The organism is Bacillus sp. ME78, assembly GCF_903970865.1.
Classification (GTDB): domain Bacteria; phylum Bacillota; class Bacilli; order Bacillales; family Bacillaceae_G; genus Bacillus_A; species Bacillus_A cereus.
The window spans coordinates 1-197,913 of record NZ_CAJCKK010000008.1 but is presented as its reverse complement, the minus strand read 5'-3'; the positions used below and the strand labels follow the sequence as shown (position 1 = coordinate 197,913).

Below are 197,913 nucleotides of genomic sequence, written 5' to 3'. Positions count from 1 at the left end.
ACCTTGCCAACCACCGTGTCCACCTTGCCAACCACCGTGTCCACCCGGCCAACCACCGTGTCCACCTTGCCAACCACCGTGTCCACCTTGCCAACCACCGTGTCCACCTTGCCAACCACCGTGTCCGCCTTGCCAACCACCGTGTCCACCCGGCCAACCACCGTGTCCGCCTTGCCACCAGCCTGCATAGCCTTGTCTCTGTGAGTTCATTCCTTCGCATCCCTTCTTATTAAAAATTCAAATACTGTAACTGGGTATTCTCTAAATATAATTATGTATCCCAAAAATAAATGTATCCGCAAACATCCCGATTATTGGTAAAGTAATTATCTAATGAAAAAAACATTTATTATTGCAAATCTAAGCTCTATTATTTTTTGCTTTCCCAAAATTTTTTCGCTATTTTATTAGCATAATACTTTTTAGATTCAATTTCATCATAGTTACTTAGTATTAGAACAGACCAATCATTACTTGTGATCCTTTTTCAACATTACATCAGAATCCATAGTTGGGCTTTAGTTATACAAAGAAAACGATACTTCACTATTGAAGTATCGCAAAAAAACTATTTACTTACATTATTATGACTATAACCCTATCCGGTATTAGTTACTCACCTAAAATTGCAAATGGGCTAAATGATTCATAATGAATCAATTCCTTTTCTATACTGTGTTCTTTTAATACTGGAGCCGTTGACTGCACAATTTGTATTGTTTTCTCGTCAATCATAAATGGTACATCCCTCCGTATACAATGTCTTTATAAAACATTAGCATTATTTGAAATTTACCTTTCATAATTTCATTTTTTACTTTTAACTTCAGAATATCGAATCTTTTTTTATTATGGATCTAAACTGATCCAATAGTGATTCTGGCGCAATTACTCTGAAGTTTTTACACTAGAACCTTCTTATTTACGTATTGAAAAATGTTACCTATAACGGAAAAGCCCAGATAGCGATGTGGCTGCACTATTATTAAAGGCATTTCTCCTTCTAAAACAGACAGTACTTGCAATCTTAGTACGAATCACAGTTGAATTCATGTTACTTAATCGTACCCATTCCACCAATTTTAATCTTAACCTTGACGTTTACATCGCCTTTTGCTAATTCGTTACCCCAATTATTTTGTATTTTTTTCCATTTCGGATATGTGTATGTTCTTGCATATCCTCCAAGCCCAATAGGATCAATTTTGGCGGTTTGTATTTTTTGTATTAATTGCTTGAAATCAGCTTCTAGCTTAGTTTCAATCGCCTTTTGTAATTTTGCTGCGTCCTTTCTAGTGTTAAACGAAAAAAGTCGTTCTGTAATACCGATTCTCATCTTTACATCTACATTAAATATAAAATGATCATCATATCTTGCCTTTGTCTTTACTTTAATACCATAGGCAGTAAAACTTATCAAATCTTTATCTTGACTATCTGAATTTAGCTTAATTGGAACTGTAAATGGTAACTCCCCTGCAGTTCCTTGTTGCAAAATGCGTAAGAGTTTGTTTTCATCAGGTTTCAGTGTTAATTTATACTTTCCTTTTTCATCCAATAAGGCTGTACCTGTCACCCATATTTTATTCTTTTTTTTCAGTTCAGTAATATTTGCTGTTAGCCCTTTGTCTGCTCTTTGTTCATATAATTCTTGAAGTGTTGTTTTCACCGTGATATTTCTTAAAAAAGCGGTATCAACTAGTTTTGTTAAATATATAGGAAGCCTTGGTTTATCTTTTGGACTATAGAAGATGACGTCTGAAACAGGTCCATCTACAGCGACAACCCTTGCGGTAACTGTATTTTTGGGATCACGGTAAAATGGATCAAGGTAAATTTCCCAGTTTTTTTGTTTCAGTAGCCTTTTTCCAACTAAAATAACCTGTGTTTTACTTCCGGCGGTAAGTGCCATAACCGTAGCATCAAATTTGTCTCTTGCTTTTCGAACCGTAGCAGATTTCACACCAGTAGTTTCTTCTTTTATTTTTGCTTCTTTATTGAAAACAGGGCTTGATATATACACTAATAAATTATCATTAGGATCTAAATCGATACCAAGAATAAGAGTAAGAGAAACATCTTCAACATTTCTTTGATCGAAGCATCCAGTCATCAAGAACACCAATAACAAAATACAACATAGTACTTTTCTTTTCAATGTATTCTCCTCCGGCGAAACTTCTCATATAGACAGCAATACAGCCATAAAATAATAGGTAATATATATGTTACTCCTAATCCAGTATTCGATAATACCTGTTGCCAAATTTCAGATTCATTCCAACTAGGATGAGTCCAAAATGTGAATCCGATAATAAGCAATAAGAGAACAACTACATGAGAGCTGTGATCTTGTTTTCCAAGTAATTGGCTTGAACAAAATACAGAACAGTATAGGGCAGGGATCCATGATGTGGAAACAATGGTTAAGTAAACAGCCAATAAAATCATGTCAAAACGTTCTAAAAAACGAAATTCAATTACTTTCAGTAAATTTATTACCGGTTGATTATATTGCGTAATGCTATCAGGGCTAAAATAGGCAAAGCAAACAATAGTAGCAAATAAATAAAATAACATCGTTAAGGTGTTTGCTATAACCATTCCATGGACTGCATACTGTTTTTTTTGTAAAAATGGATATAAAAAGAAAGCAATATCAAACCCTAAATAAGCATAAACAGTGCTTGGTACAGCGGTTAATATCGGTTTCCACCCTTCTTTTAAAAGCGGAAAGAAAGGCATCCAGCTTCCATTCCCTATAAGAGGGATTAAAAAAAATATCGGAATCCAAAGCGCCATATAAAAAAAAAGTTCGGCGTATCGTCCTAAAATACTAGGACCGTTACGTGCAACAAAATAGGTAGGAATCGAAAACAAAAAGATAACGATATAGTCAGGCGTTTTCGGGAGAAGCCATCCCTTAAGGTAAAGCATAGCGTTTATAAGAACGATACAAGAATAAAAAGCGAAGTACATCATGTAAATAACAACGAATGCTTTCCCTACTATTTTTCCAAACAATCGTATAAGAATATCATAAATCGTATCCTCAGGATATCTTGCAGCTGTTTTCACTATAAACACACCTGATATTGTGGAGAAAATCCAACCAATCAATATAGCTATCCATCCATCTGTTCCAGCCTTTTCTGCAAGCACACGTGGAAGCGATAAAACGCCAGTGCCCACCTGCACTCCATTAATTAAAATAATATACTGCATAAGAGTGATTTCATTATAGGCATACTTTTTCATAATTTCACCTTTTATTACGATTCTTTCCTTGTCGAATAGTTTGATCGGTTCCATTCCCCTTAGGACGCCTTCTTATTGTCCATAAAGGAAAGCGTACAAAAACATCTTTCATATCTGCAAAACGAAAGGGTGCTAATGGTGTTCCGTAAGAAGTACCTAGCGATTTAAGACTACTTAGATGCCCAATTAAAGTCATCCACCCGATAACAAGTCCTACAATTCCAAATAAGGCAGCTGCTAGCATCATTGGAAAGCGTAAAAGTCTTACTGCCGCTCCCATATCATAGTTAGGGATAACAAAAGAAGAGATGGCGGTAACAGCAACAACAATAATCATAATATTGCTTACAATTCCCGCCTGAACAGCCGCCTGGCCGATGACAATACCACCTACAATTCCAACTGTCTGACCAATCGGAGTAGGTATCCGTAAAGCCCCTTCTCTCATCGTTTCCAATGTTATTTCCATAAGTAACGCTTCCATAACTGGAGAAAAGGGTACGCGCGTTCTTGATTCAGCAATAGATAAATATAGCTCTACAGGAATAACTTCAAAATTAAAGGAAATAAACGCAACATAACTCGCAGGCAGAAATAAAGCAACCATAAAGGCGACAAAACGAAGCAACCGAATAGACGAAGCAACTAACCACCTTGTACCGTAGTCATCGACTCCTTGAAAAAAGGAAATAAAATTTGTTGGAGTAATTAACACATTAGGTGAATGATCCATTACAGTTACAAATCTACCCTGTAGAATGTGAGATACAGCCAAATCAGGTCTTTCAGTTAATATAAATTGTGGAAACGGTGAGTAAGGGTGATCTTCAATGAATTCTATAAGTTCGCCATTACTAGCAACAGCGTCGATTGTAATATTTTGAATTCGTGTTTCTAATTCCTTCAGCACATCTTCAGAAGCTACATCTTTCAAATATAAAATAGAAATTTTGGTTTTGCTCCGTACACCAATTATTATTTCTTTTATCGCTAATTCACGATGAGGAATATATCTTCGAATCATTGCGATATTTTGACTTCCAGTTTCTATGAAAGCTTGATGTGCTCCTTTTAGAGCTATTTCGTTATGTGCGTCCTCAACACTTCTTTGTGGCCACCCTTTTGTATCCAATTGATGTGCTGTTGTTCGACTGTGAATTAATAAAACACTATCTCCCCCAAAAATAGCATTTTCAATCTGACTTAATGTATTAATAATCTTAATTTGTCCTAACGGAATTGGAAGTTCTCTATTAGTATCAAAATCAATATTCATCAAAGGACTGAGAACATGATTTTGAATCAATTCTTTATCTGTTAATCCAGATAAGTATACTAAGGCTGCTTCTAATCCACCTACTGTTATTTGAAACTGCCGAATTACTAAATCAGGCGCTTGACGAAATATATTCTGAATATGAGCTATGTTTTTGGATAAATCAGCGTCTAAGAGGGAGTCTTCAATATTTTTTTCCTGAAAATGAGTATTGTCTCGTATTGAACATGACTTAGGGTTGTCTCTATATTTTAAACGCCTCAAAAATTTAGCCATGATTCCCTCACTTTCTATGTACCTTTTATAGTATGTTTAGTATGCATATATTAAGGAAAAATATCCTAATAGTCCCTACAATTACACTTTTAAGACATTAGATACATTTCTTGCTGTCTTTTTTACTCATGTATTCCTTTTTGTTGTTAATGTAACTTTTCAATTGTAACTGACACACATCTGAAACTCTAAACCCTCTCTCTTCCCTAACAACTACTAATTGTAAAATTTCAGAATCTAAATTGTGTAAATTCCCCAATACTCGCTACCCTATAAAGATACATGTTTAACATGTTGGTGATAGTTTTTCTTTTCTCTTCTATATGTTCTAGTGACATAATGTTTGGTTAAAATAACCTTTAAACTCTTTTTAAGAAAAACTTAAGAAAATCTCCCTTTATTCATAAGAATTTTTTTCTATACTGAAGCATGTAAATGAACAAGAGGAGAAACGATAATGAAAAAATTTGTAATTTGCATATTAGGAATAGGCCTTCCTATATACTTACTACCTTTCATATTACGCGGGGATTTAGACAGATTTAATCCGATTGCTGAAGAAAAAAATGTATATGCCGTTGCGAAAGGATATGGTGTTCCGGATTATCATCAAAAAGGAAAAGCTATGTACTCACTAAAAGCTGTTGATGAATTAAGCAATGAAAAAGAATATAATGTTGGAACGAACACGCCTAATGATTTTATAAGAAAAACTTACTTAAAAATTCATGTAAAGGGAAAGTATGTGTATTCTTACGATATTATTTCTAAAGAGGATATTCCGGAGAAAATAAGGGGACAATTGGAGATAGCAAATAAATAAAAGAGCCAATTCATACGAGTTGGCTCTTTATTCTCTCTTCCATCTACCGCTGAGAGAATTCTTTCGGTAGATTTATTAAATTCGTTATCATTGTTTCAATAACCATTCTTCAATTACTTTCACTGTTTCATCTCGTTGTGCTTTTGGCGTAATTAAACTCGCATTATCACCTTTTTGCTCACCATACATGCCAAAATTAGCATGATTCCCCCCTTTTATCATGTGCATAGTATTATTCTTTGACATTAACTTTTTATTGTTCTCTATTTTTTCTACAGTTGCTAAAGCATCTACTTCCCCGTAAATTGATAACATTGGAATCGATTTGGCAGAGAAATCATCTGCAGGATAAGAACCTAAGAAAATAATTCCGTCTACCTTTTCTTCATGTTGAAAGGCATACCTAGAAATCATAGCTCCGCCCATTGAATGCCCAGCAACATACCATTTTTGAACTTCAGGATACTGTTCAATTACACTATCTACCTCATTTATTCCAAATATCGCTAAGTTTAATGGTAACTTAGGCATTACTACAAAATGCCCATCTTTTGCAAGTGCTTCTCCTAAGTAAGTATAAGCCTCCGCTTCTACTTTAGCTCCTTGATAAAAAATAACTCCTATTTTTGCATCTTTCTCTCCAAAAACTATATAATTTTCATCTTTTTTATCATCTACTAAAGACAAAGCCTCTTTCGTTGGTTTGTAAGTAAACTGAGACCACGTTAAAAAAGTAACACTTCCCATAATTAAAATACCTAGTAAAGAGTACAGAGTAATTTTTATCCATTTCTTCACATATATGCCCTCCCTAAGATGTGTATATTCTATACTTTAGATTACCATTACTAAACGTAAAAACTCGAGCATTTTCATTGTGCTCAAGTTTTCATTTACGTCTTTAATTTATACTATAAATTGTCCAAGATAAATATGTAGCAAATGTAGCCCATAAAAAATATGGGATTAGCAACCATGCCGATACTTTAGATAAATTGGAAGAAAACATAATGAGAAGTAACGTAGTAATAGCGACTAGTAAACAATCTACTGTTGCTAAAAACAAATTCTTTTGGCTAAATTGAAAGTAGCTGAACGCTTGATTGAATATATAATTTAAAAGGAATAAAAACCAAAATGTTTTTGGCTTGAATCCATAGTTGTTGTAAATAATTGCAACTGATAATGCAATAAGTCCAAATAATACAGCCCATATCATTCCGATTGTCATACCAGGAGGTGTCCAAGACGGCTTTTCTAACGCATTATACCAAGTACGATCAATAGGGAATAAAACACTAGAAACATAAAACAAACCATATGTTAGTAAGAACACTATAATACTAGATTTTTTCATAAACATTCTCCTTTTACTAGAAGATTATAGAAACTTTATATGATTAGTATGTCCTTGTAATGGATAAAATTCTAATATTTAAATTCCAAATACATATTGTTTAACCTATTTCATACAAATTCTTTCATACTTTTATATGCACAAAGGGCTCTCTCTCGTGCTGCCTTATGATCAACAATCGGATAAGGATATGTATCCCCAAGTTTTATATTGGATTTTTGTAAAATATGCTCAGGTGCTTCCCAAGGTTTATGTATATATTTGTTTGGGATATCTTTTAATTCTGGTACCCATCTTCTTATATACTCTCCATTTTTATCAAACTTTTCTCCTTGTGTGATGGGGTTAAAAATACGAAAGTACGGTGATGCATCTGCTCCGCTTCCAGCAACCCATTGCCATCCCATTGTATTATTTGCAATATCAGCATCTAGTAGTGTATCCATAAACCATTTTGCTCCTTCTTGCCACGGAATTAACAAATGCTTTACAAGAAAAGAGGCCACAGCCATTCTTGCCCGGTTATGCATAAAACCTGTTTGCCATAGTTCTCGCATTCCCGCATCAATAAACGGATAACCCGTTTTCCCCTTTTGCCATACTCTTAATAACTCCTCTTCCTTATCCCACGGGAAATTTTCAAAGCTCTTATTAAGAGGTCTATATACTGTAAATGGATAATGATATAGTAAATAATAAGAAAACTCTCGCCAAATTAATTGACGTATAAAGCTATTAACTTGTTTTTCAAAAAGACTACATTGTCTTTCGGTACTTTTATTTATTAAGTAATGAAACATTAGCTTTACTGATATTTGACCAAATGAAAGGTACGGTGCCAACATCGAATGGACATTTTGATCTGGAAAATCTCTTCCTTCACTATAAGAGACTAATTTGCTAGAGAAAAATTTCTTGAATGTTTTATATGCCCCTTCTTCTGTCGGATCCCATATTACTTCCATATGAGATGTCCACGGTATAGTCGGCAACAAGTGTAATTCTGAAACAGATAAGCTTGCTGGTAAAGAGTTTCCCCACTTTATACTCTGCACTCTGCTAATAGGTTTAGGTATTACCTGCTTTTGAAATGCATTGTAAAAAGGCGTAAACACCTTATATTCAGTGTTATCTTTCTTTTTAATAACCCATGGTTCTAATAATAAATGCGAATTAAATTCTTTACAGATAATACCTTTATCCTCTAACATCATTTTCATTTTTTGATTAGATTGTAATCTGTCCGGATCATAACAAATATTCCAATATACAGCCGTTATATCTAATTGCTCTATGAGAGAAAGTATTTCTTCCTCCGTACGTCCTTTACGAATTATTAAAGTAGAGCCCAATGCCTCAAGTTGCTTCTTTACATCTATTACAGCATGGTGCAACCACCACTTTGACGCACTTCCTATTGAAAAAGTTTCATCTTGTATATATACAGGAAGAACCTCACCAGACTGAACAGCCTCAAATAGAGCTGGGTTATCATATAAACGAAAATCTTTTTGAAACATAACAATAATTTTATTTTGCATGGCTATCCTTTCTAATTCTTAAAGCACAATTCATTCTTTATTAGAACAAATACTTCTGTTATTTTTAAATGATTATAAGAATCATTTTTTGTAATTGCAAACAAACTCTTCTATCTTTAATGGATTTTTCCAACTCTTAATAAAGATAAAAATATAATGCACTTTGTACTTATCTTAAACTCTTATAAAATAAAAAAGAAAATGGAGAGAAAGATGAAAAAACAATTTTATAAACAATCAAACTTAAATACATCTATAGATTCAACAATCCTATGGACTTTTCAAAACCAAAATGCCATAAATACACTTTTGAATGAAGGTAAGCTTATAGCCGATCCTATTTTTGTTAGTAAAGAAGATTGCACAGCATATAAATACATTGTAAGACACATGAAACAGAAAGGTATTGACTTTATTATAGATTTACCCATTTGGGCATGGCATTCATGCAATGGTTACCAAAAGAAGCCTACTTATGAGACTGCAAGAGAATTACTATCAGATATTCAATTAGAGAAAGAAATATACCTCATCAAATTCACATGTCCTAATTTTTTATTCATGTTAACAAACTATAGCGGATGGTGCGACATTTATTTTAAACTTACTGGAAATCCTAAAGCAAGTGTAACAAATGATGAAGAAAAATACTTATTTAATCTTTACCCTACCATTGAGGAAGAATGGGAATATCATCATATCCAAGCAACTCTACCCTACCTAAAAAAAGAATGGATTATACAAATAACTGAACTTAGTAAAATGAATGGATTTAACAAATAGTCACATGAAACTAATACATTTAAAATAGCGTTTTTTTATAATGGAACCCTAAATAAGCTCCTTACTACTATGATTTTGTATACATGCAGTTTACTCATTTAGTTTTGGTCTAGTTTGTAAATATAAATTCAAATCTGGACTTGAACCGTTAATAATTATATCTCGAACAATTTTAGAAAGTACCATACTATAAACTAATCCATTATCTCCATACGCATAGATAAAGTGACAATTTGGAAACTCTTCATACATTCCAATTATAGGTAAACCATCATGAGTACCACCATAAAAAGCACTTAAATAAAATTCAGGTTCAACTGTTATATTGGGAAAGAGCTTATTAAATTCATTCACTAATTTCTCTTTTTTATGGATTAATTTTGAATCTCTTTCTTGAGCAATGTTTGTATCTTCATCTAATCCACCTATAATAATCCTATTATCTGCAGTAGTTCTCATATAAATATATGGTCTCGCAGTTTCCCAAATGAGAGTGCGTTTATACCAAGAAGATAAATCTTCCACAGGATTAGTAACAATTGCATATGAGCTAATCAGTGTAGCGTTCTTTTCCTTTTTAAATTCCAATCCTTCATATCCTGCAGCCACAATTACTTTATTGGCAGTAATAGAATTGCCCTCCTTTGTATAAAAGATAGCACATTCTTTCTCTAACTTTTTGCCAACAATCTCTGTATCTTCATAAATGTGAACTCCTTTATTAGAGGCTTTTTCTAATAAACTATGTGTAAATTTATAAGGATTTATTTCACCATCATTATACGTATAAATAGCTGCACGTTTTTTAAATGGATATCTCTGTCCAATTTGTTTTTCTGATAACCAAGCCGCTTTAAAATCATGCTTATGTAAATAATACAGTTCCTTTTCTAATTTCTTTATATCCTCTTCATAACTTGCATAATATAAGCTGTCACGTCGTTTAAAGTCAGAGCAATAAGGCAAGTTTTGATCAGCATATTCAATATCATTAATAGCTTGTTCACATAATTTCATATGCTTAACTGCATACTCTTCCCCAAATGTATTTACAAGTTCAAAAAACATCTTATCACCTAAATATTGAATAAGTGCTGTATTTGTAAGGTTACTTCCATGTCCTACCTTTCTTTTATCAACGATAACAATATTTAAATCTGATTCACTCAAATAGTATGCTGATTGAGCACCCGAACTTCCTGCTCCTATTATTAGTACGTCACATTTTATATCTTCGTCCAAACGAGGATAAGAAGGTGTATTAGAAAAAGTCGTGTTCCAATATAATTTCCCTTTCTGTAAATCCATTTTAATTGCACCGTCCTAAATAAAATAGTTATATCCCCATCGGTATCTCCAAATCATTCTTACTATATACTTCTTATCAAAATTATCTTGCTATTATTAGATTATTAGTACAATATTTTTGTCCACTCATATTTGGTATTAAATTAAGCTTATAAAAAGTTAATCGTAGATATATTATTTATTTTCATTTAGAAATTTAAGAACTTGGTTAAAAGCTTCTTGACCTGCTGGAGTGTTCATTTTGAATTGAAATTCATGTGCTAACTCGCCAGAGATATTTTTATCAAAGAAAAGTGTATCTACAGGTACTCCTTTATTTTGTAAAGTAGAAGCTAATGCTTTAGCTTGATCTTCAAATGATGCAGTATTTCCATCTGTGATGAACGTTGGTGGGTAATCTTTTGTAACGTGTTTATAAATAGAAGCGATTTCTATTTCAGGTAATGTTTCAAACTTCTTTTTCCCAAAGTAAGCCCAACCAGTAGTACGCATAAAGTCTTGCACTTCTTTGGATGTTTCCATTTTAGCTAATGCAGGCATATTATACGGGCCGCAAAATAGCAGTATACCTTTAATTGTAGAAGGAGCAACAATAGCGTCAATTCCGGTTAATTTCGCATAATCTGGAGATGTTTGAATATTAACAAATTGTCCAGATATTTGCGCTCCAGCAGAATCTCCTGCAAAATACAGGTCATCTAGTTTTAAATTATATTTCTTTGCATTTTCTTTTATATATTCGTAAGCCTCACCAAGTTGTAGTACGGGTGTAGGATACTTTCTTTTCGGAGCAAGAGCATAATTTATATTTATCACTGTATAACCACGAGCAGCTAATTCTACTGCATAACCAGTAATGTCTGATTTATCTCCTCCTACAAATCCACCCCCGTGTACCCAAAAAATAACAGATGTTTTTCCCGTAAGATTTTTGGGATAAATAATGTCTAATGTACCATCAGGAAATTTAGAATTATAATTTATATCTTTAACAACTCGTGTCTCTTTTAGAGCGTTTTTATAATTATTAGATTGAACAAACATTCCACCTTCAAATGCTTTTTTTTATGAGAAACGCTTTTGGAATAGATGAAACATTCCAAAAAATAACCCCCGCAATAATCAATCCGAAAACAATAAAAAGAGTTAGCAGCATTCTTTTTTTCCAAATCATTTTAGGTTTTAACTGTTTTATTCTCATAATTAAAGAATCTCCATTCTTTTTAGTAATAACCTTAAAATAAATCACAACATACATTTCTATTTTACGCTTAACTTTATTTTCGCCTGCTAATCCGTATTTAAGATTTCATACAAAAAGTTATATATTTTTATTATGTGCATATTAGGTATCTCCTATAAAACACATTAAAAATTCAAACAAAAAAAGCAAAAGATCCCCATGTATAGAAGATTTCTTTTGCTCTTTGTAAAAGACACAAGTCCAAATAATTTAATATATTAAATTATTTACTAAATAAAAGTTGCTTATCTATCGATAACTTACACATAAGAATGCATTTGTTTCACTACTTTATTAGTAGAAACTGTAACAACCGTTTCTTTTTCCCCTGTTCTATCAATCTTGAAACCATAAACTTTAACATCAGACGGTACTAGTGGATGATGACAAATCATATCTATACTCTTCTCAATATTTTCACTAACATTTTCTTTTCCACTTAGCCATTCATCAAGGCTACCACTTGAAAATTCAGGGATGCAATTTTCAAAGAGATAGTCTAGTTCTATATTATCTTTTATGAAATCATGTTGAGTTCGTAGATTAACTGGAGAAGTTTCTTTATCCTCTATTCCTACAACAAAAATTTCTTCAACATTTTCTTGATAAATAGCAATAATAATAGATCTCATTATATCTCCATAAGGATGTACAATTACAGAATCGTAGCTGTGTATAGTCAATATGTTTTCTTGTTGAATGTTAGTTACTTGTTGGATAATAGGCTCTATTCCATGTTCAATGTCTGTTAACAATAAAACTTTTTTATTATTTGAATTCATATGGAGCACTCCTTCTTCATTATTGTATTTATGAAATTTTTAAGCTAGTAACAATAGTTGATTATGCATTGCATGATTGTTACCAGTTTTTCCAGCGTCCCTCTGGATCAACACTTGCAAGTCTAACCCATCCATTTTGAACTTTTTCTCGAAATGTGAAATCATTATTTAGCAAACGTTCTATATATTGACTAGGCGCTTGAATTACAATTAGTAAACGAAGTGGTGAATGATACGTCTCACTATCTGACTGCATAACGGATTGCCAAGGTAAGCCCGGCAACAAATCACTTGCATTTCCCTGCATAACACCGAGACCCGCCGTTACGGTTTGGGTTGTTTTGTTTCCACTACCATAATAATGAGGAGCTACAGTTGAAGCGTAATATTGTAGATTTATCCACTGAGCTACTGTTCCTGGTCCTGCAATAATGTTAGCTAATATATCGCCACTTTCATCCTGTTTCCAATCATAATTATGGAGGAAAGCCCTACCGTCTAAGTCACAATCCTGAGTTAATTCTCGTTGCCCGATAATAAAAGATGCATTACGAGCTAATCCCCATTCTGGACGTATTTCACTCCAATCTTCTGCAAATCGATGTGCCTCTTTACTCGCATTTTTTATTTTCGTTTTAAAATTTGGTAATTGCGTTAAACGCTCTCTATTTGCATGTTGGCTCACATTTGGCATAATCGACTCGATACAATCAAATGCTTCTTGCGCAGTTTCCGAAAGTTCTGGGACGTAAATCCATTCCAATTCATCCACTGTTGTTTTATGTTCAGCTGCTGCAAAAATGGTGTCCTCAGGAATTTTAATACCTTCAGCAGACAACGCCTCTCTCACTTCTGGAAGATTACATAAAGTAGCGAAAACTCTTGCATTAAACCCTCCCGCTGCTCCGCCACACGCACCACACTCAAGTGCTGCAGCATAAGGATTGTTCGTACTTTGACTACTATGTCCGCACATTACAACTAAAGGAGCAAATTTTTCTGTCAGTCCCACCATTTTTAAAGCTTGACGCACATAGTTCACTTTTTCTTCTTTCGTAAAACCGATAGGTATCTCACCCTTTGTGTCATGAACATGATTAAGCGAGAATGTTGTATCAGGTTTTTGTAACATAGTTTTACGAAGGTTACGAATGAAACCACCAACTCCCCTTGGGACAAAACTTCTTGTCACCATCTGTAGACCAAGTAAAGGACCACTTAACTCAGGTAGCGCCATACTTGTCAGTACGTTCTGTTTCATCGTTTTAAATGTATAACGTACCGAACTGCCTACCCTCTTACGTTGCTCATAAGATTTAAGTTCATTTTCATTTGTGAGCTCTTTTATTTGATGTTTCGGTTTGAGTATAACTGGCAAAGAAGGATGGTTATTATTGCTACCTAGTTCACTAGTTGCAATTGGTAATCCAAAGAAACCAGCTATCCCAAATGTTTCAAACGGACCTAATTTTTCAAGATGGCGACGAAACGGTTCTGAACGTACATCAATACAGAATGCTAATTGAGCTAATACACGCTTTTTATCATTGGTTGCACGTTGTGTAGAAGCAATCTTCTCCCTTAATTGCTCTGCATGCGTTTGTTCCCAAGCTTCCAGCCAAAGTTTCCTGCGAATATTTTCATCAAAACGATAAGCGAATACTAATAATTCACTTTGTTCAGCAGCAGGCATTTGTAACCATTCCCGTGTTGAAATATTCCCCCAATAGATCCAAGAAGCTATAAGTGGGACGATCGAAACTTTTTTCTCAACCTTTTGATGTTTTAAAAGTAAATAAGGTTTTGCAATAGCCAGCTCCATAGAAATTCGAACTGCTAAATATTCTATGAGAAGTTCCTGTTCCTGAATTGATTGTTGTGAGCGCCATCGTATCATTCCTGCCCACCCAGGCAAAGAAAGCAAGTGCCCTTCAAGGTAAGATTGTATGTTAGATTCAGAAATTCCTAGTTCAGATAATGCTCTCGCTAAAGCTACTTCGGCATCTTGTGGCCAATCTTTTAAAACTTTACGCTCATTTTTACTGAGCGCTGGATCAAATTTAATAAGGTGTTGCCATGCACGATAAAAACCTTTCTCTCGATTTGGCATCGTCCAACTTGATCCGGAGTCATCAAGATATAATTTACACCATTTAATGATATGATAATTAAGAACATCAGATAGGTTTTCACTATTTTGATTCTCTATAAGCGAACTTATTGGCTGCATAACAGACGCTTTCATACTTGCTGTATTTATATAACTCATTTCTTCTGCCAATTTATTTACTTCTGGCGATGATAATAGACTAGAAGGTAATTTTTCTAACTTTAAAGCTGCTTGGCAAAATCGCTCTGCTTTCTCTCGCGGAATATGAAAAGATTGTGAATCCAGCCAACGAGACAAACTCATTTGTAAAAATGATTCCTCAATCTCACCTTTTGCTTTTGCCGAATGAATCATGGAAGCACTAGGATAAATATCCACATTACGAGCTTCTTTTAACCAATTTGCGACTTGTTCAAATGATTGCTTTTCAAGTCCCATCCAAGGGTGGTGAGCTGCAAACGTCGAGATAGGCCAAAGTGGTGCAATAACTCGGCTAGCAGATGCAACGAAATCATTTATATTATTTTCTTGCATATCAATGTTTGTATCTTTCTTTAATATTGACGGTATGCTCATCACGAATTACCTCCCTTTGATACATAATGTTTCAGATAGCTTGGGTGACTTTCTACTGACTTTCTTCTCGCCTCACCTACTCGAACTAACCAAAGATAAAGTACAGCGAATAAAGCAGAAGATTGATGACGAGTAACGAAAGTACTAATAACACTACTAAATAGTAAAATACATATAACAAAGATAACGGCTGGAGCTGAAGGTTGAACACTTTGATAAATATCAGTATGCAACCATTTATAAAGAGAATTATGAACAGTAAAGTAAATGAGAGAAAATCCAATCAAAACAATTAAGCCAGCAATTCGTCCCATTCTTCCCTCTCCAAAAACAACAAGCTGTTTCCATGAAAAGTATAGTGACCATCCTAAGATTAACGCACTAACTAGTTGATACCCCTCTCCAGAAGTCATAAACCAGAAAGTAATTGCTATAAATAATCCTAAAACACGTCCAACTATACTCCACAAATTGGACATCTTTTCATTAGACTGATTCACTACCCCAAAACGTTGCACTGAAGAACCAGCTTGTAAAAATAGTGTAGCTTTAAACAAACCATGTAAAATTAAATGAATAACAGCTGCTAAATAGGCGCCTAATGCACATTGAATAAGCATAAATCCCATTTGTGCAATAGTTGAACCTACTAGCTGACGTTTATAATCAACTTGGACTAAACTAATTCCTGTACCTATTAAGACAGAAATACTAGAGAAAATTAGTAAAATTATTTGTGCAATATCATCATGAAAAAGAGGTGAAAATCTAGTTAACATGATACCGCCAGCATTTACTAAACCCGCATGCATAATAGCAGAAACAGGAGTTGGAGCAACAGCAGACTCAATTAACCATCTTTGAAAAGGCCATTGTGCTGCTGGAATCATCACAGCTAATATAATTAATAAGTTAATTCCTGTTCTCTCCAATGTTCCATGTAGCGCTACATTTTCATTCGTTAAAACTGATGTTAACTGCCACTGTCCTGTTACTTGAAAAAGCCAAATGATAGCTGATAGTAAGGCAATCCAACTTATTGTAAATAAATAGCCAGAGATTTTAGTTGCTTCACTAACTACTTTCCAACCTTTATTTAGCCCTATGAGTAGAACCAATCCTATAAGCGTTGCTCCCCAACAAATGAGCATTAAACGAAGATCATCACTTAACCATGCAACCGAAGATACACCTGTAGTAAATGTAAAAAGTGCAAAGTATTTTCGATATGAGTGATCCCCCATTAAGTAACGTACAGAGAAACGCTGAATGATTAAACCAATTGTAAGAACAAAGAAAGCCATTAACCAAGCTAAAGTATCTAGATGCCAAGGCCCCACAACTCTATCTCCATTGTTATTAACAAGTGCGAGTAAAGAAACCAATGAAGGTAAAGCAGCGATACCAATATGGATATGAACAAAACGTAAAGGTACCCTTGCATGTAAAAACAATAATCCACTTAGCCAAGAAGCACTAAGCGCCATAAAAAATAAAGTTAACAGTGTTGATGAACTCAGCGAAATTAACATGTTAAATACTCCCTTCTAAGCGAAAATAGCCTATAAAAATTCCTTTTAATTACGATAGTTTTTTAAATTTCAATTTTCATTCACTCTTTTTAGTGCATCGTTTTTTCCCATAAAAAAAACCGACAACTTCCATAATTCAATGATTTTATATCATCATTGAATTATGGAGATTGTCGGTTTCACTTCAACTAACTTCAATAAAGTTTTTTGAAGAGCTCCCATTTTATAGAGGATAGTAATGTATGTATTACTCCTATTAAAAATAACAGTATATCTCTGATCTCCTAGATTATGCAATCAATATATCAATTTATGTTATGCGCTATCTTTCAATTAAGAAACTTTTTCATTTAATCAATATTACATATTAAAAAAATGCTAAAGCCTTAATTATAGCAAACAGTTAAAATAAGCATCTATTAATTTTTTAAAACAATTATAAGATAAACTATATTAAGCAGTTTGTCAATTTATTTATCAGTTTTTTTGAACGTTATTCCAATTAAAATTCAGTATACGTAAATAATTTCAAGTTTTTAATTATTATTATGTTAATAAATTTAAATAAAGTGCAAAAATTTAAGGTTTCTTAACTCTCTCACTACATTTTTAGTTTATCTTCCACTAACCTTAAGATGTTTTTTATTTTTTAAATTTTTCCTCAAGATTATGAAACAATTTAAAAATCATTACTCGTTCACCAGTGCGGGAGCTTATATCCGTATGAAAGCTTTTCACTTTTTCTTCAGTTAATTCTAGTATAATCTCTTTCAAATCTTCAATTCCAGATTCAACTAGCTCCGAACGATTTTTCTTTATCGTTAGCATACCGTCTTTTGTTTCGCAAACCGTATATTCAGCCGGCGTTAAAATACCTTGTAGATTTACGATAATCATATCCCTTAATATATCTGTCTTAACGGATATAGACCCGCGTCCTAGGTAGTCCTTTTCCCAGTGAGTAATTGCTTTGCTTATCTCTGATTCAATAGAGCCTTTTGAATTTTTCATCTTTGTATCCTCCTTCAATAAAATGTAATTACATTTATAATTACAATAACAATATAATAATCTGGATTGATTTTATTTTCAATTATTGAGAAGAATTTATAGGAATCGTTGTCATGTATCCTTTAATATTAAAGTGAATTTTCATATTGTAATATACGTTTTTTACTATCCCAAACAAAATACTCTTACTATAAAGACTCTGTTGCATACATTTCTAAAAAGGACATTCCGGAGAAAATAAGGAAACTCTTGTAACGTAATATACAAACGAAAAATCCTACACTTATGAATAGGATTTTTCTCTTGTTATATTAGTCAAAAAACTAAAAGTATACCTGCCCTCCAAACATATTACCGATTGGGTTTATGCATATTTCCTTCGAATTTTGCCAACCACCAATAACAGTAAAGGAATCCCTAGCTCATAAACGGGAAATGCAATTGGAATTACGAAAAATATGTAGTAATAATGGGTAAATGTTTGGATATTTTTAACTGACACAGCTATGATGAACGAAATAGGAGCAAGAACGAACGCTACTTTTCGCCAATCCTTCAAATGAAATATTTGCGCTGTTCCATAACAAGCGATAAACATGTATAACGCCAATTTCACAAAAATACTAAAAAACCAAATAATAACTATCAAAATATCCACATTTTGAATGAACTCCATGACAGATATGTATCGGCTCAAATCGTAAACGGGATACAAAAAACTTGAAGATAAATTCGGACCGAATGTTAAAATGACCGCTAATGTTCCGATCGTTACCATGAAAACGGCTAATCCTACCCCCAACATCGCCCTTGATGACGCTTGCTCTGGTTTATCCATAAAGAAAACGAACATCATCATCATGACAGCCTCTCCAAAAAATGCGGCTACAGGCGTATAGGAACCTTTCAGGATGGGAAGCCAGCCAGAATCGTGATAAATAGGCCGCATATAATCCCAATTCATATTACCAACATTCAAAATGATTACAAACGTTATCATTAAAAGTACAATTGGCCCTATGATTTCACTTAAACGTCCAATACCTTCCACCCCTCCTTGGTAAATGATAAAAATGAGCAATAACATCGCAGTAAAGACAATGACCCACAAAGGTGTATTATGAAACAAAGCGATAATAATGAACTCACCAAATTCACGGACGGTTATCCAAATTATCATGTACCACCCAAAGAAGTAAGGAATCATCATTAGCTTTCCTAGCCATTTACCAAGAATAGTTTGACTAAATTCAATGAGAGTTTGTTTCGGATAAAGCGAACCAAGTGTAGTTGCCAAAAAAGTAAGAGCAACCCCTATCACTCCTGCAATCAAAATCGAGATCCACGCATCTTGTTTGACAGTACGAATCGTCGCTGGAATAACTAGAAGGAGTGATTGTCCCACTTCAAATGTGAACATCATCCAAAAGATTTGCCTGCCAGAGATTTTCATCGAATTTCTCACACTCTATATTCCTCCTTATTTTTTCATTTCATTTTTCTTCAACTGCAACGGTGGTCCAGTCAGTCCTACTCGCCGAATAGTGAGCTGTGTATGAACAGAAACCTCCACTTTTCGAAATTGTTTACTCCAATTCTTTTTTAACCCTTTCCATTCGGATGGATATTTTTGATGAATGGCTTCTCCAAATCCAAAGATATCGGTTCCGTATTGTTTTTGAACCTTTTTAATAGTTTGGAGAGCTTCCTTTTCGGACTGTTTTTCCAATACATGTTCTAAAAGAGTAAGATTTTTTGGCTGCGAAAGATCTAAATTCGTATTGTTCTCCTGAATTGTTCCTTCACCAGAAAAAACAATGTCACACTTAATTGTGTCCCCTTGTATAGTAGGTATGATTTTTCTATTGATCTTTGTCATATATAAACTTGCACTACCATTTCCTTTAGAGGCTGTTGCTGTAACTGTCTGTTTACTTAAACGATTCACTATCCAAAGAGTAGTTAACCATTCCTGCATGTTCAAGTATCCTACCAATTTGAAATCGTTGTTAAATATAGCACCGCCTACAATTTGAAACCCTTTGACCACGGTTTTACCTTTTTTATGAGACACATTTAGTTTAATAACGGGCAAAATCGGGGTGATTCCATCACTCGTACCAGCAATAAGAAAATTCAATAAAGACATATCTCCCGCTGCCTCTATTTGCATATGCTCTTTAAGTGCCCCAAGTGCCGGGATAGACTCTAAAGGGATGGATGCTTTCAGAAAATCTTTTGCAGTATTCCCTTTTATGACAAACACACCTGCTCGTAATCGAATATCAGGATCGCGGCTATATGAATCTAAAACTGGAGCAAGACCACTTTTAGCCATTTTTTCTCCAATCAATATTACACGCTGGTGCCCTCGAAAAATTTCTCTCGACATTTTTGTTTGCATCATTTGTATAGCTTCATGTGTATCCCTTCCCGTTCCCGATTCTGTAAAAAACGCTTTTCCTGCATTACTTCTTCCGCTCTGTCCCATTCCCATTTTTGATGGAATAATAAACTGAGCACTAATTTCAATCTTATTATTCTTCGCTTGATCAAGTCCCCATCCTAATTCTATTGCCAAATCATTTAATTCTGTCCGATCCCAACATCCCGTCAAGAAGCATAAAGAAATGACCAGTATCATACAGAGTGCCTTGTGCAGGCTCATTCTGTTTCCCCTCCCCGTTTCTCATCTGGCTTTTGTCCACCTGAAAAACGGACTTTCTCTTCACCAGATACCATTATTGGGCGGTGGGTCATATTCCAACGAGGTGTTCGGAGAAAAACATCCTTTAAATCACGAGGAGTCTGTGGTGCAACTGGACTTAAATACGGAATGCCAAAAGAACGAATGTTAGTTAAATGAATCAAAATTGCAAGGGTACTTATTGCAACACCGTATAGCCCGAGCATCCCTGCCAATAACAGCATCGGAAAGCGTAACATCCGGTAAGCTGTTCCTAAGTTGTAGCGCGGGAACGCAAATGACGCAATACCGGTCGTCGCCACAACAATGACCAAAGGTGCGGAAATAATACCTGCTTGCACAGCAGCTTGCCCGATAACAAGTGCTCCGACAATACTAACTGCTGATCCAACAGGTTTTGGTAACCGAACCCCCGCTTCCCTCAAGCCTTCAAATAAAAACTCCATCATTAGCGCTTCTATGACAGCCGGGAACGGAATGCCTTCTCGCGCAGCTGCAATACTAATAAGCAAATTTGTCGGAATTAATTTAGGATGAAAGGTTGTAATAGCAACATAGAGAGAAGGAAGAAATAATGAAATATTAATTAATATTAAACGTATCCATCGAACAAAAGTTGTGTAGATGGAGCGTTCATAATAATCCTCCGCTGCTTGTAGACCAGTCCAAAATGTCATAGGAACAATCAAAACGAAAGGTGTGTTATCTACTAAAATGGCGACTTTTCCCTCTAATAAACTTGCACAAACCGCATCTGGCCGCTCAGTATTTTGAATTTGTGGAAAGGGCGAAAAGGGTTGGTCCTCAATAAACTCTTCAATGAAAGCTGACTCCAATACTCCATCAATTTGAATTCGCTTTACCCTTTGGCGAACTTCATCCAAAACCGAATCAGGTGCAATTCCCTCAATATAGGCAATTACCACATCTGTCTGTGACAATTCCCCAATCGAATAAGATTCCATTTTTAGTTTTTGGCTTCGAATTCTTCGGCGAATCAGGCTCGTATTGACCCTTATCGTTTCCGTAAACCCGTCCCGAGGGCCACGAACAGAGATCTCGGCAGCCGGCTCTTCAATACCTCGTTTTTCAAAACCTTTTAAATCAGCGACTAGAGCTTGACTCTCTCCTTCTGTTAAAATGACGATATTCGCTTTCAATACTGCTTCTATAACCTCACGAACTTTAGAGATTGTCTTTACTTGAGAAACCGCAATTAGCTGATTTTGTATAATTTCTCCTACCGAATCCACACTCTTTACTCCACTAGGCAGACCTTCAAACATCATTGGTTTCAAAACAACTTGTTCCACAACTTTAGTGTCAACTAATCCATCTATATAAATAAAGAGAATTTTATTTTGACTATCTATGATTATTGGACGAAAAACAATATCGGAACAATTTTCAAAAACTTGTCTCAAAACTTCTTCATTCGCAGATACACTCTGCTTGAGTCCGCACTCTTGATCATTTTGGAGCAGCATACTTGCACTCTCAAGTTCCTGAATATCTTTTCTCAAACGCTTTCTACTAAGTTTTTTCATCATACTACCCCATTTATCGAGTGGTTATGTTTTGAACCCAATTGTTAATAATATCTTGACAGAATAGCTTTAAAAAACAGTTCCACTAAATGTTTTTTGTAAGTAATCATTTATCTAGAAAACAACAGGAAAATATCCCCTCTATTATCCTTCTTAAAATCTCCTTACACATGAAAATTATTCAATTTTTTCTATAAGTTAGTTATTCTAAAGTGAGTTATCCATAAAGTAACTTGTAAATGATGCTTTGTTAAATTGGTAGTAATAAGCTTATAGAAACGAGCAAAAAAAGCATGTCCTGAAGAAAGATAAATCAGAACATGCTCTTAATTTATTTATTTGATACTATAGACGTTGATCTTTCTGGAAGTTTAGTTGAAAATGATCCGCTTCATTGTATACCCCGAATTCATATCCTTTTTCCTTATAAAATTTAATAATTTCCGGAAGCGCTTGTAATGTCTGTGGTTTTTCATGCATTAGAACTACTTCCACATCTTCTGTTGTTGTACGCTTTACATTTTCTATAATTTGCTGTGGGTTACCTTTTAATTTCCAATCATTTGAATCTATCGTCCAATCCCAAACTTTTATTCCTGCTTCTACAATTTTGTTACGAATGTCCTGCCCCTTTAATCCTGGTGCAGATCCATATGGAGGACGGACTAGTTTAGGAGTTGTACCTGTAATATTATGAATAAGAGCTAACGTTTCTTTCATCTCCGTTACAAATTGTCCTTTTTTGTATAGCTTATCACTATTATGTGTCATACTATGTGCACCAATATAATGTCCTTCTTTTACTGCTCGTTTTACATTTTCCTGAAAACCGGTATTCTGTAAATTGCTACCTTGCATAAAAAATGTCGAAGCAACATGTTGCTCTTTTAGTACATCTAAAAATTTCCCAGTTAATTCGCTAGGACCGTCATCAAATGTTAAATAAACAACCTGTCCTACTGGTTTTCCATCAGGTCTTTTCTGTTTTGTCAGTGATGTGTCCTCTTTCTTTTTTTGTTGTTGCGTATTAGCTAGCCTAATATTTTCATTAGCTACCCCTTTCGCTGGGATAGAGTTCCATTTCCCTATTAAAAAGAACGTGAAAAAGGTCGTTGCTAAAACAACTCCTAGAGATAGTATTGCCTTAGTTACTACACTTGTTTTTTTCTTATTTTGTGATTCTTTCATTATGTTTCGATCCTTTCCCTACTCATTTTCATATTCATTATTTATGCAGCTAAACATTAACTTCAGCTGATATTTACAATAAATAGATTAATAGAGGAAGGTGAAGATAAAATGCAGATAATGTCGAAATTAGTTAAAGAATAGCCTATTACATCCACTCTTTAAAAAAATATTTGTTTCTCTACTACAGTTAAATTTGAAAACTGGATATACATCCAAAATAAAAAATACTACTCTTTCTAAATAACATTTTTACATCAAGATAATAGCATACCGGTATAAAGATAAAATACAGAGATGGCCGTACTATTGAAATTCTATTATAATTTTGTAATTGGAATTCATTTGAACCAAATGAAGAACTAGAAGAAATATTATTATGTGGAGGTACTCCGATGAACCTTGTAATTAGAGAGTTAGAAACAAATGATTTAGATAATCTCCCGGAGATTGATGACAGTTTTATAGTGAATGCTCGGTTAATTCTTTCTCTTTCCAAAGGAAATAGACGCATAGAATATACAGTAGAAGACGTTCCAAGTTATGAAAAAAGTTATTTACAAAATCAAGATGATAATGAAGAACTGGCTTACAATGAATATATAAATAAACCTAATCAAGTCATTTACATAGCTCTGTTACATAACCATATCATTGGATTAATGGTATTGAAAAAGAATTGGAACCACTATGCTTACATAGAAGATATAACGGTAGATAAAAAATATCGTACAATCGGAGTTGGCAAAAAATTAGTTGATCAAGCAAAGCAGTGGGCAAAAAAAGGAAATATGCCAGGTATCATGCTTGAAACGCAAAATAATAATGTCGCAGCATGTAAATTTTATGAAAAATGTGGATTTGTAATTGGTGGGTTTGATTTTCTTGTTTATAAAGGTTTGGATAAGACAAGTGATGAAGTTGCAATTTATTGGTATATACATTTCAAATGATAATAGTTTATAACGTAAAAAAACTCAAAATAAAACCCCAATTTCTCTATATTAAAATCGAGAAATTGGGGTTAAGTTATTTAAAACAAATAACTAATTAATAATCCTGCTGATAACAAGAAGCCGAAAATCGTATTTGTCATCGCTGTTGATTTCATTGCGATGCGCATATATCCAGGATCCTTTGCCCCTTTTTGGAAACTTTGAATCGCAGAAATTGGCTTTCTCAAACCTAGGAACATAACTAATGCCCAAGGGCTTATATAACCCATTAATACAATTACGGCAATCCATAAATACGCAATGAAAAAGGCTACTGCTAGTGTTACCACAGCTTTCTCTCTCCCAAGGAGGATTACTAATGTCTTTCTTCCACCTTTAATATCTTCTTCGATATCTCGGATGTTATTTGACATATTGATTGCACCGACTAAAATTCCAATTGGAATGGAAATCAATACACTTTCAATCGTTAAAGTATTCGTTTGAATAAAGAAAGCAATGAGTACAAAACATGTTCCCATTAACAATCCAGAAACTAATTCTCCAAACGGAGTGTACGCAATTGGTAATGGACCGCCTGTATATAAATAGCCAACTGCCATCCCAATTAAACCAATAACGACTAACCACCAACTACTATTCATACAAATATAAATGCCAATAAAAGCTGCTACGACATATAATAAAAGCGCAACTGTTAACACATTTTTTGGCTTCAATCCATGACGGACAATTCCGCCACCGATGCCAACGGATTCAGCGGTATCTAATCCACGTTTGAAATCATAGTACTCATTAAATAAGTTCGTTGCTATTTGCAGCGCTAAACATGCAAGCATCATCGCAATAAATAAAAGCCAATCAATTTTGGCAACATAAAGTGATGCCACTGTCCCTAAAATTACAGGAGAAAACGTCGCCGTTAATGTATGCGGGCGCGTCATCTTCCATATTAATTTAGCGGAACTAATTTCCTTTTCATTCCCCATAACTCTGTTCAATCTCCCTACATTTTAAGTATAAATTACTAGCAGTATCTTTCTATCTATTTCCTGCCACGCATCCATTCATTATATCAATAAATGATTATCCTTTCTAACAAATCAACTTTTAATAAAGTAAAATTTATAAAATGAAACTTTACCATCTTCACATAATATTCTGTATTACTCCTAAGAGTGGTTTTAAAGCGATGCGATAAGTAAATGAAATACATAATAAAAAAGAGCCAATCTCTAACACAATAGAAGATTGGCTCTTGCCTTTATTTATTCCCCAATTTCAGAAAATCGCTTTATACGTTCACCAATTTCATCGCGAACACGTTGAAATTCAGACCATTCTTTTCCTGCTGGATCATCAAATCCCCAGTGAGCACGATTCACATCCGACGGAGTAGATGGGCATACAGCATCTGCATGACTACAAAGTGTAACGACTAAATCAGCATTATTTAAAATGTTTGTATCAATCATATCTGATGTTTGATTTGTTATATCGATATTCACTTCATTCATTGCTTTAATAGCATTGGGATTCACTCCATGTGCTTCGATTCCTGCAGAATATACATTCCACTTATCTCCTAAATATTGTTTACCCCACGCTTCTGCCATTTGGCTTCGGCATGAATTTCCTGTACATAAGAAATAGATTGTTTTTTTGTTTTCCATGTTGTTTTCCACCTCTGTTTTTAAATTTAAACTGGTTGATTATTAAAATATTTACGTTTAAACCAAAAAGCAACATTTACAAGTGCAATCATTACAGGTACTTCAACTAATGGTCCGATAACTGCTGCAAATGCTGCGCCTGAATGAATACCAAACACCCCAACTGCTACAGCAATTGCTAACTCAAAGTTATTACTACCTGCTGTAAATGCTAATGTTGTCGTCACCGGATAGTTTGCACCAATTTTTCTTCCCATAAAGAAAGAAACAAAAAACATTACAATAAAATAAATGAGTAATGGAATTGCTATTCTTACTACATCTAGTGGTACGCTAACAATCATCTCCCCTTTTAAAGAGAACATAACGATGATCGTAAATAGCAATGCAAGTAATGTAAGTGGACTAATTTTAGGTATAAACACCTTTTCATACCACTGTCTTCCTTTTAACTTAACTAGTAAAAAACGTGTCAACATACCTGCTATAAAAGGAATTCCCAAATAGATAAATACTGATTTTGCTACTTCTATCATTGTAATATCGACAATAGCACCTTCAATCCCTAACCATTCTGGAATTACAGTTACAAATACGTATGCATAAACTGAGAAAAAGAGCATTTGGAATACCGAATTAAAAGCAACTAAACCTGCCGCATACTCTTTATCCCCATCAGCAAGATCGTTCCAAACAATGACCATTGCAATACAACGTGCTAATCCAATCATAATGAGACCAACCATGTATTCTGGTTTATCAGGAAGAAAAATAATTGCTAACACAAACATAAGTACCGGACCAATAATCCAGTTTTGTACTAAAGATAGAACTAACACTTTTACATCTTTAAATACTCGGCCCATTTCCTCATAGCGAACTTTCGCTAATGGTGGATACATCATTACAATTAAACCAACAGCAAGTGGAATAGACGTCGTTCCAACCTGTAATGTATTTAGTCCATCTACTACACTAGGGAACACAAACCCTAAACCAATCCCAACAGCCATTGCTAGAAAAATCCATAGTGTTAAATATCGATCTAGAAAGGATAAACGTTTCATTTTATTTTCCATCTCCTATTAACAACAAGAATTTTTAGCTACCTCATTTGAAGTCGTGCAACAAGATGGATCTTCTATTTTATGAACATCACTATCTGCTTTTGTATAAAAGAACTCCCACTCATTACCATCGGGATCCGTTACCCAAAACTTATCTTGTACTGCATAGCAACAAGTCGTATCCATCTCATCACGCGCAAAGAAACCTTCTTTTTCTAATCGTTCTTTATGTAATGTAATTTCTTCAGCTGTATCAACTTGGAAACCAAAGTGATTTACTTGATTTCCCTTCACTTCATCTCGCACGTTCAGCGTGAAATTAAGTTCTGGCGTCTCTAATAAAAATTTTGCATAATCTGTTTTCACTTTAACTGGTAATACACCAAATACTTTTTCATAAAATTCAATAGACTTCTCTAAATTCTTAACGTTTATACCGACGTGAACATATCTCATACCTTATTCCTCCTCTTTACATGTCATTAATCAAGTTTTTTTGATTAATATTACAAAATTTTAACAACAACTACCTTTTCCTGTTTTTCTAAAGATACAGCACAATTCTTCTGATAATAAATTATTCACTTCCGCATCATTTAAATCATAATAACTCCACGTACCTTTTGTTTCTTTTACAATTAAACCTGCATCTAATAAAATCTTTAAATGATATGACAACTTAGATTGCGTCATTTCAAAAACTTCAGTTAAATCACATACACACGTCTGACCTCGCTGGCAAAGTTCATACATGATTTCTAAGCGTTTCTGATCCGCCAACGCTTTAAACTTTTTCTCATAGAGCTGAAAATTTTGTGCCACTGTAGTTCACTTCCCTTCATCAACTTTTTTTGATGTTTATAGTATATACGTAGATGAGTTCTATATGCAACTTATTAATCAAGTTTTTTTGATTTATCTAAAAAACTTCCTCGCATCATATCTTTGTTACAATTAAAAAAGACCATAACCTTTTCAAAAATGAAAAACTATGGTTCTTTTTACAACTTAATAGTTACAATATTTCTGAGGAATGGAGTCTCTATAACTGTTTTTAATTTTAATTTGATCATTATAGAGTAGTGCCCCATCACCCTCAATCTAAGAAAAACAAATACCCCAAAATGAGAAAAATCGATATAACTCTTCGGCAAATAAAGATAACTCTTGTTTTTGGTGCATATTCATAAAAAGCACGCCATCCTTTCTCATTAACATAAGAGAATAGTAACGTGCTTTTAATTTCAAAAATAGTCTAAATCCTTAAGTTGATGGTTGTGGGGCGGGACCCCATCGCCATCAAGCTAACAAGGACGATTTACCCCAAAATGAAAATTTTATTTCTGTACAGTTGTTTCTTACAATTCAGCTCATTTTTTTCGTTTTGAGGAATACTAGACTTCTTAAATTGATGAATGTGAGGAATTCGATTTCTTAACTTTAGTTTGATAGCGATATGTGTACTACCACGTATAGAACGGTACCTTTTATATATTTTCTGTCGTAATATTAACTCCGTATTCTCTATAAAAATCTAAAATTGTAGATGCATTCACACCCAAATCTAATAGATTTTCTGGAAAGTAAATTTCAGAATCCGGAACCACAATATCAGATGTTTGTAAAATATTCTCTGCTTGGACAGATGCTCCTAAAGCAGTAAGATGTGTCTGTCCTAACGGATCCGATATGTTCACACATCGTCTATGCAATACACCAGTATCATCATAACCTTTAAGGTGAATAACTATGTTATGTGCACTTCCCTTTCCGGGTTTATAGAGAATATTTTTCCGTAAACCGGTAAATTTTTCTCCGCTAATTATTTTCCAAATTCCTGTATTCACCAGAGAAACCAATCCATATGTAGATATTTTACTATCAAAAGCAATACGAAAGTTAGCCGAAACAGCATGCATAGATTCTGGCAGAGTTATGTGATCAGGAGTATCCAAACGATAACATTTTGTTATATAACCGTTGGGAAAGCGGACTTTGATTGGATCAGTCATTGGATAGGCCTGTCGCATTCCCTCTTGAGATTTGACTTCAAATGGAATAGTTAACCGATCCATATATGCTGTTGAATTTGGTCCTGCTTTGTCTTGAAGAGAATATAATGCGTTGATATCAACTGTAACCTCTTGAAGATCTTTTGAATAAATTTTAGAAAAAAGGGCTGCTGTCCCCCCCATCCACCCAGAAGCTAATACAACAGGGGATTGAACTTCAACATTTTCCAATCGAGCAATAGAACTCTGAAAGCGTTCAGTCCAACGAGTAATGTCAACCAATGGAATTCTTCTTTTGACCGCGGATAGAAGTAGTCTATCTTGAGAATCATTAACCGCATTAACAACTAATGTGAGATTATCATTCAAACTTCTTAAAGGATCATCTGTTGTGTTGTCCACCTTGACTATTTTTACTCTCTCTGATTCAAAAGGTAGTGCTTTCCCTAAGGTTCTTCCTCCTAATCTAATTTCCAAATCAGGATGTCGATCATGTAAAATTTGAGCAATTTGGCTACCAACAACTCCATATCCACCAACAATTAATACGGTTTTCTTATTCATCTGAAACCTCCATTTTAATTAGTATTCACTCATAAGTTTAAATGATTAAAAACTTAAACCTTTTAACATAAAAACCATTAAAAAAGGGGCAAAATGTGTCCCTAAATTATAAATTTGTATCTAATTCTTACATTCATCTTCGACTAAAGAAACAAGTTCTTTTAAAAGATTTATTGTTTCATTAAATTCAAGGCAATAATACATTTCAGTGCCTTTTTTCTGAACTTGAAGCAACCCTGATTGTTTCAATATTTTCAGATGATGAGATACAGTAGGCCTTGACATTGGAATATGCTCCGCAATTTGCGTCACATTTAAGCTATCTTTATCAATTAAAAGTGATACAATTTGCCGACGTGTTGGATCTCCCAGCCCTTGAAAACACGGTCCTAAACTTTCTAAAAGATGCATTACTTTATCATTACAGTTCATTTCACTCACATTTCCTTTTGTTTAAGAATTTAATCATTTAAACGTATTATAAATTACATTACTATCTAATGCAATAAAGAAGTAGCACCAACTTTGAGTATAAATATAGAAAGTTTCATACACGGCCGTTTTCGGTTTTCCATATTTGTCAGAATGTCGGTTCTTTTTCCCGTAACAATTGCCGAATCCATACCAGCTACAACCAGGACAAACCCACGAAATTAAGCCTATATCAGATTGTATCCAAAGCTTCCAGGGGTACCGCCACATCGATATAAAGCTAAGGTTCTGCACTATCCATAAAGCAAAAAAGACGTTATCCTTTCTGTAGAATTATAGGAAAGGATGGCGTCTCTTTATGAATCTTTCGATCCTTGACGAACTTCAACCGATTGCTGAAGAATTACAACGACATATGTCTCCTCATGTTCTAGAACACCTAGCCAAAGAAAAAGGATTCGTTCAGCGAAAGAGTAAATATCAAGCACAGGAGTTAGTTGCTTTATGTGTATGGCTTAGTCAACAGGTTGCAAGTACATCACTCACACAATTATGTAGCTGCCTTGAAGTATCTACAGGTATTCTTATCAGCCCTGAAGGACTTAACCAACGATTTAATGCTTCCGCAGTACAGTTTCTTGAACAAGTTCTAGCTAACCTTCTAACTCAAAGAATTCATTCAACAAAAGAAATAATTCATCAATATACCACGACATTTAAGCACATTCGGATTCTAGACTCTACAACATTTCAGCTTCCAGATAAGTTTTCTTCACATTATCAAGGTTCAGGTGGAAGTAGCCATACGGCAGGAGTTAAAATTCAATTGGAGTATGACCTATTGAGTGGAAAGTTCCTGCACGTTTATGTAGGAGAAGGAAGAGAAAATGATAAAACCTTTGGTTCAACAAGCCTACAAACCATTCAACCAAAAGACTTGTACATAAGAGATTTAGGCTATTTCGACTTACATGACTTACAGAAGATCCATGATAAAGGAGCTTACTATGTCTCACGTTTGAAATTAAATTCTCGAATCTATTGTAAGAATGATCAGCCAGAGTATTTTCGAAATGGGACCGTGAAGAAAGGAACACTCTATATTCAGTTAGATATGGAAGAACTCATGAATCAATTGTCCCCTGGTCAAACAATGGAGATTCCAGAGGTATACATTGGACAGTATCAAAAATTACCAGCTCGTGTTATTATTCATCGATTAACAAAGGAACAAACAGAAAAAAGGTTGAAAGAACAAACCAAAAGAGAAAAAAAGAAAGGTATTATCTACAAAGAACGGAGTAAACGGTTGAGTGGAATCAATGTGTATATTACGAATCTTTCTGCAGAAAATGTTCCAACGGAACATATCCATGACTTCTATTCATTACGTTGGCAAATTGAAATTTTATTTAAAACATGGAAATCTTTCTTTCAAATTAACCAGTGTAAAGAAATCAAGAAAGAACGCTTAGAATGCCATTTATATGGGCAACTCATTAGTATTTTACTCTGTTCATCGACGATGTTTAAAATGCGTCAGTTACTCTTGGATAAGAAAAAGAAAGAGCTAAGTGAATACAAATCCATCTATATGATAAAGAATTATTATCTATTGTTTTATGAAGGATTACAAAAGGACATTCATGAATTATTAAAAGTTTTACTGCGTTTGTTTTATCTTTTAGAGAAAAATGGGCGAAAATCTCACCGGTACGAAAAGAAAACCGTCTTTGATATCTTAGGTGTTGTGTATGATTATACGTTGTCACAAAGTTTCAAAGTTGTATAATATTTTTTGAAATACCTATTTAATAGGCTTATTTGTTATGCCCATCTTTAATACAGTCGTAGAAATTTAAAGAAATAACTCTCACATATACCCTCTTAGCACCCTTAACTTGATGGTGATGGGGCGGGACCCCAATAAGAACAACGGTATCTAAGGTTGTATGAGCTGTGTTTGTTCCATTCCAAAGGCCTCAGCCGACGATTAACTCAAGTACCGGTTTCGGATGACCCCCATGTGATGAAGTTCGTGTCCTGCGATGCCATACGCGAGGGCGCGCACCGTAATGCTTAGGTTGTTGGCTGTGCCCTTGCGGGTCCACGCCTCCGCCGGTAGCCCGCGCAGCAATGTAATCGTTGATTGCCGTATGGCCCGGTAGTCTTCGGCCAATTGCGCGGTTGTCCAGCTTCCGAAAGGAGGTATGAACAATTCCTGATCGAAACCAGTCAGAGGTGTCTGGTCCCCTCTTGCGAACCGGAGCAGGCGGTAGGTCATGACGCGTTCCGCGTCTGCAATGTGGCCTACGACTTCTTTCAGCGTCCATTTCCCTTCCGCATACCGATATGCGGCCTGGCTTTCGGTCAACGATGCCAGGAGCTCGGTCATTTGCTTTTCCTGGGCGAGCAGAATATCGATGATGTTACCGTCCGGCACCAAACGGATATATTCGCCGGAGCTCCCGGCATATTCTACTTCTGACGGTCTTTGATTCATGCGTAGTCACCTCTTTATGTAGATATAGAAAATTATAGCACTCGTCTATGTCTAATAAATTCGCGAAATAATAGAACTTCCCTTCTAATAATTGAGGATAAGCAACTATTTAGTCAGTCGCCACACTATCCTGATTCGTTAGCACAATAAGCAACGCTAATCAATAATGCATAAAAATTAGAAGTTATACAATATTTCAAAGTTATTAATATATATTAGATTATTCCGAAACATATATAAATACATTTTGTCGAAACTATCAAAAAGGGAGAATTTCTCTAGCTGGAGAATTAATAATTGTGTTACCAATATGTAAAAATCCCAATTTAAAATTAAAGGAGAACAAAATGGGACAAATAATTGTATCGATGTACCTCTCACTAGATGGTGTCATGGAGGAACCAGCTTGGACTGCTCCATACTTCAATGAAGAAGTAGCAAAGTTTCAATCCGATTTACTGTTTGAAAGTGAAGCGCTTCTACTAGGGCGAGTAACCTATCAAGGTTTTGCAGCTGCCTGGCCTTCTATGACTGATGAAGAGGGTTTTGCTGATAAGATGAACAGCATACCTAAATTTGTTGCTTCAACAACTTTGGAAAAAACCGAATGGAATGCAAATCTTATCAAGGGTAATATTGTAGAAGAAATATCGAAACTGAAGGAACAGCCCGGTCAGAACCTTTTAATTTATGGTAGTGGTGAGCTTATACAGACATTGATGCAACACGACCTCATTGATGAATATCATTTTATGGTCAATCCTGTTATCGTGGGAAGCGGAAAGCATCTCTTTAAAACCGGAAACGATACAAAGGCTTTAAAACTGATCGAAACAAGAACGACCAGTTCAGGTGTCGTTATTCTTTCCTATCAGCCGGAGAAAAAAGAATAATTATTGATAAATTATATAAACAAAAAAAGATTGACTCTTTCAGATCAGGAAAAGTTAAAAATAACTTCCAATAACAAGAATAATGTAAATAAGCTGTCCATGTGGACAGCTTATTGTTTTTTTGCTTAGCGTGCAAAATTCGCGTCTTGTTCGCGTGACCCCAAACAGTACGATTTTATTTCAAAGACACAACGATCTTACTACACACTTTTTATTTATCCCACACTCTCATCTGCTAATATTACTATTTTTTATTACTAATGTTGCCGTTTCACTCGGATGGCTAAGAGGAAAATGATGGCCATATGGAACAAAATCAACCTTACCAAGATGCGATGGAGCAGAATAGCCTCTGTCATACTCCCCCCAAATAATGTGAAGATTATACTTTGTTACTTCATTGAAATCACCTTGATCATTTTTTAGTAGTAAACTGTTAAGCTGAACCGTAGTATTTAAAATTCTAGGAGAAGTAAAACTGTTTCTTATTTTTTCAATATAATATTCAGGGATGCTCTCCATACTTTCAAACAAACCATTACTTAATAAATATCGCCCTATCAAATTAGTAGTTGCCAGTTTTAATTTCCATTTGTTCATAAATTGAGGAACTTTTAGCGATTTAGCATTTTTTTTAACAACAGGCGGCTGAAGTAAAGTGATTGAATACTTCTTATCTATGTACTCTTGTACCAATGCTTCCAGAAGAATAAACGCACCGAATGAATGGCCAATTAGATGTGCACCATTAGTAGCTTTCTCCAATAATTTTTTCACTACATTCAAATAGATATCTAGAAGATTTTTCTCTCGTTTAAAAGGAGAACGTCCCAAACCTGGAAGATCCAAAATCCATACAGGTTGACCAGTTTTTTCATGAAGCTCTTGTGCTAAAGGAAATAAATCCTCTCCATCACTCAATAAACCATGTAATAAAATAAACGGTTTACCCTTTCCTTGTAATTGGTAAAGGGTAGTGTTATCGCATAATGTTCGTTTAAATAAATGATTATGCCGGCCATTTTGATACATCATTCGATAATCCAGATCAGCTACTACGGCAGGGAAAAATTTCATTACACTCGTCTTCTTAAACCAATCTCCTCCCATAATTTTTTTCGCTGAAACATTTAAAAATTTTTGTTTTGTAATAAAATTCAGTCCATCAGAAGGAATTTTTGTTATTTTACTTCCTCCACTATTCATAATTGCTTTCATAAATGGCATTGGAACAGAGATTTTTGGTGCCCTCATATTCATACTTTCCGACATAATACTTAATAATTCAGCAATGTTCTGATCGTACTGTTTGTCTTCAACAAGTGTATATGTTTGAATAGTCGGTTGCTCCAATCTGAAAACCTGCACAATAAACTTCGCAAGCTCATCGTTTGAAATAAGTGGTAACCTATATCCCTTACCTCCAGGAATCACTGGCATGAGCCCTCTTCGCATACTCATCACAAGCAAACCTAATCCTGCTATCTGCTCTGTACTCCCTGTTTTACTACTACCGACTACAGTTGGCGGATTAATTACAGAAAGCGGATAACCTACTGCTGATGCCTGCTGACGGATATAAAGATCTGCTAAAAATTTTGTTCTCTCATATGGATTTTTTATTTTCAAATAATTGTTTCCTTCTTTAAACACATCAATTGCAATCTTGCTATTTTTATCATCAAAAGGACTCATATAGCCTACAACATGAATAAATTGTTGCAAACCCTTCAATTGATGAATACTTTTAGCTAATTCACTAATATGTTTGGCGCCATTTAAAAATACGGAAGCTGCCTCTTTACTTGTCGCTTGAATATCCATGGGGCCTCCTGCGTGAATAATCACATCCGTTTTCAATACCCTCTCCTTATCTTCAGCACTTAGACCTAAATCTATTTTCGTCAAATCACCTTCAATAAAGTGCATAACTTCCTTTTTTAAGATGCCTCTTTCTTGAAAAAGGCGTGTTGCTTTATTTTTCGACCTCACTAAAAGAAGAATTTTAACATCCTCTTTGGCTAATTCTTTTACCAATTGCTTTCCAATAAAGCCTGTTCCGCCAGTTAAAAATACTGTTCTCATATAAAATCCCCCTTTTAGTACTACTTAGTACTAATTTGATGTAAAAAAAATGCTTCTTTTATCGAAGCAATTTTAAAAAATGATCTGCTGTTTTCGTAATTACAGTTGCATCCTTCAATGTTTCTGAAATAAATAACGCTCCTTCAAGATTTGTAATAAAAAGTGATGCAACCTCATCAATATTAATCGTATTTCTGAATTCTCCATTCTCTACCCCTTGTTTAAGTAATAGAGAAACTTTCTTTTGTAATCCTGTAAAAAAAAGACCTATTTTTTCTTTTATTTGCTTGGCCTGTGTAGGACTTTGAATATAAAGAGTAATAAATGGACAGCTTCCCTTATACTCTCTCGATTGAACTCCTTGTGATAATTGCTTTAAAAACAGTTGGATACGATCTTCAACTAAAAATTGGTTCTGAGAAAGTACGTCATCAATTGCAGATTGATACATTTCAATCCAATAATCAACAACCCCTTCTAATAATACTTCCTTATTAGAAAAGTGATAATACACATTAGACTTTGAAACTTTGCTTACACGTACTAATTCATCCATACTTGTATAAGCAAACCCTTTTTCTAAAAATAATGTTGCAGCTACTTCAATCACACGTTTTTGATTCATTAATTTTACCTTTGTCATAACTAGAACTATATAGTACTAATTTAAATATTGCAAGTATTTATGTTAATTTAGAAAAAAGTTGAACTGAACCCCGAAATTGTTCATTCACTATCGTCTAATAGAAGTCACCATACATGCCCATCAACTTAAGAAAAAGAAATGCCCCCAAAACGAAAAAATGAGCGGCTTCTCAGAATAATTATCTGTAGAGAAAGAAAATTTTAATTTAGGAGTATATGAAAATATTAGCTTGATGGTGATGTGGTGCTCCCCCCATATGTAAATAAAAAGTAGGAGGAGCCTATATTAACAGACTCCTCTTTAAAATAGCCATTCTATACATGTTAGAAATAAATTCATTTTACTAATAATGAATATTCACCGTTTTTATCATCGAATTTATATACATTTAAATAATATTTACCTGGTTTCGCTGCGAATTTCCCCTTTATAACATTTCCTTCATCTTCACCACAAGCTACATAATTTTGCATGTCTGATTCATGATAAAGCACCCATGTCATCCCAATATTTTGTTCATTTACCACAGAAATATCTACTTCTTTTGGATCTGTAACATTAAACGTATAAACATCTGTTTGATCAGGAGTAATCAGATTTCCTTTTACAAGCGTATTAAACGGGAGTACCTTCTCCTCTTCATAAGATTCACTTGTTTGCGGATCTTGTTTTACAGTAACTTTTGTTTGTTCTTTGCTTTCTTTTCCTCTACTATCTTTTACTGTTAGTTCCACAGTGTATGTTCCTTTTTCTCCATATACATGGGTAGGATTTGCTTCTGTACTTGTAGTACCATCTCCAAAGTTCCATAGATAAGAAATAACTTTTCCATTTTCACTTTTTGTACCATCGCTATGAAATTGAATCTCTTCATTTACTATCCCGCTGTATGGTCCATTCATATTTACTATAGTAGTTGTTTTTTCCTTTTCCTCTGTTGCAACACCATGAAAAACAATATCATATTCAAACTGGTTAGCTGCATTCACACGATAGTTTACGAAATAGGCTGTAACTGTTTTATAACCACTCCAACCTTTTTGGGATAACTGCTCTAAAGTTTGGTTTACTTGTTTACTCATCGCTTTCCAATCTTCAGACTCACCTTTTGATGTACCACCTGTGTACTTGCCTTCCACGGTAAATGTATTAAAGAATTGCGACTCATATTTTGTAATTTTGGCATCTTTTATATTTGCTACATCCACAATTTCGTTTTTCACTTCAGCTAGCGGCTTTGGTGCGTGTTGAATTAAATAATCATTTGTTACTTGCGGTACATTATATTTATCTTGATTATCAATCAACTGCTGCATATACGCTTGATATTCTGCATTCAATTGTGTATTGTTGCTCAATGATTCACGATATGAGTCATAATTTTTCACATCGTTTGCACGGATTAAATCTTGAAGCTTATCAAATGTTTCAAATTGATGATTATACAAATATGACTGTAGTGCAAAGGAATACTTATAAAAGTCCCATGATCCATATTTTGAGAACAAAGTTTGCTTTGCTGTATAACGGCTTGCTGGATTAGATGATAAGCCACTTATCATACTTTTACGCGGAACAACATTATTTGTACGTGTAGATCCTGCAAAAAATTCTGCATTTCCTTCTTGGAACCAAGTTAATCGTTCATTTTGATACATTTCTCCGCTTCCAAATAAACCAGGAACCACATACCTTCCTTGTAAATAATGAGTGAATTCATGACGGAATAACTCTTCTAAACTATAAATACTCTGCTTTGGCGTACGCTCATATGTAAAGAAGGTCCCCTTCTCTTCAATATAAATTCCACCGTTGTTTGTTTCATATCCATATAATTGTCTATTTAATTGATATTCATCTGGATTATTATAAATTACTATTGTTAGTACATCATCAGCGTTACCTGGTTCTAGCGCTTTATCATTACCAATTACACGGTGATATTGTGCTTTTACTTCTTTGGCTGCCCAATATAATTTCTTAATTTTTTCTTCTGTTACTTTATCTCCCGTCTTGAAGACAATTGATCCGTCATCAAATGTATATGTTTTAGGTAAGTATTGTCGTTTCCCTTCTTCACGTATTTTCTGTAGATCTACTGCATTTCCACTATAATCTTTTCCACCATAGTTTGTTTTAATTTGTTCTACTGCTACAAAATAAGGTCCACTTAGACGAGGATACAAGCTCATCGCTTGTGTAATAATTTCCAATCCTTTGTATGGATTACTATGAAATTTCCCTAAACGACCTGCATAATAAATGCCATTATTAATTAGCCAACTATTTTCATTTGTTATATTCCCCACGAGAGCAATTCTATTAACCTCATTTATAAAGTTATCAATCTTTCCATACCACATTGTTTCATTAGGTTGCTTATTCGTATCCTGCAAATAAGACTGTATATCATAATCAATTCCTTTTACAATTTCATATACGGCTTGTCCTTTCGCATAATCGCTTACATACGTAGAAAGATTATCATTATATTGTTTTAAAACATTTACCGCATACTGTACTGTTTCAGTATCACTAGAGGCATTACCAATTAATTTTCCATACGCAGTTACTACTCTATCTTGCTCAGCTGTACCTAATGTGAAGTTTCGATTTTTCGCGATTGCTTTCAATGCTGGTAAACACTTGTCATGGAAGCTTCTCTCTTTTAAGTAACTTAATTCATTATTATAATATCCCACATAAAAAGCAGAACGTAATACTTCAACAAATGTTTCAATGCCCTTTGAATTTTCTTTCGTAAACGTCCTTCCTCGTTGTCCTAATTCATTAATGATAACGTTCATGCGTTCTTTATTCTGATAAAATGCTTTCGTATCTTGATTGAATTGAAATAAATCCGTAATTTGATTCCAAGAAATTTTTGATAATGTATCAATGAGTTCGCTATTAGGCATTTTATTCAGTTCTGCCAAAGTATAGCTTTGCTTTAATTGAATTTCATCACGTTTCATAACCAGAGTAGGACGTTGTGAAAAATCTCCTATTTTTAAACGCTCTTCAAAATTCAAAGTTTCGTCCGCTTTTGTAGCATGTACAATTTCATCTTTTGAAGTTTCTGTTCCCATTGGTTTCATCTGTAAGATATTATAGGGTACTTTTTCTTCTGCTGATACCTGTGTTTGAATACTTCCAAATGATAATGCCATTGTACTAATCCCAATCATCATTTGGGTAAATTTTAAATTCTTCTTCATTACATTTCCTCCATTTATATATTCCACCCAAAAATATAACATTTTATCTTAATAAATTATTATAATATGTATTATTTCATATTTAATTACATGAATTTCCCTATAAAATGATATTAAATAAAACATTATAGAATTTTTTCTTTTTTCATTCTTACTCATGAATTGGGTATATCTTTTGTTTGAAATTTACGGGTTCATCGCAAGAAACCAAACTCTCTGGCAAAATTTCGTAAGATATTTGGCGATAAAAATCTTTGAATTTCTTAAGTAAATAGTTGTAATTCATCGGATACAGAAATAGATATACAAAAACGCCATCCTTTCTTATAATTTTACAAAAAGAATAACGTATTTTTTTATAAAAAATACTCGTCAAAGTGTAAAACAAAAAGGGCTATCTCAGCCCTTTTTGTTTTATAAATCCTCTATATTATATTCGGTATATTCCTCATAATAGTAACTAATATTAATACTTTTCATGAATATTTCATGACTATTTATTTCATCTACTAATGCATTTTGGAGTAAATGCTTAATTTCAATATCTTTAATTGGGCTGCGTTCTATTGCAGTAAATAATCTTCTTTATCAATTTTATTGCAGTCGATCACCTGATGAAGTTCATTTTTAAAGATTAAATCTAGCCATATTCTATTCGCTCTACCGTTTCCTTCTCTAAAGTGGTGGCTATATTCATTTCAACTTAAAGAGAGTCTGTGTTTTGGCACAAGCTCTTTTTTATTACATTTCAAATATATTCAACAAGGTGAGTCTTTTACAATTACAGCAATATAGAAAAAAAGTCTGGTTCTGATATAAAAACTTCAAAATAAACGCAATTAAACTATAAAGCTCGGACATACCAATGAAGAAGCATTCAAACGAATCCGGGCTGTTTAAATTTGATTATAAAACTATTCTTCTCTAGCAAAATAAAGCAAGGCTATGGTCGGAAAAGCGATTCCTATCCATAATGTTAGATTCCATCCTCCTAAGGCATATGCCCATCCTCCAATAAAGGATCCAACAGCACCTCCTAAAAAGAAAATAGCCATAAATAGCCCATTTAATCGACTACGAATTTCTGGACTCAACGAGAAAATTAAACGTTGGCTAAGCACAAGGTTTGCAGATACTCCCATGTCCAACAGAATTGCAGCAATTACTAAAACAGCTATTCCAAAGGACGAGCTACTTTGAATAAAAAGTGGGAGTATTAAAGAAATAATAACAACAGTGAGAGCTATCCCAGTGGCGGGTCGTGTCCAGCCAAGATCAGCTAGACGACCACCTATTGGAGCGGCTATTGCACCTGTAATTCCGACAAGTGCATATAATGCTATGGCAGTCTGAGAAAAATGAAAAGCAGGACTAGATAATAATAATGGAACAGTGGTCCAGAATAAACTAAAAGCCCCAAATACACAAGCATGATAAATGGCGCGACGGCGTAAAATTGGAGTAGTACGTAGCAGTTGCCACATTGAATTAAGTAAGGCTATATAATTTGTTTTTGCCTTTGGTTTCCTAGTAGGGAGTACTTTCGATAATACAAACGCTAAAACAATAATTACAGTAGCAGATAAAGCAAATATTGCATTCCATCCCCATATATCGGCTACTAGACTAGAGATCGGTCGCGCAAGCATAATACCTAATAACAGACCACTCATGACATTGCCAACTACGCGACCGCGTGCATTCTCAGATGAAAGATATGATACAAGAGGTACGAGCACTTGCGCTGCGACCGAACCCAGTCCGATAAAGAATGAAGCAATTAACAACAAGGTTGCGCTTTTTACAAAAACCATAGAAATGAGTGCAAATGCACTTAAAAATAACAATATAAGTATCAATTTTTTATTCTCAACAATATCCCCCAAAGGCACAAGAAATAATAAGCCAACAACATATCCAATTTGAGTCAGCGTTACAATTAATCCAGCGCTACTATTAGAAAGCCCAATTTCATTACTAATTAGCCCAATTAAAGGCTGTGCATAATAAAGATTAGCCACAATAATACCACATGCAGTTGCTAAAAGAATGATTAAACCTGATGAAATGTCCTTATCAATTGCTTTATTTTTAAAATTAGACATAAGTATTTCCTCCCATACTTTTATTTCAAAATTACTAAATCACTTTGGCAAGTACTACTGCGATGCCATTTTTTATTGTAATAAATTAAGTCTGAGCTAATTTCCATTCTGCTTTTAAAAGGTCCAATTTCCTCTCTTTTCCCCCCCCCCTTTTCTAAATGTTTTTTAGCAATGTAATTTGTGATTTTTGGAACCTAAATATATCCATACCATTACAAGATGTTAGTTAATTAATAAACTGAACGTACAGTTCATTAATTAACTAAAATATATACTATACGTTCAGTTTTGTAAATAGGCTATTTCGTTTTTTGTTCGTATTAAGTATACTAAACGTATAGTTTATGTTTTGAAAGGAATGATTAATGTGCAAAGTAAAAGAGGTCGACCACGTAATATTGAAACCCAAAAGGCCATCCTGTCTGCGTCCTATGAGTTATTATTGGAAAGTGGCTTTAAAGCAGTCACAGTCGATAAAATTGCAGAACGTGCTAAAGTCAGCAAAGCTACGATTTATAAATGGTGGCCAAATAAGGCTGCTGTGGTAATGGATGGTTTTCTTTCTGCTGCTGCCGCCAGATTGCCTGTACCTGACACAGGTTCAGCGTTGAATGATATTTTAATTCACGCCACAAGTTTAGCCAATTTTTTAATCAGTCGAGAAGGAACCATTATCAATGAGTTAGTTGGCGAAGGACAATTTGATTCGAAACTAGCAGAGGAATATCGTGTTCGATACTTCCAGCCACGTCGACTGCAAGCAAAGCAACTTCTGGAGAAGGGAATTAAAAGAGGAGAATTAAAAGAAAACCTCGATATTGAATTAAGCATCGATCTCATTTATGGACCAATTTTTTATCGTTTGCTAGTAACTGGTGAAAAGTTGGATGATTCCTATGTACATGATTTGGTTATAAACGCCTTCGAAGGGATACGTTTGAGGTAATTAACATATAAACAAAGATTTAGATTTCCACTGTTTCCTATACTGATGTAACTAGTATTAACTTGGTAAATAAAGTATCTAATGTTTTAAAACTGATGCATATGGGGTTTTCCCCCATATGCATCAGTTTTAAAACAGGCTTAATCTACAAGCTATTTTGATAACGTAGTATTAACACATCCAAGCTTTATTTAATACCGTTTTTATCATTATCAAAAACCCTGATTTTTGCTAACACAATTAAGTCTTATTGCCGTTCTTGTTCCATTACTACAAAGACCCCAAGTTCCGCTATGATATATTGGAATGAAGTGAAAGATAACATGTTTGTAATAAAATTGTGTACAATGCTAGGATTACCAAAATTAACATTCTATCTTTTGAAAACACTTTGTGATTTTTGAATGATAATTAAATTGTATAGACTCGAAATTAAACATATAAATATCCTTTACAATAGCGAATTCTTAATTACATTATAATCCTCTATTGTATTCACATCATAAAATAATTTAGCATCGCTATATACAGTAATCTTACCTTGGAAAGACTTGTCAAAGAAAATGGAGCGCGCACCTTGATCCCCTTTTAGTTTTTTTAAACTCGGAAAAATCCCCTTTGAAAATAAAATTGGTGGCTGTGGGATACCTTGAAAGCTAGCAGCTACATAATCAAGCTGTGGGAGGTGCTCATAACTATCTATTAATGAATTTAAAAGCTTAACTGTAATAAAGGGTTGATCTGCAAGCATTACTACTACTCCATCAGCATTCATACTTTCTGCCTTTTCTAAACCACAATGGAGAGAGTAAGATTGACCCAGACATGATTTTTCACAAGAAAGAATATGAACCCTTTCAACTTGTGTATAATGTAACAACCAAGACGGTTGATTTGAAACTACTATAACATCACTCAAATTGGAAGAAAGTGATGTATGTAATGCTTTATTCCCAAGTAATGTATTTCCAGTTGGAAGGTACAGCTTATGTAACCCCGGACCTGTTCTTCTACTCTTTCCAGCTGCTAGATATATTCCTACTATTTTCATCGTTCTTCATCCTCATTATTTGTATCATTTCTGCCAGAATGCTTATAGCAATTTCCATTGGTCCCTCGGATCCAATGGATAAACCAGCAGGAGAGAAAATCCATTTAGGTTTATCCAGTCCTCCTAGCAAACGTACGGTACGATATCGGGACCCTAAAATACCTAGGTAACGACAAGGATGGTTCTGCAATAGACTAAGTAGTTCTTGATCCCGTTTGAAATGATGTGTCATTATCATTATAAAATCCTGTTTCTTTATAGATATCCTGGATAGAATCTTTTTTGGAAAACCGACAACATGCCTATCCGCTTCTGGAAACCGTAGCGGTGTGCATAATCCCTCTCTCCAATCACAAATAGTAACAAAAAAACCTGTTTTTTTTGCTAAGGAGACAAGTGGCTTGGCATCTTCTCCTGCACCAATTACAAACAATTTTGGTCGTGGTTCGAAGCAATATACATATAGATGTTCATACCAACCATTTTTCAATCCAGAAAGTGCTGGAATTTCTCCTTCCCAATCTCCAAATTCATCTCCTTCTTCGCTAAAAAAAAGAGTCTTCGATTTTAATAAATCTTTTATCATCCAGACACGTAGCCCTTTTTCTGTATATTCTCTTACTTTTCGTAAATACTCTTGATATATATAATTCACTTTTTCTAATAATATATAAATAATTCCATTACACCCTACTCCCCATGATAAATCATTTTCTTCCCTCATATCGAATTCATGTATGCTCCATTTTTCATTAATTAAATCTTTAGTATAAAGATAAAGTTCTTCCTCAATACACCCCGCGCTAAGCATTCCAACCTTTGTCCCATCTTCTCCAAATACCATCATTGAACCTTCTTTCCGGTATGATGAACCGGCTACCCGAAGGATGGTTGCAATAGTGCAACCTTGTGGGCTTGCTATTACTGTCTCTAATATCTCACGTATATCAACCATCACAATTCTCCTTTCCTTTAACTTTGAAGAAGGGATTTTACTGCTTCTCTAATTTCTTGATAGCTTGTACATCGGCAAATGTTTGATTCTAACCACTCCTCAATTATTTTGTCTGTTACTTTTGGATAATTTACTATAAGAGCATGACAGTTTACAATAAACCCCGGCGTACAGTACCCACACTGAAATGCCCAATGTTCTATAAATGCTCGTTGTACAGGAGATTCATGTAAACCTTCAATTGTTGTTATCCTTTTTTCTGTTGCTTCTACTGCAAGCATGATACAAGATTTTATCGGCCATCCATCCACTAAAACCGTACAAGTTCCACAGTCCCCATTTTCACATCCACGTTTTGCACCTGTTAGATTAAATTGATCTCTCAATGTATCTAAAAGGGTATCAGCTGTTCTCACTATTCCCTGCCGATTTTCTCCATTTATATAAAGGGTAAGCTTTTTAATCAAAATATCCCTCCTTCAAAATGCTCTAACATGTCCCGTAATATATTTCTTAATACAAACAACCGATATTCTCTTGATCCACGAATATCATCTAGTACAGGTGCTGGAATACGTAACACAGTATTTTCTATCCTCTCTTCAACTGACATCTGATTATTATTAATAGCAAATTCCATAGCAGTAGAACGAAAAGGAAAAGCACATAATCCACTAAATGCCATACGAATTTTATTTCCTTTTTTCAAAGCAGCTAGTGTAATTAATGGATAATCAATTTTTTCAAGTTTTCTCTTTTTCACACTATAAAAAGGTAGTCCAACATACTCTATATCAGTTAAGACTTGTAAAAGAAATTCTCCCTTACTTAATTGTAGTCTTTCTATAAATAGAGAATGGATAGAGACGTAACGTATACCTTTCATTCCTACAATTCCCAAAGTGCTGTCTGCTAATAAAAACGGAAGCACTGCCTCTCTATAACAGATTTCCCCTGCAATGTTTCCACCTAAAGTAATTTTGTTCCGTGCTGTACGGTCTGCTACTCTTGACGCTGTTTTACTCAAAAGTGGAAACACATTCGAATCTGAAACATGAGTTAAAGTAAGTGCTGAACCAAGAACTACATAACGCTGATACCTTCCAAGCACATTACATTCCGGAATTTCCTTTATATCAATTACAGACTTGAGAGAAAGATTCCCCAATCTACCAAGGGTAATAATTTCAGTTCCACCGTTGTAATATATCGGCGTTTTCCCTTCTTGATAAAGCTTAGAATATAGTTGTAATGCTTCTGTTATAGAGTTGGGGTGGTAATATTCAAAGTCAAATGGAATCATAATAAAGGATTCTCCTTTTTCAGTTTCGTTCGCCAAATTAGTTCTGGAGTAATCGGTAACTGATGCAAAGAAACCTGCGCTGCAACTGATAAGCAATTTGCAAGAGCCGCTGGCATTCCAAGGATGCCATGTTCGCCAAGAGCACGGGAACCAAACGGAGAATCGTCATGAGGAGTTTCTATAAATTCTACTTTATATTCAGGTTGTTGACCGTAGTGGGTTACTTTATATGAACGAAATTGATTGTTTAATACTTTCCCTTTTTTGTCATAAGTAAATGCTTCTCGTGTTGCAAAGCTAAGTCCCATACTCATTGCGCCCATTATCTGGGTCTCAGCTCCTTTCAAATTTAATACCTTTCCAGCATCTATTACACTAAAAGCACGAATTAATTTATATGTATAATCTTGCGTGTCAAATTCAACCTCTACTGCCTGTGCTGCAATTCCCCACTCCGGGCCTGGTTTTCCTTTTCCAGTTTCCTTGTCAGGTTCTGTGATTCCTTCAAACGTATATGCTCCTCTTCCTATAATCTGTTTGTTAATTACTTGTCCGTTTGAAGAGACATATCCTAACGCAATATGAGCTATTTCTATAGAAAGACCAGGAGATTCTTTAACATATACTTGTTTATTAGCAATTTCTAAACTCTCTATCGGATACCCTAATAAAATAGAAGCAGATTTTTTCAACTGTGAAATGATATCTTCTGTTGCTGCTAGCACTGCATTTCCTACTAAATATGTAGTTCTGCTTGCAGCTGTTTTCCAATGCTTTGGCGCAACTTGTGTATCCACTTCCATTTTGATATGTATATCTTCCATCTTCAATTGCATTTTTTCTGCTACCATTTGCGCAAGCACAGTTTTTGTACCCGTTCCAATCTCCACTGCACCACAATGGATATTTACACTACCATTTTCATTAAACGTTATTACCGCCCCTGCCCCTGCATCTGGTGGTGTTGTAGAGTTTTTCCATGCAAAAGCAATACCCTTTGCGCGCACTTTTCTATCTGAAATTTGTATATACTGTCCTTTATTCCAATTAATAAGTTTTTTTAATCTTTCTAAACATTGTTTCGGATTTCCCATATTACTTCTTGTTACTGGAACTTGTGTAGGTGTCATATCTCCTGGTTTGATTGCATTTTTTAATCGAAATTCAAGTGGACACATACCTAATTTGTTAGCCATAATATCTATAGTTCGTTCTACAACAAAAGTATATTCAGAATGTCCAAATCCACGGAATGCTGTTGCATAAGGATGATTTGTATACATACAAAGCGAGTCACACTCTACATGCTCAATTGAATAAGGTCCTGTACAATCTAGACCCGCCGCTTTACTGACAACTACAGCTCGATCCGCATAAGCTCCACCATCAAATAAAAAAAGGAATTCTGCAGACTTTAAAATCCCTTCTTTCGTACAACCTAGTTTAACTTTTGCTTGCAAACCAATATGAACGGGCGAAGTAATAAAATCCTCTTCTCTGCTATTACGAAGTTTTACCTTTCTTCCTCCTACAGCTTTGGAAGCAATGTAGGATAATATTTCCAATTGAACCATGGTTTTCCCGCCATATGCTCCGCCTACTAAAGGTACGCTAACATGTATATTGCCTTCATCTATACCAAATGCTTCACTCAACTGTTTTCTAATCTCAAATGGTGCCTGAGATGTTGAAGTAACAAGAACAACTCCGTTCGACTTAATCTCGACTTTTGTACATCTCGTTTCCATTGCAGCATGATCAGATTGCGAAAATGAAAAAGATTCTTCTACAATTACATCGCTCTGGTTAAATCCATTTTTAATATCACCCTTCCGAACTTTTGTCCGTGTAGCAATATTTGTATTGGGCTCTGGTTTTGCTTCTTCTATGATTCTATATTCTCCTAAACGCTCATGAACAAGAGGAGCATTATTTTGATATGCCTGTATTGGGGAATTAACAACAGGAATTTCTTTGTACGTTACATGTATTGAAAAAACCGCTCTTTGAGCTGCCGATTCACTGTCTGCAATCACCATAGCAACCGGCTCACCAAAGTATCGTACCTTCTCAAAAGCTAACGGTGGCCGATCCACTATACTACTACCGACCAGATAAGGATAGTCTCTACCCGTAACAATATTTCGAACACCCGATATTTTCCAAGCCTCACTTGTATCAATGCTCTCTATATACGCATGTGCATATTCACTAGTTAAAAGCTTTACATGCAATATTCCTGTTTCATTTTCATCGTCAATATACTTTGCTCGTCCCGTTACTTTTTCCATTGCTTCTTTCCTGGTGATACTTTTTCCAATGATATGATATTGACTCATAAGTCTCCTCCTTTTTTCCTACTCTATACTATTAGTCTTCTCCTATTTTTAGTACATGGAAGAACTTTCTCTACAAATACCTTTTATATTTCTATGCGAGAATAAGTTTTGGTTTATTTTATGCATTCCTAAAATTTAATGCTTATTTTTAAAATTGTGGGGGCTTCCTATATTTATCAAGCTAATCTTAAAGTCCTTTGACCTTGAGTATTTAACAATACCACTTGTATGGTTCAATATCTGCCGGATAGTAATCTGGTTACCATCATATCCGTTTCCTTGAATGACACCAGGCGACCCCTTTTTAATAGAATCATCTAGATTCAAGCGGTTCTCTCCAGCTAATTGAAGTAGAACTTTTGCGGTGAACGTCTTCGTCACGCCGCCAACGCGAAAGCAAAAATACTTTAATTACATTTTTCTAACATCCATTTTTTTAATAAAAAAAGAGAGCCCATATATTAGGTACCCTTTCATAAAAGAATTTTTTATTATTTTTTCTAATTTATATTTTGCTTTTAGGCATATCTTCAGGTTTCACTTCTTCGTATCTATCGATTCCATAATAAGAGTCACCGCTATATTTCCCACCTATTTCAACACGGAGATACACATTCACTTTTAATTTTTTCTTTCCATAAAACTTATCAAAAGTATTCAATGTTAAAAGAAAAATAAACGTTTTTGAAATCTTCCAGAATTGCGCGCTATTGTTGAATAAATCTTAGATTTCCAAATGACTTTATCGTTATATTTTTAAGTACAGTGAAGTATTTTATATCGAAAATTAAATAACTATATTTTAACCCCGTCCTAAATTTAGAACGGGGTTATGCTTGTTTTAGGTTTTAAAATTAAATAGTTTTTTTGTCTATTTACAGATACAAATGGTAGCTAAATCTGAACCAGAAAACTTTCGTTTTCGTTTTACAAACTCAAGTTCTCTTGCAAGTTCTTCTAAAAATACAGGTGTAATATATCGTTGTAATTCTTCCGCAAATGGTTGTAGTTCTTCTTGAAGCGAGAGATTCATAAGAAAATGTCATCCTTTCTAGTCTAGCTTTTTTAGAAAGAATAACGTTTTTTTACTCTTAGGGGTAGTGAAAATTCTTAAGTTGATGGGCATGGGGTAGCACCACATCACTATCAAGCTAATACATTATATTACCCCAAAACGGAAACAACGAGTTGCATTTATATAAATAGCTTTTGGAAAATTGATAATTTTGTTTAAGGATACTTTAAGATTTTAGCTTGAATGACATATAGTGCTACCTCATAATGAATGATTAGGATATTGAACTTAAACGTGTTATTTTTAGCATTCTAAATAATCGGGTTCAATGTATTTTTCTGTTTCAGGTGAGCTTTTAATTTCTATAGGATATTTCTTAAAAGCTACAACAGTAATTCTATCTTCTTGAACTAAACTTCTGGATTCATTTATAGAAGAGAAACCTGTTCGCTTTAAAAAATTGTATAAAGAAGATTTTGTCATCCAAAAACTATTAACGTTATCTAATGATGCCCATTTTGATTGTAAACGTTCTTCTAATGATGAATTAGCAGAGTGCTCCAGCATTGTGTGCCCCTTATATTCATAATTTTTATAAAGTACTGATACATTGGGAGTACAAGTGATATGAGTATCAATTATTACAAACCTTTTGCATACTTCATACACTTTTTCTAAAAAAGGGAATACATCTGAACTGTCTAAATGATATAAAATACCAGAACATAAAACAATATCAAATTGACCGTATTTTTCAGCACTTAAATTTCTTACATCATCTTGATAAAAGGTTAAGTTTTCTAAATTTAATATGTCTTTAGCAAATATAGCTTTTTGTACGTTTGATTCTCTTCCTTCTATCCCTACAACGGTTGCTCCTTGCATAGCAAACTCAATAGCGTAATGCCCCTCTAAACAAGCTAAATCTAAGATTCGAAGATTTTTAAAATCACATTGTGTGATATCTTGAATCATTGTCACAATTTTTTTTAATGCAGGATTTGGTTGTCGAATATCTCTTGTATATAGAGTATCCGTTAATTTAATATCATAAGCGGTCCATTCACCATATTTACGAATAATGTTTTCTTTCTCGAGAACAAAATCTTTCATGATACAATTCGCCACCTTTAACAAAATATTAGTGTAATATATACCTTTATAAGATCAATATATGTGTGTATAACTTGTATTTAGACGAAGGTAAACGTTTTACGTATTCTCCGAAAGAATTCTCCTTCCTCAAGCGGGTGAAGGGCGTAGCCCAACGATAGGTGGGCGATGAATTTCGGTTTGGCATAGCCAAAAACTTTTGATAAACTAGCTATATGAAGTTCTTTGATAACTTGATATAGAAGGTTGCAGGAAGAAAATAGAGTGCGAAAACCAAGCCATTCGGTTCCTGCGTAAAATATCAACCGTACCAAAAGAGCATCCATGCGTTGGACCTAGGGGCGGAACACCCCGAAGTAACGCTCAGGGAGACGAAAGGTTACTTTCGTCGTGGAACTGAGAAGCTCCCACTTCAAGCTTTGCTAAGTGGCGAGTAGTTCACAGCTTGTCACTTTATCATGTGATATGTCAAAGATTCCTTCTTTTTGGGAGCCACTCGCAAATTTATAACAATAGGCAGCTCAAAATGAAATAACTAAATTAGACACGTTAAAGCTCTTTCAACTTATTAAAGCTATTGAAATTGTTAAAAGCATATCATTTGAACAAGATAAACAAGAGGTTTCATGAATAAGATTGTAGTTTTGCGGTACTGATGCTATAAGTGTGAGTAATGAAAAACTCATTTTTTTATTTTGGGGTAATTCTAAATTCTTAAGTTGATGGGTATAGGGTATCGCCAGTATTTTGGAAAAATCCACGCTAAGCAAAATATTAGTAACATTAAGTTATGACACCGTTTGTTATAAAAAAATCCCCAAAAACCGATTTCTAAATTAGGAAACCGACTTTAAGACATCTTATTCAATATTTAATAATCGTTTATATCTTTCTATTCTTTCCTTTGCTACCCTTAATCTTTCGTTTTTTAATAAACTCTCATGCCTCTGTTGTGATGAAAAACCAGTCACTTCGAGAATATTTATTTCAACATTAAAATTCCAATCATTTATTTTATAATCAATGGGATACTCAATTTGACCAATATCCTGTTCAGCGTCTACTGCTATATATTTACCATCTTTTAAAAAGAACTTATAGCTTAACCCAATTGTATATATCCCTAACAATTCTCCTAATTCAGAATGCGTTATCTTTAATACCTCTCCACGCACTTCAATGTCCTCATTGTTAATTAAATTATTTGCAAATGATTTTTTATCTTTAACAAGATAAAAATAATCAGTGTTACCTACAACTACAGTTTGATCTAATTCATACCAACTTGGTTTCCAGTTAAAAATCATAATACAACACCTCTAAAAGTGATTATTCAACTACTTAGGGGACTGGTGGCAAAACGCGGATTTTATCCGCTAAGATAGTTACTAAAAGTAAAATGTAATCTTTACTACTGTAAAAAAATAAATAGTTCCACGCAAAAGATGTTAGTTGACGTAAAATTCGTTATAGGAAACTAATTTTTAATATTAAAGCAAACTCTTCCCCGAACAGAGAGGAGTTTGCTTTTTTAGCATGCTTACCTTTCTATAAATTACTAGTTATGAAACAAGGATCGTTTCATAACTAGTAATTTACTTGATTATCTTGATGGGTATGGAGTAGTGCCCCTATAAACAAAACCCTCCAGAGACATCTATAATCTGCCCTGTTACCCAGCGGCTATCAGAAGAAGCAAGGAATGCTACTGCATCTGCAATATCTTCAACTTGCCCTATTCGTCCGAACACAGATGAGTTTTTAGCAAAATTTCGTATTTCCGGATCATCTAGCAATTTTGCATTGATATCTGTCTTCGTATATCCAGGCATAATTGTATTCACTGTTATACCTCTTTCTCCAAGATGTTTAGCTAGAGGCAGTGTCATCGTATTTAATGCACCTTTACTTAAGCCGTATGCAATGGACCCTGTAAAACCAAGTCGTACTTCAGCTGATGAAATGTTAATCACACGGCCCTCTGCTCGTATTAATGGTAATGTTTGCTGAATTAAAAAGAATGGTGCTTTCATATTTACAGACATAATTTCATCAAAAACTTCTTCTGTCGTATTTTCAATCGTTCCTTGTGTACCTATCCCTGCATTGTTTACTAAAATATCAATCTCTGATGTACCAACTTTTATTTGTAATTCATTCTTTAACTGTTTTACTAGCTTTTTGACACCATCAATTGAATTAAGTTCAGCTTCAATTAAGAACGCTTTTCCTCCATTAGATTCAATCTCACTAATCGTTTCATCTGCAGCTGTTTTATTTCGGCCGTAGTGAATCGCAACTAATGCTCCATCTTTCGCCAATCTCATCGCAATCGCACGGCCAATTCCACGACTCGCTCCTGTTACTAACGCTACTTTTCCATCAAGATTCTTCATTTTTTCCATCCTTCCTAAATTTCCGTTTGATAAAAACCTATACTTATATTTTCATGTAAACACCAATCATTTTAAATATAGATTTATAGGTAATTTAGTCCATTCGCTTATGATATTATAGTTATAATTCGTAATTTACTTTAGAAAACAAAAATAAGGAGGCTACACAATGCAAAACGCCGTAAAACTGGATGAAATCGATCATAAAATTATGAACTTGTTGTATGAAAATGCGAGAATTTCTGTTTCAGAAATAGGACGAATTATATCCATGACGCAACCTGCTGTAAAAGAACGTATTAACAAGCTTGAAGATCAAGGAGTTATAGCGGCTTATCGAACGAAATTTGAGCCTGCAAAAATTAATAAAAACATTCAAGCATTCATCATGTTTAAAACGAGCCAATGCTCTGATTTTATCCAGTATTGTAATGCAGCTCCTGAAGTAACAGATTTATTTCGAATTAGTGGGGAATTTAATTATATGATGAAGGTCATGAGCGATTCGATGGATTCCCTCGCTGCATTTTTAGACTCCTTAATGCAATTTGGCTTGTCATCTCCTTTAATTGTTTTAAAGAGTGAGTTTGAGGAGAAATTGTCGTTCTAATAAAGGGATACGTATTATCCTCCGCTAACAGTACAAGCTTTTCCTTTATGAGAAAATCCAACAGAATCAATGATTAGTAACCAAAAAAAGAACATTGATTTTCAATGTTCTTTTTTATATCTCTACTTATTAATTAGATTGCTATTCGAAAAAAGCACCTTAATCCCCTTACCCTTGATTCCTCTGCGCCTCTCTAAACTCCTCCTTGACCTTCTCTAACAACCCTTCTTCCGTAATTAATCGATAAGCCGTATTTGCTAATGCTTTTGCCGATGTAATTAATGCTTTATCTCCAAGTTCTGAACGTGCTGCTTCTCTAAATTCATTCGTATGTGCAATTAAATCATCTGGTCCGATTTTAATGTACGGGTGAATGGTCGGTACAACTTGACTTACGTTTCCTGCGTCGGTTGAACCGATCCCTACTCTTTCTTTACGATTTACATCTTCACCTAATAGTTCTAGTTCTTCCGCTACAATATCGTTATATGTTTTTGTTACGAGTAATTCATCGATTTCATTTTGGAATTGATGGATTTTTACTTTTGCACCTGTTGCTAACGCTGCTCCCTCAGCAATGTTTCTTACTTTTTCTGTTACTTCCGCGCATCTTTTTCTCGTTGCTGCACGGATGAAGAACCTAGCCGCGGCATAGTCAGGAATAATGTTAGGTGCTTTTCCGCCTTCTGTAATGACGCCATGAATTCTCACGTCTGACGGAAGTTGTTGGCGAAGTGCGTTTATACTGTTGTACAGCTGGATAACCGCATCTAATGCGTTAATCCCTTCTTCAGGTGAAGCTGCGGCATGAGCTGTTTTTCCGTAAAAATGAAAATCGAGTGGATCGACTGCTAGTGAAGGACTCGTTGTCGCTGTTTTTCCGCTCGGATGAATCATAAGCGCCGCATCAATGTCTTTAAATAAACCTGCCTTTACATAACTTGATTTCGCGCTACCATTTGGCCCGCCTTCTTCTGCTGGCGTACCAAACACAACAACTTCCCCGCCAATTTCTTCAAGCGTTTCTGATAATGCAATTGCTGCTGCAACACTAATTGTGCCGATTAAATTGTGACCACACGCATGGCCTAGTCCTGGTAAAGCGTCGTACTCCGCTAAAAATGCGATTGCTGGTCCTTGTTTTCCAGAGCTTTTTCGCGCGATAAATCCCGTTTCATGTCCAGCTATATTGTGCTGCAACTGAAATCCTGCACTGCCTAGCAATAAACTTAACGTTCTAGATGCATAAAACTCTTGGTTACCAATCTCTGGATTCGCATGAATATCATGACTTGTTTCTATGTACTTTTCCTTATTTCTTTCGATACTCTCTTCAATTGTTTTTCTTTGTGACGTTACTCCTGTCGCTCCCATTGTTCTTCCTCCTTTTATTTTCACGTAAAAAAGCCTCTTTCTAAAAGATAGAAAGAGGCTTCTGTATATACAGTCAAAATGAGCTTCTTTCTTATCTTTCAAGTTACCTTGCTGGAATTGGCACAGTATTCATAACGAATCCGCTGCCGAGGTATCATAGGGCCAGTCCCTCCACCTCTCGTGATAAGAATTTTCATAAAATTATATTAAATTATTTTTTATTCTAAGTTCATTCCAAGTAAAAGTCAAGGAATTCCTATCCGAATTTACCGAATATCTAAAAATCCTTTTAATACACCAATTGTTTCTGGTGCTTGCAGTCTTGCACATACGTACGGAAATTCCGTGCTACCTTCAAATATCATTTGAGATGTGAGCGGTGCGCCTGCCCAGAAGATTTCATCATCAATTACGATAAACGGGAATGCTTTATTTTGTCTTTGTAACTTTACATTTTTCAGTGGAACTGGTCCATCACTATAAACTATTATTTGTGCATTTGTACGCATGAACGCTTGCCATACTCGTTTATCTACTTGTTTTGTACTTGGAAGTGAAATAATAATTTTTCGTTTTGCGGCTAAAATATCTTTTAATAGCCCTTTCGGCTCTTCAAGATTCATTTCCATAAACCAGCGTAAACGTTTCGAAATTTTCCGTTCCCACAATTGTCTTGATGTCGTGCGATCACACACATCTCCATGACGTTCTATATGAGCTGTTAATTGCGATAACGCTTGTTTTCTAGAAAGATTTTTACGCATATAATGGCAATCTGATAATTGAATGAACTTCCCTCTCGCTCTTGTCACTGCTACATTGACGAGGCGATGGTTTTTATGGTCAAAGAATAGTACGCCAGGTCGTTCTTGTGGATAACTGTCAACCGTATCAAAGATCATCATATCTCTTTCAGAACCTTGGAACTTATGAACTGTAGCCGCTAAAACTGGTATGTGTTGATATTTCGTTCTCTGCAACATTTCTCTAATACACGTCGATAAAAAGCGTGACTGCGCCCTGTAAGGTGTCACAACACCAATTGATTGAATACCGTCTAACAATCCGATTAACATCATTTGCATCGCTACTAAACCAGACATAATGTTAAAACGTGAACCAGAAGCAGCATCTTTTAACGAAAAAGCTCCCATTTGGCTCGTATCAAATAAAACACTCGCTTCATTTGCGAACGGTTGCAATTGCGCAAGTTCTTTACGCTCTGAAACAGACGGATGATCGTATACTCTATTTTTATAAATAAACGAATTCGTAAACTTCGATATATCCGCATGCATACGTCTTTGTTCCTGCAACATAAATAGGTTTGGGTGTGCTTCTGATTTATTAACAGACTCAACAATCCCAGCGTGGTAAAACATATCTTCCCCAAGCCATTTGCGAACAAGTTCATGATTTGCCATCGCAATTGGAGGTAACTGTAAAAAGTCACCGCAAACGACGATACGTTTCCCAAGTGAAGCAGCTAATGCAATTTGCGGAACGAACGCCATACTCACCTCATCTACGACAACTAAATCAAATGTACGCTCATAAATTAGCGCATCAATGGCACATTTCGATAAAGTTGCGCCGATTACTTTCGCATTTTCAATATATTCTTTTTCTACTTCTTTAATTTTAGCCTTTTGCTTTCGAAGATCACTTTCAATCTCTTGTATACGCTTCTTATCAGCAGATGTTGCTTTATACGATAAGATTTTTTCACGAAGATCTTGGCGTGTCTCTTCTAAGTAGAGTCTTTCCTCACCCCATGATCCGTTCGTCGTTTCAACTAACTTAGATGCAAGTAACGTTTCATGATTTCGTATATGTTCATGCTGACTATAACCGTAACGAACAATTTCGCCAGGCGTCCATTTCTTTTTCTTTTCAATTTGCTTCGTTACTTCACTCATTAATACGTCTACTGCCGCGTTACTATGAGCTAACACAAGTACCGATTTTCCTTTTTGATAATGAGCCGAAATAATACGTGATAAATTGTAAGACTTCCCTGTTCCAGGTGGTCCCCATACGTACGTTGTCGGATTGTAAAACGCGCGATATGCCAGTTCATTTTTCGGATTTTTCATCTTCTCAATATGTTTCGGACTGCTCGTCCCATCAACAAGACGCTTTATACGATTACGTTTTAGCTTGTCTTTACGTGCTTCTTTCAATCGCTCTTGCAGTTGCTCTAAAAGTTGCCACGGTTCACTGTATAAAACCGCTTCTCTTATTTCACCTTGTATATAATCATTTAATTTCAATTCTATTTCTAATCCATGTACAGATAATACTTCTCCTGTCGCTTCCTCACCATCGAACTCAATTCGAATTGGTGATCCTTCAGGTAAGCTTACTTCCGAAATAAGCTGAAATACATACACTGTATTCTCATAATCTGTATATAAAAAACGACCGTTCATGATAGAAATTTTACTACCACCTATCGTTTTCCAATGTTTAATTTCATATGCTAATGCATAATGCCACTCTTTCATCGTTTCTGATAATGAAGGAGTTTGAGTATTTGTATTCATCGTATAATCTCCTTCCTTCTCCCCAAACATACTTTCTCACTATACCATACAACACGCTAAAATTTGTAAGGTTTTTATCTTGCTTATTTTCTTAATTTTCAATAATATGTTGTATATAATTTTCAGAAAGAAGGAATCTACATGCCAGTTAGAAGAATTGAACACGTAGGACTTATGGTTGCAAACTTAGAAGCATCTATCTCATTTTATGAAGAAGTAGTCGGCTTACAGCTCCTTAAACGCATGGGGCACCCAAACCCAGACTTAAAACTCGCTTTTTTAGGTGTGGAAGAATCGAAAGAAACGATACTCGAATTAATTGAAGGCTACAACTCTTCCCTTCCGGCAGAAGGAAAAGTACATCACATTTGCTTTAAAGTGGATTCATTAGAGGATGAAATCGAAAGACTAAAGAAACACGCAGTAACCTTTTTACTAGGAGATGAAATCGAAACATTACCAGATGGAACACGTTACATATTCTTCGCTGGCCCTGATGGGGAGTGGATTGAGTTTTTTGAGACGGAGAGATAGAGTGAAACTTTAGTCAGCCCACAATAAACGGGATAATAACTTTATGATCCACATAAGGAGTAGAAACTGATGAATATAGTTTTTTGGGTACTTATACTATTTCCACTTCTTAATATAATCCTGTTAAAGAGGTGGAATATAAGTCCCATTAATCTCATGGGGGTATTTGGTAATTTAAAAATGCTGTTTATTTATAGCACTTTTACGAATGCAAAAACAGCCAAAATACTCAAGCAGTTTCGCATAAAAACTTGCATATTTTAGGCTGTTTAATTGTACTCCTTATTTTGTTAAAGTTACCCGTCAGTTCAATTCCAAAGACCTCAGCTGACGATTAACTCAAGTACCGATTTCGGATGACCCTCATGTGATGAAGTTCGTGTTCTGTATCCGCTACACTATCTGTAGCAAAAGTTGTTATCTCATTTTCTTCAACACTTGACATTGCTCGATTTATAGCCTGTTCTAGCTTTACGTTCTTCTTGTTCATAGCTGTTACTAAGCGTTCTATAGTTGCTACATCTTTATGATAAAAAATTCTAGAATTATTATTGCTACATTCTTTCATTTTATTAATTAGTATGATATACCATCACAGCACCAGAAAGACTAATATAAGCTAGTATCATCCATACGTTATCATTTCTAATCTATCCTGTTTAGAAATGATAACGTTTTTTTGTACTTAAAGGTATTAAAATTTCTTAAGTTGATGGGAATATAGGGTGCCCCCTATATGGTGGAGATAGAATCGTAGCGGATAACATAGGAGAAAAACTAAACGGCCTAAAAGTATTGTATTTTAATATTGAAATTTTAAGGGTAGCCAACTATATAAAATGTAACACTGACGTTCCAGGGGATTATGTTGAATACAATAATGAGGAGAAATGGTTTATGTCTATATTATTTTCTCTTCCAATTACTATATATTTTTAGCATACTATTAACTATAAGGAGGGAGTGCAGAAATGGAAGAAAAGAAAGTGACGTGGTTAGAACTCTTTTATGATTTGTTATTTGTGGCGGCAGTGACGGCTGCGACTCATGTTTTACTTCATGTTGAAGATGGTCAAATCCATGCAGAGTATTTAGTAAAATTTGTCTTAATTTTTATTCCGATTTGGTGGGCTTGGGTAGGGCAAACCATCTTTGTTAACCGGTTTGGAAAAGATTTATTTCATCAAAGAATTTTTTTGATCCTGCAAATGTTTTTTGTCCTAATAATGACATCAAGCTTATCAGCTGATTTTGATCCTTATTATCTTTCTTTTTTAATTGGCTATATTGGCTTAAGGGTCGTGACTGCAATTCAATATCTTGTTGTCCAGCGTATAGAAGAGGGAGCTCGAAAAAAAGCAGCACTCTTTTTAGGAAGATATTTTTGGATTGGAATCGTTATTTCATTATTATCCGTCTTTTTTGATTCTTGGATTCGATATGCTGTGTTATATTTTGGGATTCTTATCGATATTATTGTCCCACTGCTTGGAAGGAAGTGTTTAGAAAAGGTTCCTACAAATACAGCCCACTTGTTAGAGAGATTTGGTCTATTTTCCATTATTCTCTTTGGGGAAGCTCTTGTAAGCACTCTTGTGGTCATTCAACCTAAACAAGGAAATTGGGATTCAATAAGCTTTGCGATCATTTCATTTATCCTCATTATTTCGATGTGGTGGCAATATTTCGATAACATGGAGAAGAAACTCGACAAGTCTAGACAAACTTCTGGTCAAATTATTATTTACGGTCATCTATTTATTTTAATGTCTTTGAGTATGGTTGCAGCATCCATTAGATTATTATTTTTACATGAGGTCTATTATTCTTTTATCTTATATTTTGTTTTTGGTTCTGTATTGCTCTATTTCCTGTCAACTACAATTGTTTTTCATCAATACAGGTTTGAACAACACCGCTTGAACATTTATCATTTGTGCTTGTTTTTAGGAATTTTAGCAGTCTTTTTTGTTATTAATTTAATTATAGTAGTGCCGAATATTGTGATAATAGGACAATTAACCTTATTTTTTATCATCTATGCTAAATTAACAAGCACATAAATAAAAGAATCAAATAAATTAGTATCAAACTATAATACTGGTTTATATATATATATTGGTAAATTTTATATTTATATTAAATCTTATAATTCACGGTGACTGTGATGCAACTGTACCTTTTGAGTTAAGTGGAAACGCACATATGATTCCATTCCTGATAGTAAACTTGCTCTAATACAGGTTGTCCTCATGGATTAAACGCAACTCCTGCAAAAGAATTTAATGAAGTATTATTAACATTTTTAAAAGAATAATCTTTGAGGAACTACCAGAGGCGGTTCAACAGCAATATCAAGAATAATAACACGAATTTATCGATTAGGGTTTTCCAAAAAGAGTAGCGCTATGCTTAATCTTTTGGAAAACCTTCTTTACATAGTTTTTTTAGGTCTCTTAGGGGAATCGTCACAGTGCTATCAAGTTAAAAAATACATTCTTCCCATAAACGAAAAAAACGAACTGAACTTCTATGGACAACTATGAAAGAATGAAATTTTCGTTTTGGGGATAATTCAAAATCTTAGGTTGATGGCGATGTGGCGGTACCCCAAATCCAACATCTCTAGCTAGATTCTGTAAGGTATTTGGTGATAAAAGACTCTTAATCTCCTGTGCAAATAATTGTAAGTCGTCAGATACAGAATTAGACATAAAAAAACGTCATCCTTTCCTATAATTCTACCGTAAGAATAACGTCTTTATGGCGATATGGTGGTATACCTACTTAATTTAGCTTATTCTCCCTTTTCGGGGATTTGGGCAAAATTACCCCACAAAAAAACAGCGAACCCTTCGAATATGTGGGTTCGCCATTATAAATCATTTATTTCACGTCTAATTTTTCTTTCACCTTCCCAGGAAGCTCGTCTTTCTTCACCTCTTCCCAAGCAGTTACACCTTTTTTATCGGAGTGGAACACGCGTAAGAATGCTTCTTTACGAAGCTCTTTAAATCCATTAAATTTCACTGTTTTTTCATTACCAGTTTTGTCAAATCCTTGTAATTCATAATTATACTCTGTGTATTTATTTCCTTCTTTAGATACCCCTGACTTTATTTTCGCATCAGTTGTAATTTGAACATAGTATTCATCTTTTCCCATACGATTCACATCGCAACCAACTAACATTGTAGCAAATACAACTAGAATACTAAAAAGTGTAATATATCTTTTCACGTCATTCACCTCATGTGTTTTTTATTATGCTGTTATCATAACCCCTTTTTATTTGAGAAGAAATTCAAGAACATGACATGAAGATTACACTTTTGTAAGATAATAAAAAGACGACTACAACAGCTGCCTTTTTAATCAACATCATAACAATCACTTGCATTGTAGTCTAACATTTAAATAAACCAACCCATATAAACACAAAAAAGAGGAGTCACCCTAAGGTGACTCCTTTCCTAAGATAACTCCCAAAATATAAGTTATACAACATCCTTAAAAAAATAAATAATTTACTCCGGTTGCTATGATAGAGAATCCCATAATAATTGCTATTACAATACTGTGACGTACACGATTCATAACGAAGATTGCAATATACTCTCGAATCATCGCATTTGGCCAATAATAGAAGGCTGTTTTTGAGCCAATTCCTTGGCTATTTAATCCTACTATTTTAGCGTATAATCCTGCGCGAAACACATGGAAGTTGTTTGTAGAAAAAATGCAGTTATACTGTGTTCCTTTTAATGATTCCATAATTCTCTTTGAAAAAAGCATATTTTGGTATGTTGTAGTAGAACGGTCCTCTTTTATTGTATTCTCTAGAGGAATCCCATTATTCACAGCATACTCCTGCATAGCTTTCGCTTCAGAAATATTTTCATCTGATCCTTGTCCACCAGAGAAAATAATCTTAGGTGGTGAGGAAACTGCTTCTTGTTTCTTATAAAATTCAATAGCTCTATTAATTCTGCTAGCTAAAAGTGGCGGAACCTTATCATTAATTAAACCACTACCAAGAACAATGATAAAATCCTGGTTGTATTTTGGTCTATTGAACTGGTATAGGAAATAGGCCGTTAGGAAATTAGATAAATCTATAAATAAATATAAAGAAATGAGAACTGCTCCCCAGTAAAGTGTTCGAATCGCTTCGGGGAAGAAGTTAATTGGTTCAACTAAAGAAATTACTAAAAAGAACGAAAGAAATATACCTAAAACGAAAGTTAAACTATTTGCAAAACGTCGACTTTCTTTGCTCATAAGAATCTTAGCATTTAGAAACAGCCCCAATATTAAGGCAACTAAGCCGAAACTTAACATAAAGAGAACAATCACAGCAGGTATTAAAGCGATGAACAGTAAAAACTGATTTCCTGTAATCATAGAGAAATACGCACTTGCAATAATTATTGAAATTATAAACAGGTTAAATAAAAAACCGTTTATTATCCTTCTAGGATCAGTTAAATAAAAACCTAGAAAAAGAACGAGTAACATGATTGGAATAAACGCGTAAAACATAAATTTTTAACACCTCAATAAATTGATATTATACAGATACTTAAAAACAACTTTTATAATATCCCATATTTATTAAATTAAATCAATTTTATATTTCATAAATATAAAATTGATTTAAAACAAAAAAGAAATAAATTTTTAGATTTATTATCTTTTTATAACTTAGAAGACTCTTAGTGCACTAAAATTATTGTCAGAAAATCCAACTAAATCATCCCTCCCTAATTCTGTCGAAACAATCCAGACAAAAACAATCTGAAATATGGAATAAATAACCATACTACATAAAGAAATAGGATTGATTTAAAAAATAACTTTAAAGATATTCTGCCCAAAAAACATACCCTCCCTTTTCACCTCAGAATAGCACGAACAAAACGTAAATTTTGTACGCTAAGAAACCGAATTTTTTAGATTGTTGAACTCAATCCCCGTCAGTGCCATAAGAAAAAGGGTTACCGTAGTAACCCTTTTTCTTATAATACACGTCATTTTGGGAAGCTACGGATGAATAAAGTCAATCTATGAGATTTCCCACAATCTTTTAACTTCCACCAATTCCTACCCATTGAATTCCATTCTATATATATCTGGTTTTGATGTCTGTAGTAAAAAATTCAAATCATACTTACTGTCATAATACCCCATCATCAAAGTCATTACAGCTCCATGAGTGCCTAATACTATTTTCTGTCCTCGATAGGTGTTTAATAATTCTTTTAAGGCTTTTGTCGCACGTTTCTGACAGTCGACATTAGACTCTCCTCACGTTAAAGCAAATTCGGGGTCTAAGTTTGGGTTTTTACTTCCAAAAATATCTTAGCGTATAAGAGGATAGGAGACGATTCCCGGTATTAGGTTAGGGGCCACTCTGGGATTTGATTACAAATAAAAAAGAACTTTATTCAAGTCCCTTTAATCTACGATAAAGATCGACCTAACTTACACATGTAATTTGTCATATTTGTTTAAAAATCAAATATATATTCTCTACACTCCCCAGTTATCAGTAGGTCATGTATTTAAAAATCTAAAAAGGTCCTTTTAGATTTTCTGAAGAGACTTTTTACTTCAATAAAGTATAATAAAAGCCGTAGGAGTTTAATGCCTACAACTTTGTAAAAGGATCTTGATTCACTATAAAATATCCTCTATAGATTTATTCTTAAAATTTACTTTTAACTTGATGTTAATGTGACGTAACCTTAAATATTTAGAAATTTAAAAAGCCCCCTAATATTGTTAAAGGGGCTTTACTCATACGAATGATAATTTTTATAAATAATTGCTAAATAGTGAATTTACATAAATGCTTTTAGAAGCTCTTGAACTAATGGGATTGCTCCACCTATAAATTTTAAAACTGCCATTGCGATTTCCATATTATTTCCTCCTCTTTTGTTAGTACTGGGATGTGATTAAACTTTATACCCTTATTATAGTAAACGCTTACATTTGTAACAATACATTTCTGTATGCAATATTGCATATTTATACATTTTGACAATATTTAACCTCTATTAGTCATTCTTTAATGGTACCATAACGAAGTGAGAGTCTTTAAGGGTTCTCCTTAATAGGAGGAAATATGGAAAAAGTTCAAGGTATTTACAGTAATATAAAATTTAAAAGTTGGTTTAAACAAGTATTAGCTGTAGGAGGAATATTAGGATTCTGCTACTTGGTGTTATATGGTTTTTGTTTTTTAGTTGATATGTAAATATTATACAACGATACTAGTGGAGTCTTGCCTACAGAGGTAAGACTCTTTTATTGTACTTGAGATGAACAAACTACATACAATAGCTTTCAGGTTCTTCAGATTTCTCTGTATGGTTCTTTGTTCCTCTATGTTCTAGACCCACTATTTCCTATCATTGAATATAAATGAACTTCCATTTATATTGAAAATACAATTTTATTGATGAAAGATGTCTTTTTACTAGATACATATTAAAAAGAAAAGTATAAGTTGTATTCCATTTCGGTACAATCTTTTTATCTTTGAAAAGGACTTAAATCTTATTAATAGATTTGAGTCTTTTTTGTATACATCCATTTCTATATAACCATATAAGTATAATATATTAAAAATAATTTAAATGCAAGAATACTTGTAGAGGAACCGCCAGCACTTCGGAAAAAACAAGCTAAGCAAAAAAATAAAATAAGCTGCCCATATGGACAGCTTATTTACATAATTTTCTTTATTGGAAATACCTTAAGGCCATTTTTAACTTAATAGGAGTCTAATATCTCAAGTTTCTTAGCTAATACCCAGCTATTTAGGCCTAAAGATGCATAAATATTGTAATAAAAATAATTCCCGTTTATCAATGTTTCCTATAATTCTTTAGTATCTTCATAGAACATAGGCCAACCTTGCATTAAGATATTATATATATTTCTTACTACAAATATGGACGGTATTATCCTTGTTGCAGTTTTAATTTTAATCAAGTCTATTGTAATTACACAGATTGAAATATCTATTCAATTTTAAAAATAGTAAAGGAAATGTATATAAAAAGATCACTTGTCTTAGAAACAAGTGATCTTTTTATTAGATAAACTGCAACTTGCTAACAGCAGGTAATTGTTATCCTATTCATCTGTTCAATAGATATTATAATACATTTTTTAGTTATATAGACGAAATTGTTTCTAATGAAATGAGACCAAAAATATTTCAAAAGGTACCATAAATTATTTAGTGCTTTAAAAATGCAATTTTGAACCTTTCGAAGCACTAAATCAGGTAGATTTTAATAAACTTCAAACTTTGTCTGCATCAGGATCTCACAATTGAGCCTGAGTAATTAATGCTGTCAACATAACAAAAAGAGTCCTGATTGAAACAAACTCTTTTATGAGTTTTTACAAGTATAAACTTTTAAACACATAATTACATTTCTATTCTTTATTTTACCACTTGTACAGATACTGGTTTCCACCCCTGATTCTCTACCCAATCAATATTAACCTTATATTTTTTATTACTTTGTTTATCTCGTACATTACCGTAGGCTTTATTATTACCATTATTTCCAATAAAATCGAAAATCAATTGGCTCTCTGGAACATCAACAGCATAAGAGATTGCTTTTTTCATCTCACTCCAATCTACTGTTCCTTCTTTAAATTTCATATCAGGTTTTGCTCCTTGCTCTGTACCAATTGGCTTCCATGAAGGATTAGTTTGAGGATCCTTTTCTTGAGATACCGTTTTTTCTTCCTCTTTATTTTCAGTTCCGTTCGTTTTTACCGATTTTTCTACTTTTTGTTTCCCTTCTAACTGTGCTGCTTCTTTATCTTCAGTTTTCTTCTCTTCTATCTTTGCTATTTCTTTATCTTCAGTTTTCTTCTCTTCTATCTTTGCTGTTTCTTTATCTTCAGTTTTCTTCTCTTTTATCTTTGCTGTTTCTTTATTTTCAGTTTTCTTCTCTTCTATCTTTGCTGTTTCTTTATCTTTAGTTTTCTTCTCTTCTATCTTTGTTACTTTCTTTTCTTGAGCAATTGCTTTCTTTGATGTATTAGAAGGGGTAAACAACTGGTATGTCACTATACCAACTGTCACTAATACCAAAGTAAATGCAATATTAAAAATTGCCTTTTGACGACGATTCTGTTGTTTTTCTTGAAATCTGCTTACTTGTCCCATTCTTCAAACCTCCGTTTTTACTTTCTCCTCTACTCTTTATGTATTATCCCTAAAATTCTTAATATTTTTATTAAACAATAGAAATAAACTACACTTTCCATACAGGATTTCATATCATAATATAATTTGTGTTTTTTCAAGTATCTGACATATGTTATTCAAAATAGTTTAATACATTAAAAATTGATAAGCTTCTGCACTTAAGAAACCTTCAATTTTATTCAAAGGTGATTCCAATTACGTCCACATTAGATCTCCTGTAGAAAGCTTTTTAACAATTAAGCCTCTTCTTCCCTTATTTATAATTTTTAAATTAAATTTCCCTCTATAGTATAATAAAGATGTTTCGTTTTCTAATGGGGTATGTCGTAAAATCAAAAGAGATTTTATCTCTTTTACCTTCTTTTCAGAGTAAATTTCACCACTAGGAAATTCTATTATTCCTAATGTAATCTTTAATTCGCTCTCATCAAAAGTCCACTCTTTATTAAGTTCTCTTATCTTTTGTATAAAGCTTCTTTTGGTTTGTCCTATATAGAGCAATGTTACATTCTTAGCATATACTCTAGAGATTGCAAATATCCCCTTCTTAGAAGCTTCTTCCCTATTATAAAAGTCATTTATACTATACATGCCATACCACTTAATATGTACTGTTTCTATGAATCTCACCTCGTTTTTAGACAATATTATAATTTCTGAATGTTCAAATTATTATGGGTACATATGCTTGATTACTTGAATTATAAATTGTGCTTTTCAATAATACATTTTATTATTACTAATTTCAATAATGAAAAAAAATACAATACTATAGTTTAATTACAAAGCTGTATAAAAAACAAAGTGATGTCGTGCCACATATTTTCTTTTTTTACAATATCAAACTATCGCGAACAAAATTTTAAAAGTTATGGAATAAAAATACAATGTGTATGTACATACATTTCTATTAATTGAAGAAAAAGAGTAGAAATTTAATCTCTCTACGCTGTTAAAATTATTCAACTCCCAAAAAACTGTACATCTTCTAGAGATACTAATTTTCTAGTTTTGATGTTTTTATAGTGCTTGAGAGTGATATTATTCAAGTTTTTTCATTGAGAATGCATAAATACAAACAAAACCAGTAATACATCTTTTCTGTACCGTACTGGTTTTGTTTAAGATCATCTTAAATTATAGCTAGTTCACCGAGATTGCAAATTCCGATTTCGGTGCCCCAGCGAATACGATTGTTCCGTTCTTCGGAAGTTCCACCTTGTTATTGCCACTCACAATGGTGAAGTTGACGCAAACTCCCTTCTCATCATACACCGCAAATGAACCATTTGATGGCAGCGTCACGGTCATCCTTTTGTCTGTTGCCGCTTGTGGAATTGTAAACCATTTCGCATGTCCATTTGCATCCAACGTAACTTTGGATGATTGGCCTACATCAATTGGTTTTACATTAGATTCACTTACGTATAACAATCCAGCCATCTCCATATATTCATTGCCGCCTTCTGTATAGAAATGCGTTTCCGTCGTATCACGACCATTCATCACGGGTACTTGGATCTGATGCACTGCGGTGTTCGGACCTGTAATTTTTTTGCCATCCCAATAGCCTGCTGGGCCTTCCTTGCGAGTAATTTGAGTACTAAGATGTTTCGACTGAACAAGATATTGAATAGAACTAAATTTCTCGTTTACACGATAAAACTTGACACCTTCCCTCTTTGCCCATGCAGCAGCGGTTTTCTTCGAAAGCACGTTATCTTCTAGTTTCTCAGCTAAATAGTGGGTCATCACACTTTGCCCTAAACCTGGATGAGATTTATATGCGCTCTCCTTCAAATAAGTTCTTCCATTTTTCTCGGTTACGAAGTTGAGCTTGGAAGTACCCCCCTCATTAATAAAGCTTCCATCAGCAGTATATACATATTTTTCTTCTGGATTAGATGGTAAGAATAGTTCACCGTTCTTCGTAATTTCAATCTTGAAATGAGTTTCGCTATTACCATAAAATCCAGCTTTCTTTGCTACGCCTTGAGGCATTTTGACTTTGACCGGCTTACCAAAGGATTTGTTCGGCTTGATTTCCTTAATAGTACCTTTTTCTTTAAGCGTAGCGAGCAGCAATTCAGTTGCCATTAGCTGATTTGTAGAGCTCCGTCCACCAGATGTCAATACAGCCGCTGCTATTTTCTGTTCCGGAAGCACGACTAATATAGCATGTTGCAATGCCGTATCGCCGCCCTTAGCCAAAGCTTTGATCCCATATTCACTAAATGGGTATAGTTTTACACTATCCCAGCCAAGACCATAGTTAAAAATATTCTCGCCAGCCCCCGGCCACATTCCTTTTTTATATTCCTCTTGCTCCATTGCCTTAACTACCTTATCAGAGAGGATTCCTTTTCCCTGTCCCATAAATAGTTGTGAGAATCGCACCATATCTTCTGCCGTGGAAGATATACCTCCCGTACCAATAACATTCACCGATTCAATTGGAAGTTGTCCTTGGTACGCCGGGTAATATAGTCCAGCCCGATTTTCATCCCTCCATTTGTCCTGCGGCGTTTTCGTATGATTCATCTTTAAAGGCTCTGTAAAGTTTTGATGTAGAAATTCAGTAAAGCTCATACCACTAACTCTTTCCACCAAAATTTCGGCCAGCGTAAAACCATCGTTACAGTATACCGAGAAAGCACCAGGGTCCGCCTTCAAGTTTTGATTTGACAATTGCTGTAACAAAGTATCATGGGCATAGGTATCATTATCGTTAAATAAAAATGCATTACCTAACGTAGAACCTTGCAATCCAGAGGAGTGATTCAATAACATACGCAGTGTAATACGTTTGTATCGACCGTCTTTCATCTTAAAATCAGGAACATAGCGGACAACAGGAGCATCCAAATCGACTTTTCCTTCATCGACCAATTTCATTACAGCCGCTGTTGCATACATTTTACTAACTGAACCAATCCCGTATAAAGTATCTTGGGTTAGCGGCTTTTCCCCTTCCATATCGTTCTTGCCAGCCTGACCCGACAAAATAAGTTTTCCATTATCAATTAGTGCATACTGCACGCTAGCTGCCCCATGGGACTTCGTAAGTAGCTCCGCCTTCTCTGCTGCAATCTTCTTCAGTTCCTGACTAGCTACTTCTTCACCAGTTACAACAGTAGTCTTACTTTCAGAAAATGCTTTCGCTCCTGTTGGTAGAATCATACTTACCGCTAATGCAGTGGCTAACACACCAGTTAGCTTATTTTTCATCACGGATACCTCCTTAAATAATTGATCGTTTTCATCATTAATTTGTTTAACTATGAAACTATGATAAATTTTACTCGTTTTTACTTTTAGACTACTTGCTAAATTCAGCAAGTAAAATATTTTTAAAAGGATCAGGAGTATCAGCTTTAAGGCTGTTCAAATTGACTGCCAATGTATGCTTGCCTCCAAGTGTGCCTCCAACAAAAGTTAAAAAGCCAGGAATGGTTCCTCCATGCCCCCATATCGATTCACCGTTTGAAAGCTTCATTTTGAAAATTCCAAGCCCGGAATCACCAAGCTCATCTACTCCTGTAGGGACTGTTGTAAGCATTTGATTTAGTTGCTGTTCTTTCAATAACTTGCCCCCAAGTAAATAAGAAAAGAATTTGTTTAAATCATCAGCTGTAGAAATCATATCTCCGGCCGAGCTCCCCATACTTGGGTTATAATAAGTAACATCTTTTGGCTCACTTGCTCCGTCTAATTGGATATATCCACGGGCATGCTTGGTTCCTGGAATGACGCTTGAATTTCCAGGTAAGAATGTATTCGCTAATTCAAGTGGTTCAATAATTCGATTTTCAATCTCTTCCGCATAGCTGTTCCCAGTTACTTTTTCAATAAGAATTCCTAGTAATACATATCCTGTATTTGAATACGACCAGCTCTTTCCTGGAGCAAAATCTGGAGGCATGGATATTCCCATCTTTACTAATCCTTCAGCAGTATAAGATTTTTTTGTATCCATCATATTAAAATCCTTTGACCTTGTGTAATTAGCGATACCACTTGTGTGATTCAATAATTGCCGGATAGTAATCTGTTTATCATCATATCCATTTCCTTGAATGACACCAGGCAACCATTTTTCAATAGAATCGTCTAAATTCAAGCGGTTTTCTCCTGCTAATTGAAGTACAACTGTTGCAGTGAACGTCTTTGTCACGCTGCCAATCCGAAAACGAAAATCTGTTTTCATTGCTTTCTTGTTACTCAGATCAGCTACACCAGCCGCATAACTCCATGTTTTTCCACCCTCAGAAGTTTTAGCAAGTATCCCTGGATATCCTAGTTTCAATGTATCCCGCATTGCCTCTTTGACGGAATTACGGTCTCTTTGAGTGCTTGTTTGTAACGAGTTAGATACATTTTGAATGGACTCCGCTTTTACACTTGAGGTTAGAGGTGTATAAAACAGGGAACCTCCAGTTATTAATAGAGCTAAACCTGAACATGTAATTTGACGATGCTTTTTCATCAAAATAATCCTCTCCCCTATTCATATTGTATAAATGGTTATTTGCTGTTTGGAACTAATTACACAGCTTTCTTCTTAACCCACTGCAAAAGGACGACATTGAATCTGTAATGTCTCTTTTCCTCCAAACAAGTCTTATTAATTGATTTGTTTTTTATAGAAATATATAGTATTTTTCTCCTCTCACTCTTCTTTACATTTTCATCTTACACAATGAAAATCTCTTTTTTCTTACCTCTTCCTTACAAATTCCTTACGTTCAAAATCACTTTTATAATTGATTATTTTTTATTTTAATAACATTTAGTTGTATTAATTTGATAGGAATTTGACTTCGCATAAAAGTTTATTTATTCCGAAAAATGAATTTAAATGCAAATTAACTATTTAATATTCAACATCTCACCTATACATGTCCTAACATAAGTTCTTATCATCTATATGTATTATTTATTACAACAGCTTTCACGCTAAAAATAAGATATTTCAAAAAAGATAAATATAGGTATCTTAACAAGAGATTACCAATATAAACAATGTGAAAATGTAAGAACTCCTGTATTACTGCTGATTTCCCTCTAACTAATACAGTTTCAAACATTAGACACAAATACTACATGTAATGTTGAATTTATTACCTATTCAAAATTCTGTTTGTTCATTTTTTCTTAAAATACAAAAATATTCAACTTATAAATATACAAGCTATAATAGGGACGTCTAGGGATAACCTATTAGCACCTTAGAAAATATCAACTTTCTAAAATTGGACAAGATGAAAAAATCACTCAAAGAAAGGTGTGTAATCAAAAAGAAAATTCATTAAAAATTCTTTAGTAGCAAAAGACATCGCATTAGCTATGCCTTAGCAATGTCTACAATGTTGACGAGGTTATTGAAGCGATGTAAAGGGATGGAAGACAGATGTCTTACGAATTAAAAGCAATAGTTTTAGAGGAATTCTGGACATACTTACAATTTTTTAATCCTTATTCACTTAAATACACCCATCTACAATCAACAGATTTTGAAAGCGTTAACAAACATTGGATTTTAGATTCAATTAGAGAAGAACACACGATTTGAGGAACTTGTAGGAGATTCATTTTCCAGAACGACTTATATTCCTAAGACTTAAGAATAGGATACAAGGAGGATTTATTATATGAATGGGAATACTGCTAAAAAAATAGAATTGCAATCTGAAAATACTGTGATTACAAACGAGAAATATTTGGATCCTAAAAAGTGGCATAAGCAAGATACTACGTGGGCATTGAGCCTTTTTGGGACAGCAATTGGAGCAGGAGTACTCTTTTTACCAATTAATGCAGGTTCAGGTGGTTTATTATCATTATTACTCATTACATTACTTGCCTATCCAGTTATGTATTACTCACATAGGGCGCTTGCTAAAATGATATATGCTTCCAATTCTGCCGATGAGGGAATTACGGGTACAATAAGAGAGTATTTCGGAAATAAGGCGAGTATTATTTTTAACATCGTATACTTCGTCTCAATTTATACAATTGTCTTGATGTATTCAGTTGCACTTACAAATACTGCAAGTAGTTTTATTGTGAATCAATTACATATGAAAGAGCCCTCAAGAGCCATTTTATCGCTTGTTTTAGTACTGGGTCTTATCGCTATACTAAATTTCGGTCAAGATATCACTGTAAAAATTATGAGCTTGCTAGTATACCCTTTCATAGCTTCTCTACTATTTATCGCAATATCTCTAATTCCTCAGTGGAACACATCAATGCTTAGTTTTTCAGATGTCTCTACTGCTTCAACCGGAACAGGTTATTTGGGAACGATATGGATGATACTACCTATCATAGTGTTTTCATTCAACCATTCTCCAATGATTTCGTCTTTTGTGATAAAACAAAGATCTACGTATGGAATAGAAGCAACTGATGCTAAATGTGCGCAAATACAAAAAGTTTGTTATATCATGACGTTCGTTGTTGTTATGTTCTTCGTTTGGAGCAGCGCACTGAGTTTGACTCCAGATGATTTAAAAGTGGCAAAAGAGCAGAACTTATCAATCCTATCCTATCTCGCTAATGAACTTAATTCGCCAGTAATTACGATTGCAGCTCCTATTATTGCTTTTATGGCTATAACAAAGTCTTTCCTTGGCCATTATATAGGATCATATGAAGTAATGCGTGACATGATTATCAAATTTGGTAAAACACGTGGAAAAGATATAGAAGAAAAAACAGTTAAGACAGTAATTCTTACTTTTGTCGTATTAACATGCTGGTATGTTGCTTATGCAAATCCAAGTATTCTTGGGCTCATTGACGCTCTAAGCGGTCCATTAGTTGCTGCTATCTTATGTCTATTACCAATGTATGCGATCCGTAAAGTACCGGTATTAGCTAAATATAGAGGTAAAATGAGCAATGTATTTGTTATTATTGTAGGAGTACTTACAATCTTAGCAAGTATTAAATCTTTATTCTAACTTACTAGTTGATTATCGTTATTACAAATCAGAATAACAAATTATCAAAACGAAAAGAAGTTGACGAACGATGTGTACAAACATAAAAAATCTATATATATTCAAAATTTAATTTACGTTTGTCTATATTAATATACTAGGATTAACCAAGAAGCATCCAACAAATTATTATTAATCACTACATTTTCTTTCATAGTATGTCAACGTATAAAAAGACACTTTCTATAGTGTCTTTTTATACGTTATAAGATGAATACACTAACTACATACTTATAATTGGAGAGCTTTTGTGAATATCTTCTGTGAGTTGGTCCTTTTCTTTCCCCGTTCATTTCTTCTTTTGAAAAGGTACCCCTATATGGACTAAATATCATAAAATGTTAATTTTCTTTTGCTTGCCTATATATTCAATCGCCATCCAGCCATTTTTGGGTATGTTCGATAAAACGTTTTGTCGCTGGTAATGCGTGTTTAATTGAAGTAAGTGACAACCCAAGCGATCGTTTAGGTTTGTCTTCCAATTCCACAACCGTAACATTTTCGCATTGTCCTTGTAATGCGAGTTCAGACATGACACTGATTCCAAGCCCGTTCTCCACCATCGCGACAATCGCATGATCATCACCGGTTTCAAATTGGATATCGAGATGAACCCTAGCAGCTTGTAATACTTTCCTAACATCGTAACCACATGAAGAAGCAGGCATAATAAAAGGCTCTTTCTTGAGCTGATCGTACTGAATTATAGATTGTTTACTTAATGAGTGATTTTTAGGAAGGACACATAGCATTCGATCTTTTCTTAGTGGAATAGATTCTAGATGGCCCGACGACGGTAGTGACATAAAACCTAAGTCAATCACCCCTTGTTGAATCCACGTTTCAATCATTCCATAATCACCTTCCATTAATTTGATTTCAATTCGAGGATATTCCAAGTGAAATCGATGAATGATTGCAGGCAACCAGTGAATAGAAACGCTTGTAAAGGTTCCGATGCGCAAGGTTCCTGCCACTATCCCATTAATCTCTGCAACAGTTTGCTTCAATCGCTCATTATGATTTACTACTTCACGAACATGCGTTAAAACACGCTCACCATTTTCTGTTAATCGAACACCTGTTTTGTTCCGGGATAACAGTTGAAAACCATACTCCAATTCAAGACTTCTAATCGCATGGCTGACACCTGACTGAGTCACATTCAGTGCTTCGGCCGCTCTTGATAAGTTCCCCATTTCAACCGTCTTCAGAAAGATTTCTAACTTAGTCAGACTCATCGATTCTCCTACTTTCTCATGTATGAATTTTGTTCAAGTATAACATTACATATATTCGTTTTACTAATACTTGAATCACAATTAAACTAAGTACATAAAAATTTTAAAGGAGAACTAAAAATGAAACCAATAAAGGCTAATCTTATGATCTTACTTGTTACAATGACCTGGGGTACTTCCTACCTTTTTATGAAAATCGGATTGGAAACTGTCCCTTCATTTTCTCTTGTTGCATTACGCTTTGGTATTGCTTTTTTGGTTTGTGCTGCTGTTTTTTTTAAACAATTTCGTTCAATTCATTTTGTCACCTTAAAATACGGCTTTATTCTAGGATTTTTACTTTTCGTTGTATCTGCTTCAGTCATCTTAGGTTTAAAAACGACATCAGCTTCAAATGCCGGTTTTCTAGCCAGTTTGACCGTAATCTTTATCCCTTTATTATCTATCGTTCTGTTTAAGGATCGACTGAGCTACAGACTAATCATTAGTTCCCTTGTTGCAATGACTGGAATTGGTTTACTGACTTTGAATAATCAATTAACACTTAATTCTGGAGATTTACTCTGTATACTCGCTGCTCTCTTTTATGCTTTTCATATTATTGTCACCGGAAGGGCGGCTAAAGTTGCCAATACATTGCAGCTTGGAATTCTTCAGTTGGGATTTGCAGGAGGGTTTGGCGTACTCTCTGCCCTGATTTTCGAAGAGCCGCAACTTCCATCCACTAAAGAAAGTTGGATCGCTGTACTGGTATTAAGTATATTCTGCAGTGCTTTTGCCTACATCATTCAGGCGATGGCACAGAAATACACAACACCGACACATACAGGACTCATTTTTTCATTAGAACCTGTATTTTCTGCACTATTTGCATACCTGTTCATGAACGAAGTATTGTCACTCAAAGGGTATATCGGAGCATTACTTATTCTAAGCGGTGTTATACTTGCTGAGATAAAAGTAAAACGAAAATCTACATTATTGCTCTAAACCTAATCGTTCTTAACATAACAGAATCGGCAATTGCTGTCTCTGGTTTATATATTATTAGGGCTTTATCAACATTGTTTACTAATATTTGGTCAGGAAGTCTTGTAGATCGTTCAAATAAAAAATATCTCATGATAGTACTAGGTTTATTTTTTATGCGAGCCCCCTCACCATCAATTTAAGAATTAAAAAAGAGGGGATTATCCCCCTCCTTTTTACGCTTGCTCCGACTGTCGGAATTATTTAATATAACCACGATTCAACTTAGTTAACTTTTCATTGATGTTAAAAATTCTTACTCTAATATCTTTAACACCAGCTGCTTCAAGTCTGCTCTTGTGCATTTCCGCATATTTTTCAGCATCTTGTTTTTCTTCAAATACATAAATGCCTCCAGCTTCTTTTGTTTCTTCATTCTCAGTCCATATTTTCCAGTGGAATCCTTCTTCTTCGTTAATACTATTTGCTAAATCCCAAAATCCTTTTTCCATTTCTTCACCAAAAGGACCTTCAAACGGAAAATCAACTTGTAATAAATATGCCATCTTCACTCACTCCTATTTTAATATAAAATTCATCGAGAATTCCTTTGTATAAAAATTCTTCCCATTCTTTTACTGATCATGATTCGAATGAAAGTAATGTCTAAATTCGTATTGCTATTATTATTCAAGCACTAATTGGAGAATCCCCCTATTTGTAACATAATCACAAAACGATAGTAACTTGAACGCATAAAGTGAAAGTTTAATAGTTTTCGGTTATGTTTAAAAAATATGATACAAACTTACCCCTAAACTAAGGACAAACAAAACAAGCGCAGGTATTGCTTTCTTAAAAGGATCTCTCGCTAATACAATTAGAGTTAATGCAGCTGCAAGCATCGTACCACCTAATAACAATCCTGCCCATAAAGCTACTACTGGAATCCAGATTCCTATCAACATTCCAATCGCTCCTACAATCTCAAAAGCTCCAGTTAAGAAATTAAAGAACGAAGGTAAACCAAATCGTTTGAATTCATCTGCCATTTTCCCGGATATAATTTTCGTTCCTGTCATTAAAAAGAACAGAAACAACACTACTTTTACAATATTGATGAAAATTAAAATAGTAATCACACCTTTCTTATTATTTGATAAAAACTCAGTATTGTTCAGGTAGTAGTCACTACCTTTACCCTATTTCCTGAGATTACCCGTATGGAAGTCGCTTCCATTTACATTACCCTTTTCCATATTAAAGGGCCGAAAATTACATGCTATAGCATATATAATGCGGAAATTTGACTGGTACTAGGCAAAAAAATGAACCTGAATCAGATATCATACAAAATAAAGTTATCTTCCCATTCGTCCAAACGAAATTACATGCTATAGCATATATAATACCTAAAACAAAGTTTGTTCCTTATGAATAGCATAGCATCAATAAGGAACAAATATTAATAGTGTGTATCATACAATTTGTTTAATAACGATTGTAATACTTTAATTTCTTCCTCGCTCAAATTACTTGTAACGAAATGGTGAGCGTCTTTCACTACAGGCAAGATTGTTTTCTTTAACTCGTCACCTTTTTCAGTTAAAAAAAGGTTATGTGAACGCCTATCTTGGTCATTCAAAGCCTTCTTTACAATCCCTTTTCTCTCCATTGACTGTATCATTCTAACAACAGTAGTTTGATCTTTATCAATAGCTTCCGCCAACTCTTTTTGAGTAGTGCTCCTTTGGCTACAAAGAACACTAATAATCCCCCACTGCTCTGGCGTAACTCCATACGGCTTTAATTTCTTCGTAAAATAATTGGTCATTTTCACGTCAGTACGGTGAACAAGATAGCCTATTAAATCATGTAAGTTCATATATCACCTCTATAAATTAAGATATAAAAGGATATAGCATACCAGTCAATCATTCACAATGAATGTATTTGTTTCACCATATATATGCTATGGCACATATATTAAAGTAGATTATTTTAATTGTCAAATGATTTACCTATTATTTTTCGAAAACAAAATCGTCCCCTTAGATTATAAAAGGAATGACTAATTTGACGTATTTCTCTGGCGATTTCTCCCCTGTCGTTTTATGATATGCTAATAACATTTGATAAAATATGGTATATACAGACAGTCAGAAACTTTTAAAGATACCTCGTCCAGTTCTTGCTGTTGCAAGATAAACAGCATATAATCCGTTAACCATCCACATTAGTAACGAAAACATAAAGAAAAGGCATTCCAAATATGAAACACCTTCTTTCGTTTTATAAAACCATCCAACGCGCTGAACTTTTCAATTTAATATAATCACTCGTTTAACTAAAGAAATTGATTACATGCATAACGCTCTTCTCACTTTTCTTGCAAAATTTAGTGGATCATCAACGTCTTCGATATTAACGTAAATCAAATTTGGATCATCACATAACCACTCATTGTGTATAGACGAAACGATTATTCCTTGTTTAATAATTGTCGCCACAAATTCAGTGACTTCTTTTTGTAAGAGTGCTACTCGGCCTAGGCATAATGCCCGTCCAGTTTTATTGTCTCGTGATTCGAATGAAAAGGAAGTTGTTACTCTAAAACGTTTTCCTAAGATTGTTGCTCGTATTTCATCCCTGTTTATTGTTGCCACGCATTTCCCACCGGCGAATCCTTCTTGCCCGCCAATAATTCTTGCAAACTGTTGACAAATTAATTCATCATTAAACGCCATACCTTTAATCATCCCCCTTTTACTGTTAGGTTATGAATGAATACATAGGTCTGAAACGGTAATGAATCTAATCTATTAAAAAAATGATGGCAATCTACCGAGAGCTATTAGCTCAATTATTCTTGATTATTTAAATTAACTCAGCTATATATATTAAGACATTTTTAAAAAGCATAAAAAAGACACCCTAAGGTGCTATCCTCCGACTTGAGAATCGTATCTATGTATGGAGAAATTTAGAAAAGACAAAAGAGAAGATTCTAACTATAATTTATAGAGCTCTTATGCCATGAATTACTTACATATTTCCTTATTTACTAGAAGAAGAATCTCAGTTACATTATTTTCTAAACAGTCTCGTTAAAGCCATCCCAAGAAATCCAATGCCCATTCCTATTAGCCATCCAGTTTTGGCATTACCTAACATAGATCCCACTCCTCCACCAAGAAACATACAGCCAACGAATACTAATCCTCCAATTCCCCAATTCGGCCGTTCCATAATTCAATCACATCCTTTCAATAAAACATATGCGATTAGCTCCCTCAACTTTCTTCTATAGGATAGTTCATTATTTTGCTTAAGTTTAGCGCTTCAAGGAATTCATAAGATGTGAAGCTTGAGCCATTTATATAGATTGTAGAAGTATGAAGATTTTCCACATTTTAAAATAGTAAAGTATAAACATGAAAAAACTCCTAACAAATTTTGTTCGGAGTTTTTTCAAATACGCGATATTTATTTAATCTTCATTATTGAGTTCTATTGTACCTGTTCTAGCACTAACTTTTAAAATATTTAACAGATTATCAGGTGTCTTGATTTCCACTTCATATTCAAATTTTGATTGTGCTAAGTTGTCATCTTCTAATTCGAATTCTTTTTTCACATTAATAATTTCTCCATTTGTATGAGCTAAAGAAACTTCACGAACTTGTTTCTCTGTGTAGTTTTCATTCTTTTTTGCATAATTGTAACCCATACCATAATATCCACCAACAATAGCAATACCACTTACTAAAATAGCAATTACACTTATAATTATTTTCTTTTTATGTTTTAACATTTTCATCCACTCCTTAATGATTAATCATCTATTCCAAATCTTGCTTCAAGTGCATTTTCTGCTTGCTCTAATTGATCTTCCAGTATATCGTGTTCTTTTTCTTGCGTTTGATATTGTTCAACAGTTATCGTTCCAGCGTGATAATCTGCTTCTAGCTGATTATCAGATAGATCTATCTTGTCATCCAATTGGTCAATTTCTTTTTTTGCTGCTAAGTACGTATTTAAGTTTTCTTCTTTTGCTCCAACTGGTTTCGTTTTATTTGCCTTTTCTACAATAGATGTGACTTCGTTTTTGAAATCTTGTGTTTGCTTCGTATCATTTGTAGCAGCTTGTGTTTTGTTTGGTTCTTGTTGTAGTTGAGCGACTTCTTTTTGTAATTTATCATTTTCCACTTTCAGTTGTTGTACTTCTGTATTGTTATCAACTTGAGTAGAACAAGCTGTTAAGAATAAACAGGACATTGCTCCAATCAGCATCCATTTTCCCATTCTGTTTTCCTCCCTTTACATGTGCACCTTATCCTTGCCTTTATATTACTGAACAAACATTAAAGGAAGATTAATGTACAAAAAAATAAAGTGAAGGCTTTTACAGGCAGTTAATCCCTACCTACCTCGCATTCACCGAATTTTGAGGGAGGAGTCTTACTGCCCGTTAATGCGGGATAAAATGATATAATTAACTAGTTTCTAATCTTTCTTTAATGTTTTGGAATTATAGTGATACATATTAATAAGAAGAAAAGGAGAATGTTAATGCGAGTTCTTATCGTCGAAGATGAACAAGACTTACAAAATATATTGGTGAAACGATTAAATGCAGAACATTATAGTGTGGATGCATGTGGGAATGGAGAAGATGCCCTGGATTATATAAACATGGCTACCTACGATTTGATTGTCCTTGACATTATGATTCCCGGAATAGATGGTTTACGCGTATTACAAAGATTACGCGCGGACAATAATGCAACTCCTGTCTTGCTTCTTACAGCTAAAGATACAATTGATGATCGTGTAACAGGACTCGACTTAGGTGCAGATGATTATTTAGTAAAGCCGTTTGCTTTTGATGAACTGTTAGCAAGAATTCGAGTGTTAATGCGAAGAAAAACAGGAAATACATCTAATGTGTTTGAAATCGCTGACCTAGTGGTAGATTGCAATATGCATAAAGTAACAAGAGGAGACCAAGTTATCACTCTTTCCAGTAAAGAATTTGCTATTTTAGAATATATGATTCGTAATAAAGAAGTTGTGCTGACACGAGATAAAATTGAGCAACATGTGTGGAATTACGACTATGAAGGCGGATCGAATATTATTGATGTTTACGTCCGCTATCTTCGTAAAAAAATTGATAGCCAGTTTGAAACAAAGTTAATTCATACAGTGCGCGGAACTGGTTACGTATTGCGAGTAGAATCATGAAAAGACTATCAATAAAAATGAGAGTGACCCTGTGGTATACGGGGCTAATTGTAATTATTATGGCACTCGTGTTAGCTTTTATTTTAACTTCTTCAGATAAAGTTTTGCTTTTTAATATGAAAGATCAATTAAAGAGCACAGTAAAAGAAAGCATGGAAGATATCGAATATAAGCATGGGCAGTTAAAGATTGACGATGATTTTGAAACCTTAGAAGATGGAGTAAATATTAGTATTTATAGTAAACAAGGTGAGCTGTTGGTAGGACATAGTCCAACAAGCTTTAATAAAAAGATATCGCTTAAATCCGATGAAATACAAACCATTAAAGACGGCAATAAAGAATGGATAGTATATGATTTTCTCCATAATGCAGGCGGCGATGAGCAAGTCTGGGTTCGTGGAATAATGACTATGAACCAATTATCCTCAACGATGAATACGCTTATCGTGGTAACAATCATCTCATTCCCATTACTTATTCTTATTGCGGCATTCGGAGGATATTTTATTACGCAAAGGGCGTTTCGACCTGTGCAACAAATGAGTGATTCAGCCAGTAAAATTGGTGATGGTAAAGACCTTTCAAAGAGAATTAATTTACAAGGTTCACCGAAAGACGAAATGTATCATTTAGCACAAACCTTTGACAAAATGTTTGAGCGATTGGAGACATCATTCGAAAGTGAAAAACAATTTACATCTGACGCATCTCATGAATTAAGAACACCAACATCTGTTATTATTTCGCAATGCGAATACGCTTTATCGCAGAGAAATAATCCGAAAGAAATGGAAGAATCGTTAGAAGTAATTTTAAAACAATCACGTAAAATGTCCGCTCTAATCTCACAACTCTTATTATTAGCACGAGCTGACCAAGGAAACCATAATACTTTCCAATTTGAATGTATCAATATGAGTGAATTAACGGAAATCGTTGTAGAAGAGCTTTCATTAATGGTTCAAGAAGCTTCGATTGATATAACAACTAATATAGAGGAAGACCTATTTATTAAAGCAGATCAAACATTGATGATGCGTTTATTAATGAATTTACTAACGAATGCGATTGCTTATAGTAAAGCGAGCGGAACTGTGAATATGCAACTATTCCGTGATGAAACCAACATAATAGGTAAAGTCTCCGATAATGGCATAGGCATCAGCGAGCAACATATTAATAAAATATGGGACAGATTTTATCGAGTTGACGCAGCACGAACATCTTCAAACATCGGAAACACAGGTTTAGGATTGTCGATGGTAAAATGGATTGTCGAACTACACGGTGGAGAAATTACAGTTGAAAGTGAATTAGGAGAAGGCAGTACTTTTACATTTAAACTACCAATTGAAAAACAAGCATAATTTATGCACGTCTGTCGCTTCAGAATAAAGATTGATTCAAAAGCTCTCTTCAACCCTTATATAAAAGTAATTGACGCATTTTAAACATCATCGATTTTATCGTTTTGGACAACCTGTTCCGTTAAATTGATGTACATGTGGAAAAAACGATCGAAATAAAACCCCAGAAATCCAACGGTCTCTGGGGCTTCATTATATATTTAGCTCTTTTTGCTTTTTGTTTTGTTTATGTCTATAGAGCAATTTACGACTTATTAGAGAAATCACTAATAAGGTCAGAATTAATAAGATAAGTTGCATAAATGATAAATCAAAATATTTAGCACCTGTAACGATTAAAAGTGTAGAAATCGTGCCTTTTACAACGAAAAAAATAATAACCCATAACCCGCCTTTTTTCCAGTTCATTTTATATTACCCTTTCCTACGTTTAAATTCTTAAAATATTTAATGATAGTTCGTAAATATGACAACTTAATAGAAATCTATTATATTAACAAAAAATTCATGTCTAATTAAATGCGACGATTCTATATTAAGTGAAAATGATATTCATTGTCAATTTTATTGATTATTTGAATACTTATTCTTAATCTCTTTCTACTTTGTTTCTTATAAGCAATACACTTTTATATTCAAACAAAAACACCTCCATTACATTTGCACACTTAGTATGCGAATGCAAGAGGTGTTTTTTTCATATACCATCAGATAAGATTTCCTGCTTTGTTTATTTCTTGATACGTAGCTATTTTCTAGTACACGATAACTGGATCATACGTGTTCAAACTATCATATACAGTTTTTGCAACATTAGGAAGAAGGTTCACACACCCACCTGATCCACCTGTTAAATAAGCATTATTTGCCCAGTCTTTTCGCCAGCCGGCATCGTGGAATCCTTGACCGCTATTTGTGAATGGAACCCAGTAATCTACTTTAACCGCATAATCAGCTTTCCCTACTGCGCTACCTCTTAGCGTGTATGGTGTTCGTTTGTATAGAACGTACCAAACACCTGGTGATGTATCTTCACCCGTGCTATGTTTACCCGTTACTACATTTGTTGTAACGACTAATTTCCCATCTTTATAAATCCAAATTTGTTGCTCTGCAATTGAAACTTCCGCATACGTGTCTCCGATGCCATTATTCGCTGTTGTTTTATAACCGATACCTTCCTTCTCCCAACCATTTCCGTGAATGTTAGAAGCAGAAAGCGACTTTTCACCTTTCTCAAAGGCTTGTTGAACTTGTTTAGTTTCTTTTTCAACATCTAGTGCCCAGCCGTAGCCTTGCCCTTTTACTGATATGACTGAACCAGAATGCGTTTTAAATGAGAAATCTTTATTTAATGTTGATTTGGCATTATTAATTTCAGTAATTTTCTTCTTAATGTCACTCGCGTCAATTGTAACTTTCATATCCTTTGACATAGAAGCATTTTGAATTAAATCTTTTGCTTTTAAAGGATAAACTTCATTCTGCACTTTATACTCAACAGACTGCCCAAGAAGATTCTGTAGTGCTTTCTCCTCTTTTTTGACAATCGGATCGTCTTCTTTAATAGGTTTTATGTATGCAGACTTCAGATGAATTTCGCTTTTATATTTTTGCTTATCGTAATCTTTCAGTAGACTAGTAACGTCATACTGTTTTCCTTCAACACTTTTCGAAATAACAATTTTTCCTTGTTCTAGCTTCGCCATAGCATCTTGAGGCGCTTTTAACTTTTCATTCATTGAGATGAGCGTTTCTTCTACAAGTTTTTTCATCGTTTCACTACGATACTGATCTGCCTTCTCTGGTAGCAATGAATAATTTTCTCCCTTTGAGGAAGGGAAAAATGTCCACTGACTTTTTAATAGTTTCTTAACTTGAGGCAAATCTTTTTCCGTAAGTTCCGTTTTTGTATCTTTTTCATCTAAAATTTGTTGTTGATCAACATAGACTTTGTTTGCTAGTCCAGATGTCTTTAATTTCTGTATTGCCTGATCAGCGCTCAGACCACCAACTTTTGTGTCATTAATTGTAACATTCGAATTGAAGTGAGTTGCCTGATAATAACTCATTCCCCCAATAAGAAGTGCAATTACACCAATACCCGCTGCGATAAACTTCCAATTTGTATAACGTTTTTTTGATCTTACTCGTTTTTGATCAATTTCTTCAACTGATTCATTTGTTGTATTGTTGTTCATCAATCTTTCCCCCGTATGCATTAACGTCAAACGATTTTCAACTAAAATCATAGACTAGTGTACCTTATTTTTCCTAAAATTTCATTATTTCCGACCACATTTTATCGCAATTTAATGATTTAATTTAGATTTTTTAATAGTACGATGCATTGAACAGCCCTTTACAAGTCATAAAGTGAAACTTAAATTAACCGTCACACCAAGAGATTTAGCTTAATATTCTAGGGGAAAATTTTTCTCTTTACGTAAAATACGAATTATATTATCCATTTTTATGAACATCAACCCCTAATTTTGTCAAAAAAATAAACGATAGTCCTTCTACATTTTTGATAAAAGGACTATCGTTTTTTCAGTTAGAGTATTTGTATAATCGTTTAACTTTTTATTTCCTGAAGGTCTAATGTGATGAAGATGACGAAATTTCATCTCATAGCCTTTAAATGAAAAACATTATTTTTTTATGACAATCAAGTTTATTTTTATAAATTAAACCCTTAGCTTGATGCCTTCCATATATCCAGCAGCCTAAGATTAAGTAAGAGTCCGTTCAACTAGATTTTTTCTAATATTTTTAGGAGCATCTTATTTCAGCCTCGTCATATTACACTAATTGAATTTAAAACAAATCCGTATGCTATTTAGTAAAATTTACGATTCGAGACATAATTATTGCAGTAGCCAAGATAATAATAGCGGTTATCAAACCAGATTCTCCAATCCAAATCTCAGTTTGATCTCCTGTACTTGCACGTGCGAAAGGTCCTTGAATAATGGCATTCCAAGTAGTATGAATGATAACCGAAGGCCAAACGCTACCTGTGATAAGTCGTAAATAAGCTGTAATATAACTGAATGGCACAATACAAAAATAGATGCCAAGTACTGAAAGTAGGGCAGATGTTCCCTCTACATATAGACCAGCAATAACAATTGGAACATGCCACGTTGCCCAAATCAATCCGCTAATAAGGATTGGGCGTGAAAACTCTGCATCGATTAGTCTTGTAAGCATATAACCTCGCCAACCCATTTCTTCTCCCATAACTGGAATTAAGTTAAGCAAGCTACCTAAAACTCCGCTCAATACTACTATAAAAATGAAACTTAATGGTATCGGTAGATACTGAAATCCAAGTATATTGTAAATAGGTTCTAGCATACCACCTTGCGGGGGCTGAAACCTCGCAATTCCGCTCAACCAGGCGATAGAATAAGTAATTCCACAAATAATCATAGGTATTAGCAGAGCAAAACCAATCCCCTTCCATATCTTTAAGTTACCGAGACTAAAAGATACATCTTTAAACCCTTCTTTCAATATTATGCGAGTCAAAATAGAAGAAAATGCTGGGGTAAACATATATACCACAATAAGCGGCATACTTTTAGTAATCATTACTACTACATTTAGAATAATAGAAGTAATGGTTAAGATACTTAGAAAGAGTTGAAGTCCTATTTTAGCACGTTGGATTTTATCTTTATTGTGGAATGCTTCTCCGTGTAATAACATTGTAATCCGCCCTTCCCCTTTTATTCATTTGTTTATCAAATTTACTTCCTGTCATTTCAACAGCTACAACTTAGAATAAAAATATTTTGACATACAGATCATTCATCTTTAAAATCCCTCCCAAATTCATAATCTAGTCTTACTTGCGATTCAACAATTTAATTATTATTTATAAACTGTCATAGCCGATAGTACAAAAGTGTAATGATTAACCTATGACTTGTGTCAATTAATCTTATGACAATATGTAACTAGAAAATATGATATGGAATAAATAACAATTGAATTAAGGCAATTGATTCGTGCAAGTACATGAATCAATCTTGTTTATAAAAATAATTCAATTGAGGTGGGCAAAAATGAATAAGAAAAGAATGATTGCAATGGTTAGTACAGCTTTATTAGTCACAGGATGCGCGGAAGTAGGAAACGCTCAAACTGTAGCAGTCGAAAATTCAGGTCAATCAGTCCAAAAAAATATAGTTAAATCAATACAATCACAGGCTAACCCATTAAAAACGATAGAGCCGTCAAAACCATTTGAAGATTTAAAACCACTTAAGAAAATGATTGGGAACGCGCAATATGTAGGATTAGGAGAGAATACTCATGGAAGCTCTGAAATTTTTACTATGAAGTTTCGCCTTGTGAAATATTTGGTTACTGAAATGGGTTTTACGAATTTTGCAATGGAAGAAGATTGGGGAAACGGCTTAAAACTAAATGAATATATCCAAACAGGAAAAGGAAACCCTAGGGAATTTTTAAAATTGTTATATCCTACTGATGAAATTATAGCCATGATTGAGTGGATGAAAGATTATAATGCTGATCCATCCAATAAAAAAAAGATCCAATTTATTGGGCTCGACTTAAAGGCGTTGGACCAAGGTAGCTTTAATAAAGTAATTGATTATGTAAGGCTGCATCGACCAGATTTGCTGGCAGAAGTAGAAGAAAATTATAAAGAATTGTCTTCTTTTACTGGAAGTATACAGGAATATATGAAACTTGCTCCTGAAAGAAAAGAGAAGTTTAAAGCAAACGCTGAGAGAGTAGCCCGATTACTAAAAGATGAGAATGAGCAAGCCAACACAGAAATAATTCCATCCGAGTACATCTGGGCGAAAGCAACGGCAAGTGCAATAGAGAAATTTACCACAATGCTACTCCCTAACGACTATCCAAGTATAATAAAACTACATGAACAATACTTGGCCGATCATGCAATGTGGGCGCAAGAGACATTTGGTGGTAAAACGATGGTATGGGCACACAATATTCATATAGCTAAAGGAATTATCGATGAGAAATTATACCCTTATGTTGCGGGGCAGTTTTTGAAGGAACGTTTAGACAATAATTATGTCACAATTGGTAGTACAACTACGGAGGGGAATTTTACCTTATACAGCGAATATGATCCTTCCACTGGAGGTAAGATTACAACCGACACTATTCCACAAGATGTAAAAAGTTTCAATTATACTCTCGGAAAAGTGCCATATAAAATGTTTTTATTGGATAACCGTCACCTTAAAGGACAAGCAGAAAAATGGGTTAAAGCAAAAAGACCATTACTAAGTATAGGGGGACAAATTCTCCCGAACAGTTCGGTGTATTTTGATACTTCATTGCTTGAGCAATTTGATATTATTTTTCATATTCGAAAAACAAGTCCATCTCATATTAAATAAAAGTACAAAGCAATCCCGTTCTTGCAGATGTAAGAACGGGATTGTTTTGTGGGAATTAATAAAGTGAAACTTTAATCAGCAGGTTTTTGTTCATCCCCCACTGATTATTAGCCTTCACCAATCGTGCGTTTACCGGCAGCCCGCCCCCCACCTAACGCTGAATTTTGAGGTGGGAGTCTTACTGCCCAGTAAATAGCGGGATAAAAGCATCTTTTTAACCAGATGTAAGCTGCTCTCCCCTTTTTAACATCATTTAGAACTGTCATATGACACTTTTACACTAGTGAGAATGACAAAAAAAGCAGTATAATTCGGTTATTACATAGATAGGAGCGATGAACTTTATGAAATCAAGATTCATCCAGAATGGTTATTTTTTATTGCTAACTTTCGGTACAGGATTGTTTTATTTTTGTTTTTATATAATAGCTCTGCTATTTAGTTTAACCCTTTCATTTACTGTTGTTGGGATTCCATTAATTATGCGCGTACTACAGACTACCACACCCTTTATCCAATTCGAGCGCATACAGACGAAAATTTATACAGATATTTCAACAGACTCTTACGATAGAAGTATAACAATGGATACATCGAACTGGTCTCAGGTGAAATTAGTGCTAACAGATCGTCGCACTTGGTGTGCTGTCTATTGGTTAATGCAGAAATTTGCGATTGGCATTTTCAGTCTCATTAGTGCAATCATTTTTTATGTAATGCCACTTATGTTCCTGTTGGCACCACTACTGTATCGATACATCGATATGAATATTATATTTATACAAATAGATACTTTTGCCAAGTCACTCTTTGTAATGTTTATGGGTATAGTATTTACCGCCATAAGTATTAGAATAGTCGATGGTTTGACAAAGAAAATTGGGGGCTATACACGTAGTATGATTCGGCAACTAAATCAATAGAAGTTTGCAGTCTGTGAGTAGTATCGTAGTTTTAAATTAAAAAGTATAATAAGGCAGGAAGGATTAAAATATAATATAGGAAGTAAAATGGTAGGCTATTTAGGGGGTAAAGGACTTGTTAGATATGGTTAAGTATTGGTTTTGGTATGATTGGATTATGTTAGGGGTACGCCTACTTGCTAGTGTGTCTATCATTCTAGCTACATTAAATTTTCAGGATGGTTTAACATTACCACTTTGGATTATTATTCTTTGGGAAATTATTGCCTTCTCTGTTCCATGGGTAGCCTTACTATTCAATTATAAATATTATTTGTTCACAGAAATACTGCTGTATGGTGGACTATGTATATATTTAACCTCATTATTTCCAGGGGCTTACAACACATTTCTTATATCAGTGTTTCTAATTGCTGCGAATAGTAAGCATTTGTCCTATTATTGGACAGCTCCAATAACAGTTTTTGTAACAAATGGAATTTTCCATGCGGTTTCGCCAAGTAATAGCTATTGGGTTATGGTCACCTATTATGGATTCGCATATGTAATGGGCTTCGCTTTTCATTTATTAATCGTCAATCATAAACAAAATGAATCAATTCGTAAACAAAACGCGGTACTTGAGCAATATATGTCTCAGATTGAACGCATTACACTGGCGGAAGAACGAAACAGACTGTCGAGTGAGCTTCATGATACAGTTGGTCACGCTTATACATCTATTATTATGGGGATGGAAACGTTGCGCACCGAACTTGCTACTGAAATGGGTATACAGAGGCTAGATTCTCTGCTTGAAATGGGACGTAAAAGCATCGAGGACGTGAGAGGTTACCTACATCAAATGGAGTCTCCTTGCCAATCGCCTTCCTTAATTCAATCTCTCCAAAATCTTGGAGCCGAATTTCAGGAGCACGCTCAGGTTAATGTAAGTTTTCGGGCATACGGAGAGGAATATGAAATGTCTCGGCAAGCGAAGATAGCGTTCATTCGTTGCTTACAAGAGTCCCTTACGAATGCAGTACGTCATGGTCAAGGAACTGAAATTATAGTTTCATTGCAGTTTGAACAACAATATACGAGATTAGAAGTTCAAGATAATGGAAAAGGAAATGTAGAATGGCAGGAAGGCTTCGGTCTGAATGCAATGAAAGAACGAGCAATGAATTTGCAAGGTCAATTGTCTGTATATACAAAGCCAGATGAAGGAATGCTTGTTACATGTACCATACCGCGACAAACTGAAATAAAAGATGGACTTATTCGTTTGTTAATTGTAGACGACCAGCCGTTTGTTCGGGAAAGTTTGAGGACACTACTCGATAGATATGAAGATTTAAATGTAGTCGGTTTGGCCGAGGATGGCAATGAAGCCATCGATTTGTGTGGGCGCCTTCAGCCTCATGTTATACTTATGGATTTAGATATGCAACACATGGATGGAGTCGAAGCAACCAAAAAGATTAAGCAACAATGGCCACATATCCGCATATTGATTTTTACCACTTTTCAGGATACCGAACAGGCGTTGGAATCGCTTCGCAACGGTGCGGATGGTTTTTTACTCAAATCTATTGAAACATTGGAGCTAGCTAATACGATCCGACTTATTCACAAAGGTGGGACACTGATTGATCAAGGAATGTCTCACAAAATATTTGAGAAATTTGATGAGCAAAAAGGGACACCACAATCAAAAGCAACCGCTTATGAGCTAACAGCTAGGGAGATAGAAATATTGCAGCTAGTAGCAAAGGGACTTCGATACACTACCATAGCATCAAGGTTATATTTATCAAATGGTACGGTCAGAAATTATGCTTCTACAGCTTATACAAAGCTGGGAGTCCGTAACAAAGAAGAAGCTGTTCAAAAGGCTCTAGAAATTGGAATTATTGAATAAGAAAAATGTTTTTTTGTTTCTCTACAGCAAGGTAAAATGTAGTTACAAGGTACAGTAGAAGATAAAGTGAAACTTTAATCAGTGGGGTTTGTTCATCCCCCACTGATTATGAGCCCTCACCAATCGTGCTGCCCGTTAATGCGGGATAAACAACATCATTACATTAATCTTTTTTAGGGAGTACAATTCCTTTAAATAATTGAACAGTAATCCAGTAATACATCGAGTAAATTACTACAAAAATAACAAGTGGTAACCAAATGCGAGAGTACGGATCGATTACAAGAGGGCTAAACATGTTCATACCAACTAATATATGAGTAATCCCTACAATTGCTGGGAATAAGAATATGAAGAATAACTCTTTATAAATCGATTTTGTTAATAACTCTCGGCGAACACCAATTTTATGAAGCATTTGATAACGTGTTACATCTTTTGATGCTCCCGACAGAACTTTAAACATTAAGCAGCTTGCCATCATTGCTAAAAATGCAATTCCAACGAAGAAACCCATAAACATTAGTCCGCTGGCAAAATCATGACTCATAATATATGTTTGATACTTACTACCCAATTCTTTCGCTTTCACATTTTTATATTTTGCTATCTGTAATTCATCAAGTTTTTTCCATTCTTTTATGTATGATCCAAAATCATCTGTTTTCCCCATAAACACAATACTTTCTTTCCCCTTCAATCCATTGTATATGTTATAATCTACAATTTTTATTTCATAATCAGGATATAAATAATTTGGCTGGATCGTTCTGAAAACCTGAATCCATTGTTTTGTGTCTGTCTCTCCTTCAGCCCGTTTTATTGAAAATGCACCAATTGGTATTTCCTCTGAAGCTTTCTCTATTTTCATACCTTGCAAGAAAGGGCGATTTTTCTCCACATCTTCTTTAAGATAATAAACATATCTATCATCAACTTTGTAATGATATTCAAGTTTTTCTTGAAATAAGATACTACCCAAAATTGTCTTTTCTTCCACTGTTGGATTATGAATGACTGAATCGTAAATTTGTATTTGATCTGTAATTTTTAGGATGTTGTTTTTAAATGCCATACCACAAGCAATTCCACCAGCACCAAGAGCCACTAAAATTGCTACTGTTGCAAGCACATTTGTTAGACTATTAATGCGGAAATTTAATTGTGCAAAAGTAAAAGCATTGAGGCCTTTTTCACTACGTTTTTTATTACTCTTAAGCTTGTTAATCATAACTGGAAGAAGTGATCCAAATATAAGGTAAGTACCAACAGTTGCTGAGATTAATCCAACGGCCATTAATCCCAAAACAATTAGCGAATTTGCATATGATATATAAATAAGTGATGCATAACCAATACCCAATAAAAGAATACCAAGGAATGCAACTACAACTGTCATTTTTCCTTTTATGGCAACACGTTCTGTTTGTTCATCAGCATGTACAAGTTGCAGTACAGAAATACGAGATAATTTAATACTATTCATAATTGCAGATAATACAAAGAGTGCAAAGAAGAAGATGCAAGTAATAGCTATAGATGGCAGATAAAATGCTTTATAACCTTCGCCAGCAAACTCGAGTTGTTTCATTAATAGCTGACCGATACCTTCTGCAAGTCCTACACCAATTGTAATTCCAATCAAAAGAGAGGTGGCACCTAATATGATTGTTTCAATGAACATAAGTAAGGTAACTTTATGCTTTTTTGCTCCTAACATCATATACATACCAAATTCTTTTTGACGAAGAGCTGATAAGAAAGAGTTTGCATATAAAATATAGAAAAATGTGATAATCGCTAACAAAACGGAACCAATTTTAAAGACAGCCACAATATCCCTAATAGAAGAGTTAGATTCAAGGAACGTTTTATTGGATGCTAGCGTTTGAAACATATAAAAAGTTGAAATAGAGACAATAAGACCAACAAGTAAAACAATGTAATCTTGCAACTTACTTTTTAGGCCTGACATAGAAAGCTTAAATAACATGATTGAACTTCCTTCCTTACGCTTTTTGTGTGCCTAAGTTTGCAAGCACATCTAAAATTTCTTTATAGAATTCTTCACGGGTACTACCGCGATGAATTTCTTTATATAACTCACCATCTTGAATGAATAAAATACGTTGACAGTAACTTGCGCTGTAAGGATCATGCGTAACCATCATAATGGATACACCTTGCTCTTTATTTAAGCTTGTCATGGCATTAAGTAAACTCGTTGCATTTTTAGAATCTAGAGCTCCAGTCGGCTCATCTCCCAAAATAATTGCTGGTTCATGAACTAACGCACGTGCTGCTGCGGAACGTTGCTTTTGTCCACCAGATACTTCAGAAGGATATTTTTGAAGTATAGCTGTAATGCCTAACATATCAGCTACTTTTTCTACTTTCTTTCCAATATTACGAGATGAAACACCTTGAAGTGAAAGTGGGAGTGCGATATTTTCATAGATAGATAAATTCTCCAATAAGTTAAAGTCTTGGAAAATGAATCCTAACTTTTGTGAACGAAAATCAGAAAGTTCACCCTGCTTCATCCTCGTAATATCCGTTCCTGCAATTTCAACAACGCCGCCTGTCGCTTTATCTAACGTTGAAATTACATTTAATAATGTTGTTTTACCAGAACCAGAAGGCCCCATAATACCAACAAACTCTCCCTCTTGAATTGAGAATGATACACCTTTTAATGCGTGTGATTGATTCTCACCTTTTTTACCGTACAATTTTTGAATGTTTTTTACATCTACAACTGGCTTTATCATTTATATCCTCCTACATTTTTTATTTCATTACAATAAGCTACAATGAAATCTTTCCTTTTATCTTCTTTGCCCACCTCATCACTTTGAATACACCCATGATAAACTATGAAAATTAGGAAACACCCCGTAAAATCCTTAAGATTTCTTAAGTTTTAAAAAAAGCTCATGGAACCTGTAGTTCCATAAGCTTTCTATCTAATTGGATGTTCAACAATAAAAGACATCCAACCATCTTTATATTCTGCATGTATATTACCATGATGAAGTTCAACAATTCTTTTTGAAATAGCAAGCCCCAGTCCATTTCCCTGGTCATCTTTTCTTGCCTTGTCCCCCCTGAAAAACCTTTCAAACAATTTATTTGGATCGCTAACAGGCGGTTTCTCGACTTTATTTGATACTTTCAACATTGCCTTGTTACCTATTAGTTCAAGACATATAGATAATTCGGATGGTTTCATGCTGTACTTTATCGCATTCATAAAGAGATTTTCATATACACGTACCATTTTTTCTACATCTATGAAGATAGGTATTGTTTCTTCCGCGATAGATCTTTGAACGATTAAACTTTCCTTTTCAAATATAGGTATGTATTCTCCAACTATTTGTTCCAACAAACCTGATAAATCAACTTCATTAAGGTTTAACTTAGCATCTATACCTGATAAACGAGTATACTCAAACAGCTCATCAATTAAATATTTCAGTCTCTGTGACTTTGAATACGTGGTTTCAAGGTATTCCTGTAATTGTATGTTACTGTTGTATTGCCCTCTTTTTAATAAATCTATATAGCCAATAACAGATGTTAAAGGTGTGCGTAAATCATGAGATACATTGGTGATAAGTTCATTTTTTGTACGTTCTAATTGTCTTTCTTGTTCAAATGTATTCTCCAATTCCTTGGACATATAGTTGATATTTTGAGCAAGTTGGGTCAATTCGTCCTTCCCCTTAATCCCAATTGTTAAACCCAGTTTTCCATTTGCAATATCATTCACATTTTCCGAAATGAGCTTCAAATATATTATTTTCTTTCGAACCAATAGCAAAAAGATTACTATAAAGTTTAAGATTGCGAACGTAAATAAGAACAACATTGCGAGTCTCACTTCAAACATGCCAAAATCTTCGTGTTTTATAAAAAATGGATCTATGACGTATTGCACAATGGGGATTGTTAAACCAAATGAAATAAAAAAACTAATTGCAACAGCACCAAGAAGTTTTATAATGATCTTATTTCTGAAACTAATATTTTTCATATTTTATACCCAATTCCCCAAACTGTTTTAATATAAATGGGATGTTTAGAATCTTCTTCAATTTTGTCTCTTATTTTTGTAATATGCACCATGACGGTATTATCTGATTTTAAAAAAACCTCTTTCCAAACTGCTTCATATATTTTTGCTACACTTAGGACAATCCCTTTGTTACGGGCAAGTAATTCGAGAATAGCAAACTCTTTTGGAGTTAACCTTATTTCTTTTCCCCTTACCCATACTTGACGTGTATCTGTATTTACGGTTAAATCACCAATTTCTAGAATGCTTTTATTATGTTCTATGGACGTATTGTATTTTTTAAACCTTCTTAATTGGGATTTTACCCTAGCAATTAATTCTAGTGGGTTAAACGGTTTTGATAAATAATCGTCTGCACCAGAGGCTAGGCCCTGAATTTTGTCTATATCCTCAGATTTTGCAGATAGCATAATGATAGGCATATTGCGATCTTCCCTAATTTTCATACATGCTTCAATGCCATCCATATTCGGCATCATAATATCTAAAATAATCAAATCAAAGTCCTTTTCTTCTAACAGTTGTAAAGCTTGTATAGCATCTTCTGCCTTTTGAGTTTTTAGGTCTTCATTTTCCAGATATACCGAGATAAGATTTCTAATCTCTTTATCATCATCAACAATAAGAATTTTCGACTCCATTTTATTCCTCCACATTAAATGCAATAAGTATTCAATAAAGCATATATTTGTTGTTACTTAGTTAATAAACTTAATAGAGATGGTTTCTATCTTCTTTCTTTACTTAAGACGATCTTTTGTAAAATACACAAAAAGACCGTCACAGTATTGTGACGAAAAAACAAGAAAATTTCAATAACTAATACTATTATTATTTATTTTTAGCTTTTAAGACACCCAGCGCTATTTTGGTTGCTTCTGCAATAAGCTTATCATCGTATTTAGCATCCTCTTTATCATGATTAGAAAGTATCGCAAGAATAATTGGCTTTTTATTTGGTGGCCAAATAATTGCGATATCATTTCTGGTTCCATAAGATCCCGAGCCCGTCTTATCAGCTACTTCCCATCCTCCTGGAACTCCAGCACGAATTAAGTTGTCTCCCGTAGTATTCCTTTTCATCCAATCTATTAATAAATCCCGTTTCTCAGTTGAAAGTACATCTCCTAGCGCAAAAGCCTGAAGACTAGTAGCTAATGCCTTTGGGGTACTAGTATCATGTACGTCTCCTGGATGCACTTCGTTTAACTCTGGTTCAAAACGTTCAGGATTTGTAACGGTATCTCCTATTTCTCTCAGTGATTTTTTGAATTCACTAGGTCCACCTAATTGTTTAAGAATAAGATTTTGCGCAGTATTATCACTATATCGAAGGGAAGCATCTGCAAGCTCTTTCAGAGTCATACCCCTATCAACATACTTTTCTGTAATTGGATTGTAATTAACAAGATCTTCACGAGTATACAAAACTCTTTGATTTAGATCTTCTATTGATTTCTTTTGTAAAAGTACTCCCACAGCTAAAGCTTTGTGGGTAGATGCGTATGCAAACCGTTTATCTGATTGATACGTAACGGTTTGATTCGTATCAGTGTCCAATGCATAAATACCGAGTTTAGCATCAAATTCTTTTTCAAGTTTAGCAAAAGAATCATTACCAGTAGTTTCTTGTTTGGTTTGATTTGTTTGTTTTGTTTGTTTAGGTAATTCAGACTGAGTATTGCCATCGGAACAGCCTATAAGCGTTGCACATGAAAGAAATACTACAGGTACCATCTTTTTGTAATGTAAAATGTTAAAAAACTTGTTTAAGACTATCATACATTTTCAACCTCTTTCAAGAATATATAGTTTTTCTAGGTGTTATACATATCGATACAATTAAAGAGTGTATCGGATATCACTCTTCTTGCATCTCACTTTTCATCAAATGATTGAACTATCATGAACACCTGTTTTATACGTATACTTAATAGACAACCTAAGTAACAAGTTTGTTCCATTTTTATCAGTAGTCGTATCTAGAAACCTAAAAAAGTCCATTTAGAAGATTTAAATGGACTTTTTCACTCATATAATACTATCTATAGTTAAACAAATAAGATTAAATACATTTAAATTTTCTTGTTTTATCTACTAAACTGTTTAGGCATTTCTTTAACGTGCTTATCATCATCACGCCAATCATAGGTTTCTTTCTGCGAAACATCTAAAGTTTGATCTCCAATTCTAACAATATTCTTATTTACCCATTCAATATATGGATCGGTATCTGGATAATTCCAATATATATTTTTCTCTGAATCTGTATCAAGGTTAACTAATTCACCCCTAACAGCATCCGCACTTAATGATCCTGCATTATGAAAATAAGTCTTGATGAGATATTTTCCATCTGGAGATTTCACTGTTCGAATTAATTCCCCTTTTGGAACACCTTGCAAACTAAAAAGTTTCCAATATCCAAATCCAATTATAATTACTAACATAGTAAGTATAGTTAGTAATACTTTTCTTTTTGTTTTTTTAATTTCACCTTTTGTATATATAATACTCATTCAACTCCATTCCATAATATATCAAAAATGAAAATTCCCCTTTAAGAAAAATATAAAAAATCAGACAGTATACTTGAATTGCTCTTCGCATGAGAATATACTAATAAAGCAGGCTATGACGTTCCTTCCTTCTAACTTCTTTGGCGAAATAGGGATGTTACTTTCCTGCTAAACACATAGGCTATGACAATTCTTCCTTCTTTGTAGAAATTTCAAATTGTTTTAGAGTTGTCAATTTCCTATGAAAATAATTAGACTATAAAACCTCTTTCTTCTTTGGGTTTGAATAAACTTTAGTTTATCAACCATTGATGTAGAGGTTTTCTTTTCTTAATTAACAAATTACCACTTAACAACTAAATGTTATACTCCTAATTTTTCACTAAAAAATAGCTTTATACCCTCAGTGCATTTCTCTACAATTAGTGTGTTTATGCATGTAAAAATAAAAATCTACCACTGAAAGGAGGACAGTCGGACTATTCCCCTCTTTTATAAGGAGTGAATAATCGGCGTTCTCATGAAAAATTCTATTTACATAAGAAGAAGTTTGAAAGTAATTATAAAAAGAGAAGAAAATAAACTACCGAACATTTATTTAGCCACTGTTTTAAAAAACTTGGAAAGTTTAGGATTTACTTTTTCTGAGCCTTTAATAGAAGAGTTGCAAACACTTTCGGTTGATGCATTCACATCGTTTTACAAAGAGTTGGTAAAACATTTAAAAGAAATGGTTGGTGCACATATTCAGTTTACTCCTATGTATCCAAACTTTCCGCAACAAATGATGGATTTAAGTGACGCTGATTTATACATCAATGCCGTTATTCATTATGTGACGTTGCGCCTACCTGTATCAAAAGTAGAAGAACGACTTCCTCTTTTAGATAGCGTTGATTTGAAAGTTATTGACTTAGGAAGTGAAGAAGATTTCAATCAAATGATTTCTCAATTGATTAGTGCAAACAGCTCTATTTCCTCAACTGATAAGACAGATGTAGAATGGGCTATTACACACACTGAAGATGTTTCCTGTTTTCTACCTAATGTAATTCCTCATAAGGAAAATATGTCTTTTATAATTGGGGTTTTATTAATAAACAGAAAAATATCAGCCGATGCTGCTGCAAAGTATTTTAAAACAGCAACTGATGTTCTTCGCCTTGCAGTTGCTTTATCTGAAGGTGATGTGAGTTTAGCATCCTCCGTTCGATTCAAGAAGTTTAACCGAGCCGAAAGACGCTTCCTTTTAGGATTGTTAGAGCAATGCGGAAACATTACCGAAGATATGATTCGATACAAAAAACGTTGGATTCGTTTAGGTGAAATTCTTCATCCAGCAGAATATCATACTCGTTTCCCAAAAACCCACCGAGCATTTGAGATGCTTCGCAACAACATTAAAGTTGAAACATTTAATGGAAAAATAGAAGCAGCTTTGTTGAATCGTGATATCATGACAGCGAAAAATCTTTTAAAAACTCGCCCAGGGGAATTTGCCAGACGTTTGGATCATTTAATCCGTTTATGTAGTAATAAGTCAACAGATGTTTTCAATATTCTCGAAGATTTTTTAAGTATAATAGGAAACGTTTCTACTCCTGTATTACTTCAACTCACGGCTCATTTTAAGCATCGAAATGATAAAAATGAATTTCGTACCTTTTTTCCAAAGGGAAATGTAGCAAAAGCTATAGGTATTGAAAATACACTTCCATTTATCTCAGAGGATATTTGTTTAATGATTGTAAAAATGTGTGAAGATACTTTAAAAAATCGCTTCGCAGAACTTCCAAGTCTCGGAAAAGTATTTTTGGATGAACAGTTAAAAAATCACTTAGTTCCCTTCTCTCAACGTTCAGCCAGCAAATCGCTTCGCACATTATCTCGAGGGAGTAAAGTAGATTTGCCAGAAGGAGATACGATTCGTTTTTTCCTATGGTGGAAAGAAGGCTATGTGGATGGACAACATACAGGACGCGTTGACATTGATTTGTCTGCTGCAATGTACGACGAAGATTGGCAATACAAAGAACATGTCTCCTTCACGAACTTACGTTCAAAAAATTTCAAAGCCTACCATAGCGGAGATATTACTTCTGCACCAAAGGGGGCATCTGAATTCATTGATTTCGATATTCCGTCTGTGCTGAAATATGGTGGACGCTATGTAGTCATGACTTTGCTTTCTTACACAGATCAACCATATAAAGATTTACCAGAATGCTTTACTGGTTGGATGGTTCGTCAATATCCTGGTTCAGGTGAAATATTTGAACCTTCTACTGTTCAAGATAAAGTGGATATTACTGCCGACACCCAAATCTCTATTCCAGTTATTTTAGACTTAAAGGAACGAAAATTGATTTGGACAGATTTGTCTCTTACAAGAGATCTAACATATGATAATACCATCGAGGCTAATCAAAAAGGTATGATACTAGTTGGAAAGGCTTTAACTAATTTAGTTAAACCGAATTTATATGACTTGTTCCGATTACATATTGAAGCTAGAGGTGAACTCGTTCAAGAAATCGAAGAAGCAGAAAGCATTTTTTCTTTGGATAAAGGGATTACTCCTTTCGATATCGAAAAAATAATATCTGATTTTATTGCTGACCGACAAGACTAACTACATTACAAACATTGATAATGTGTGGAAAATATCCATGTATAATGTCTATGTGAAACAGGACCTGATAGATGAATATCAGGTCCTGTTTTTTATTTAGTAGATACTAAATAGTCCGGTTAATTACTATTCATCTAAATACACTATACTAATAAAGTGAAATTTATTCGAAAGAAATTCATTAGTTAATACGTAACTAATTAAGAAACATTCATATACCAGCCCAAACATCTTTTCCATATCGCCCTTCATCTTGCACACGATCCAACCAATTTCTTGCTTCTTGTTCACTGACTTCATGAATTTCTTGATATGCTTGACAAAGGGTATCTTCTACATCTGGAGCCATTTTACTTCCATCACCACATATATAAAGATGAGCTCCATTATCTAATAACGAAATTAAATTGATTCTATCTTGTTTTATTAAATGCTGTACATATGTTTTTGGATGTCCCTCTAGACGAGAAAAAGCTGTGTGTAAAGAGATTAATCCATCTCTTTCATCATTTTCTAATTCTGTACGATAGAGATAATCTTTTTCAGGATGACGACAACCAAAATATAGATGCGCTTGTCCTAAGTTAATACCTTTTTGCTTTTGAACACGACGCGCTTGCAAGAATCCACGGAATGGTGCAATTCCAGTACCTGGCCCAACCATAATAATTGGTGTTTCTGGATCTTTAGGCAATTCAAAGTTTGATTGTGGCGTTCGAATGAAACAGATAATCTCATCTTTATTATGACGCTGAGCTAAGTAATTAGAAGCGACTCCTTCATATGTCCCTTCCCCACTCCATGCAGGCGCATTAACAACACCGACCGTAATGCTCAGACGATTGTGTGCAACGAGTGGAGAGCTTGAAATAGAATAGTAACGCGGTTTGAGCGCAGGAAGAAGTTCTAAAAAGCGTTCAAATCGGATTTCACAAGCCTCATACTTTTCAAGAAGGTCCAACATTGAAATCCGTTTCTTTAGTATTTGTTCATGGTAAACTCCTTCTTCTAATAATGCTTCCAATTCTTTTTTATGAGGAGGACATACTGTGAATGTTACCATTTCTCGTATTTGTGCTCGAGTGGCAGCTTCTTGAACTTCAACACTATAACTAAGAAGGTCCAATAAACTAACAGGACTGTCTAAAGGTATGTGATTTATACTTCGTCCACTTGCACTCAGTATAACTTGATCCTTCCCATTTAATCCAAAACGTTTTAAAATTCGGTTGATATTTTTCTCGCTATTAACTGGCAGCACTCCAAGGTGGTCCCCTTCTTTATATGTAGCGCCTTCTGGCAAAGATACCTCGATATGTCGTGTACTTCTATCACTGCTGGATGATTGAAGTTCACGATTTTCTAGTATAGATGCATAAACGGCTTCATATGTTCGTGCAAGAGGAGATCCTCCAAGACGACTGACAAATTGTAGACTCAAAGTACTGCGCTCTTTTTCCATATTTTTGTTGAGTTCCAATCCAAATGCCTTCATCGCATCAGACCACATACTTTGTTTCCATTGCTCAAGCTGTTCCTCGAAATCACCACTTGCATCCGCTTCTCCGCGTTTAGAAAATCTTGTTGCTCCTTTTTGAGCCATCTGCTCATCAATGTATCTTGGAATCCGTTGATAGGTACTAGCCCAATTATGATCTCCACAACCAAAAACTGCGTATTGAACACCTTTTAGCTCATCCGGTTTTAGTTCCTCCAACCACTGCACAAACTGTCCTGCATTACTTGGCGGTTTTCCATTATAAGAAGAAGTCACAATAAGTACCGCTCCTTCTTTTGGCAAACTTCCAATTCGATCGTTAAGAGCTACCACTTCCGTTTGAACCCCTTCTAAACTAGCTGTATCTGCTAATTCTCTTGCAATACCTTCTGCTACACCTGTATCCGAGCCGTACAGAACAAGAAGTGAAAGATTATCGGCCCCAATAATAGAAGGTGGCTTCTGAACGTGCTGCTTAATTTCATCGTTTTTAAGCTTGTCCTCTGTAGTTGTAAGAACAGTAGGATGACTAATAGTTTGTTTTCGGGGTAGAATCCTAATCTTAAAATCACCGGGCTTTAGCGTTAATGTTTGTTTTACGTCCAGCTGATAGTTTTGATAATCGATTAATTCAAAATGTTGAAGAAGCATTCCCATTACAAGAGTGGCTTCATGAAGTGCAAATTGCATACCGATACATGCTCTCTGGCCATTTCCAAATGGCTTATAAGCATGATGAGGAACCTTATCCAGCTCTTCAAATCGTTCAGGTTGGAATTCTTCCACATTGTCTCCCCATGCATCTTTATCCCTATGTAGCTGTGGAATAAGAACAGAAATACGATCTTCTCCTTTCTTAATTGGGTATTTCCCGCCAATAACTGTATCTTCTTTTGCATAGAGACTGAATGCTGGAGCGGTAGGCCATAGACGTAGCGATTCATTTAAAATCATCCGTATATACTTCAGTTTCATAACTTGTTGGTATGTTGGAGTAGGATCTGTCAAAACACGGTCTACTTCTTCATAGGCTTTTTTCAACTTATCCGGATTCTTTAATAAAAAGTAAATTGCAAAAGATAACAACCCACTTGTTGTCTCATGCCCAGCTATTAAAAAAGTGATAATTTGGAAACGAATGTTTTCATCATCTAGTTTTTCACCAGTTTCCGGATCTTGTACATTTAACATACGGGAAAGTAAATCATTTTCTTCCTGTTCTCCACTACTTTTACGTTCAGCAATAATATTATCTACTAAAGAAAACATAGATTGGATATCATGCTGAAATTGACGTTTCGTTCTCCACATGAGTTTATCTTCTATATCCAGTCGCTGTAATTGATGCATCGCCTCATCTAGAGCACGGGTCATGCTAGTAATAAAAGGATGAGAAGTCTCACGATAAAAGCTATTAAATCGGTAATTAAAACCACATAGACCAATTGTATCTAACGTAAGACGAGTCATATCCTCTGGAACATCTACGTTTTCATTCGGATTAAGCCGTGCCCATTTTTGAACGAGTTGTACAGCAATATCAACCATCATGGCATGGTAATCTTTCATTGCCCGTTGGCTAAATGTAGGCATCAAAATATTATGAGCTTTTTTCCAGTTAGGCTCGTGAGTCTCGCTAGTAAATAATCCGTCTCCAGCAAAGGCACGAACTTTTGCTAAAGCACCCTCTATACTTTTATCGAACCGCGTTTCGTCACAGACTTCTGCTACCAGTTCATGTCCAGAAACGACAATTATGGCATCACTTAAAGTTTGAATTCGAAAAATGGGACCATACTCTTCCGCCAGCTTAATAAACGATAGAGTCGGTTTATCTTTATCGATTAATGGGAGATTACCCAGCGGTCCATATGTTTTCGGCTGAGGAATGGCAGATACTTTTTTTTCCATTTAAAACACCCTTTCAAAAAAGCATGAAATAAAGTGAAACTTTAATCAGTGGGGGTTTTGTTCATCCCCCACTGATTATTAGCCCTCACCAATCGGGCTTTTACGGGCAGTTGATCCCCCACCTAACTTCTTTGCTTCCGCTGAATTTTGAGGTGGGGGTCTTACTGCCCGTTAATTCGGGATAAAATATCCCATTTAATAAAGAAGAAATAGCAACTAATCGCCTGGGATAAAGATATGTAATTGATTACCTTATTTTATCTTTTCCCTAACTATTCATGATTATGATATTGCGTATAAGCTTGGCAATTAAATTTATAACTTGTAGAAAAATACTAAATTAAACTGAAGCGAATAAATATAATTGGAGCCTTTTAATGTTGGTGTTAAAAGATAATCTAGACTTGTAATGTTTATGAGAAATTGCAAACGGATCTCATCTCTTGTATTTGTTTATAAAAACGATTATTTTGATTTATTTTCTTCTAAAACACCCCAAAATAGAAAAGTTGACGAGCTTAAGATTGTAGTATTCGAAAAATCAGTAGTTTAGTTAAACCAATACGATAAGCAAGTATACCGTGTTACTAATGAAAGAGGACCTGATATGAATATCAGGTCCTCTTTCACCACATAATTATTTCACTGCTTCTTTCAGTTCTTTTCCAGCTTTAAATACCGGCGCCTTAGCAGCAAACAACTTGTAGGAATCATTATCTAACGTTTTATTCTTCTCTACCGATTTAACTTCTCGACAGCTTCCGCACTTGTATCTACACGTTTAACGAAAAAAACTAATAGTAGTGCAACAACATTCATGCCAAGCGCTACATAAAATGAATATTGAATTCCAGATAATAAAGCCTTCTGAGTTACTATTGCCTTCGTAGTTTCTGTAAAGGTTGTTGGATCTATATCAGACATTAAACTTTCAGCTTTTGTTTTTGTTACAGAGTTCATAATCGTAACAAGAATAGCAGTACCAATCGAACCGGACACTTGTTGAGCCGTATTATTAACAGCTGTACCGTGCGGATTTAAGCGAGTTGGCAATTGATTAAGACCATTTGTCATAAGTGGCATCATAACCATCGCCATCCCAAACATCCGCAGTGTGTAGATAAGAATAATATGTGTGTGACTAGAGTCAATTTGCAGACTTGCCAACATATAAGTTGAAACAGCTGTAATGGAAAGCCCCACTATGCCAAGAATCCGAGGACCATATTTATCAAATAGTTTACCTGTAATTGGTGACATAATCCCCATTATAACCGCACCTGGAAGCATCATCAGCCCAGAGCTCAGCGGCGAAATACCACGGACGTTTTGTACATAAGCTGGTGTTAAAATCATACCCGAAAACATGGCCACCGCGTTGACAATTGCAATTACAGACGCAAGTGCAAACATTGGGTACTTGTAAACACGTAAATCCAATAACGGCTCATCCATTTTTAATTGACGGATAATGAAAGCAATTAAGGCAATAGCGCCTATGATTAAGGCTGTTAAGACAACTTTATTCGTCCAGCCATCGGAGCTTGCAGAACTGAATCCATATAACAAACCACCAAAACCGACAGAAGATAATAGTAATGAGAGATAATCAAGTTTTGCATTTTTATTTTGTTTCATGACATTCTCAGATTTCCAAATCCCTAACAGTAAGCTAATGATTGCTAACGGTAAAATCATTTCAAAAAGCAAGCGCCAGTCATAATACTCTACAATATAACCTGATAGTGTCGGCCCAATTGCTGGAGCTGTAATCATAACTAGTCCAAAAATCCCCATTGCTGTTCCCCTTTTTTCTCTCGGAAAGCTTACTAGCATAATATTCATTAACAAAGGTCCCATAACTGAAGAGCCTGCCGCTTGAACCATCCGACCAGTAAGTAATAAACCAAAGTTCGGTGCTACAGCCGCTAAGGCAGTACCAAGAATAAAAATCACCATAGATGTAATAAATAGGCTCCTATTTGAAAAACGCGTTATTAAAAATGCTGATGCCGGAATTAATATACCACTTACAAGCATATACCCTGTAGAAAGCCACTGGATCGTTGAATAATCTTGAATGTTTAAATCTTTCATTATTGATGGCAAGGCTACATTTAAAAGAGAGTTATTTAGAAATGAAACAAATGCCCCAATAAAAAGGATTACAAGCATTACATATGGTGGTTTTCTTTTATGTAATGTTTCACTCATATATTTAATTGCCCCTTCATTATAAATTTCATTGATTCGTTTAAATCGTTTACATATTTGCACAAGAAAACATTACCCTTGCAGTATTTTGCCAAACTCTTCGAATGGATATTCTCTTTTTAGCAATTCCACTTGCTCAACATACCATTTTAAAATCTTTTTGTTGATGAAACCTTTATAAAAACGTTTGTTAACGGAATTTAAATTAGGCTAAAATATATAAAAGAAGCAACTGAAAATACCCTTCTAAAATAAAGTGAAACTTTAAATCAACAAGTCCACACACCCATTCCTTTAAATACAGGCTTGTAGATCTAGTTATGTAACCATCCATAAAAAGGAATATTACATAGGCTAAGTCTAACATTACATTTTTAAAGTGAGGAGAATAAGCGTATGGACCAATATTGGTATTTGAATCCAAAGGGAAACGGGGAACAATATACTAACCAAATTTCATTATATTCACAGCCCGAAATAACTAAATCTGAGGTAATGAATGATTTGAAGATTCCTGAGAATTGGAGTTATCGAGTCTATCCAGTTAGTTGGGATTCATCAGCCAATTATACGGGATTCAATCCCCAACCTCCTCCCTTCTCTTGGGGGCAGCAGCCAATCAATTATGCAGGGATAATGCCACAAGGTCATCCTGCCAATTGGACTCCATTACCAGGCCATGCAGGTTTTAATTTTCAAAAACCTCCCTTCCCCTGGGCCCAACCATTCAATCATGCAGGGATGTTCGCACAAGGTCATCTTGCCGCTTTATTATCTCCGCCAGCCAAGCCTTTTCATATCAATACCAATAACTCGGGTGTTTTTGGAAACCCTCCAGGATGGGGTAGTCCGTGGGCCCCAATGGGATGGGGAAATAACGGAGGTAACGGTCAGCTAGGAATGCTTGGAAACTTATTTACAGCAGGAAAAGGCACCATGAGTGGAGTAGGAATGATTAGTAGTCTAATCGGGATGGGGAAATTCTTCTTTTAGTTAATTAAAGTGATAGAATTGGTCCGCAGCTCAGACATTCCAACAAAATATTTCATTCTCCATTGATTTAATGTTTTCAAACATGTACTCCTCAATATATTTATTGTGTGCTTCCAATACTCCATCCAAGTTCGTCTCCTTGTCTTTCAATTTATAAAAAAATCTGTTGCAACTCTTTAGACAACAATTCCAGTTCATAAAAAATCGATAAGTTCATAACAAAAACGCCATCTCTTCCTATGATTCTAGGGAAAGAATAGCGTTTTTGTTACGTAACAATTAAGTTGTTCCATTCTTATTTATTCAATAATTTCATTGTCATTTCTCTGCATTTTTAGCCTGATAGCGATATTATCATAACCCGTAAAATGCCATTTCTTTTACTTATGCTTTGCTAAAAATTCTGTTATGCGACGATATACATATATTTCATTTTCTTTTTTTGAAAATCCATGCCCTTCATCGTCTAATACTAGGTATTCTACATCTACGCCTTGTTCTTGCAACGCTTGAAAAATTTGATCCGATTCTTCCTTTACAACTCGTGGATCATTTGCCCCTTGGATGATAAGGAGTGGTTTATTCATTTGATTTAAGTAAGTAATTGGTGAATCTTGTATAAGCTTATCTTTATCATTATTAATATCACCTATTAAATTAACTGCGAGCGGTTTCCAATTTTCAGGCATAGATTCGATAAAACTAAATAAATTGCTAGGTCCAAAAATGTCAATGGCTGCACGGAAATACTCTGAATGACGCCCGTGAAGCAATAAGGTCATATATCCTCCATAACTACCGCCCATAACAAATAATTTATCAGGAGTTGATATCCCCTGTTCAAATAACCATTCGATCCCTGCTACACAATCTAAACGCGGTGCTTCTCCCCAATCACCTTCAATCATTTTTTTAAACGTTGAACCATATCTTGTACTACCTCTAAAGTTTGGCGCAAAAATATTATATCCCTGCCTTAATAAATATTGAAATAATGCTCTGAAATCTTTCGTCTCAGCACTTTGTGGACCACCATGAGGCCAAAATATTGTATATCCGTTTTGTACTTCTCCTTTCGCCCGAAATAATAATGCTTCTATGTTTAACCCCTCAAAAGAGGCATATGTTATAACATCCGGTTCAACAAAAGAAGATTCAGATAGACCAATAACATAGTTTTTTGTTAATGCTGCCCATTCTGTATCTCTATTCTTCTTGTAATAGATGTTTGCTGTTTTCGTCGCACTTTCACCTAGTAAATATAAATTTTCCGATTTTGTAATTTCAATTTGACTTATCGTATCTACCGGAGAATTCAATAGAATTAACTCTTTTTTATCCCATACAAATTTATATAACCTATCTGTAACACCTTTCGACGAAACAATGTAGCCATTTTTTGTTTCAGCATGCCATTTTATATCGGATATATCTTCCTTCTCTATTTTACAGATTGGTTTGAATTCCTGTTTATTTAAATCAAAAGAAGCTACATAGGAAAACTCTTCTTCATAATTTGTAACGAAAATCACTGTATTTTCATCAATATAAGAAATAGAGCCTACAGTATGTTCTTTCTCACTGGAAGGTACTAAACAAATAAGTTCTTCTCCCTTTTTTACATATCCTACATTATACGTATTACTATATGAATTTAAAACAATGTAACTTGATTCATTCGGACTTACTGCCTCTACATATGTAGGTGTCTCCACACCAGTTAACAACAGCGTATCTTCTTTTGTGCGTATATTATAACAACGAGAGTTTAAGAACATTGGGTTATCTTTACTTGTGACATAGTATAATCGTTCCCCATCCTCTGTTAAATGCACAAAGTAATCCTTTTCTGTCTCTCCTGCTGGAATCAATTCAAGCAATCCACCACCCTCTGGTTTTAATGCATAAATATGATAATTTTCATCCCCATCTTTATCAAATCCAGCTAAAATAAATCGATTTAAAGAATCCGTTTTAATAAAATTGCTTGATTGATTACAATATGTTAATGGATAAGGGGATAAATTGGGTAAATCCATCGCCCATAAATTAGAATGACCATTTAAGTTTGTACTAAAAATTAATTTCCCTTCATCTTCACTAACTGTAAACCTACCAATACTATAGGATCTAAAAAATTGTTCAGCAGCTTCCATAGGAAATTGAATCATCTTTCTTCCTCCACTCTACCTTATATCTAAAAATTCAGAACATCTTATATATAAAGATTCTACATTTTCCTATTTATCCCTTTTTGGTTTTATTTAGATTTACTTCTACCTTCTACTTCTTCTTATTAACATTACATAACGATGCGGAGAGTTTTTTAAACAACTCTTCTTTTAGCCGTGAATATATTCTTTACTATTTCACGATTACTTCTCATTCGATATTACTCACTAATTATCCCTCAAAGCGAAAAATAAGCGGGGAATTAGAGAGCAAAATCTACCATATACTTTTATTCAGCTAACTTCTCACCAGTAACAATCTTCATAAAAGCAGCTGCGTCTTTCTCTGCTAATTGAGCGTACTGATTATTCCCCGCCATTATTTCTACTTTATCCTTATTAGGACTAATCCACATTTGATATAAAACAGCTTTCGCTTCTATTTTCGGATTTTTAAACTGAAAAACAAACTGATAATCAGCTGAACGAGACATTTCCACCTTTTTATTTTCAAAGTTAGTATCATTTAATATTTTCTTTACTTGCAATACTTTATTCTTGTCTGTAACTACCTTCAAATCCTCATAATGATTATCACCAGCATGTTTTTGTACTTCGATTGTTTGATCATGATTTCCTATATTATTTGAACAGCTGGTTACTACAAATAAACAAATCACGCTGAAGACTAAATACAAACTTCTCATTTGCATAGCGCTCTCCGCCTTTAGTGTATATAATAGTTCACTTCCATTACGCTTTTAAAATGTAAAATAAGAATACACCCCATAAACTACAAATAAGATTAATAGAATAGAAATGCCGAGTACCGTATATATGATCCATTTTAAATTTGAGTTCATATAATCCTCCTCCTACTCCCCGACAATTCCAGTATATAACAAAAAAGCATTGGTTACCCAATGCTTTTTACACTTACGCAAATAGAGACGTATTCGCATATAAAGCTGGTGAACCACCTGAATGTACGAATAAAATATTGTCTTCCTTATTAAATTTACCTTTTCTAATTAAGTCGATTAATCCCGCTACCGCCTTACCTGTATACACTGGATCAAGTAAAATACCTTCTGTTTTCGCAAGTAACTGAACTGCCTCTACCATTTCCGGCGTTGGTAACGCATAGCCTGGCCCTACATATTCATCAAAGCACGTAACAGCGTCGCGCGGGATAAAGTTTGGAATACCAACGTGTGCTGAAGTTTCATCTACAAGTTTTGCTACTTTCTCTTCTTGCTCAGCTTTTCCTCTACTTACGTTAATCCCGATTACAGGAATATGGCTTTGCGTTCCAGAAAAACCAGTAATTAAACCCGCATGCATACCGCCGCTTCCACTTACACAAACAACTGAACTGAAATCAATTCCTTGCTCAAATGATTGCGCCATAATTTCTTGGGCACAAGCAACGTATCCCATTGCGCCCGTAGGGTTTGATCCACCAACTGGAATTACATATGGTGTACTACCTTTTTCACTTACTTCTTGTGCTACTTTATGCATCTCTTCCATCAGGTCTGCTCCGTTCGGTACAACAATGACGTTTTCAGCACCTAATAAGTGATATAAGAAATAGTTTCCGTTAAAGTCTCTCTTCTCTTCTGGCTCAAGCCCTTCCTCTAATACAAGAATACATTTCATTTTTTCTTTTACCGCAGCAGCAAGTGTCAGGCGGCAATGATTTGACTGAATACCACCAGCTGTAATTAACGTATCTGCACCCTTTTCCTGTGCATCCGCAACTAAAAATTCTAACTTTCTCGTCTTATTGCCACCGGCTGTTAAACCAAGTAAATCATCTCGTTTAAAATAAATAGTCGGGCCACCAAGTGCTTCAGAAAAATTGTTTAACTTTTCAATTGGTGTATATGATTCTGTATATTTTTTTCTCGGGAATTTAGCTAAATTCATTGTAACGCTCCTTTTGTACTTCTTTCGCAATATATGTAACGTTACTATTATTACATGTAAAAATGGTGAAGTCACCTTTCTCGGTTAAAAATGTATTAGAATTTCATTTTGATAAGTAAAACCGTATTAATGATTTTAACTTAATTACGGTACATGAAATTTATATCAACGATTTTTTAAATATATCGTTCATTACTTACAATATATCAACGATTTTTTAAATATATCGTTCATTACTTACAATATATCAACGATTTTTTAAATATATCGTTCATTACTTACAATATATCAACGATTTTTCAAATATATCGATCGTAACTTGCAGTATATCAACGATTTTCTTAATATATCGATCTATCGACAAAAAACGACAGACAGGCAACCCCTTTCTCATCAACAAAAAAAGAGCCCACACATTCAAATGCAGACTCCCTCCAATCACTTATTTACCGAAAAACGAAGTAACTGCGTTAATCCCGGCTCTAAATTCATTTCACCTTTATGGCGTACGTATACGACTTTATCTCCATCAAATTTCGGAGGATTTGCTTGACTATACGTATGCCACTCATTCGTTCCTTCTATAGAATACTCCATATATTCATTTGCACCGACAATTATATTTTTACGATCATCTGCCGTTACATTTGGTGCCATCTGCGCAATTTTTGAATCACTAATTAATAACTTCTTTATATCCTTATCACGTTTGTAATCGTAAGCTGTCACAATTACATCGTTACCATACGCTTTCACTTGTAACCCTTGTTTAAATGAATAGCCATCTGGAGCAGTTTTCTCTCCTCCATTTGGTCCTGCTGACATCCAGCCTGTTTCAATCCCGCCCGTATTTACAACAGTGAAGCCTTTTTCATCTCCGCCTGTAATTTTCTTTTTACCAGCCCAGTCAGGTAAGTTTAAATCCCAATGTGTATGACTCGTGAAGAAAACAACCTGCGGATAGTCTTTTAATATATCGTACAATTTATCCACGTTTAAATAATCTTGTAAATATGGTGATTGTCTTGATCCAGATACTGTATCAGGTAAAACGTGATGAGAGAAAATAAAGATTGGCTTATTTTTATCTTTTTGACTATACTCTTCTAAATTTTGTTTTAACCAACCTAATTGCTCATCACTCATATATACTTCGTCCCACATTTTTGAATCGTGGTATTTCATATATTTTTCAGTTCCTAAAAATAAAAGTGGATAGCCATCTAATTCTTTTTTATGATATACCTTTTCTTGTCCACTAAATTGTAAGTAGCGACCAAATAGTGTTTCTTCCGTTACACCATTTGGCCATGTACTTTGAGAGAGTTTCCCATCCGCTGTCCATTTACCAGCATAAAACTCATGATTCCCAACAGTAGACCATACATTTTCTGGATGCTTATTTTTATTTAACACACGCTTTACATCATCATATTGTGACTGTTGTCCAGTCGGCGTTATATCCCCATTCATAATAAGCGCTCTAGAAAGTGGCGTCACTTTGTTCATATCTTTTAGCACATGATCAAAATCCCCTAAATCCCCTTGAATATCACTAATAACGTTAAAAGTTGTAGCTGATTTTCGGACTTGCTCTTTCCCTTCCGCATGCACTGAAAACGTCGGTAATAATGCAGTCATAACTGCTAACGAAGCAACCGTCTTTTTCATACAAATTCTCCCCCTAATAATAGAATGTACAAACTGACATGTTCTGCTTTCTCTTAGGTGCTTGTCCAATTCACATTATAGGGGGCGATTGTAAAGATTAATGGAATAAAAAATTAAGTGTTTTTTAAGAGATTTTGTCTTTTTTACACGCCCCATTTAACAATTAACACTAATTTTTCTATTAACCTACTAATATTAACTGAATGTAAATTTATACGATAAATCACTTCGTTTAATATGTTGTGTTTTAATTTCCTTTACACAATTTCAATAAAGTACTTTACCATTTTAAATTCTCTTCATTAATCCTCAATTTCTATTCCAGCTTGTTTTAATGGTTCTAATACTTTCGGGTAACACATTGAAATATATTCCACTGTTTTTAAATTTTTTAGATTTTGAAATCCTTCAACAGATATAACATCAAATAAACTGTCTTCACCGTCCCAATCAGGCTTTAAAATATGATAAATTTCATTCCCACCATCAAAGCAAAGGGACTCAATCTTTTCCAAATCACTTGTTTCCAAAATTAACTCTTCTAAAAAAGCTCTAATTTCAACAATCGGGCCAGCTTCTGCATACCATTCAAAATTATTCGTATACTTATCTATTAAGTCTTTTAATTCTTTTAAAAATAATGGCTCTTTATCTAATAAAGCTTCAATTACTACTAATTTAAAATTAAAATCCTGAAACATCTCACTCTTTCCCATTTTAAATTCCTCCTATATTACTCCTGTCCTAAAGTTTTAATCTCCTTTACACAACTTCCAAAAAGCACTTTACCTTTTTAAATTCTCTTCATTTAATCCTAACAGCCCTGGTAAAATAAAACACCCATCTTTTCTAATCAGTACATCATCAAACCAAATTTCACCCCCGCTATACTCTGATCTTTGAATATTCACTAAATCCCAATGTATCGCTGATTGATTCCCGTTTTCTGCACCTTGTAACGAATCCCCAATTGCTAAATGATAACTACCATTTATTTTTTCATCAAATAACGTATTATTCATCGGATGTAGTATGTAAGGGTTAAAAGCCAGTGCAAACTCTCCGATATATCTTGCTCCCTCGTCCGTATCAAGAATTCGATTTATTCGCTCTGTATCGTTTGCATATGCCTCTATTATTTTCCCATCCTTAATATGTAACTTAATATTTTGAAATGCATAACCTTGTTGAATAGATACTGTATTGAACGCTACTATCCCATTCACTGAATTTTTGACAGGTGCTGTATATATTTCGCCATCAGGTATATTATCTGTACCATCTCCCTTTAAAACACCGATTCCTTCAATGGAAAAATTCAAATCCGTACCATTCCCAATGATTTTCACTTGTTTTGTCTTTTCCATTAATTCTTTTAACGGATCCATTGCTTTCGACATTTTTTTGTAATCTAACGTACAAACATCATAATAAAATTTCTCATAAGCCTCGGTACTCATATTCGCTTCTTGCGCTGAAGCCGCATTCGGAATTCGAGTTGTCACCCATCTCGTTTTATACACTGCTTCACTATGAGCCTTTCCAAATACCTTTTGATATAATTTCATTTTTTCTGCTGGTACATCTGCTAATTCGTATGCATTTCTAGGACTACGGAGATTAATATATACTTGCATCTTACTTAAACGGTAACACTCCCAATCTGCAAATAACTTAAACTGCTCTTCAGATCCAGACAAAATTAATTGCCTCGTAACAGAAACGTCACGCATTGATACATGTGCATATCCACCTGCTTTTTCCACTGACTTAATAATTTCACGAACTACTATAGGGTCTATTTCCGTAACACTTTGAATTAACACATGATCACCAGGTTGCACTTTAGTAGAATGGTTGACTAGTATATCTGCTAATTTAGATAATCCCCTCTTCATTACGTCCCTCATCCTTTCATTTCCGTTTCAATAGCTTAATAAAAAATAAAAAGAGAACTACTCTCTTTAAGCAATTCTCTTTTTCACCCAAACGATAGATATAAAATAAACCCTTAAAAATAATTCTGTAACGTTGGCATTGCAGCTATACTAAAGTATAGAATCCAAGGTACTAACCACGCGTCACAAAGCTTCATTAACATAGTTTTCTTAACAAGCGCTGCGATAAAAGCTAAAAAAGACGGAAGCAACAAAATAAAAAATACAATGATATATACTTCTTTATCAAGTAATTGAGTGCTATAAGGGTTGAAATATAGAAAAATAATTGAAAGGATAAACATACTTACAGCAGCTTTTACACCTAAATAAACATTTAAATTATTCTTCACAATTTCCCTACTTCCAATAGCACCATGCTTAATACTTTCCAGCACTATACCTCATTACAATAAAAGTTACTCCCCTTCTAGTTCGCTTTAAAATTATAAATCGGCTTAATAATATGTTTAATATCAATTGTGTCCTTTGTATTCTCAACAATTTCATCCATTGGCTTATATACCATTGGTGCTTCATCTAAAGTACTTTCTGCAACAGATGTAGTCCAAACCTCTGTCATTGTATTTTGAAAATCCTCTAAGTTAAGTACTTCTTTCGCCTTCTTACGGCTCATAATACGTCCTGCTCCATGAGGGCCAGAAAAGTTCCAATCTGGATTTCCTTTACCAAATGCAATGATAGAACCGTCTCTCATATTAATTGGAATGATTACTCGTTCATCTTTCTGAGCTGAAATAGCACCTTTTCTTAGAATCATATTGTCCATATCGATGTAGTTATGAATTGTAGTGAATTGATCTGTTACTTTCCAATCCATTTTAGTGACGATTTCATCAATCATTGCTTTACGATTTAACTCCGCATATTTTTGAGCAATTTTCATATCATTCATGTAATCTTTAAATCCTTGTCCTTCTAAATAAGCTAATTCTTTGCGAATCACCGGTTTCTTAATTTCACGTAAAGCTTCATGTATTTCTTGTTGTCTACCTTCTTTCGTTAAACGTTCAATGATTTCTTCTTTAATAGATTTAACGTTTATAAGTTGCTCGTAAGCAAAGTTTTGATAATACTCTGCTACCTGTTTCCCTAAATTACGCGAACCACTATGAATGACAATGTATACATTTCCTTTATCATCCTCATTCAGTTCGACAAAATGATTGCCCCCGCCAAGTGTACCAATACTTTTTTGAGCACGTTGCAATGTAAACGGGGCTCTTACACTATCAAAATTAATCATTTTTGAAAATCTATGTTCCTTATCTCGAATACGAAAACCACTTGGGACAAATTTACGTATCGTTTCGTCTAAGTGATCGAAGTTGATTTCCTCTTTTTTCTTATTAATCATAACAACTTCCATGCCACAACCAATATCGTACTTACCTCTCAGTTTCCTGAAAGAGTGGACTATACCTTCTCTACAGTCATCGAGATATGCAGTCTCTACTGTAGGCTCACCGTATTAATTATTCCTCTTCAATTCAAAATGGATGAGGAATAATTCTGTACCTTAGTCTGCTAACATGGTACAAGTCTCTGAACCATTCGATTATGTCACCATAACCACTGGCTGCTGATTGCCCTCGCCTTTTATCGTTAGGGTTCCCAGTCAATTGAGTGAGTAGTTTAAAGTCTAAGCCGATTAGTTAACCCCGACTAAATTAGGAACAATCTTATCTTGAATTGTCATTGTTGTCCCAATCGTACAACCTGCACCCGCATGTGTATCTGGCATAATACGGATCTTGCTATCCTTTACGAATTGTTGGTTACAAAGATCAATAATTTGACCTGCTGCAGTTTTTTCTACATTCGTAGTAAACACTTTTGCTTCATTGTATTTCCCTTGTAATTTCAACATCTTCTATTTCCCCTTTCCTTTAGTTTCTACAAAACATTAATTTATAGATATTATATATTTATAATTATATTTTCCACCACTACAGCTCATTTCCTTTTTTATAAAGAAAGACACAGAGATTCCTCTCCATGCCTGTTAATTTCCTACCTCTTCACCGCATGCACATAATGTACCGTCTCGAAAGCTTTCAAATAATCATTTCTTCCGGCAAAATATAATGTATTTATATCCTCTGGTGATAAGTGCTCATAAATGAGTAAACCTGAATTCTCTAACAATACTTCCATTTCGCGATAAGAATAACATGACTTCATCGGTTCTCCGCCTACCGCTGCCATTTTTACCATATTTTCAACTCGGTTAGACAACCCTTTTTCCGTAAATAAGTTTTCATCGGGATAATCGAAAACGATAGAACTCCCTTCTGGAATCATCTCAAACAAGCACTCTATTAAACTAGCAAGTTCCTCTTTCGTTAAATAGTACGTAACACCTAAAAGGCTAAAGAAAGTCTTTTTATGTTCAAATCCTTCATTGCGTAACTGTTCATAGGAAAATCCTTTCGTAAAATCCATTGAAACAAAATGAAGGTTATTTGGAACTTCAAGTTCTACTTCTTTTATTCTTTCCTTCTTAAACGCCTGTGTAGAAGGATGATCCACTTCAAATATTTCTATTTTATTTTCTAATTCTCGGTGTCTAAAACTGAACGTATCTAAGCCTGCACCGAGTATGACGTATTGTTTCGCTCCTAATGTAATTTCATGTAGTAATACTCTTTCACAATATGCAGCACGTGCTAAAGGTGTTGGTGATAACTGAACTTGCGTAATCCAATTTAATATTTCTTTTGGTTTTTCTTGAAACTGCTCTGCAATGTCTTTATTGAAAAAGTGAATCCCTTGAACCATATTCGTTTCAATATTGTTACGTTCTTTTTGTGAAATGAAATCTTTAGCTACATAATCATCAAAGATTTTAGGATTATCAAATTCACTATGATACGCCCTTCCGAAAGCTGATACTAACGACGTTACACTTGCTTCACCTTGTTTCACGCACATACACTCTCCTTCATTTTCACAACAAAAATAGGGTTCCCCTGGCCAGGAGAACCCTATTATACACCTTATTTTTATATTGGTAAATTATAGCATAAATAAGTTTTTTTGTCAAGTTTCCAGCCTGCTACGCTCCAACAATTTTTGTAATCTCTAGCAGGAAGATTTCGATCTACACCGAATATTCCAGTTCATAACAATACAAATGGAGGGCGTCATGAAAAGATTAATCATCATTACAGTTGGAAAAACACACAGTGGAAAAACTACATTTGCAAGAGCATTAGAAAAAGAGTTACCCCACTCTTTCGTTATGGATCAAGATAATCAAGCTGAATTTATTAACACGTATTATGAAAAATTACAACCGACAGAAGGATCAAATACACTAAAGCACAGTCTTTCAAAATTCATTGTTGATTATGCGAAAGAACATACAAATTTACACCTTATTATTTGTAACTCAAATAGAAGCCTAAACGGACGAATGTATTTGCTAAATGAATGGTTTAAGAAGGAGGAATATATACGCGTATTAGTTCACTTTGACATCCCAGATGATGTACTTTATGAAAGAGTGGCTAGAAGCACGCGGAGTACGAATATTTTTAGAGGTGGATATTCTAGTTTCAAAGAAGTACTTGATCGACAACAAACTGAATCACTTCACGATGATGTGGTAGATCCTATAGAAAACGAAGCTGATTATTTGTTTGTTATTCGTAACAGTAAGGATGTAAACTCTACTATATTAAAAATTGTCCATCTTGCTAAAGAGTTCTCCCCTATCCGAAATAAGAGATTATAAAAATTACATAATCATAGATTATTATGCAAATACTTCCTCTAGACGGCGCAGATGGTATATAATGATGGAAGAATCTACTTCTATATGCTCAATTTTACACAAAACAGCTCATGCATATGAAAGAAAAGAGGTACAAAAATATGAAAACAAAACAAACAATTGCTGCGTCTACACTAGCTTTAGCAATGATTGCTGGCGCGAACTCTGCTCATGCGGAAGTAAATGATGCTACTCCTCAGCAAAGTACGGGAGATCGATTAGCTGAAATTAAGCAACATAAACAAGAGTTAGATGCGAAATTACAGCAACACAAAGAAAACGTGGATCAAACATTAAATGAACTTAACAAAGTTAAGGAAAATGTTGATACAAAGGTGAATGAACTACATGAACGCAAACAAGTTGCTGATGAAAAAATTAACGAAGTTAAACAGCATAAACAAGAACTAGATGCAAAACTTCAGCAAGACAAACAAATCGCCGAAGATAAAATCGCTGAAATTAAAGAGCATAAAAAACAAGTAGAAGATAAAGTTGCTGAAGTAAAAGAACATAAGCAAAATATCGATAACAAAGTGAATGAGATTAAAGAACATAAACAAACTGTCGATGAAAAAGTGAATGAAATGAAGCAACATAAAGAGAACATTGATCAAAAGGTTAATGAACTTAAGGAAGTTAAAAAACAAGTAGATGAAAAATTAGCTGAGTTAAAGAAAGCGAAACAAACTGCTGAGGACAAACTCGCTGAACTAAAAGAAAACAAGCCGAATACTGGTAACACGTTAGAGGAACTTAAGAAAATTAAAGGCAATTTAGACAGTCTTTCCGCTAACTTAGAACTAGCTAAACAAGATGTAAAAAACAAACTAGCTGAATTACAAAAGGCTAGAGAAGATTTACTAAATAAAATTAACGAAATTAAACAATCGAAACAAACTGTTTCAGACGATTTAACAAAGAAAAAACAAGACTTAGATATTAAAATCAACGACTTTAAGCATACTGAGAAAAAAATTGACGACAAATTAGCTGAGTTACATACAACGAAGCAAAATGTTGATAACAAGATTAATGAAGTATCACAGTCTAAACAAACGCAAGCAGATAATGGTACTAAAAACAATAACGCTAAAGAACTTCCTAACGCTGGTAGCGAGCAATCAAACAATATGGCTCTAGGAATGCTATCTGTATTAGGCGGGATTTTATTAGTAACACGCAATAAAATTAAAACCTTATTCTCAAAATAAAGCCATTATACTTATTAAAAACAATTATACAAAGGCCAACCGCATGTACGGTTGGCCTTTTTCTTTATATTAACTGTCCATCTCTCAGCGTCAATATACGATCACATACATCAAGCATTCTTTCATCATGTGTAATCATAATTGCTGCTTTTTGGCTCTCTTTCACTTCACGTTTCATCATTTCTACAACTTCACGCGCACGTTTTGAGTCTAAGCTTGCCGTTGGCTCATCCGCTAATATTAAATCCGGATTGTTCATGAACGCACGAGCGATTGCTACCCTTTGTTTTTCCCCGCCAGATAGTTGATTTGGATAATGATTCTTTCTTTCTCCTAATCCAAATGCCGCTAATAAATGATCCGCACGCTTTTCGGATTCTTGTTTACTTTCCTTTTTTAGCTTTGCAATGTAAAGCAATTGTTCTTTCACATTTAAATATGGAACAAGATTTGCGAACTGGAAAATGAAGCCGATTTTTTTCAAACGAATGTCTGTCATTTCCTTTTCTGATAGCTTCGTAATATTTTGCTCACGAATGTAAATATCCCCTTTTGACGGTGATAATAGTGCACCCGCGATTGATAATAATGTACTTTTCCCTGATCCAGAAGGACCGACGATTCCGATAAACTCTCCAGCTTTCACATCAAGCGACATCGGATGAAGGGCTGTTACTTCCGTATTCCCTTCTCCGTACACTTTACTTACTTTGTCTAATTTCAATAATGAAGTCATTACATCCCGCCTCCAATTGCTTCTAATGCATCAACTTTTAATACTTGGTATAACGAAATAAGTGTTCCTAAAATACTAATTACGATAAAGATTGCTGCGTATTGTACAATCATCGGTGTTGTTAATAAGAACGGCATACCCGCTGGTAAAATTTGTTCTAACCCTTGTACAAGAACGATACTAATTACCATCGCAACGACTGATAAGAATAACGCCTGTACGACTAAGCTATTTGCTAAATATGAGTTCTTTGTACCAATTGCTTTTAATACACCTAATTGCTGTGTTTTTTGTAGTGTAATAACATAGAAGAATACACCGATTAATAACGCAGCGATCACAAGTAAGAACGCAATGATCATCGTTAAAGTTCCTTGCTCTTCTTTAAATCCTGGAATACTTTGCAGTACTTCTTTTTTATCGATAACGTGAGCATTTTTAATTTCTTTATCTGTGTTAAGTGCAATTGCACTATAATCTTTTTGGTTTGGTTGTGAAATAGATCCCCATACGTCTTCATTTACATAGACGACTGGTGTATGGCTAAACATTTGATCTTTCGTAAATCCGACGATTGTAAATTCTTTCTTTGAAACAGGATCGATAATTGTATCTCCAATATCGATTCCCTTCTCTTTAATCGATTCATCAGCAACCATTTCATTATTTGCTGTACCTAATTTCTCACCTTTTACAATGTTCGGTTCTAAAAATGAATCGCGTTCACTTGAAAAAATAGCGATATCAACCTTTTTCGAACTATCTTTCTTTTCATACGTTGAAACTTTCACCCGAAATGGAACTGCCTCTTTCTCGCCTACTTGACTTACTACGTTATCTACATCGTCTTTCTTAATTTGTGAACGAAGTAATTTATTTTCCGCATCATCTGCTAAAACGAACTTATTTGCCTCCATATTTTGAATCGATGAAGCATTATCATATGATAATCCATTTGCTAATCCTGAAATAACAAGGACTAAAAATGATAATAAAACCATGATAAGTCCGATTAATCCGTATCTTAATTTTGATTGTTTCAATTCACGCAGAGCTAAAAACATTATGCTCGCTCCTTCCTCTTTCTTTCTATGCACTAATCATAAAAAAGAAATATGAACGGAATATGAACAGAAGATTACAGAGTAAAAAAATAAATTTTCTGAAAGTATTGAAAATAAATAGAATCCTTGATACAATTCAGTCAAATAATATTGACCGAGTAATTTAATTCAAGGAGTTGATCATGTTGAAGCCCGTATTAACACTAACTACTTATAGCCAACTAAAAGCATTAAGCGATCCATTACGTGCCGAAATGATGATACGTCTATGCGAACGTCCTTATACTGGACAATTACTATCTGAGAAATTCGGCATTTCAAGGGCGAAAATTCATTATCATTTAAAAGAATTAGAAAAGAATGGTCTTATAGAGATCGTTTATACAGAAGAAAAGAATGGGATTGTTCAAAAGTTTTATCAATCTGTCGCTAAAGGCTTCACCCCTGCCGCAGATCTATTACCTCATTTAGAAATATTAAGCGAATCAGGTCGCCAAATCTTTTTACAAATGATAGAAAGAACGAAAAGCCAAATTCTCGCTGCACCAGAAGAAGCTTTTACATTACAAAATGCAAGTGAAGATCCAGCTAAGTGGAATTACGTTTCATCCTGCTGGGAATTTGATGCTACGCCAGAACAATTTCAAGTGTGGGTAAAAAAGTTTTATGAATTAATGGCTGAATTAAACGAAATCACAAAAGGTGCAGATAAAGATCCGAATAGTAAACCTTATTATATTTCTACTACTGCACTTCAAATCGCTGAGAGAACAATGCAGCAATTTATTAAAAAAGAAGAAAAATCGTAATACGATTTTTTTTACATAAACGGTCAAATTTATTTTACCGAATAAATTTATTATAAAGGAGTAGATAAAGTGGACATATTAAAAAACCGGAATTTCCTCTTATTATTTTTAGGAAGAATTTTCACCCACATAGGAGATAGTTTGTATTATGTAGCCGCAATGTGGCTCGTATACAAATTAAGTGGTAATCCTTTTTATTCTGGATTGGCTGGTTCCCTTACGTTATTACCTTCTGCATTACAATTTCTTACTGGTCCATTCGTTGATAGATGGTCAATAAAAAACACCCTCGTCATCACACAAGTTTTGCAATGCATTCTTATTTTAATCATTCCTATTACACACTACTTCGACCTACTAACAGTCCAACTACTACTCATCATCATGCCCATCGTAGCCTTTATCGAACAATTCGCCTATCCCGCACAATCAAAAGCTTTACCACTTCTACTGCATAAAACACAATTATTAAAAGGAAATTCACTCTTCTCATTTGCATATCAAGGCATTGATTTAATTTGTACGACTCTTTCTGGAATATTAGTAGCACTATTTGGCGCCATTACTTTATATGTAATCGACTCCTTTACATTCGCGATTACTGCCCTTTTGTTCTTTTCATTAAAAATGCCAAAACAAACTGAAGCAGACACAACACTTTCAACTAAACAATATTTTACTGATTTAAAAGAAGGGTTTTCAATCGTATTTCGTTCCTTAATGGGCGTCTTCTTAATTGGTTCCGTTGTCGCTAATTTTTCAATCGGTATGACGATGGCAATACTCCCTTCTTTCGCTGATTCGTTAGGCGGTGTAAAATTATATGGTTTCTTTTTAGCCGCTATATCCGCCGGTTGTTTAATTGGAGCACTATTCAGTTCATGGGTTGGTAAACATAATGTTGGCCGTGTCTCCATTATTAGCTTTGCGACTGGCGCTTTCTTTTGGTTTCTCTCAACGGTTGTACCGTTTCAATGGCTATCCATTTTTTTATTCGGCTTAGCTTGGATACCAATTGGTGCGACCAACATATTATTTGCAACTATTGGTCAAATTGTAATTCCAAACCAATATCTTGGGCGCATCAATTCAGTCACACGGAGTATGGGCACAATTGCTATGCCGCTTGGCTCTTTAATTGGCGGATACACTGCGAATGTATATAGTAGCCAACTCATTTTCGCGCTTGCTAGCATCGGGATTTTATTCATTTCCCTCGTATGGCTGCTTCATCCAAAATTACGTGCTTTGCCGAAAGCTGATGAAATTACGGCAGATACTTTTGGGCTTCGGTTTAAGGAAGAACGCGGGAAAGGTGCGGCTTTATAGCAAACCAAACATAACCCCGTTCTAAATTGGGGACGGGGTTAAAAATATAGTTATTTCATTTTGGATGTAAAATACTTCACTAAAAATATAACAATAAAGTCGTTTGAATATCTAAAATTTATTCAACAATAGCACCAACTAAAAGGTTCTGTTAACGCTTTGATGGCCATGCCCCCTGCATTTTCCTTAATTGAATAATTTGGCCTGTATGATAAGCATCATGAAGCATGATGTCCAGTAATTTACCTTCAAGTGAATTTTGTTCAAGCTCTCTTTCAGAAATTGCACTTAATACCTGTCTTAAATTACGCTGAGCATTTTCAGAGCGTTCAACGACTTCCTTCCATTCCGTATCATTATTAGATTGCTTAGTAAGATAAAAGGTGTCATTACCGTCAAGATTATGTGTCCATTCACGTCCTTCCAAGTTTGCAGCAAGTCTTTCTTTGTAATAAGTGAGATGATTAACATTCTCCCAAATGGTATTCGTTGTCTCTCCAGCTGGTTTCCACATAGCCTGTTCAGCTGTAAGTCCTTCTATAGCATGTTTAAACGGTGCATACCAACTCTCTTTGTCGAATGTTGAATCTAGTACGTTTAATAACAAGTCAATTCGTTTCAAAGTAATTTCCTCCCTACACAGTTCAAGTTTTAATACACTCCCTCTAACTCTGTAGAGATTCTACATTTTTAAATAAACTTCCTCCTAATCCCACTCCATAAACTCATCCGATTATGCAATTAAAATGACTCATATTTTTTCATTTTACACGTATACTAGCGACAAAAAAAGAAGAGGCTGTTCCCAAACAGCCTCTTCTATCTATTTAGGAAGCTCCACCCGAACAGTCGTCCCTTCCCCTTTCGTGCTATATACCGAAACGGTCCCTTTATGCAGTTCAACAATCTTCTGCACGATTGATAATCCTAAACCGCTACCTTCTACGTTTCTTGCCCTTGCTGTATCTACTTTGTAAAAACGGTCAAAAATACGATCCATTTCTTCTTTTTCCATACCGATTCCGTTGTCTGATATAGAAATTATAACGCTAGACTCTAACTCTTCCACGAAAAACTCAATCGTTCCACCATCGTTTGAAAACTTAATGCTATTCGTGAAAATGTTACTCCATACTTGATGAAGTAAGTTTTCATCACCTTGAATTGTAATGTCCGGCACATCAAATTCAACGGCGATATCTTTTTCCCGCCATTTCCATTCAAGCATAAAAATGACGTCTTTAATTTGTTTTTGTAAGGAAAAGTCTTTTATTTGTAAAACCTTTTCCTCCTTATCTAATGAAGCAAGCGTAAGTAACTGTTTACATAAACTAGACATTCGCTTACTTTCGCCCTCAATAATTTGTAAGTAATGATTTCTTTCTTCCACGCTCATCTTTTCTGTTTGCAATGTCTTCGAAAAACCTTGTATGGAAGAAAGCGGTGATTGAAATTCATGCGAAACATTTGAAACGAATTCTTGTCTCATTTCATCTAGTTCTTTAATACTTTTCGTCATCTTTTGGAAGCTTGTAGATAACGTTCCTATTTCATCTTTTCGTTTTACGTCTAATTCAATTTTATATTCCCCACTCGCAATTTTTTGCGTAGCCTTCGTAAATTTACGGATTGGGCGAACGATATAACCTGCTGCAATCGCTATAAAAATAATACTTAATAGTACGATAAACCCAAGTAATACCGCTAAGAAAATTCGCATTTCGCCAAATTGGTTCTGAATGTCAGGACGAATAAATAAAGCGTACTGTTTATCACCGTGTTGCACTGGTACACCGACACTATTTATTAATTCATTATCGAAAAATCCTGTAATAAAAAGACGCGTTGGATACGTAGAAACACCATTAAACGTTTCTCCTTGCAATACTTTATGAACAGTAGCATCGCTAATAGACGTCTTACGAAACGCATTGCCGATACGCTTTCCATTCTTTTGATCATCGACAATATAAATTTCATACCCTAACTTTGCGATAGAATGTAAGTACGCCTCTTGATTTTCTTCACTTTGCTTTTCATATAACGATTTAACTTCTTCAGCATACTTTAAAATCTTTTCACTGTTATACGGTTTTAACTTCACTTGATAATATACGTTCGTTAATAAAAAGCCGATAATACTACTAAGTAGCATAATGCCGACCGTCATAAATACAAATCTAGAATATAGTGATTTCATCTTATTTCAACTCCAACTTATACCCGAGGCCGCGCACTGTCGTAATTTGAAAATCATCCGTTCGTTTTGAGAAACGATCTCGTAGTCGCTTCACATGAACATCAACTGTTCGTTCATCTCCTTCAAAATCCATTCCCCATACTAATTCAATTAATTCTTCTCTTGAAAATGTTCTTCCAGGATAACTAGCAAGTTGTGATAATAGCTCAAATTCCTTTAAAGGAAGCAAAATTGTTTGGCCGTTACACTTTACTTCCACACCTTTTCGATCAATTGTCGTTCCGTGCAACGTAATAATATCTGCACTCAGCATTTGATAACGACGTAATAAAGCTTTCATACGGAAAATCACTTCAGCTGGTTCAAATGGTTTCACAATATAATCGTCTGTACCAGAAATGAAGCCTTTTTCTTTATCCACTAACTGGTCTTTCGCAGTTAATAAAATAACAGGAATATCATGATACTTCCGTATTTCCTCACATAACGTATAGCCATCAACAAATGGCATCATAATGTCTACAATCGCAAGATGAATATTTTCCTTCTCTAATACGTCTTGCGCTACCTTTCCATCTTCTGCTTCAAAAACTTTAAACCCCTCTTTTTGTAAATGGTAATGCAATAACTCTCTAATATGTTTATCGTCATCAGCTAATAAAATATGTATCATCTTCATTAAACCCTCTCTCGTTCATCCTTCTACATCACTACATTAAGAAACAATTAGATTTTTTGCAAGAAAAAGAAAAAGAATCTATTTTGAAAAAAGATTATTCAAAATAGATTCTCACGTTTTAGTATTAAGATTATTTTAATCAAAAACAATTTTTAAGCCTTCGAAATATCAACAAATCCTTCTCCGAACACATCACGAACATCGTGTATAGCGATGAACGCCGCCGGATCTGTAGTTTGAACAATCCGTTTTAGCTTCACTACTTCTTGCTTATTAATAACAACATAAAGAATTTCCTTCGGAGTTTTCGTGTAATAGCCATGACCTGAGTACACAGTAACCCCTCTGCCCATTAAGGTCGTTACCTTCCCGGCTATTTCATTGGGATTATCAGAAATAATCGTAATGGCTTTCTTCGGATTTAAACCTTCAATTACAAACTCCATCACTTTCGTTGCTACATATAACATAATAATTGTTATCATCAGTTTTTCTGCACCAATGATGAAATACGATGAAAACGCAACGATTAAATCGAAGAACAGTAGACCGTAGCTAATGCTCCATCCTAAATATTTATGTGTCATCCTTGCTAAGATGGTAGTACCTGCAGTTGTTCCGCCAACGCGAATAATAAGACCAATCCCGCATCCAATAAATATACCTCCGAAAATGGCATTTACGAGCATTTCATCCGAAGCGATCGTCCAACCTTCTGTTAAATGAAGGAATAGTGAGTTCGTAACTACAGCGATAATCGTATAAATTGTTGTGATCTTATTTAAAAATTTATAACCGGCTATTAACAAAATCGCATTTAAAATTAAGTTAACTAAACCTGGTGACCACTCAAATAAATAGTACGTAATAATCGTGATACCTGTTACCCCGCCCTCACCAAACTCGTTCGGAATAACAAATAAATTGACACCTAACGCAAAAAGAAATGCACCGATAATAATAAAAATAATGTCTGTCGTTCTTTTTTTCATACAGTACCTCACTTCTTATGTAAATATTTATTCTGCCATAAACTCTCACTATTATATCGTGGAATATTCAAATCGAACAGTGGTTTGTTTTTATTTTAATATAAGATAAAAAATCAACATTATTTATTATGTACTGCAAATAAAGTTTTGATTTCACCCGTAATTTACTCTTAAAAAGAAATGCTGAACATTGACTTGCACAAATTTCAAATAAAAAAGTACCCATCTAATTGTCATACGCAATGATAATTAGATGGGTACTGCATGATACATTTAGTTTTCACATGTATTGTTTGGAGAAAATTGCAAATAACGACCTATACTCGCCTTATTAAGACCAAATCCATACATCATCATTATTTTCAGCGTTCGTCTTTGCTTCATGAACTTTTTCAATATGATCAACTGTGTTCCAGTTAATAGAAATACCGCCCCAGCCTACATACTTCATATCAATTTTTACTTTCTCACCCACATTAAATACTTGTCCCTTTGTTAAGAAAACATCAATAATATCTTTCTTCCCGTTTAGCGATGGATACTCAACTACAACATATTTAGTAGCACCGTCTCCCTCATCTTCCATCGTTCCTACTTTTGATACTTCTCCAATTACATAATTAGGTGAGCCATCTTCTTTCATGTGCATACCTAACTTGTTTGTTGTATTTTCAACTGCAGTTGCAACCATATATTCTGTAAAATTACGCATCATAGATCCAGTAGCTTTTACTTCATCTCCTACTTTCACGTTTGAAAGTGAATCAATATACACACTAACAGGTTCCTCATATTGCTTAGATTTTACAACAATCACACCATTATCTACTTCTACTACTCGTCCTTCTAACGTCGAGAAATTCGATTCAATAGAAGCTGCACTCGCTTTTGTTAGTTCTAATCCTGGTACATTTGTTCCTGATAATGCTGCGATCCCTAAAGCACCTGCTAAAATTATTTTTTTCATACCCATATGTAACATCTCCATTCATGATGATTTTATTTTTTTGATTGGTATCGACCAACCTGTAATCATTATAGTTACAGGTTATAAAAATAACAACCGTTTTCCTCATGCAATGATGCATACTGTGATTTTCAAATATAAATTTTAGCAAAAAATATTTGTAGATTATTCCTATATTCAGCACTAATACTAAATTCTCAAATTACAGCAGGTGAACTTATTGAAGGCGGAGAAACTAATGTCATGTACAATGTTCTTCAACTCTACGGTTTGTATAGCCGTAGTTCATTAAATTATATAGGAGCGGGATTCATATGTTAATAAAGCCAAAGAGATTACAGCCAGGAGATATCGTAGCAACAGTAAGTCCTTCATGGGGCGGTGCAGGTGATTCTGAAATAAGATGGCGATATGAACAAGGAGTAAAAAGATTAGAAGAAGTTTTTAGTCTTACTGTTATCCCAATGCCAAATAGCTTAAAAGGTAGCGAATACCTTTATAACAATTCAGAGGATCGTGCGGAAGATATAATGACAGCATTTAAAGATACACGCGTGAAAGCAATTATCGCGAATATTGGCGGTGAAGATAGCATCCGGTTACTTCCCTATATAGATTTTAATGTGATACGCGAAAACCCGAAAATTTTTATGGGGTACTCTGACGTTACTATTTCACATTTATTTTGCCATAAAGCAGGGCTTTCCTCTTTATACGGTCCAGCAATTTTGACCGACTTTGCCGAAAATGTAGAGATGGATCCATATACAATTGAAATGGTAAATCGTACTCTCTTTTCAAATGAAACGATTGGAGAGATTCAACCAGCTCATGAATGGACAAGTGAGCATTTAGAATGGATTGAAATAAATAAGGATACAAGACGTACGATGCAGCAAAACAATGGATATGAGCTACTTCAAGGCTCTACCACTGTACAGGGGCGCTTAATTGGTGGTTGTATTGAAGTATTGGAATTTGCAAAAGGAACGGAACTTTGGCCTGAGAAAAAACATTGGGAGAATAGTATTCTCTTCTTTGAAACTTCTGAAGATCATCCAGAACCAAGTTATATAAAATATTGGTTACGAAATTATGCAGCACAAGGTATTCTGCAAAAAGCAAAAGGAATCATTTTTGGTAAACCGAAAGATGAACAATACTATGAAGAATATAAACAGGAAATATTACAGGTTATGAAGGAACATAACTTAGAAGATTTGCCGATTCTTTATAATTTAAATTTTGGCCATACTGAACCGAAGTTTATTTTACCTTACGGTGCAATGGCAGAAATTAATTGTGAAAATGGATCTTTCTCTATTTTGGAAAGTGGCGTGGAATGAATAAAAACACTCCTATGAGATATGTCTGTGAATTGGTACTTTTTAAAAGTATATAATTGGAGGGAGATTACGTGTATGGAAGTAACATTTACAGTAAGTAAGTGGGATGAAAAACCAATCGATGATAATAAAAAAGATTTCCCTATTAATATTGCTCATGTCGAATATGATATTGATGGGGAATTAAAAGGAAAGGCTTTTGTTGAATACTTATTATATTATTTAGACTCAAATATAAATGATGGTCACTTAGCTACTGCTAAAATTTCTGGATTTTTACACTTTGAAGGGATTTATAAGGGGCAACAAGGGACATTTACAGCTCTAGAGCAAGGAATATTTGATAAAGGAAATTTAGATTCCCCAGGAACAATTATTAAAGCTACCGGTAACTTAGAAAACCTGAGAGGATCCTATAATTATCAGTTTACAGGTCAAACTAGTAAACTAATTTTAGAGTTTGAATTTCAGCAAAATACCTTATAATTTAGTGGAAAGGACATTTCTTGTAATACTAGGAATGTCCTTTTTGTTGACGAGTTTATTCAAGTTAAAAATGAACAGAGTATATTATCAGTATTCAGCAATGCATAAAATTTTCTTCATGGGGGAATTAAAAATCTACGCCCTAGAGACATCATGCCCCCACCTATTCATTTCTTTTCTTACTAATTAAAGAATAATCCCCGAAAAACTCCCCTTCATAACTTCCTTTTCAAGTTGATTCCTACATATAAACGTCGCAATAATTTTTGTACGATTTTTTTCATCAGGCTCAAATTGTTCAATAGTTACGTCACAACGAATCGTATCGCCGCTAAAAACAGGACGTAAAAATTCAAAATCCATTTTGCGAGCTAGTACGTTATAATCACCGCCAATTTTTGTAGGCAATGTTGATGTTAACAGCCCTTGTACAACAAATCTTCCCTGCTCATCTGGTGTAACATGATGAACACCTTCATCTTTCGATACTTCTGTAAATAACGCAACATCCTCTTTCGTAAAAGTTCGTTCAAAGGTGATTTTTGCGCCTACTTGCAATTTCATTAATCCCCCTCCTCAAAAACACTTGTAAAATATGAAAAACCGAAACTAAAAATCATTTCGGTTTTTCTAACTAAAGAAGTCTATTTACTTTAAAGAATGAACAAACAACCCACTACGCAGTTTCGGTTCAAACCACGTTGATTTTGGCGGCATAACTTCTCCAGCGTCTGCGATTGCTAATAAAGCTTCCATTGATGTCGGATATAGTGAAAACGCCACTTTATATTCACCGCTATTTACAAGACGTTCTAGTTCTTCTAATCCACGGATTCCTCCGACAAAGTCGATGCGTGAATCAGATCGCGGATCATGTATTTCAAGCACTTGGCTTAATAAGTGATCTTGCAGGATAGATACATCTAAACCTCTAACAAGATCATTCGCATCAAACGTTTCCTCTTTCACAGTAAGCTTATACCACTTCTTATTTACATACATACCAAATGATTTGGGCTCATTTGGTTTATACGGAGAAACAGTTGCTTCTTCTACATAAAAGTACTGCGTAATTTGATTTGAAAACTGTTCCTCTGATAAGCCATTTAAATCTTTCACAACTCGGTTATAATCCCAAATCGATAATTCATCATGAGGGAATAGAACCGATAAGAAGAAATTAAATTCCTCTTCTCCTGTGTAATTTGGATATTGTTCTCTTCGCATAAGTCCTACTTTTGCAGCTGATGCAGAACGGTGATGCCCGTCTGCAATATAAAGATTAGGAATATCTTCAAATGCGTTTACTAAAGTCGTAATTACATCTTCATCTACAATCTTCCACACAACATGCTTAACACCGTCTTCTGCTGTAAATGTATAAATTGGCGCATGTTCTTCTTTCCAGCTTCTAATTAAATGCTTTACTTCATCTTTTGTACGGTACGTTAAAAAAATCGGACCTGTATTTGCGTCACACACATCTACGTGGCGAATACGATCTAGCTCTTTTTCATGACGTGTTCTTTCATGTTTTTTAATTGTATCATCTTCATACTCATCAATAGATGTACAAACGACAAGGCCTGACTGCGTTCTTCCTTGCATCGTCAGTTCATAAATATATAGCGCTGGCTCTTCATCTTGTATGAACACTTCTTCTCGTATAAATTGCTTTAAATTGTCGCCCGCTTTTTCATACACGCGATCATCATACGGTGACAGTTCAGGATCTAAATCAATTTCTGCTTTATCAACATGCAAGAAAGAATATGGATTCCCTTTTACAACTTCCCTTGCCTCTTCACTATTTAATACGTCATACGGTAAAGCTGCCACTTGTGCCGCTTTTTCCTCTACTGGACGAATGGCCCGAAACGGTCGTATTTTTGCCACATTCCTCTCTCCTTTACACAATCATTCGAACGGCTACAACACCTGTAATTTTGCTTATATTTTCTACAATATTCTCTTTTATTATATCATCAATTCCGTTATCGATATCAATCATTGTGTATGCCCAAGAATGTTTACTACGATTAATCATATCGGCAATATTAATATGGTGTTCCGCTAAGCATCCTGTAATTTGCCCTACCATATTCGGGACGTTTTGATGCATAATTGTAATTCGTTTCTTTCCGATATACGGCAATTCTACGTTTGGATAATTTACTGAGTTACGAATATTTCCTGTCTCTAAATATTCACGTAATTGACGTGCTGCCATTACTGCACAATTTTCTTCTGATTCAGACGTAGATGCACCAAGGTGAGGCGTCGCTGTTACATTTTTCATCTTTATTACATTTTCATTTGGGAAGTCCGTTACGTAATGTGTAATAATATCTTCTTCTAATGCCTTTTGAAGAACCTTTTCATCTACAAGTTCTCCTCTAGAGAAATTAAATAGACGCATCCCTCTTTTCATCTTCTCTACAGCGTGTTCCCCAATAATCCCCTTCGTTTGATTCGTAAGAGGAATATGCAGTGTAATATAATCACACGTTGCAAAAATTTCATCAAGGCTAAATGCTCTTTGCACATGTGTAGAAAGACGCCAAGCTGTTTCAACTGAAATATAAGGATCATATCCGATAACATCCATCCCTAACGCTAACGCATCGTTCGCAACTAAAGCACCGATTGCGCCAAGTCCGATAACACCTAGACGTTTCCCTGCAATTTCTGATCCAACGAATTGTTTTTTTCCTGATTCAACAAGCTGTGGTACTTCTTCACCCTCTAAGTTTTTCGTCCAACTTACACCATTAATAATGTTACGTGAAGACATAATAAGACTGGCAATAATGAGTTCCTTTACAGCGTTTGCATTTGCCCCCGGCGTGTTAAATACTACAATTCCTTTTTCTGTACATCGCTCGACAGGAATATTATTTACACCAGCGCCAGCTCTTGCAATCGCCTTTAAGTCTTTTGAAAACTCTTCTTGATGTAAAGAGTAGCTACGAAGCAAAATTCCATCTGGATGATTGATTCTATCTCCTACTTCATAACATTCTTCAGTAAAAACTTGCAAACCTTTTTCTGCAATTTGATTTAACGTTTGAACACGAAACATATCCCCATCTCCCTATCTATTCTCAAGCTCAAATTCCTTCATATAATTTACTAATTGCTGTACGCCTTGTACTGGCATCGCATTGTAAATACTAGCGCGCATACCACCGACTGATCGATGTCCTTTTAACGTAACAAGGCCGCGTTCCTTCGCTTTTTGTAAAAACTCATTGTTAAGTTTTTCTGACGGTGTTGTAAACGGAATGTTCATAAGTGATCGATACGCAGGATCAACTGGTGAAGTAAACAATTTAGATTCATCTAAAAAATGATAAATAAGTGAAGATTTCATTTTATTTTGTTCTTCAATCGCAGATACTCCGCCTTGCTCTTTCAACCACTCTAGTACAAGTTTTGTTACGTAAATACTAAAGGATGGCGGTGTATTATATAAGGAGTTATTTTTACTGTAAGTTTCATAATTTAACATTGTCGGACAAGAGCGATCTGCTCCCCCGATTAAATCTCTTTTTATAATAGCAATCGTTAAGCCCGCAGGTCCTAAATTCTTTTGCGCCCCCGCATATATAAGACCAAACTTCGAAACATCATATCGCTCTGATAAAATATTTGAGGACATATCCGCAACGAGCGGCACTCTTTCTACATGTGGAATTTCCACATATTTTGTCCCTTCAATTGTATTATTCGTTGTAATATGTACATAATCTAGTTTTTCATCACTTAATAAACCGTCCAGTTTAGGAATCGTAGTAAACTTCTCTTTTTCAGAAGAAGCAATCACTTGTACTTCCCCAACTTTTTCGGCTTCTTGCAGTGCCTTTTTAGACCATGAGCCAGTTAGTACGTACCCAGCTTTTTTATACGTATTCATTAAGTTCAACGGTATCATAGAGAATTGTAATGACGCACCGCCTTGTAAAAATAAAACTTCATACTCATCAGGGATGCTCATTAATTCACGAAGTAAGTTACTCGCTTCCTCTATAATACTTTGAAAATAAGAAGATCGATGACTCATTTCCATAATAGACATGCCTGTCCCGTTATAATTTAAAAGCTCCTTTTGCACTTTCTCTAAAACTGGCAAAGGGAGTATTGATGGTCCTGCTGAAAAATTATAGACTCTCTCCATTACCCTCATAACCTCCCTATTTCTCATTTGATTATTTTTTAAACTTTCTGAATTATAACCTAAAATATAATATACGGTCAATTTGTTTTCTATTATTACGGCGCAAGACGCGATGGAATCGCTTGCAAGTGCAGACTTTTTTATGGACATATAAAAAAGTGTTAAGTACATAATCGTACTTAACACTCTAATAATGAAAGAATAATAGCTAGTCGTTCGTAAAGAACCGATCAAAAATTTGATAAATAGCAGAAAGACCAATGAGCCAATAAATAGTGTCCACAAGCGCCGGCATAGAACCAAACCATTTCTCAACTACATTGTAATCTAACGCTACAAATAACCAATTCAAACCGCCAAGAATCACCAAAATTACTGTAAGGTAAGACAAAAATTTCATTATGATTGCCCCCTAGGTGATAAGATGGTGAAAGGCCTTTCACTAGAAATATATGTAGTAAACTTTAAAACTTACCTATTTTATAAAATTTATTTTCGGTACCACCCGTTAATAACTGCCTCTGCTTCTTTACTATGTATTTGATACGGATGTGTACTATCATTAGAGCCAATAAACCAAATTGAAAAACCTTTAAAGTATGGTTTCGGTTCTAATACATCGCGGTAAGCACGCCATCCATTTAATTGTACATCTTTCGAAAACACATTTGAAACATCTGGATTCCATGGATTTTGTAATCCAAGTTCACGTGCTGGAACGTTAAATCCACCGAAGTAAACTGGCTTTCCTGTTGCATTATGTAATTGTTCCAATTGCTGAACAACATTTTGCCCACGATTATATACTGTTGTCGCAAATAAACTTTGTTTCACTTCTTCATATGTTGGATTCCTTTTTCCTGAAACTTCAAACCAACTATCTATGCTAACAATATCCACTTTTTTTAAATACGGGCGATTGATTTTTTCTTTAAACTTCGCTTCATAAGAAGAGTCCCAACTTGCTGTTAACCACCAGTTCATTTGATACAAAACATTTCCTTTATACTGATTACGAACAAAATCAATTGTATCGCTCCAGTATCCTTCTGCATACTCCATATTCACGAAATTAGAAGCAATCTTTAGTCCATACACATTGTATTTACTTGTAATGGAATTAAAAATATCTTGCAGAATAACCGTCTTCCAATTCCAGAAGAAATCATTAATGTTACTTGGGTTCCATTCTGTCTCTCCAACATTCCCCTGTTGAATATACGGGAACGGTTCCACTATAACTTGAATATTACGCTTTAATAATTCTTGAATTAAAATTATAGCTTGTTGCTTTTGCGCTTGATTAATTACCATGTTAGTAGAAGTCACATTTGGGATATCTACTTGAATCGGTACATTTACTGTATTTAAATTTAAGCGCTCCACATCCGCTAATACTTTCGCTACATTTCCAACTTCCCATACTGTTACGTTTCCTGATTTGATTTTTCCAGATTGAACAGTATTTACATCTGCCTGTACATTTCCTTGAAAACAAAAAGAAAACAACATAATAAACACTCCTAAAAAACTTATTAAACTCTTATTTTTCTTCACAACTTTCCCCCTATAATTTTTGGCTTTCTTGATTATTTTATACAACGTTTCATATATATTCCACAAAAAATCCAATAAATTTTTATTGATAAAAATGCTATTCATTCTTTATTCACATCTTACTCATACTAAGCTCCTAAAAATAGTAAGATAAATAAAAAAGGAACGGATTTCCGCTCCTTTTTTATCTTTTTACGATTATCAATCCATTTCCCTTTTAGGCTCTACCAACATGATGTGGGATTCCTTTTCAGTGAAAGGTTTATGCTCAACGCCTCTCGGGACAATAAACATCTCGCCCTTAGAAATTTTCACCTGTCCATCACGGAAATCGATGAACATCTCCCCTTCAAGCACAATAAATAGCTTATCCGTATTAGGATGCTCATGCCATATAAAATCTCCATTAGCTTTAAAAAGCTGAATTTGATCATCATTCATTTCACCAATCACTCGTGGATACCAATAATCGTTAATTTTAGATAACTCGTCATTTAGTTTAATAGGTTGGTAATGGATAATAATCCCTCCTCATTTTTAACTTCCACTATATTACAATAATCTAAGTAAAAAAGTCGTCATTACGCTTAAAAAGAAAATGCTCCGGCCAGAACTTTTCATTCAGATAGTACAAAGGAGTGATTTCAATGAAAGTTCTTTCAATCCAATGTTTCCTTTAACTCTCCATAAGTATAGAACAGTGATTTTCAAATAAGAATGGACCCCTGTTGACATTAGTATGGATTATTGATGAACTTCTCGCGATATTTAGTAGGCGAAATGCCAACTCGCTTCTTGAAAACTCTACTAAAATAATAAGGGTCTGCGATTCCAACAGCCTGCGCAATTTGTTGTACAGGCACACCACTTGTACATAACATTTTTTGAGCCATCTTTATACGATAGTTCAATAAATATTCTGCCGGCCCCATACCTGCATGCTTTCTAAACACGTAAGAAAGACGATTTCGATTAACATTATTTTGTTCTGTAAGCATATGTATTGTAATATCTTTATAATAGTATTTACGAACGTAACTAGATATTCGTTCGAATAAAGTATGCGACTCATAGTTGTTTTCTCTATTGACAACACTTAATAAAGCTTCATTCAACGCTTCGCGAAACAGCATTTCGGTCTGAAGCATCGAAATGCCTCCACGCTGATTATACACATCCCAAAGACGCATAAGTAATTCGACAAGACGAGGAGATTGTCCTGTTAATAATTCAAAATGCTGATGAGTAAAGCCAGAGTCTTCTCGTTCTGAATTGCTTATCTGATATAAAACAAGAATATATTCCCAGTTTATTTCACCAAGCATTTTATGGGCTAATGTCATTTTTGCACCCCCATGTATAACTTTTCCTGGGGAAAGGATATACGGCGTACCATTAAATTGAAATTGCGTCTTCCCTGTAAGTGGAAATACAAATCCTGGGAAAGAATCTGTAGACTCAGCACAAGGTACACCTGGATTTTTAGCATAACGATATACTCCTTCTACTCGGAAAGGATTATTGGCAAGATACTCTGCTAACTCATTCACGTCCAACTTCACAATGCACGCCTCATTTCAATAATAGTTTTCTTGTAATTCGCGAGATTAATTGGTGTACATTCTGGGCAACGCTAAACTAAAAATAGTACATACGACTTAACAAGATCTGGTTATTAACCTATAAATATATTGTTTTTCATTTATTGACAAAAGTATCCTCCCTATATTATTGATAATGATTTTCATTGTAGTTTGATAAAAAAACATTTGTCAAGTTGGATGGCCTAGAAAAATGACGAAACAAGGGGTACAGAGGGACCGTTCTGTTGCAAATAATACCTGGTCTTTGTTAACTAATTCCCCTCAAAACTGGAATAATCATGTTAATAGTTGTAATGGCTTTATTTGTTACAGCACTTGCAGCATGTGGAAATAATCGTAATCCTGAAGAAGTTGCTACAGCGTATTTCGAAGATGGAAACAGCCTACTATCAAATTAAATGATAGTAGGCTGGCTGTTAAAATTATTTAAGAACTGGATTAAGTTCTAAATGATAAGCTTTCATTATCAAAAAGATTATTACTAGTCCCTCCACAAACAAAAACACCCTATCACTTCGGTTCTAAATTTAGCACCTTCCCCTCTATTCCCTCCGTATTCAATGTAGTCGTATGATACGTTCCACTTACCCAATCATCTATTTGATCATGATACCAATCGCTTCTAAAATGTCCCGATTGTCCTGGCCCTACGATATGATAACCGTTTGACATATCTTTCGTATCAATAACAAATCGCCAAGAAGCCCCGTGATTTACAATGCCGTTATCGCCGTAACTCGCTGCTTGAACGGTAACTTGACTTCCACCAATTGGAACTGGTTTCTCACGATTAAAAGCGAGTAACGCTAACATACTAGATGATTTCGAAATTGGATGTGTAAAAGCGAGTTGATGATAATCGCCCCACTTCCAGGCCCCAACATCGGGTCCATATTCCTTCTGCAATTTCTTCATTACATTCTCGTACGATGTATGCACAACTTTTGTGAAACCTCCGTACTTAGAAAACCATGCACTATTTTCTCCTGCTACTTGTTTCCGGATTAATTCATCCACAACTTGTGACTTCCCTTTAAATAACTCCATTACATCTTTCGGTATTTCTTTTGAAAATAACGTATTTGAAATCTCTTTCATTAATAAATGGAATATTAATGGTGCCGCTTCATCTTTACTATCGTAAAAATTCCACTTTGTTAATTGGTTTACACCTTCTTTCTCTACCTCATTTAAAGATGCTTTATTTAACTCTTTTAAAAATATAGGAGTAAACTCTTTCCCGTATAAATTCTTTTGATCCATCTGTAACTCTTCTAAATCTTTCACCGTATACTTTTCCTTCTCTTGCAAAAATTCTTGAATACGCATTTGCCTATATGGCTGTGCCCACGTATTGCTAATATGGTACGGATAATCATCATCAACAATTTTATTATTCGCAGTTGAAATAAAACCTTCTTTCGGATTTATAACTTTCGGCAGCTGATCAAATGGAATATATCCTTCCCATTCATATTCATCTGTCCATCCTGGAACAGGCAAGCTACCATCGCCTTTTTTACGCACTGGTATATTTCCATTCGCTTTATAAGCAATCGTGCCATCGTTTGATGCAAACACAAAGTTTTGCGTTGGTGTATGGAAATCTTGAAGAGCGGTTTCAAACTCCGTCCAGTCTTTTGCTTTGTTCATATTTAATACAGCTTTTAGCTCAGCTGACGGTTCTAAAGCAGTCCACTTTAAAGAGAAGACGGTTTTCGTTTTCTCCTTCCCCTTATCCGCAAACTCTGAAATTACTGGCCCATGCCTCGTAATCGTAACGTTATAAGGAATTGTCTTCCCGCCTTTTACTTTAATCGATTCATCAACTACCGTAGCTTTCTCCCATTTATCGTTATACAGAAATTCATTTTCATTATTAGGATTTCTCTTCTCAATATATAAATCTTGCACATCAGGCCCCGTATTCGTAACGCCCCACGCTATTTTGTCATTGTGGCCTAATATAACACCTGGTACTCCAGCGAAAATAACGCCACTCACATTTAAAACTTTCATTTCAAGTCTCGTTTGATACCAAATAGAAGGCGTCGCAAGAGATAAATGAGGATCATCTGCTAAAATTGGCTTACCTGACGCACTCTTCTCACCGCTCACAACCCAGTTATTACTACCGTTAAACTCCGGCGGAATTATCGTTTTTGAAAAACTTTGTGCTACGTCCACATTTGTATTTTTCAGTTCAGCTAGCAATCTAGGAGCATCTTTCGGATATGCAGGAAATAGCTCATTCGCTTGCTCTTTCGGAAGATTTTTCAGCGCCCAATATCGAAATGCCTGTCCGTGCCAATGTCCTCCTAAGTCAAACGCCATATACTTCCCAATCGTTAAAGTATCAACAATTGACCACTCAGCAGGTTCATAACCTAATATAGTAAACTCAACTGGTAATTTCTTTTCCTTTTTCGCCTCACGTATAAAAGCGTTCACCCCATCAGCAAATGACTGCAGGGCATCTTTCGCTTCTCCATTATATTGACTAACTGAAGCTTCGGCCGCTCGCCGTAAACCGAGTGTTCGAAACAATTTATCTCGGTCAACAGCTGCTTCCCCAACAACTTCACTTAACATACCAGAAGCTTGTCTTCTACTTAAATCCATTTGAAACAACCGATCTTGCGCTTGTACATATCCTTGTGAAAAATATAAATCATGTGCATTTTCCGATTTAATATGCGGGACACCTTTACTATCCCGCTTCACTGTAACAGCGTGTTGTAAATCCTCTAGCTTTATCGTTCCATCTATCTTTGGCATAGATTTCAGCGTATATATATTCAAAAAAATCGCAGCGGAAATAACTAACAAGAGAACGATACTACTAGCCCAAATAAAAATTCTTCTTCCCCTTTTTCGTTTCTTCTTTATAACTACCTCCATATAACCACCCCTTTCTCACACTATTCGCTTCTTTTTGAGAATGAACCTTTTAAAAACATTAAAAAACCCCCTTCATTTTCCTACCAATGAAGGGGGTCTTTCTTATCGTTTGCTACGCCAACTTTCATTATGCCCAAGATTTGCACCTGTCGCTACTTGCACATCATATAACATTTCACTAAAGAAGCGTTTATCTACTTCTTTTGGTACAATGCGTCTTTCATCATCAATTTCATCGTATTCATATGAACCACGATTTACCGTACCTGCTTTATAAAATTGAATGTCAAATACACATACATCTTCTTCATCTTCATAACCAATCGGCGCTCCGCTAAATGACAATTGCGCTCCTAATCCGTTACAAGTATCTTCTTTGTAAAATGTATAATACACACCGCCATCTTGAACAGATCCACGGATCCATCCAAGCTTCGTCATCTTACCGAATAACGAACGACCATTTAGTAAAATACCACCAAATCTCTCAATAGCACTCTCATCATCCTCTTCTACTACAAACACTGGACGCTCAATTTGTAGGAACGGCTGAACAATTCCCGCACTTTCTAATTGCTCTTTCCATAATTCCTTCTCCGCCCCAGACAATTCTAACGGATGAACGAAACCAATAACAGTGCCAAATGAAAGTTCATAACTCTTCCCGTCAATTGTACAGAACACGCCACCTTCTGCATAACGGAATGTGTTCAGCAACTTCCCTTCCTTATACTCACCCCAAATGAGTGAAATAGAAAATTGCTTCATAATTGGATTATCCATAAATACAGACTTCCATGCATTATGTGACCAATAACGCTTTAACGAAAGTGCCGCTTCTAATCGTTGTTTTTGCATTGAAAGAGTAGTTCGGAGTTCCTTCTTTAAAGAGGCTAATTCTTTTTTAGCCTCTTCAGCCTTTTCTACATCATCTTTTGCATTCGGCTTTGGAAGTGACTTCATACGTTTTCCTTCCTCTGTCTCTAATTCAATTTTTGACTCTGTAGTTAAAATGACAGTAAAACTTCGATTCCCGAAATCAATTATCTTTTCACCATGTATAGTAAAGCCAAGGTCTGGCACCAATTGATCTTCCAGCTCTTCCTCTGTTATACCACGTGTTTTCGCAGCAAGACTTAGCGCTTCTTTTGCTGCATTACGTACTTGCTTATGTTTATATTTAAATGCTATTGCATGAATAGACATAAGTGCAAGCTTAGATGAAGACAAACCTAAAGCACGAACGGCATTCGCTGCTATCTTTCCTCTCATTTGAAGCACCCATTCATCAATTTGCTTTATAAGTATGTCGACCATTTTGTCGTCACTATACATTCCGTATAACGAAAGAATTCCACGCTTCTTCACATCTGCGTCTTGAGAAATCCATATTTGATATATTGTTTGCACATATTCTTTTAAGTCCTCTTCATTTAAAGCTCTACCAATTACTTCTGCCGTTTCTTTCTTCTCAATAACAGCATCTGAAATATACTGTTGTAAATAGGCTAACGGAATTGCAGCATCAGCAATTTCATTAGAGTCACGTAAACTGATTTGTGGCTCATCCCCAATCAATTGCAGAAGTGAATTTCTTGTTTGTTCCGTTAAAATACGTGCACATAGTTCTTCGATCTTTTCTTCCTCCGCTTGAAATAAAAACGAGAATTTTCCTGCGAAAGATTCATTTTTACTTTCTTGCAAAGCTTCCTGTACAAGTTTCGTATATTTTTCAAGCTTATACTCTATTAGTATTTTCATCACATTTTCACGAACAATCTTCTTTTTATTATGAAGTTCAACTGCTACATCTGCTGCAGCTTCTACATCTTTTGAAAGCAGTTTAACTACAGACTCACGCATTTTTTTAGATGAATCTCCTAAGCTTTTAATTAAAATCGGACGCATTTTAACCATGTTATCCTTTGCTAACTCTTCTAAAATATATGCTTTTGCCATAGCAGAATACTCATCAAACCGTTCAATTATATATGCTTGTTCTTTTACAATTACACAAACAAGCGCTTCCTTCGCCTTATTTCTCTCTTCACTGTAGCATGCAGCTTCTTCAACTGCATAAGCGATAAGTTTTTCCTTACTTAACCCATACGAAAGCAGATCTTCTAATACTTGTTTCGGCTCTACTCCTCTGACAGAACATTCGTAAAGAAGTTCGTATAAATTAACACTATCATTATCTCCAAACTGTAGTGTAAGTACAGCTTCCCTTTTCGCTACATCATCTATATCCCAAAGAAGCGCAACCTCTAACACCGGCATACCCCAATACATATTTCTATATTTCGGATTTTTAAGTATTTGCTTTATATCCTCAAGTGACAACTTCCCTAGTAAATAATCACAATATGTATCCCGCAATGTAGACAATTTAATTTGCAAAGCAGCAACAAAAAATTCTTCTCGCATTTTCCCTCTATTTAGCTCATATCCTTTTTCGGCTAGCGTTCGTGCGATGATGAGATAATTCATTTTACTTACATATTGCATAGTTTGTTGAATAAATTCAGGATTTTCCTCCAACATAAAGCATAGCAATTCATATTCATACGTCTTACAAAAATCCTCACTATTCAAATCATGTTGCCTTAGACGATGCGCAAAAAATCTTTCCTTAGAAATCCAAAACTGTGTACAAAAACTTTGAATTTCTTCATACGTTTCTCTATTTACACTACCAGTTTTTTTGTGGTTTTGAGACTGACCAAGAGTGTGACACATATAACGTGTTGCATAGTTTATAAAACCCCAAACATTTTTCTTCGCCAATATTTCAATATATCGCCTCGCAACATTCGAATGTTTATGAACACAAAATAATAGCCGCCAAATATGTTCCGGTAAATTCCCAGCTATAAATACTTCACTATCATCTTCACCTTTTAAATACCTTTTAACTGCTTCAACCTTTTCCTTTTCCCCTAGCAGTTTCAATATAAATTCTGTATGTTCTTCTAACCTCTCATTCAATAAAGAACTATATGTACGAAACTTTTCATACTCTACATCAAACATTACGAGAAGTAATGTTAATTGCTGTTTAGTTGGTAAAGTATGTAATTGTTCCTCTATATAGTTCGGTTTCTCTTTTGTTAACTCTCTAAGAAAAACATCTGCTTCATTGACGTAACTTGAAATACTAGATAAATACCTACATGCAATTGCTACAAGTTTGTCCAAAGGTAGTGCACTTTTTTCTAAATAAACCTTCATTTTAGAAAAACTGACATGCGCAAAACGGACTACAAGAACATTTAATAATTGCTCCTCGAGTATATGATAAAATAACCGAAAGAAACCCGGATCTTGTTTATGTACTTTCCTAAAATCGTTTATAAATCGCTCCGCAAAATCGCTTCTTTTTTGATCACGAATTGTCGTTAGTTCAATATCTTTTAAAATCTCTTCTTCTTTTGTCTGTAAATATCGTAGTGATAATTGTTCCTGTTCTTCTGTCATATTAATATATTGAAACAACTCAGATGTACTAGTAGTCAAACTTTGTACCCCCCGCATCTTTTTATCTATTATAAAAATACCCTTATTTAATGGTAGTATAGCATAAAACCCACAAAACGAACGTACATTCTACATTAAATTAATGTAAATTAAAATACACTACTCAACATACATTTCCTTCTCTCTAAACTTCCCATTACACACTTCTCCCCACTAAAATCCTTTAACTTTTTGCTACACCAATTCCTCAAAATCCCCTTCACATAAGCTAACGTTTTCTTATTATTTTCAAACGCAATTTTAAGTGCCACTAACACTTTCTCTCCAGAAAATCTTTGTATCCAATTCTTCAATTCTTTCACAATATATGGGGATAAACTACTAATATTTTGTTCATAAAACTTATAAACTTCACTATTTGGAACGTCCTCTTCTATACTTTCTACCTCTTCCGCGTCTTCTTTCCCTTCAATAACTACTTGTAAACTACTATTATCCTCTTCTTTTGGCATACCAAAATGCTGCAATAATAACGGAATCGTGTATTCTTCTTCAAGGCATTTACGTAAAAACATATGTATGAACTCATTACTTTTTACAGTCTTTAACTCACGTAATACGCACTTTTCTACATTCGTATTTGAAATAGGGTTATAGTGTAACCAGTTTATTATGAATACCTCTTTCGTTTCTGTATCATATAAAATCTTTCCATACTCAACAAACCTGTTTAGCAACTTCTCAACAGTCTCCATACTATAACCTGTTTCAAGCTCTGCCACACGCTTCGGTAATATGTAAATACCACATTCCTTCGTTTTCGTACCAGTTAACAAATATATATAAAAATAACGCTCCTCTGGCGTTAAATCTAATATGAATTCATCTTGCCAAAAGTTCACCTGCACATTACGGTATACCGCCATATGTTTCCCTCCACTCTTTGCTAGTAAATAGGAAGATTTTAATCCTTCATTATAAAAATAGGAATGCGGGAATGGTTTTGGCATTCGAATTACAATTTTTTTTACTACTACAACGCCGGTTTCATTTTTTCGTGCTTGTTTTGTTCTTGTAGTTGTTTTTGTTTTTGTTTTTATTTTTGTTTTTTCTTAGTGATTTATTACTTGGTAGGGGCTTATGAGGGGCTTGGAAGGGCATTCTGCATTACAATCTATGAAATACAATTTGTTCTTCCTACTAAATAGGAGCTATTCCAAATTATTATTTTGGATAGCTCCTTTCAAATTCTTCTTATTTTTTACTTCTACCAATGTCAGCTTCTACATACAATTTATTCTGCTATTTGCAGGCAGTAAACCCTCATTTCAAAATTCGGTGAATAAACTGCTCGATTGCAACGCGAGTGGCCCCACTGATTAAAGTTTTATTTTTGCATTGAATCTAACATCTTTACAATAAAAGCAGCTGCCTGACCACGAGTCGCTGTACCTCGGGGATCAAACTCATTATTTCCAACACCATTAACTACCTTTAAGCTGTATAATCGTTGAACCGATTCTTTATATGTTATTAAATGCTTATCTGTAAATGGTAATGCTACTAACTCACCTGTAATTCCTTTGTATCGTAATGCTTTGTCAATCATAATAGATACTTCTTCACGAGTAATTGGTGAGTTAGGATCAAAAATCCCTTCACCACGACCATTAATAATTCCTGCACTTGCACAACGTTTAATACCGTCATGAAGTGATGGATGTGCCCCATTAATATCTACAAATGACTTATTTCCCTCTGGTAGTTTAAGAGCATTCGAGATTAATTTCGCAAACTCCGCTCTCGTTACATTTCGATATGGCGCAAATACACCATTGCCTTCGCCTTGCATAATACCTAGACTGTTTAATTTACGAATATGCCCTTCAAACCAGCCACTTGTAATATCATCTTTTGGTTTTTGTACTTCTTCCTTAGGCTTTTGTACTTCTTCCTTAGGTACATTATAGTTAATTTTAATCCAACTTGGGTCATAGAAAATCCATTCTCCATTACCTACTTTATACCAACCATTTTTAACCGCTAATACTTTGTAACGATCTCCGTTTGAAGCTTTACGTACAACACGATGTTCAATACCCGCATCACTACGTACATTGATGCCACTACCATTTACCACTAGTTCCATGCTAGGTTCAGCTGGATTATTTTCATTTGGATCAAATGATTCATTTTTATCTTGTAAAGGCGTATCAATCTGCGCATTTATATTTGCATACCATTGAATTCCTTGTACGAAACCAGCCCAATTACCACGTGAAATTAAAATGTCAGGACATTTTTTCCCGCTCCATTGTTGATGCTTGTAAATATGATCTGCACCAATTCCTTCTTTGTTCATTAAATAACCTGCAAGTCGTTTTGCATTTTCTAACGCTTTATTGTAATCACCGTCTTGGTTAACCGCAATCTCGATACCGATAGACTCCCTGTTTCCTGATCCATCTCCATCTCCTGCATGCCAACCGTTTTCGTTTGTTGGTAAGTGTTGATAAATTTGTTTATCATCTACAGTAAAATGCCATGAAGCTGTTCGGAAAGTGCCTTCAGTTGCTTGCTTGTATAAATATTTCGCATGATTTTCAGCATTAGCACCAGCGGCTGTATTTGCGGTCTCATGAATTGTAATGTAACGTGCTTTCATCGGATTTGCAGGACGAATATCAGGATTTCCTGCTGGAACAATCCACTCCACAAATGGAACTCCTGCAAGTGTTCCATATTTCTTCGTACTCTGTGCACTATATTGAATACCTCTTGGCTTTGCAACAGGTTTCATTTGACGATCAGATCCATCATTTCGACCATCTACAGATTCAAATGCCTTTTCAATGTTTGAAATAGCTTCCTTTTCTGCTACTTGCCCCTTCTTTGCATCTTTCATTTTGTTTAATTCTTCTGTTTCATCATGTTTATGCTTATATTCTTCTAAAAGCATTTTTTCATTTTCAGATACTTCTGCTTCGTTAATTTGTACATGATCAGGAACTTCCAACTTGAAATTAGAATAATTTAATCCGCTCGTTCCATGTTCTCCTTCAGCAATATTTAGTTGATCAGTTTGAGATTTGTTTATCTCTTCTGCTGATGCTGATAAAGGTACACTCCCTAAAATCACTAGACTTGTTGATAGTGCGATTACTTGTTGTTTGATTGTCTTGTTCATTATTATAAATAGATATACACACATTCTCGCCGTGTATATATCTCAACCTCCTTTTGTTGTCACATTAATTTTAAAAATACAAATCTACTATGTACTTCTAATATATTTTATTTATATATTTAAATTATATTATTTTATGCCCGTTAAGAAAATATTTATATGTCATCCCTACAAATGAATTTCATCTAACATATTTTTTACAAAATCCGTCAACAAAAATTATTTTACAACTAATTACCAATACCGTCAAAAGCATTTTCAACAATCCACACTTTAATAGCTATAGTAAATGCTATTTCTTTCACATTATATACTATTACAAATTACCTTTAACTTGTCCGACAATTTCGTTTATCGTATTTCGATCAAACTTATCACTAATTTCGTATGGCTCACGATCTCCTACGAATTGCACGCCTACAATATCATTGCGATCCTTACCGTATTGCACTTCAATGATAGATCCACGCTCTATTTGTTTCCAAATGAGGCCTGCTTCATCTTTATTATCTAAAATAATGCAGTCTTCAATATTTTCATCAATCCCAATTAACTTGTTATCATCTATATATCCAATCTCGTATTGTTGCCGTTCTTTCGCTTTTCCGCTTACTAGTATACCTTTGCTACCATATGAGTAATCCATATAGTCCTTTTTCTCCGTTTGTACCACTTTCGGCTTTTGTGTTTCAGCTTTTTCAGCAGCTCCACAACCTGTAATAAGACTGATTGGTATAACCATAGTTAATACTACTCTAGTAAATTTCTTTATCATTTATAACTAACCTCACATACTTAATTTAAAATGCTATTTATTTCCTTATTATAAAATAACATGATAATACAGAGAAAGAGCCAAAGATAAAATATTATTTACATCCGTATTGTCCCTCCCTTTACATTAATATAGTATCCTCATAAGTATGAATAGCTAGGCTTTCAAAATTAATACGGGAATATTATAGAAAGTAGACATCCTACTCACATACGATTAGTATTAGAATTGAAAATATATAAACTAGATGATTACTTATATTAAGGAAGGAAGTGCACAGCTATGGATTTTAAAACAGTCATGCAAGAGCTTGAAGCCCTTGGTAAGGAAAGAACGAAAAAAACATACATCTCTAACGGTGCACACGAGCCGGTTTTTGGCGTAGCTACAGGTGCTATGAAACCAATCGCTAAGAAAATAAAAGTAAATCAAGAGTTAGCTGAGGAACTTTATGCTACAGGTAACTACGATGCTATGTACTTTGCAGGCATTATTGCAGATCCAAAAGCTATGAATGAGTCTGATTTTGATCGCTGGATGGACGGGGCATATTTTTATATGCTATCTGATTATGTGGTAGCAGTAACTTTATCGGAGTCAACTATCGCCCAAGACGTTGCTGATAAATGGATTGCAAGTGGGGATGAGCTACGAATGTCAGCGGGCTGGAGTTGCTACTGCTGGCTTTTAGGAAATCGCAAAGACAATGAATTTGCCGAAAGCAAAATTTCCGATATGCTTGAAATTGTAAAAAATACAATTCATGCTGCGCCAGAACGAACAAAATCTGCTATGAATAATTTTATAAATACTGTAGCAATTTCATATGTGCCACTACACGAAAAAGCAGTCGAGACTGCAAAAGAAGTTGGTATAGTTGAAGTAAAACGTGATAATAAAAAAAGCAGTTTGTTAAATGCTTCCGAAAGTATTCAGAAAGAAGTCGATAGAGGAAGAGTTGGTTTCAAACGTAAATACGTTAGATGTTAGATTATTAAAAAAGGTGTCAATCAAGAAAGATTGGCACCTTTTTTAATGTACAAGTAGAAAATGAACTACCTCCCTAAAAATCATTCATTTCCCTCTTTACAACTTATATGTTAGAAATTTCTTCTTTCACTTTATACACCCTATCTCTTTTCTCATCGTTTTTAACAAAAGTAAGCTTTCCTTCTGTAACAAAACCTTCCAATGCTAAGCATACTTGTCCATATGCTTTTGGCTTATTCGTTGTAAATCTTTCATCTGATATTTTACCAGATCGTATTAATTGTTCGCATAACTCCAGTGCACTTATTTCTTCAGAATCCATTAATTCCAATATATCTTTTTGCAATGCTGATAAAGGTGCAGGTATCTCGGCTACCTCTACCTTTTCTTGTTTATTTTCTTTTTCGTCTTCAAATAAATCTTCAAATGAAATTTGATTCATTACATCTTTTCCTTTCTCATAACGAATTTGCTTAACATGAACTGAACCCTATATGTACTAGAACTTTTACATTTAGTTATTGTTATGTAGTCCTTACCTCTTTACATAAATTTTATAACTCATGTGCATTATTTTAAGTAGTATATTTCCATTATACCAAATATACGTTCTGTCATCTATTGCAGAATTCTTTATTGTTGAACTGAAAGCAATAGTAAACAGCCAGTGCACAAATCATGCTAACAAAAAACACTGCTAATCGCATTGTTTGAACTACTTCCACATGTCTATCAAGCTAAGAAAAACGAACATCCAAAATAAAAAGCGAGGTTACTATTGTAGTACCTGAAAAGCAAGCAGTCTTTAAGTCTTAGTTAAGTAAGTATTCTATGTTGCGAATGAAAAAGGATCTGATATGAATATCAGATCCTTTTTCATTGCTTCTTTTATAAATGTAACTTCTTGATACATACATCGTTTCACACGATAACCGGTTCATACGTGCTTACATTATCATACACAGTTTTCGCAATTCTAGGAGGAAGGTTAACACACCCTCCAAATCTGACTTTTTAATAGAATCAAAGTGTATTTTTACTTACCAGACTTAATTTTTTCGTTATATTCTTCTAAAGTTAACCCTTTTTCTTTTAGATAAACAGCAACTTCTTTCCCTACATAACGATAGTGCCATGGCTCATACTTAATGCCAGTAATATTCTCTTTATCTTTTGGATAGCGGAGAATAAATCCATATTCTGCAGCATTCTTATCTAACCATTTGAATGCATCGGTAGTTTCAAATTTTGCATTTAAATCTTCTACAGTATTCTGCCATTCAACTGAAATAATGTCTAACGCTAATCCAGTATGATGTTCACTTGCACCAGGATACTGAAGATATTCCAATGCCTTAGCACTAGCCTCTTTATCCGACAAACCTTGAGATTTATAGCTTTTAACTGAAGCATCATAATACGTTTGTTGTAATTTTATAGCTCGATAACCTGATCTTAAATAAAGATTGATTCCCTCTTTTTTTGCAGCTGCTACCATATCCTGATAGGAAGTTGCAATTCTACTATCTATTTTCATATTTGGCTTCGCATTTTGGGTGATACTTGTTAATTCAATTCCTAGTTCCTTTGATAACATATGCTCTCTATTTACAAGGATAATTCTCCAATCATTAACATCAGAGATAGGTAAAACATCTTTTTTCTTCGCATGTATTTCATTTTTATTTTTATCGTTATTATTAGTAGTTTCCTGAGATGTTTGCTTTCCACTACAAGCAGCAAGACTCCATCCCATTGCCAATACCAATGCTAAAATTATAAATTTTTTAATTGTATCTCATTCCCTTTTTGTTTATTAGTCTTTATACCAATTTCCCAACACGTCTCTAGGAATCTCCTTGAAATCCTTCAAAGAAACCGGGCCGACAAATTTTTTAATTCCATGTTTTTTAGAATTTTCATCCGAATAATCTTTTAAAAATTGAATTTTAAATTGTTTCTTACCATCAGCGTAGTCGGTTACTGTCGGTACGATTGCCGCTTGTCGTATACCAAAAGTTTTATCTTCATACTTAACAAATTGTACATAAGATAATCCTCCAACCAATGTTTCTAATTTTTCTTGCGCAGAAATAAGATTTCCAAGAGAATAATAAATTAGCGTTTCATGCCCATCTTTATTTTGTTTCCACTCAATTGGTTGAATTACATGTGGATGATTTCCAATTACTACATCTACACCTAAATCTGTTAAATATTGAGCAACTTCTTTTTGTTGCTTTGAAGGTGTTGAGGTATATTCTACTCCCCAATGCACCATAACAATGACCATATCAGAGTTACTCTTTGCCTTTTCCACATCATTTTGTATCGCTTTTTTATCAATTAAATTTAAAGCCCAAGACTTATCAGCTGGAATTTTAATTCCATTCGTACCATATGTATAATTTAGTAACGCAAAACGAATACCATTTTTTGTAATCGTTTTTATTTCATTACGCTCGTTTTGACTCTCATTAATACCTACCGGGATAACATCCGGATATTTCTTCCAGTATTCTCTTGTATTCGCAACACCTTTAATACCCATATCCATAGCATGATTTGTCGCTTGAGTCACTATATTGAATCCAGTGTCCACTAAAGATTGGCCTACTTCTTCAGGTGTATTGAAAGTCGGATATCCCTGTACTTTTAGATTATTTCCTGCAATTGGAGTCTCCTGGTTCACGATAGCAAGATCACTTGATTTAACAGCTTTTTTGATATTTTCATAAATATAGTTATAATCATATGAACCGTCTTTTTGTTTGCCATCTTTAATTACTGCGTCATGATATAAATTATCACCCGTTGCTATTAAATTCACAACCGATTTTACTTTTTTATCTTCCGTAAAATTAGGAGACTGTTGGATAGGACTCTTCTCTACCCAATTTGGTGCTTTTAATGATGTATCTATATTAGATTCAGCCGGTGGTAATGAAGCTTTAGATGTCTTAACATCTGTATTACCACAAGCAGTTAAAAGCACTAAAAAAATAAGACATAATAAAAAAAACTTTTTACTTCTCTGTAAAGTATCTAACATGTGATCCTCTTTTCTGTTTTATTACTTATAACCAGTTCTAACAAATCATTCTTTAAAACAACGTATTTTGGTTTTACCCTTAATTATGGAAGGACACTCTGTTACATCTGCTTCGGAATATACAGATAATCATTTTCCATTCTCTAGCAATCTATCAATTCCATCAGAATTGATAGATTGCTAGAAAAACATGATCCATCAGGATGTCGACTAGTTTCATATACCTGTTCCAATTGCAGTAACTCGTTTAATCTAAACAAGATAGAAGAATAGTTCATATAGCCTCTTCTCTTGCTTTACGTTTGTGAGTGGCTCCAAAAAGAGGGGATCGTTGCTGTACCCCCTTTAAATATTATGGAATCATTGTAACTAATTTCTTTACGTTAAGCGACAAACATTATACCGATAACAATAAGTAAGACCCAAGAACTTATTTTACCAATATACAAAAAAAGTAGCAATCTTTTGCCCCATATAAAGAAGCCAATTAGGAGAAATGAAAGGGAGATTCATTTTAATTAATTCCTTCCTTCACTGATTAATAAAAAAAACAAGCCACCCAGCTATTGGATGGCTCTATACGATAAAGAGAATTTGTTATTGGATTACTTCAATTTCCCTTCAAAAACAATCTTCCTACCGCACGGCTCAACTACTGTTTTGCCGTCTTTCTTTACTTCATGAAAGATCGGCTCTTCCATACGACGAGACGGAGCGTAGCCTTCTTGTTCCATACGTGCTAAGCAGTCTGTAATTGTTTCATTTTCTAGTACTTCAAATTTCTTTTTATTAGGTTGTTTTGTCATGCCCTAACCTACTTTCTATTTTTCTTGATGCGAATTGATTCTTCATGTAGACCATATATAACATTGCTAGAATTCCCATTATAATCATAACCGCAATAAAAAAGCTTGTATACTGTATTTTTTCTATAAATACGCCGCCTAATACAGGCCCCATAATACTTCCTAAACTAAAAGCGATTCCGGATAATATATTACCTGCCGGTAGTAAGTGTCTCGGTAATAAATCAGTCATAAATCCAAGCCCTAAAGAGAAACACGATCCAATAACCATACCCGCTAAAAGCATGCAGGCAAAGACGATCCAGTAATATTGATCAAATACGGCGGCAAGTAGAAAAATGCCCGTACTTATGCTAAACGTCCACGTTAATATACGGTCCCTTCCGTATTTATCACTCAATATACCGAGCGGAATTTGTGTAATAATACCCCCAACTGCAAATGCTGGTAACAAGAAGGATACATCTGAAACAGACCATCCTTTACGAAGTGCGTATACTGGTAAGTTACTGTTTAACATTGCTTCAAGTACGCCATATGCAAGTGGTCCCAGCAGTGCAATCCATCCTAATCCAACAACTTGTTTATAACGAGAAAATGATGATTCACTCTTCACTTCTCTTTCATCTTGCGCTGGGAATGCATTTTTTGTTGGTAATAGTAACAGCCAACCTATTAGACAAAGTATAGTAGATATAATAAATGGTGTTGCAAGACCGTACTGTACAGTGCTTGCTATATACGGACCAACGGCAAAACCAATTCCGAAGAATACACCGTATATCGATACTTGTCTCCCTATTTTACTTGGGTCCGATGTTGTCGTAATCCATGTTTGTGTTCCGACATGAAGCATATGATCTCCGACTCCAACTAGAAATCTAAGGATAAACCATACCCAAAATGAAAATGTTTGTGTAAAAAAGAATAATGAAATAATAACGAGAAACCCACCTATAACAATAATTGGCTTCATTCCAAACCTTTGCATCGGTTTTTCAAGAAACGGCGAAATAACTAATATCCCGATGTACAATGCCGTCGCATGAATACCGTTAATACTTGAACTAACCCCTTCTTGTTCAAAAACCATTGCAATGGCAGGTAAGAGCATTCCTTGTGATAAACCAGAAATTGCTACAATCCCAACCATAATCCAAAATGTAAAACGCATTGACATCCCTTTCCCTCTCCTTCTCACGCTTTCCACTTTTCATTATAAACTGTTTCTGCAAATGCGTGTACGAATATTCATAATAAAAAAGAAGCTAAAAGAATGAACCTTTTAGCTTCCTATCCTTCCCAAACTTGCGCTTTCACGTTGTTATGAAATTGCTTGAAATATGGATGTTTATAAAAAGCAGTTTCATATAAATAATGATGCGAATGAACAATTGGTGGCTGTTGTATTTGTAACGGAACTACAACTGGTGAAACTTGCATATACAGCGGAGCTATCATCATTTTTGTATACACATGATGATTATATGGAGAATGCACAATTAAGAACGGATGATGCATTGATAATCTCCCCTTTTACCTACAATGTTATAGTATATGCAATACCTTTCATTTCGGGGATTATTTCTATTCTAACCAATCCTCTACATGTTTTATAAATACATCTAAACAATCAATAAACGGTGAGTGTCCGCAATCTTCTAATACCTTCAACTCTGCATTTGGCAAATGTTTCGCTAATTCCTCACCGACTACTTGCGGTACGACATAATCTCTATCACCTTGTATGACGAGTGTCGGCGCTTTAATATGATGAATTTGCTTACTTCCCTCTACAACCCCATTATGTTCATCTGAAATATTAAATGTAATGAGCGCATAATTCACATCTACGAAATTACGTTGCGTTAACATATCATCTAAATACTTTTCATAACGGTCCGGTTCAGGTTGATTATGTGTATATATTAATAGATTCCATACTGTACGGTAATATAGTTTGTTCATATTTTTTATCGCGTCTAATACTGGAGCGATTTGTACTGGATCTTGCGCAATTTCTTCTTTCGTCTTTACTAAACTTGATACAATCGGCTGCCCATTCGTATCTTTTTTAAAGATTGGGTATCCTTTCATTCCTACTGATTCTACTAAAATTAACTTTTCTACAAAAGTTGGGTGATTCGCTGTAAATTGCATCGCAACGCCACCGCCCATTGACCAGCCCATTAATGAGAATTTCTCTAGCTTTAACTCGTCGATAAATAATTTTACATCGTCTGCAAAGTCTTGTAATGAAACTATCGACTGATTATACGTTGATTGTCCAAACCCTCTTAAATCAAGAGCGTAAATATGGTATTGATCTTGCAACTTTTCAATAACTAAATCCCAATGTTGTGACGATGTCATGTTCCCGTGAATGAGTACAAGAATATCTGTATTTCGCCTTCCAACTTCCTGATATGCAATCGTTTCTCCGTTCGATAGTGAAACAAACTCCATTGTTGCAGGCTTAATCATCACAAGTTCCCCCATTCTATTTAATAGAAAGAAAATTCTTTACTTAATTAAAGAATAGCACGCAGAATATACGTTCGCAACATAAAACCTATAAGAAATTTTTACATAAATCAACATGTCTATTACTAGACAATTATTATAAAAAAGTATATAGTTAGCTAGGTAACTAATTTGAAAGGATCAAAATACATGGACGAAAAACAACATTTTTTTCACATCGTCAGCCAGACTTCTCGAAAGTTTACGAAGAAATTTAATGAACGTGTATCTCCAACAGGGTTATTTAGTGCGCAATGGGCTGTTATTTTCCGCATTAATCAAACTGGTTCTTGTACGCAAACAGAATTGTGCCAGTATTTAAATGTTGAATCACCAACGATGACTCGTACGTTAACACGTATGGAAACGATGGGATGGATTATTCGTACAGAAGGTAAAGATCGCCGCGAGAAGCTCATTTCTTTATCCGAAACAGCGATAAAGATGATTCCAGTATGGCAAGAAGAAGTTGATACTTTCGAAGAAAAAACGCTAGAAGGTATTAATGAAAATGATTTACATCAAGCATTTCAAGTGTTACAACAAATTATTAAAAATTTAGATTAAATTGGAGGGATGACGATGCAAAGTGAGAAACTTTGGACGAAGGATTTCCTCGGAACTTGTTTTAGTAGTCTATTTCTCTTCTTAACATTTTACATGCTTATGACTACTCTGCCTGTCTATGTAATAGACGGCCTAAAAGGAAAACCTGAGGAAATTGGTTTAGTTGCAACTGTGTTTCTTATTTCTTCTGTTTTATGTAGACCATTCACAGGAAAATGGCTCGATGATTTAGGAAGAAAGAAAATATTATTTATTTCACTTTCATTATTTTTAGCCGCTACTGTTATGTATTTCGGTGCGCAAAGTTTATTCTTATTACTTGCCCTTCGCTTCTTGCACGGTATTGGGTTCGGGATGGCAACGACAGCTACTGGTACGATTGTAACTGATGTTGCGCCAGCTCATCGACGAGGCGAAGCACTTGCATATTTCGGCGTATTTATGAGTCTGCCGATGGTAATCGGTCCTTTTTTAGGTTTAACAATTATTTCTCATTTTTCGTTTACTGTGTTATTTATCGTTTGTTCCGTATTTTCATTACTTGCATTTTTATTAGGACTACTTGTAAATATTCCGCACGAAGCACCTGTTAGCAAACAGAAACGTGAAAAAATGAAATGGAAAGACTTAATCGAACCATCTTCTATTCCGATTGCACTTACAGGATTTGTTTTAGCCTTTTCTTATAGTGGTATTTTATCCTTTATTCCTATTTATGCGAAAGAACTCGGTTTAAGTGAAATTGCAAGTTACTTCTTTATTGTATACGCACTTGTTGTTGTCATTTCTCGTCCATTTACAGGAAAGATTTTTGATCGCTTCGGTGAAAATGTACTTGTTTACCCTGCTATCATTATTTTCACAATCGGAATGTTCATATTAAGCCAAGCACAAACTTCATTTTGGTTCCTTGGCGCAGGTATGCTAATTGGTTTAGGTTACGGAACATTAATTCCGAGTTTCCAAACGATTGCGATTTCTGCTGCTCCAAACCATAGACGTGGTTCTGCGACAGCTACGTATTTCTCATTCTTTGATAGTGGTATTGGCTTTGGTTCTTTCATTTTAGGTATTGTCGCAGCGAAATCTAGTTATCATAATATGTATTTTATCGCAGCTATTATCGTTGCTTTCACTTTACTTTTATATTATGGATTACACGGACGAAAACAAAAATTCAAAAAACAACCTACAGACGGAAAAATTTCCGCTTAACGTTAATAAGGAAAGTAAACTTCCCCGTTTACTTTCCTTATTTTGTATTTCCTTCAAGACGAGCGTATACTTATAGTAGAAATAAAAAGGAGGGCCATATATGAAACTAAAAAAATCTCCCCTACTCTTACTTATACTAACATTCATATTTGTAATTACAGGGCTTGGGTTTACTTACTTCAAACAAAATAAAACGACCCCATCAAAACATAATGTGACAAAAGAAAACTGGTTAAATGACCCTTACTTACGTTGGTCGTATACCCATATGAAAGAATTCACTTTAGTTAATGACGTAAAAAACAATCCTGACCAAATTGCTCACTTCCCTTTCGCATTGCAAAACTTAGACGATTTTGCTGTGGAGCGTAGATTCGGAAATACAACTCCTCTAAAAAAACTTTTAGACGATAACAAAACAGATGCTTTTGTCGTTGTACATAATGGACAACTTGTTTATGAACGATATTTCAATGGGTATAAACAGAATGAACCTCATGGTATGGCATCATTAGCAAAAGTCTTTACCGGGGCAATTATACAATCTCTCTCTGAAGAAAAACGTATTGACTTAGAAAAAACAGCTGACACTTACATAAAAGAACTAAAAAACACACCGTTCGGAAAAGCGACACTTCAGCAATTAATGGACATGCAAGTTTCAGCAGAATACCCGACCCACGGATATGAGCAGCCTGGGCTAGAAAATCAAGATGCACAATTATATTTAGCTAGCAATATTTTACCCCGCGGCAAAAATTACGGCGGTCCGATGAAAATTTATGATATGTTACGAGAAGCCGAAGAAACTGCACCGCCTGGTTCTTCCTTTTCTTACAATAACGGATCAACAGAAACGCTCGCTTGGATTATTAGAACTATTACTGGTAAATCACTAGCTGAAAATGTAAGCGAACGAATTTGGTCTCAAATTGGTATGGAAGAAAACGCGTATTACGTTACAGATGAAACAAAAGTAGAACAAGCAAGCGCTGGCTTAAATGCAACTGCTAGAGATATGGCGAAATTCGGGCAATTACTATTAAACAACGGGGAATATAACGGAAAACAAATTCTCCCTTCTTCTATTACTGAAGATATAAAAAATGTCCAAGAAGGTGAACTTGCAATTAGCCCTGGAGCTTCCATTTCTTATCATAATCAATGGTGGATTCCCCACAATGAACAGGATGCTTTTGAAGTGTTAGGTAGTTACGGACAAACACTTTACATCGATCCGAAAGCAAATATGGTAATTGTCCACTTCTCTTCTAACGCTATGCCAAGTAATGAAATACATTCAGTTTACTCAAATATGTATATTGATATTGCACATCATTTGGAGAAGCTTCCACGGTAGTGGAAGCTTTTTCTTATTTCGGTGTTTTATTTGAAACCACTACCCTCATCACGGTTATTCATAATGAAACTTTTTATTAGCAATCCAATAATACGTTACGAAGAGTGTCAATAAAATCCACACTATAGTTAGTAATCCATTAATTATTGCGTTTGAATTTACTACCCCCGTGACTAACGTTTCCATTGCATACTTACTCATACCGGCTGGATTAAGCTGATCCATTATTGGATTCAAACCGACGATTACTCTGCAGGCTAAAAGGAAAACAATTGAAATTAATGCAATAATACCTTGACTGTGAAAAATAGCACTTATCATTGTTGTGAAAGATACGATAAAAAGAACCCAAATTAGATAAAATAGTAATCCAGTAATTAGGTGTGCAAATGGAACGGCAGTAAAAAGAAAATTTACATATAGATAAGAAGCTACGTATCCAATTGTTACACTAAACGCTACCATTAAATAGTTTGAAACTATTTTCCCACCTACATATGAAGTAACAGTAACGGGCCTTGTTAAAATAAAGGCCAACATACCATTAGCTTTATCTGTTTGAATTGCACCCATCATAGAAATCACTAGAATCATAAGTCCAAGCTGATCAAACTGGGATCCTAAAGTACTCGCCAATACTTCGCCCCCTTTTTGCGCTGCCATACTCAGATCAATTGTAATTCCCTGACCTCCACCTAACGCTTCTAGAATTGATGGCAAATAATGAGTTACTATCGGCTGTGTTGCACCTAAAAATATAAAAACAATTGGTAGCCAAATAATCTTAAAATCACGCAACATTTGAACATATTCTTTTTTTATCAATACCATTGAGTTATTCATTTTTACAACACCAATTTCAAGAAAATTTCTTCTAAAGTATCGTTGCTCATTTTAAATTTAACGATGTCCACTTTATGTTCGAGTGCATTTTGCAGTAACATATTTTTGTTTATTTCGATACTTTCAACCTTCACTTTGATTTTAAGCCCAACCACTTCTACATTCTTCACATACGGTAATTTCTTTACAACTTCAATCCAATTTTGATCTTTAGCTGTTATTTCAATAATTAATTTATTTTCACGATTACGGTGTAAAAGCTCCGTAATCGTTGTGTCTTCTATTTTTGTTCCATCTTTTATAATGACAAATCGTTCACAGATTTCTTCTGCATCGCTTAAGATGTGGGTTGATAATAAAATGGTTGTATCTTTTTTTATTTCTTTAATCAGATTCAATACTTCCCGCCGGCCGATCGGATCTAATGCGGATACTGGTTCATCCATGACAATAAGCGAAGGTTTATGCAATAATGCTTGTGCAATACCAAGTCGTTGTTTCATTCCACCAGAAAATGTACTAACCTTTGCATTTTCTTCTTCCTTTAGTCCAACTTTCTCCAACATTTTTGGAATCGACTTTGACAATTCTTCTTTTTTCAACCCCGAAAGTTGGCCCATAAACGTAAGCGTTTCTCTCGCTGTCATCCAATGAAAAAAATTAGGATATTGAGGTAAATAACCAATTTCACTTTTCATTTTTGATATTTTTATCCCATTCAATAAAACTTCACCAACAGTTGGATTAGTAATATCCGAAATTACTTTTATTAATGTGGATTTCCCTGCTCCGTTTGGTCCAATTAATCCGACGCATTCCCCCGCTTGCAGTTCCATCGAGAAATTATTCACAGCAATTTTTCCTTTAAATGATTTTGTTACATTTTTAATCTCTAATTTCATAATTTCTCACTGTCCTTTCTCCCTATAACAAAGTACAAGATAGGTCCCAATATATTAACGAAAAGAATAATTAACGTCCATACAAGTACATTTTTTCTTGTTTTCCTATGTCGATATAAATCAATGAATGCAATTAAAACTAAAAGTGCTCCCACTGCAATAACTGGTAATATAATGGGTAGAAAAGCCATAATATCAATGTCTTTAAGATCATTCAATCCATAATGTAGTTGCATTATTGTCATTCCTCCCTAAATTCATTCTCATTATTGATAATGATAAAACATAAACGAATGAATTGCAAACTTTATTCTCATTATTTATAATGAGAATAAAAATACATAATAAATAAGGTGAGCGAATGAGTAATAAAGTTGAAATTTTAATGCATCCTGTAAGAATGAAAATTTGCCAAGTATTAATGAGAAATAAGGAAGATGGGCTGACACCATTAGAAATGGTAAAAATTATTAAAAATGTGCCACAAGCAACGCTATATAGACAGCTGCAAACTATGGTTGATTCTGGTATCGTCCATGTAATTAAAGAAAAAAAAGTAAAATCTGTTTCTGAAAAATATTACGCAATTAATGAAGAAGATGCAAAAATTGAAGGAAGTGAATGGAAAGGATTATCTGATGATGAAAAGTTAAACTACATTTCCTATTATCAGTTATCACTTATGACACAATATCAAAGTTACCTTAAGAAATTAGAGGAACAAAACAGTCAAGAAGATACTGCTACTTTTTCTGTAGTAGAATTAAAGCTAGATGAAGAACACTTTGGAAAATTTCAAAACGAACTTAACGAATTAATGATTAAATACTACAATAGCCAAAGTAAAGGCGACGAAATAGAGACTCCGGTTCGGACTGTCGCTATTACAATTATTCCAGAAACTTAAATTTACTCGATATAAAAATGCAAATCAATAATTTGAACTAAATACTGAAAACAGGATACCTCTCAAAACACCTAAACCATCTGCTTCCTATATTCTCTTTAGGGGCTAGGTGGTTTAATTTTTCTTGAATTCACACACAAATGTAGTAATGAATGTATTACTTTTGTTATCTTTTATAAGTAAAAAGCTTCATCTTTTTAATAAATTAATCGTTTCCTTTAAAACACTTCCCTTACAAAGATTATCTGTTCATATTGGTCGAAAATTTCTTCTATAGATAAAAATAAAGTTTCTTCCGGGATGATGAACTTTATTTTTTGACCATTTTTTAACATGAAGGAAATCGTTCCATTATCATTAAAACCTGTATGAAACGTTCCTCGTTTATTTAATAGTACCTCTTCAATTATATTTATTTCAATTGAAAAGTTATTCTTTAATTGCAAGAGTTCATGTACATCGCCAGTATGTATTTTTGCATCTATTTCAGTTTCTAAGTTTAATTGTTTTTTCTCAATTTTTTTGAACCAAAACAAAAACAATAGCTCTGAAATACCAGGTAATTGTTTTTTATAAGCATGTCGGCTATGAAACTGTCCGCCAATCTTTATAAAATATATACAGTCACCTGTAATAAAGACTTTATAATATATATCTGCCGTAAACATTTTAGGCTTTAAAAGATAAAAACTTTTGATCATAATTCCCCCATCAATTTTAAATGTATTTGTATAAACATTTTTAGCTAGATTTGTGCTAAAACATATTTCTCATGTAATGCAACACTATTGTATTGAATCTCCTCTCCCTTTGCAACAGTTGCTTTGAAGCCAGCTAGTAACCTTTCTCTATACTTTCCCTATAAGTGCTACCCCATTTCCAACCGTTTTCTTCTAGTATATTAAAAGCAGAATCTGATACAAGGCTCTATATCAACCTATCAATAAATTACCATCCTGTAAATATCTGAATTTTCTTTTTATTGAAGGTTATCTCCTAAACAACCTCGAATAATTGTAATACATATGCATAAGGAGGTTGATCTATTTTGTTTCGTTCCTTTACAAATGGTTGCGTCGCCTTAGTGCAACGCTTCTTGCCAGAACCGTTTATTTTATCATGTTTACTAACTGTTTTCGTTATCTTCTTTGGTATGTTTGCGACTCACCAAACACCTGTAGAAATGATTAATCACTGGGGTAATGGAATTTGGGGACTCCTTGCCTTTTCTATGCAAATGGCACTTGTACTCGTGACTGGATCTGCTTTAGCAAATGCTCCTCTTATTAAAAAAGGATTAACGAAAGCTGCCAGACTACCAAAAACGAATGGCCAAGGCATTATTGCCATTTCAATTGTAAGTTTACTTGGTGCATACATAAACTGGGGCTTTGGAATTGTTGTATCTGTTTTATACGCAAAAGAAGTGGCAAGGCAACTGGACGGATTAGATTATAGACTAGCAATTGCCTCTTCTTACTCTGGATTCCTCATTTGGCATGCCGGTCTTTCTGCCTCTATCCCCCTTACGTTAGCAACAGGCGGTGAAACGTTAATTAAAACGACTGCTGGAAGTATTAAAGAGGCGATTCCGATAACAGAAACGTTATTCTCACCATACGCTCTCGTTCCAGTTATTATTTTTCTCGTTACGATGCCTCTCATTAATAAAGCGATGCATCCAGATGAAAAACATACGATAACTGTAGATCCTAGCGTGTTCCATGAAGAAGCTGCTGCTCAAGAAGTAGAAAAAAACACGTTCGCTGAAAAGATGGAAAATAGCATTATTATTACACTTTGCGTTGGATTGTTAGGTCTCATTTATATTTTCAATTACTTTTATACGAAAGGTTTTAACCTTACTCTCGATATCGTGATTTTTATGTTATTAATTGCAGGTCTTATTTTCCACCGTACTCCGATTCAGTATATTCGCGCTTTTTCAGACTCTACGAAAAGTGCCTCTGGCATTTTACTTCAATTTCCGTTTTACGCAGGAATTATGGGCATGATGATTGGAGCGAATAGTGAAGGACTTTCACTTGGAGGAGCTATTTCTAATTTCTTTATTAGCATTTCAAACGAATCAACTTTCCCGCTCTTTACTTTTTTAAGTGCTGGCATCGTTAATATTTTCGTTCCATCTGGTGGCGGTCAATGGGCCGTGCAAGCACCAATTATGATTCCAGCTGGCGCTGAACTTGGTGTACCTGCTGCAAAAACTGCAATGGCCATTGCGTGGGGCGATGCTTGGACGAATTTAATTCAACCTTTCTGGGCATTACCAGCATTAGCGATAGCTGGTTTAGGTGCTCGTGACATTATGGGATTTTGTGTTGTGAACTTACTATATGCGGGTTTTATCATTAGTCTATGCTTCTTATTCATTTAAACGAAAAGCTAGTTTTATACTAGCTTTTTTACATAATAAATCATTTATTTCCCATGCAATTTATAACTGTCTTCCACTCTATGTCCGTAAGGTGTAATGACTCAAATGCAAAAAAATCTTCGCAAATTTTTCCGATCAAGTGTGGATGTTCCCTCAAAAAATTCCACTGTAACGCTTTAGGAAGAAAATATGTTTCATATTCTTTACTTCCCCTTACTACCTCATCTACTTCTCTTTCACAAATTCCTCTTATTAAATAATCATTTCTTAACTCTATTTGAATTTGTTGAAATGTATCGCTGCATTTTTTCAATTGAAGTAAACACGTAATATACTTTCGAAAAAGTTCGTTATCATACTGACAACAGTTTATAATACGATCGACTTCATTCATAATGTACGAGCCTTTTCTTCTATTTGTAATAACCATTTTTCGCGCTTTGATACTTTACTCCTTTTCACAGATTGAAACACTGACCGTTTTATATCACGAATGCCACAAAAACGTAAAACACCTCTCTTCATCATAATCCAATCTGCTGATCGATATAACAATGCGACGTACCATAGAGGCGAGTCTAACGTATTAATAACCCACGCTTTTTTCCCTTGCAATAATCCTTTCGGCAGAGCCCCTTCATATTTATAAGCAAATCCAGCTACGAAAATACGGTCAATAAAACCTTTTAAAATAGCTGGCATCCCCCACCACCATATCGGATATATAAAGAGAAGTGTATCTGCTTCTTCCACTAATTTTCTATACCGCGCTGTCTCTTCTTCATTTATTAAATCACGTCTTTTCTTCTCTTCATTGAATACAAGTACCGGATCAAATTGTTCCTTGTATAAATCAAGCAACGTAACCGAATGATTTGTTTCCTGTAGCCCTTTTTGCACATGTTCTAAAATTGCCCCGTTAAAACTTGAAGGATTAGGATGAGCGTATATAATCAGTACGTTCACTACAAAACAACTCCCTCTATCGTTAAAGTTACCCCTTCTTTAATAACTTCTCTACAATTTGTACGTTTTTCGAACTTTGCAACAGTCGATTTAATACAGTAAGTAACTCTTCTTTTTCTAAATCTTTCAGTTTCTCTTTAACTGCACTCTCACCAGCACCTTGAATATCATAAACAACTGCCGCCATATGTTTACAATAATTTTCATACGGACATTCGCAACTACTTTTTGAAAAATCTTCGAGATCGATAACTACTTCATAATTCCCTGCATTTCCAGTAACGAAAGCAAACACTTTGTTATCTTGTATTTCAACATCTTCTACATGTCCATCTTCATAATATTCATATCCCTTATCTACAACGTACTTTGGGATCCATTTCGTTATATCTTTTAATAAGTAAGCGTACATAATTGTACCCCTTCCTTTAATTCCCTTTTGACTTCCAAAACCCTGCATGTTATTCTAAGAACTGTTAAATAGCAAGTCTATTTTGCAAAACGACTGACACCTATTCGGCGAAGGTGTCTCTTTTCATTTGCAGCCGATACGAATTGCCTCTTTCAGGCACATTCAATTTTTGACACTACACACTCAACACCATTCCCTGTATCAGGCTGCTTAAGCAGTCTTTTACTCTACATACTCCGTTATTTTAAAAAAAAGAGAGCTTAGCTCCCTTTTCTCGCCTTATAAAATACCCCTTTTTCAGTATAGAGATATTCATCAGCTAATGTAATTTTCCCATCCAGTTTCAGTTCATCTAATAGTCTTGATAAATAAAATTGATGTAACATCTTTTTCGTGAATTTTCCTTCATGATGCGAAACGATATGTTCTTGAATATCTAACAATGATATTGGCTTATCTTGCTCTATCATATATTCATAAACTGTACTACGCAGTTTTACGTATTTTTCGAGTGTCACAGCAATGCGCAACCCCTTTCTTCTTAAGATAAATTTTCGTAATCGGTTTTTTTGCAACAAAAAAACCTCTCCGATAAGAAGAAGTTACGTATATATCTTCGTCTTATCTCCCAGAACAAATATGTTCTGCTGGAATTAGCACCTGCATCGCGGTTGCTGGGTTTCATCGGGCCAGTCCCTCCACCTCTCTGGATAAGAAAATATTCACTTAATTCTTACTATACGTAATTTCATTTTAATTGTCAAACAAATATAACAAATAATATTTTCTTCTTTACTGTTCATACTATACATATATGAATATGCAAGGAGGATTATGAAATGCATCAAAATGCTCGCGGATATGTACAAGATTCTTTTCAATCATTACAAGAAGCAAAACATTGTTTAGAAGAAGCACTACAGACTGTTGAAAAAGATTTTAATCGCGCTCGTATTGAGCAATCCCTTTATGCGATCGAACAAGCTATTCAACGCTGCGATTACACCGTTCACATTTTAGAACAAGATTGAAAAAACTTCCCATCATAAGGTGGGAAGTTTTTTCAAATGGCATACTTCATAATTATTGCCGTTATGATTAAAAAATATACAGAATTCACAATTTCTAAAACCCCTACTTTTATAATAGAAATTTTTTTGCCATACAATATAATGGCTCGAATGACACTTGGTATAAAAATAAGGGAGCACCACGGATTAATTGCAAATACAATGATTGTTAATAGAATATGATAACCCCAGGATATAAAACGATACTTCGGATTATTTTTCTCACGTATCATCGTTTTCACATAAAACGTACTACCTAAAAAGTATAAGAATGAAATAAGTGCAATGAATAATGCTGTATGATCGATTTGTTTCATTGAAAAATAATAACTAATTAACCCACCAACACAAAACACAATGATCGCACAAATATCATTTAATAGTGCCCTTTCATTTTTTTGACGAGCATAATGCATATTTACTATAAATAGTGGAATCATGACTATTACGAATAAAAGAATGCGCCATTCATATAATAGAGAAATCATCCCAAATACGAACGCAATAATAAAATATACAATTGAAGCATGTAAATACTCTTTTTTTCGTTTTTGTTTTATGTACATAAGGAATGGATACGTAGCTAAATAGATAAAGAACCAAGCTATAAACAATGGAATGTGATATATAGTAGGTTTTCCAAGTATGACACTTAATAGAAATGGTATAGCAAGCATCGCCCATGCACCATGTTGCTTCGGAATAACTAACTTCATTAACTATACACCTCCCTTTTGAAAATAGTTCTCACCTATTATTATACAAATAATTTTATATAGTAACGGATATATATTGGACTATTTTTTGACAATAAAAAATGCTCCTTACAATATGTAAGAAGCATGAAAGAGGCAAACGAATATGTAAGTCGCGACCCTACCTTATATGAGTATGCTTTTCTATGCTATGTTATGCTTATCTAATATACCGTATTTCTTTTTAAATCTTGTGAGAATCGTAATCCAAGTAGTACTAAATAATAGTAAGAAGACAACATTCGAAATTGCATGGCTCAAATCGAAATAAAAACTTGCGATGTAATACGAAATGACTGTTTCCCACGTTGCCTCTCTTATAAAACCGAGAAGTCCCCAGAAATTCATAATCCAGCCAAATAAAAATCCAACAAACAATCCGTACAGGAGTCTTCCCCATAGCTTTTTCATTAAAAATGTATTACGCAATAATCCAGCTATAAAACCAATCATACCCCATGAAAACATTTGCCACGGCGTCCACGGACCTTGCCCTAAAAAGATGTTAGACACAATCGCTGCTGTTGCACCGATCATAAAACCCGCTTCACTTCCAAACACAATTGCAGAAACGATAATAACAAAAGAAGTTGGTTGTACACTCGGTAAAATAGAAAATGGTACGCGGCTAACTGCTGCAATTGCCGCTAATACAGCAACGAGAACAATTTCACGTGAAACAAACGCCTTCCTTTCAAAACGGATATAGAAAGGTAACATAATAACAACTAATAAAAACAAACTACTTAACATGTAATAACCGTCCATAATAAGTGTAGTAAAGAGTAATGTGCCTATTATTACTGCAAAAATACATATTATGAATGCAACATATCGTTTGGACACGCTTCGTACACATCCTCCCACGTTAATGCATATGGCAATTCTTTTCGAATGAATCGGTTAATAGATGTTGTATAAAAGAAGTTACCACTAAAAAATTCTTTCGGTGCATCATTCATAATGACTGCTCCATCAAATAACATCATACATCGATCCACGTATTTCGCTGCAAACTCAATGTCATGCGTTGCCATTACAATTGTTGTACCTTCTTTTTGCAGCTCCCTAAATAGTTCTCCTACTCTTTCTTTCTTCCATGGATCTAACCCCTTTGTCGGTTCATCAAGTAATAATAGCGTTGGCTTTGATAATAACGTTGTACATAATGCAAGAAGTTGTTGCTCTCCTCCGCTACAATCATGCGGATGGCGTTCTTTAAGCGAATACAACCAAAACTGTTTTAGCGTATCTTCTGCTATTTCTTTTCCTTGTTCTCCATATAATTCACGTGCACGTTCATACACCTCATCCCACACTGTATCAAATGTAAAATGATAATATGGATGCTGCGATACATACCCAATACTTTTAAACCGTTCTTTCGAATCGATTTTATGTATCACTTTCCCGTTCCACTTTACTTTCCCTCTTCTCGCTTTTTGTAATCCTGCTAAAATCGTTAACAGTGTAGACTTACCTGTACCGTTCTTCCCAACGAGCGCTACCCATTTTCCTTTTTCAATCGAAACTGATAAATCACGTAAAATAAGCGGACTATTTTTTTCGTACTGGAACGAAATATGCTCTGCGCTTAAAATTACCTCTTGCTTTTCACTTTGTGCTATTGGCTCATTTACATATGATATCGCTGAAAAATTATTCATTTTCATTTGCGCCTCTCGCACCGTAAACGGAATATCTCTCACATTCCACTCTAAAAATAGCCTTGGAATTTGCGGAATAAATGGACGGAACTTTTCTACTTCCCACATGTTCGCTACAACCGCTTTCGGACTACCGTCATACACGATTCGGCCGTTATTCATACAAATCACGCGCGTTGCAAGTGGTATCACTTCATCTAAACGATGTTCACTTAAAACAATCGTAATTCCAAGTTCTTCATTAATACGCTTTAACAATCCTAAAAACTCTTTCGCAGCAATTGGATCTAATTGTGCTGTCGGTTCATCTAATAATAATAACTTCGGCTGCATAACTAATACCGCAGCTAAATTAACAAGTTGCTTTTGCCCACCAGATAACGTGTGAACAGATTGATGCAATAAATCTTGAAATCCTAAAAAGCTAATAAGCTCTGCTATTCGTTTTTGAATAATATGTGATGGTAACCCAATATTTTCTAAAGAAAATGCTAATTCTTGAATAACTGTATCCATTACGAGTTGATTTTCTGGATTTTGAAATACCATACCAATTTCTTGAGCAGATAACAAATCAGGTACATTTTCTAATAAAGTACCATCATAATATGTATCCCCAGTACGCTTACCAATTGGAAGTAATTCTTTTTTAAAATGTTTTAATAAAGTCGTCTTCCCGGATCCTGATCCGCCGGCAAGTGCAATAAAATCTCCTTTTTGAACAGAAAGAGAAATATGCTGTAACGCTTTTTCGTTTTCATCAGCATATACAAATGATAAATTGTTTATTTCTGCATGCGCCACCATAACCATTCCCTTCCTTCCATTATAATTGGTAAACTAATAAACATCGTAAATACGATAAACATCATCCCATCGTATTGCTGAAATAAAATAGATTCGACTTTCGGATAAATGATTAACTTTCCTCCGCCATACGTACTACATATGATAGCAATTATAAATAGAATACTTAAATAACTGAGCGTATACCAATCTCGTTTTTCCATTCTATAGCGAATATATGTCGTACGTTTCGTTACACCAAAACCACGAGCTTGCATAGAATCTGCCGTTTGCAGTGCATCTTCCAATGAACAAATTAATAATACTTGCAGCAATTGCATACCATTTTTGACGCGTTCAATTATCGAACCTGAATCTACCTGCACACCTTTCGTCTTTTGAACGAGTGTGATTTTCTTTAATCGCCTTATAAACAAAGGAACAAATCTCACTGTAATCATCGTTAACAATGCAACTTTCGGTGAAATTCTTGAAAACAAATATAAAAATTTATGACTGGAAATAATATCATTGTATGACGCAAACGTAAACATAACTGCAACTAGTAATAACCCCATTACTATTCCAAACATAATCGCCTCAAGCTTAATACGGCTATCACCTAACCAAAATAACGTAGTTCGACCTCTATGCGTTAATAACGAATTAAATAAAATTACCATAAAAAAGAAAACAATTGTGCTCGGTAGCATCTTTCTTATCTTTCCGCTATTTCCTTGCATCACATTTAACATAATAATTAATAGTATTGCTCCAATTAAAAAAAGAGGATGAAGACACATCATACATAGTATCATCACCCCGATATAATAGAAAAAATTCACAAAAGGATGTAAAGAAGAAAAACTTATTTTCATAGCCCTTTACCGAATGCCTTTCTTATTGTAATACGTATACCCACTCAATTGTATCTCCTGGTTTTACCGTAGCTACACCAGCACTATGGTTTGGAAAAGCACCGTTCACACGATATTTCCATCCACTAGTATCCGAAATATCTTTTTCATATAAATCATTAATACCTTTTACATAAATACTATCTCTAGATCCGCTTGCATCAACATCTAATCCTGTACGTTGTAATACTTTATACACAGTATCGCCATCTTGTACATCCATCTTTTTCGCACCCATTATATATCCGTTATTTCCTTTTACCGAGATTGTTACTTGTTTTGCTTTAGGTACTGGTGGTACTGGTGGTGGCACTGGGTTTGGTGGTGGTACCGGTGTTGGTGGAGCTGGTACACTATTGTTCTCTTCTGACTTTTTCTTTTGCTCCTGCTTCGGTGTTTCTTTCGGCTGATTCACAACCTTTGCTTCTTCTTTTACTTCTGGTGCTTTCGGTTGTTGTTTCTCTTCTTGTGCTTGTTGCTGCTCTGGTTGCTTATTTACAGCCGGCTGTTCTTTCGGTTGTTCCTGTTGTTTCTCTTCTTTCTTTACCTCTGGTTGTGCCTGCGGCTTTTCCTCTTTCGGCTTCTCTTCTACTTTTTGTTCTTGTTTCTCTTTTTGCTCTTCTTGCTGCTTTTGCTCTGATTCAGCTTGCTTTTCTTCTGTTTTTTCTTCCGGCTTCGCTTCATCTTTTTGTTCTTCTTGTTTCGCTACCTCTTCTTGCTTCGGTTCTACCTTCTTCTCAGGCTTTACAGCTGCCTCTTCACATCCGGCAAGTAGCCCAAGCGAAAGCAGTAAAGAAATGAACCATTTCACCTTACTCATCCTATCTCTCACCTTTCATACGAAAATTAGGAGCAAATAATTGCTCCTAATTTTTTGTTAAGCTGCTTTACGTCTCCATAATACATATGCAGAAGCAATACATAATACACCCATACCTACTTCTGTTGCTGCACTATGAGAAGATGCTCCTGTTTTTGGTAGACTGTTACCGTTTCCGATTTTTTTATTCTTAACCGGTTCGTTATCTACAACTACTTTTAGATTTTCATCTTTTGTTTCTTGTTGTACTTGGTTTTGTTCTTTCGGTTCTTCAGTAACTTCTTTTTCTACTACATTATTTTCTGGTTCAACGACCTTTTCTGGCTCTTCAATCGGTTTTGGCTTAATTACATCACCAGCGTCTACATTAGACCAATCATAAATAGATTTTCCCATTTCCTTAAATTGAAGTAATGCTAAAAGAGCCTGTTCTGTAGCCATTCCGTTACCATTTTGATCACTTGGTAACCATTTAAATTCACCATTTGAAAGTTGATATGATAATAGGTTTTGCATTGCCTTATGAAGACGATTTTGATCTACATCTTTAACAAGTGATAATCCAATAATTGCTTGCGCAGTACTATTTGAATTTTCTTGTCCATCAGCTGAAAAACCGCCATTTTGCAGCTGTTCGTTATATAAATACGCAACAGCTTTTTGTATAGCTGGTTTCACATCTGATCGCTCTTGATAAGGAGCTAACGCTGATAAAACCATACCTGTTACATCAACGCTACTAGCACTATCTTTACTACCTGAACTATTATAAGTCCATCCACCGTCTGTATGCTGATTATTTAACAGTGCTTCCACTAGAGCAACTCTGTTCCATTTTGATTCAACTGGAATCTCATACTTCTTCGTATCAAATGCAAGTAAAGCAAATGCATAACCTGTAACAGAATTCACTTTATCTGACTCATACAATTTTTGAACTAAATTATGTCCGCCTACATTTTTAGGGTCTGCACTCATTGCATTCATCATAATAATTGTTCTAGCTAAATCTGTCGCTGAAAAACGATTAATGCGCTTTTCTACTTTTTCAGTTACTGACTTAACATAATTTAATTTTGCCTCAATTGGCACATTCTTTCCAGAACGAGAAAGCGCTACAGCTACCCAATCACTTTCAATTCCATCTTGTAACATCTTGTCTGATGTTTTAGAAATGGCTTCATTTAATTGTGCACTTGGAACTTGAATGTTCTCTTGCTGTGGTTGTTCTGGTTTTTTCCCATCTGGCGTTTTACCGTCTTGATCACCTTGGTTTTTCTCATCTGGCGTTTTATCGTCTTGGTCACCTTGGTTTTTCCCATCTGGTTTTTCACCGTCTTGATCACCTTGGTTTTTCCCATCTGGTTTTTCACCGTCTTGATTACCTTGGTTTTTCCCATCTGGCGTTTTACCGTCTTGATCACCTTGGTTTTTCTCATCTGGTGTTTTACCGTCTTGACCTTCTGGTTTTGGTTCTTCTGTTTTTCCACCGTTAGGTTCTTCTGTTTTACACGTTCCGAACTTATCTAACGTTTCTTTCAATGTTTCCTGGCTTATATTGCTCCAGTCTGAAACAAAGCGAAAGACAACAACATCTCCAGATTTTAATTTATAACTATCTGCTCCGACTTCTGCAGACTTATCATTTACATCATACAGCCAAGCACTTGTAGCCCCGGCCATTAAACCATCGATTCCTTTTACATATGTTCCAAACGACATCGTTTCAGATTCTACTTTGTCCCCCATGACCTTTTGCAGCAAACTTAAAGCTGTTTCCCCATCTTTAATTTGCTCTTCTTTCGGACATAACATAATGTCTTTTTGTGATTCCCCAATAATTGCAAGTTTTGCTGTATTTCCTTCAGCAAACGTAATATGTACTGTATTCGCAAAAGAAACAAATACAAGTGTCACTGCCATTAAAGACGTAAGCAGCCATTTTTTCAACATTGCCATCCCAAAATTTCCTCCCTTACTACCATTTACACAAAAAAAGGCCCTTCAAGGGCGTGCGATTGACACTCTCTTTTTGTAAGTGTCGAACAAAAATGTACAACACCTCCTACCCGCATTATTCGCGGCTATATTTGTATAGGAAAAATAATTTTGTTTATGAACGTATCATTGTGATAACATTCACTTTTCTTGGCACAACTTACTTCCATTTAAGTTATCGTAAAACGATAAACCTATACATTCTGTAAATTTTAAATTTCTGTATTATTTTACTATTGACAAAGAATTTTGTCCACGCTTTATCGGATTTATTTTCTAAGAATAATAACTTGTTAACTCTTAACTATGTAAACTCTTTTCACTAATAATGACGCCATCTTCATCCGCATAGACATATTCATTTGGATTCCAATCCACTTTTCCAAAGTGCAATGAAATATTTCGTTCTCCTTTTCCTTCTTTCACACTTCTATTTGGCATCGTTCCTAACGCTAAAATACCAATATTAATATTCTTTAGTTCACTAGAATCACGAACATACCCATTCACAATAATTCCTGCTAACTTTCTTTCTTCCGCAATAGCTGCCAAATTATCACCGAGTAACGCACAATTAGTAGACGCTCCGCCATCAACAACTAATACTGTTCCTTCTGGTAATGTTTGCAACCCTTCCTTCACTAGTACATTATCATCTTTCACTTTTACAGTTGCAATTTTCCCGTAGAATTGTTCTTTCTTCCCAAAAGACCGAAAAGACTGGCGACATATTTGTAATTCCTTTTCAAATTCATCACATAGATCTGTAGTTTTCCACATCTTGTTCCCTCTTTTCCTTTTTCTTTCTACATAACATATTCTTGGCTTATTATCGTTTCCCTGTCTAATATTGCAATAATTTGTATGTGCGGGAAAAGGATACAAAAACTATTGCCTTAAGAAGCTACCTTTATTATAATCTATTTCACAGATTAAATTCAGAATATTAAAAATTAACCGAGTGAAGAAGGAGGGATTTTATGCAAATACAAACTGAGGCAAAAAAACAACCTAGTAAACAAAAGTTTAAAATACCTGATGCGTACGTACTACTATTTTTTATTGCCTTACTTTGCGCCATTGCTACGTATTTCGTTCCTGCTGGAGAATTTAAAAGGGTTACAAACGGGACCGTTACAACGACAATACCAGGTAGCTACCATTCTGTTCCGCAATCACCCGTAGGATTTGTTTCTTTTTTTACCGCTATTGAAAAAGGAATGACACTTGCTGCTCCTATTATCTTTCTAATTTTATTTACAGGTGGAGCTATTGCAATTCTTGAAAAAACAGGTGCTCTTGACGGTTTAATCTATCATGTTATTAACAAATTTCGTAATCAGCAATTACTTTTCATTTGTATAGTTGCTTCGCTTTTTTCTATTCTTGGAACGACTGGTATTATCGTTAACTCAGTTATCGGTTTTATCCCCATCGGCATCATCGTTGCACGCACATTAAAATGGGACGCTATCGTCGGTGTAGCAATTATTTATTTAGGTACTTATGCTGGTTTTAATGCTACTATTTTATCTCCCTCACCTTTAGGCATTTCACAAAAGATCGCAGAACTTCCGATGTTTTCCGGGATTGGTTTACGCACCGCAATCTATATATCTTTTTTACTTGCCACTATCCTTTATATAAATTGGTATGTAAAACGCTTGAAAAAATCAAATAAAGGAAGCATCCTTGGCGACAACTGGTTTCCAAGTAACGCTCTTTCAAGCGAAAAAGAAACAGAGAAAAAAGAAGTTCCTTGGACGATACGTCATAAATTAATTTTACTCGTTTCAGCTTTATCATTAATTGCATTTTTAATAGGCGCTTTTCGTCTACATTGGACGGACGCAGAAATGACCGCTACTTTTATTTTCATTGCAATTACAGCAGGAATAATAGGTGGCATGAAAGCAAACGATATCGCATCTACTTTTCTAACTGGCTGCCAAAATCTTATCTACGGTGCTTTAATCGTCGGAATGGCTCGCTGTATTTCAGTCATTTTAGAACAAGGCAAATTACTTGATACAATCGTTAACCAACTCGCACAAGCTCTCGAAGGACAAAGCCCTGTATTTGGTGTTATCGGCATGTATGTGAGTAGTGCCGCATTACATTTCTTCATTTCATCCGGGACAGGAGAATCGGTTATTTTCATTCCGATATTAGCTCCATTAGCTGATTTCATGCACATTACACGCCAAGTTACAGTACAAGCTGTTATGCTTGGAGAAGGTGTAGTAAACTGCTTAAATCCAACTTCTGGTGTTTTAATGGGCGTTCTCGCAGCGAGCGGGATTTCTTATGGAAAATGGATTCGTTTCATGGCTCCACTTGCACTCATTTGGTTTATCATTGGACTTGTTTTTCTTATTGTTGGGGTGAATATTGAGTGGGGACCTTACTAAATACTTAACTAGATAAATAAGTACTATCGTTCCATATAAATATCTATTCTATTTCCCTCACTGGTCCTATTAAAATCATTTATTCTAGTAAAAATATAAGAAGGGATTGATCATAATGATCAATCCCTTTTATCAAACTATAATACCTTTAAAAATCTTAGTTCCAGATTTTATTTACCCATTCAGGATGATCAATAAAAGGATTGCGGTTATGTTGATATTTTGTAAAAATCACTTCATTACGCTTTCGCTCTAAATCATCGACCGGGTCTTGTTCATTCCATTTTAATAAGACAGATAGTTTCCCCATGTATGGATCTTTATTGTTATTCACTTTTTCATTTAGTTCTAAATCTATTTCGCCGTTGTCTCCCTCGTAACGAACAGCCATATAAAACAGCATTCTAGCGATGTCTCCTTTTACACTATCACGAGGTTCCCAAGAATCACTATCATATTTACATTCTGTCGCTTCAGAATGATTCACACCACCATTATCAAAATCTAGATTTCCACGTGAACTATTTACAGATACATCCGTCGCTCTTAAATGATGTAGATCTGTTCCAGGTCCTGCAGTCGTTCCAAAGTCACCGTGAGATTTTGCCCAAACATGCTCTCGGTTCCAGTTATTTACTCCTGATCCATTCGTAAGTTTCCCTTGCGAACGACCAGTATATAAGAGTATCACATTATTTTTATTATTTGGATCTTCATCAGTATCTCTTAGTGCTTCCCAAACCGCACTGTATGATAACTTTGTATGATTATCAATAATATTATGCAGTTCCTTCTTTAATTCTAACCCCGTTTTTCCTATTGCATTATTATAATATGTATCGTCATAACTTTTTATAATAATCTCTTGTGCTGATGCAGGAGCTACTTCACCGTGTATAGTATCTGTGAATGATAGAGATGCAGAACCTAAAATAAAAAATGAAGATAGTGTAACCATAGCAATCTTTGTATTTCGAAACTTCATATACCCATTCCCCTTTAAAATATAATTTGAAGCTATTCACTAAAAAATGCTTTCTAACCCCCGAAACCTTTTAGAAACCCATACCCCTTTTCTGTTTATTTAATACAAGACTCTATCCAGTCTGTATCACTTCTAAACTTTTTGTTTATTCACATTCCAAACAATTTCACTTTTTACAAGGAATATCCTTCTCTTATAAAGATTATTAACATATTCTTTACAACTAAAAAGTAGTTTAATATTAACTTATAAATTTAAATTTATTTATGCAATAATGCATATTTGATAAATACTTTAAAAAACAGTTTGAATAAAAAGCATTCAAAGAAAACCGTGCAACAAAACAGATACAGTCTAAGACAGAAATAATAAAAATCAAGATGATAACTCGACTTTTCCCGTTTCCATAACTGTCTTTATTTTTGTGTAAAACCTTTATTTCTCTGAATAATACGTACAAAAATAGATTGGATACCATGTAGGCACCAATCTATTTTAATTAAAGAAACTGTGTCAATTCTGAGTTCACAATACGTTGTGCAGTAATGATAACACTGTCAGCTGTTAGTCCATAAACACTATATAGTCCACCAGGTTGATTAGGAACAATTTGAACTTCATATTCAAATGCTTGTCCAAGAGCAGGATGAACTAAACTTAGAGTTGCAAAAGTAGAAGCATTAGAATTTACATTGAAGTTTACCTGTTCAATTAATACTAATGAACCGTCAAGTCTAAAAACTCTAGCTACTCCAGTAAGTGGGCCAGCAGTACGGTTAAGGATCTTCACCCTAACTCTATTTGCATTAGCAGGTTGATTTCCTACGTTTTCAATTGGTCCTGTAGTAAGAGCCATATAACATCACCTCCATTATATTATTATTATATTCAATCACAAATATTAACGTTATAATCTAATTACCCAATTTATTTAAAATAAAAAGAAGCTCCAAATTCTATTATATTTAGGTCATAGATATTAAACTTAATAAAATTAAATGCAGGAACATATTTGATATGTTCCTGCATTTTTAATGTGGGTACCGCTACATAGCCATCTAGCTAAGATTTTGAAGTACTTCAAAATCAAAAATCTCATCTCACCACAGTTTTCTATGGGAATCCAGTGAACAGCTTATTTACATAATTTTCATCATTGGAAGTAAATACCAATAACTAAGCGTATTACTATTCTTTAAATGAGTAACAGTTCTAAAATTGATTTTTAATAGAAAAAAAGGGTTACAGATTCGATTGTAACCCTTTTTCCAAATATTTTTTGTTTTATACGATTTCTATAATGATTACAGGACTGAAGTATGATTCAAAATAGCGTTGATTATATGATTCCAATCGTCACAGTGAATCTCGTGACCCGATCCTTCTAAGGGTAGTAACACAGCATGCGGTATTTCATTAACAAGAGCAAGACCATGCTCGTATGAAAGCACTGTATCTTCTGTACCATGGATAACCAAAGTAGGTATATTGATTTCTTTTAATCTCCCCTCATAAGAATCCTCACCTTTAAGAAGGGAATGATTAAACATACTGAGTAGATTATTTGCCCGTTTTATTTCGTTTTCTACCTGCTTATAAGCCCTCTTCTTATCGAATTTATGCTTTGAACCACAAAGTAATGCTGATCCTGCAACCAAGTAATTTGCAACAGATTCTTCATCCGACCAATTTAGTTTGGCCGCATTAGTATGGTAAGCGAGTATCTTTTCATCGATCGGAGGCAAATTTCGGTGGTTATCTTCAGAACCAAAAATACCTGATGCAATCAAAGTTATACTTATAACTCTCTCAGGGTTCCTTAAGGCTACAATTTGAGCAATCATTCCACCCAATGACATTCCAACAATATGTGCTTCGTCAATATGATATGCATCGAGTACCCCAATCGCATCATCAGCCATATCTACCACAGTATAGTGGGAACTCCCCGGTTCATAAGTAGTTGACCGTCCGACATCTCTATTATCATAACGAATAACATATCGGCCCGTATCAGCTAATTGTTGACAAAATTCCTCATCCCAATAAACCATTGAACACATGGCTCCCATAATTAGTAAGACTGCTGGATCTGCTGAATTGCCAAAGCTCTCTGTACATATATCAATTTTATTAATTTTAATAATCTTTTCAGTCATGATTAACTCCTCATTTCATTCGTATTTAGTTAATAAAAAAAGACACAACCAAATAAACCCACACATTTCGAAAAAAATAGTCGGGCATAACGAATTGTGTTTAAAATTAACGTAAACGAATGAACTTGATAATCATGTTCAACACTCTCCTATATAATGAAAATAAGGATAAAACCCTTATTTTCATTATAACATAGCTCTATCAGTAGTAATATAGGTTCATTTCTTCTTATTTTATAGTTAAAAAAGTAATTTTTACTGTATGAATCTGCACTCTTAGTTGAAGAAAAGACGATGTATACAATATCCAAACCTAATTAATATAACGTCTCATTATCAGTAGTTAATACATCTAGAAGTCTAAAAAATATCCTCCAGTTAAGTACTCTGGAGGATATTCATATTTACATAATCATTCTTACAAGAAGCCACACAAAATGAAACCTCTTTAGTACCCAAAAGGCTTACTCTTATCTATTAATAACTGTACATCGTCTTGCTCCTCTACAGATTAAACGCTCGGCTTCTCTTAATGAAATTGGAACAAGTACAGCTTCATCAACATCGTCTTCTACATCAAAAACCGCAAATGCTTCCCCACCTACGATTAAAACACAAATGAATTCTACTTCTAAATCATCATGAGACCTAGGAATACAATTGGAAATAGTACAACGTTGAATACCCCCTGCTAACAATGTTCTAGCTTCTTGCTCAGATATTCGAATAAAAACAAATTCCTCTATGGCTACATTTCCAAATTCCACTTCAATTTCTACTAGAAGAAAGAATCTGTTTCTAATTCTCACTATACAATTTGCTCCAATTGAAATAATATCTTCATTCATTCTTTTCACCTCCTTTAATACTATAAAATTCACAAAGAGGTGAAATGGTGTGGACAAGCAAACAAAAAAGTAGTTTTTTTGAAATGTGAGAAATCAGTTAAAAACTATCATCAAAAAAACAGAAAAAATACCCTACACAACAGGAAGTTTTCTCTGTTTTTAGTCTGTATACGATATTCAAAATTAGTTAACATAACGTCTCATTATCAGTAGCAATGAAAAAGGAGAACCCTGCTCTCACAAGTGAAACTTCTTTTTTAGTTCTATGAATCTAGACATTTTTTATACATTCCTATCCTAACGCGGTTTTAGTGTTCTTGTTTGTTACTGGATTAGCAAAAAAACTGTATAAAATCTTTCATACTTTTAGCCGATGGGGGCCAAAACACTGCCCCCCCAATACGTGCTTTCTTAGGGTATTTCTTGAACCTCCATTAAACACTCTCCCGTCACTTGTCTATCTTTAAGAGTAACTTATTTAAAGTCCTCGCACCGAGCCTTTGTCCTCCTCCCAAAGCCAAACAAACAATTCAGATTACATGCCTATATCAAACTAAACATTCAATCTTTATCCAGTTTGTAAATAAAAAAGGACAATCAGCCCCATAATGGACTAACTACCCTATAAATTATTATCTAAATTCAATAAAGTGAAACTTTAATCAGTGGGGGTTTTGTTCATCCCCACTGATTATCAGCCCTCACCAATCGTGCTTTTACGGGCAGTTAATCCCCACCTAATTTCTTTGCTTCCGCTGAATTTTGAGGTGAGGGTCTTACTTACTGCCCGGCGAATAGCGGGATAAAACCAGAACTTCTTTTCCTATGTATATTTACTTCGTTACCTCTCCAAACTGCGCTCTCGTCACTTTCGCCAAGTCATCAACTTTCAGCTCAATTTGTATACCAATTTTCCCGCCGCTCACTATCATCTTATCAAGTAATTGGGCGCTTTCATCGATACATGTAGAAAATAACTTCTTCATTCCGACTGGTGAACAACCACCACGAATATATCCTGACACTTTCGTAATATCTTTCACAGCAATCATTTCAATTTTCTTTTCACTTACTGCTTTTGCGGCAGCTTTTAAATCTAGTTCCTCATCTACCGGAATAATAAACACATGATAATTTTTACTATTTCCTTGAGCGATTAACGTTTTATATACTTCTCTCACTTCTCGTCCAATTTTCTCAGCTACTGATACACCATCAATTTTTCCATCGTCTGGATTATATGACATCATCGAATATTCAATTTTCTCTTTGTCTAATATTCGCATCGCATTTGTTTTATCTTTTTTCATAACGTTCTCCTTAAAAGGTTATTTCATATTATTAAGTTTTATTATACACCCTTTTCCATTTCTCCTACATAACTTCACGTATATTTCAAAACTAAAAATATTGATAATTCAAAAATCATCTGATATAATTTGGAAAAACTTATGTTAAGGAGAGATTTGTAATGCGAAATTTTAATACTTCTTTCCAACTTCATCATCATACGTAACGCCGTGTATCCGAAGAAAAATTTTTCTTCGTGGGTACAGGGCTTTTCCTGTTGACCCACGAAGCGTTCATAAAGCTATGTGGGTATTTTTATACCCGCATAGCTTTTTTTAATTTTAAAATAGGAGTGATTACAATGGAAATGAAAAATGTAAAAGGCACAAAAGACTATTTACCAGAGGAGCAAGTGCTGCGAAATAAAATTAAAAGGGCTTGTGAAGATACGTTTGAACGATACGGATGCAAACCGTTAGAGACACCGACGTTAAATATGTATGAGCTTATGTCTTACAAGTACGGCGGTGGCGATGAAATTTTAAAAGAAATATATACACTTGAGGATCAGGGAAAACGTAAGCTTGCCTTACGATACGATTTAACTATTCCATTCGCAAAAGTTGTGGCAATGAATCCGAATATTCGCCTCCCTTTTAAACGTTATGAAATTGGGAAAGTATTTCGAGATGGGCCAATTAAACAAGGAAGATTTCGTGAATTTATACAATGCGACGTTGATATAGTCGGTGTAGAATCAGTCATGGCAGAAGCGGAACTTATGAGCATGGCACTTGAGCTGTTCCGAACGTTAAAATTAGAGGTAACAATCCAATATAATAACCGAAAATTGTTAAATGGTATTCTTCAGGCCATTAACATCCCTACTGAGTTAACAAGTGACGTAATTTTATCATTAGACAAAATCGAAAAGATTGGGATTGATGGTGTACGAAAAGATGTATTAGAGCACGGAATTTCTGAAGAAATGGCCGATACGATATGTAATACTGTATTATCTTGTCTAAAGCTTACAATTGCTGACTTTAAAGAAGCTTTCAATAACCAACTCGTTGCCGATGGCGTAAACGAATTACAACAATTACAGCAATATTTAATCGCTCTCGGAATAAATGAAAATACGATATTCAATCCGTTTTTAGCAAGAGGACTCACAATGTATACAGGGACTGTATATGAAATCTTCCTAAAAGATGGCTCAATTACATCTAGCATAGGTAGTGGCGGCCGTTACGATAACATTATCGGAGCATTCCGTGGTGATAATATGAACTATCCAACAGTCGGTATTTCATTCGGTTTAGACGTTATTTATACAGCACTATCGCAGAAAGAAACAATATCCTCTACAGCGGATCTATTTATCATCCCACTCGGGACAGAATTACAATGCTTACAAATTGCCCAGCAATTACGTTCTACCACTTCCTTAAAAGTCGAACTAGAACTAGCAGGACGCAAATTAAAACGTGCCCTTAATTATGCCAATAAAGAGAATATCCCTTACGTGCTTATTATTGGTGAAGAAGAACTTAGTACAGAAACCGTTATGCTGCGAAATATGAAGGAAGGTAGTGAAGTGAAGGTCTCCCTTTCTTCTTTAAGTAGTTATTTATAATACGAACCACCCTCGTTTGGGTGGTTTTTCTATTTTATAGATAATCAATAATTAGTTTACATAAAATAATTACAAGCTACCTAAAACTAAAAATATATAATATCCAATTACCTGTTATTTTTAGTAATATATAGATATATTATTTTAGGAGGATTTACTTTGAAAACTTACATACAAGCACTAAAGTGGATCACAGGAATCTATCATCTTTTATTAATTCCTTGTTATTATTTATTTCCAAATCTTGTTAACCTAGATGGATTACCTTTACTACTATTGATTGCTTTACATATCACTACTATTTTATTAGCTAAAAAAGCAGGGATGAATACGTACGCTCATTATATAGGTATTATCGTTACTCTAGTTGTCTTCTTTCCTTATATAGAAATCCTTCTACATATTATAGCAGCCATTTTTCTTTTATTAGATGCTGTTTCTATGAATGCAAAAGAAGTGTATGATTCATAGATGGATAAAATGAAACTTTAATCCATAGAGTTTTGAGATAGGTCGGCAAAAAGGATTTACTTTTTAAGTAAACCTTTTTTCATTTTTAATTACTTTCCTTACTCAAGACTAATAAAAGAATATTCTGTTTAATTTTTATAAATTTCTAAATATTTATAATACATTCGAATTAACATACATTTTAGTTATGTAAAAAATCTAAGTTTTAAGGAGATGAATCCATGCTTAAAAAGTTGGTAGCAGGTGCATTATTAACTGTTTCGTCGTTAACTGGAGGACTGGGATCAGTATCAGCTAGTACCGAAAAAGATTATACGATTTCCTCTTTCGAATATGTAACTGTAGATGAAAAGAATGTTGATTCGTTTAACAAATTGAGTGCTCCATTAAAAGAAGACGTAAAAATAACGTTAGTTCTACCGAAACAAAATCAAAATGGAGACTGGTTATCTTATGGATTTTCGAGCAAAGAAAGTTTAGAGTCTTTTATTGAAAAAGATAAACAAAGGTTGAATAATTCAATCACTCCCCTTGGTGTTGGAGGAAGCGGACCTGGTAGTACAGACTTCTATAAACGCACAAATCAAGGTAGCGAGTATTTTTCTCTAAGTAGCGGTTATAAAAACTTGTCTGCTAGTTGGCAAAATCAAATTGTTTCTGTACGTACAGCATCCCCTACCGCTAGCTATTCAACAACACTATGGGAACGTACTTCAACTGAAGGATATGGAAAAGGTGTTGTTTTTAAACATGCTGATTGGTATGGTCAAATTGCAAACTTAAATAACTTTCCAACTTCAGCAGTTGAAGTTAAAAAGTAAAAATATAGAAATAAAAGGTGTTTTCACGTATGGAAACACCTTTTATTTCTACAACTATTTCACATATCTCATCTATACCAATTTCAACTCTTAATTATTATCTTTCGTATTCCTACTCTCCAAAACCTTCTCCATATTATGAGTTGCCCATTCCATCATTAATAGAATCACTGGACGTAGTGATTCACCAAGCTCAGTTAATGAATATTCCACTTTTGGCGGCACTTCACGGTATACTTCGCGATGTATGATGCCATCTGCTTCAAGTTCTCTCAGCTGCAGTGTTAACATTCTTTGTGTGATATTTGGTTTTAATCTTTTTAACTCATTAAACCGCTTTGTACCATCTAATAAATGATACAAAATTACCCCTTTCCATTTCCCTCCAATCACCTCAACCATAGCTTCAACTGGACAAGAATATTTATTTAAAAATGGGTAATTTATATTATTTTCGTTTGGACAATCCATAATAAATCCCTTCCCTTAACATTAGTATCTTTTTTGATACTATACCACATAAATGTGCGTACTTGTATCTATGTTACTTTAAAAATATAATTTACTTACAAAAATAAATTCATGAAAAGAGGAACTTTTATGACAAATACAAAAGAAATTACAAAAGAAAAAATTATGGAGGCTTTTCATTTCAGACATGCATGTAAAGAATTCGATCCTATGCACAAAATTTCAGAAGAGGATTTCAAATTCATTTTAGAAACAGGCAGATTATCTCCTTCTTCTTTTGGATATGAGCCTTGGAAATTTATTGTCGTACAAAATAAAGAATTAAGAGAAAAACTACAACCGTATTCATGGGGCGCTGGTGGGCAACTTGCAACAGCTAGTCATTTTGTTATTGTTCTTTCAAGAAACATTAAAGATATGCATTATGATGCAGAGTATATTAAATATATGATGAACGATATTATTGGATTGCCTGAAGACACTCAAAAAATTAGATATGAATTCTTCAAAAAGTTCCAGGAAACAGATTTTAACTTATTACAATCCGATCGTGCTGTATTTGATTGGGCATCCAAGCAATCTTATATCGCTTTAGGTAATATGATGACGAGCGCAGCTCAAATCGGTATTGATTCTTGTCCAATAGAAGGATTTGATAAAGAGGAAGTAGATTCTTTACTTCGTCAAGAAGGCATTATACAAGGCGATAATCTTGAAGTATCAGTTATGGTTGCCTTTGGTTACCGTAAAGAAGAGCCAAAGCGTGATAAAACAAGACAGACTATGGATACAATTGTTGAATGGATTAAGTAATATAGCACAGACAAATAATGCTCCTAATAGCTGTATACTCATACTAAAGAAGAATCAATTGTTTTCTTACGTATGAATTTGGTTTTTCATGGAAAGATATGTTAGTATGTATACAGTTTGAGTGCTCTATTTTTAGAGTCGAACAGGAGGAGAATGAATATGTCTGATATTGAAGTTGGCGAAGTGTTTACTCTTAGTGATGAGAATAACGAAGAGCAAGAAGTAGAAGTACTTGGAGCGATGGATGTCGAAGGCGCAGAGTATATTGCAGTTGCCTTTGTTGAAGATATCCAAACAGAAACTGAGGAAGACATTGATATTTTCTTTTTAAAAGTAGAAGAAGATAATGAGTTTTCATACATTGAAAATGATGAAGAGTTTGATAAAGTATCTGCTGCTTTTGATAAGATTTTAGATGAACAAGAACAAGAGTAAACACGAGGGGGATGCATATCCACCCTCTTTTTTTATTCATCACTCATTCAGTGATTTATGCAGTAACTCCAGTACATCTTTCATCGCAAAAGGTCCATCTTTTTTAACATGCTCCGCAAATTCTGAAACGAGACGTAATGTTCTCACACTTTCGATTGGATGTTCTCCTGATGCACTTTCAGCTGAAAGCATAACTGCATTCGTCCCGTCCAGTACAGCTTGAAACACATCAGTCACCTCTGCCCTTGTTGGAATAGAATGATCTACCATAGATTGAAGCATTTGTGTTGCTGTAATGACATATGTATTCGTTCGATTACATTCCTGAATCATCATTTTCTGTAAAAGCGGAATGCATTGATACGGTAACTCTACTCCTAAATCGCCCCTTGCAATCATAATTCCATCTGCTTCTTTACATATATCTTGAAAATTCTCGATTGCTTCCATCGTTTCTATTTTTGCAATTAAATTAGGTGACGTTTCTTTATACTGTTGTATAAAATCTCGTATTTCTTTTATATGACTAGGTTTTCTTACGAAAGAACATGCGATAAAATCAACATTCTCCTCTAAAAGAAACTGAATATCTTTTTTATCTTTCTCTGTAATAGCTGGTAAACGAACAGCCGCATCTGGTAAATTAACTCCTTTATGAGATGAGATATTGCCACCTGTTTTTACCTTCGTTTCTATTTTGTCCGTACTTATCTTTTCAACAATTAATTCAACTTCTCCATCATTAATTAAAATTCTACTGCCTACTTTCACATCATTCGCAATTCCTTCATAATCAACACTCGCTTCTGTATTACTCCCTGTAACTGGTTGTGTATGTAAAATAAAAGAATCTCCTGCCTGAAGTGTAATTTGCCCTCCCTTCACTTCACCTAATCTTATTTTAGGTCCTTGTACATCCCCCAAAAATTTAATAGAGTCATCTAATGATTTCACTAAACGAATGATGTCTTTATGACTTTCATGCGTGCCATGCGATAAATTCAGTCGAACAATTTTCATACCATTCTTTATTAACTGTGCTAATGTTTCTTTATTATTACTTGCGGGTCCAATTGTACAAATTCGATCGATTGTCATTTTTGTCACCATCCTTTTTTTAATAAGTTTCCCATATGAACTTAAAAATAACAGAGATTCTGACATGAATAGATTTAAATTTACATGAATTTCATAAAATTAAACCTGTATCCCTTGCTGGCTAAGCATTAGAAGATATATTCGCTTTTTTACAAATGAAAACATGTTGAATCGAAAGTAAAAGAAAAGTTAAGTATGGGATAAACCATTGAGAGTTTCGAAATTTTCATATATTGTATGAATTGAGTTCGAACTCAAAAATTTAAAAAGGTGGGAAAATTAGTGAATATGAAAAAATCTTTATCGGTGACAACTTTAGGGTTAGCGGTTTTAGGTTTTGGTTTTACTAATAACGCAAGTGCTTCAGAGGTCGATACTGTAGACAGGCAGCCCGTTTTAGTTGACTTTGATACAATTCAATCAACAAAAACATCTAGTGTTCCTAGTTTGACTGTTGCAGCTGCACCTAAGAATGACTCTAACATTAGCGTATATACTCCCTTTTTTGGTAACCCATATGCAGTTGCTAAATCGAAATCAACTACGACCGAAGACTATGTTTATGCAAAAGCAAGAACTTTCAATGGCGATCGCTCATTAGTAAATACGAAAAGTAATAGTGCAAAAAAATCATCCTTTGTCAGTGCTACAGCGACCAACACAAGCGTTTATTATGGAGATGATTACGCTATCGGTAATCATACCTATAAATTAAGTGGTTATAATGATGTGAATCACGAAACAAAAGCCTTCTGGTAAGAAAGAGAAAAAAGATATGCATCTTGCATATCTTTTTTCTCTAATACTTTACATATATTGAGGTGCTATTTATGAAACAAATATATATTATTATCGGTGTTTTACTCATTTCATTACTTACAATTTATATTTTGTTCAATACTTCAATCATACAACCTCATCCACCTTCTAAAGAAAATAAGAGAGAGCAACAAACCAATACTATTTCTTACGGATTGAAGGATAATCAAGGCCAACATATTAACAACGGTAGCACAATTACTAGTGAGGATAATAAAATTAATGTATCATTATCATTCGTACATACTATTAACGAAAACCGAAAATATGGATTAATTGTTCTAGAAGATTACGAACAAAAACCTTTTAAAATAGAAGATACTACTAATGAAATATCACACTATTTTTTTGATATGAAACCAAACAGCTCAATGACTACGAAAATCTCTTTACACACTTCTCCTAATGCAAGTGAATTAACCTTTTTAATAATTAAAAAACCTGAATACAAATTAAAAGATAATAACTTAAATAAAGCAGCTATTTTAGAAGATATTCTAAGTATGCGATACTCAATGCATCCTCCTCAGAAAGAAAGCGAAAAAATAAAACTCTCCCATATAGATCCAGATGCTATTTTAAAAGATGGTCTTTACGAACCATTATTTGTTACGAACCGTGAAGAGAACTTACAAACTGTCTTCTTTGAAAAGGAAGGCAAGCAATTAACCTTATCAAACGGTAATGAAACGAATGATGAAATGACTTACGCAATCGTGGCTTTTAAAGATTGGAAACAAGTTGAAATATTTAACAATAGAAAAGCCGTTTATACTAAAGTTGCACCTGAAACGAGGCAAATCTTTAATTTCATATTGCCTTCAGTGGATCAGGAAAGTAGTTTTCAACTCGTCGCTTTTCCATTTCCTTTTAAAGTTAGCGAAGAAGATTATGTCAGTCAACAAGCATTCAGTTCTTTTCGCATCGTAATTGAAAATGAAAATAAATAAGTTATACTATGCACAGTATAACAACCAAAAAAGGCCTACTCACACGAGTAGGCTTTTGAAACTACGAAAGTTTCGTCAATAACTGATTTAAATCTTTTTTCGTTTTCGTCGTTAAAGATTTCATTTTATTAATATCGATTTTTTCTTTCTCCGCTCCTACAATTAACGGATACATACTTTGACCGATTGTTTTAGAATCCGTCGGATGTGATGCCTCTAGCTCTTTTTCAATTACATCCCACTTTTCATTAATTTGTTTGCCAAGCTTATTCACTGTTTCCAATTTCGGATTAGCAGCTAACTGCTTGTCCAAGCTATCAATTAATGCTACAACTTCTTTAACATTCGTTTTCACAGCAACACTTTTCTTCGGATCTTTCGTTGTCTTTCCGTTATTGTTTGTACTTGTGCTTTGATCTGTTGTTTTCCCACTAGTCGTTTGATCATTCGTTTTTCCTGTCGTCTCTTTTTCTTTTGTTTTTACATTTTCGTTTTGAGTTGACGTTTTGCCGTTACTTTCTGTCCCTGATGATTCTTTCGTATTTTTTGCATCCTTATCTGTTTTTTCATTTGAAGAAGTATTTGTTTCTTTTTCAGTATCTTTCGTTGTTTTTGACGCTTCATCTGCACTTGTCGTTTTTGCTTCTCCATCATTTTGCGCAGTTACTTGCTCTTTCTTTTCCGTTTCTTTATCTGCTGAAGGACTACAAGCTGCCATAGTAAGCATTGTACCAATTGTTATCGATGCGATAGCGACCTTTTTCATTTTCATATAAATCCCCCTATGTTTTACATAATTTATCCTCCCCTTTACGATTCGATTCCCCCTTAAAAAATCCCTTTTCATACGAATTATCATCTTTCCGACAGTAATCTTCATAATAATACGTACAAAAACTGATAAACTCATTTTAATATTCGAGTTTCTTCTACTTCATTTTTCTACTCGCAAGTAAAAGAAAAAGAGTATATTGTCACATTAAGAATTACTATCTTCATATGACGATATACTCTTCTATCAAATTTTTATCTTTCTTGACATTTTATTTATACAAAAAAATAAAATTTTCTTTCGTTTTTTGTTTCTCAACATTTGTTAACATAATATTTTTATGAATAACCACCATTCGAGTGAATGACTTGCCCAGTAACCCATTTCGCTTCTTCACTTACTAAAAAAGAAATTAAGCGCGCAGCATCCACCGGTTCTCCTACTTTACCTTGCGGGAACTTCCATACTAAATGATGCTTCAGCTCCTCTGTAATCCATCCTGTATTCGTCGGTCCTGGATCTACAGCATTCACTGTAATCCCCTTCTCCATCGCAACTGGTGCTACTGACTTTGTAAATGCTTCAATTGCCCCTTTCGTTGCTGCATATGCTAGTTCATCTGGCATTGGACCTACTGACTGTCCTGAAGTAAGATTAATAATACTCCCGCCCGTTTTAAGTGAATAATGTTTTATAAACAATGAACTTAATAGCATAGTAGCCCGAACATTAACTGTATAATGTTTATCCAACTGCTCTACATCTAATTCCTCAATTCTCGTATGAGTAGAATATACTGCATTATTAACTAGAATAGATGGATCACCTAACCGTTCTGATACCATATAAAACAAACGATTTGGCGAATAAGACTGCGATAAATTGATTTCTGCCATTTCACATCGTACATCGTAACTTTCAATTTCCTTTTTCAGCAAAAAGGGTTCTTGATCACTCATTCCCCATGGCATCGCTTTATCATACTTTGGCCAGTACGTGAAAAAAATGTCTATCCCCTTTTGAGCAAGCACCTTGCATACAGCTGCACCAATTCCATTCAGACGAGTTGCCCCTGTTACAATTGCTATTTTCTTCACCTTTTTCTCCTCCATCTATACACAGATCCTCTGCATGAATACAGAGGATCTATCTTCTTATTGAATATTTGACAGTATACGTTCAGCACCTAATTTTAACATTTTAATAAAGATATAATTTACAATCGTAAACATTACAAATAAAACGATAAACATAACCCACAGTCCGACATGAAGGAAGAAGTATAATACACTTACTCCCCCCACAATAATTAAAGCTATTAAAATATTAGCTAAAAAATTCCATAAAGTTGTATATCGACTTTTAAATAGTTTCTGCTCTGTATCCCAATGAATATCTGCAGTTTGTGCGTCCCAGCGTGTTCCGATTAAATTAATTAACAGTAACCCGTTCGCACTTATTAAAAACCACAGTATCATGAAGACTGGAGAAATCCCAGCTACAACTGCCATCGTAATACCGAATACTGCTAAAATGATTACATTAATTAACCAAGCAGTGATTGCTTTCGCAAAAAAGATATCCGAAGCCTTTACTGGTAAATAACGATTCACAAACCAAGAGCTTCCATCTCGCGAAAATGACGTTGTTGCAATGACGTTACTACCCATTAAAAATAACGATGCACAAAGACCAACACCAATTGCAAATCCTGTTGTCTTTGGATTGTTAATATACTCTGTAATAAACTTTAAGTTTCCATCTTGCACAAATAAAATAAAGAACAACATAATTGGCATAACGAAAGTTTGTACAATGCAATTTAAGAAAAATTGTGGTGTACGGAATAACGTTTTAAATTCTTTTTGCACATACGCTTTTAAATGCGAACTTTGTACTGTTGATTTCTGTAAACCTTCCGCCGAAATAACTTGTTTCTTTGCTGTACTCGTTGAAAGTCCAATAACCCCTTTTAAATATGTACGCTCTGCTATGTAATAAAACAACACAAAGAAGACAAATGAAATAACTGCAAAGATTATTACATATAAAGGTCCCTTCCAATTTGCATTTTCTACTAATGCCACTGCTCCAAAATATGTAGTTGGAAAATAATTTGTCATTTGTACTAAAAGAGAAGATTGATTATTTACAAGGTATTCCGCAGCCCCATCACCAGAAAACGCACTTTTATTTCTCCACTGCATAAATACGTTAATTCCTACAATAAATAATATACTTACGATTCCAATAAATATATTTCCTCGATCTTTATTTTTCGCTATATTTGTATACCTCATAATAATTGTCATCAGTAACGAAGCTAATACTAACGGCACGATTGGGAAGAGTAAGTAAATAAAAATCATATATATGTAATATGTAATAAATGCGCCACTTTTTAAACCGTACGTAATGAAGATTGGTAATAAAATAAATGAACTCATTACGTATTGTGTAATTAATACCGTTAAAAATTTTGCCGAAATAATTTGCGCTGGTTTTAATGGTAACGGCAGTAACATTTCAATATCATTGCTGTAGTAAAATACAGTTAAAATGTTCGTTATACTCATTAAAAATACCCATATACTCGCAATCGCAAGTCCCATTGCAATAATCATTCCCGGCCCTTGCCCTAATTGTTTCAGACCTTCATACATTCCGTGCGTCATCGAACCAAATATTAAAAATCCAACAAATAAAATAGCTGCAAATGAAAATAAATACGCCCATCGCTTCTTCTTATCTGCTATAAAATCTGCGTAATTTAACTTTAATAGTACCTTCGTTAACGTCCAAATTTTACTCATTGCCCGTCATCTCCAAGAACATTTTTTCAAGTGATTCATTGGATTTAAAATGATCTCTCATTTCATCTAAATTTCCTTTAAACTGCAAATTCCCCTTATTAATAATAGCAACCCGGTCACATATTTTTTCCGCTACTTCTAATACGTGTGTAGAGAAAAATACAATCTTTCCTTTATCCGCATGTTCTCTCATCATTTCTTTTAAAATATATGCAGATTTCGGATCAAGCCCTGTTAACGGTTCATCTAAAATCCATACATCTGGCTCATGCACGAGCACACCAATAATAACGATTTTTTGTCTCATACCGTGCGAATAACTTTGAATTTGATCAGATAATGCATTATAAAGATCAAACTTCTTCGCTAAAGACTCTATTCGTTCTTGTCTTACTTCTTTCGGCACTTCATACATATCAGCCATAAAGTTTAAATATTCAATTCCTTTTAAACGTAAAAACATATCTGGGCTATCCGGCACATAACCAAACGTCTTCTTCGCTTCCATCGGCTCTTCCATAATATTTTTTCCATTAATCGTAATAGTCCCTTTGTCCACCCCGTGAATGCCAGTAATCATCTTAATTGTCGTGGATTTACCCGCACCATTCGGTCCTAAAAATCCAAAGATTTCGCCGCTAGGTACAGATAAACTTAAATCTTTTACTGCATAAGTAGACCCATTATAACTTTTTGACACATTCGTAATTTCAATCATTCCATCCAATCCTTTCCTTAATTACCAAATAACTATATTGATATTATAGCATACTTCTATTTTAAGATTTTTACATTTTTCAGTTTATTTAACCTTTAAAATAAATATACACCCCTAATCCAACAACTAAAACGACAGCTAGTATAATATAAATCATTGTTAATCGTTTAATATTCCCCTTTGTCGCTTTGCTATAATTTGCATCACCATTCCGCCCAATTAACACCGTCGCAATGACAGTAATCACTACAAGTAATACAACGATCATGATCCAAGTTAGCATTTCTTCCTCCCCCCTCCTTACAACCATTTTACAATATTATCCTCTTTATTTCGCAGCATATTTCCTCTTTTTACTATTATTATGAAGCAAACTGGAAAACTATTATTACCATTCCTATCCAATTGTGATATATTTGTAACATAACGTGACTTATTTCTAACAACGTAAGGAGGACCTATCATGAAAACAACTTGGATAAAATATTTAGGATTTCTCGGTTTCTTCGGTTTCCTCGGATTTTTTTATGAAAAAGGATTGTTTACTATGTTCTGTTTCTTCTCCTTTTTCACATCGTATAGAACAGTTCAACACGATGAACTGTTTGAACAAATTGTCAATAAATCGTGTCGCAATGCATTTATCGTTACATTACTAACTACCGCTATCATTATATTTATTGAAATGTTATTTCCAAACCCGGCGCTACAAGAAATTGATATCACTCTTATTTTCGGCACACTCATTCTTACGTTCGGTTTTTCTATGTTCTTTTATGATAAACCTGTTGATGAAATGGAAGATGCACCATGGCGTTCGTAACGAGGATAAAAGAATACCGCGCCAAATTGAACATGACACAAGAAGATTTAGCAAAGAGCGTTGGTGTGCGACGTGAAACAATTAGTCATCTCGAAAAAGGTAAATACAATCCTTCCTTACAACTTGCTCACGATATAGCGAAGGCACTACATAGTACGATTGATGAGATTTTTATTTTTGAGGATAAATAAAAAATACCGTCATTCTTTCCAAGAAGAATGACGGTATTTCTCATCGATTATCCATATAAAACCGCATGAAATACGCCTAATAGTAAGTATTGATCCTCCATGTAATCTCCATCATATGCATTCATCTCGATGTAATACATATCTTCCTCAAGACGAATATTCCAATCTGCGATTACATAGCCTTTTCGTAATAATTTTCCCATTCCAAATGAAGTTTTATGAACAACATATTCTTCTGCCTTATATGTAAAGGTAAATATAAAATTTGCATCCAATAACTTTCCGTCACATACAAGTATTTCATGCTCTGCATCATTATTATCGATGTACGTTACTAAAATCTTTCTTTGGCGTTGCCTACTTACATCCTTTGCAATGACGCGAATATTGCCCTTACTATCCTTTATTTCATAAATGATATTACTACCAATTTTCGGAATGAAGTCCAGCACTCTCATCAACGTATTTTTATAATAACCCCGTACTACGCCTACTTGCTCACTTCCATTATAAAACTCTATCGGCGTCGTATCTGCTTTGCTATCACACGGTCGTTTGTAAGAGAGCTGCATCATTCGCTCTCCTCTTAAGTACTGATCAAACGTCACAGGATATTCTATCATGCGCAGTTCTTTATTTAGCTCATACAAATAGTGTTGAACACTCTCTATTAATGTTGTAGTAGATATAAGCTCTTGAAGTTCAAATTCTTGCCAGCTGGAAGAAACATTCCATTGATTATGATCCTCTTCATAGAAGAAACCAAGAATTACCTCTTCACGGTCAGCCGTTTCATATTTCATAGGTACGTTCTGCCCGTGTTGCACTTGTTCCATCCACTGTCCTAAATAAATGCCAAGCTCTGCGACCTTCATACATGACTTCTGAAAAAGTACGCTGTCACTCGCGAGAATCGTTAATTCCCCTTCAATAAAGCCCTTTGTATAAGCATCATACTTTGGCTCATCCTTCTGCGGAATAGCCTTATCTAACTCAAATAAAAACTTTAACATTCTTTATTCACCTCTAGTTGTTACACTAATCATACATGACATCGCATCACGCTGGGAAACTATGTATATATACACATTTAATTTATGTATTATAACACGTAAATGACCTTAGTATAGAAACACTATTTTCGCTTTACGAACTCCCTCATAATAGAATAACTATCCTTTTATTATTTTTCTTGACTTAGAGTTCACTCTAACCATTATAATCAACTCATAGTTCATTTACAATAAAATCAATTGGACAAAATTCAGTAGGAATTGGAATAGCTAAAATCAAAAGTGGCTGACATTATCGCAGACCTGGATATTGTTATTCGAACCTTTGATTTATCTGTTACTACAATTGTATATTAAGGTACTATTCAAATAAAAAACAACGATTTCCTGTGCGTTAAGAAGTAAGTGATTCTTGTTATTTTTTCCTTATTTTACTTTCTCTTAATAGTCGTAAATCTTCTATAATTTATTTAGTACATATAAAAGAGACGGAACCTTAAAATCAGCAAATTAGAAAATAAAACAGGATGGGAGTCAATTATTATGGATCAATCAAATAAGGCATTTAGCCTAGCATTAGTAAAATCGTTAAGAGGAGAACGAGGACATCTTCCCATCAAAAATGCTTTGTCGGATATAGACATGGTGCTTGCGGGAAAACGCAGAGAGGAACTACCTTATTCTATTTATCAATTAGTAAAACACATGACCTACTGACAAGATTTTCTCTTATTATCCGCCCAGGGGAAGAAGCCTGCATTGCCCGCCCATGTAAAAGAGAGCTGGCCTGAAGAAGAATGTCCTGCCAGTGAAGAAGAGTGGCAACAGATTATTCAGTATTTTCTTCAAGGGATTGAACAGGCATGCACGATTGCCCAAACTGTTCAATTGGACAAAATATTGGAGGAATGGCCTGGTGAAACCACTGGCGGTGTTCTACGCAATATTGCATCTCACAACTCCTACCATTTAGGAGAAATTGTGCTGATCCGCAGATTATTTAGTGCTTGGCCACCGCCAACAGGCGGATATCCAGTCTAAACAAGGAAATGGTTCCAACCTATGCCCATTAACTTAAAATTTCGAATTACTTCCAAAACGAAATTTTTACCACTTTACAGTTATTTATGAAAATTAAATTCATTTTTTTCATTATTAGGGAACAAACATTTTTTTAGTTGATGGAGATAGGGTACAAAAATATACATTTCATCTCCTAACAAAATAAAAAAGATTGCTCATATCCTAAGAGGCAATCTTTTTTTATTTTTAAGCAGTTTGTAATTTGTCATTACAAATTGCTTAAAATATTATTTCGTGTTATTTCTGTTTTCCAAAACCTTCTCCACATTAACCCTCAATTTTAATTCCAGCTTGTTTAAATGGTTCTGATTTTATTTCTGTTTTCTTCAGTAAAATTGTTTTGACTTGGTGCCATCTTTTTTGTTCCATATCTTAGTATATGAAATTATATCGACGATTCATTAAATTTCAACACAATTAAAATGAAGCTACCTTTTCTTCAGCCACTTCTGCAATCTCTAAAATTTGTAGCAGGCTCTCCACTTCATAAGTCGGCTTAACACTTGCCTTATTCTCTTTCAAACTCGGATTATACCAACACGTATCAATGCCGTAGTCTTCTCCACCTTTCATATCAGAAGTTAGCGAATCTCCAACCATTAGTACACTTGATTTATCCGTAATTCCGAATTTCTCAAATGCATAATCAAAAATCTCACGTGCTGGTTTTTGATGACCAACTTCTTCAGAAATAATAATATGATCAAAGAAATTACATAAAGGCGAATTTCCGATTCTTGATTGTTGCACCTTCGTATATCCATTTGTAATAATACCTAGCTTGCAATCTTGTAGATTTTCACATAATTGTACTGCGCCTTCTATAAGATGTACTTCTTCCCCTAAATTTTCAAGATATACATCACTAAATTGCTGTGCATCTACGTCTATATTATGAAGTGCAAATAATCGTCTAAATCGATCTACTGCTAATTCACTTAGCGTAATCATTTTATTTTCTAAATCTCTCCATAATCCATTACTAATCTCTTTATAGCTTGCAAGATAATCATTATACCCTGTAGGCATGCCGAACTGTACAAACACATTGTGTAATGCATTTCTTTCCGTTTCAGGGAAATCTAATAATGTATCGTCTACGTCGAATAGTATTACTTTGTATTTCATGATGTTTTCCTCAACTCCTATATTCTCATAGCTTAATTATAACAACAATAGTAAAAGGAGGCTAATCCAAATCAGCCTCCTTCTCATTATTAATCTTCCAGCAATAACACTTTCATTTCTTCTAACGAATCTTTCGTAAAGCCAAGAGCTTTTTCGGCGTATGCTTCAACTGATCCGTATTGCTTTTGGATTCCATCAATCGCAGCTTGTAAATATTCGGCGCGCGCTTCAAACATTGCACCTAATATTGCTCTGCTCTCATCATTTTGTAATTTCGCACCTAAAAAGGCCATCATTTTTTCATTTAGCTTTTCACGGAATCCGTTACTTAATAAGTAATCTTCCATTACTGTTTTTTCCGGTACACCTAGTAAAAGTAATAAAAGCGCTGAACCAAATCCAGTACGATCTTTTCCAGCTGTGCAGTGGTTTACTAATGGTAAGTTTTCCGGGTTTTGCGCTAAGTTTAAGAAGCTCACGAATGCCTCGTTACCACTTACGAAATCTTGATTCATTTTCACAAGATACTCACCTGGTTTTCCTAACATAGAAAGGTCACCAACTTGGAAAAATTCATTTATATTTAGATCTTTCGCTAAGTCTTGCATAACTGGTAAGCACACTTGACGAGCACCCGTAATTTCTGGATTCGGCTTATGCTTCACTTCAAAGTCTGTACGGTAATCACAAATTAACTTTAAACCAGACTTTTGTAAATACGCAATATCCCATTCTGTTAGTCCTGCTAATTCTTCAGAACGGTATAATTTGCCCCATTTCACTTTACGGCCTTCTGTCGTTTCATATCCTCCCATATCACGGAAGTTAAACGCGCCTTGTAATGGCAGTCTACGCTCAGCTACTGTTACTGCTTGTCCATTACTTCCTACTAATCTAAAATATGGACGTTCATTTTCACTCGGGTTTTCAATTGTATATGATAATTCTCCATTTACCGTTGCAAGTAATTCTCCAGTTTCTTCAATATGTTCTGGTGAAGTACTCCAATAAATACGAACTTCTTCTATATTATTTTCCCATTTTATTTGTAACGTATTATCTTCATTTCTCTCTACAGTTGCTTGTAGCCAATTTCTTTGCTGCTCCATTCTTTCACCAACGCTTTCTCTTATAGTCAAATCTTACTCTATTGTATTATAGGAATAACTACTTTGTCGTTCTCATTTTTCTTTTTATCTTACAAACAGGCGAAAAGTTCTTTTACTTGTTCAAAATTTGTACACGGGTTCCCACTAGATGTGTCCCAGAGTATAACTTAAAACTCCCTCACATACCGCTCAGTACAACTCAGCAACTGACATCCGTTCTTTTCAAAAACATCCTTCATCCACTCATTTTGTATATTTGTCTCACCAATATAATAAGATGCACCTATTTCCTTTAAGACAAACATCGCACCTGCAAATAGTGCAGCTTCATATCCCTTGTTACGCATATTTGGAGTAACTGCGAAGTACATAAGTTTCCCTTCTTCTAACGTACCTCTTTCAATATGCGGGATTACAATTCCTATCGGCTCTTCATCAACACTCGCTGTTAAGCAATGTTCTTTCCATTGCTCACCAATTTCTTGTAGCATCATATGCACAACTTGATCATGAGCGACTGGTTCTCCCGTTGCTTCATTCCACAGTGAATAAAAAGCCTCTTCTCCAACTTCTTCAATAAGCTTAAAATCAATTTCACTTTCTACATCTTCTACTTCGTATATATCTTTAAATACAATCATGTTTTCCGTAACATATTCAAATGAATACGTTTCAAAACATTTTTTATACACATCATAATTTGGACTTTTTGAAGAGATTTCAAAATGTAGTTTTTCTAATCCATCTTTTTCAGCTTCAGCAACGTAATATTGCACTATCTCTTCTAATTGCTCTTCTGTAAAAACCTCTGCATTATTTTCTTTTATCATAATAGAAGAAGCACTTCTTCTTATTTTAAAATGTTTTTCTAACTGTTCTATCGTCGTCATATTCTTCCCTCATCTATATCATACTCGAATTTCTAATCGTTCTCCTTGCATGAGCAGGATTGTCCTTGAATATATAGAATACTAGAAAAGATCGCATCTTTAAAGTGCGGAGGAGGTTCTCCATTGGATATTACAGCATTGCAACAACAGTTAGAGCTTATACAACAAAATGACTATACGCAACTGCAACATATAGACGTAAATGAGTTAACTTTGAACATGCTTCAGTATATCGGAACGACTGATAGCTACGTTCGTTACCAACTTATATATAAATGTTTTGTGCATTTCATTCATCATGAATTCCTTATGGATGATCAACTGAAATTACTTCTGCAAACTTGTTTAAGTGATGAGTATTTATATTGTGACATTTAC

The 197,913-nt window shown here is 34.6% G+C and carries 174 protein-coding genes, 11 pseudogenes and 2 riboswitches; of the genes and pseudogenes, 46 read left to right on the top strand and 139 right to left on the bottom strand.

The genetic code is table 11. The annotated features are described in order from the left end of the window. The 5 genes from H6481_RS12320 to H6481_RS12300 all read right to left on the bottom strand — a co-directional run. The coding region (locus tag H6481_RS12320) for a hypothetical protein (RefSeq protein WP_182811872.1) at nucleotides 1-210 on the bottom strand (210 nt) is incomplete at its 3' end. Nucleotides 211-612: 402 nt separating this feature from the next. Beyond that, on the bottom strand, nucleotides 613-735 hold the full coding sequence (locus H6481_RS12315; protein ID WP_000564622.1) for a flavoprotein: 123 nt from the start codon (nucleotides 733-735) through the stop codon (nucleotides 613-615). 319 nt (nucleotides 736-1,054) lie between these two features. After that, nucleotides 1,055-2,158, bottom strand: coding sequence for a Ger(x)C family spore germination protein (locus H6481_RS12310; protein WP_069355881.1), 1,104 nt, complete (start codon nucleotides 2,156-2,158; stop codon nucleotides 1,055-1,057). Continuing rightward, a complete protein-coding gene (locus H6481_RS12305) occupies nucleotides 2,155-3,258 on the bottom strand; it encodes an endospore germination permease (RefSeq protein ID WP_003270936.1) in 1,104 nt (367 codons plus the stop codon). Before H6481_RS12305 ends, H6481_RS12310 begins: the two co-directional genes overlap by 4 nt. A 4-nt stretch (nucleotides 3,259-3,262) precedes the next feature. Continuing rightward, nucleotides 3,263-4,810, bottom strand: a complete 1,548-nt coding sequence (locus tag H6481_RS12300; RefSeq protein WP_053564049.1) for a spore germination protein — start codon at nucleotides 4,808-4,810, stop codon at nucleotides 3,263-3,265. Nucleotides 4,811-5,267: 457 nt separating this feature from the next. Here H6481_RS12300 and H6481_RS12295 point away from each other — a divergent pair, with 457 nt between their 5' ends. Continuing rightward, the gene (locus tag H6481_RS12295) at nucleotides 5,268-5,633 is read left to right on the top strand and encodes a YxeA family protein (RefSeq protein ID WP_065382364.1); all 366 of its coding nucleotides are present in this window, start codon (nucleotides 5,268-5,270) and stop codon (nucleotides 5,631-5,633) included. Nucleotides 5,634-5,720: 87 nt separating this feature from the next. Here H6481_RS12295 and H6481_RS12290 read toward each other — a convergent pair whose 3' ends face one another. The 3 genes from H6481_RS12290 to H6481_RS12280 form a co-directional block, all read right to left on the bottom strand. Next, nucleotides 5,721-6,431: an alpha/beta hydrolase gene (locus tag H6481_RS12290; protein ID WP_182811869.1), complete on the bottom strand. Its 711-nt coding sequence runs from the start codon at nucleotides 6,429-6,431 to the stop codon at nucleotides 5,721-5,723. A gap of 103 nt (nucleotides 6,432-6,534) precedes the next feature. Next, on the bottom strand, nucleotides 6,535-6,990 hold the full coding sequence (locus tag H6481_RS12285; RefSeq protein WP_142245278.1) for a TspO/MBR family protein: 456 nt from the start codon (nucleotides 6,988-6,990) through the stop codon (nucleotides 6,535-6,537). Between the two features lie 110 nt (nucleotides 6,991-7,100). Then, entirely contained in the window at nucleotides 7,101-8,531 is a 1,431-nt protein-coding gene (locus H6481_RS12280) for a deoxyribodipyrimidine photo-lyase (protein ID WP_182811866.1), read from the bottom strand. Nucleotides 8,532-8,744: 213 nt separating this feature from the next. On the opposite strand from H6481_RS12280, the gene H6481_RS12275 reads away from it, so the two are divergent. Continuing rightward, on the top strand, nucleotides 8,745-9,314 hold the full coding sequence (locus H6481_RS12275; RefSeq protein ID WP_182811864.1) for a DUF3841 domain-containing protein: 570 nt from the start codon (nucleotides 8,745-8,747) through the stop codon (nucleotides 9,312-9,314). 90 nt (nucleotides 9,315-9,404) lie between these two features. Here H6481_RS12275 and H6481_RS12270 read toward each other — a convergent pair whose 3' ends face one another. The 10 genes and pseudogenes from H6481_RS12270 to H6481_RS12225 form a co-directional block, all read right to left on the bottom strand. Next, the gene (locus tag H6481_RS12270; protein ID WP_182811861.1) at nucleotides 9,405-10,622 is read right to left on the bottom strand and encodes an FAD-dependent oxidoreductase; all 1,218 of its coding nucleotides are present in this window, start codon (nucleotides 10,620-10,622) and stop codon (nucleotides 9,405-9,407) included. A 174-nt stretch (nucleotides 10,623-10,796) separates the two neighbouring features. After that, nucleotides 10,797-11,823: pseudogene (locus tag H6481_RS12265) on the bottom strand (alpha/beta hydrolase). Between the two features lie 302 nt (nucleotides 11,824-12,125). Beyond that, nucleotides 12,126-12,647 (bottom strand): carbonic anhydrase, encoded by a 522-nt coding sequence (locus H6481_RS12260; RefSeq protein ID WP_182811858.1) that lies wholly within the window; start codon nucleotides 12,645-12,647, stop codon nucleotides 12,126-12,128. Nucleotides 12,648-12,726: 79 nt separating this feature from the next. Then, complete coding sequence (locus H6481_RS12255; protein ID WP_182811855.1) at nucleotides 12,727-15,333, bottom strand: putative inorganic carbon transporter subunit DabA; 2,607 nt, start codon at nucleotides 15,331-15,333, stop codon at nucleotides 12,727-12,729. Next, the gene (locus H6481_RS12250; RefSeq protein WP_071731961.1) at nucleotides 15,333-16,865 is read right to left on the bottom strand and encodes an NADH dehydrogenase subunit 5; all 1,533 of its coding nucleotides are present in this window, start codon (nucleotides 16,863-16,865) and stop codon (nucleotides 15,333-15,335) included. Before H6481_RS12250 ends, H6481_RS12255 begins: the two co-directional genes overlap by 1 nt. A 642-nt stretch (nucleotides 16,866-17,507) precedes the next feature. Beyond that, nucleotides 17,508-17,876 (bottom strand): DUF2294 domain-containing protein, encoded by a 369-nt coding sequence (locus H6481_RS12245; RefSeq protein WP_182811852.1) that lies wholly within the window; start codon nucleotides 17,874-17,876, stop codon nucleotides 17,508-17,510. 364 nt (nucleotides 17,877-18,240) lie between these two features. Then, a complete protein-coding gene (locus H6481_RS12240) occupies nucleotides 18,241-19,329 on the bottom strand; it encodes an endospore germination permease (protein WP_182811875.1) in 1,089 nt (362 codons plus the stop codon). A 27-nt stretch (nucleotides 19,330-19,356) separates the two neighbouring features. Further along, nucleotides 19,357-20,544 carry a Ger(x)C family spore germination protein gene (locus H6481_RS12235; RefSeq protein ID WP_182811849.1) on the bottom strand — a complete coding sequence of 396 codons (1,188 nt, stop codon included), beginning with the start codon at nucleotides 20,542-20,544 and terminating at the stop codon, nucleotides 19,357-19,359. Then, a complete protein-coding gene (locus H6481_RS12230) occupies nucleotides 20,541-22,133 on the bottom strand; it encodes a spore germination protein (RefSeq protein WP_182811846.1) in 1,593 nt (530 codons plus the stop codon). Before H6481_RS12230 ends, H6481_RS12235 begins: the two co-directional genes overlap by 4 nt. Before the next feature lie 342 nt (nucleotides 22,134-22,475). Beyond that, nucleotides 22,476-23,318, bottom strand: coding sequence for a polysaccharide deacetylase family protein (locus H6481_RS12225; RefSeq protein WP_182811842.1), 843 nt, complete (start codon nucleotides 23,316-23,318; stop codon nucleotides 22,476-22,478). Between the two features lie 395 nt (nucleotides 23,319-23,713). On the opposite strand from H6481_RS12225, the gene satA reads away from it, so the two are divergent. Beyond that, nucleotides 23,714-24,271 (top strand): streptothricin N-acetyltransferase SatA, encoded by a 558-nt coding sequence (gene satA / locus H6481_RS12220; RefSeq protein WP_182811839.1) that lies wholly within the window; start codon nucleotides 23,714-23,716, stop codon nucleotides 24,269-24,271. Nucleotides 24,272-24,351: 80 nt separating this feature from the next. Here the strand turns inward: satA and menA are convergent, their stop codons facing one another. The 7 genes from menA to H6481_RS12185 all read right to left on the bottom strand — a co-directional run bounded on the left by menA (nucleotide 24,352) and on the right by H6481_RS12185 (nucleotide 30,022). After that, entirely contained in the window at nucleotides 24,352-25,263 is a 912-nt protein-coding gene (gene menA, locus H6481_RS12215; RefSeq protein WP_182811836.1) for a 1,4-dihydroxy-2-naphthoate polyprenyltransferase, read from the bottom strand. A 279-nt stretch (nucleotides 25,264-25,542) separates the two neighbouring features. Then, nucleotides 25,543-25,947, bottom strand: a complete 405-nt coding sequence (gene arsC / locus H6481_RS12210) for an arsenate reductase (thioredoxin) (protein ID WP_182811833.1) — start codon at nucleotides 25,945-25,947, stop codon at nucleotides 25,543-25,545. Between the two features lie 26 nt (nucleotides 25,948-25,973). Further along, a complete protein-coding gene (arsB, locus tag H6481_RS12205) occupies nucleotides 25,974-27,014 on the bottom strand; it encodes an ACR3 family arsenite efflux transporter (RefSeq protein ID WP_182811830.1) in 1,041 nt (346 codons plus the stop codon). 18 nt (nucleotides 27,015-27,032) lie between these two features. Then, nucleotides 27,033-27,470: an ArsI/CadI family heavy metal resistance metalloenzyme gene (locus tag H6481_RS12200; RefSeq protein WP_182811827.1), complete on the bottom strand. Its 438-nt coding sequence runs from the start codon at nucleotides 27,468-27,470 to the stop codon at nucleotides 27,033-27,035. 60 nt (nucleotides 27,471-27,530) lie between these two features. Next, complete coding sequence (arsR, locus tag H6481_RS12195; RefSeq protein WP_002026021.1) at nucleotides 27,531-27,836, bottom strand: arsenical resistance operon transcriptional regulator ArsR; 306 nt, start codon at nucleotides 27,834-27,836, stop codon at nucleotides 27,531-27,533. A 665-nt stretch (nucleotides 27,837-28,501) separates the two neighbouring features. Further along, nucleotides 28,502-29,590, bottom strand: coding sequence for a saccharopine dehydrogenase (locus tag H6481_RS12190; protein WP_182811824.1), 1,089 nt, complete (start codon nucleotides 29,588-29,590; stop codon nucleotides 28,502-28,504). Nucleotides 29,591-29,710: 120 nt separating this feature from the next. Continuing rightward, nucleotides 29,711-30,022, bottom strand: coding sequence for a metalloregulator ArsR/SmtB family transcription factor (locus H6481_RS12185; protein WP_000995772.1), 312 nt, complete (start codon nucleotides 30,020-30,022; stop codon nucleotides 29,711-29,713). A 358-nt stretch (nucleotides 30,023-30,380) separates the two neighbouring features. On the opposite strand from H6481_RS12185, the gene H6481_RS12180 reads away from it, so the two are divergent. Continuing rightward, nucleotides 30,381-31,814: an IS4 family transposase gene (locus H6481_RS12180; protein WP_001053926.1), complete on the top strand. Its 1,434-nt coding sequence runs from the start codon at nucleotides 30,381-30,383 to the stop codon at nucleotides 31,812-31,814. Between the two features lie 201 nt (nucleotides 31,815-32,015). Here the strand turns inward: H6481_RS12180 and H6481_RS12175 are convergent, their stop codons facing one another. Continuing rightward, nucleotides 32,016-32,525, bottom strand: coding sequence for a DinB family protein (locus H6481_RS12175; RefSeq protein WP_097988160.1), 510 nt, complete (start codon nucleotides 32,523-32,525; stop codon nucleotides 32,016-32,018). A gap of 347 nt (nucleotides 32,526-32,872) precedes the next feature. On the opposite strand from H6481_RS12175, the gene H6481_RS12170 reads away from it, so the two are divergent. Beyond that, on the top strand, nucleotides 32,873-33,418 hold the full coding sequence (locus tag H6481_RS12170; protein ID WP_000529753.1) for a dihydrofolate reductase family protein: 546 nt from the start codon (nucleotides 32,873-32,875) through the stop codon (nucleotides 33,416-33,418). A gap of 228 nt (nucleotides 33,419-33,646) precedes the next feature. On the opposite strand, the gene H6481_RS12165 is transcribed toward H6481_RS12170, so the two are convergent. From H6481_RS12165 to H6481_RS12150, 5 genes and pseudogenes are all read right to left on the bottom strand, one after another. Next, nucleotides 33,647-35,503, bottom strand: coding sequence for an alpha/beta fold hydrolase (locus H6481_RS12165; RefSeq protein WP_097988159.1), 1,857 nt, complete (start codon nucleotides 35,501-35,503; stop codon nucleotides 33,647-33,649). A gap of 58 nt (nucleotides 35,504-35,561) precedes the next feature. Continuing rightward, nucleotides 35,562-36,128 carry a TetR/AcrR family transcriptional regulator gene (locus H6481_RS12160; protein ID WP_142306958.1) on the bottom strand — a complete coding sequence of 189 codons (567 nt, stop codon included), beginning with the start codon at nucleotides 36,126-36,128 and terminating at the stop codon, nucleotides 35,562-35,564. A gap of 356 nt (nucleotides 36,129-36,484) precedes the next feature. Beyond that, nucleotides 36,485-39,367, bottom strand: coding sequence for a collagenase ColA (colA, locus tag H6481_RS12155; RefSeq protein WP_182811821.1), 2,883 nt, complete (start codon nucleotides 39,365-39,367; stop codon nucleotides 36,485-36,487). Nucleotides 39,368-39,781: 414 nt separating this feature from the next. Further along, nucleotides 39,782-40,070 (bottom strand): annotated as a pseudogene (locus H6481_RS29120) (cell filamentation protein Fic); the annotation flags it as partial. Between the two features lie 211 nt (nucleotides 40,071-40,281). Then, nucleotides 40,282-41,472 carry an MFS transporter gene (locus H6481_RS12150; RefSeq protein ID WP_182811819.1) on the bottom strand — a complete coding sequence of 397 codons (1,191 nt, stop codon included), beginning with the start codon at nucleotides 41,470-41,472 and terminating at the stop codon, nucleotides 40,282-40,284. A gap of 367 nt (nucleotides 41,473-41,839) precedes the next feature. Here H6481_RS12150 and H6481_RS12145 point away from each other — a divergent pair, with 367 nt between their 5' ends. Continuing rightward, nucleotides 41,840-42,418: a TetR/AcrR family transcriptional regulator gene (locus H6481_RS12145; RefSeq protein WP_001190900.1), complete on the top strand. Its 579-nt coding sequence runs from the start codon at nucleotides 41,840-41,842 to the stop codon at nucleotides 42,416-42,418. Between the two features lie 451 nt (nucleotides 42,419-42,869). On the opposite strand, the gene pucB is transcribed toward H6481_RS12145, so the two are convergent. The 10 genes and pseudogenes from pucB to H6481_RS12095 all read right to left on the bottom strand — a co-directional run bounded on the left by pucB (nucleotide 42,870) and on the right by H6481_RS12095 (nucleotide 52,590). Beyond that, a complete protein-coding gene (pucB, locus tag H6481_RS12140) occupies nucleotides 42,870-43,469 on the bottom strand; it encodes a xanthine dehydrogenase accessory protein PucB (protein ID WP_000706287.1) in 600 nt (199 codons plus the stop codon). After that, on the bottom strand, nucleotides 43,429-44,424 hold the full coding sequence (locus H6481_RS12135) for an XdhC/CoxI family protein (RefSeq protein WP_142306964.1): 996 nt from the start codon (nucleotides 44,422-44,424) through the stop codon (nucleotides 43,429-43,431). Before H6481_RS12135 ends, pucB begins: the two co-directional genes overlap by 41 nt. Before the next feature lie 17 nt (nucleotides 44,425-44,441). Beyond that, a complete protein-coding gene (locus tag H6481_RS12130) occupies nucleotides 44,442-44,891 on the bottom strand; it encodes a (2Fe-2S)-binding protein (protein ID WP_000592341.1) in 450 nt (149 codons plus the stop codon). Beyond that, nucleotides 44,888-45,727 carry an FAD binding domain-containing protein gene (locus tag H6481_RS12125; RefSeq protein WP_182811816.1) on the bottom strand — a complete coding sequence of 280 codons (840 nt, stop codon included), beginning with the start codon at nucleotides 45,725-45,727 and terminating at the stop codon, nucleotides 44,888-44,890. The genes H6481_RS12130 and H6481_RS12125 overlap by 4 nt, the downstream gene beginning before the upstream one ends. Continuing rightward, complete coding sequence (locus H6481_RS12120) at nucleotides 45,724-48,066, bottom strand: xanthine dehydrogenase family protein molybdopterin-binding subunit (protein ID WP_121868439.1); 2,343 nt, start codon at nucleotides 48,064-48,066, stop codon at nucleotides 45,724-45,726. The genes H6481_RS12125 and H6481_RS12120 overlap by 4 nt, the downstream gene beginning before the upstream one ends. A 174-nt stretch (nucleotides 48,067-48,240) precedes the next feature. After that, a pseudogene (locus H6481_RS12115) lies at nucleotides 48,241-48,462 on the bottom strand (serine hydrolase domain-containing protein); the annotation flags it as partial. Nucleotides 48,463-48,946: 484 nt separating this feature from the next. Next, a pseudogene (locus H6481_RS12110) lies at nucleotides 48,947-49,099 on the bottom strand (IS4 family transposase); the annotation flags it as partial. Between the two features lie 285 nt (nucleotides 49,100-49,384). Next, a complete protein-coding gene (locus H6481_RS12105; RefSeq protein ID WP_000651402.1) occupies nucleotides 49,385-50,194 on the bottom strand; it encodes a class I SAM-dependent methyltransferase in 810 nt (269 codons plus the stop codon). An 860-nt stretch (nucleotides 50,195-51,054) separates the two neighbouring features. Continuing rightward, nucleotides 51,055-51,501: a hypothetical protein gene (locus tag H6481_RS12100; protein ID WP_000577091.1), complete on the bottom strand. Its 447-nt coding sequence runs from the start codon at nucleotides 51,499-51,501 to the stop codon at nucleotides 51,055-51,057. A 324-nt stretch (nucleotides 51,502-51,825) separates the two neighbouring features. Beyond that, the gene (locus H6481_RS12095; RefSeq protein WP_000792651.1) at nucleotides 51,826-52,590 is read right to left on the bottom strand and encodes an SDR family oxidoreductase; all 765 of its coding nucleotides are present in this window, start codon (nucleotides 52,588-52,590) and stop codon (nucleotides 51,826-51,828) included. Between the two features lie 169 nt (nucleotides 52,591-52,759). On the opposite strand from H6481_RS12095, the gene H6481_RS12090 reads away from it, so the two are divergent. Next, nucleotides 52,760-53,200: an Lrp/AsnC family transcriptional regulator gene (locus H6481_RS12090; RefSeq protein WP_001178563.1), complete on the top strand. Its 441-nt coding sequence runs from the start codon at nucleotides 52,760-52,762 to the stop codon at nucleotides 53,198-53,200. A 168-nt stretch (nucleotides 53,201-53,368) separates the two neighbouring features. Here H6481_RS12090 and H6481_RS12085 read toward each other — a convergent pair whose 3' ends face one another. Both H6481_RS12085 and H6481_RS12080 read right to left on the bottom strand, forming a co-directional pair. Then, nucleotides 53,369-54,574, bottom strand: coding sequence for a M20 family metallopeptidase (locus H6481_RS12085; protein WP_000501370.1), 1,206 nt, complete (start codon nucleotides 54,572-54,574; stop codon nucleotides 53,369-53,371). 88 nt (nucleotides 54,575-54,662) lie between these two features. Further along, a riboswitch (SAM riboswitch) is annotated at nucleotides 54,663-54,764 on the bottom strand. 76 nt (nucleotides 54,765-54,840) lie between these two features. Beyond that, complete coding sequence (locus H6481_RS12080) at nucleotides 54,841-57,150, bottom strand: AAA domain-containing protein (protein WP_002195651.1); 2,310 nt, start codon at nucleotides 57,148-57,150, stop codon at nucleotides 54,841-54,843. Nucleotides 57,151-57,261: 111 nt separating this feature from the next. On the opposite strand from H6481_RS12080, the gene H6481_RS12075 reads away from it, so the two are divergent. Beyond that, complete coding sequence (locus tag H6481_RS12075; protein ID WP_001145269.1) at nucleotides 57,262-57,654, top strand: VOC family protein; 393 nt, start codon at nucleotides 57,262-57,264, stop codon at nucleotides 57,652-57,654. A 355-nt stretch (nucleotides 57,655-58,009) separates the two neighbouring features. Here H6481_RS12075 and H6481_RS29115 read toward each other — a convergent pair. Beyond that, nucleotides 58,010-58,207: pseudogene (locus H6481_RS29115) on the bottom strand (hypothetical protein); the annotation flags it as partial. Between the two features lie 418 nt (nucleotides 58,208-58,625). Between H6481_RS29115 and H6481_RS12070 the strand changes: the two are divergent. Together H6481_RS12070 and H6481_RS12065 are read left to right on the top strand one after the other, a co-directional pair. Continuing rightward, entirely contained in the window at nucleotides 58,626-59,717 is a 1,092-nt protein-coding gene (locus tag H6481_RS12070) for a low temperature requirement protein A (protein WP_000391548.1), read from the top strand. A gap of 82 nt (nucleotides 59,718-59,799) precedes the next feature. Continuing rightward, nucleotides 59,800-59,971, top strand: a pseudogene (locus H6481_RS12065) (alpha/beta hydrolase); the annotation flags it as partial. Nucleotides 59,972-60,540: 569 nt separating this feature from the next. Here the strand turns inward: H6481_RS12065 and H6481_RS12060 are convergent. The 4 genes and pseudogenes from H6481_RS12060 to H6481_RS29110 all read right to left on the bottom strand — a co-directional run bounded on the left by H6481_RS12060 (nucleotide 60,541) and on the right by H6481_RS29110 (nucleotide 63,685). Then, a complete protein-coding gene (locus H6481_RS12060) occupies nucleotides 60,541-60,894 on the bottom strand; it encodes a YxeA family protein (RefSeq protein ID WP_063225542.1) in 354 nt (117 codons plus the stop codon). Nucleotides 60,895-61,164: 270 nt separating this feature from the next. Continuing rightward, entirely contained in the window at nucleotides 61,165-62,196 is a 1,032-nt protein-coding gene (locus tag H6481_RS12055) for a YdcF family protein (RefSeq protein WP_000498961.1), read from the bottom strand. Nucleotides 62,197-62,757: 561 nt separating this feature from the next. Further along, a pseudogene (locus H6481_RS12050) lies at nucleotides 62,758-62,988 on the bottom strand (histidine phosphatase family protein); the annotation flags it as partial. 509 nt (nucleotides 62,989-63,497) lie between these two features. Beyond that, nucleotides 63,498-63,685: pseudogene (locus tag H6481_RS29110) on the bottom strand (hypothetical protein). Nucleotides 63,686-63,784: 99 nt separating this feature from the next. Here H6481_RS29110 and H6481_RS28800 point away from each other — a divergent pair. Next, nucleotides 63,785-63,916, top strand: coding sequence for a hypothetical protein (locus H6481_RS28800; RefSeq protein WP_000416933.1), 132 nt, complete (start codon nucleotides 63,785-63,787; stop codon nucleotides 63,914-63,916). 1,200 nt (nucleotides 63,917-65,116) lie between these two features. Here H6481_RS28800 and H6481_RS12045 read toward each other — a convergent pair. The 4 genes from H6481_RS12045 to H6481_RS12030 all read right to left on the bottom strand — a co-directional run bounded on the left by H6481_RS12045 (nucleotide 65,117) and on the right by H6481_RS12030 (nucleotide 70,385). Then, complete coding sequence (locus H6481_RS12045; protein WP_065484387.1) at nucleotides 65,117-65,857, bottom strand: YrrS family protein; 741 nt, start codon at nucleotides 65,855-65,857, stop codon at nucleotides 65,117-65,119. Between the two features lie 237 nt (nucleotides 65,858-66,094). Continuing rightward, the gene (locus H6481_RS12040; protein WP_002094078.1) at nucleotides 66,095-66,529 is read right to left on the bottom strand and encodes a hypothetical protein; all 435 of its coding nucleotides are present in this window, start codon (nucleotides 66,527-66,529) and stop codon (nucleotides 66,095-66,097) included. Nucleotides 66,530-67,042: 513 nt separating this feature from the next. Beyond that, a complete protein-coding gene (locus H6481_RS12035) occupies nucleotides 67,043-69,127 on the bottom strand; it encodes a serine hydrolase domain-containing protein (protein WP_097987358.1) in 2,085 nt (694 codons plus the stop codon). A gap of 91 nt (nucleotides 69,128-69,218) precedes the next feature. Further along, entirely contained in the window at nucleotides 69,219-70,385 is a 1,167-nt protein-coding gene (locus H6481_RS12030) for a serine hydrolase domain-containing protein (protein WP_097987357.1), read from the bottom strand. 1,165 nt (nucleotides 70,386-71,550) lie between these two features. On the opposite strand from H6481_RS12030, the gene H6481_RS12025 reads away from it, so the two are divergent. Then, on the top strand, nucleotides 71,551-72,870 hold the full coding sequence (locus H6481_RS12025) for an aromatic amino acid transport family protein (protein ID WP_097962151.1): 1,320 nt from the start codon (nucleotides 71,551-71,553) through the stop codon (nucleotides 72,868-72,870). A gap of 407 nt (nucleotides 72,871-73,277) precedes the next feature. On the opposite strand, the gene H6481_RS12020 is transcribed toward H6481_RS12025, so the two are convergent. Further along, the gene (locus H6481_RS12020) at nucleotides 73,278-74,150 is read right to left on the bottom strand and encodes a LysR family transcriptional regulator (RefSeq protein ID WP_078993906.1); all 873 of its coding nucleotides are present in this window, start codon (nucleotides 74,148-74,150) and stop codon (nucleotides 73,278-73,280) included. Between the two features lie 120 nt (nucleotides 74,151-74,270). Between H6481_RS12020 and H6481_RS12015 the strand changes: the two genes are divergently transcribed. Next, nucleotides 74,271-75,140 (top strand): DMT family transporter, encoded by an 870-nt coding sequence (locus H6481_RS12015; RefSeq protein ID WP_000802594.1) that lies wholly within the window; start codon nucleotides 74,271-74,273, stop codon nucleotides 75,138-75,140. Further along, nucleotides 75,122-75,292 (top strand): annotated as a pseudogene (locus tag H6481_RS28795) (MFS transporter); the annotation flags it as partial. The gene H6481_RS12015 and the pseudogene H6481_RS28795, both read left to right, overlap by 19 nt. Nucleotides 75,293-75,379: 87 nt before the next feature. Here the strand turns inward: H6481_RS28795 and H6481_RS12010 are convergent. From H6481_RS12010 to H6481_RS11980, 7 genes are all read right to left on the bottom strand, one after another. Further along, entirely contained in the window at nucleotides 75,380-75,685 is a 306-nt protein-coding gene (locus H6481_RS12010; RefSeq protein WP_023522446.1) for a monooxygenase, read from the bottom strand. A 222-nt stretch (nucleotides 75,686-75,907) separates the two neighbouring features. Continuing rightward, nucleotides 75,908-76,258, bottom strand: coding sequence for a DoxX family protein (locus tag H6481_RS12005; RefSeq protein ID WP_033690982.1), 351 nt, complete (start codon nucleotides 76,256-76,258; stop codon nucleotides 75,908-75,910). 326 nt (nucleotides 76,259-76,584) lie between these two features. Beyond that, nucleotides 76,585-77,004 (bottom strand): MarR family winged helix-turn-helix transcriptional regulator, encoded by a 420-nt coding sequence (locus H6481_RS12000; protein WP_001048563.1) that lies wholly within the window; start codon nucleotides 77,002-77,004, stop codon nucleotides 76,585-76,587. Between the two features lie 475 nt (nucleotides 77,005-77,479). Next, on the bottom strand, nucleotides 77,480-77,878 hold the full coding sequence (locus H6481_RS11995; protein WP_000589728.1) for a DUF1259 domain-containing protein: 399 nt from the start codon (nucleotides 77,876-77,878) through the stop codon (nucleotides 77,480-77,482). A 328-nt stretch (nucleotides 77,879-78,206) separates the two neighbouring features. Beyond that, nucleotides 78,207-78,368, bottom strand: a complete 162-nt coding sequence (locus H6481_RS11990; protein ID WP_176510570.1) for a hypothetical protein — start codon at nucleotides 78,366-78,368, stop codon at nucleotides 78,207-78,209. Between the two features lie 241 nt (nucleotides 78,369-78,609). Beyond that, nucleotides 78,610-78,933: a hypothetical protein gene (locus H6481_RS11985; protein ID WP_182811813.1), complete on the bottom strand. Its 324-nt coding sequence runs from the start codon at nucleotides 78,931-78,933 to the stop codon at nucleotides 78,610-78,612. A 20-nt stretch (nucleotides 78,934-78,953) separates the two neighbouring features. Further along, nucleotides 78,954-79,424 carry a hypothetical protein gene (locus H6481_RS11980; protein ID WP_182811810.1) on the bottom strand — a complete coding sequence of 157 codons (471 nt, stop codon included), beginning with the start codon at nucleotides 79,422-79,424 and terminating at the stop codon, nucleotides 78,954-78,956. A 267-nt stretch (nucleotides 79,425-79,691) separates the two neighbouring features. Here H6481_RS11980 and H6481_RS11975 point away from each other — a divergent pair, with 267 nt between their 5' ends. Together H6481_RS11975 and H6481_RS11970 are read left to right on the top strand one after the other, a co-directional pair. After that, nucleotides 79,692-80,366 (top strand): response regulator transcription factor, encoded by a 675-nt coding sequence (locus H6481_RS11975; RefSeq protein ID WP_001264528.1) that lies wholly within the window; start codon nucleotides 79,692-79,694, stop codon nucleotides 80,364-80,366. Then, entirely contained in the window at nucleotides 80,363-81,736 is a 1,374-nt protein-coding gene (locus H6481_RS11970) for a HAMP domain-containing sensor histidine kinase (protein WP_182811807.1), read from the top strand. The genes H6481_RS11975 and H6481_RS11970 overlap by 4 nt, the downstream gene beginning before the upstream one ends. Nucleotides 81,737-81,928: 192 nt before the next feature. On the opposite strand, the gene H6481_RS11965 is transcribed toward H6481_RS11970, so the two are convergent. The 3 genes from H6481_RS11965 to H6481_RS11955 all read right to left on the bottom strand — a co-directional run bounded on the left by H6481_RS11965 (nucleotide 81,929) and on the right by H6481_RS11955 (nucleotide 85,453). Then, a complete protein-coding gene (locus H6481_RS11965) occupies nucleotides 81,929-82,144 on the bottom strand; it encodes a hypothetical protein (RefSeq protein WP_001104104.1) in 216 nt (71 codons plus the stop codon). 347 nt (nucleotides 82,145-82,491) lie between these two features. Continuing rightward, nucleotides 82,492-83,937 carry a L,D-transpeptidase family protein gene (locus H6481_RS11960; RefSeq protein ID WP_182811804.1) on the bottom strand — a complete coding sequence of 482 codons (1,446 nt, stop codon included), beginning with the start codon at nucleotides 83,935-83,937 and terminating at the stop codon, nucleotides 82,492-82,494. Between the two features lie 637 nt (nucleotides 83,938-84,574). Beyond that, on the bottom strand, nucleotides 84,575-85,453 hold the full coding sequence (locus H6481_RS11955; protein ID WP_000924281.1) for a CPBP family intramembrane glutamic endopeptidase: 879 nt from the start codon (nucleotides 85,451-85,453) through the stop codon (nucleotides 84,575-84,577). A gap of 359 nt (nucleotides 85,454-85,812) precedes the next feature. Between H6481_RS11955 and H6481_RS11950 the strand changes: the two genes are divergently transcribed. The 3 genes from H6481_RS11950 (at nucleotide 85,813) to H6481_RS11940 (ending at nucleotide 89,976) form a co-directional block, all read left to right on the top strand. Then, on the top strand, nucleotides 85,813-87,150 hold the full coding sequence (locus tag H6481_RS11950; protein WP_001036230.1) for an erythromycin esterase family protein: 1,338 nt from the start codon (nucleotides 85,813-85,815) through the stop codon (nucleotides 87,148-87,150). A gap of 344 nt (nucleotides 87,151-87,494) precedes the next feature. Further along, nucleotides 87,495-88,073 (top strand): sensor domain-containing protein, encoded by a 579-nt coding sequence (locus H6481_RS11945; protein ID WP_063547906.1) that lies wholly within the window; start codon nucleotides 87,495-87,497, stop codon nucleotides 88,071-88,073. A gap of 115 nt (nucleotides 88,074-88,188) precedes the next feature. Further along, a complete protein-coding gene (locus H6481_RS11940; protein WP_182811801.1) occupies nucleotides 88,189-89,976 on the top strand; it encodes a hybrid sensor histidine kinase/response regulator transcription factor in 1,788 nt (595 codons plus the stop codon). A 163-nt stretch (nucleotides 89,977-90,139) separates the two neighbouring features. Here H6481_RS11940 and H6481_RS11935 read toward each other — a convergent pair whose 3' ends face one another. The 6 genes from H6481_RS11935 to H6481_RS11910 all read right to left on the bottom strand — a co-directional run bounded on the left by H6481_RS11935 (nucleotide 90,140) and on the right by H6481_RS11910 (nucleotide 96,576). Further along, nucleotides 90,140-91,969 carry an ABC transporter permease gene (locus H6481_RS11935; RefSeq protein WP_182811797.1) on the bottom strand — a complete coding sequence of 610 codons (1,830 nt, stop codon included), beginning with the start codon at nucleotides 91,967-91,969 and terminating at the stop codon, nucleotides 90,140-90,142. 16 nt (nucleotides 91,970-91,985) lie between these two features. After that, nucleotides 91,986-92,747: an ABC transporter ATP-binding protein gene (locus H6481_RS11930; RefSeq protein WP_000595170.1), complete on the bottom strand. Its 762-nt coding sequence runs from the start codon at nucleotides 92,745-92,747 to the stop codon at nucleotides 91,986-91,988. Nucleotides 92,748-92,938: 191 nt separating this feature from the next. Further along, nucleotides 92,939-94,015, bottom strand: coding sequence for a HAMP domain-containing sensor histidine kinase (locus H6481_RS11925; protein ID WP_182811794.1), 1,077 nt, complete (start codon nucleotides 94,013-94,015; stop codon nucleotides 92,939-92,941). After that, nucleotides 94,012-94,698 (bottom strand): response regulator transcription factor, encoded by a 687-nt coding sequence (locus H6481_RS11920; RefSeq protein WP_182811791.1) that lies wholly within the window; start codon nucleotides 94,696-94,698, stop codon nucleotides 94,012-94,014. Before H6481_RS11920 ends, H6481_RS11925 begins: the two co-directional genes overlap by 4 nt. Nucleotides 94,699-94,888: 190 nt before the next feature. Beyond that, nucleotides 94,889-95,839, bottom strand: coding sequence for a class A beta-lactamase (gene bla / locus H6481_RS11915; protein ID WP_000636460.1), 951 nt, complete (start codon nucleotides 95,837-95,839; stop codon nucleotides 94,889-94,891). A gap of 308 nt (nucleotides 95,840-96,147) precedes the next feature. Next, nucleotides 96,148-96,576, bottom strand: a complete 429-nt coding sequence (locus tag H6481_RS11910; protein ID WP_023522458.1) for a DUF5412 domain-containing protein — start codon at nucleotides 96,574-96,576, stop codon at nucleotides 96,148-96,150. A gap of 520 nt (nucleotides 96,577-97,096) precedes the next feature. Here H6481_RS11910 and H6481_RS11905 point away from each other — a divergent pair. Continuing rightward, entirely contained in the window at nucleotides 97,097-99,208 is a 2,112-nt protein-coding gene (locus tag H6481_RS11905; RefSeq protein ID WP_182811788.1) for a TerD family protein, read from the top strand. A 211-nt stretch (nucleotides 99,209-99,419) separates the two neighbouring features. On the opposite strand, the gene cypD is transcribed toward H6481_RS11905, so the two are convergent. Both cypD and H6481_RS11895 read right to left on the bottom strand, forming a co-directional pair. Beyond that, a complete protein-coding gene (cypD, locus tag H6481_RS11900) occupies nucleotides 99,420-102,617 on the bottom strand; it encodes a bifunctional P-450/NADPH--P450 reductase (RefSeq protein ID WP_182811785.1) in 3,198 nt (1,065 codons plus the stop codon). A 735-nt stretch (nucleotides 102,618-103,352) separates the two neighbouring features. Beyond that, complete coding sequence (locus H6481_RS11895) at nucleotides 103,353-104,831, bottom strand: DHA2 family efflux MFS transporter permease subunit (RefSeq protein WP_182811782.1); 1,479 nt, start codon at nucleotides 104,829-104,831, stop codon at nucleotides 103,353-103,355. Between the two features lie 396 nt (nucleotides 104,832-105,227). Between H6481_RS11895 and H6481_RS11890 the strand changes: the two genes are divergently transcribed. After that, nucleotides 105,228-105,824: a hypothetical protein gene (locus tag H6481_RS11890; protein ID WP_182811779.1), complete on the top strand. Its 597-nt coding sequence runs from the start codon at nucleotides 105,228-105,230 to the stop codon at nucleotides 105,822-105,824. Nucleotides 105,825-106,204: 380 nt separating this feature from the next. Here the strand turns inward: H6481_RS11890 and H6481_RS11885 are convergent, their stop codons facing one another. The 10 genes from H6481_RS11885 to H6481_RS11840 form a co-directional block, all read right to left on the bottom strand. Continuing rightward, nucleotides 106,205-107,995 (bottom strand): prolyl oligopeptidase family serine peptidase, encoded by a 1,791-nt coding sequence (locus H6481_RS11885; protein WP_182811776.1) that lies wholly within the window; start codon nucleotides 107,993-107,995, stop codon nucleotides 106,205-106,207. A gap of 290 nt (nucleotides 107,996-108,285) precedes the next feature. Continuing rightward, on the bottom strand, nucleotides 108,286-108,708 hold the full coding sequence (locus H6481_RS11880; RefSeq protein ID WP_088020612.1) for a hypothetical protein: 423 nt from the start codon (nucleotides 108,706-108,708) through the stop codon (nucleotides 108,286-108,288). 223 nt (nucleotides 108,709-108,931) lie between these two features. Then, entirely contained in the window at nucleotides 108,932-109,927 is a 996-nt protein-coding gene (locus H6481_RS11875) for a D-cysteine desulfhydrase (RefSeq protein ID WP_016080995.1), read from the bottom strand. Nucleotides 109,928-110,365: 438 nt separating this feature from the next. Then, a complete protein-coding gene (locus tag H6481_RS11870) occupies nucleotides 110,366-111,598 on the bottom strand; it encodes a DUF4073 domain-containing protein (RefSeq protein ID WP_023522465.1) in 1,233 nt (410 codons plus the stop codon). Between the two features lie 302 nt (nucleotides 111,599-111,900). Beyond that, on the bottom strand, nucleotides 111,901-112,314 hold the full coding sequence (locus H6481_RS11865; protein WP_151639876.1) for a ybaK/ebsC family protein: 414 nt from the start codon (nucleotides 112,312-112,314) through the stop codon (nucleotides 111,901-111,903). 69 nt (nucleotides 112,315-112,383) lie between these two features. Continuing rightward, nucleotides 112,384-113,496, bottom strand: a complete 1,113-nt coding sequence (locus H6481_RS11860) for an aminopeptidase (RefSeq protein ID WP_182811773.1) — start codon at nucleotides 113,494-113,496, stop codon at nucleotides 112,384-112,386. 113 nt (nucleotides 113,497-113,609) lie between these two features. Continuing rightward, nucleotides 113,610-113,888, bottom strand: coding sequence for a hypothetical protein (locus tag H6481_RS11855; protein WP_255295059.1), 279 nt, complete (start codon nucleotides 113,886-113,888; stop codon nucleotides 113,610-113,612). A gap of 77 nt (nucleotides 113,889-113,965) precedes the next feature. Next, nucleotides 113,966-114,925: an RtcB family protein gene (locus H6481_RS11850; RefSeq protein ID WP_182811770.1), complete on the bottom strand. Its 960-nt coding sequence runs from the start codon at nucleotides 114,923-114,925 to the stop codon at nucleotides 113,966-113,968. 282 nt (nucleotides 114,926-115,207) lie between these two features. Then, nucleotides 115,208-115,426, bottom strand: a complete 219-nt coding sequence (locus H6481_RS11845; RefSeq protein WP_000916241.1) for an RtcB family protein — start codon at nucleotides 115,424-115,426, stop codon at nucleotides 115,208-115,210. 143 nt (nucleotides 115,427-115,569) lie between these two features. Then, nucleotides 115,570-116,490, bottom strand: a complete 921-nt coding sequence (locus H6481_RS11840; protein ID WP_182811767.1) for a class I SAM-dependent methyltransferase — start codon at nucleotides 116,488-116,490, stop codon at nucleotides 115,570-115,572. A 214-nt stretch (nucleotides 116,491-116,704) separates the two neighbouring features. Here H6481_RS11840 and H6481_RS11835 point away from each other — a divergent pair, with 214 nt between their 5' ends. Then, entirely contained in the window at nucleotides 116,705-117,295 is a 591-nt protein-coding gene (locus H6481_RS11835; protein WP_182811764.1) for an AAA family ATPase, read from the top strand. Between the two features lie 140 nt (nucleotides 117,296-117,435). After that, complete coding sequence (locus tag H6481_RS11830; protein WP_089171418.1) at nucleotides 117,436-118,548, top strand: LPXTG cell wall anchor domain-containing protein; 1,113 nt, start codon at nucleotides 117,436-117,438, stop codon at nucleotides 118,546-118,548. Between the two features lie 64 nt (nucleotides 118,549-118,612). Here H6481_RS11830 and H6481_RS11825 read toward each other — a convergent pair whose 3' ends face one another. Further along, the gene (locus H6481_RS11825; RefSeq protein WP_000202606.1) at nucleotides 118,613-119,284 is read right to left on the bottom strand and encodes an ABC transporter ATP-binding protein; all 672 of its coding nucleotides are present in this window, start codon (nucleotides 119,282-119,284) and stop codon (nucleotides 118,613-118,615) included. Next, nucleotides 119,284-120,348 (bottom strand): ABC transporter permease, encoded by a 1,065-nt coding sequence (locus tag H6481_RS11820; protein ID WP_097987347.1) that lies wholly within the window; start codon nucleotides 120,346-120,348, stop codon nucleotides 119,284-119,286. Before H6481_RS11820 ends, H6481_RS11825 begins: the two co-directional genes overlap by 1 nt. A 185-nt stretch (nucleotides 120,349-120,533) precedes the next feature. Between H6481_RS11820 and H6481_RS11815 the strand changes: the two genes are divergently transcribed. Together H6481_RS11815 and H6481_RS11810 are read left to right on the top strand one after the other, a co-directional pair. Continuing rightward, nucleotides 120,534-121,157, top strand: a complete 624-nt coding sequence (locus tag H6481_RS11815; protein ID WP_014895296.1) for a winged helix-turn-helix domain-containing protein — start codon at nucleotides 120,534-120,536, stop codon at nucleotides 121,155-121,157. 69 nt (nucleotides 121,158-121,226) lie between these two features. Then, on the top strand, nucleotides 121,227-122,486 hold the full coding sequence (locus H6481_RS11810) for an MFS transporter (RefSeq protein ID WP_182811761.1): 1,260 nt from the start codon (nucleotides 121,227-121,229) through the stop codon (nucleotides 122,484-122,486). A gap of 151 nt (nucleotides 122,487-122,637) precedes the next feature. Here H6481_RS11810 and H6481_RS11805 read toward each other — a convergent pair whose 3' ends face one another. The 5 genes from H6481_RS11805 to H6481_RS11785 all read right to left on the bottom strand — a co-directional run bounded on the left by H6481_RS11805 (nucleotide 122,638) and on the right by H6481_RS11785 (nucleotide 127,330). Beyond that, nucleotides 122,638-123,108, bottom strand: coding sequence for a DinB family protein (locus H6481_RS11805; RefSeq protein WP_000821001.1), 471 nt, complete (start codon nucleotides 123,106-123,108; stop codon nucleotides 122,638-122,640). Between the two features lie 201 nt (nucleotides 123,109-123,309). Further along, complete coding sequence (locus H6481_RS11800; RefSeq protein ID WP_071731911.1) at nucleotides 123,310-124,686, bottom strand: HAMP domain-containing sensor histidine kinase; 1,377 nt, start codon at nucleotides 124,684-124,686, stop codon at nucleotides 123,310-123,312. Between the two features lies 1 nt (nucleotide 124,687). Further along, a complete protein-coding gene (locus H6481_RS11795; RefSeq protein ID WP_000781961.1) occupies nucleotides 124,688-125,365 on the bottom strand; it encodes a response regulator transcription factor in 678 nt (225 codons plus the stop codon). A 152-nt stretch (nucleotides 125,366-125,517) separates the two neighbouring features. Beyond that, the gene (locus H6481_RS11790) at nucleotides 125,518-126,357 is read right to left on the bottom strand and encodes a YitT family protein (protein WP_000747488.1); all 840 of its coding nucleotides are present in this window, start codon (nucleotides 126,355-126,357) and stop codon (nucleotides 125,518-125,520) included. Between the two features lie 331 nt (nucleotides 126,358-126,688). Beyond that, entirely contained in the window at nucleotides 126,689-127,330 is a 642-nt protein-coding gene (locus H6481_RS11785; protein ID WP_000525484.1) for a F0F1 ATP synthase subunit alpha, read from the bottom strand. 308 nt (nucleotides 127,331-127,638) lie between these two features. On the opposite strand from H6481_RS11785, the gene H6481_RS11780 reads away from it, so the two are divergent. After that, nucleotides 127,639-128,670, top strand: a complete 1,032-nt coding sequence (locus tag H6481_RS11780; RefSeq protein ID WP_182811758.1) for a S66 peptidase family protein — start codon at nucleotides 127,639-127,641, stop codon at nucleotides 128,668-128,670. 75 nt (nucleotides 128,671-128,745) lie between these two features. Then, nucleotides 128,746-129,156: a DUF3224 domain-containing protein gene (locus tag H6481_RS11775; protein WP_000454093.1), complete on the top strand. Its 411-nt coding sequence runs from the start codon at nucleotides 128,746-128,748 to the stop codon at nucleotides 129,154-129,156. 186 nt (nucleotides 129,157-129,342) lie between these two features. Here the strand turns inward: H6481_RS11775 and H6481_RS11770 are convergent, their stop codons facing one another. The 13 genes from H6481_RS11770 to H6481_RS11710 form a co-directional block, all read right to left on the bottom strand. Continuing rightward, nucleotides 129,343-129,720 carry a MaoC family dehydratase gene (locus H6481_RS11770; RefSeq protein WP_001968760.1) on the bottom strand — a complete coding sequence of 126 codons (378 nt, stop codon included), beginning with the start codon at nucleotides 129,718-129,720 and terminating at the stop codon, nucleotides 129,343-129,345. Nucleotides 129,721-129,804: 84 nt separating this feature from the next. After that, entirely contained in the window at nucleotides 129,805-131,052 is a 1,248-nt protein-coding gene (locus tag H6481_RS11765; RefSeq protein ID WP_023522480.1) for a DUF1015 family protein, read from the bottom strand. A 13-nt stretch (nucleotides 131,053-131,065) separates the two neighbouring features. Beyond that, nucleotides 131,066-132,238, bottom strand: coding sequence for a 3-phosphoglycerate dehydrogenase family protein (locus H6481_RS11760; RefSeq protein ID WP_182811756.1), 1,173 nt, complete (start codon nucleotides 132,236-132,238; stop codon nucleotides 131,066-131,068). Nucleotides 132,239-132,250: 12 nt separating this feature from the next. Further along, complete coding sequence (serC, locus tag H6481_RS11755) at nucleotides 132,251-133,333, bottom strand: 3-phosphoserine/phosphohydroxythreonine transaminase (RefSeq protein ID WP_182811754.1); 1,083 nt, start codon at nucleotides 133,331-133,333, stop codon at nucleotides 132,251-132,253. A gap of 208 nt (nucleotides 133,334-133,541) precedes the next feature. Continuing rightward, nucleotides 133,542-133,733 (bottom strand): DUF378 domain-containing protein, encoded by a 192-nt coding sequence (locus tag H6481_RS11750; RefSeq protein WP_000670804.1) that lies wholly within the window; start codon nucleotides 133,731-133,733, stop codon nucleotides 133,542-133,544. A gap of 89 nt (nucleotides 133,734-133,822) precedes the next feature. Beyond that, nucleotides 133,823-134,890 (bottom strand): hypothetical protein, encoded by a 1,068-nt coding sequence (locus tag H6481_RS11745; RefSeq protein ID WP_063547946.1) that lies wholly within the window; start codon nucleotides 134,888-134,890, stop codon nucleotides 133,823-133,825. 201 nt (nucleotides 134,891-135,091) lie between these two features. Next, nucleotides 135,092-135,331 carry a cupin domain-containing protein gene (locus H6481_RS11740; protein WP_000997182.1) on the bottom strand — a complete coding sequence of 80 codons (240 nt, stop codon included), beginning with the start codon at nucleotides 135,329-135,331 and terminating at the stop codon, nucleotides 135,092-135,094. A 293-nt stretch (nucleotides 135,332-135,624) separates the two neighbouring features. Continuing rightward, nucleotides 135,625-136,452 carry an AraC family transcriptional regulator gene (locus H6481_RS11735; protein ID WP_088020606.1) on the bottom strand — a complete coding sequence of 276 codons (828 nt, stop codon included), beginning with the start codon at nucleotides 136,450-136,452 and terminating at the stop codon, nucleotides 135,625-135,627. A gap of 552 nt (nucleotides 136,453-137,004) precedes the next feature. After that, entirely contained in the window at nucleotides 137,005-139,395 is a 2,391-nt protein-coding gene (locus H6481_RS11730) for a penicillin acylase family protein (protein WP_182811752.1), read from the bottom strand. Between the two features lie 102 nt (nucleotides 139,396-139,497). Further along, complete coding sequence (locus H6481_RS11725) at nucleotides 139,498-142,911, bottom strand: DUF4132 domain-containing protein (protein WP_182811750.1); 3,414 nt, start codon at nucleotides 142,909-142,911, stop codon at nucleotides 139,498-139,500. Between the two features lie 110 nt (nucleotides 142,912-143,021). Beyond that, the gene (locus H6481_RS11720) at nucleotides 143,022-143,798 is read right to left on the bottom strand and encodes a DnaD domain protein (protein ID WP_182811748.1); all 777 of its coding nucleotides are present in this window, start codon (nucleotides 143,796-143,798) and stop codon (nucleotides 143,022-143,024) included. Between the two features lie 461 nt (nucleotides 143,799-144,259). After that, nucleotides 144,260-146,059, bottom strand: a complete 1,800-nt coding sequence (locus H6481_RS11715) for an S-layer homology domain-containing protein (RefSeq protein WP_182811746.1) — start codon at nucleotides 146,057-146,059, stop codon at nucleotides 144,260-144,262. A gap of 316 nt (nucleotides 146,060-146,375) precedes the next feature. Beyond that, nucleotides 146,376-146,834: a hypothetical protein gene (locus H6481_RS11710; protein WP_088020604.1), complete on the bottom strand. Its 459-nt coding sequence runs from the start codon at nucleotides 146,832-146,834 to the stop codon at nucleotides 146,376-146,378. A 282-nt stretch (nucleotides 146,835-147,116) separates the two neighbouring features. On the opposite strand from H6481_RS11710, the gene H6481_RS11705 reads away from it, so the two are divergent. Further along, nucleotides 147,117-147,824 (top strand): DNA alkylation repair protein, encoded by a 708-nt coding sequence (locus tag H6481_RS11705; RefSeq protein ID WP_000346347.1) that lies wholly within the window; start codon nucleotides 147,117-147,119, stop codon nucleotides 147,822-147,824. A gap of 103 nt (nucleotides 147,825-147,927) precedes the next feature. Here the strand turns inward: H6481_RS11705 and H6481_RS11700 are convergent, their stop codons facing one another. The 7 genes from H6481_RS11700 to H6481_RS11670 all read right to left on the bottom strand — a co-directional run bounded on the left by H6481_RS11700 (nucleotide 147,928) and on the right by H6481_RS11670 (nucleotide 154,166). Continuing rightward, nucleotides 147,928-148,266 (bottom strand): DUF3895 domain-containing protein, encoded by a 339-nt coding sequence (locus H6481_RS11700; protein WP_063547964.1) that lies wholly within the window; start codon nucleotides 148,264-148,266, stop codon nucleotides 147,928-147,930. 594 nt (nucleotides 148,267-148,860) lie between these two features. Further along, nucleotides 148,861-149,592 carry a M15 family metallopeptidase gene (locus H6481_RS11695; protein ID WP_080672401.1) on the bottom strand — a complete coding sequence of 244 codons (732 nt, stop codon included), beginning with the start codon at nucleotides 149,590-149,592 and terminating at the stop codon, nucleotides 148,861-148,863. Between the two features lie 48 nt (nucleotides 149,593-149,640). Beyond that, the gene (locus H6481_RS11690) at nucleotides 149,641-150,876 is read right to left on the bottom strand and encodes a CapA family protein (protein WP_023522494.1); all 1,236 of its coding nucleotides are present in this window, start codon (nucleotides 150,874-150,876) and stop codon (nucleotides 149,641-149,643) included. A 605-nt stretch (nucleotides 150,877-151,481) separates the two neighbouring features. Beyond that, nucleotides 151,482-151,682 (bottom strand): NETI motif-containing protein, encoded by a 201-nt coding sequence (locus H6481_RS11685; RefSeq protein ID WP_000166303.1) that lies wholly within the window; start codon nucleotides 151,680-151,682, stop codon nucleotides 151,482-151,484. Continuing rightward, nucleotides 151,666-152,862, bottom strand: coding sequence for an MFS transporter (locus tag H6481_RS11680; RefSeq protein WP_182811744.1), 1,197 nt, complete (start codon nucleotides 152,860-152,862; stop codon nucleotides 151,666-151,668). Before H6481_RS11680 ends, H6481_RS11685 begins: the two co-directional genes overlap by 17 nt. A gap of 113 nt (nucleotides 152,863-152,975) precedes the next feature. Beyond that, complete coding sequence (locus H6481_RS11675; RefSeq protein WP_023522495.1) at nucleotides 152,976-153,203, bottom strand: hypothetical protein; 228 nt, start codon at nucleotides 153,201-153,203, stop codon at nucleotides 152,976-152,978. Between the two features lie 66 nt (nucleotides 153,204-153,269). Further along, nucleotides 153,270-154,166, bottom strand: a complete 897-nt coding sequence (locus H6481_RS11670) for an alpha/beta hydrolase (protein WP_182811743.1) — start codon at nucleotides 154,164-154,166, stop codon at nucleotides 153,270-153,272. A 189-nt stretch (nucleotides 154,167-154,355) separates the two neighbouring features. On the opposite strand from H6481_RS11670, the gene H6481_RS11665 reads away from it, so the two are divergent. The 3 genes from H6481_RS11665 (at nucleotide 154,356) to H6481_RS11655 (ending at nucleotide 157,347) form a co-directional block, all read left to right on the top strand. Beyond that, nucleotides 154,356-154,772 (top strand): MarR family transcriptional regulator, encoded by a 417-nt coding sequence (locus H6481_RS11665; RefSeq protein WP_023522497.1) that lies wholly within the window; start codon nucleotides 154,356-154,358, stop codon nucleotides 154,770-154,772. A gap of 15 nt (nucleotides 154,773-154,787) precedes the next feature. Beyond that, nucleotides 154,788-155,987, top strand: coding sequence for an MFS transporter (locus tag H6481_RS11660; protein ID WP_001190333.1), 1,200 nt, complete (start codon nucleotides 154,788-154,790; stop codon nucleotides 155,985-155,987). A gap of 100 nt (nucleotides 155,988-156,087) precedes the next feature. Beyond that, nucleotides 156,088-157,347 (top strand): serine hydrolase, encoded by a 1,260-nt coding sequence (locus H6481_RS11655; RefSeq protein ID WP_182811741.1) that lies wholly within the window; start codon nucleotides 156,088-156,090, stop codon nucleotides 157,345-157,347. Nucleotides 157,348-157,401: 54 nt separating this feature from the next. On the opposite strand, the gene H6481_RS11650 is transcribed toward H6481_RS11655, so the two are convergent. From H6481_RS11650 to H6481_RS11640, 3 genes are read right to left on the bottom strand one after another with little or no spacing between them, the layout of a single operon-like run. Further along, the gene (locus H6481_RS11650) at nucleotides 157,402-158,190 is read right to left on the bottom strand and encodes an ABC transporter permease subunit (RefSeq protein ID WP_063536890.1); all 789 of its coding nucleotides are present in this window, start codon (nucleotides 158,188-158,190) and stop codon (nucleotides 157,402-157,404) included. A 2-nt stretch (nucleotides 158,191-158,192) separates the two neighbouring features. Continuing rightward, a complete protein-coding gene (locus H6481_RS11645; protein WP_182811739.1) occupies nucleotides 158,193-159,092 on the bottom strand; it encodes an ABC transporter ATP-binding protein in 900 nt (299 codons plus the stop codon). After that, nucleotides 159,089-159,328 carry a PLD nuclease N-terminal domain-containing protein gene (locus H6481_RS11640; protein ID WP_065484488.1) on the bottom strand — a complete coding sequence of 80 codons (240 nt, stop codon included), beginning with the start codon at nucleotides 159,326-159,328 and terminating at the stop codon, nucleotides 159,089-159,091. The genes H6481_RS11645 and H6481_RS11640 overlap by 4 nt, the downstream gene beginning before the upstream one ends. Nucleotides 159,329-159,453: 125 nt before the next feature. Between H6481_RS11640 and H6481_RS11635 the strand changes: the two genes are divergently transcribed. Then, a complete protein-coding gene (locus H6481_RS11635; RefSeq protein WP_049108471.1) occupies nucleotides 159,454-159,999 on the top strand; it encodes a transcriptional regulator in 546 nt (181 codons plus the stop codon). Between the two features lie 218 nt (nucleotides 160,000-160,217). Here the strand turns inward: H6481_RS11635 and H6481_RS11630 are convergent, their stop codons facing one another. Then, nucleotides 160,218-160,700, bottom strand: coding sequence for a hypothetical protein (locus tag H6481_RS11630; RefSeq protein ID WP_065484490.1), 483 nt, complete (start codon nucleotides 160,698-160,700; stop codon nucleotides 160,218-160,220). Nucleotides 160,701-161,047: 347 nt separating this feature from the next. Here H6481_RS11630 and H6481_RS11625 point away from each other — a divergent pair, with 347 nt between their 5' ends. Then, the gene (locus H6481_RS11625) at nucleotides 161,048-162,394 is read left to right on the top strand and encodes a short-chain fatty acid transporter (protein WP_065484492.1); all 1,347 of its coding nucleotides are present in this window, start codon (nucleotides 161,048-161,050) and stop codon (nucleotides 162,392-162,394) included. Nucleotides 162,395-162,434: 40 nt separating this feature from the next. Here the strand turns inward: H6481_RS11625 and H6481_RS11620 are convergent, their stop codons facing one another. From H6481_RS11620 to H6481_RS11605, 4 genes are all read right to left on the bottom strand, one after another. Then, nucleotides 162,435-162,788 carry a type I restriction-modification system subunit M N-terminal domain-containing protein gene (locus tag H6481_RS11620; RefSeq protein ID WP_120460013.1) on the bottom strand — a complete coding sequence of 118 codons (354 nt, stop codon included), beginning with the start codon at nucleotides 162,786-162,788 and terminating at the stop codon, nucleotides 162,435-162,437. Beyond that, nucleotides 162,785-163,360, bottom strand: coding sequence for an NAD(P)H-dependent oxidoreductase (locus H6481_RS11615; protein WP_078993945.1), 576 nt, complete (start codon nucleotides 163,358-163,360; stop codon nucleotides 162,785-162,787). The genes H6481_RS11620 and H6481_RS11615 overlap by 4 nt, the downstream gene beginning before the upstream one ends. Nucleotides 163,361-163,388: 28 nt before the next feature. Beyond that, the gene (locus H6481_RS11610; RefSeq protein ID WP_000271534.1) at nucleotides 163,389-163,772 is read right to left on the bottom strand and encodes an SWIM zinc finger family protein; all 384 of its coding nucleotides are present in this window, start codon (nucleotides 163,770-163,772) and stop codon (nucleotides 163,389-163,391) included. 260 nt (nucleotides 163,773-164,032) lie between these two features. Continuing rightward, nucleotides 164,033-164,350 (bottom strand): hypothetical protein, encoded by a 318-nt coding sequence (locus H6481_RS11605; protein ID WP_002094089.1) that lies wholly within the window; start codon nucleotides 164,348-164,350, stop codon nucleotides 164,033-164,035. Between the two features lie 40 nt (nucleotides 164,351-164,390). Continuing rightward, a riboswitch (SAM riboswitch) is annotated at nucleotides 164,391-164,489 on the bottom strand. A gap of 122 nt (nucleotides 164,490-164,611) precedes the next feature. Here H6481_RS11605 and H6481_RS11600 point away from each other — a divergent pair. After that, nucleotides 164,612-164,803 (top strand): hypothetical protein, encoded by a 192-nt coding sequence (locus tag H6481_RS11600; protein WP_000554029.1) that lies wholly within the window; start codon nucleotides 164,612-164,614, stop codon nucleotides 164,801-164,803. Nucleotides 164,804-164,835: 32 nt separating this feature from the next. Here the strand turns inward: H6481_RS11600 and H6481_RS11595 are convergent, their stop codons facing one another. From H6481_RS11595 to rraA, 7 genes are all read right to left on the bottom strand, one after another. Next, nucleotides 164,836-165,558, bottom strand: coding sequence for a YwiC-like family protein (locus H6481_RS11595; RefSeq protein WP_000779946.1), 723 nt, complete (start codon nucleotides 165,556-165,558; stop codon nucleotides 164,836-164,838). Between the two features lie 183 nt (nucleotides 165,559-165,741). Next, nucleotides 165,742-166,443 (bottom strand): ECF transporter S component, encoded by a 702-nt coding sequence (locus H6481_RS11590; RefSeq protein WP_182811730.1) that lies wholly within the window; start codon nucleotides 166,441-166,443, stop codon nucleotides 165,742-165,744. Beyond that, nucleotides 166,416-168,077, bottom strand: a complete 1,662-nt coding sequence (locus tag H6481_RS11585; RefSeq protein WP_182811727.1) for an energy-coupling factor ABC transporter ATP-binding protein — start codon at nucleotides 168,075-168,077, stop codon at nucleotides 166,416-166,418. Before H6481_RS11585 ends, H6481_RS11590 begins: the two co-directional genes overlap by 28 nt. Continuing rightward, entirely contained in the window at nucleotides 168,050-168,928 is an 879-nt protein-coding gene (locus H6481_RS11580) for an energy-coupling factor transporter transmembrane component T (protein ID WP_182811724.1), read from the bottom strand. The genes H6481_RS11585 and H6481_RS11580 overlap by 28 nt, the downstream gene beginning before the upstream one ends. Nucleotides 168,929-168,950: 22 nt before the next feature. Then, complete coding sequence (locus H6481_RS11575; protein ID WP_071714308.1) at nucleotides 168,951-169,787, bottom strand: DUF4430 domain-containing protein; 837 nt, start codon at nucleotides 169,785-169,787, stop codon at nucleotides 168,951-168,953. A gap of 57 nt (nucleotides 169,788-169,844) precedes the next feature. Continuing rightward, nucleotides 169,845-171,746, bottom strand: coding sequence for a DUF4430 domain-containing protein (locus H6481_RS11570; RefSeq protein WP_182811721.1), 1,902 nt, complete (start codon nucleotides 171,744-171,746; stop codon nucleotides 169,845-169,847). 339 nt (nucleotides 171,747-172,085) lie between these two features. Next, entirely contained in the window at nucleotides 172,086-172,565 is a 480-nt protein-coding gene (rraA, locus tag H6481_RS11565; protein ID WP_182811718.1) for a ribonuclease E activity regulator RraA, read from the bottom strand. 200 nt (nucleotides 172,566-172,765) lie between these two features. Here rraA and H6481_RS11560 point away from each other — a divergent pair, with 200 nt between their 5' ends. Next, nucleotides 172,766-174,196: a YfcC family protein gene (locus H6481_RS11560; RefSeq protein WP_182811715.1), complete on the top strand. Its 1,431-nt coding sequence runs from the start codon at nucleotides 172,766-172,768 to the stop codon at nucleotides 174,194-174,196. A gap of 157 nt (nucleotides 174,197-174,353) precedes the next feature. On the opposite strand, the gene H6481_RS11555 is transcribed toward H6481_RS11560, so the two are convergent. From H6481_RS11555 to ybaK, 5 genes are all read right to left on the bottom strand, one after another. Then, nucleotides 174,354-175,181 carry an endonuclease gene (locus H6481_RS11555; RefSeq protein ID WP_023522513.1) on the bottom strand — a complete coding sequence of 276 codons (828 nt, stop codon included), beginning with the start codon at nucleotides 175,179-175,181 and terminating at the stop codon, nucleotides 174,354-174,356. Nucleotides 175,182-175,680: 499 nt separating this feature from the next. Further along, the gene (locus H6481_RS11550) at nucleotides 175,681-176,037 is read right to left on the bottom strand and encodes a hypothetical protein (protein WP_001229424.1); all 357 of its coding nucleotides are present in this window, start codon (nucleotides 176,035-176,037) and stop codon (nucleotides 175,681-175,683) included. Nucleotides 176,038-176,485: 448 nt separating this feature from the next. Then, nucleotides 176,486-177,340, bottom strand: coding sequence for an alpha/beta hydrolase (locus H6481_RS11545; protein ID WP_182811712.1), 855 nt, complete (start codon nucleotides 177,338-177,340; stop codon nucleotides 176,486-176,488). Nucleotides 177,341-177,810: 470 nt separating this feature from the next. Continuing rightward, nucleotides 177,811-178,188, bottom strand: coding sequence for a hypothetical protein (locus H6481_RS11540; protein WP_001001282.1), 378 nt, complete (start codon nucleotides 178,186-178,188; stop codon nucleotides 177,811-177,813). Between the two features lie 833 nt (nucleotides 178,189-179,021). Further along, nucleotides 179,022-179,498, bottom strand: coding sequence for a Cys-tRNA(Pro) deacylase (gene ybaK / locus H6481_RS11535; protein WP_023522517.1), 477 nt, complete (start codon nucleotides 179,496-179,498; stop codon nucleotides 179,022-179,024). A 341-nt stretch (nucleotides 179,499-179,839) separates the two neighbouring features. Here ybaK and H6481_RS11530 point away from each other — a divergent pair, with 341 nt between their 5' ends. The 3 genes from H6481_RS11530 to H6481_RS11520 all read left to right on the top strand — a co-directional run bounded on the left by H6481_RS11530 (nucleotide 179,840) and on the right by H6481_RS11520 (nucleotide 182,409). Further along, the gene (locus H6481_RS11530) at nucleotides 179,840-181,117 is read left to right on the top strand and encodes a histidine--tRNA ligase (protein ID WP_078993955.1); all 1,278 of its coding nucleotides are present in this window, start codon (nucleotides 179,840-179,842) and stop codon (nucleotides 181,115-181,117) included. Between the two features lie 159 nt (nucleotides 181,118-181,276). Further along, nucleotides 181,277-181,588, top strand: a complete 312-nt coding sequence (locus tag H6481_RS11525; RefSeq protein WP_078993956.1) for a hypothetical protein — start codon at nucleotides 181,277-181,279, stop codon at nucleotides 181,586-181,588. A gap of 221 nt (nucleotides 181,589-181,809) precedes the next feature. Next, nucleotides 181,810-182,409: a hypothetical protein gene (locus tag H6481_RS11520; protein WP_182811709.1), complete on the top strand. Its 600-nt coding sequence runs from the start codon at nucleotides 181,810-181,812 to the stop codon at nucleotides 182,407-182,409. 90 nt (nucleotides 182,410-182,499) lie between these two features. On the opposite strand, the gene H6481_RS11515 is transcribed toward H6481_RS11520, so the two are convergent. After that, nucleotides 182,500-182,880 (bottom strand): winged helix-turn-helix transcriptional regulator, encoded by a 381-nt coding sequence (locus H6481_RS11515; RefSeq protein WP_069355954.1) that lies wholly within the window; start codon nucleotides 182,878-182,880, stop codon nucleotides 182,500-182,502. A gap of 129 nt (nucleotides 182,881-183,009) precedes the next feature. Between H6481_RS11515 and H6481_RS11510 the strand changes: the two genes are divergently transcribed. Both H6481_RS11510 and H6481_RS11505 read left to right on the top strand, forming a co-directional pair. Beyond that, nucleotides 183,010-183,693 carry an NAD(P)H-dependent oxidoreductase gene (locus tag H6481_RS11510; protein ID WP_000185605.1) on the top strand — a complete coding sequence of 228 codons (684 nt, stop codon included), beginning with the start codon at nucleotides 183,010-183,012 and terminating at the stop codon, nucleotides 183,691-183,693. A gap of 153 nt (nucleotides 183,694-183,846) precedes the next feature. After that, nucleotides 183,847-184,128, top strand: a complete 282-nt coding sequence (locus H6481_RS11505) for a DUF1292 domain-containing protein (RefSeq protein WP_025118598.1) — start codon at nucleotides 183,847-183,849, stop codon at nucleotides 184,126-184,128. A 39-nt stretch (nucleotides 184,129-184,167) separates the two neighbouring features. Here the strand turns inward: H6481_RS11505 and H6481_RS11500 are convergent, their stop codons facing one another. Then, nucleotides 184,168-185,226, bottom strand: coding sequence for a pyruvate kinase (locus tag H6481_RS11500; RefSeq protein WP_025118597.1), 1,059 nt, complete (start codon nucleotides 185,224-185,226; stop codon nucleotides 184,168-184,170). Nucleotides 185,227-185,508: 282 nt separating this feature from the next. Here H6481_RS11500 and H6481_RS11495 point away from each other — a divergent pair, with 282 nt between their 5' ends. Both H6481_RS11495 and H6481_RS11490 read left to right on the top strand, forming a co-directional pair. Continuing rightward, nucleotides 185,509-185,985, top strand: coding sequence for a XoxI protein (locus H6481_RS11495; RefSeq protein WP_182811706.1), 477 nt, complete (start codon nucleotides 185,509-185,511; stop codon nucleotides 185,983-185,985). A 71-nt stretch (nucleotides 185,986-186,056) separates the two neighbouring features. Further along, on the top strand, nucleotides 186,057-186,995 hold the full coding sequence (locus H6481_RS11490; RefSeq protein WP_182811702.1) for a hypothetical protein: 939 nt from the start codon (nucleotides 186,057-186,059) through the stop codon (nucleotides 186,993-186,995). A 61-nt stretch (nucleotides 186,996-187,056) separates the two neighbouring features. Here H6481_RS11490 and H6481_RS11485 read toward each other — a convergent pair whose 3' ends face one another. The 5 genes from H6481_RS11485 to H6481_RS11465 form a co-directional block, all read right to left on the bottom strand. Continuing rightward, a complete protein-coding gene (locus H6481_RS11485) occupies nucleotides 187,057-187,767 on the bottom strand; it encodes a hypothetical protein (RefSeq protein WP_000782542.1) in 711 nt (236 codons plus the stop codon). A 338-nt stretch (nucleotides 187,768-188,105) separates the two neighbouring features. Continuing rightward, the gene (locus tag H6481_RS11480) at nucleotides 188,106-188,864 is read right to left on the bottom strand and encodes an SDR family oxidoreductase (RefSeq protein ID WP_000716965.1); all 759 of its coding nucleotides are present in this window, start codon (nucleotides 188,862-188,864) and stop codon (nucleotides 188,106-188,108) included. Between the two features lie 57 nt (nucleotides 188,865-188,921). Continuing rightward, nucleotides 188,922-190,580 carry an ABC transporter permease gene (locus H6481_RS11475; RefSeq protein WP_182811699.1) on the bottom strand — a complete coding sequence of 553 codons (1,659 nt, stop codon included), beginning with the start codon at nucleotides 190,578-190,580 and terminating at the stop codon, nucleotides 188,922-188,924. Further along, the gene (locus H6481_RS11470) at nucleotides 190,573-191,298 is read right to left on the bottom strand and encodes an ABC transporter ATP-binding protein (RefSeq protein WP_000570204.1); all 726 of its coding nucleotides are present in this window, start codon (nucleotides 191,296-191,298) and stop codon (nucleotides 190,573-190,575) included. Before H6481_RS11470 ends, H6481_RS11475 begins: the two co-directional genes overlap by 8 nt. Before the next feature lie 88 nt (nucleotides 191,299-191,386). Further along, a complete protein-coding gene (locus H6481_RS11465; RefSeq protein WP_000958863.1) occupies nucleotides 191,387-191,581 on the bottom strand; it encodes a hypothetical protein in 195 nt (64 codons plus the stop codon). Nucleotides 191,582-191,761: 180 nt separating this feature from the next. On the opposite strand from H6481_RS11465, the gene H6481_RS11460 reads away from it, so the two are divergent. Continuing rightward, entirely contained in the window at nucleotides 191,762-192,121 is a 360-nt protein-coding gene (locus tag H6481_RS11460) for a DUF3796 domain-containing protein (RefSeq protein ID WP_182811696.1), read from the top strand. Beyond that, the gene (locus H6481_RS11455; RefSeq protein WP_016122876.1) at nucleotides 192,109-192,312 is read left to right on the top strand and encodes a helix-turn-helix transcriptional regulator; all 204 of its coding nucleotides are present in this window, start codon (nucleotides 192,109-192,111) and stop codon (nucleotides 192,310-192,312) included. Before H6481_RS11460 ends, H6481_RS11455 begins: the two co-directional genes overlap by 13 nt. A 47-nt stretch (nucleotides 192,313-192,359) precedes the next feature. Here H6481_RS11455 and H6481_RS11450 read toward each other — a convergent pair whose 3' ends face one another. Further along, the gene (locus H6481_RS11450; RefSeq protein ID WP_168410627.1) at nucleotides 192,360-193,325 is read right to left on the bottom strand and encodes a cytoplasmic protein; all 966 of its coding nucleotides are present in this window, start codon (nucleotides 193,323-193,325) and stop codon (nucleotides 192,360-192,362) included. A gap of 543 nt (nucleotides 193,326-193,868) precedes the next feature. On the opposite strand from H6481_RS11450, the pseudogene H6481_RS11445 reads away from it, so the two are divergent. Beyond that, nucleotides 193,869-194,366: pseudogene (locus H6481_RS11445) on the top strand (DinB family protein). 459 nt (nucleotides 194,367-194,825) lie between these two features. Here H6481_RS11445 and H6481_RS11440 read toward each other — a convergent pair. The 3 genes from H6481_RS11440 to H6481_RS11430 all read right to left on the bottom strand — a co-directional run bounded on the left by H6481_RS11440 (nucleotide 194,826) and on the right by H6481_RS11430 (nucleotide 197,535). Then, the gene (locus tag H6481_RS11440; protein ID WP_182811693.1) at nucleotides 194,826-195,536 is read right to left on the bottom strand and encodes a YjjG family noncanonical pyrimidine nucleotidase; all 711 of its coding nucleotides are present in this window, start codon (nucleotides 195,534-195,536) and stop codon (nucleotides 194,826-194,828) included. An 89-nt stretch (nucleotides 195,537-195,625) separates the two neighbouring features. Further along, complete coding sequence (locus H6481_RS11435; protein WP_098032920.1) at nucleotides 195,626-196,645, bottom strand: tyrosine-protein phosphatase; 1,020 nt, start codon at nucleotides 196,643-196,645, stop codon at nucleotides 195,626-195,628. A gap of 167 nt (nucleotides 196,646-196,812) precedes the next feature. Then, complete coding sequence (locus H6481_RS11430) at nucleotides 196,813-197,535, bottom strand: GNAT family N-acetyltransferase (RefSeq protein WP_182811690.1); 723 nt, start codon at nucleotides 197,533-197,535, stop codon at nucleotides 196,813-196,815. A gap of 123 nt (nucleotides 197,536-197,658) precedes the next feature. On the opposite strand from H6481_RS11430, the pseudogene H6481_RS11425 reads away from it, so the two are divergent. Further along, nucleotides 197,659-197,913 (top strand): annotated as a pseudogene (locus tag H6481_RS11425) (DUF2785 domain-containing protein); the annotation flags it as partial.

Coding starts and splice junctions, on each gene's coding strand:
- H6481_RS12315 (WP_000564622.1), bottom strand. CDS start 735: ATGATTGACGAGAAAACAATACAAATTGTGCAGTCAACGGCTCCAGTA.
- H6481_RS12305 (WP_003270936.1), bottom strand. CDS start 3,258: ATGAAAAAGTATGCCTATAATGAAATCACTCTTATGCAGTATATTATT.
- H6481_RS12300 (WP_053564049.1), bottom strand. CDS start 4,810: ATGGCTAAATTTTTGAGGCGTTTAAAATATAGAGACAACCCTAAGTCA.
- H6481_RS12295 (WP_065382364.1), top strand. CDS start 5,268: ATGAAAAAATTTGTAATTTGCATATTAGGAATAGGCCTTCCTATATAC.
- H6481_RS12285 (WP_142245278.1), bottom strand. CDS start 6,990: ATGAAAAAATCTAGTATTATAGTGTTCTTACTAACATATGGTTTGTTT.
- H6481_RS12280 (WP_182811866.1), bottom strand. CDS start 8,531: ATGCAAAATAAAATTATTGTTATGTTTCAAAAAGATTTTCGTTTATAT.
- H6481_RS12275 (WP_182811864.1), top strand. CDS start 8,745: ATGAAAAAACAATTTTATAAACAATCAAACTTAAATACATCTATAGAT.
- H6481_RS12270 (WP_182811861.1), bottom strand. CDS start 10,622: ATGGATTTACAGAAAGGGAAATTATATTGGAACACGACTTTTTCTAAT.
- H6481_RS12260 (WP_182811858.1), bottom strand. CDS start 12,647: ATGAATTCAAATAATAAAAAAGTTTTATTGTTAACAGACATTGAACAT.
- H6481_RS12255 (WP_182811855.1), bottom strand. CDS start 15,333: ATGAGCATACCGTCAATATTAAAGAAAGATACAAACATTGATATGCAA.
- H6481_RS12250 (WP_071731961.1), bottom strand. CDS start 16,865: ATGTTAATTTCGCTGAGTTCATCAACACTGTTAACTTTATTTTTTATG.
- H6481_RS12245 (WP_182811852.1), bottom strand. CDS start 17,876: ATGAAAAATTCAAAAGGCTCTATTGAATCAGAGATAAGCAAAGCAATT.
- H6481_RS12240 (WP_182811875.1), bottom strand. CDS start 19,329: ATGAAAATCTCTGGCAGGCAAATCTTTTGGATGATGTTCACATTTGAA.
- H6481_RS12235 (WP_182811849.1), bottom strand. CDS start 20,544: ATGAGCCTGCACAAGGCACTCTGTATGATACTGGTCATTTCTTTATGC.
- H6481_RS12230 (WP_182811846.1), bottom strand. CDS start 22,133: ATGATGAAAAAACTTAGTAGAAAGCGTTTGAGAAAAGATATTCAGGAA.
- H6481_RS12225 (WP_182811842.1), bottom strand. CDS start 23,318: ATGAAAGAATCACAAAATAAGAAAAAAACAAGTGTAGTAACTAAGGCA.
- satA (WP_182811839.1), top strand. CDS start 23,714: ATGAACCTTGTAATTAGAGAGTTAGAAACAAATGATTTAGATAATCTC.
- menA (WP_182811836.1), bottom strand. CDS start 25,263: ATGGGGAATGAAAAGGAAATTAGTTCCGCTAAATTAATATGGAAGATG.
- arsC (WP_182811833.1), bottom strand. CDS start 25,947: ATGGAAAACAAAAAAACAATCTATTTCTTATGTACAGGAAATTCATGC.
- arsB (WP_182811830.1), bottom strand. CDS start 27,014: ATGAAACGTTTATCCTTTCTAGATCGATATTTAACACTATGGATTTTT.
- H6481_RS12200 (WP_182811827.1), bottom strand. CDS start 27,470: ATGAGATATGTTCACGTCGGTATAAACGTTAAGAATTTAGAGAAGTCT.
- H6481_RS12190 (WP_182811824.1), bottom strand. CDS start 29,590: ATGAATAAGAAAACCGTATTAATTGTTGGTGGATATGGAGTTGTTGGT.
- H6481_RS12185 (WP_000995772.1), bottom strand. CDS start 30,022: ATGAACTGTAATGATAAAGTAATGCATCTTTTAGAAAGTTTAGGACCG.
- H6481_RS12180 (WP_001053926.1), top strand. CDS start 30,381: ATGAATCTTTCGATCCTTGACGAACTTCAACCGATTGCTGAAGAATTA.
- H6481_RS12175 (WP_097988160.1), bottom strand. CDS start 32,525: ATGAATCAAAGACCGTCAGAAGTAGAATATGCCGGGAGCTCCGGCGAA.
- H6481_RS12170 (WP_000529753.1), top strand. CDS start 32,873: ATGGGACAAATAATTGTATCGATGTACCTCTCACTAGATGGTGTCATG.
- H6481_RS12165 (WP_097988159.1), bottom strand. CDS start 35,503: ATGAGAACAGTATTTTTAACTGGCGGAACAGGCTTTATTGGAAAGCAA.
- H6481_RS12160 (WP_142306958.1), bottom strand. CDS start 36,128: ATGAATCAAAAACGTGTGATTGAAGTAGCTGCAACATTATTTTTAGAA.
- colA (WP_182811821.1), bottom strand. CDS start 39,367: ATGAAGAAGAATTTAAAATTTACCCAAATGATGATTGGGATTAGTACA.
- H6481_RS12150 (WP_182811819.1), bottom strand. CDS start 41,472: ATGTCTAATTTTAAAAATAAAGCAATTGATAAGGACATTTCATCAGGT.
- pucB (WP_000706287.1), bottom strand. CDS start 43,469: ATGAAAATAGTAGGAATATATCTAGCAGCTGGAAAGAGTAGAAGAACA.
- H6481_RS12135 (WP_142306964.1), bottom strand. CDS start 44,424: ATGGTTGATATACGTGAGATATTAGAGACAGTAATAGCAAGCCCACAA.
- H6481_RS12125 (WP_182811816.1), bottom strand. CDS start 45,727: ATGATTCCATTTGACTTTGAATATTACCACCCCAACTCTATAACAGAA.
- H6481_RS12120 (WP_121868439.1), bottom strand. CDS start 48,066: ATGAGTCAATATCATATCATTGGAAAAAGTATCACCAGGAAAGAAGCA.
- H6481_RS12105 (WP_000651402.1), bottom strand. CDS start 50,194: ATGAAAGATTTTGTTCTCGAGAAAGAAAACATTATTCGTAAATATGGT.
- H6481_RS12100 (WP_000577091.1), bottom strand. CDS start 51,501: ATGATTTTTAACTGGAAACCAAGTTGGTATGAATTAGATCAAACTGTA.
- H6481_RS12095 (WP_000792651.1), bottom strand. CDS start 52,590: ATGAAGAATCTTGATGGAAAAGTAGCGTTAGTAACAGGAGCGAGTCGT.
- H6481_RS12090 (WP_001178563.1), top strand. CDS start 52,760: ATGCAAAACGCCGTAAAACTGGATGAAATCGATCATAAAATTATGAAC.
- H6481_RS12085 (WP_000501370.1), bottom strand. CDS start 54,574: ATGGGAGCGACAGGAGTAACGTCACAAAGAAAAACAATTGAAGAGAGT.
- H6481_RS12080 (WP_002195651.1), bottom strand. CDS start 57,150: ATGTTTGGGGAGAAGGAAGGAGATTATACGATGAATACAAATACTCAA.
- H6481_RS12075 (WP_001145269.1), top strand. CDS start 57,262: ATGCCAGTTAGAAGAATTGAACACGTAGGACTTATGGTTGCAAACTTA.
- H6481_RS12070 (WP_000391548.1), top strand. CDS start 58,626: ATGGAAGAAAAGAAAGTGACGTGGTTAGAACTCTTTTATGATTTGTTA.
- H6481_RS12055 (WP_000498961.1), bottom strand. CDS start 62,196: ATGTTTTACGCGTTTATTCCAATCATGTTACTCGTTCTTTTTCTAGGT.
- H6481_RS28800 (WP_000416933.1), top strand. CDS start 63,785: ATGGAAAAAGTTCAAGGTATTTACAGTAATATAAAATTTAAAAGTTGG.
- H6481_RS12045 (WP_065484387.1), bottom strand. CDS start 65,857: ATGGGACAAGTAAGCAGATTTCAAGAAAAACAACAGAATCGTCGTCAA.
- H6481_RS12035 (WP_097987358.1), bottom strand. CDS start 69,127: ATGAAAAATAAGCTAACTGGTGTGTTAGCCACTGCATTAGCGGTAAGT.
- H6481_RS12030 (WP_097987357.1), bottom strand. CDS start 70,385: ATGAAAAAGCATCGTCAAATTACATGTTCAGGTTTAGCTCTATTAATA.
- H6481_RS12025 (WP_097962151.1), top strand. CDS start 71,551: ATGAATGGGAATACTGCTAAAAAAATAGAATTGCAATCTGAAAATACT.
- H6481_RS12020 (WP_078993906.1), bottom strand. CDS start 74,150: ATGAGTCTGACTAAGTTAGAAATCTTTCTGAAGACGGTTGAAATGGGG.
- H6481_RS12015 (WP_000802594.1), top strand. CDS start 74,271: ATGAAACCAATAAAGGCTAATCTTATGATCTTACTTGTTACAATGACC.
- H6481_RS12010 (WP_023522446.1), bottom strand. CDS start 75,685: ATGGCATATTTATTACAAGTTGATTTTCCGTTTGAAGGTCCTTTTGGT.
- H6481_RS12000 (WP_001048563.1), bottom strand. CDS start 77,004: ATGAACTTACATGATTTAATAGGCTATCTTGTTCACCGTACTGACGTG.
- H6481_RS11995 (WP_000589728.1), bottom strand. CDS start 77,878: ATGATTAAAGGTATGGCGTTTAATGATGAATTAATTTGTCAACAGTTT.
- H6481_RS11990 (WP_176510570.1), bottom strand. CDS start 78,368: ATGGAACGGCCGAATTGGGGAATTGGAGGATTAGTATTCGTTGGCTGT.
- H6481_RS11985 (WP_182811813.1), bottom strand. CDS start 78,933: ATGTTAAAACATAAAAAGAAAATAATTATAAGTGTAATTGCTATTTTA.
- H6481_RS11980 (WP_182811810.1), bottom strand. CDS start 79,424: ATGGGAAAATGGATGCTGATTGGAGCAATGTCCTGTTTATTCTTAACA.
- H6481_RS11975 (WP_001264528.1), top strand. CDS start 79,692: ATGCGAGTTCTTATCGTCGAAGATGAACAAGACTTACAAAATATATTG.
- H6481_RS11970 (WP_182811807.1), top strand. CDS start 80,363: ATGAAAAGACTATCAATAAAAATGAGAGTGACCCTGTGGTATACGGGG.
- H6481_RS11965 (WP_001104104.1), bottom strand. CDS start 82,144: ATGAACTGGAAAAAAGGCGGGTTATGGGTTATTATTTTTTTCGTTGTA.
- H6481_RS11960 (WP_182811804.1), bottom strand. CDS start 83,937: ATGAACAACAATACAACAAATGAATCAGTTGAAGAAATTGATCAAAAA.
- H6481_RS11955 (WP_000924281.1), bottom strand. CDS start 85,453: ATGTTATTACACGGAGAAGCATTCCACAATAAAGATAAAATCCAACGT.
- H6481_RS11950 (WP_001036230.1), top strand. CDS start 85,813: ATGAATAAGAAAAGAATGATTGCAATGGTTAGTACAGCTTTATTAGTC.
- H6481_RS11945 (WP_063547906.1), top strand. CDS start 87,495: ATGAAATCAAGATTCATCCAGAATGGTTATTTTTTATTGCTAACTTTC.
- H6481_RS11935 (WP_182811797.1), bottom strand. CDS start 91,969: ATGTTATTTAAGCTTTCTATGTCAGGCCTAAAAAGTAAGTTGCAAGAT.
- H6481_RS11930 (WP_000595170.1), bottom strand. CDS start 92,747: ATGATAAAGCCAGTTGTAGATGTAAAAAACATTCAAAAATTGTACGGT.
- H6481_RS11925 (WP_182811794.1), bottom strand. CDS start 94,015: ATGAAAAATATTAGTTTCAGAAATAAGATCATTATAAAACTTCTTGGT.
- H6481_RS11920 (WP_182811791.1), bottom strand. CDS start 94,698: ATGGAGTCGAAAATTCTTATTGTTGATGATGATAAAGAGATTAGAAAT.
- bla (WP_000636460.1), bottom strand. CDS start 95,839: ATGATAGTCTTAAACAAGTTTTTTAACATTTTACATTACAAAAAGATG.
- H6481_RS11910 (WP_023522458.1), bottom strand. CDS start 96,576: ATGAGTATTATATATACAAAAGGTGAAATTAAAAAAACAAAAAGAAAA.
- H6481_RS11905 (WP_182811788.1), top strand. CDS start 97,097: ATGAAAAATTCTATTTACATAAGAAGAAGTTTGAAAGTAATTATAAAA.
- cypD (WP_182811785.1), bottom strand. CDS start 102,617: ATGGAAAAAAAAGTATCTGCCATTCCTCAGCCGAAAACATATGGACCG.
- H6481_RS11895 (WP_182811782.1), bottom strand. CDS start 104,831: ATGAGTGAAACATTACATAAAAGAAAACCACCATATGTAATGCTTGTA.
- H6481_RS11890 (WP_182811779.1), top strand. CDS start 105,228: ATGGACCAATATTGGTATTTGAATCCAAAGGGAAACGGGGAACAATAT.
- H6481_RS11885 (WP_182811776.1), bottom strand. CDS start 107,995: ATGATTCAATTTCCTATGGAAGCTGCTGAACAATTTTTTAGATCCTAT.
- H6481_RS11880 (WP_088020612.1), bottom strand. CDS start 108,708: ATGCAAATGAGAAGTTTGTATTTAGTCTTCAGCGTGATTTGTTTATTT.
- H6481_RS11875 (WP_016080995.1), bottom strand. CDS start 109,927: ATGAATTTAGCTAAATTCCCGAGAAAAAAATATACAGAATCATATACA.
- H6481_RS11870 (WP_023522465.1), bottom strand. CDS start 111,598: ATGAAAAAGACGGTTGCTTCGTTAGCAGTTATGACTGCATTATTACCG.
- H6481_RS11865 (WP_151639876.1), bottom strand. CDS start 112,314: ATGGGAAAGAGTGAGATGTTTCAGGATTTTAATTTTAAATTAGTAGTA.
- H6481_RS11860 (WP_182811773.1), bottom strand. CDS start 113,496: ATGAAGAGGGGATTATCTAAATTAGCAGATATACTAGTCAACCATTCT.
- H6481_RS11850 (WP_182811770.1), bottom strand. CDS start 114,925: ATGGAAGTTGTTATGATTAATAAGAAAAAAGAGGAAATCAACTTCGAT.
- H6481_RS11845 (WP_000916241.1), bottom strand. CDS start 115,426: ATGTTGAAATTACAAGGGAAATACAATGAAGCAAAAGTGTTTACTACG.
- H6481_RS11840 (WP_182811767.1), bottom strand. CDS start 116,490: ATGTGCGTGAAACAAGGTGAAGCAAGTGTAACGTCGTTAGTATCAGCT.
- H6481_RS11835 (WP_182811764.1), top strand. CDS start 116,705: ATGAAAAGATTAATCATCATTACAGTTGGAAAAACACACAGTGGAAAA.
- H6481_RS11830 (WP_089171418.1), top strand. CDS start 117,436: ATGAAAACAAAACAAACAATTGCTGCGTCTACACTAGCTTTAGCAATG.
- H6481_RS11825 (WP_000202606.1), bottom strand. CDS start 119,284: ATGACTTCATTATTGAAATTAGACAAAGTAAGTAAAGTGTACGGAGAA.
- H6481_RS11820 (WP_097987347.1), bottom strand. CDS start 120,348: ATGTTTTTAGCTCTGCGTGAATTGAAACAATCAAAATTAAGATACGGA.
- H6481_RS11800 (WP_071731911.1), bottom strand. CDS start 124,686: ATGAAATCACTATATTCTAGATTTGTATTTATGACGGTCGGCATTATG.
- H6481_RS11795 (WP_000781961.1), bottom strand. CDS start 125,365: ATGAAGATGATACATATTTTATTAGCTGATGACGATAAACATATTAGA.
- H6481_RS11790 (WP_000747488.1), bottom strand. CDS start 126,357: ATGAAAAAAAGAACGACAGACATTATTTTTATTATTATCGGTGCATTT.
- H6481_RS11785 (WP_000525484.1), bottom strand. CDS start 127,330: ATGGGTATGAAAAAAATAATTTTAGCAGGTGCTTTAGGGATCGCAGCA.
- H6481_RS11780 (WP_182811758.1), top strand. CDS start 127,639: ATGTTAATAAAGCCAAAGAGATTACAGCCAGGAGATATCGTAGCAACA.
- H6481_RS11775 (WP_000454093.1), top strand. CDS start 128,746: ATGGAAGTAACATTTACAGTAAGTAAGTGGGATGAAAAACCAATCGAT.
- H6481_RS11770 (WP_001968760.1), bottom strand. CDS start 129,720: ATGAAATTGCAAGTAGGCGCAAAAATCACCTTTGAACGAACTTTTACG.
- H6481_RS11760 (WP_182811756.1), bottom strand. CDS start 132,238: ATGTTTCGTGTTCAAACGTTAAATCAAATTGCAGAAAAAGGTTTGCAA.
- serC (WP_182811754.1), bottom strand. CDS start 133,333: ATGGAGAGAGTCTATAATTTTTCAGCAGGACCATCAATACTCCCTTTG.
- H6481_RS11750 (WP_000670804.1), bottom strand. CDS start 133,733: ATGAAATTTTTGTCTTACCTTACAGTAATTTTGGTGATTCTTGGCGGT.
- H6481_RS11740 (WP_000997182.1), bottom strand. CDS start 135,331: ATGAATGATGATCAAATTCAGCTTTTTAAAGCTAATGGAGATTTTATA.
- H6481_RS11730 (WP_182811752.1), bottom strand. CDS start 139,395: ATGGAGGTAGTTATAAAGAAGAAACGAAAAAGGGGAAGAAGAATTTTT.
- H6481_RS11720 (WP_182811748.1), bottom strand. CDS start 143,798: ATGGCGGTATACCGTAATGTGCAGGTGAACTTTTGGCAAGATGAATTC.
- H6481_RS11715 (WP_182811746.1), bottom strand. CDS start 146,059: ATGAACAAGACAATCAAACAACAAGTAATCGCACTATCAACAAGTCTA.
- H6481_RS11710 (WP_088020604.1), bottom strand. CDS start 146,834: ATGATAAAGAAATTTACTAGAGTAGTATTAACTATGGTTATACCAATC.
- H6481_RS11705 (WP_000346347.1), top strand. CDS start 147,117: ATGGATTTTAAAACAGTCATGCAAGAGCTTGAAGCCCTTGGTAAGGAA.
- H6481_RS11700 (WP_063547964.1), bottom strand. CDS start 148,266: ATGAATCAAATTTCATTTGAAGATTTATTTGAAGACGAAAAAGAAAAT.
- H6481_RS11690 (WP_023522494.1), bottom strand. CDS start 150,876: ATGTTAGATACTTTACAGAGAAGTAAAAAGTTTTTTTTATTATGTCTT.
- H6481_RS11685 (WP_000166303.1), bottom strand. CDS start 151,682: ATGACAAAACAACCTAATAAAAAGAAATTTGAAGTACTAGAAAATGAA.
- H6481_RS11680 (WP_182811744.1), bottom strand. CDS start 152,862: ATGTCAATGCGTTTTACATTTTGGATTATGGTTGGGATTGTAGCAATT.
- H6481_RS11675 (WP_023522495.1), bottom strand. CDS start 153,203: ATGCATCATCCGTTCTTAATTGTGCATTCTCCATATAATCATCATGTG.
- H6481_RS11670 (WP_182811743.1), bottom strand. CDS start 154,166: ATGATTAAGCCTGCAACAATGGAGTTTGTTTCACTATCGAACGGAGAA.
- H6481_RS11665 (WP_023522497.1), top strand. CDS start 154,356: ATGGACGAAAAACAACATTTTTTTCACATCGTCAGCCAGACTTCTCGA.
- H6481_RS11660 (WP_001190333.1), top strand. CDS start 154,788: ATGCAAAGTGAGAAACTTTGGACGAAGGATTTCCTCGGAACTTGTTTT.
- H6481_RS11655 (WP_182811741.1), top strand. CDS start 156,088: ATGAAACTAAAAAAATCTCCCCTACTCTTACTTATACTAACATTCATA.
- H6481_RS11650 (WP_063536890.1), bottom strand. CDS start 158,190: ATGAATAACTCAATGGTATTGATAAAAAAAGAATATGTTCAAATGTTG.
- H6481_RS11645 (WP_182811739.1), bottom strand. CDS start 159,092: ATGAAATTAGAGATTAAAAATGTAACAAAATCATTTAAAGGAAAAATT.
- H6481_RS11640 (WP_065484488.1), bottom strand. CDS start 159,328: ATGCAACTACATTATGGATTGAATGATCTTAAAGACATTGATATTATG.
- H6481_RS11635 (WP_049108471.1), top strand. CDS start 159,454: ATGAGTAATAAAGTTGAAATTTTAATGCATCCTGTAAGAATGAAAATT.
- H6481_RS11630 (WP_065484490.1), bottom strand. CDS start 160,700: ATGATCAAAAGTTTTTATCTTTTAAAGCCTAAAATGTTTACGGCAGAT.
- H6481_RS11620 (WP_120460013.1), bottom strand. CDS start 162,788: ATGAATGAAGTCGATCGTATTATAAACTGTTGTCAGTATGATAACGAA.
- H6481_RS11610 (WP_000271534.1), bottom strand. CDS start 163,772: ATGTACGCTTACTTATTAAAAGATATAACGAAATGGATCCCAAAGTAC.
- H6481_RS11600 (WP_000554029.1), top strand. CDS start 164,612: ATGCATCAAAATGCTCGCGGATATGTACAAGATTCTTTTCAATCATTA.
- H6481_RS11595 (WP_000779946.1), bottom strand. CDS start 165,558: ATGAAGTTAGTTATTCCGAAGCAACATGGTGCATGGGCGATGCTTGCT.
- H6481_RS11585 (WP_182811727.1), bottom strand. CDS start 168,077: ATGGTTATGGTGGCGCATGCAGAAATAAACAATTTATCATTTGTATAT.
- H6481_RS11580 (WP_182811724.1), bottom strand. CDS start 168,928: ATGAAAATAAGTTTTTCTTCTTTACATCCTTTTGTGAATTTTTTCTAT.
- H6481_RS11575 (WP_071714308.1), bottom strand. CDS start 169,787: ATGAGTAAGGTGAAATGGTTCATTTCTTTACTGCTTTCGCTTGGGCTA.
- H6481_RS11570 (WP_182811721.1), bottom strand. CDS start 171,746: ATGGCAATGTTGAAAAAATGGCTGCTTACGTCTTTAATGGCAGTGACA.
- rraA (WP_182811718.1), bottom strand. CDS start 172,565: ATGTGGAAAACTACAGATCTATGTGATGAATTTGAAAAGGAATTACAA.
- H6481_RS11560 (WP_182811715.1), top strand. CDS start 172,766: ATGCAAATACAAACTGAGGCAAAAAAACAACCTAGTAAACAAAAGTTT.
- H6481_RS11555 (WP_023522513.1), bottom strand. CDS start 175,181: ATGAAGTTTCGAAATACAAAGATTGCTATGGTTACACTATCTTCATTT.
- H6481_RS11550 (WP_001229424.1), bottom strand. CDS start 176,037: ATGGCTCTTACTACAGGACCAATTGAAAACGTAGGAAATCAACCTGCT.
- H6481_RS11545 (WP_182811712.1), bottom strand. CDS start 177,340: ATGACTGAAAAGATTATTAAAATTAATAAAATTGATATATGTACAGAG.
- H6481_RS11540 (WP_001001282.1), bottom strand. CDS start 178,188: ATGAATGAAGATATTATTTCAATTGGAGCAAATTGTATAGTGAGAATT.
- ybaK (WP_023522517.1), bottom strand. CDS start 179,498: ATGAAAAAAGATAAAACAAATGCGATGCGAATATTAGACAAAGAGAAA.
- H6481_RS11530 (WP_078993955.1), top strand. CDS start 179,840: ATGGAAATGAAAAATGTAAAAGGCACAAAAGACTATTTACCAGAGGAG.
- H6481_RS11520 (WP_182811709.1), top strand. CDS start 181,810: ATGCTTAAAAAGTTGGTAGCAGGTGCATTATTAACTGTTTCGTCGTTA.
- H6481_RS11515 (WP_069355954.1), bottom strand. CDS start 182,880: ATGGATTGTCCAAACGAAAATAATATAAATTACCCATTTTTAAATAAA.
- H6481_RS11510 (WP_000185605.1), top strand. CDS start 183,010: ATGACAAATACAAAAGAAATTACAAAAGAAAAAATTATGGAGGCTTTT.
- H6481_RS11505 (WP_025118598.1), top strand. CDS start 183,847: ATGAATATGTCTGATATTGAAGTTGGCGAAGTGTTTACTCTTAGTGAT.
- H6481_RS11500 (WP_025118597.1), bottom strand. CDS start 185,226: ATGACAATCGATCGAATTTGTACAATTGGACCCGCAAGTAATAATAAA.
- H6481_RS11490 (WP_182811702.1), top strand. CDS start 186,057: ATGAAACAAATATATATTATTATCGGTGTTTTACTCATTTCATTACTT.
- H6481_RS11485 (WP_000782542.1), bottom strand. CDS start 187,767: ATGAAAATGAAAAAGGTCGCTATCGCATCGATAACAATTGGTACAATG.
- H6481_RS11475 (WP_182811699.1), bottom strand. CDS start 190,580: ATGAGTAAAATTTGGACGTTAACGAAGGTACTATTAAAGTTAAATTAC.
- H6481_RS11470 (WP_000570204.1), bottom strand. CDS start 191,298: ATGATTGAAATTACGAATGTGTCAAAAAGTTATAATGGGTCTACTTAT.
- H6481_RS11465 (WP_000958863.1), bottom strand. CDS start 191,581: ATGCTAACTTGGATCATGATCGTTGTATTACTTGTAGTGATTACTGTC.
- H6481_RS11460 (WP_182811696.1), top strand. CDS start 191,762: ATGAAAACAACTTGGATAAAATATTTAGGATTTCTCGGTTTCTTCGGT.
- H6481_RS11455 (WP_016122876.1), top strand. CDS start 192,109: ATGGCGTTCGTAACGAGGATAAAAGAATACCGCGCCAAATTGAACATG.
- H6481_RS11450 (WP_168410627.1), bottom strand. CDS start 193,325: ATGTTAAAGTTTTTATTTGAGTTAGATAAGGCTATTCCGCAGAAGGAT.
- H6481_RS11440 (WP_182811693.1), bottom strand. CDS start 195,536: ATGAAATACAAAGTAATACTATTCGACGTAGACGATACATTATTAGAT.
- H6481_RS11435 (WP_098032920.1), bottom strand. CDS start 196,645: ATGGAGCAGCAAAGAAATTGGCTACAAGCAACTGTAGAGAGAAATGAA.
- H6481_RS11430 (WP_182811690.1), bottom strand. CDS start 197,535: ATGACGACGATAGAACAGTTAGAAAAACATTTTAAAATAAGAAGAAGT.